222 protein-coding genes, 3 tRNA genes, 1 pseudogene and 1 riboswitch (1 of these 227 only partly in view) are annotated in these 221,907 nt (G+C 71.2%); of the genes and pseudogenes, 101 read left to right on the top strand and 125 right to left on the bottom strand.

Annotated features, from left to right (window positions below; genetic code table 11):
• On the bottom strand, positions 1-759 hold the 5' portion of the coding sequence (gene cobC / locus ACWDY5_RS13490; RefSeq protein ID WP_449722493.1) for an Rv2231c family pyridoxal phosphate-dependent protein CobC. The gene continues 294 nt to the left of window position 1, outside the view; only the first 759 of its 1,053 coding nucleotides appear in the window; it begins with the start codon at positions 757-759; its stop codon lies off the left edge, out of view.
• Between the two features lie 38 nt (positions 760-797).
• On the opposite strand from cobC, the gene ACWDY5_RS13485 reads away from it, so the two are divergent.
• Genes ACWDY5_RS13485 through ACWDY5_RS13470 form a run of 4 tightly spaced genes read left to right on the top strand, consistent with a single transcriptional unit; the run spans position 798 to position 3,790 of the window.
• Positions 798-1,631: a PIG-L deacetylase family protein gene (locus ACWDY5_RS13485; RefSeq protein WP_449722492.1), complete on the top strand. Its 834-nt coding sequence runs from the start codon at positions 798-800 to the stop codon at positions 1,629-1,631.
• A gap of 14 nt (positions 1,632-1,645) precedes the next feature.
• Positions 1,646-2,098, top strand: coding sequence for a low molecular weight protein-tyrosine-phosphatase (locus tag ACWDY5_RS13480; RefSeq protein WP_252481932.1), 453 nt, complete (start codon positions 1,646-1,648; stop codon positions 2,096-2,098).
• Complete coding sequence (locus ACWDY5_RS13475; RefSeq protein ID WP_449722491.1) at positions 2,095-2,946, top strand: fructosamine kinase family protein; 852 nt, start codon at positions 2,095-2,097, stop codon at positions 2,944-2,946. Before ACWDY5_RS13480 ends, ACWDY5_RS13475 begins: the two co-directional genes overlap by 4 nt.
• A gap of 22 nt (positions 2,947-2,968) precedes the next feature.
• Positions 2,969-3,790: an SURF1 family cytochrome oxidase biogenesis protein gene (locus ACWDY5_RS13470; RefSeq protein WP_449722490.1), complete on the top strand. Its 822-nt coding sequence runs from the start codon at positions 2,969-2,971 to the stop codon at positions 3,788-3,790.
• On the opposite strand, the gene ACWDY5_RS13465 is transcribed toward ACWDY5_RS13470, so the two are convergent.
• The gene (locus ACWDY5_RS13465) at positions 3,731-4,696 is read right to left on the bottom strand and encodes a cobalamin biosynthesis protein (protein WP_449722489.1); all 966 of its coding nucleotides are present in this window, start codon (positions 4,694-4,696) and stop codon (positions 3,731-3,733) included. The two genes, ACWDY5_RS13470 and ACWDY5_RS13465, sit on opposite strands and share 60 nt — an antisense overlap.
• A 103-nt stretch (positions 4,697-4,799) precedes the next feature.
• Here ACWDY5_RS13465 and ACWDY5_RS13460 point away from each other — a divergent pair, with 103 nt between their 5' ends.
• From ACWDY5_RS13460 to ACWDY5_RS13445, 4 genes are read left to right on the top strand one after another with little or no spacing between them, the layout of a single operon-like run.
• On the top strand, positions 4,800-6,332 hold the full coding sequence (locus ACWDY5_RS13460) for a DUF2397 domain-containing protein (RefSeq protein ID WP_449722488.1): 1,533 nt from the start codon (positions 4,800-4,802) through the stop codon (positions 6,330-6,332).
• The gene (locus tag ACWDY5_RS13455; protein ID WP_449722487.1) at positions 6,329-7,564 is read left to right on the top strand and encodes a TIGR02678 family protein; all 1,236 of its coding nucleotides are present in this window, start codon (positions 6,329-6,331) and stop codon (positions 7,562-7,564) included. The genes ACWDY5_RS13460 and ACWDY5_RS13455 overlap by 4 nt, the downstream gene beginning before the upstream one ends.
• The gene (locus ACWDY5_RS13450; protein WP_449722486.1) at positions 7,561-11,658 is read left to right on the top strand and encodes a TIGR02680 family protein; all 4,098 of its coding nucleotides are present in this window, start codon (positions 7,561-7,563) and stop codon (positions 11,656-11,658) included. The genes ACWDY5_RS13455 and ACWDY5_RS13450 overlap by 4 nt, the downstream gene beginning before the upstream one ends.
• Entirely contained in the window at positions 11,622-12,218 is a 597-nt protein-coding gene (locus ACWDY5_RS13445) for a Uma2 family endonuclease (RefSeq protein WP_449722485.1), read from the top strand. Before ACWDY5_RS13450 ends, ACWDY5_RS13445 begins: the two co-directional genes overlap by 37 nt.
• Here the strand turns inward: ACWDY5_RS13445 and ACWDY5_RS13440 are convergent.
• Positions 12,215-12,799, bottom strand: a complete 585-nt coding sequence (locus ACWDY5_RS13440) for a TIGR03086 family metal-binding protein (protein WP_449722484.1) — start codon at positions 12,797-12,799, stop codon at positions 12,215-12,217. The genes ACWDY5_RS13445 and ACWDY5_RS13440 overlap by 4 nt on opposite strands.
• 158 nt (positions 12,800-12,957) lie before the next feature.
• Here ACWDY5_RS13440 and ACWDY5_RS13435 point away from each other — a divergent pair, with 158 nt between their 5' ends.
• Positions 12,958-14,370, top strand: coding sequence for a M14 family zinc carboxypeptidase (locus tag ACWDY5_RS13435; protein ID WP_449722483.1), 1,413 nt, complete (start codon positions 12,958-12,960; stop codon positions 14,368-14,370).
• A gap of 70 nt (positions 14,371-14,440) precedes the next feature.
• On the opposite strand, the gene ACWDY5_RS13430 is transcribed toward ACWDY5_RS13435, so the two are convergent.
• The 10 genes from ACWDY5_RS13430 to ACWDY5_RS13385 all read right to left on the bottom strand — a co-directional run bounded on the left by ACWDY5_RS13430 (position 14,441) and on the right by ACWDY5_RS13385 (position 21,971).
• Entirely contained in the window at positions 14,441-15,484 is a 1,044-nt protein-coding gene (locus tag ACWDY5_RS13430; protein WP_449722482.1) for a saccharopine dehydrogenase family protein, read from the bottom strand.
• A gap of 215 nt (positions 15,485-15,699) precedes the next feature.
• A complete protein-coding gene (locus ACWDY5_RS13425) occupies positions 15,700-16,479 on the bottom strand; it encodes an ESX secretion-associated protein EspG (protein WP_449722481.1) in 780 nt (259 codons plus the stop codon).
• 2 nt (positions 16,480-16,481) lie between these two features.
• Entirely contained in the window at positions 16,482-17,759 is a 1,278-nt protein-coding gene (locus ACWDY5_RS13420; protein ID WP_449722480.1) for a hypothetical protein, read from the bottom strand.
• A complete protein-coding gene (locus ACWDY5_RS13415) occupies positions 17,759-18,313 on the bottom strand; it encodes a DUF3558 domain-containing protein (protein WP_449722529.1) in 555 nt (184 codons plus the stop codon). Before ACWDY5_RS13415 ends, ACWDY5_RS13420 begins: the two co-directional genes overlap by 1 nt.
• Positions 18,314-18,369: 56 nt before the next feature.
• Entirely contained in the window at positions 18,370-18,735 is a 366-nt protein-coding gene (locus tag ACWDY5_RS13410; protein WP_449722479.1) for a hypothetical protein, read from the bottom strand.
• A gap of 242 nt (positions 18,736-18,977) precedes the next feature.
• Positions 18,978-20,054: a hypothetical protein gene (locus ACWDY5_RS13405; protein WP_449722478.1), complete on the bottom strand. Its 1,077-nt coding sequence runs from the start codon at positions 20,052-20,054 to the stop codon at positions 18,978-18,980.
• 26 nt (positions 20,055-20,080) lie between these two features.
• Positions 20,081-20,293 (bottom strand): hypothetical protein, encoded by a 213-nt coding sequence (locus tag ACWDY5_RS13400; RefSeq protein ID WP_449722477.1) that lies wholly within the window; start codon positions 20,291-20,293, stop codon positions 20,081-20,083.
• Positions 20,294-20,876: 583 nt separating this feature from the next.
• Positions 20,877-20,951, bottom strand: a tRNA-Val gene (locus ACWDY5_RS13395).
• Positions 20,952-20,999: 48 nt separating this feature from the next.
• Complete coding sequence (locus ACWDY5_RS13390; RefSeq protein ID WP_252481900.1) at positions 21,000-21,464, bottom strand: peroxiredoxin; 465 nt, start codon at positions 21,462-21,464, stop codon at positions 21,000-21,002.
• A gap of 75 nt (positions 21,465-21,539) precedes the next feature.
• Positions 21,540-21,971, bottom strand: coding sequence for a DUF3052 domain-containing protein (locus tag ACWDY5_RS13385; protein ID WP_252481899.1), 432 nt, complete (start codon positions 21,969-21,971; stop codon positions 21,540-21,542).
• A 332-nt stretch (positions 21,972-22,303) separates the two neighbouring features.
• Here ACWDY5_RS13385 and aceE point away from each other — a divergent pair, with 332 nt between their 5' ends.
• A complete protein-coding gene (gene aceE, locus ACWDY5_RS13380; RefSeq protein ID WP_449722476.1) occupies positions 22,304-25,072 on the top strand; it encodes a pyruvate dehydrogenase (acetyl-transferring), homodimeric type in 2,769 nt (922 codons plus the stop codon).
• A gap of 85 nt (positions 25,073-25,157) precedes the next feature.
• Here the strand turns inward: aceE and ACWDY5_RS13375 are convergent, their stop codons facing one another.
• Positions 25,158-26,411, bottom strand: coding sequence for a M14 family metallopeptidase (locus tag ACWDY5_RS13375; protein ID WP_449722475.1), 1,254 nt, complete (start codon positions 26,409-26,411; stop codon positions 25,158-25,160).
• Between the two features lie 60 nt (positions 26,412-26,471).
• Positions 26,472-27,107: a nicotinamide mononucleotide transporter family protein gene (locus ACWDY5_RS13370; RefSeq protein WP_449722474.1), complete on the bottom strand. Its 636-nt coding sequence runs from the start codon at positions 27,105-27,107 to the stop codon at positions 26,472-26,474.
• A 95-nt stretch (positions 27,108-27,202) separates the two neighbouring features.
• Positions 27,203-27,331: riboswitch (FMN riboswitch) on the bottom strand.
• A 104-nt stretch (positions 27,332-27,435) separates the two neighbouring features.
• Here ACWDY5_RS13370 and ACWDY5_RS13365 point away from each other — a divergent pair.
• Entirely contained in the window at positions 27,436-28,698 is a 1,263-nt protein-coding gene (locus ACWDY5_RS13365; protein ID WP_449722473.1) for a phytase, read from the top strand.
• Position 28,699: 1 nt separating this feature from the next.
• Here the strand turns inward: ACWDY5_RS13365 and ACWDY5_RS13360 are convergent, their stop codons facing one another.
• Positions 28,700-29,479 (bottom strand): mechanosensitive ion channel family protein, encoded by a 780-nt coding sequence (locus ACWDY5_RS13360; RefSeq protein WP_449722472.1) that lies wholly within the window; start codon positions 29,477-29,479, stop codon positions 28,700-28,702.
• Positions 29,480-29,697: 218 nt separating this feature from the next.
• On the bottom strand, positions 29,698-31,338 hold the full coding sequence (locus ACWDY5_RS13355; RefSeq protein ID WP_449722471.1) for an alpha/beta fold hydrolase: 1,641 nt from the start codon (positions 31,336-31,338) through the stop codon (positions 29,698-29,700).
• A 188-nt stretch (positions 31,339-31,526) separates the two neighbouring features.
• On the opposite strand from ACWDY5_RS13355, the gene ACWDY5_RS13350 reads away from it, so the two are divergent.
• From ACWDY5_RS13350 to ACWDY5_RS13330, 5 genes are all read left to right on the top strand, one after another.
• Positions 31,527-32,732: a PucR family transcriptional regulator gene (locus tag ACWDY5_RS13350; RefSeq protein ID WP_449722470.1), complete on the top strand. Its 1,206-nt coding sequence runs from the start codon at positions 31,527-31,529 to the stop codon at positions 32,730-32,732.
• A 231-nt stretch (positions 32,733-32,963) separates the two neighbouring features.
• Positions 32,964-33,851, top strand: coding sequence for an ACP S-malonyltransferase (locus ACWDY5_RS13345; RefSeq protein ID WP_449722528.1), 888 nt, complete (start codon positions 32,964-32,966; stop codon positions 33,849-33,851).
• 20 nt (positions 33,852-33,871) lie between these two features.
• Positions 33,872-34,837, top strand: a complete 966-nt coding sequence (locus ACWDY5_RS13340) for a beta-ketoacyl-ACP synthase III (protein WP_449722527.1) — start codon at positions 33,872-33,874, stop codon at positions 34,835-34,837.
• Positions 34,838-34,916: 79 nt separating this feature from the next.
• The gene (locus ACWDY5_RS13335) at positions 34,917-35,159 is read left to right on the top strand and encodes an acyl carrier protein (RefSeq protein WP_252481890.1); all 243 of its coding nucleotides are present in this window, start codon (positions 34,917-34,919) and stop codon (positions 35,157-35,159) included.
• Complete coding sequence (locus ACWDY5_RS13330; RefSeq protein ID WP_449722469.1) at positions 35,156-36,382, top strand: beta-ketoacyl-[acyl-carrier-protein] synthase family protein; 1,227 nt, start codon at positions 35,156-35,158, stop codon at positions 36,380-36,382. Before ACWDY5_RS13335 ends, ACWDY5_RS13330 begins: the two co-directional genes overlap by 4 nt.
• Positions 36,383-36,423: 41 nt before the next feature.
• Here the strand turns inward: ACWDY5_RS13330 and ACWDY5_RS13325 are convergent, their stop codons facing one another.
• Both ACWDY5_RS13325 and ACWDY5_RS13320 read right to left on the bottom strand, forming a co-directional pair.
• Positions 36,424-37,008, bottom strand: coding sequence for a hypothetical protein (locus tag ACWDY5_RS13325; protein WP_449722468.1), 585 nt, complete (start codon positions 37,006-37,008; stop codon positions 36,424-36,426).
• Positions 37,009-37,043: 35 nt separating this feature from the next.
• Positions 37,044-37,547, bottom strand: coding sequence for a DUF3145 domain-containing protein (locus tag ACWDY5_RS13320; RefSeq protein ID WP_449722467.1), 504 nt, complete (start codon positions 37,545-37,547; stop codon positions 37,044-37,046).
• A gap of 302 nt (positions 37,548-37,849) precedes the next feature.
• Between ACWDY5_RS13320 and ACWDY5_RS13315 the strand changes: the two genes are divergently transcribed.
• Positions 37,850-39,166, top strand: coding sequence for a hypothetical protein (locus ACWDY5_RS13315; protein WP_449722466.1), 1,317 nt, complete (start codon positions 37,850-37,852; stop codon positions 39,164-39,166).
• Here the strand turns inward: ACWDY5_RS13315 and ACWDY5_RS13310 are convergent.
• Both ACWDY5_RS13310 and ACWDY5_RS13305 read right to left on the bottom strand, forming a co-directional pair.
• The gene (locus ACWDY5_RS13310; RefSeq protein ID WP_449722465.1) at positions 39,163-39,978 is read right to left on the bottom strand and encodes a cytochrome c biogenesis CcdA family protein; all 816 of its coding nucleotides are present in this window, start codon (positions 39,976-39,978) and stop codon (positions 39,163-39,165) included. The genes ACWDY5_RS13315 and ACWDY5_RS13310 overlap by 4 nt on opposite strands.
• Positions 39,975-40,877, bottom strand: coding sequence for a thioredoxin domain-containing protein (locus ACWDY5_RS13305; protein WP_449722464.1), 903 nt, complete (start codon positions 40,875-40,877; stop codon positions 39,975-39,977). Before ACWDY5_RS13305 ends, ACWDY5_RS13310 begins: the two co-directional genes overlap by 4 nt.
• A gap of 137 nt (positions 40,878-41,014) precedes the next feature.
• Between ACWDY5_RS13305 and ACWDY5_RS13300 the strand changes: the two genes are divergently transcribed.
• The gene (locus ACWDY5_RS13300) at positions 41,015-42,361 is read left to right on the top strand and encodes an acyltransferase family protein (RefSeq protein ID WP_449722463.1); all 1,347 of its coding nucleotides are present in this window, start codon (positions 41,015-41,017) and stop codon (positions 42,359-42,361) included.
• Here ACWDY5_RS13300 and ACWDY5_RS13295 read toward each other — a convergent pair.
• Positions 42,326-43,657 (bottom strand): glutamate-1-semialdehyde 2,1-aminomutase, encoded by a 1,332-nt coding sequence (locus tag ACWDY5_RS13295; RefSeq protein WP_449722462.1) that lies wholly within the window; start codon positions 43,655-43,657, stop codon positions 42,326-42,328. The genes ACWDY5_RS13300 and ACWDY5_RS13295 overlap by 36 nt on opposite strands.
• Entirely contained in the window at positions 43,654-44,313 is a 660-nt protein-coding gene (locus ACWDY5_RS13290) for a GNAT family N-acetyltransferase (RefSeq protein ID WP_449722461.1), read from the bottom strand. The genes ACWDY5_RS13295 and ACWDY5_RS13290 overlap by 4 nt, the downstream gene beginning before the upstream one ends.
• 42 nt (positions 44,314-44,355) lie before the next feature.
• Here ACWDY5_RS13290 and ACWDY5_RS13285 point away from each other — a divergent pair, with 42 nt between their 5' ends.
• Positions 44,356-45,108: a WecB/TagA/CpsF family glycosyltransferase gene (locus tag ACWDY5_RS13285; RefSeq protein ID WP_449722460.1), complete on the top strand. Its 753-nt coding sequence runs from the start codon at positions 44,356-44,358 to the stop codon at positions 45,106-45,108.
• 20 nt (positions 45,109-45,128) lie between these two features.
• Positions 45,129-46,223, top strand: a complete 1,095-nt coding sequence (locus ACWDY5_RS13280) for a glycosyltransferase (RefSeq protein ID WP_449722459.1) — start codon at positions 45,129-45,131, stop codon at positions 46,221-46,223.
• Positions 46,224-46,225: 2 nt separating this feature from the next.
• On the opposite strand, the gene ACWDY5_RS13275 is transcribed toward ACWDY5_RS13280, so the two are convergent.
• The 9 genes from ACWDY5_RS13275 to ACWDY5_RS13235 form a co-directional block, all read right to left on the bottom strand.
• The gene (locus ACWDY5_RS13275; protein WP_252481878.1) at positions 46,226-46,591 is read right to left on the bottom strand and encodes a hypothetical protein; all 366 of its coding nucleotides are present in this window, start codon (positions 46,589-46,591) and stop codon (positions 46,226-46,228) included.
• A gap of 1 nt (position 46,592) precedes the next feature.
• A complete protein-coding gene (locus ACWDY5_RS13270) occupies positions 46,593-47,198 on the bottom strand; it encodes a DUF1707 SHOCT-like domain-containing protein (protein ID WP_449722458.1) in 606 nt (201 codons plus the stop codon).
• 110 nt (positions 47,199-47,308) lie between these two features.
• The gene (locus tag ACWDY5_RS13265) at positions 47,309-48,304 is read right to left on the bottom strand and encodes a glycoside hydrolase family 6 protein (RefSeq protein WP_449722457.1); all 996 of its coding nucleotides are present in this window, start codon (positions 48,302-48,304) and stop codon (positions 47,309-47,311) included.
• Between the two features lie 202 nt (positions 48,305-48,506).
• Positions 48,507-49,991, bottom strand: coding sequence for an oligosaccharide flippase family protein (locus tag ACWDY5_RS13260; protein ID WP_449722456.1), 1,485 nt, complete (start codon positions 49,989-49,991; stop codon positions 48,507-48,509).
• Positions 49,988-50,812, bottom strand: a complete 825-nt coding sequence (locus ACWDY5_RS13255; RefSeq protein WP_449722455.1) for a glycosyltransferase family 2 protein — start codon at positions 50,810-50,812, stop codon at positions 49,988-49,990. Before ACWDY5_RS13255 ends, ACWDY5_RS13260 begins: the two co-directional genes overlap by 4 nt.
• A 2-nt stretch (positions 50,813-50,814) precedes the next feature.
• Positions 50,815-51,756 (bottom strand): glycosyltransferase family 2 protein, encoded by a 942-nt coding sequence (locus tag ACWDY5_RS13250; protein WP_449722454.1) that lies wholly within the window; start codon positions 51,754-51,756, stop codon positions 50,815-50,817.
• Positions 51,753-53,036, bottom strand: coding sequence for an O-antigen ligase family protein (locus tag ACWDY5_RS13245; protein WP_449722526.1), 1,284 nt, complete (start codon positions 53,034-53,036; stop codon positions 51,753-51,755). Before ACWDY5_RS13245 ends, ACWDY5_RS13250 begins: the two co-directional genes overlap by 4 nt.
• Before the next feature lie 2 nt (positions 53,037-53,038).
• Positions 53,039-53,764, bottom strand: coding sequence for a hypothetical protein (locus ACWDY5_RS13240; RefSeq protein ID WP_449722453.1), 726 nt, complete (start codon positions 53,762-53,764; stop codon positions 53,039-53,041).
• 14 nt (positions 53,765-53,778) lie between these two features.
• Positions 53,779-55,893, bottom strand: a complete 2,115-nt coding sequence (locus ACWDY5_RS13235) for a glycosyltransferase (RefSeq protein ID WP_449722452.1) — start codon at positions 55,891-55,893, stop codon at positions 53,779-53,781.
• Between ACWDY5_RS13235 and rfbC the strand changes: the two genes are divergently transcribed.
• Positions 55,892-56,467, top strand: a complete 576-nt coding sequence (rfbC, locus tag ACWDY5_RS13230; protein ID WP_449722451.1) for a dTDP-4-dehydrorhamnose 3,5-epimerase — start codon at positions 55,892-55,894, stop codon at positions 56,465-56,467. The two genes, ACWDY5_RS13235 and rfbC, sit on opposite strands and share 2 nt — an antisense overlap.
• Before the next feature lie 5 nt (positions 56,468-56,472).
• Here the strand turns inward: rfbC and ACWDY5_RS13225 are convergent, their stop codons facing one another.
• The 6 genes from ACWDY5_RS13225 to ACWDY5_RS13200 form a co-directional block, all read right to left on the bottom strand.
• Positions 56,473-57,507, bottom strand: a complete 1,035-nt coding sequence (locus ACWDY5_RS13225; protein WP_449722450.1) for an NAD-dependent epimerase/dehydratase family protein — start codon at positions 57,505-57,507, stop codon at positions 56,473-56,475.
• Between the two features lie 5 nt (positions 57,508-57,512).
• Positions 57,513-58,166, bottom strand: a complete 654-nt coding sequence (locus tag ACWDY5_RS13220; protein WP_449722449.1) for a PIG-L deacetylase family protein — start codon at positions 58,164-58,166, stop codon at positions 57,513-57,515.
• Between the two features lies 1 nt (position 58,167).
• Positions 58,168-58,992 (bottom strand): sugar phosphate nucleotidyltransferase, encoded by an 825-nt coding sequence (locus ACWDY5_RS13215; RefSeq protein ID WP_449722448.1) that lies wholly within the window; start codon positions 58,990-58,992, stop codon positions 58,168-58,170.
• Positions 58,989-60,257 (bottom strand): methyltransferase domain-containing protein, encoded by a 1,269-nt coding sequence (locus tag ACWDY5_RS13210; RefSeq protein ID WP_449722525.1) that lies wholly within the window; start codon positions 60,255-60,257, stop codon positions 58,989-58,991. Before ACWDY5_RS13210 ends, ACWDY5_RS13215 begins: the two co-directional genes overlap by 4 nt.
• Positions 60,254-61,627 carry a sugar transferase gene (locus ACWDY5_RS13205; RefSeq protein WP_449722447.1) on the bottom strand — a complete coding sequence of 458 codons (1,374 nt, stop codon included), beginning with the start codon at positions 61,625-61,627 and terminating at the stop codon, positions 60,254-60,256. Before ACWDY5_RS13205 ends, ACWDY5_RS13210 begins: the two co-directional genes overlap by 4 nt.
• 443 nt (positions 61,628-62,070) lie before the next feature.
• Positions 62,071-62,808 (bottom strand): hypothetical protein, encoded by a 738-nt coding sequence (locus ACWDY5_RS13200; RefSeq protein WP_449722446.1) that lies wholly within the window; start codon positions 62,806-62,808, stop codon positions 62,071-62,073.
• 113 nt (positions 62,809-62,921) lie between these two features.
• Here ACWDY5_RS13200 and ACWDY5_RS13195 point away from each other — a divergent pair, with 113 nt between their 5' ends.
• The 4 genes from ACWDY5_RS13195 (at position 62,922) to ACWDY5_RS13180 (ending at position 66,350) form a co-directional block, all read left to right on the top strand.
• Positions 62,922-63,389, top strand: a complete 468-nt coding sequence (locus ACWDY5_RS13195) for a MarR family winged helix-turn-helix transcriptional regulator (protein ID WP_449722445.1) — start codon at positions 62,922-62,924, stop codon at positions 63,387-63,389.
• Positions 63,389-64,009 carry a TetR/AcrR family transcriptional regulator gene (locus ACWDY5_RS13190; RefSeq protein WP_449722444.1) on the top strand — a complete coding sequence of 207 codons (621 nt, stop codon included), beginning with the start codon at positions 63,389-63,391 and terminating at the stop codon, positions 64,007-64,009. Before ACWDY5_RS13195 ends, ACWDY5_RS13190 begins: the two co-directional genes overlap by 1 nt.
• A gap of 10 nt (positions 64,010-64,019) precedes the next feature.
• A complete protein-coding gene (locus ACWDY5_RS13185) occupies positions 64,020-66,038 on the top strand; it encodes an MFS transporter (RefSeq protein WP_449722443.1) in 2,019 nt (672 codons plus the stop codon).
• A 108-nt stretch (positions 66,039-66,146) separates the two neighbouring features.
• Entirely contained in the window at positions 66,147-66,350 is a 204-nt protein-coding gene (locus ACWDY5_RS13180) for a hypothetical protein (protein ID WP_449722442.1), read from the top strand.
• Positions 66,351-67,253: 903 nt separating this feature from the next.
• Here the strand turns inward: ACWDY5_RS13180 and ACWDY5_RS13175 are convergent.
• From ACWDY5_RS13175 to ACWDY5_RS13150, 6 genes are all read right to left on the bottom strand, one after another.
• Positions 67,254-68,585: an FAD-binding oxidoreductase gene (locus tag ACWDY5_RS13175; RefSeq protein WP_449722441.1), complete on the bottom strand. Its 1,332-nt coding sequence runs from the start codon at positions 68,583-68,585 to the stop codon at positions 67,254-67,256.
• A gap of 29 nt (positions 68,586-68,614) precedes the next feature.
• Complete coding sequence (locus tag ACWDY5_RS13170) at positions 68,615-69,586, bottom strand: penicillin-insensitive murein endopeptidase (protein ID WP_449722440.1); 972 nt, start codon at positions 69,584-69,586, stop codon at positions 68,615-68,617.
• A gap of 53 nt (positions 69,587-69,639) precedes the next feature.
• Entirely contained in the window at positions 69,640-70,614 is a 975-nt protein-coding gene (locus tag ACWDY5_RS13165) for a hypothetical protein (RefSeq protein WP_449722439.1), read from the bottom strand.
• The gene (locus ACWDY5_RS13160) at positions 70,611-72,806 is read right to left on the bottom strand and encodes a hypothetical protein (RefSeq protein WP_449722438.1); all 2,196 of its coding nucleotides are present in this window, start codon (positions 72,804-72,806) and stop codon (positions 70,611-70,613) included. Before ACWDY5_RS13160 ends, ACWDY5_RS13165 begins: the two co-directional genes overlap by 4 nt.
• Positions 72,803-73,483 carry a hypothetical protein gene (locus ACWDY5_RS13155; RefSeq protein WP_252481856.1) on the bottom strand — a complete coding sequence of 227 codons (681 nt, stop codon included), beginning with the start codon at positions 73,481-73,483 and terminating at the stop codon, positions 72,803-72,805. Before ACWDY5_RS13155 ends, ACWDY5_RS13160 begins: the two co-directional genes overlap by 4 nt.
• An 84-nt stretch (positions 73,484-73,567) precedes the next feature.
• Positions 73,568-74,224, bottom strand: coding sequence for a Crp/Fnr family transcriptional regulator (locus tag ACWDY5_RS13150; RefSeq protein ID WP_449722437.1), 657 nt, complete (start codon positions 74,222-74,224; stop codon positions 73,568-73,570).
• Positions 74,225-74,431: 207 nt separating this feature from the next.
• Here ACWDY5_RS13150 and ACWDY5_RS13145 point away from each other — a divergent pair, with 207 nt between their 5' ends.
• The 3 genes from ACWDY5_RS13145 to ACWDY5_RS13135 all read left to right on the top strand — a co-directional run bounded on the left by ACWDY5_RS13145 (position 74,432) and on the right by ACWDY5_RS13135 (position 77,541).
• Entirely contained in the window at positions 74,432-75,376 is a 945-nt protein-coding gene (locus ACWDY5_RS13145) for an NAD-dependent epimerase/dehydratase family protein (protein ID WP_449722436.1), read from the top strand.
• A 15-nt stretch (positions 75,377-75,391) separates the two neighbouring features.
• Positions 75,392-76,006: a flavin reductase family protein gene (locus ACWDY5_RS13140; RefSeq protein WP_449722435.1), complete on the top strand. Its 615-nt coding sequence runs from the start codon at positions 75,392-75,394 to the stop codon at positions 76,004-76,006.
• 116 nt (positions 76,007-76,122) lie between these two features.
• Complete coding sequence (locus ACWDY5_RS13135) at positions 76,123-77,541, top strand: hypothetical protein (protein WP_449722434.1); 1,419 nt, start codon at positions 76,123-76,125, stop codon at positions 77,539-77,541.
• Here ACWDY5_RS13135 and ACWDY5_RS13130 read toward each other — a convergent pair.
• The gene (locus ACWDY5_RS13130; RefSeq protein WP_252481853.1) at positions 77,468-77,815 is read right to left on the bottom strand and encodes a hypothetical protein; all 348 of its coding nucleotides are present in this window, start codon (positions 77,813-77,815) and stop codon (positions 77,468-77,470) included. The genes ACWDY5_RS13135 and ACWDY5_RS13130 overlap by 74 nt on opposite strands.
• Positions 77,816-78,184: 369 nt before the next feature.
• Here ACWDY5_RS13130 and ACWDY5_RS13125 point away from each other — a divergent pair, with 369 nt between their 5' ends.
• The 4 genes from ACWDY5_RS13125 (at position 78,185) to ACWDY5_RS13110 (ending at position 82,163) form a co-directional block, all read left to right on the top strand.
• Entirely contained in the window at positions 78,185-78,520 is a 336-nt protein-coding gene (locus tag ACWDY5_RS13125) for a nucleotide pyrophosphohydrolase (protein ID WP_449722433.1), read from the top strand.
• 25 nt (positions 78,521-78,545) lie between these two features.
• Entirely contained in the window at positions 78,546-79,508 is a 963-nt protein-coding gene (locus ACWDY5_RS13120) for a LysR family transcriptional regulator (RefSeq protein ID WP_449722432.1), read from the top strand.
• Between the two features lie 77 nt (positions 79,509-79,585).
• Complete coding sequence (locus ACWDY5_RS13115) at positions 79,586-81,013, top strand: S1 family peptidase (protein WP_449722431.1); 1,428 nt, start codon at positions 79,586-79,588, stop codon at positions 81,011-81,013.
• A gap of 97 nt (positions 81,014-81,110) precedes the next feature.
• On the top strand, positions 81,111-82,163 hold the full coding sequence (locus ACWDY5_RS13110) for an NAD(P)-binding domain-containing protein (protein ID WP_449722430.1): 1,053 nt from the start codon (positions 81,111-81,113) through the stop codon (positions 82,161-82,163).
• On the opposite strand, the gene ACWDY5_RS13105 is transcribed toward ACWDY5_RS13110, so the two are convergent.
• The 4 genes from ACWDY5_RS13105 to ACWDY5_RS13090 are packed head-to-tail and all read right to left on the bottom strand — an operon-like array spanning position 82,074 to position 87,074.
• Positions 82,074-83,624, bottom strand: a complete 1,551-nt coding sequence (locus ACWDY5_RS13105; RefSeq protein ID WP_449722429.1) for a PH domain-containing protein — start codon at positions 83,622-83,624, stop codon at positions 82,074-82,076. The genes ACWDY5_RS13110 and ACWDY5_RS13105 overlap by 90 nt on opposite strands.
• A complete protein-coding gene (locus ACWDY5_RS13100) occupies positions 83,624-84,139 on the bottom strand; it encodes a PH domain-containing protein (RefSeq protein WP_449722428.1) in 516 nt (171 codons plus the stop codon). Before ACWDY5_RS13100 ends, ACWDY5_RS13105 begins: the two co-directional genes overlap by 1 nt.
• A 4-nt stretch (positions 84,140-84,143) precedes the next feature.
• Positions 84,144-85,625 carry a glycosyltransferase family 39 protein gene (locus ACWDY5_RS13095; protein WP_449722427.1) on the bottom strand — a complete coding sequence of 494 codons (1,482 nt, stop codon included), beginning with the start codon at positions 85,623-85,625 and terminating at the stop codon, positions 84,144-84,146.
• Positions 85,626-85,628: 3 nt separating this feature from the next.
• On the bottom strand, positions 85,629-87,074 hold the full coding sequence (locus ACWDY5_RS13090) for a glycosyltransferase family 39 protein (RefSeq protein WP_449722426.1): 1,446 nt from the start codon (positions 87,072-87,074) through the stop codon (positions 85,629-85,631).
• A gap of 188 nt (positions 87,075-87,262) precedes the next feature.
• Between ACWDY5_RS13090 and ACWDY5_RS13085 the strand changes: the two genes are divergently transcribed.
• From ACWDY5_RS13085 to ACWDY5_RS13070, 4 genes are read left to right on the top strand one after another with little or no spacing between them, the layout of a single operon-like run.
• Positions 87,263-87,943 carry a TetR/AcrR family transcriptional regulator gene (locus tag ACWDY5_RS13085; protein ID WP_449722425.1) on the top strand — a complete coding sequence of 227 codons (681 nt, stop codon included), beginning with the start codon at positions 87,263-87,265 and terminating at the stop codon, positions 87,941-87,943.
• A gap of 18 nt (positions 87,944-87,961) precedes the next feature.
• Positions 87,962-88,447, top strand: a complete 486-nt coding sequence (locus ACWDY5_RS13080; RefSeq protein ID WP_449722424.1) for a hypothetical protein — start codon at positions 87,962-87,964, stop codon at positions 88,445-88,447.
• 26 nt (positions 88,448-88,473) lie between these two features.
• Complete coding sequence (locus ACWDY5_RS13075) at positions 88,474-89,547, top strand: sensor histidine kinase (protein ID WP_449722423.1); 1,074 nt, start codon at positions 88,474-88,476, stop codon at positions 89,545-89,547.
• The gene (locus ACWDY5_RS13070) at positions 89,544-90,191 is read left to right on the top strand and encodes a response regulator (RefSeq protein ID WP_449722422.1); all 648 of its coding nucleotides are present in this window, start codon (positions 89,544-89,546) and stop codon (positions 90,189-90,191) included. The genes ACWDY5_RS13075 and ACWDY5_RS13070 overlap by 4 nt, the downstream gene beginning before the upstream one ends.
• On the opposite strand, the gene ACWDY5_RS13065 is transcribed toward ACWDY5_RS13070, so the two are convergent.
• On the bottom strand, positions 90,164-93,277 hold the full coding sequence (locus ACWDY5_RS13065) for an AfsR/SARP family transcriptional regulator (RefSeq protein WP_449722421.1): 3,114 nt from the start codon (positions 93,275-93,277) through the stop codon (positions 90,164-90,166). The two genes, ACWDY5_RS13070 and ACWDY5_RS13065, sit on opposite strands and share 28 nt — an antisense overlap.
• A gap of 240 nt (positions 93,278-93,517) precedes the next feature.
• Between ACWDY5_RS13065 and ACWDY5_RS13060 the strand changes: the two genes are divergently transcribed.
• From ACWDY5_RS13060 to ACWDY5_RS13050, 3 genes are all read left to right on the top strand, one after another.
• Positions 93,518-95,170 carry a CHAP domain-containing protein gene (locus ACWDY5_RS13060; protein ID WP_449722420.1) on the top strand — a complete coding sequence of 551 codons (1,653 nt, stop codon included), beginning with the start codon at positions 93,518-93,520 and terminating at the stop codon, positions 95,168-95,170.
• A 77-nt stretch (positions 95,171-95,247) separates the two neighbouring features.
• Positions 95,248-96,918, top strand: coding sequence for a hypothetical protein (locus ACWDY5_RS13055; protein WP_449722419.1), 1,671 nt, complete (start codon positions 95,248-95,250; stop codon positions 96,916-96,918).
• 91 nt (positions 96,919-97,009) lie between these two features.
• On the top strand, positions 97,010-98,083 hold the full coding sequence (locus tag ACWDY5_RS13050; RefSeq protein WP_449722418.1) for an alpha/beta hydrolase: 1,074 nt from the start codon (positions 97,010-97,012) through the stop codon (positions 98,081-98,083).
• Positions 98,084-98,090: 7 nt separating this feature from the next.
• Here the strand turns inward: ACWDY5_RS13050 and ACWDY5_RS13045 are convergent, their stop codons facing one another.
• Entirely contained in the window at positions 98,091-98,981 is an 891-nt protein-coding gene (locus ACWDY5_RS13045) for an SGNH/GDSL hydrolase family protein (protein ID WP_449722417.1), read from the bottom strand.
• Between the two features lie 153 nt (positions 98,982-99,134).
• Here ACWDY5_RS13045 and ACWDY5_RS13040 point away from each other — a divergent pair, with 153 nt between their 5' ends.
• The gene (locus ACWDY5_RS13040; protein WP_449722416.1) at positions 99,135-100,313 is read left to right on the top strand and encodes a sensor histidine kinase; all 1,179 of its coding nucleotides are present in this window, start codon (positions 99,135-99,137) and stop codon (positions 100,311-100,313) included.
• The gene (locus ACWDY5_RS13035) at positions 100,304-100,948 is read left to right on the top strand and encodes a response regulator (RefSeq protein ID WP_449722415.1); all 645 of its coding nucleotides are present in this window, start codon (positions 100,304-100,306) and stop codon (positions 100,946-100,948) included. The genes ACWDY5_RS13040 and ACWDY5_RS13035 overlap by 10 nt, the downstream gene beginning before the upstream one ends.
• On the opposite strand, the gene ACWDY5_RS13030 is transcribed toward ACWDY5_RS13035, so the two are convergent.
• Both ACWDY5_RS13030 and ACWDY5_RS13025 read right to left on the bottom strand, forming a co-directional pair.
• Positions 100,945-101,559 carry a DedA family protein gene (locus ACWDY5_RS13030; protein WP_449722414.1) on the bottom strand — a complete coding sequence of 205 codons (615 nt, stop codon included), beginning with the start codon at positions 101,557-101,559 and terminating at the stop codon, positions 100,945-100,947. The genes ACWDY5_RS13035 and ACWDY5_RS13030 overlap by 4 nt on opposite strands.
• A 99-nt stretch (positions 101,560-101,658) precedes the next feature.
• Complete coding sequence (locus ACWDY5_RS13025) at positions 101,659-102,093, bottom strand: SRPBCC family protein (protein ID WP_449722413.1); 435 nt, start codon at positions 102,091-102,093, stop codon at positions 101,659-101,661.
• A 61-nt stretch (positions 102,094-102,154) separates the two neighbouring features.
• Between ACWDY5_RS13025 and ACWDY5_RS13020 the strand changes: the two genes are divergently transcribed.
• From ACWDY5_RS13020 to ACWDY5_RS13010, 3 genes are all read left to right on the top strand, one after another.
• Positions 102,155-102,721 carry a TetR/AcrR family transcriptional regulator gene (locus ACWDY5_RS13020; protein ID WP_449722412.1) on the top strand — a complete coding sequence of 189 codons (567 nt, stop codon included), beginning with the start codon at positions 102,155-102,157 and terminating at the stop codon, positions 102,719-102,721.
• A 68-nt stretch (positions 102,722-102,789) separates the two neighbouring features.
• Complete coding sequence (locus ACWDY5_RS13015; protein WP_252481829.1) at positions 102,790-103,425, top strand: Crp/Fnr family transcriptional regulator; 636 nt, start codon at positions 102,790-102,792, stop codon at positions 103,423-103,425.
• 58 nt (positions 103,426-103,483) lie between these two features.
• A complete protein-coding gene (locus tag ACWDY5_RS13010; RefSeq protein ID WP_449722411.1) occupies positions 103,484-104,245 on the top strand; it encodes a hypothetical protein in 762 nt (253 codons plus the stop codon).
• A 6-nt stretch (positions 104,246-104,251) separates the two neighbouring features.
• Here ACWDY5_RS13010 and ACWDY5_RS13005 read toward each other — a convergent pair whose 3' ends face one another.
• Positions 104,252-104,824 carry a ClpP family protease gene (locus ACWDY5_RS13005; protein ID WP_449722524.1) on the bottom strand — a complete coding sequence of 191 codons (573 nt, stop codon included), beginning with the start codon at positions 104,822-104,824 and terminating at the stop codon, positions 104,252-104,254.
• 255 nt (positions 104,825-105,079) lie between these two features.
• On the opposite strand from ACWDY5_RS13005, the gene ACWDY5_RS13000 reads away from it, so the two are divergent.
• Positions 105,080-105,655, top strand: a complete 576-nt coding sequence (locus ACWDY5_RS13000) for a hypothetical protein (RefSeq protein WP_449722410.1) — start codon at positions 105,080-105,082, stop codon at positions 105,653-105,655.
• Positions 105,656-105,679: 24 nt separating this feature from the next.
• Complete coding sequence (locus ACWDY5_RS12995; protein WP_449722409.1) at positions 105,680-106,762, top strand: glycosyltransferase family 4 protein; 1,083 nt, start codon at positions 105,680-105,682, stop codon at positions 106,760-106,762.
• On the opposite strand, the gene ACWDY5_RS12990 is transcribed toward ACWDY5_RS12995, so the two are convergent.
• The gene (locus tag ACWDY5_RS12990) at positions 106,759-107,301 is read right to left on the bottom strand and encodes a glycosyltransferase family A protein (protein WP_449722408.1); all 543 of its coding nucleotides are present in this window, start codon (positions 107,299-107,301) and stop codon (positions 106,759-106,761) included. The two genes, ACWDY5_RS12995 and ACWDY5_RS12990, sit on opposite strands and share 4 nt — an antisense overlap.
• A gap of 245 nt (positions 107,302-107,546) precedes the next feature.
• On the opposite strand from ACWDY5_RS12990, the gene ACWDY5_RS12985 reads away from it, so the two are divergent.
• A complete protein-coding gene (locus tag ACWDY5_RS12985; RefSeq protein WP_449722407.1) occupies positions 107,547-108,548 on the top strand; it encodes an LLM class flavin-dependent oxidoreductase in 1,002 nt (333 codons plus the stop codon).
• A gap of 40 nt (positions 108,549-108,588) precedes the next feature.
• Here ACWDY5_RS12985 and ACWDY5_RS12980 read toward each other — a convergent pair whose 3' ends face one another.
• Both ACWDY5_RS12980 and ACWDY5_RS12975 read right to left on the bottom strand, forming a co-directional pair.
• Positions 108,589-110,424, bottom strand: a complete 1,836-nt coding sequence (locus tag ACWDY5_RS12980; RefSeq protein WP_449722406.1) for a DEAD/DEAH box helicase — start codon at positions 110,422-110,424, stop codon at positions 108,589-108,591.
• Positions 110,421-112,700 (bottom strand): hypothetical protein, encoded by a 2,280-nt coding sequence (locus ACWDY5_RS12975; protein ID WP_449722405.1) that lies wholly within the window; start codon positions 112,698-112,700, stop codon positions 110,421-110,423. Before ACWDY5_RS12975 ends, ACWDY5_RS12980 begins: the two co-directional genes overlap by 4 nt.
• A 548-nt stretch (positions 112,701-113,248) precedes the next feature.
• Here ACWDY5_RS12975 and ACWDY5_RS12970 point away from each other — a divergent pair.
• Complete coding sequence (locus tag ACWDY5_RS12970) at positions 113,249-114,718, top strand: hypothetical protein (protein WP_449722404.1); 1,470 nt, start codon at positions 113,249-113,251, stop codon at positions 114,716-114,718.
• Positions 114,719-115,003: 285 nt separating this feature from the next.
• On the opposite strand, the gene ACWDY5_RS12965 is transcribed toward ACWDY5_RS12970, so the two are convergent.
• Positions 115,004-115,078: transfer RNA gene (locus ACWDY5_RS12965), tRNA-Ile, on the bottom strand.
• A gap of 185 nt (positions 115,079-115,263) precedes the next feature.
• Between ACWDY5_RS12965 and ACWDY5_RS12960 the strand changes: the two genes are divergently transcribed.
• Genes ACWDY5_RS12960 through ACWDY5_RS12950 form a run of 3 tightly spaced genes read left to right on the top strand, consistent with a single transcriptional unit; the run spans position 115,264 to position 117,809 of the window.
• Positions 115,264-116,553: a class I SAM-dependent methyltransferase gene (locus ACWDY5_RS12960; protein WP_449722403.1), complete on the top strand. Its 1,290-nt coding sequence runs from the start codon at positions 115,264-115,266 to the stop codon at positions 116,551-116,553.
• Positions 116,550-117,338: a DUF1295 domain-containing protein gene (locus ACWDY5_RS12955; RefSeq protein ID WP_449722402.1), complete on the top strand. Its 789-nt coding sequence runs from the start codon at positions 116,550-116,552 to the stop codon at positions 117,336-117,338. Before ACWDY5_RS12960 ends, ACWDY5_RS12955 begins: the two co-directional genes overlap by 4 nt.
• Positions 117,339-117,350: 12 nt before the next feature.
• Positions 117,351-117,809 carry a peroxiredoxin gene (locus tag ACWDY5_RS12950; RefSeq protein ID WP_449722401.1) on the top strand — a complete coding sequence of 153 codons (459 nt, stop codon included), beginning with the start codon at positions 117,351-117,353 and terminating at the stop codon, positions 117,807-117,809.
• Here ACWDY5_RS12950 and ACWDY5_RS12945 read toward each other — a convergent pair.
• From ACWDY5_RS12945 to ACWDY5_RS12895, 11 genes are all read right to left on the bottom strand, one after another.
• Entirely contained in the window at positions 117,806-119,062 is a 1,257-nt protein-coding gene (locus ACWDY5_RS12945) for a class I SAM-dependent methyltransferase (RefSeq protein ID WP_449722400.1), read from the bottom strand. The genes ACWDY5_RS12950 and ACWDY5_RS12945 overlap by 4 nt on opposite strands.
• Positions 119,059-119,784: a DUF1365 domain-containing protein gene (locus ACWDY5_RS12940; protein WP_449722523.1), complete on the bottom strand. Its 726-nt coding sequence runs from the start codon at positions 119,782-119,784 to the stop codon at positions 119,059-119,061. The genes ACWDY5_RS12945 and ACWDY5_RS12940 overlap by 4 nt, the downstream gene beginning before the upstream one ends.
• Positions 119,778-121,040: an NAD(P)/FAD-dependent oxidoreductase gene (locus ACWDY5_RS12935; RefSeq protein WP_449722399.1), complete on the bottom strand. Its 1,263-nt coding sequence runs from the start codon at positions 121,038-121,040 to the stop codon at positions 119,778-119,780. Before ACWDY5_RS12935 ends, ACWDY5_RS12940 begins: the two co-directional genes overlap by 7 nt.
• A complete protein-coding gene (locus ACWDY5_RS12930; RefSeq protein WP_449722398.1) occupies positions 121,037-121,741 on the bottom strand; it encodes an alpha/beta hydrolase in 705 nt (234 codons plus the stop codon). Before ACWDY5_RS12930 ends, ACWDY5_RS12935 begins: the two co-directional genes overlap by 4 nt.
• Positions 121,742-121,790: 49 nt before the next feature.
• The gene (locus tag ACWDY5_RS12925) at positions 121,791-124,424 is read right to left on the bottom strand and encodes a PEP/pyruvate-binding domain-containing protein (RefSeq protein ID WP_449722397.1); all 2,634 of its coding nucleotides are present in this window, start codon (positions 124,422-124,424) and stop codon (positions 121,791-121,793) included.
• Positions 124,411-124,881 carry a MarR family winged helix-turn-helix transcriptional regulator gene (locus ACWDY5_RS12920; protein WP_449722396.1) on the bottom strand — a complete coding sequence of 157 codons (471 nt, stop codon included), beginning with the start codon at positions 124,879-124,881 and terminating at the stop codon, positions 124,411-124,413. The genes ACWDY5_RS12925 and ACWDY5_RS12920 overlap by 14 nt, the downstream gene beginning before the upstream one ends.
• A 127-nt stretch (positions 124,882-125,008) precedes the next feature.
• Complete coding sequence (locus tag ACWDY5_RS12915; RefSeq protein WP_449722395.1) at positions 125,009-126,166, bottom strand: trypsin-like serine protease; 1,158 nt, start codon at positions 126,164-126,166, stop codon at positions 125,009-125,011.
• A gap of 200 nt (positions 126,167-126,366) precedes the next feature.
• Complete coding sequence (locus ACWDY5_RS12910) at positions 126,367-127,005, bottom strand: hypothetical protein (protein WP_449722394.1); 639 nt, start codon at positions 127,003-127,005, stop codon at positions 126,367-126,369.
• A 135-nt stretch (positions 127,006-127,140) separates the two neighbouring features.
• The gene (locus ACWDY5_RS12905; protein ID WP_449722393.1) at positions 127,141-127,662 is read right to left on the bottom strand and encodes a hypothetical protein; all 522 of its coding nucleotides are present in this window, start codon (positions 127,660-127,662) and stop codon (positions 127,141-127,143) included.
• Positions 127,663-127,798: 136 nt separating this feature from the next.
• On the bottom strand, positions 127,799-128,335 hold the full coding sequence (gene cpt, locus ACWDY5_RS12900; RefSeq protein ID WP_449722392.1) for a chloramphenicol phosphotransferase CPT: 537 nt from the start codon (positions 128,333-128,335) through the stop codon (positions 127,799-127,801).
• 60 nt (positions 128,336-128,395) lie between these two features.
• The gene (locus ACWDY5_RS12895; RefSeq protein ID WP_449722391.1) at positions 128,396-128,821 is read right to left on the bottom strand and encodes an NUDIX hydrolase; all 426 of its coding nucleotides are present in this window, start codon (positions 128,819-128,821) and stop codon (positions 128,396-128,398) included.
• Between the two features lie 638 nt (positions 128,822-129,459).
• Here ACWDY5_RS12895 and ACWDY5_RS12890 point away from each other — a divergent pair.
• The gene (locus ACWDY5_RS12890) at positions 129,460-130,767 is read left to right on the top strand and encodes a hypothetical protein (RefSeq protein ID WP_449722390.1); all 1,308 of its coding nucleotides are present in this window, start codon (positions 129,460-129,462) and stop codon (positions 130,765-130,767) included.
• 43 nt (positions 130,768-130,810) lie between these two features.
• On the opposite strand, the gene ACWDY5_RS12885 is transcribed toward ACWDY5_RS12890, so the two are convergent.
• Entirely contained in the window at positions 130,811-131,281 is a 471-nt protein-coding gene (locus ACWDY5_RS12885) for an NUDIX hydrolase (protein WP_449722389.1), read from the bottom strand.
• A 10-nt stretch (positions 131,282-131,291) separates the two neighbouring features.
• Positions 131,292-132,164, bottom strand: coding sequence for a DUF5919 domain-containing protein (locus tag ACWDY5_RS12880; protein ID WP_449722388.1), 873 nt, complete (start codon positions 132,162-132,164; stop codon positions 131,292-131,294).
• A 198-nt stretch (positions 132,165-132,362) separates the two neighbouring features.
• Here ACWDY5_RS12880 and ACWDY5_RS12875 point away from each other — a divergent pair, with 198 nt between their 5' ends.
• The 8 genes from ACWDY5_RS12875 (at position 132,363) to ACWDY5_RS12840 (ending at position 138,449) form a co-directional block, all read left to right on the top strand.
• On the top strand, positions 132,363-132,803 hold the full coding sequence (locus ACWDY5_RS12875; RefSeq protein WP_449722387.1) for a hypothetical protein: 441 nt from the start codon (positions 132,363-132,365) through the stop codon (positions 132,801-132,803).
• 35 nt (positions 132,804-132,838) lie between these two features.
• The gene (locus tag ACWDY5_RS12870) at positions 132,839-133,039 is read left to right on the top strand and encodes a hypothetical protein (protein ID WP_247759659.1); all 201 of its coding nucleotides are present in this window, start codon (positions 132,839-132,841) and stop codon (positions 133,037-133,039) included.
• The gene (locus ACWDY5_RS12865; protein ID WP_449722386.1) at positions 133,036-133,353 is read left to right on the top strand and encodes a hypothetical protein; all 318 of its coding nucleotides are present in this window, start codon (positions 133,036-133,038) and stop codon (positions 133,351-133,353) included. The genes ACWDY5_RS12870 and ACWDY5_RS12865 overlap by 4 nt, the downstream gene beginning before the upstream one ends.
• 263 nt (positions 133,354-133,616) lie before the next feature.
• Positions 133,617-133,961 carry a hypothetical protein gene (locus ACWDY5_RS12860; RefSeq protein WP_449722385.1) on the top strand — a complete coding sequence of 115 codons (345 nt, stop codon included), beginning with the start codon at positions 133,617-133,619 and terminating at the stop codon, positions 133,959-133,961.
• A complete protein-coding gene (locus tag ACWDY5_RS12855; protein ID WP_449722384.1) occupies positions 133,961-135,457 on the top strand; it encodes an FtsK/SpoIIIE domain-containing protein in 1,497 nt (498 codons plus the stop codon). Before ACWDY5_RS12860 ends, ACWDY5_RS12855 begins: the two co-directional genes overlap by 1 nt.
• A complete protein-coding gene (locus ACWDY5_RS12850) occupies positions 135,454-137,085 on the top strand; it encodes a replication initiator (protein WP_449722383.1) in 1,632 nt (543 codons plus the stop codon). Before ACWDY5_RS12855 ends, ACWDY5_RS12850 begins: the two co-directional genes overlap by 4 nt.
• 9 nt (positions 137,086-137,094) lie before the next feature.
• Positions 137,095-137,286 carry a helix-turn-helix transcriptional regulator gene (locus tag ACWDY5_RS12845; protein WP_449722382.1) on the top strand — a complete coding sequence of 64 codons (192 nt, stop codon included), beginning with the start codon at positions 137,095-137,097 and terminating at the stop codon, positions 137,284-137,286.
• On the top strand, positions 137,286-138,449 hold the full coding sequence (locus ACWDY5_RS12840) for a site-specific integrase (RefSeq protein WP_449722381.1): 1,164 nt from the start codon (positions 137,286-137,288) through the stop codon (positions 138,447-138,449). The genes ACWDY5_RS12845 and ACWDY5_RS12840 overlap by 1 nt, the downstream gene beginning before the upstream one ends.
• 66 nt (positions 138,450-138,515) lie before the next feature.
• On the opposite strand, the gene ACWDY5_RS12835 is transcribed toward ACWDY5_RS12840, so the two are convergent.
• A tRNA-Asn gene (locus ACWDY5_RS12835) sits at positions 138,516-138,588 on the bottom strand.
• Positions 138,589-138,721: 133 nt separating this feature from the next.
• On the opposite strand from ACWDY5_RS12835, the gene ACWDY5_RS12830 reads away from it, so the two are divergent.
• Complete coding sequence (locus ACWDY5_RS12830) at positions 138,722-139,066, top strand: hypothetical protein (RefSeq protein ID WP_449722380.1); 345 nt, start codon at positions 138,722-138,724, stop codon at positions 139,064-139,066.
• 64 nt (positions 139,067-139,130) lie between these two features.
• On the opposite strand, the gene ACWDY5_RS12825 is transcribed toward ACWDY5_RS12830, so the two are convergent.
• From ACWDY5_RS12825 to dnaG, 3 genes are all read right to left on the bottom strand, one after another.
• Positions 139,131-139,892: a trans-aconitate 2-methyltransferase gene (locus tag ACWDY5_RS12825; protein WP_449722379.1), complete on the bottom strand. Its 762-nt coding sequence runs from the start codon at positions 139,890-139,892 to the stop codon at positions 139,131-139,133.
• 89 nt (positions 139,893-139,981) lie between these two features.
• On the bottom strand, positions 139,982-140,527 hold the full coding sequence (locus ACWDY5_RS12820) for a hypothetical protein (RefSeq protein ID WP_449722378.1): 546 nt from the start codon (positions 140,525-140,527) through the stop codon (positions 139,982-139,984).
• Positions 140,528-142,426: a DNA primase gene (dnaG, locus tag ACWDY5_RS12815; RefSeq protein ID WP_449722377.1), complete on the bottom strand. Its 1,899-nt coding sequence runs from the start codon at positions 142,424-142,426 to the stop codon at positions 140,528-140,530.
• Positions 142,427-142,460: 34 nt separating this feature from the next.
• On the opposite strand from dnaG, the gene ACWDY5_RS12810 reads away from it, so the two are divergent.
• Entirely contained in the window at positions 142,461-143,387 is a 927-nt protein-coding gene (locus tag ACWDY5_RS12810) for a sigma-70 family RNA polymerase sigma factor (RefSeq protein ID WP_449722376.1), read from the top strand.
• Here ACWDY5_RS12810 and ACWDY5_RS12805 read toward each other — a convergent pair.
• The 9 genes from ACWDY5_RS12805 to ACWDY5_RS12765 all read right to left on the bottom strand — a co-directional run bounded on the left by ACWDY5_RS12805 (position 143,368) and on the right by ACWDY5_RS12765 (position 150,322).
• Positions 143,368-143,967: a carboxymuconolactone decarboxylase family protein gene (locus tag ACWDY5_RS12805; RefSeq protein ID WP_449722375.1), complete on the bottom strand. Its 600-nt coding sequence runs from the start codon at positions 143,965-143,967 to the stop codon at positions 143,368-143,370. The two genes, ACWDY5_RS12810 and ACWDY5_RS12805, sit on opposite strands and share 20 nt — an antisense overlap.
• Positions 143,968-144,040: 73 nt before the next feature.
• The gene (locus ACWDY5_RS12800) at positions 144,041-144,250 is read right to left on the bottom strand and encodes a hypothetical protein (protein WP_252481773.1); all 210 of its coding nucleotides are present in this window, start codon (positions 144,248-144,250) and stop codon (positions 144,041-144,043) included.
• Between the two features lie 58 nt (positions 144,251-144,308).
• The gene (locus tag ACWDY5_RS12795; RefSeq protein WP_449722374.1) at positions 144,309-145,577 is read right to left on the bottom strand and encodes a deoxyguanosinetriphosphate triphosphohydrolase; all 1,269 of its coding nucleotides are present in this window, start codon (positions 145,575-145,577) and stop codon (positions 144,309-144,311) included.
• Positions 145,564-146,244 (bottom strand): YdcF family protein, encoded by a 681-nt coding sequence (locus ACWDY5_RS12790; protein WP_449722373.1) that lies wholly within the window; start codon positions 146,242-146,244, stop codon positions 145,564-145,566. Before ACWDY5_RS12790 ends, ACWDY5_RS12795 begins: the two co-directional genes overlap by 14 nt.
• A gap of 170 nt (positions 146,245-146,414) precedes the next feature.
• Positions 146,415-147,020, bottom strand: coding sequence for a response regulator transcription factor (locus ACWDY5_RS12785; protein ID WP_449722372.1), 606 nt, complete (start codon positions 147,018-147,020; stop codon positions 146,415-146,417).
• On the bottom strand, positions 147,017-148,099 hold the full coding sequence (locus ACWDY5_RS12780; RefSeq protein ID WP_449722371.1) for a sensor histidine kinase: 1,083 nt from the start codon (positions 148,097-148,099) through the stop codon (positions 147,017-147,019). The genes ACWDY5_RS12785 and ACWDY5_RS12780 overlap by 4 nt, the downstream gene beginning before the upstream one ends.
• Before the next feature lie 20 nt (positions 148,100-148,119).
• A complete protein-coding gene (locus ACWDY5_RS12775; RefSeq protein ID WP_449722370.1) occupies positions 148,120-148,857 on the bottom strand; it encodes an ABC transporter permease in 738 nt (245 codons plus the stop codon).
• Positions 148,854-149,786, bottom strand: a complete 933-nt coding sequence (locus ACWDY5_RS12770; RefSeq protein ID WP_449722369.1) for an ABC transporter ATP-binding protein — start codon at positions 149,784-149,786, stop codon at positions 148,854-148,856. Before ACWDY5_RS12770 ends, ACWDY5_RS12775 begins: the two co-directional genes overlap by 4 nt.
• A gap of 68 nt (positions 149,787-149,854) precedes the next feature.
• Positions 149,855-150,322, bottom strand: coding sequence for a MarR family winged helix-turn-helix transcriptional regulator (locus ACWDY5_RS12765; protein ID WP_449722368.1), 468 nt, complete (start codon positions 150,320-150,322; stop codon positions 149,855-149,857).
• 41 nt (positions 150,323-150,363) lie between these two features.
• Here ACWDY5_RS12765 and ACWDY5_RS12760 point away from each other — a divergent pair, with 41 nt between their 5' ends.
• Both ACWDY5_RS12760 and ACWDY5_RS12755 read left to right on the top strand, forming a co-directional pair.
• Positions 150,364-151,092 carry a Type 1 glutamine amidotransferase-like domain-containing protein gene (locus ACWDY5_RS12760; protein ID WP_252481765.1) on the top strand — a complete coding sequence of 243 codons (729 nt, stop codon included), beginning with the start codon at positions 150,364-150,366 and terminating at the stop codon, positions 151,090-151,092.
• A 129-nt stretch (positions 151,093-151,221) separates the two neighbouring features.
• Complete coding sequence (locus ACWDY5_RS12755; protein ID WP_449722367.1) at positions 151,222-152,121, top strand: hypothetical protein; 900 nt, start codon at positions 151,222-151,224, stop codon at positions 152,119-152,121.
• 409 nt (positions 152,122-152,530) lie between these two features.
• Here ACWDY5_RS12755 and ACWDY5_RS12750 read toward each other — a convergent pair whose 3' ends face one another.
• Positions 152,531-153,937 (bottom strand): glycine--tRNA ligase, encoded by a 1,407-nt coding sequence (locus ACWDY5_RS12750; RefSeq protein WP_449722522.1) that lies wholly within the window; start codon positions 153,935-153,937, stop codon positions 152,531-152,533.
• Between the two features lie 147 nt (positions 153,938-154,084).
• Positions 154,085-155,530, bottom strand: a complete 1,446-nt coding sequence (locus ACWDY5_RS12745) for an FAD-binding protein (protein ID WP_449722366.1) — start codon at positions 155,528-155,530, stop codon at positions 154,085-154,087.
• A 760-nt stretch (positions 155,531-156,290) separates the two neighbouring features.
• Between ACWDY5_RS12745 and ACWDY5_RS12740 the strand changes: the two genes are divergently transcribed.
• Positions 156,291-156,626, top strand: coding sequence for a hypothetical protein (locus tag ACWDY5_RS12740; RefSeq protein ID WP_449722365.1), 336 nt, complete (start codon positions 156,291-156,293; stop codon positions 156,624-156,626).
• A gap of 396 nt (positions 156,627-157,022) precedes the next feature.
• Here ACWDY5_RS12740 and ACWDY5_RS12735 read toward each other — a convergent pair whose 3' ends face one another.
• The gene (locus ACWDY5_RS12735) at positions 157,023-157,406 is read right to left on the bottom strand and encodes an antibiotic biosynthesis monooxygenase family protein (protein WP_449722364.1); all 384 of its coding nucleotides are present in this window, start codon (positions 157,404-157,406) and stop codon (positions 157,023-157,025) included.
• Positions 157,407-157,465: 59 nt separating this feature from the next.
• Here ACWDY5_RS12735 and ACWDY5_RS12730 point away from each other — a divergent pair, with 59 nt between their 5' ends.
• The 3 genes from ACWDY5_RS12730 (at position 157,466) to ACWDY5_RS12720 (ending at position 158,637) form a co-directional block, all read left to right on the top strand.
• Positions 157,466-157,738: a hypothetical protein gene (locus ACWDY5_RS12730; RefSeq protein ID WP_449722363.1), complete on the top strand. Its 273-nt coding sequence runs from the start codon at positions 157,466-157,468 to the stop codon at positions 157,736-157,738.
• 141 nt (positions 157,739-157,879) lie between these two features.
• Complete coding sequence (locus ACWDY5_RS12725; RefSeq protein ID WP_246493137.1) at positions 157,880-158,224, top strand: ArsR/SmtB family transcription factor; 345 nt, start codon at positions 157,880-157,882, stop codon at positions 158,222-158,224.
• Positions 158,221-158,637: a Fur family transcriptional regulator gene (locus ACWDY5_RS12720; protein WP_449722362.1), complete on the top strand. Its 417-nt coding sequence runs from the start codon at positions 158,221-158,223 to the stop codon at positions 158,635-158,637. The genes ACWDY5_RS12725 and ACWDY5_RS12720 overlap by 4 nt, the downstream gene beginning before the upstream one ends.
• Positions 158,638-158,713: 76 nt before the next feature.
• Here ACWDY5_RS12720 and ACWDY5_RS12715 read toward each other — a convergent pair whose 3' ends face one another.
• Genes ACWDY5_RS12715 through ACWDY5_RS12705 form a run of 3 tightly spaced genes read right to left on the bottom strand, consistent with a single transcriptional unit; the run spans position 158,714 to position 162,071 of the window.
• Positions 158,714-160,246 (bottom strand): alpha/beta hydrolase, encoded by a 1,533-nt coding sequence (locus ACWDY5_RS12715; RefSeq protein ID WP_449722361.1) that lies wholly within the window; start codon positions 160,244-160,246, stop codon positions 158,714-158,716.
• 17 nt (positions 160,247-160,263) lie between these two features.
• Entirely contained in the window at positions 160,264-161,043 is a 780-nt protein-coding gene (locus ACWDY5_RS12710; protein WP_449722360.1) for a TIGR03943 family putative permease subunit, read from the bottom strand.
• Positions 161,043-162,071, bottom strand: a complete 1,029-nt coding sequence (locus ACWDY5_RS12705) for a permease (RefSeq protein WP_374213088.1) — start codon at positions 162,069-162,071, stop codon at positions 161,043-161,045. The genes ACWDY5_RS12710 and ACWDY5_RS12705 overlap by 1 nt, the downstream gene beginning before the upstream one ends.
• Before the next feature lie 164 nt (positions 162,072-162,235).
• Between ACWDY5_RS12705 and mtnA the strand changes: the two are divergent.
• The 4 genes and pseudogenes from mtnA to mtnC all read left to right on the top strand — a co-directional run.
• A pseudogene (gene mtnA / locus ACWDY5_RS12700) lies at positions 162,236-163,216 on the top strand (S-methyl-5-thioribose-1-phosphate isomerase); the annotation flags it as partial.
• Between the two features lie 404 nt (positions 163,217-163,620).
• A complete protein-coding gene (gene mtnB / locus ACWDY5_RS12695) occupies positions 163,621-164,238 on the top strand; it encodes a methylthioribulose 1-phosphate dehydratase (RefSeq protein ID WP_449722359.1) in 618 nt (205 codons plus the stop codon).
• Entirely contained in the window at positions 164,235-164,813 is a 579-nt protein-coding gene (locus ACWDY5_RS12690; protein ID WP_449722358.1) for a 1,2-dihydroxy-3-keto-5-methylthiopentene dioxygenase, read from the top strand. The genes mtnB and ACWDY5_RS12690 overlap by 4 nt, the downstream gene beginning before the upstream one ends.
• A complete protein-coding gene (gene mtnC, locus ACWDY5_RS12685) occupies positions 164,810-165,502 on the top strand; it encodes an acireductone synthase (RefSeq protein WP_449722357.1) in 693 nt (230 codons plus the stop codon). The genes ACWDY5_RS12690 and mtnC overlap by 4 nt, the downstream gene beginning before the upstream one ends.
• 142 nt (positions 165,503-165,644) lie before the next feature.
• Here the strand turns inward: mtnC and ACWDY5_RS12680 are convergent, their stop codons facing one another.
• The 8 genes from ACWDY5_RS12680 to ACWDY5_RS12645 all read right to left on the bottom strand — a co-directional run bounded on the left by ACWDY5_RS12680 (position 165,645) and on the right by ACWDY5_RS12645 (position 172,638).
• Positions 165,645-167,294, bottom strand: a complete 1,650-nt coding sequence (locus ACWDY5_RS12680) for a DUF6119 family protein (RefSeq protein WP_449722356.1) — start codon at positions 167,292-167,294, stop codon at positions 165,645-165,647.
• 266 nt (positions 167,295-167,560) lie between these two features.
• A complete protein-coding gene (locus tag ACWDY5_RS12675; protein ID WP_449722521.1) occupies positions 167,561-167,926 on the bottom strand; it encodes a YbjN domain-containing protein in 366 nt (121 codons plus the stop codon).
• 53 nt (positions 167,927-167,979) lie between these two features.
• Positions 167,980-168,837, bottom strand: coding sequence for an isoprenyl transferase (locus ACWDY5_RS12670; protein WP_283663623.1), 858 nt, complete (start codon positions 168,835-168,837; stop codon positions 167,980-167,982).
• A gap of 29 nt (positions 168,838-168,866) precedes the next feature.
• Positions 168,867-169,628, bottom strand: a complete 762-nt coding sequence (recO, locus tag ACWDY5_RS12665) for a DNA repair protein RecO (RefSeq protein WP_449722355.1) — start codon at positions 169,626-169,628, stop codon at positions 168,867-168,869.
• A 31-nt stretch (positions 169,629-169,659) separates the two neighbouring features.
• The gene (gene era / locus ACWDY5_RS12660) at positions 169,660-170,568 is read right to left on the bottom strand and encodes a GTPase Era (RefSeq protein WP_449722354.1); all 909 of its coding nucleotides are present in this window, start codon (positions 170,566-170,568) and stop codon (positions 169,660-169,662) included.
• On the bottom strand, positions 170,552-170,980 hold the full coding sequence (locus tag ACWDY5_RS12655; protein WP_449722353.1) for a hypothetical protein: 429 nt from the start codon (positions 170,978-170,980) through the stop codon (positions 170,552-170,554). Before ACWDY5_RS12655 ends, era begins: the two co-directional genes overlap by 17 nt.
• A gap of 21 nt (positions 170,981-171,001) precedes the next feature.
• Positions 171,002-171,340, bottom strand: coding sequence for a (2Fe-2S) ferredoxin domain-containing protein (locus ACWDY5_RS12650; protein WP_449722352.1), 339 nt, complete (start codon positions 171,338-171,340; stop codon positions 171,002-171,004).
• Between the two features lie 11 nt (positions 171,341-171,351).
• Positions 171,352-172,638 (bottom strand): MFS transporter, encoded by a 1,287-nt coding sequence (locus tag ACWDY5_RS12645; protein WP_449722351.1) that lies wholly within the window; start codon positions 172,636-172,638, stop codon positions 171,352-171,354.
• A 70-nt stretch (positions 172,639-172,708) separates the two neighbouring features.
• Between ACWDY5_RS12645 and ACWDY5_RS12640 the strand changes: the two genes are divergently transcribed.
• The gene (locus tag ACWDY5_RS12640; RefSeq protein ID WP_449722350.1) at positions 172,709-173,683 is read left to right on the top strand and encodes a GlxA family transcriptional regulator; all 975 of its coding nucleotides are present in this window, start codon (positions 172,709-172,711) and stop codon (positions 173,681-173,683) included.
• 49 nt (positions 173,684-173,732) lie between these two features.
• On the opposite strand, the gene ACWDY5_RS12635 is transcribed toward ACWDY5_RS12640, so the two are convergent.
• The 8 genes from ACWDY5_RS12635 to hrcA form a co-directional block, all read right to left on the bottom strand.
• On the bottom strand, positions 173,733-174,065 hold the full coding sequence (locus tag ACWDY5_RS12635) for a cytidine deaminase (protein WP_449722349.1): 333 nt from the start codon (positions 174,063-174,065) through the stop codon (positions 173,733-173,735).
• Positions 174,058-175,389 (bottom strand): hemolysin family protein, encoded by a 1,332-nt coding sequence (locus tag ACWDY5_RS12630; protein WP_449722348.1) that lies wholly within the window; start codon positions 175,387-175,389, stop codon positions 174,058-174,060. The genes ACWDY5_RS12635 and ACWDY5_RS12630 overlap by 8 nt, the downstream gene beginning before the upstream one ends.
• Positions 175,390-175,402: 13 nt before the next feature.
• Positions 175,403-176,017: an rRNA maturation RNase YbeY gene (gene ybeY / locus ACWDY5_RS12625; protein WP_449722347.1), complete on the bottom strand. Its 615-nt coding sequence runs from the start codon at positions 176,015-176,017 to the stop codon at positions 175,403-175,405.
• The gene (locus ACWDY5_RS12620; protein WP_449722346.1) at positions 176,014-177,051 is read right to left on the bottom strand and encodes a PhoH family protein; all 1,038 of its coding nucleotides are present in this window, start codon (positions 177,049-177,051) and stop codon (positions 176,014-176,016) included. Before ACWDY5_RS12620 ends, ybeY begins: the two co-directional genes overlap by 4 nt.
• A gap of 106 nt (positions 177,052-177,157) precedes the next feature.
• Positions 177,158-177,784, bottom strand: coding sequence for a TetR/AcrR family transcriptional regulator (locus ACWDY5_RS12615; RefSeq protein WP_449722345.1), 627 nt, complete (start codon positions 177,782-177,784; stop codon positions 177,158-177,160).
• Positions 177,785-178,226: 442 nt separating this feature from the next.
• A complete protein-coding gene (locus ACWDY5_RS12610) occupies positions 178,227-178,991 on the bottom strand; it encodes a 16S rRNA (uracil(1498)-N(3))-methyltransferase (protein ID WP_449722520.1) in 765 nt (254 codons plus the stop codon).
• The gene (dnaJ, locus tag ACWDY5_RS12605; protein WP_283663611.1) at positions 178,991-180,157 is read right to left on the bottom strand and encodes a molecular chaperone DnaJ; all 1,167 of its coding nucleotides are present in this window, start codon (positions 180,155-180,157) and stop codon (positions 178,991-178,993) included. Before dnaJ ends, ACWDY5_RS12610 begins: the two co-directional genes overlap by 1 nt.
• 36 nt (positions 180,158-180,193) lie before the next feature.
• Positions 180,194-181,228 carry a heat-inducible transcriptional repressor HrcA gene (gene hrcA, locus ACWDY5_RS12600; protein ID WP_252481738.1) on the bottom strand — a complete coding sequence of 345 codons (1,035 nt, stop codon included), beginning with the start codon at positions 181,226-181,228 and terminating at the stop codon, positions 180,194-180,196.
• 241 nt (positions 181,229-181,469) lie between these two features.
• Between hrcA and ACWDY5_RS12595 the strand changes: the two genes are divergently transcribed.
• Positions 181,470-181,763 carry a type II toxin-antitoxin system VapB family antitoxin gene (locus ACWDY5_RS12595; RefSeq protein ID WP_247759489.1) on the top strand — a complete coding sequence of 98 codons (294 nt, stop codon included), beginning with the start codon at positions 181,470-181,472 and terminating at the stop codon, positions 181,761-181,763.
• On the opposite strand, the gene ACWDY5_RS12590 is transcribed toward ACWDY5_RS12595, so the two are convergent.
• The 3 genes from ACWDY5_RS12590 to hemW are packed head-to-tail and all read right to left on the bottom strand — an operon-like array spanning position 181,760 to position 183,859.
• Positions 181,760-182,119 carry a hypothetical protein gene (locus ACWDY5_RS12590; protein WP_449722344.1) on the bottom strand — a complete coding sequence of 120 codons (360 nt, stop codon included), beginning with the start codon at positions 182,117-182,119 and terminating at the stop codon, positions 181,760-181,762. The genes ACWDY5_RS12595 and ACWDY5_RS12590 overlap by 4 nt on opposite strands.
• Complete coding sequence (locus tag ACWDY5_RS12585; protein ID WP_449722343.1) at positions 182,116-182,604, bottom strand: hypothetical protein; 489 nt, start codon at positions 182,602-182,604, stop codon at positions 182,116-182,118. The genes ACWDY5_RS12590 and ACWDY5_RS12585 overlap by 4 nt, the downstream gene beginning before the upstream one ends.
• Before the next feature lie 37 nt (positions 182,605-182,641).
• On the bottom strand, positions 182,642-183,859 hold the full coding sequence (hemW, locus tag ACWDY5_RS12580) for a radical SAM family heme chaperone HemW (RefSeq protein ID WP_449722342.1): 1,218 nt from the start codon (positions 183,857-183,859) through the stop codon (positions 182,642-182,644).
• Between the two features lie 84 nt (positions 183,860-183,943).
• Here hemW and ACWDY5_RS12575 point away from each other — a divergent pair, with 84 nt between their 5' ends.
• The 12 genes from ACWDY5_RS12575 (at position 183,944) to ACWDY5_RS12520 (ending at position 194,089) form a co-directional block, all read left to right on the top strand.
• Complete coding sequence (locus tag ACWDY5_RS12575) at positions 183,944-184,036, top strand: putative leader peptide (RefSeq protein ID WP_349497452.1); 93 nt, start codon at positions 183,944-183,946, stop codon at positions 184,034-184,036.
• 124 nt (positions 184,037-184,160) lie between these two features.
• Positions 184,161-185,846 (top strand): nitrite/sulfite reductase, encoded by a 1,686-nt coding sequence (locus ACWDY5_RS12570; RefSeq protein WP_449722341.1) that lies wholly within the window; start codon positions 184,161-184,163, stop codon positions 185,844-185,846.
• A complete protein-coding gene (locus ACWDY5_RS12565; RefSeq protein WP_283663606.1) occupies positions 185,843-186,001 on the top strand; it encodes an Insertion element protein in 159 nt (52 codons plus the stop codon). Before ACWDY5_RS12570 ends, ACWDY5_RS12565 begins: the two co-directional genes overlap by 4 nt.
• Positions 185,998-186,693 carry a phosphoadenylyl-sulfate reductase gene (locus ACWDY5_RS12560; protein ID WP_449722340.1) on the top strand — a complete coding sequence of 232 codons (696 nt, stop codon included), beginning with the start codon at positions 185,998-186,000 and terminating at the stop codon, positions 186,691-186,693. The genes ACWDY5_RS12565 and ACWDY5_RS12560 overlap by 4 nt, the downstream gene beginning before the upstream one ends.
• A gap of 10 nt (positions 186,694-186,703) precedes the next feature.
• Positions 186,704-187,615 (top strand): sulfate adenylyltransferase subunit CysD, encoded by a 912-nt coding sequence (gene cysD / locus ACWDY5_RS12555; RefSeq protein ID WP_449722339.1) that lies wholly within the window; start codon positions 186,704-186,706, stop codon positions 187,613-187,615.
• Positions 187,615-188,952, top strand: a complete 1,338-nt coding sequence (locus ACWDY5_RS12550; protein WP_449722338.1) for a sulfate adenylyltransferase subunit 1 — start codon at positions 187,615-187,617, stop codon at positions 188,950-188,952. Before cysD ends, ACWDY5_RS12550 begins: the two co-directional genes overlap by 1 nt.
• A gap of 32 nt (positions 188,953-188,984) precedes the next feature.
• Positions 188,985-190,076: an ABC transporter substrate-binding protein gene (locus ACWDY5_RS12545; RefSeq protein ID WP_449722337.1), complete on the top strand. Its 1,092-nt coding sequence runs from the start codon at positions 188,985-188,987 to the stop codon at positions 190,074-190,076.
• Positions 190,077-190,086: 10 nt separating this feature from the next.
• Positions 190,087-190,875 (top strand): ABC transporter ATP-binding protein, encoded by a 789-nt coding sequence (locus ACWDY5_RS12540; protein ID WP_449722336.1) that lies wholly within the window; start codon positions 190,087-190,089, stop codon positions 190,873-190,875.
• Positions 190,862-191,746, top strand: coding sequence for an ABC transporter permease (locus ACWDY5_RS12535; protein WP_449722335.1), 885 nt, complete (start codon positions 190,862-190,864; stop codon positions 191,744-191,746). The genes ACWDY5_RS12540 and ACWDY5_RS12535 overlap by 14 nt, the downstream gene beginning before the upstream one ends.
• Entirely contained in the window at positions 191,746-192,513 is a 768-nt protein-coding gene (locus ACWDY5_RS12530; RefSeq protein ID WP_449722334.1) for a sirohydrochlorin chelatase, read from the top strand. Before ACWDY5_RS12535 ends, ACWDY5_RS12530 begins: the two co-directional genes overlap by 1 nt.
• 76 nt (positions 192,514-192,589) lie before the next feature.
• Positions 192,590-193,225 carry a cyclase gene (locus tag ACWDY5_RS12525; protein ID WP_449722333.1) on the top strand — a complete coding sequence of 212 codons (636 nt, stop codon included), beginning with the start codon at positions 192,590-192,592 and terminating at the stop codon, positions 193,223-193,225.
• Positions 193,226-193,312: 87 nt separating this feature from the next.
• Entirely contained in the window at positions 193,313-194,089 is a 777-nt protein-coding gene (locus ACWDY5_RS12520) for an enoyl-CoA hydratase-related protein (RefSeq protein WP_449722332.1), read from the top strand.
• A 19-nt stretch (positions 194,090-194,108) separates the two neighbouring features.
• On the opposite strand, the gene ACWDY5_RS12515 is transcribed toward ACWDY5_RS12520, so the two are convergent.
• Both ACWDY5_RS12515 and ACWDY5_RS12510 read right to left on the bottom strand, forming a co-directional pair.
• Complete coding sequence (locus tag ACWDY5_RS12515) at positions 194,109-194,717, bottom strand: superoxide dismutase family protein (protein WP_449722331.1); 609 nt, start codon at positions 194,715-194,717, stop codon at positions 194,109-194,111.
• Positions 194,718-194,777: 60 nt separating this feature from the next.
• On the bottom strand, positions 194,778-195,536 hold the full coding sequence (locus ACWDY5_RS12510; protein WP_449722330.1) for a GNAT family N-acetyltransferase: 759 nt from the start codon (positions 195,534-195,536) through the stop codon (positions 194,778-194,780).
• A 25-nt stretch (positions 195,537-195,561) separates the two neighbouring features.
• Here ACWDY5_RS12510 and ACWDY5_RS12505 point away from each other — a divergent pair, with 25 nt between their 5' ends.
• Complete coding sequence (locus ACWDY5_RS12505; RefSeq protein ID WP_449722329.1) at positions 195,562-196,488, top strand: hypothetical protein; 927 nt, start codon at positions 195,562-195,564, stop codon at positions 196,486-196,488.
• Here the strand turns inward: ACWDY5_RS12505 and ACWDY5_RS12500 are convergent.
• The 3 genes from ACWDY5_RS12500 to ACWDY5_RS12490 are packed head-to-tail and all read right to left on the bottom strand — an operon-like array spanning position 196,485 to position 197,405.
• Positions 196,485-196,775: a barstar family protein gene (locus tag ACWDY5_RS12500; RefSeq protein ID WP_449722328.1), complete on the bottom strand. Its 291-nt coding sequence runs from the start codon at positions 196,773-196,775 to the stop codon at positions 196,485-196,487. The two genes, ACWDY5_RS12505 and ACWDY5_RS12500, sit on opposite strands and share 4 nt — an antisense overlap.
• On the bottom strand, positions 196,772-197,224 hold the full coding sequence (locus ACWDY5_RS12495) for a ribonuclease domain-containing protein (RefSeq protein ID WP_449722327.1): 453 nt from the start codon (positions 197,222-197,224) through the stop codon (positions 196,772-196,774). The genes ACWDY5_RS12500 and ACWDY5_RS12495 overlap by 4 nt, the downstream gene beginning before the upstream one ends.
• Positions 197,211-197,405, bottom strand: coding sequence for a hypothetical protein (locus ACWDY5_RS12490; RefSeq protein ID WP_252486361.1), 195 nt, complete (start codon positions 197,403-197,405; stop codon positions 197,211-197,213). Before ACWDY5_RS12490 ends, ACWDY5_RS12495 begins: the two co-directional genes overlap by 14 nt.
• Positions 197,406-197,482: 77 nt before the next feature.
• On the opposite strand from ACWDY5_RS12490, the gene ACWDY5_RS12485 reads away from it, so the two are divergent.
• Entirely contained in the window at positions 197,483-198,448 is a 966-nt protein-coding gene (locus ACWDY5_RS12485; protein ID WP_449722326.1) for a zinc-binding dehydrogenase, read from the top strand.
• Between the two features lie 41 nt (positions 198,449-198,489).
• On the opposite strand, the gene ACWDY5_RS12480 is transcribed toward ACWDY5_RS12485, so the two are convergent.
• Positions 198,490-199,125, bottom strand: coding sequence for an MOSC domain-containing protein (locus ACWDY5_RS12480; protein ID WP_449722325.1), 636 nt, complete (start codon positions 199,123-199,125; stop codon positions 198,490-198,492).
• Between the two features lie 140 nt (positions 199,126-199,265).
• On the opposite strand from ACWDY5_RS12480, the gene ACWDY5_RS12475 reads away from it, so the two are divergent.
• Complete coding sequence (locus tag ACWDY5_RS12475) at positions 199,266-200,720, top strand: amino acid permease (protein ID WP_449722324.1); 1,455 nt, start codon at positions 199,266-199,268, stop codon at positions 200,718-200,720.
• Here ACWDY5_RS12475 and ACWDY5_RS12470 read toward each other — a convergent pair.
• Positions 200,711-201,769, bottom strand: coding sequence for a nitronate monooxygenase (locus ACWDY5_RS12470; RefSeq protein WP_449722519.1), 1,059 nt, complete (start codon positions 201,767-201,769; stop codon positions 200,711-200,713). The genes ACWDY5_RS12475 and ACWDY5_RS12470 overlap by 10 nt on opposite strands.
• A gap of 19 nt (positions 201,770-201,788) precedes the next feature.
• Here ACWDY5_RS12470 and ACWDY5_RS12465 point away from each other — a divergent pair, with 19 nt between their 5' ends.
• Together ACWDY5_RS12465 and ACWDY5_RS12460 are read left to right on the top strand one after the other, a co-directional pair.
• Complete coding sequence (locus ACWDY5_RS12465) at positions 201,789-202,247, top strand: HD domain-containing protein (protein WP_449722323.1); 459 nt, start codon at positions 201,789-201,791, stop codon at positions 202,245-202,247.
• Positions 202,248-202,303: 56 nt separating this feature from the next.
• Complete coding sequence (locus ACWDY5_RS12460) at positions 202,304-203,539, top strand: MFS transporter (protein ID WP_449722322.1); 1,236 nt, start codon at positions 202,304-202,306, stop codon at positions 203,537-203,539.
• A 4-nt stretch (positions 203,540-203,543) separates the two neighbouring features.
• Here the strand turns inward: ACWDY5_RS12460 and ACWDY5_RS12455 are convergent, their stop codons facing one another.
• The 4 genes from ACWDY5_RS12455 to ACWDY5_RS12440 all read right to left on the bottom strand — a co-directional run bounded on the left by ACWDY5_RS12455 (position 203,544) and on the right by ACWDY5_RS12440 (position 206,729).
• The gene (locus ACWDY5_RS12455) at positions 203,544-203,948 is read right to left on the bottom strand and encodes a type II toxin-antitoxin system VapC family toxin (RefSeq protein WP_449722321.1); all 405 of its coding nucleotides are present in this window, start codon (positions 203,946-203,948) and stop codon (positions 203,544-203,546) included.
• Entirely contained in the window at positions 203,945-204,298 is a 354-nt protein-coding gene (locus ACWDY5_RS12450; protein WP_252486369.1) for a type II toxin-antitoxin system Phd/YefM family antitoxin, read from the bottom strand. The genes ACWDY5_RS12455 and ACWDY5_RS12450 overlap by 4 nt, the downstream gene beginning before the upstream one ends.
• 75 nt (positions 204,299-204,373) lie before the next feature.
• Positions 204,374-206,215 (bottom strand): translation elongation factor 4, encoded by a 1,842-nt coding sequence (gene lepA, locus ACWDY5_RS12445; protein WP_449722320.1) that lies wholly within the window; start codon positions 206,213-206,215, stop codon positions 204,374-204,376.
• Positions 206,216-206,318: 103 nt separating this feature from the next.
• A complete protein-coding gene (locus tag ACWDY5_RS12440) occupies positions 206,319-206,729 on the bottom strand; it encodes a nuclear transport factor 2 family protein (RefSeq protein ID WP_449722319.1) in 411 nt (136 codons plus the stop codon).
• Positions 206,730-206,873: 144 nt separating this feature from the next.
• Between ACWDY5_RS12440 and ACWDY5_RS12435 the strand changes: the two genes are divergently transcribed.
• The 4 genes from ACWDY5_RS12435 (at position 206,874) to ACWDY5_RS12420 (ending at position 211,870) form a co-directional block, all read left to right on the top strand.
• A complete protein-coding gene (locus ACWDY5_RS12435; protein ID WP_449722318.1) occupies positions 206,874-207,482 on the top strand; it encodes a class I SAM-dependent methyltransferase in 609 nt (202 codons plus the stop codon).
• A 64-nt stretch (positions 207,483-207,546) separates the two neighbouring features.
• Positions 207,547-208,179, top strand: a complete 633-nt coding sequence (locus ACWDY5_RS12430) for a PadR family transcriptional regulator (protein ID WP_449722317.1) — start codon at positions 207,547-207,549, stop codon at positions 208,177-208,179.
• A complete protein-coding gene (locus tag ACWDY5_RS12425; RefSeq protein WP_449722316.1) occupies positions 208,176-209,747 on the top strand; it encodes an FAD-dependent monooxygenase in 1,572 nt (523 codons plus the stop codon). Before ACWDY5_RS12430 ends, ACWDY5_RS12425 begins: the two co-directional genes overlap by 4 nt.
• 626 nt (positions 209,748-210,373) lie before the next feature.
• On the top strand, positions 210,374-211,870 hold the full coding sequence (locus ACWDY5_RS12420) for a serine/threonine-protein kinase (protein WP_449722315.1): 1,497 nt from the start codon (positions 210,374-210,376) through the stop codon (positions 211,868-211,870).
• A 5-nt stretch (positions 211,871-211,875) separates the two neighbouring features.
• Here ACWDY5_RS12420 and ACWDY5_RS12415 read toward each other — a convergent pair whose 3' ends face one another.
• Genes ACWDY5_RS12415 through ACWDY5_RS12400 form a run of 4 tightly spaced genes read right to left on the bottom strand, consistent with a single transcriptional unit; the run spans position 211,876 to position 214,993 of the window.
• Positions 211,876-212,328, bottom strand: coding sequence for an SRPBCC family protein (locus ACWDY5_RS12415; protein WP_449722314.1), 453 nt, complete (start codon positions 212,326-212,328; stop codon positions 211,876-211,878).
• Positions 212,325-212,633 (bottom strand): ArsR/SmtB family transcription factor, encoded by a 309-nt coding sequence (locus tag ACWDY5_RS12410; RefSeq protein ID WP_252486375.1) that lies wholly within the window; start codon positions 212,631-212,633, stop codon positions 212,325-212,327. The genes ACWDY5_RS12415 and ACWDY5_RS12410 overlap by 4 nt, the downstream gene beginning before the upstream one ends.
• 33 nt (positions 212,634-212,666) lie before the next feature.
• Positions 212,667-214,244 carry a hypothetical protein gene (locus tag ACWDY5_RS12405; RefSeq protein WP_449722313.1) on the bottom strand — a complete coding sequence of 526 codons (1,578 nt, stop codon included), beginning with the start codon at positions 214,242-214,244 and terminating at the stop codon, positions 212,667-212,669.
• The gene (locus ACWDY5_RS12400; protein ID WP_449722312.1) at positions 214,229-214,993 is read right to left on the bottom strand and encodes an ABC transporter ATP-binding protein; all 765 of its coding nucleotides are present in this window, start codon (positions 214,991-214,993) and stop codon (positions 214,229-214,231) included. Before ACWDY5_RS12400 ends, ACWDY5_RS12405 begins: the two co-directional genes overlap by 16 nt.
• Before the next feature lie 102 nt (positions 214,994-215,095).
• Here ACWDY5_RS12400 and ACWDY5_RS12395 point away from each other — a divergent pair, with 102 nt between their 5' ends.
• From ACWDY5_RS12395 to rpsT, 5 genes are all read left to right on the top strand, one after another.
• Entirely contained in the window at positions 215,096-216,001 is a 906-nt protein-coding gene (locus tag ACWDY5_RS12395) for an SPFH domain-containing protein (protein WP_449722311.1), read from the top strand.
• Between the two features lie 12 nt (positions 216,002-216,013).
• Positions 216,014-216,259 carry a hypothetical protein gene (locus ACWDY5_RS12390; RefSeq protein ID WP_252486379.1) on the top strand — a complete coding sequence of 82 codons (246 nt, stop codon included), beginning with the start codon at positions 216,014-216,016 and terminating at the stop codon, positions 216,257-216,259.
• A gap of 66 nt (positions 216,260-216,325) precedes the next feature.
• On the top strand, positions 216,326-217,105 hold the full coding sequence (locus ACWDY5_RS12385; RefSeq protein ID WP_449722310.1) for an esterase/lipase family protein: 780 nt from the start codon (positions 216,326-216,328) through the stop codon (positions 217,103-217,105).
• 146 nt (positions 217,106-217,251) lie between these two features.
• Positions 217,252-219,537, top strand: a complete 2,286-nt coding sequence (locus ACWDY5_RS12380) for a glycoside hydrolase family 3 N-terminal domain-containing protein (protein ID WP_449722309.1) — start codon at positions 217,252-217,254, stop codon at positions 219,535-219,537.
• A gap of 160 nt (positions 219,538-219,697) precedes the next feature.
• A complete protein-coding gene (rpsT, locus tag ACWDY5_RS12375) occupies positions 219,698-219,958 on the top strand; it encodes a 30S ribosomal protein S20 (RefSeq protein ID WP_185002186.1) in 261 nt (86 codons plus the stop codon).
• A gap of 137 nt (positions 219,959-220,095) precedes the next feature.
• Here rpsT and ACWDY5_RS12370 read toward each other — a convergent pair whose 3' ends face one another.
• Positions 220,096-220,707: an RNA polymerase sigma factor gene (locus tag ACWDY5_RS12370; protein ID WP_449722308.1), complete on the bottom strand. Its 612-nt coding sequence runs from the start codon at positions 220,705-220,707 to the stop codon at positions 220,096-220,098.
• A 308-nt stretch (positions 220,708-221,015) separates the two neighbouring features.
• On the opposite strand from ACWDY5_RS12370, the gene ACWDY5_RS12365 reads away from it, so the two are divergent.
• Positions 221,016-221,411, top strand: coding sequence for an SSI family serine proteinase inhibitor (locus ACWDY5_RS12365; protein WP_449722307.1), 396 nt, complete (start codon positions 221,016-221,018; stop codon positions 221,409-221,411).
• The last annotated feature ends 496 nt before the right edge of the window (positions 221,412-221,907 follow it).

Below are 221,907 nucleotides of genomic sequence, written 5' to 3'. Positions count from 1 at the left end.
CACGGCTTCCGGGGCGCAGCAGGCCGCCACCGCGGTCAGCACCAGGCTACTCACCGGCCACTGTGGACGAAGCGCGGCCAGCCGCCCGAGCAGCTCCGGCGCGGCGAGGGCGTACCCGGCGCGCAGCCCGGCCAGTCCCCAGGTCTTGGTCAGGCTGCGCAGCACGAGCAGACCTCGGATGTCTTCGCCTGCCACGGACTCCGGTTCACCGGGCACCGCGTCCGCGAACGCCTCGTCCACCACCAGCACCCGCCCCGGCCGGGCCAAGGCGCGCAGCGTGTCGGCCGGGTGCAGCACCGAGGTGGGGTTGGTCGGGTTGCCCACCACCACCAGGTCGGCCTCCTCGGGCACCAGCTCGGGCCGCAGCGCGTACCCGTCCTCTGCGCGCAGCTGCACCCTGGTCAGCGGCACCCCGGCGTCCAGCAGCGCCACGTCCGGCTCGGTGAAGGACGGGTGCACCACCGCGGCCAGCCGGGGAGCCAGCCTGGGCAGCAGCGCGAACCCCTCGGCCGCCCCGTTGAGGATCAGCACCTGCTCCGGCGAGCGGCCGTGCCGCAGGCCCGCCGCGACCCGCGCGGCCAGGTCCTCCCCGGCCCCCGGGTAGCGGCCGAGGCCGTCCAGCGCTGCCGCCAGCCGCTCGCGCAGCCAGGCGGGCGGGCTGGGCAGGCGCACGTTGACCGCGAAGTCGGCCAGGCCGGGCGCGGCCTCGACATCGCCGTGGTGGCGGAGGAGGGCACGCTCGGCGCTGTGGCTAGTCACAGTGGCAGGCTAAGTCATCGGATCTATAGCGTGACTCCATGACCGACCTCGACGGACTCTCCCGCCGCCGCCTGCTCGGCGTCTCCGCGGCGACCCTGGGCGGACTCGCCGTCGGCGCGGGCACCGCGGCCGCCGCGGCCAGGCCCGCGATCTTCTACGCCCCGCACCAGGACGACGAGTCGATCGCGATGGCCGGTTCGATCCGGGCGCACAAGGAGGCCGGGCGGCCGGTGTACCTGGTGCTGCTCACCAGGGGCGAGAACGGCGGGCTGATCGACATCATCAACGGCGGCTGCAACCTCGGTTCCGCCTGTCCCGCCGGCGATCCCGGCCACCGGATCCAGCTCAGCCTGGACGACGTGGTGGCCGCGCGCACCGCCGAGTTCACCGCGGCCGCCAAGCGGCTCGGCGTGCACAAGGTGATCAACATGAGGCAGCCGGACGGCGCGTGGACCGACTATCCGGCCTTCGTCGACTACGTCCGCAGGACGATCCTGGACTTCGAGGCCCGCTACCCCGGCGCCTCGCACAAGCTGGTCAGCGGCTGGCGGGACTACATCTACGGCGGCGACCCGAGCGAGCCGAACAAGACGCACGCGGCCTGCCGGGACGCCGCGGAGAGCCTGCGCGGGCGGATCAGCGACTTCCGCTTCTACTGGGTCTACGGCTACACCTTCCCGCAGCACGAGCGCACCGCGGACCACGTGCAGCGGCTCACCCCGGACCAGCTGGCCCGCAAGCGCCAGGCGCTGGCCGAGTACTCCCGCTGGGACCCGTCCCGCGGCCGGTACGCGCTGGGCTACCACAGCGTGCGGCTGATGATCGATCCCGCCGCGGCCGACCCCAACGAGTACGTCGACGTGCCGAAGTAGCGCAGACTGGCCTGGTGCACCTCAGCTTCGTCTGCACCGGCAACATCTGCCGGTCCCCCATCGCCGCCATCGTCGTCCGCGAGCACCTGCGCCGCGCCGGACTCGACGGGCGGGTGACCGTGACCAGTGCGGGCACCGGGTCCTGGCACGTCGGCGAGCAGGCCGACCACCGGGCGCGCGCGGTGCTGGCCCGGCACGGCTACCCGACCGAGCACACCGCCGCGCAGGTCGGTCCCGCGCATTCGGAGGCGGACCTGTTCCTGGCGCTGGACTCCGGGCACCTGCGCGAGCTGCGCCGCCTGGTCACCGGCGAGGTCCGGCTGCTGCGCTCCTTCGACCCGGCCGCCGACGGCGACCTGGACGTGCCCGACCCGTACTACGGCGAGGACGCGGACTTCGAGGAGGTGCTGGCCATGGTGGAGGCGGCCACGCCGGGCCTGCTGGACTGGGTGCGGCAGAAGCTGTGACCGCACCGATCGGCAGGCTCACCGGCAGCGAACCCGTCCACGTGCGCCCGGCGGGCGGCAGCGCGGCCGAGGTGTTCCGGGCCACGCTGGCCGACGGCCGGGAGGTGGTCGCCAAGTCCGCGGCCGAGGGCAGCAGCGTGGCCGAGGCGGCCGGGCTGAGCTGGCTGGCGGCCGCGAACGCGGTGCCGGTCCCGGTGGTGCACGGGCACGACGAGCGCTGGCTGGTGCTGGACTGGGTGCCTCCCGGCGAGCCCACGCCCGAGGCGGCCGAGCGGTTCGGGCGGCAGCTGGCCGCGCTGCACGCCAGCGGCGCGAGCGCGTTCGGCTGCCCACCGCCGGGTGGTCCGGCCGACGCCTGGATCGGCGCGGCGCCGATGCGCAACGAGCCCGGGCCGGACTGGCCGGAGTTCTTCGCCACCCACCGCATCGAGCCCTACCTGCGTGCCGCGGACCTGCCCGACCCCCGGCCGGTGCACGAGGTCTGCGACCGGATCGCCGGGCTCGCCGGACCGCCGGAGCCACCGGCCCGGCTGCACGGCGACCTGTGGTCCGGCAACGTGCTCTGGGGCGCGGACGGCGTGCACCTGATCGACCCGGCCGCGCACGGCGGGCACCGCGAAAGCGACCTGGCCATGCTCCAGTTGTTCGGTTGCCCGCAGCTGGACCGGATCCTGGGCGCCTACCAGGAGGTCGCGCCGCTGGCCGAGGGCTGGCGGGCGCGGGTGCCGCTGCACCAGCTGTTCCCGCTGCTGGTGCACGTGGTGCTCTTCGGCGGCGACTACCCCGCCCGCGCGGTCGAGGCGGCCAGGGCCGCGCTGACCGGCAGGGGGCGGCCACCGGCCGGGTGACCGCGCCGCCTACCGTGGTGGGGTGCGTTGGAAGTTCCTGCTGCGACCGGGCTGGCTGGCCCTGATCGGGTTCGTGCTGCTGTTCTCCGCGGCCTGCCTGTGGATCCTGGCGCCCTGGCAGTTCCGGCAGGACCAGCGCCGGGAGGCGCAGAACACCGCGATCACCGGCTCGCTGGACTCCCAGGCCGCCGACTACGAGACCGCGCTGCCGCCCGGCGCCAACCCGGCGGACAAGCAGTGGCAGCAGGTCAAGCTGACCGGGCGGTACCTGCCGGAGGCCGAGACGCTGGTCCGGCTGCGCAAGGCCGAGGGCAAGGCCGCCTTCGAGGTGCTCACCCCGCTGCGCCTGAACTCTGGGCAGACCGTGGTGGTCAACCGGGGCTACATCAAGGTCGAGCAGGGCACCAAGCCGGTGGCCTACGACGCCGCGCCGGGCGGCGAGGTGACCGTGGTCGGCCGGGTACGGGCCAGCGAGATCGACTCCAGCCGGCAAGAGGTGCTGGACCAGGACGGCAAGCGGCAGATCTACACCATCGACCCCACCGTGCTGGGCAAGGCCACCGGCCTGGACCTGCGGCCGGGCTACGTGCAGCTCAACTCCGGCCAGCCCGGCGTGCTCGGCCTGCTGCCGCTGCCGGAGCTGGTGTCGGGGCCGTACTTCTCCTACGCCCTGCAGTGGATCGCCTTCGGCATCATGGCCCCGGTCGGGCTGGTCTTCCTGCTCTGGCGCGAGGCGCACCCCGAAGCGGACGAGGACGAGGAAGAGGACGACGGGGACGACCCGTCAACCCCGGCGCCGACGCCCGCGCCGCAGACCGCCGATCGCTACGGCGGCCGCCGCTGAGGCCACCGCGGACAGCCCGCCGACCACCCTGGACAGCTCTACCGCCCTGGTGACGTGCCCGGCGTCCGGGTTGCGCCCGTCGCCGAGCACCGGCCGCTCCTCCGCGCCGTGCTTGTACACCGTGCGCCCGCCCAGCCGGATCTCCAGCGCGCCGGCGAAGGCCGCCTCCACCTGACCGGCGTTCGGGCTCGGGTGCGCCGAGGCGTCCAGCCGCCAGGTCCGCCAGGCGTGCTTGGCCGAACCGCCGACCACCGGCGCGCCCGCCGCGGTCAGCATCGCGGCCAGCCGGGACGGGACCAGGTTGACCACGTCGTCCAGCCGGGCCGCGGCCCAGCCGAAGTTGCGGTAGCGCGGCGAGCGGTGCCCGACCATCGCGTCCAGGGTGTTGATCGCCCGGTAGGCCAGCAGGCCGGGCACCCCGGCCACCGCGCCCCAGAACAGCGGGGCTACCTGCGCGTCCGAGGTGTTCTCCGCGACCGACTCCACGGTGGCCCGGGCCAGGCCCAGCGCGTCCAGCGCCTCCGGGTCACGGCCGCACAGGTTCGGCAGCCGCTGCCTGGCCTCGTCCAGGTGCCCGCCGTCCAGCGCGCGGCCCATCAGCGTGCCCTCGTTGGCCAGCGAGCAGCCGCCCAGCACCGCCCAGGTGGCCACCGCGGTGGTCGCCGCCTGGGTCACCGGGGACCGCCTGCCCAGCTTCTCCGCGGCCGCCCCGAGCAGCACCGCGCCCCCGGTCAGCACCAGCACGTGCGCCACCCCCGGCGCCCGGTGGTCCCGGTAGAGCAGCTTCTCCAGACCGGCGGCCACCGTGCCGAAGGCGGCCACCGGATGTCCGCGCCGCGGGTCCCCGACCACCACGTCGGCGGCCGCGCCCAGCAGCAGGCCGATCGCCCGAGCCGCGCCACTCATCCCCTGCCCCCCTTGCCTCACGTGAAGTCTGACGGGTGACGTTAGCGCCCCCGGCGACCCAGGATTCTGCCCGGCCAGCCCCCAGCCTCTAATGTGGCCGTCCGTGACTCAAAGCGACCCAGCGGGCGGTGAGGGCCGGCTCCGGCTCTACTCCTACCTCAACGCTGAGCACACCAGGACCTACGTGGCGATCATGCGGCTGTTCACCGCGACGCTGCTGCCCGACCTGTCCCCGAACGAGGTCGCCGCCGCGTTGAAGCCGCTGGAGCGCGAGGGCCGCCTGGACATCGGCGAGTCCGACCCCGACACCGTGGCCGACCGGCTGAAACGGCTCAAGGACTGGGGGAACCTGGTGCAGGGCCGGCGGGAGACCATCGCGGCCAGCATCGCCGAGTTCGTCCGCGGCGCGTTCCGGTACCAGATCAACAAGCTCGCGGTGCGGGTGCAGCGGGACGTGGACGAGCTGCTCAGGGTGCCCGAGGGCGCGCGCGAGGTCTCCCGCGAGCTGCTGCCCGCGATCGAGCGCGGCCTGGCCAAGCTGGGCGGCACGTTGTCCCAGGCGATGGTCGCCGAGCGGCAGGCGCCGGGGTCGGCCAGCGCGAAGCGGGCCAAGGAGGAGCTGGCTGAGCAGGTCACCACGCTGTTCCTGCAGCACGCCGAGCTCGCGGTCACCGTGCGTGACTTCTACGCATACCTCGGTCAGGTGGTCACCCGGTTCCACCTCGACCCGGAGGAGATCTCCGGCTTCCGCAACCTGCTGGTCGAGTACATCCAGATGGTCGTCGAGGACGTGCTCCGGCACACCCCGGCCATCGCCGAGTCGCTGGCCGGGCTGGCCAACGCCCGCGGCGAGCTGCTGCGCATCCTCGGCCCGACCGAACGCCTGGGCATCGCGGTGGAGCGCGGGCGCGGCCGTTCGGAGACCGACTGGCGGGAGCTGACCGACTGGTTCGCCGACCGGCCCGGCCGCCCGAGCCAGGTCACCGCGCTGCGCGAGGCCACCGCCCGCGCCATCGGCTCGCTGCTGGCCAGCGTCAAGCGCGCCACCGCGGGCGGCGGGCTGCTGCCCAGCCGCCGGGCCGAGCTGCTGCAGCTGGCCGGCTGGCTGGACGCGGCCGGTCCGCACCGCTCGCACGAGCTCTACGCCGCCGCCTTCGGCCTCTACTCCGCCCGGCACCTGCTGCCCGCGCCCGAGCACGACGGCGACGACGAGCACACGCCCTGGCGGGACGGCCCGGTGGTAGAGGTGACGGTCAGCGTGCGCAGCCGGGGCGACCGCGGCGCGCGCGGCCGGGCCTCGCGCATCCAGGACGACCCGATGCTCCAGGAGACCCTGCTCGCCCAGGCCAGGGAGGCCGACCGGCAGCGGGCCGCCGCGGTGGCCGAGCTCTCCGCCGCCGCGCCCGCGCTGGCCACCAGCAACCTCTCCGCCGAGGCCCTCGAGGTGCTCTGCGAGCTGCTGACCATGGCCATGGCGCAGCGCGAGCGGGACACCGACACCGGCTCGGCCGCCGACCCCGTGCACGGGCTGCGGCTGACCATTGACCACGTCCCCGACCAGGTGACGCGGATCGCCACCTCGGGTGGGGTGCTGACCCTGCACCACGCGGCCGTCTCACTGGGGGCGCGGCAGTGAGCCGCAAGCCCAGCGGGATCGGCATCCTGGACGAGCTCTCCGACATCGACGCGGCCAACGTGACCCGCTGCGCCCGCACCCTGCTGCGCCGCCCGCTGCTGCGCGCCGACGGCCCGGACGGCGATCTGCTGCCGCTGGTGTTCCGGCACCGCAACGCCCTGCACGACCTGTTCGCCTCACTGCTGGGCTACCGCCTGGTCGTGCAGCGCCGCTACGCCCGGCTGTACAAGGCGGGCCCCGGCGCCGACCCCACCAGGGGCGAGCCCGGCCTGTCCCCGCGCGGCTACGCCTACGTCGCGCTGACCATGGCCGCGCTCACCGGCGTCGGCCGCCAGGTGCTGCTGTCCCGGCTGGTCACCGAGGTTCGCGCGGCCGCGGTGGAAGCGGGCATCGAGGTGGTCGACGACCTCGGCGACCGGCGCGCGCTGACCGCCGCGCTGCGCCACCTGCTCGGCCTCGGCGTGATCACCGAGACCGAGGGCTCGGTGTCCACCTGGTCCGGCGACGCCATCACCGAGGCGCTGATCACCGTGGACACCGACGTGCTCGGCCACCTGCTGGCCGGACCGGTCGGCGACGTGGACACCCCGGAGGAGCTGGTGGCCAAGGCCGCCGAGGCCGGACCGGCCGGGATGGAGCAGACCACCGAGCACGCGGTGCGCCGCAGGCTGGTGGAGAACCCGGTGGTGCTGCACGCCGACCTGCCGCCGGAGCAGGCCTCCTGGCTGAAGAAGAACCAGCGCCGCGAGTCGCTGCTGCTGGACCGCTGCTTCGGGCTGGTCACCGAGGCGCGGCTGGAGGGGATCGCGGTCACCGATCCCGAGGAGTACCTCACCGACCTGGCCTTCCCCTCCACCGGCACGGTCGCCCGCGTCGCGCTGCTGTCCCTGCCGGAGCTGCTGGCCGAGCACGAGGCGCGCGCCGACGGCAGGCACCCGGTGTCCCGGCAGCGGTTGCAGCAGATCTGCGCCGAGCTGGTCGAGTCCTACCCGGCCGCCTGGTCCAAGCAGGCCACCGAGGACATCGACGGACTGGTCGACGAGGTGCTCGAACTGCTGGTCAACACCGGCCTGGCGCGCTGGGAGGAGCCGGACTGGCTGCTCTCCCCCGTGGCGCACCGGTGGGTGCCCGAACCCGATGACACCCCTGGCAGCAACACTGCCCAGGAAAAGGAAGAAGCGCCGCCGCCGCCGGCGAGCTGGTCGCTTTTTGATGAGGAGGGACCCGCGTGAACCGCTGGCGGCTCAACCGGGGCGGCATCGTCAACATCTGGCAGTACGCCGAGCAGGAGTTCGACTTCTCCGGCGGCCGGGTGATCTTCCAGGGCACCAACGGCTCCGGCAAGTCCCGCACCCTGGAGCTGCTGCTGCCGCTGTGCCTGGACGGCGAGCTGCGGCAGATGGGTTCCAAGGGCTTCGACACGGTCAGCATCCGGCGGCTGATGCTCGATGACTACCAGGGCGGGCCGAACCGGATCGGCTACGCCTGGATCGAGCTGGTGCGCACCGACGACGCGGGCCAGGACGAGTACCTGACCTGCGGCATCGGCGTGAAGGCGTCCAAGACCTCGCAGCAGGTCAGCGACTCCTGGCGGTTCATCACCCCGTGCCGGGTGGGCAAGGACGTCCTGCTGGTCGGCGCGGACCGGGTGCCGGTCGGCCCCGGCCAGCTGCGCGAGCTGCTCGGCGCGGACGCGGTGCTGGAAGAAGCGGGCTTCCGGGCCCGGATCGCGGAAAGCGTCTACGGCGTGCCAGCCGACCGCTATGGCGACCTGCTGCACCTGCAGCGCACCCTGCGCAACCCCGACGTCGGCCTCAAGGTCCTCGAGGGCCAGCTGGAGCAGATCCTCAGCGACGCGCTGCCGCCGCTGGAGGCCGGGCTGATCGAACGGCTGGCCACCTCCTTCGACGACCTGGAGTCGATCAGGGAGAACATCGTCCGGCTCACCACCGCCGACGGCGCGCTGCGCACCTTCCTCACCGCCTACTCCGGCTACGCCCTGGCCGCGCTGCGCACCGCCGCCGAAGGGGTCAAGGCCGCGCACGACACCCTCCAGCGCCTGCTCGCCGAGCTGAGCAGGCTGGAACGCCGCAAGGCCACCGCGCAGGAGGAGCGCACCGCCGCCGACGCCCAGGTCGCCGCCCTCGAAGAGGCCGAGAGCGAACTGGCCATGCGGATCGAGGCGCTCAAGGCGCTGCCCGCCTACCAGGGCATGCGCGACCTGGCCGACCGGGAGAAGCTGGTCGCCAACACCCGCAAGGCCGCCGAGACCGCGCTGGAGGTGGCCAGCAGGCAGCGCGCCCAGGAGGACCGCGGCGTCGACTCGGTGCTCTCCGTGCTGGACCGCCTCGGCCGGGACACCGCCGCCGCGCAGGACCTGGCCGACCGGGCCGGTCAGCTGCTGCACACCGCGGGCCTGGACCGCGGCCTGTGCCCGGTGGTGCCGACCGTGCCGCCCGCCGAGGTCACCGAGACCACCGAGCCGGTCAGGGCCAAGCCGGAGGCCGAGGCCGCGCCGCTGCCGGTCACCCGCCGCGCCGTGCCCGAACTCGACCCCGACGAGCTGCTGGAAGCACTGGCCACCGCGGCCAACCAGGCCGCCGAGGCCGCCACCGAGGTGCGCCAGCGCGGCGCGCTCACCCTGATGCTGCACCAGCGGGCGGTGGAGTCCGACCGGGCGCTGCGCAAGGTCGAGGAGCTCCAGCGCAACGCCAAGGAAGCCCAGATCGGCGCGACCGACGCCGCGGGCCGCCGCAACCAGACCGCGCAGGAGCTGCGCGAACACGCCGAGCACTGGGCCAACCAGGTCCGCGAGTGGGCCGAGGCCGCGCCCGAGGGCGGCACCGAGGTGGACCGGCCGGCGCCGCCGCAGCCGGAGAGCCTGGTCATCGACCGGGCCGGGGCGCGCGCGGTGCGCGAGGAGTTCCGCCAGTGGGGCACCCCGCACCTGCAGTCCGCTACCCAGCGGGTGGTCGCCGCCGACCAGGCCTGCGCCACCGTCCGCGAGGCCATCCGGGAACGCGAGACCGAGCTCGCCGCCCTGCGCCGCGGCCAGGAACGCGCCCCGGAACTGCCCGCCGGTGACCGGCCGGCCGACCTGGGCGAGTCCTTCTACCGCCTGGTCGACTTCGCCGAGGGCCTGCCCGAGGCCGAACGCGCCGGACTGGAAGCCGCGATGCAGGCCAGCGGCCTGCTCACGGCCTGGGTCCGTGCCGACGGCACCCTGGCCCGCGCCGGCTCCGCCGAGGTGGTCGCCGGCGCCGCCGCGACCGCCCCCGGCCGCACCCTGGCCGAGGCGCTGACCACCGCCGCCGAACCCGACAGCCCCGTCCCGGCCGACCTGGTCGGCTCGCTGCTGGCCGCGGTCGCCCTGGCCGGTCCCGGCGAGGACCTGCCGGACACCGCGCTCGCCCTGTCCACCGACGGCCGCTGGCGCGCCGGCGTGCTCTCCGGCTCCTCGGTCAAGGAGGCCGCCGAGCACATCGGCGCCGGGGCCCGCGAGGCCGCCCGGCAACGGCGCATCCTCGGCCTGGAGGACGAGCTGGAGCAGCGGCGCGGCGAGCTGGCCACCGCCCAGCAGCACCTGGAGGCCCTGCGCAGGCAGGCCACCGGCTGGGAGAAGCACCTGGCCGCCTTCCCGCACGACGACGAGCTGATCGCCGCGCACGCCCGGCTGGCCGGGGCCAAGGAAAGCGCCGAGGAGGCCGAGCACCGCGCGCTGACCCTGCGCGAGGAGCACTCGCACGCCGAGGACCACTGGCGGGCCGTGCAGTCCGAGCTGACCCACGCCGCCACCGAGGCCGGGCTGTCGGCCGACACCGCCGCGCTGGAACAGGCGCACCGGGCCGCCGAGCAGGTCCGCGGCACCGTGGACGGCCTCAAGGAGGCCCTCACCGAACGCTGCGCCGGCTCGATCCGTCAGCTGGCCGACGCCCTGCACAACCACCGGGTCGCCCTGGGCGACCGGGAGCAGGCCGAGGCGCAGGCCGAGTCCCGCTGCGCCGAGTACGCCGAGCAGGCGGCCGCGCTGGCCGAGCTGACCTCGGCCATCGGCGGCGAGGCCAAGCAGGTCGCCGAGTCGCTGGCCGCGCTGGAGGCCGAGCACAAGCGGGCCAAGGCCGACCTGCCCGGCGCGCGCGAGCGGGTGGCCGAGGTCCGCGAGGAGGCCACCAAGATCGCCACCCTGCTGGAGACCAAGCAGCAGCAGCGCACCGGCCGCCAGCAGGAGGTCAGCACCGCCGAGGCGGCCTTCCGGGACACCCTGGCCGCCCCCGGCGTGTGGAGCGCCGCCCTGCCCGATGCCGAACCGCCGGACACCGACAACCTGCTGGCCACCGCCGAACGCCTCGGCGCGGCCGAGGACCGCCGCCCGGCCAGCGAGGGCACCGTGATCGGCCGCCTCCAGGCACTCCAGTCGGCACTGGCCGGCTCGCACAACATCACCGCTGAGACCACCGCAGGCATCCTCACCGTCACGGTCACCTCCGAGGACGGCCCGCGCCCGGTCGCCGACGCGGCCGCCCTGGTCGCCACCCGCCTCGCCGACCAGCGCGGCTACCTCGGCGAGCGCTACCAGGAGATCTTCTCGGACTACCTGATGCGCGACCTGGCCGAACGCCTGCGCAGCCAGATCGCGGTGGCCGAGGACCTGTGCCGCCGGATGAACGAGGTGCTCGACCGGGCCCGCTCCAGCCAGGGCGTGCACGTCCAGCTGGAATGGCGTCCCTCGGCCGCCCTCGACGAGGCCACCAGGGACGCGCTGGAACTGGTCCGCACCCCCTTCGCCCAGCGCAGCCAGGACCAGGACGCCACCCTGCGCCGTGCCTTCACCGAACGCATCGAGGCCGAACGCGACGCCCACTCCGCCGGCTACGCCGAGATCCTGGGCCGCGCCCTGGACTACCGCTCCTGGTACTCCTTCACCGTCCGGGTGCGCGACACCGGCCCGGACAGCAAGCCCAGGGTCCGCCGCCTCCGCCAGCTCTCCTCCGGCGAGACCCGCCTGGTCTCCTACGTGACCCTCTTCGCCGCCGCGGCCAGCTTCTACGACGCGGTCAGCGCCAACGAGGAAGGCTGGCACCCACTCCGCCTGGTCCTGTTGGACGAGGCCTTCGAACGCCTCGACGACCCCACCATCGCCCGCATGCTCGGCCTGCTGGTCGACCTGGACATGGACTGGATCATCACCTGGCCCAGCGGCTGGGGGGTGTCCGGGAAGATCCCGCGCATGCACATCTACGACGTGCTCCGGCCGAAGAACGGCGGGGGCGTCGCCTGCACGCACACCACGTGGGACGGCGCGGGGCTGGACCGGGAGGACGTCTGATCAGCGTGGGTCCGTGCACAGTCGAGGAATGGCTCGACATGGAACCAACGGTGGACGGTTCCCGCGTCGAACTGATCCTGGGGCGCCTGCACGTCACCCCAGCGCCGTCCGGACCGCACCAGTGGGCCACCGGCAAACTCGCCAGGCTGCTGGATGACGCCGTGACCGCTGCCGGCCGATCGGACCTATACGTCGTGCCGGCCGTGAACGTCGAAATCAGCAGGTCGCGGCGTACCGCCCTGATCCCGGACGTCGTCCTGCTCGGTGTCGAACCACGCGGACTGAGCTTCGCCGCCACCGACGTCCGGTTGGTCGGCGAAGTCTGGTCTTCGGACAACGACCTGTCAGAACGGGAGGCCAAGTTCGCCGCCTACGCGGGTGCCGGGGTGCCGTTCGTCTGGACCGTGGACCAGGATAGGTTGGCTGAGCCAACGGTCACTGCCTATCGGCTCGACGACGGCAGGTACGCGGCTGTGGCCCAGGTCGAGTCGGGGAGTCCGGCCACCATCACCGCGGCACCGGTGCCGGTGCGTGTCGACCCGTCAGTCCTCGCGCTTTAAGCAGTCCAGTCCCGGCGGCGGCCCAGGATCGCCAGCAGCCGGGTCTGGTCGTCGGCGTCTTCCGGCACCTCCACCGGTTCGCCGAAGTACTGCCCGTCGGCGAACTCATCCGCCTTCGGCAGCACTCTGGCCAGCGCGAACTCCACCAGCTGCGCCGGCAGCCGGTCGTCGGACCCGATCGCCTTGGCCAGGTCCCAGCTGTGCACCACCGCGTCCAGGGTCATCTCCGCGCAGTAGTCGGCCACCGGGCTCGACCCGTAGGACAGCGCGACCGTGCCCTCTAGCGCGCCCGGCTGGTTGAACGCCGCCCGCGCCGCTTCGGCCGCCTTGACCCACACCCCGACCGGGTCATCGCCGAGCACGTCGCCGTCGAACTCCGCGCCGACCTCCTCCGGGCTCCGCCGCTGCGTGACCAGCGCGGGCACCCACAGCTGCTCGCCGGTGAGATGACCGACCAGGTCGCGCACCGACCACTCCGCGCACGGGGTCGGGGCGTCCCAGGCCGGACCGCGGACCGCGTGCACCAGCCCGCCGAAGAGGTCCAGCGCTTCCGCGTGGCGGGACAGCAGTGCCGTCGTCATGGAGTCCCCGTTCCCGGGCGGTTACTTCTTAAAACTGAATCTCGTCGTCCATTCGTAGGGTTATGGCGATAAGTGCGCGCGTCCTAGCGTCCAGACCCAACTGCCGCATCCACCCTGCTGCGCGCAGTGCATCTCGGCGAAAATGCGAGAGGACGGACATGTCCGTATCACGGCGGATCCCCATCGCGGGCGTGGTGGCCGCGCTGGCGACCAGCGCCCTGTTGTTGTTCCAGCAGACCGGGGCCCCTGCGCCCGAACCAGCCGCCAAGGCCGACAGCGCCCAGGCCGAGCAGAAGCAGGCCATGTTCGTCTACCGCGTCGTGGACGCGGTCAAGGACTCCGAGCGCCTCATCCAGGTCGGCTCGGACGTGCTGGAGCAGCGCGACGGCGACGACTTGTTCGTGCTCGGCAACGCCGAGGAGGCGAGCCGCCTGGCCAAGGCCGGGTTCAGCACCAAGGTCGAGTCGGTCATGGCGCCCGCGCCGTGGACCGCGCCCAAGCCGCACAACAACAGCGAGCCGCTGGGCGCCAACGACATCAACGAGACCTACTACGGCGGCTACCGCACCGTCCGGGCGCACCACTCGCACCTGGACAAGGTGCTCGCCGACTACCCCGCGCTGTCCACCGGCGTGACCTACGGGCAGTCCTGGCGCAAGAGCACCGGCAAGCCCAACGGCTACGACCTGCGCGCCATCTGCCTGACCAAGAAGCAGGCCGGGGACTGCGCGCTGAACACCAGCGCGCCGAAGCCCCGCTTCTTCCTGATGGCCCAGATCCACGCCCGCGAGATCACCACCGGTGACATGGCCTGGCGGTGGATCGACCACCTGACCCAGGGCTACGGCAAGGACGCCGAGGTCACCAAGCTGATGGACACCACCGAGATGTGGGTCGTCCCGATCACCAACCCGGACGGCGTGGACATCGTCCAGCAGGGCGGCAGCTCGCCGCGCCTGCAGCGCAAGAACGCCAACAACACCAACGGCTCCTGCGGCACCGGCGGCCAGATCGGCATCGACCTCAACCGCAACGCCAACTCCCACTACGGCCAGGCCGGCACCTCGACCAACCCGTGTGCCGAGACCTACCGCGGCCCGCGCGCGGACTCCGAGATCGAGCTGAACTCGCTGCAGTCGCTGTTCACCAAGCTCTACCCGGACAAGCGCGGCGACGGTGACACCACCCCGGCGGCCAAGGACACCAAGGGCCTGATGATCACCTTCCACAGCTACACCAACGGGATCATCTTCCCCTGGGCGCACCGGGCCAACACCTACACCGGCAACGACGCCAGCCTGCGCCGGATGGCCAAGGACATGGCCGGCATCACCGGCTACACCTACGGCACCGCGCCGCAGGTCGTCGGCTACGCCGCCTCCGGTGGCACCGAGGACTGGCTCTACGACAAGCTCGGCGTGCCCGGTTTCACCTTCGAGATCGGCCCGGCCAGCGGCACCTGCGGTGGCTTCCTGCCGCCGTACTCCTGCCAGACCAGCACCTTCTGGCCGAAGATCAAGCCGGCCCTGATGTACGCCGCCAAGCAGGCCGCGGCGCCGTACGCCAGCTGACCCGCTCCACGGGAAACCGGGGCGCCCCGCATCTCCACGCGGGGCGCCCCGGCCCGTGTTGGAGAGCAGGTCAGCCCACCTGGACCTCGTGCACCTGCACGCCGGTCAGCGAGCGCACGAAGCTGGCGCCGAAGGCCGAGGACGGCGTGTGCGCCCCGCCGGCCACCTCGCCGGTGCGGATCCGCTGCACCGCGCGCACCACCGCGTCCGCGGTCAGCTCGTAGCCCTCCGGCGCGGTCAGGGTGCGGCTCACCGTGCGCCCCGCGGCGTCCCGCACCTGGCCCCACACCTCGGAGCTGGCCACGGCCCGCTCCGCCTCGGTCGGCCCGGCGACCCGGTTGGCCAGCGCGGTCAGTCCCTTGCGCACCAACGAGTTGCGGAACACCGGCAGCACGTACCGCTGCGCCTTGAACAGCGGGGCGGGCACGCCGAGCGCGGCGTAGACCACGATGTTGGGGATGCCGGTGGAGCGGTAGGCGGTGCTCACATCGCCCCACGGGATGGAGATGACCTCGCGGCGCTTGCTCGGGAAGTCCACCGAGCGCACCCGCCACCCCGGCGGCACCGGCCGGATCAGCCCGTTGATCCGGGCCCTGCCGCCGAGCCCCAGCGACTCCACCGTGGTGCGCAGCGTGCCGGCACTGGCGCTGGCCATCCCGGCGAAGGCGAGCTCCAGGTGCGTGGCGCCGGGCAGGTCCGCGGCCAGCATCGCGGCCAGGCAGTCGGTGGGCACCACGTCGAACCCGGCGCCCGGCAGCAGCACCACCCCGGCCCGCTCGGCCTCGGCGGAGCGCTGCGCGATCTGCTCGAACACCGCGATCTCACCGGTGATGTCCAGGTAGTTGACCTTGGCGTCCAGGCAGGCCCGCACCATCGGCGCGGCGGTGGCCGAGAACGGTCCCGCGCAGTGCGCCACGGTGTCCACCCCGTCCAGGTGGCCGGCAAGCCGCTCGTCCAGCCCGAACACCCGGTACGGCAGCCCGAGCCGCTCGGCCAGCGGGACCACCTTCTCGGCGGCCCGGCCCGCGAGCACCGGCGTCTCGCCGCGGCGCACCGCCAGCTCCGCGATCAGCTGCCCGGTGTAGCCGTTGGCCCCGTACACCATCCACGTCATGCCCAGCAGCATGCCCAATTCGAACGGGAGTTACCAGGGGGTAGCCACGCCACTGCCCAAAAGACCTGCCGCGGCCCGGACGGGTGAGGGGACGCCCGTCCGGGCCGCGTGCAGGGTTTCGCCAGTTGGTCCGTGTGCCCCGCGGCGCCAGTGGGACATACGGACCGGAGCCTCATGACGCCTCAACGGATGTGACCTGGGAAACATCCCACCGCTCAGTTCGGCGTGCTGGCCACCAGCTCGGTGAACCGCTCCACCAGCTGCGCCCGCCCACCGGGCGCGACCACGCCCCAGCCGACCCCGTCGCCGCGACTGGGCAGGTAGGTGACGTACCGCCCGCCCGCCACGTCGAAGTAGTCCACTGGCGAGGGCGTGACCTGCCGCCGCCCGTGCCGGTCCCGCCCGGCGGCCCGGAACTGCCCGGCGCCCAGCCGGGGCTCGGCGAACAGCCGCCGCACCCTGGCCAGCTCCGCGCTCCGCCCGGCGGCGGAACCCGCGGTTTCCAGGTAGCCGTCACCGGACTGGCCGCGGCCGCCGCCGTTGAGGTCCTCCAGCGGCACCGAGTAGGTCGGTATCCGCAGCGGCTGGGCCTCCGGCAGCACCCCGGCCACCGCCGAGGCCAGCTCCCTGGCGTCGATCGGCTGCAGGTGCAGCTGTTCCCCGGTGAGCACCGCCAGCAGCGCGTCCCGGCCGCTGGCCACCGCCAGCACGGACTGGGTCGGCGCGTCCGGCTCCGGCGTGAACCAGCCGTAGAGCTCCCGGTGCGCCCGCACGATGAGGTGCATGGCCGCCTTCAGGTCCGGGTGCACCTGCCGCCCGTCGAACAGCCCGGCCCGCATCAGCTCCTCGATCGCGGGCCGCCCCAGCTCCAGTCGCTCGGCCATGGTCGCCCCTGGTGAGGGCGTGAGCAGCGCGTTGTGTTTGTCCCCGATCTCCTCTGCTTCCCAGACCAGGTCGTAGGCGAGCGCGGACAACGTGACAGCGGAACGCAACATCACTACTCGCCGATCACCGGCGGAGCCACGGACCGGTTGTCCCCGAAGATGTCCTCGGTCTCCATCAGGAACGAGGCCCGCTCGTGCTCCTCGTCCTCCTCCTTGCGCCCGGCCCCGGCACCGCCCATGGGCATCCCGCCCATCCCCGGCGCCCCAGCCCGCCCGGCGCCACCGGCCCCAGCGGGCCCGAACCCGCCACCAGCCCGGCCAACCCCGGCACTCCCCCCGGCCCCAGGCCCACCGGCGGCCCCACCACCAGCGCCACCGAACCCACCACCGAAGGCACCCCCGGCGAACCCACCACCGGCACCGCCACCGAAGCCGCCACCGCCGCCAGTCCCGCCGCCGGTGCCGCCACCCCCTGGCATCACCGGAACGTCATTGGACGCGTACCCAGCGGTCCCGGTCTGATCCCGAGGCGGCTCGATCGGCCCCGGCACCACACCGATCGGCACCTCACCGGTCCCCCCACCACCGGTCCCGCCACCACCGGCACCGCCACCAGCACCACCACCGGCGCCACCGCCGTAGCCACCCCCGCCGCCACCGCCGCCGAACTGCCCGTAACCGCCGCCCTGCCCGCCTTGGAAGCCACCGCCGCCCCCACCTGGACCACCGGGCCCCCCGGGACCCCCAGGACCACCCGGGCCGCCGGGACCGCCCGGCTTGACCACCGAGACATCACCGCTGACCTCCGGCGGCGTCATCCAGGTCGGCAACGACTGCACGTTGCCGTCGGTGCGCACGCCATACCCGGCATAAACCCGCTGATTGTCCCCGGTCGCGGCCTTGAACTTCTCGATCTCGGCGTCAAGATTGGTGGAGAACGGGTACAGCTTGTTCGCCAGGTTGTTCTGCGGCGGATCCGTCGGCACCGGCTTCAACTGGTTCTTGCACCCGAACCAGTCATTGCCCTGCTGACCAACGGCCTTCGAAGTCGCCCCGGCCATCGCCTTGGCATGATCGGCGAACGCGGCCAGCGGACTGAACTGCTGCCGCGCCGCATCCGCCGCCTTGCCCTCCCACACCCCGTGCGAGTCCCGGATAACCTTCTCCACCAGGCCCCGAACCTCGTCATACTGCTTGCCGACCTTGTCCCAGGTCTGCTGAATGGGCGAGATCCCCGGCCCAGGCCCCTTGCCTTCCTGGAACCACTTGTAGATCTGATCCCCGCGAATACCTTCCGGCCGCGGCGTGTCAATGGACCACATACTGGCCCCGGCCGCGCCCCCGGCGCCGACCAAAGCCCCAATCCCGATGACCAGCAATGGAATTGGCATCAGTTTCCCCCCTTCAACGTGGCGACCACCATCTCGCCGATTCGGCCGGCCGGCCGGCAGGCATTGGCGTAGTCCGCCGCGCCCAGTGACAACCGGACGTCCACCGCGACCGTGGTCTTCTGCGCGGTGCCGATCTCCAGTACGCACACACCCTTGTCCCGCACATCGGCATCCATCGCGACGACCGCGGGCTGACCGGCCACCTGCACCGGCTCCCACACCCTGAACTCCGACTTGCGACCGTAAAGCTGGGCCAGCCCCCCGAGCTGATTGTTCACCGTCACCGAGAAGTGGTTCTTCGCCGGAGTGCCGCTGGCCTGCCACCTGCACGAGGGCCCGAGCGGGCTCTCGCGCACGTCACCGCGCACTCCGCCCGCGACGTCCTTGGCCTGCTCAGTGGTGAGCATGCCGCACGGGCTTGACGCGAACCGGTTGGTGTCCAGATCAGGTGAGGGCACCGTGGGCGCGTCGCTCGCCATCAAACTGGAGGTGGGTGCGCTCGCCGATGTGGTGGTCGTGCCCGGCCCGGGCCCACCACCGCATCCGGTCAGCACTACCCCCGCGACCGCACCAATCGCAACCAGCACACGAGTCCCTCGACGGGTCACAGTCAGCCCCCTGGCTTCAGCTTGTTCTTGTTGGCGCCCTCAGTCCCGGCGTACTGGTCCCGGGCGGCGGTCAACTTCTGAATCATCGTATCGAGGGCAGCCGCATAGGCCTGGTTGGCTTTGGTATGCGTGCCATCGCGTTCGGCAGTAGTGCGCTCGATGATCTGACGGATAGCCCCCCGGCTGTAGTCCTCATCGCTGGGCGGGTTGGCCATCCTTGTGGTCTCCGCCGCCAACTGGCCGATCTCCTCAACCTTGGTCTTGGCCTCCGTCAGCCCCTTGATCAGGTTGTCCAGCTGCGCCACATCGACCGTGAACTTCGTGCCCCCGCCGAAGTCGATCGTCGCCTTCGCATCGCGAGGCCCCATGGCAAATCCCCCCGTCCCCTGGCAAATCTCCCCAAGGGACAGTAACGCGATCACAGCGACGTCACGACCGCTTCACCACTGATCCACACGTATTCGCGATCACATCACCCGAATGGCGGCTATCAGTTCCGGAGACAGTACGGGCCGAACCCGCAATAGGGGCTCTGGCCAGCGAAAATCTCCGTTTCTTTGCCAGCAGGACACGTGCTGGGGCCGGCCCGCCTGGAGCCGGCCCCAGCGGCTCACCACCTCATCGAGAGCACCAGCACGGCGAGCAGGATCCCGGCCAGCAGGCCGCCCAGGCCCCACAGCACGTTGGCGAGCGTGGGCCGGGAGCGCACCGGGCGCGTCACGGGCAGCCGCGCAGGCGGGCCGGCGGCCGGTGGCGCGGTGGTGGCCGGCTCCATTGGCGTGGACGGCCCGCCGCCGCGTTCGAGCATCCCCGGGTGCCGGGGCGGCGGTGGCAGGCCTGGCGGGTGCTGGTCGGTCTCCGCCGGGTCCGCTGCCACGATCTCGCCGGCGGGGAGCTGGGCCAGGGTCTGGCGGACGGTGATCCAGTCGTCGATCAGCGGTGGTGGGGCGCCGAAGGCGGTCAGCATGCCCATCAGGTGCTGGTCCTTGGGCAGCCTCAGGTCCTTGGGGGACTTCGCCGGGACGCAGTGGCTGCGGATGGTGGTGAAGGCCACGGGGTAGCCGGCGACCGTGGCCCGCAACTCCAGGTCCCGGAAGCTCACCCCGACCGCCTTCTTGATCGCCATCATGGCCGCGCGGAACTGCTCGACGCTGCGCACGGACTCCGGCCGCGGCCAGGTGGCGACGTTGGTCCTGGGCTCCATCGGCGGGGCGATCCGGCCGCTGAGCCTGCGCACCTCGGCGACCCTGGACCGGATCGCCTCGGCCTGCTCGGTCTCGGCGTCCAGGCGAGGCGCGGGCGCGCTGAAGTTGTCCGGGTGCTCGATGTCCTTCCGGTAGTTGCGCAGGTACAGGGCCTCGAACTCGGCCTCGATCTTCGCCAGTCCGGTCCCGGCCTGATCCGGTGCGCCCGCCGGTTCCGCGCTGCCGCGGAACAGGTCGCCGACCTGCCGGCGGAGCGCGTCCTCGTCCGGCACCAGGTCGAAGTAGGCCTCCAGCACTCGCCAGGTCGGCGCGGCCACGCCGAACTCGATGTCGTCGATGATCTGGACCGAGGTGTCGGCGAAGTCGGCGACCACGCCGGTGTCGACCTGGGCCCGGCTGCGCACTCGTTGAAGCAGCAACCCCAGCTCACGGGAGCCGATGGGTTGCGCCTGCCCGCCATTCGGGGTGGCGTTGTTCGTCATCTCGGGTACGGATCTTTCTGTCCTGGTCAGCGCCGGGGGGAAACCGTGGCCGGGTCGGGTCCGAACCGCTGGGCCAGCTCGGCGCACAGCCCGCCGAGCGCGATCACGATGGTCGCCGCGGTGACCGGCGTGGCGCCGAGCGCCGAGAGCACCGAGGTGCCGGCCAGGGCGATCAGCCAGGCCAGCAGGCCCAGCGGCGGCGTCGGGGCGGGCCACGGGACTGGCAGTGGTGCGATCATGATCGAATTACTCCTTTCCGGCGCATGCAACATGCGCTGTACGCATTGCGGACAGCAATGCGTGATCTTGGGAACCGCTACCCCGGGGTGCGCTCTCGGGAGCGGACACCTAGCTCCCCGGGGTCTCGCAGTAGTCGTCATCATGGCCGAATTCCGGCGTTCCGCCATCCAATACCGGGCATTTCTTGCCACTCAGGCAAGAGGACCACCCGAATGCCGGATACCAAACACGGTAGCCGCGCAAGCACTCGCAAGCATCACCAGATCGGGTGTTTACGCAGGTCAAGCGGCCCGTCAGCAGAATGAACAAAGACGAACGTGCAGCGATGTTCAGCACAAGCCGCACGAAACAGGTTCGGCTGCGCCGAGTTGCCGCCCCGGCACGACGAGCGGTCCGCCACCCAATCAGCGGAGCGCCGCTGCATTAGTTGATGGTTGGACAAGCATTGCCAATACGTCAACGAGAACTGGCGGATGAATCCACCGGGATTCCGCGCGCGGACCGGCAGACAAGAACAGGCCCGGGTCTCGTGACGACTGACGTCACGTGACCCGGGCCTGTCCGGCGCCGAGCGGTGCTACCTGGTGGGCACAGTTGGGTTCGAACCAACGACCCCTCGCTTGTAAGGCGAGTGCTCTCCCACTGAGCTATGCGCCCCCGCAGCGCCCCGAGCGTACCGCCCGGGGCGCTGCGCGATCTTGCGGTTCAGCTGGCCAGCTCGGTCAGCGCCTTCTTCCACGCGGACTGGTCACGGGCTTCGCCGGGGCCGTTGACCTCGGCGAAGCGGACGATGCCGTCCTTGTCGATCAGGAAGGTGCCGCGGACGGCGAAGCCGGCGGTGTCGTTGAAGACGCCGTAGGACTTGGCGACCTCGCCGTGCGGCCAGAAGTCGGACAGCAGCGGGAAGGTGTAGCCCTCCTGCGCCGCCCACGCCTTGAGGCTGAACGGGGTGTCCACGGACACACCGATCACCTGCACGGCGTCGTTCTGGTAGTCGCCGATCTCGTCCCGGACCTGGCACAGCTCACCGGTGCAGATGCCGCTGAACGCGAAGGGGTAGAACACGAGCAGGACGTTCTTCTCGCCGCGGAACGAGGAGAGGGTGACCTTCTCCTTGTTGCTGTCCGGCAGCGTGAAGTCCGGGGCCTGCGTACCGACCTCGATCGTCATCGAGCACTCTCCTGGGAGTCTGGCTGGCTTCAGCGAGCCAGCCTAGACCCTCAGGGAGAACTCACAGACTTGGTCTCAGCGCTTGGGCTTCCCGGCCCGAGCGCCGACCAGCCGGGTGGCCGTCCAGCCCTCCGACACCGACAGTGTCGAGGTGACGGACAGTCCCGCCGTGCTGGACGCGTCGCCGACGTCACTCGGCTCCACGTAGCCCGGCTTTCCGGTCTTGGGTGTCAGCAGCCAGATCACGCCCTCGTCGGCGAGTGGTGTGATGGCGTCGACGAGGTCGTCGGTGAGATCACCGTCACCCTCTCGCCACCAGTACAGCACCACGTCGATGACTTCCTGCGCGTCCTCGTCGAGGAGTTCGCCTCCACAGCGCTCCTCCACGGCGGCGCGGATGTCGTCATCGACATCCTCGTCCCAGCCGAGTTCCTGGACCACCATGTCCGGCTCAATACCGAGCCTCTCGGCGACGCCGACCTTTTCAGCGCCTTCCGCGGCGACCACGAGTGTCACTCCTCCAACTACGCGAGTGCGGCAAGCCCAACGGCCGCCGCACTGGTGTGTCCAACCGATCCCGGCTAGCGAACACTGCGAGTGGCCACCTGCGCAACTGCACGAGGCGGGACACGCCGGAATGGCTTCCCAACTGGCGGCATCTGGCTGCCCTCGATCGGACTATTGACAGTTACCGACCGGTAGCGGTGACGCGCGTGCGCGCACGCGTAAGGATGGGGGACGATGACACGGCAGCGCCAACGCGTGGGATGCTCAACTGACACCGCGTGGCCGAGAAAGGCTGCCCCGAAACTGACGACGAAGCATGGCGAGGAGAACCCTTGGCCCCGCAGAACACCGGCGCCGGCACCCCTGAGCGGGTGCGCGTCATCCGCGACGGGCTGGCCGCCCACCTGCCGGACATCGATCCGGAGGAGACCGCCGAGTGGCTGGAGTCCTTCGACGCCGTCCTCGCCGGGGCCGGTCAGCAGCGCGCCCGGTACCTGATGCTCCGGCTGCTGGAACGTGCTCGCGAGAGCCACGTCGGCGTACCCTCGCTGACCAGCACCGACTACGTGAACACCATCCCCACCGAGCGGGAGCCCTGGTTCCCCGGCGACGAGGAGACCGAGCGCCGCTACCGGGCCTTCATCCGCTGGAACGCCGCGGTGATGGTGCACCGCGCCCAGCGGCCCGGCGTCGGTGTCGGTGGTCACATCTCCACCTACGCCTCCTCCGCCGCGCTCTACGAGGTCGGCTTCAACTGGTTCTTCCGTGGCAAGGACCACCCCGGCGGCGGCGACCAGCTCTTCATCCAGGGCCACGCCTCCCCCGGCATCTACGCCCGCGCCTTCCTGGAAGGCAGGCTCTCCGCCGAGCAGCTGGACGGCTTCCGGCAGGAGTTGTCGCACGCCGGGCCGGGCGGCGGCCTGCCGTCCTACCCGCACCCGCGGCTGATGCCGAACTTCTGGGAGTTCCCGACGGTGTCCATGGGCCTCGGCCCGATGAACGCCATCTACCAGGCCCGGTTCAACCGGTACATGCACGACCGCGGGCTGGCCGACACCTCGCAGCAGCGGGTGTGGGCCTTCCTCGGCGACGGCGAGATGGACGAGCCGGAGTCGCGTGGCCTGATCCACGTCGCGGCCTCCGAAGGCCTGGACAACCTGACCTTCGTGATCAACTGCAACCTGCAGCGCCTGGACGGGCCGGTGCGCGGCAACGGCAAGATCATCCAGGAGCTGGAGTCGTTCTTCCGCGGCGCGGGCTGGAACGTGATCAAGGTCGTCTGGGGCCGGGAGTGGGACACGCTGCTGCACGCCGACCGCGACGGCGCCCTGGTCAACCTGATGAACACCACGCCGGACGGCGACTTCCAGACCTACAAGGCCAACGACGGCGCCTACGTGCGTGAGCACTTCTTCGGCCGCGACCCGCGGACCAAGGAGCTGGTCACCCCCTACAGCGACCAGGACATCTGGAACCTCAAGCGCGGCGGGCACGACTACCGCAAGGTGTACGCGGCCTACAAGGCGGCCACCGAGCACCACGGCCAGCCCACGGTCATCCTGGCCAAGACCATCAAGGGCTACGGCCTGGGCCCGCAGTTCGAGGCGCGCAACGCCACGCACCAGATGAAGAAGCTCACCCTCGACGACCTGAAGCGCTTCCGCGACACCCAGCGGATCCCGATCACCGACGCCGAGCTCGACCGCGACCCGTACCTGCCGCCGTACTACCACCCCGGCAAGGACTCCGCGGAGATCCAGTACCTGCTGGACCGCCGTCGTCAGCTGGGTGGTTCGGCGCCCGCCCGCCGGGTCAAGGACAAGCCGCTGGTGCTGCCGGGCGACAAGGTCTACGAGGTCATCCAGCGCGGGTCCGGCAAGCAGGAGGTGGCCACCACCATGGCCTTCGTCCGGCTGGTCAAGGACCTGGCGAAGGACCCGGAGATCGGCCCCCGGCTCGTCCCGATCATCCCGGACGAGGCGCGGACCTTCGGCATGGACTCCATGTTCCCGACGCAGAAGATCTACAACCCGCACGGTCAGCTGTACACCTCGGTGGACGCCAAGCTGATGCTCGCCTACAAGGAGAGCGAGAAGGGCCAGATCCTGCACGAGGGGATCAACGAGGCCGGGTCGACCGCCTCGTTCACCGCGGCGGGCACCTCCTACGCCACGCACGGCGAGCCGATGATCCCGATCTACATCTTCTACTCGATGTTCGGGTTCCAGCGCACCGGCGACGGCCTGTGGGCGGCGGCGGACCAGATGGCCCGCGGCTTCGTGCTCGGCGCCACCGCCGGTCGCACCACGCTCACCGGTGAGGGCCTGCAGCACAACGACGGGCACTCGCAGCTGCTGGCCTACACCAACCCCGCGGTGGTGTCCTACGACCCGGCCTACGGGTACGAGGTGGCGCACATCGTCAAGGACGGTCTGCGCCGGATGTACGGGGAGAACTCCGAGGACATCTTCTACTACCTCACCGTCTACAACGACCCGTACGTCCAGCCCGCGCAGCCCGCGGACCTGGACGTGGACGGCCTGCTCCGCGGCCTGTACCGCGTCAAGCGGGCCGAGGGCCAGGGCGGGCTGCGGGCCCAGGTGCTGGCCTCCGGTGTGGCGCTGCCCTGGGCGATGCGCGCGCAGGAGCTGCTGGCCCAGGACTGGGGCGTGCACGCCGATGTGTGGTCGGCCACCTCGTGGTCGGAGCTGCGCCGCGAGGCGGTGGCGATCGAGCGGGAGAACCTGCTGCACCCCGAGCAGACTCCCCGGGTGCCGTACATCACCCAGGCGCTGGCCGAGGGCGAAGGCCCCGTGGTAGCGGTGTCGGACTGGATGCGCGCGGTGCCGGACCTGATCCGGCCGTGGGTGCCCACCGACATGCTGACCCTGGGCACCGACGGGTTCGGTTTCTCCGACACCCGCCCGGCCGCCCGCCGCCACTTCCTGGTCGACGCCGAGTCGATCACGGTGGCCACGCTGGCCGCGCTGGCCAAGCGCGGTGAGGTGGAGCGGTCGGCGGTCGCCGAGGCGGCGCGCAAGTACCGCATCGACGACGTGCAGGCCGCCGGTCCGCAGACCTCGGACCCCGGTTCCGCCTGAACGAACGCGAAAAAGGGGCTCCCCGGTGCTGCCGGGGAGCCCCTTCGCGTGGGGACGGGCGCGGCCAGACGGGCCGCGGGTCGGCTCAGATGCAGTGCGGCGCGGGCACGGCCTTGACCAGGCCGTAGTCCGCGCGCGGGTCCAGCAGCAGCGGGACCAGCTTCCCGGCTTCCTGGTGGCGCGGCACGATCCGGCCGCCGGGCACCGGCACCGAGAAGATGCCGTGCAGGCCCAGCACCTCGCGGTGCGCGGCGAACTGCTCGGTGGTCAGCTTGTACCCGCAGGCCGGGTTCCGCTCCACGTCCTCGGGCTTGGCCGCCTCGTTGTCCGCGCCGCCGAAGTAGACCGGGCCCTGACCGAGCACCGCGGACAGCCTGCTCTTGGCCACCGCGAGCTGGATCGGCGCCCAGCGGTCGGCGACCAGCTTGACCGTGCCCGCGACGGCGGCCAGCTGGCCCTGCACCCGGCGGCGCTGGTTGAGCGCGGGATCGGCGGCCTCGGCCGGATCCTTGGCGTCGACCTTGGTCTCCAGCAGCATGCCGACCGCGTGCTTGAGGCCCGCGGTGTTGCGCAGGATGCGCTCCTGGCCGTCACCGGCGACCTGGCGGATCGGCTTGCCGGTGACCGGGTCGGTCCAGATGCCGTACTCGCCGGTGCTCTGGCCGGCCCGCTCCACGTGCGGCTTGGCGTAGTCCTTGGACAGCGCGACCGACTCCTCGTGCAGGTGGCCGTCCACGTTGAGGTTGCGGGACCACAGGTACAGCACGTCCTTGTCGTAGACCTTGGGCGTGGCGCCGTACTCGTGCAGGTCGTGGATGACCTCCGGCCGGTAGTCCTTGATCACCTTGGCCAGTGCCTTCGCCTCCGGTGAGACCAGCAGCAGGTGGTCGCGGTTGATGTCCACGCCCTTGGCGTTGGTGCGGGTGTCCGCGGCCCGGCCATCCGGGTTGGCGGTGGGCACGAACAGGTACCGCACCTTGGGGTCCGCGCGCTGGAAGGCCAGGTCGCGCAGCTTGCTCAGGCAGCCCTCGCGGCCGGAGGGCTCGTCGCCGTGCTGGGAGCAGATGAACAGCACGGTGCTGATGGCGTGCGCGGGGCCGATCCGGACCAGGTTGATCGGGCGGCCCTGCACGGTCTCGCCGATGCGGGAGACGGTGGTGTGGCGGCTGGCCTTGTCCACGGCGGTCAGGAAGACCTGCTCCTCGTCCAGGCCGGTCCAGCTGGCGCCGTTGGTCTGCTCGAAGCCGGTGCGCGGCGGGGCGGGCGCCGCGGTCGCGGCGGGTGTGACGAGGCCAAGGGCGGCTGTGGTCAGCGCGGCCAGGGCGATGAGTCGACGCACGTGACTCCTCGGTGGGTTCGGGTGAGGCCCCCAGTGAGCCCCGGCCCGAACCCATCACCGTCACCTGGCCGTGTCAACCGTCATTCGTTGCCGGGCGGCGGCCGCGGTGCGGTTCCAGTCCCGCCAGCCGCGGATCACCAGCACCGCGAACACGATGTAGACCAGCGCGGAGAACCACAGCCCGGACATCAGCTGCAAGGGCACGCCGACCGCGTCCACGGCCAGCCACACCAGCCAGAACTCGACCAGCCCGTAGGCCTGCGCGCCGTAGGCGACCAGGGTGCCGATGAAGATCCACGCGTCCGGCCACGGCGCCCAGGAGGCGTCCAGCGCGTCCAGCAGCAGCGCGAACCCGGTGGTGCCGACCAGCATCAGGCCGAGTATCACCAGGCGTTCGGTGGTGGTGGCCGCGCGCACCGCGACGCCGAAGACCGGGTCGCGGCGGCGGGTCCAGGCCCACCAGCCGTAGAGCGCGATGGCCAGCACCGCGACCTGCCGGGTGGCCAGGCCGCCGAGCTGGGCGGAGAGGTAGACGCTGAACAGCAGCACCGCGGTGACGATCTGCACCGGCCAGGTCCACAGGGTGCGGCGCTGGGCCAGGAAGACCACGGCCAGCGCGCCCAGTTGGCCGATCAGCTCGGCGTAGGCGACCCGTTGGCCGAAGAACTCGAACCCGTGGTCCATCAGGAACCGCATCTGCCTCTCCCCACAGTCCAGGCCCCGGGCCTGTTTCTGGGAACGGCGACGCGACACCGGCGTGCGGACTCAGACGTCAGCGCACGCGGGCGCGCGTGCGCTGCCTCCCATCCGGACTGTCACCGTCGGCCACGGAATTTCACCGTGTCAACCGCCGGCTGGCTGCCGGCGGGTCGCGGGCTTTCACCGCCGGTTCGGATTTTCACCGACCCCGGAGCGCACGACACTTCTGCTCTGGCCAACACTGTCCTCCCCCACCGCTATTCCGCCCAGGGGATAGTGACCTGAAAGACTGTTCGCGTTCACCTGCGACCGCCAGGGTTGAGCCATGCGCAACCTGCTGGTCCCCCCAGTTGTCGCCCTGCTCGTGCTCGGCTTGCCCGGCCTCGCGAACGCCAGGCCCGGCACCGTCGTCCCCGCCGCCCAGACCCCGCCGTTCGTCGACGACGCCAGCGGCGTCCCGGCCAACGCCAACGCCGACGACCCGGCGATCTGGACGCACCCGTCCCGGCGGGAGCACAGCGTGGTGCTCGGCACGCTCAAGGAGGGCGGCCTGGCCGTCTTCGACCTCGCCGGCAAGCAGTTGCAGCTGGTGGCCGCGCCACCGCCGCCGCAGGCCGGGGCCGCGCCCGGCCGGTTCAACAACGTGGACGTGCTGGGCGATCTGGCCTTCGTCAGCGACCGCGGCCGGGACCGGGTGCGGGTGTACCGGGTCGACCCGCGCGGCGCGGCGGCCGGGCAGCGGGTGCTCACCGACGTGACCGCGCCGGAGACGCCGAGGGTGTTCAGCGCGACCGAGGCCGAGGTGGACGAGCAGCGCACCGCCTACGGCCTGGCCGCGGGCACCGACCGGGGCGTCCCGCTGGTGGTGGCCAGCCGCCGCCACGAGACCCGGCTGGCCCTGCTCACCCCGGTGCGCACCGCGGCGGGGGTCAGCGTCCGCCAGCTGTCCACTGTGGACATCCCGGCGAGCTTCCGGCTGCCCGGCGGCAAGACCTGGACGCCCTGCGCCGAGCCGGGTGAGCGGCCGCAGCTGGAGGGCATGGTGATCGACTCCCGGCACCGGGTGCTCTACGCCGCCCAGGAGGATGTCGGCATCTGGCGGATCCCGTTGTCCGCCAAGGGCTTTGGCCAGCCGGAGCTGATCGACCGGGTGCGTGAGTTCGGGGTGCCCGCGAAGTACGACGAGCAGACCGAGGAGTGCGTGCCGGACGGCCCCGACCCCGGCTTCGGCGGCAAGTGGCTGACCGCGGACGCCGAGGGGCTGACCATCGCCGACGCCGGGGACGGCACGGGGCAGCTGGTCGCCTCCAGCCAGGGCGACTCGCGGTTCGTGGTCTACGACCGGGTCAAGCCCGGCAAGGTGCTCGGCACGTTCCGGGTGCGCGAGGGGCACGGGCGGGACTCGGTGGAGCACTCCGACGGGGCGGCCGTGGTGACCACGCCGCTGCCCGGATATCCCGCCGGGCTGCTCGTGGTGCACGACGGAGAGCGGAAACCGGCGGCCACCGATCCCTCTGGCGAGGAACTGGAGACCACCGGTTTCGCTTACCTGAGCTGGAAAGACGTGCTGGCGTCGCTGGAGCGCTGAGCTACTGCGCGGGCGGCATCGGCGGGATCGGCGTCCCGGCGGGCGGGGTCGGGTCGTTGTTCGGCGGCGGCCCCGGCGGCGTTGAGGTGCCCGGCGCGGGAGCGGGGTTGCGGCCTGCCGCGGCCTCGCTCTCGATCCGGCTCAGCCAGCGGCCCCAGCGCTCCTGCATCGGCTGGATCAGGCCGCCGCCGACACCGACCACCAGGATGCCGCCGACCGTGGCCAGCACCGTGATGAGCACCGGCAGGGTGACCGCGGTGGCGATGCCGAGCTGGTTCAGCGCCGCGATCACACCCAGCGCCAGGATGAAGACGTAGGTGATGCCGCGCAGCAGCGGGGTGAACGGGCGAGCGCCGAGCGCGGCGCTCACCATGTCCCGCACCACCCTGGCGATGGCCGCGGCCACCAGCAGCAGCACGATCGCCACGACGATCCGCGGCAGGTAGCTGACGATGTCAGTGAGCAGCTGGCTCACCGCGTTGCCGGTGCCGAAGGCGCTGAAGGCCAGTTGCAGTGCGATCAGCAGGACGAAGTAGTAGACGAGCTTGACGATGATCTCGGCGGCGTCCACCCGCTGGCTGGCCAGCAGCGAGCCCACGCCCGCCTTGTCGGCCAGCCGGTTGAAGCCGGTCTTGCGCAGCAGCAACGAGACCACCTTGGCCAGCGCCTTGGCGATCAGCCAGCCGACCAACAGGATCAGCAAGAAGCCGAAGAGCTTCGGCACAAATGTCGCCACCATGGACCACGCGTCCGCGAGTCCCCGGCGTAGTTCGCCTCCCACGACTTCCTCCTCAATCCGCGACGGCTTGTCGCTACCGGAGTTGATCGTGGGCTGGTTGGCCTAAACCAGCAAGGCACCACACAGACCCGATAGGAGTAATGGACTGGCCCGAACGGCCCTGACCGTCCACAGTAGAACTACCGGTGGGGACCGGAGGGATGAGAAGGCCCGGCGCGAGCGCCGGGCCTTCTCCTTTTTTTCGTTGTCTCAGCGATGAATCAGAACGGCAGGTTGGTCACCTTGTTGGCCACCGCGGCCGCGCGCACCTTCTCCGCCAGCGCGGACGGCGGGGTGGGCGCGGACCGGCGGGACCGCGCGGACTCGGTGTCGGCGGGCACGTCCGGACGCGGGGTGCCCGCGCAGATCACCCGGCTCGGCGGCAGCACGCCGTCGACCAGGTACCGGTTCACGTGCTCGTCCACACAGGTGTTGCCGCCCAGCGCGTACAGGCCGTGGCGGCCCTCGTCGGCCACCGAGATCAGGTGGTTCTCCAGCCGCTCGGCCATGGCCGGGCCGCCGTCGTAGTGGGTCTGGGTGTCGCCGTCGGCCTGGATCACCAGGCCGGTCTGGTAGCCCTTGCGCTTGAGCTTGACCGGCTGCTCCGGCGGGGTGAAGGAGCGGAAGGTGCAGGTGCGCGGCGCGGCACGGCCGACGCCGAGGCCGTAGGGGTAGCGGTCCCGGAACTCGCGCATGTCCTGGTAGTAGGTGTTGAGGTCACCCGGCCAGTCCGCCTCGCAGGTCACCGTGTCGAACACGCCGGCCCGCAGCTGGGCCAGGCCCAGCGCGGCCAGTTCCTTGCCCGCCTTGACCGCCTCGGCGAACTCGGCGGAGCCCGGCTGGAAGTCCCGGAAGTACTTCACGTCCTCGGCCAGGAACTCCCAGTTGAACCGGTACCGCGCGCCGCCGCCCATGCCCGCGTCGAACTGGGTGCGGTCGAAGCCGTCCACCGGCTTGGCGTGCAGCTTGGCCGCCACCTGCTCGACCGTGGCCAGCACCTCGGCCTTGGTCTTGCCGATGCCGAAGCGGTTGTTGCGCTGCCCGGCCCACTCGGCCCACAGGTCCACGTTCTCCCGGAAGGCCACCGACTGGCGCTTGAACTGCTCCCGCCAGATCCACTCCGGGTGCACCGCGGAGTCCAGCACGCTGCGGTCCAGCTGCTTGGGGAACAGGCTGCCGTAGACCGCGCCGAGGTAGGTGCCGTAGGAGTAGCCGACGTAGTTGAGCTTCTTCTCCCCCAGCACGCCGCGGATGACGTCCATGTCGCGGGCGGTGTTGGGCGTGTTGACGTGCTTGCGCAGCGCGCCACCGGCCTTGCGGCAGGCTTCCTCGCTCTGCCGGGCGCTGGCCGCCCAGGCCGGGAAGTCCTTGTCCTCCGGGCGCGAGTTCAGCTTGTGCAGGTCGGTGGTGACCTCGCAGCTGAGCAGGGTGGACTCGTTGACCCCGCGCGGGTCGAAGCCGATCAGGTCGTAGACCTCGGTCAGCGGGGTGCCGTAGAAGTAGGTCGGCATGGCCAGGCCGCTGCCGCCGGGACCGCCGGGGTTGGTCAGCAGGATGCCGCGCCGCTTGGCCGGGTCGCTGGCCTTGAGCCTGCTCACCGACAGCGAGATCCGCTCCTGCTTGGGCTTGCGGTAGTCCAGCGGCACCACCAGGGTGGCGCAGTCCAGCCCGGTGTTGAACTTGCACGGCTGCCAGTTCGGGACCTGGCCGTAGAACTCCTTGAGCGCGGCCGGGCTGGCCGTCTCGGCCGCGTCGGCCGCCGAGGTCGCGGTCACGACCTGGGTGCCGAGCAGACCGAGCAGCGCCAGCGTCAGCGCGGCCGCTCGCGACCACCTGCCGCGGATGGCGGTTGTGCTACGCACAGTGGAACCTCCTGCATCGCCTGTGCCCCTTTCGGGCGAGCAGCTCGTTCCTACCGACGGGTGAGCAGGGAAAACAGGGCGAACTGGCCGCACATTAATCTGGGATTTTCCCCGTATAGAAGGTCCCCCGACTGTGGTAACGCTCAGCGTGCGCCTGAGTACCGGCCGGACGTGGGATTCTGGGCGGCATGAGCACCGAGGCCGGGCCGGGCACGCATCCGCCGGAGTTGTCGCCGGCCACCCTGCGCGGGCTGGAGCGCGCCTCCGGCGACCTGGCCGCGGCCAGCATCGCCGCGATGGACTCCCAGCTGCCCTGGTTCCGCCGGATGCCCGCCGACCAGCGGGCCAGCGTGCTGCTGGTGATCCAGACCGGCGCGGCCAACTTCGTGGAGTGGCTGCGCGACCCCCGGCAGGCCATCCGGCTGACCGCGGAGGCCTTCCGCGCCGCGCCGCGCGACATCTCCCGCTGGGTCAGCCTGCGGCAGACCGTGGAGCTGGTCCGGATCGCCATCGACCAGCTGGAGCAGCAGCTGCCGATACTGGGCAGGGACACCGCGGAGCGGAGCTGGCTGACCGAGGCGGTGCTGCGCTACGGCCGGGAGATCGCCTTCGCCGCGGCCACCTCCTACGCCGCCGCGGCCGAGGCCCGTGGCGCCTGGGACGCCCGGCTGGAAGCGCTGATGGTGGACGGCATCGTGCGTGGCGACGCCGAGGAGTCGCTGCTGTCGCGGGCCGCCGCGCTCGGCTGGGACCTGGCCGCCGAGGCCACCGTGCTGGTCGGCAACCCGGCCAGCGACGACCCGCCCGCGGTGGTCTTCGACGTGCGCAGCCGGGCCGCTCGCACCGGGCGCGCGGTGCTGCTCGGCGTGCAGGGCTCCCGGCTGGTGGTGGTGCTCGGCGGGCCGGTGGCCGGGTCCACCGGGCACGACGTGCTGGCCAAGATGGCCGAGGCCTTCGGCGACGGGCCGGTGGTGGCCGGGCCGACCGTGCCCAGCCTGGCCGAGGCGCACCACAGCGCGGCCGACGCCATCTCCGGGCTGCGCGCGGTGGTCGGCTGGCCCGCCGCGCCGCGGCCGGTGCGCTCCGGCGAGCTGCTGCCCGAGCGCGCGCTGGCCGGGGACCCGGAGGCGGAACGGCAGCTGGTGGAACGGGTGGTGCGGCCGCTGGTGGAGGCGGGCGGCTCACTGCTGGAGACGGTGGAGGCCTATCTGGAGGCCGGTGGCGTGCTGGAGAGCTGCGCGCGGACGTTGTTCGTGCACTCCAACACGGTGCGGTACCGGCTGCGCCGGGTGGCCGAGATCACCGGGCACACCGCCACCGACCCGAGGGACGCGCTGGTGCTGCGGGTCGCCCTGGCGGTCGGGCGGCTGGCCAGGGCTCGCGGGCTCTGGTGATCCCGGTCTCACCACTCACCCGTTCGGTCTAGCCAGCGGGCGGAGTTCCTAGGGCTGACCACAATGAAACAGACATATGCGGGGCTGTTTTTGCTCACCGCTTGTAGACACTCCACAAACAGAGCCCCCGAACTTAGTTCCCGGCGGCATGCCAGCGAACCCCCTGGAGCGTGTTCAGTTACCGACGTGATCGCGCTCCTCGCTCCCGGACAGGGCTCGCAGTCCCCCGGCATGTTCAGCCCATGGCTCGAACTGCCCGGCGCTGCCGAGCGGCTGTCCCACTGGTCCGAGCTGACCGGGCTGGACCTGGTCCGCCTCGGCACCACGGCGAGCGCCGAGGAGATCAAGGACACGTCGGTGACCCAGCCACTGGTGGTGGCTCTGGCGCTGCTGGCGTACGAAGAGTTGGCCCGCCGGGTCGAGTTGCCCACCGACGTCCCGGTTGCCGGCCACTCGGTCGGTGAGCTCGCCGCCGCAGCAGTTGGTGGCGTGCTCACCGCCGATGACGCCGTCGCGCTGGCCGCGGTGCGCGGGGCCGAGATGGCCGCCGCGTGCGCGCTCGAACCGACCGGCATGGTCGCCGTGATGGGCGGCGTGGAGACCGAGGTCCTCGCGCGGATCGAGGAGCTCGGCCTGGTTCCCGCCAACCGCAACGGCGCCGGGCAGATCGTGGCGGCGGGCAGCCTGGCCGGGCTGGACAAGCTGCTCGCGGACGCGCCCGAGCGGGCGCGGGTCAAGGCGCTGCCCGTGGCGGGCGCCTTCCACACCCACTACATGGCCCCCGCGGCCGAGGCGCTGCGCGCCCGCGCCGCGTCGGTGGCGGTGAACAACGTCACGCGCCCCTTGTTGTCCAACGCCGAAGGCGCTGTGCTCCCTGTGGGCACCGACGGTGCCGAAGTGCTTGGCCGGCTGGTCACCCAGGTGACCTCGCCGGTGCGTTGGGACGCCTGCATGACCACCCTCGGCACTCAGGGGGTCACCGCGGTCGTCGAGCTGCCTCCGGCCGGGACGCTGAGCGGACTGGTCAAGCGGGAGCTTCCCGACCTGACGCGGCTCCCCCTGAAGTCCCCGGCCGACCTCGACAAGGCGGCCGACCTGTTCGCCGGTGGTGCGGCGTGAGCAACGAGGAGCGACCAACGATGCAGCTGGCCCCCGGCCCGGTCGGCACGAGGATCATCGGACTAGGCAGCCACCAGGGCGACCGCGTGGTGACCAACGACGACATCGCGAAGCTGGTGGACACCTCCGACGAGTGGATCCAGAGCCGGGTCGGTATCAAGACCCGCAGGCTCGCCCGCGAGGACCAGTCGCTGACCGACATGGCGGTCGAGGCCGGCAAGAAGGCCGTCGCGAACTCCGGGCTGGACCCCGATGACATCGACACGGTCATCATCGCCACCTGCACCATGCCCAGCACCATCCCCAACGCCGCGGCCCAGGTCGCCGCGCGGATCGGGGTCGGCAGGGCGGGCGCCTTCGACGTGAACGCGGCCTGCGCGGGCTTCTGCTACGCCATGGCCACCGCCTCGGACCTGGTCCGCGGCGGCTCCTCCCGGTACGCGCTGGTGATCGGCGCCGAGCGCTTCACCGACTGGGTGGACTGGACCGACCGCTCGACCTGCATCATCTTCGCCGACGGCGCGGGCGCCGCGGTGATCGGACCCTCGGACGAGCCCGCCATCGGGCCGGTGGCCTGGGAGAGCGCGGGCGGCCTCGCCGAGATGATCGGCGTGACCCCGCAGCGCTACCTCTACCAGGAGGGCCAGTCGGTCTTCCGCTGGGCGACCACGGAGAACTGGCCGGTGGCCGAGCGCGCGGTGGAGCTGGCCGGGCTCAAGCTCTCCGACATCGACGCGCTGGTGCCGCACCAGGCGAACCTGCGCATCGTGGAGTCGATCGCCAAGGAGCTGCGCGGCCGGGGTGCCCGCGAGGACCTGGTGGTCGCCCGTGACATCGTCACCAGTGGCAACACCTCCTCCGCCTCGATCCCGATCGCGCTGGACCACATGCGCGAGGCCGGCGAGATCAAGAGTGGCGATGTGCTGCTGCTCATCGGTTTCGGCGCCGGGCTGGTCTCGGCCGGACAGGTGGTCATCTGCCCCTGAGCGCGGGGGCGGGCGCACAACAGACTCCGGGACGGCCGTTGCCGTCCCGGTCGGTGGGTAACTAGAGAGGAACAGCTTCATGGCTTCGGAAAAGGAAATTCTCGACGGCCTCGCGGAGATCATCGAGGAGGTCGCGGGTGTCGACCAGGCCGACGTGGCCGCCGAGAAGTCCTTCGTGGACGACCTGGACATCGACTCGCTGTCCATGGTCGAGGTCGCGGTGCAGGCCGAGGACAAGTTCGGCGTGAAGATCCCGGACGACGAGCTGGTCAACCTGAAGACCGTCGGTGACGCGGTGGCCTACATCTCGAAGAACCAATGACATCTGCTGACGTTGTCGTCACCGGTCTCGGTGCGACGACCCCGCTCGGCGGCGACGTCGCGTCCACCTGGGACGCGATGCTCGCCGGGCGCAGCGGGGTCGGCGAGCTGAAGGCCGACTGGGTGGACAGGTTCGACCTGGACGTGCGGATCGCCGCCCAGCTCGCTGTCGAGCCCACCGAGGTGCTGACCAGGGTCGAGGCTCGCCGCCTCGACCGGTCGGAGCAGGTCGCGCTGATCGCCGCCCGCCAGGCGTGGGCGGACGCCGGTTCCCCCGAGGTCGAGCCCGAGCGGCTGGCCGTGGTGGTGGGCACCGGCATCGGCGGCGCACTGACCATCCTCGGCCAGGACGACATCCTGGAGCAGTACGGGAAGCGCAAGGTATCGCCGCTCACCGTGCCGATGCTCATGCCCAACGGCCCCGCGGCCGTGGTCGGGCTTGAGCTGGGCTCCAGGGCCGGGGTGCACGCCCCGGTCTCGGCCTGCGCCTCCGGCGCCGAGGCGATCGCCTGGGCCTGGCGGATGCTCAAGGCCGGGGAGGTCGACGTGGTGGTCTGCGGCGGCGCCGAGGCGAGCATCTGCGCGCTGCCGGTGGCCGGGTTCTCGCAGATGCGGGCGATGAGCACGCGCAACGACGAACCCGAACGGGCCTCCCGTCCGTTCGACCTCGCGCGCGACGGGTTCGTGCTGGGTGAGGGCGCCGGGATCATGGTGCTGGAGCGGGCCGAGTACGCCGCGGCCCGCAAGGCCAAGGTGTACGGCAGGCTGGCCGGGATCGGCACCACTGCCGACGCCTACCACATCACCGCGCCCGAACCGGAGGGCAAGGGCGCCAGCCGGGCCATCACGGCCGCGCTGCGCACCGGCGGCCTCCAGCCCTCGGACGTGGGACATGTGAACGCGCACGCGACGTCGACCCCGGTCGGCGACGTGGCCGAGGCGGCGGCCATCCGCTCCGCCATCGGCACCCACGCGGTGGTCACCGCGCCGAAGTCCGCGCTGGGACACCTGCTGGGTGGCTCCGGTGCGGTGGAGGCGATCACCACCGTGCTCGCGGTCCGCGACGGCCTGATCCCGCCGACGCTGAACCTGGAGAACCTCGACCCCAAGGTCGGGCTGGACGTGGTCACGGGTGCGCCCCGCCGCGTCAACCTGCACGCCGCCGTGAACGACTCGTTCGGTTTCGGCGGGCACAACGTGGCATTGGCCTTCGCCTCGGTCTGAGCAGCACCTGCCTCAGACCGGGGCGCAAGTCCGGTTCCGCCTCAGCAGATGGTGACCACGGTGCTCTGCGGGGAGCCCTTGTCGATGCGCAACAGGCGTCCCTCCCAGGCCAGCTGGTAGGTCGAGCGCCAGCGGTTGCAGTCCGAGCGGGCCGAGGCAGGCGACTTCGCCTCGTCCTGGGTGCTGGTGAAGCTGAGCATGATCCGCAGCGTGTTGTTCGGTGAGTTGATCACCCGGCGGACCAGGATGCTGCCGTCCTTGGTGCTGGCGTAGTCCGCCATCCAGTTCGCGCGCTGGTACTCCAGGGCGACCTTGCTGGTCACGTGCGCGCGCCACTTGTCGAAGTCGCGGTTGTTGATCGCGTCGAAGTAACCGGTGAGCGTGCTCCTGATGGCGGCGGCGTCCGGGTGCGCGCTGGCGTCCGGGGTGAACTCCACTGTGGACGGTCCGGGCTCCTCGGCGCGCGGGCGGGCCGAGGTGGTGTCGATGACCGCGGGCACCAGGGGGTCCTCGCTGGTCCGCGACTCGGCCTGGCGCAGGCTCAGTCCGGCCGCGCCCGCGCCGAGCAGCACCAACCCGACCAGGAACAGCGGCCAGAACCGCCGCAAGCCACCCGAGGCACTCACGCCACCAGGGTGCCACACCGGTGGTGCGGCCCTGGTCAGCCCACCCGGTGCAGCCAGGTCACCGGCGCCCCGTCACCGGCCCGCCGGAACGGCTCCAGCGCGTCGTCCCACGCCGCGCCGAGCAGCTCGCCGATCCGGTGCGTCATCGCCTCGGCGGCGCGGTTGGCCGCCATCAGCGTGCGCAGCTGGTCCTCGTTGACCACGATGTCGCCGTTGGCGCTGGTACGCGCCCGCCACAGGCCGAGACCCGGCACGTGGCAGAACCGCTCGCCGTCCACGCCTGGACTGGGTTCCTCGGTGACCTCGAAGCGGAGCATCGGCCAGGCCCGCAGCGCGGACACCAGCGACGCCCCGGTGCCGGCATCGCCGGTCCAGGCGCACTCGGCGCGCAGCTGTCCTGGCGCCGCCGGTTGGGCGGTCCACTTCAGATCGGCCCGGCCACCCAGGGTGCCCGAGATCGCCCACTCGACGTGCGGACAGACCGCAGACGGCGACGAGTGGACGTAGACAACGCCACTGGTGCATCCCCGTGCGCTCACTGCTGACCTCCGCTACTCGACGAGGGACGTCTTCCCCGCGGCCCTCGTCTTGTGCAACGGACGGTGCGTCGAACGATCGGCGATCACCCGTGCGGCCATTCTGCCCTGCACAACCTCCAATGCGCCAGAAGAACCAACCGACACCCCGATCAGTGTCACCCGGCCGGGGGCCTTCACGCATTGTGTTCAAGAACAGACTGCGATTTGGGTGGTTGCCGGTAACCCAGCGGGGGTCTCCCGCTACGGTTTGAGCCGACCGGAGCAACCGGGACTGGGACGAGTCACGCGCGGAGGTGGTCAGCGTGCGGTTGGTGCGGCTCGGTGACGACCCGTCAGCCCGGGTGGACGGGGTCGAGGCCGACCTGCGCGCGGCGCTGTCGACCTGGGGCGCCGGCACCGACCTGGCCGGCGGGGTCGCGCTGCTGGACTGCACGCCGCCGGGCAGCCTGCGGCCGCTGGACGCGGTGATCGTGCTGCCGCGCGGGGTGATCGTCGTGGTCGGGGTCGACCTGCCCGGCCCCGCGATGAAGCTGGAAGCACCGCTGCAAGGGCAGTGGAAGGTCGACGGCTGGCCGCTGATCAGGGACGACGGACTGCTCAACCCGGCGGTGGAGGCGCTGTCCGCGGCCTCCGCGCTGACCCAGCGGCTACAGGCGGAGCGGATCGAGCCGTTACCCGTCTCCACCGTGGTCGCGGTCGGCCCGTACGTGGCCCAGGTGTTGCAGCCCACCGGCGACCTGCACCGCGGCATCAGGGTGCTGCACCCGGCGCCGACCGCGCTGCTGGCCGCGGTGAAGGAGCTGTCCACCTACGAGCGCCCGTGCACCGCGGAGGCGGCCAGGCGGCTGCTGTCCAGTGTGGACCGCCGGACCGCCACGCTGACCGCCGGAGAGCTGGTCGCGGAGGGCTTCGCCGACTCGGTGAGTCCGGATCTGGCCAGCGCCAGCACCATGCTCATCCCCCGCTTCACCGCCGACGGCCGCCCCGCTCCCCCGCGCCCGGCCGCGCCGAAGCCCAAGTCCAAGCGCCCGCCGTGGCTGCCGATCGCCGGCCTTGCCGTGGCCGCGCTGGCGCTGGTGCTGCTGATTGCCGCCGTGGCCCGCTCCTGCGGCAGCCAGGCCCCTGAGTCCAGCAGCAGCGGCGCGGTCTCCGCGCTGCACAGCCCGGAACCGCCGGAGTCCACTGTGGACGGCCTGGACTTCGTGCCGCGCGGCTCGTCCAGGGAGACCGACTGCGGGCCGAGGGCCTTCGGCCAGGTGCAGCAGTGGCTGCGGGAGAACCCGTGCACCGCGCTGGTGCGCAGCCTGTTCGAGGTCAACGAGGAGCGCAAGGCCGCGGTGTCGGTGGTGGTGGTCAGCTTCGCCGACGCGGTGCAGGCCGAGCGGTTCCAGTCGCTGGCCGATGACGAGCAGAGCGGCGGGGTGACCGAGCTGCTGCGCGAGGGCCGCAGCTGGCCGGGCGGGCCGAGCTCGTTCGCGCAGGCGGTGTCCTCGACCTCGCGGGACGGTTCCCGGGTGCGGATCGTGCGCGCGGTGTGGGTGGGTCAGGAGACCAAGCCGACCGATGTGGTGCTGCAGGGCATCGCGGAACGCGCGCTGCGGCTGCCGCTGCCGGGCTAGGGCCGCCGCAGCCGCCACACCAGGACGCCCACGGCCACCGCGAGCACCGGGAACAGGACGACCAGGTCCGGCACGCCCGCGGCGAGTTCGCCCGCGCTCTCGGCCAGCGCGGACTCGGTGTCCACGCTGACGATCCCCGGCAGCGCCGCGGTGCCGTCGGTGACCAGGAACAGCACGCCGATGCCGATGAACAGCAGCCCGGCCACCAGGTTCGTCGAGTGCAGGCGCAGGCGGCCCAGGCTGAGCTCGCGGCCGCGCAGCCAGCTCCGCTCGCCCAGCTTCAGCCGGTCCCACAGCGTGGCCAGCACGAACAGCGGCAGCACCATGCCGAGGCCGTAGACCGCGAGCAGGGCCGCGCCGTAGCCGGGGTCGCCGCCGGCGGCGGCCACGGTGAGCACGCCGCCGAGGATCGGGCCGGAGCAGAACCCGGCCAGGCCGTAGGTGGCGCCCAGCACGTACACCGAGACGGCCGAGGAGATCCGGGTGGTGGCCGCGAAGCGCTGGGACAGCCCGGAGCCGAAGCCGCGGCCGAACAGCTGGGCCGTGCCGAAGGCGATCAGCAGCACCGCGGCCACCGCGATCACCGTCTGCCGGTGCGCGGTGAGCAGCCCGCCCAGGCTGGCCGCGGCCGCGCCCAGCGGCACCAGCGTGGTGGCCAGGCCGAGGTAGAACACGCCGGTGCGGGCCAGCAGCCGGGCCGGGTGGCCGAAGGCGTAGGCGAAGAAGGCGGGCAGCAGCAGCGCCGAGCAGGGGCTGGCCAGCGCGAGCGCGCCGCCGAGCAGCGCGCCGAGGTAGCCGAGCTGCCCGCTCACTTGCGGGCGGCCTGCTCGATCAGCTTGGTGAAGGTCTCCAGCGGCTGCGCGCCGACCACGGCCCTGCCGTTGATCAGGAAGGCCGGGGTGCTGGTCAGGCCCATCTCCTGGCCCTCGGCCGCGTCGACCCTGACCTCCTCGCGCAGCGCGGGATCGGTCATATCGCGCTCGAACTTGGCCAGGTCGGCCACGCCGGAGCGGCGGGCCAGGTCGCGCAGCCGGTCTGGGCCGAACTCGCCGTGCCCGGACCGCGGGGCCTCGGCGAAGGCCAGCTCGTGGAACGGCCAGAACTTGCCCTGCCTGCCCGCGGCACGGGCGGCCAGCGCGGCGGCCTCGGACTGCTCGCCGAACAGCGGCAGGTCCCGCCACTCGATCCGCAGGATGCCCTGCTCCACGAAGCGGCGAACCAGCTCGGGGCGGGTGTCGGTGCTGAACTTGGCGCAGTACGGGCAGCGGTAGTCGGCGTACTCCACCAGCACCACCGGCGCGTCCACCCGGCCCTTGGCGTAGGGGTCGCCCTCGCGGCGGCGGGTGAACTTGGTGTCCAGCTCCTTGGCCGCCGCGTCGATCTCGCTCTGGTTCGGCCGCTGGGCGGTGGTGTTCTGGGCGGCGGTGTCCTGCGCGGCCGGCGGGTCCGCGGGCGGGGTGTCGCCGGTGCGGCCCAGGGCCAGGTAGGCCAGCAGCACGCCGACCACGACGACGACGGCGGGCAGGGCGAGCTGCCAGCCGGGGCGCTTGGCTGGCTGGTCGCCAGCGGGCTGCGCGCCAGCGGGCTGCGCGCCAGCGGGCTGCGCGCCAGCGGGCTGGCTGCCTGCGGGCTGGGCGTTCTCGGGCTGCGCGCCTGCGGGCTGGGCGTTCTGGGCGGCGGGGTCCGGCTGTTCGGGCTGCGGCTGGCTCATCGCCTGTCACCGTAGCGGCGGGCCGGTCACCGACCAAAGGTGGTGTCAGCCCCCCTACCTCCGGGGGAGCCAGCCCTGAGACGACTCGGGAGTCCACCCCATGGTTCCGGCGGGCCCGGCCCGAGAGGCTCTTTCCCATGAACAGCATGGGGGTCCGCGACGCGGCGGCGGTCGGCAGCGGCAGCCGGAACACGGTGGTCGACCTGGTCCGGCTGGTCGCGGTGGGGATGGTCGTCTTCCTGCACTGGCTCAGCCCGGTGATCACCGTCACCAACGGCGCGGTACGCGCGGGGATCGCCTTCGCAGGTCCCACGACCTGGGTGGTCACCTGGTTCCTGCAGGTGATGCCGCTGGTGTTCATCGCGGGTGGGTTCGTCAACACCGCGGGGGTGGACGCGACGGCCCGCAAGGGGCAGTCCGCGGTGGTGTTCCTGGCCCGCCGGGCCCGCCGCCTGGTGGTGCCGACCCTGCCACTGGTCGGCATCTGCGCGGCGCTGGCCACCGCGGGTTCGCTGCTCGGCCAGCCTGCGATCGCCATCGTGGGCGACCAGGCGGCGAACCCGCTGTGGTTCCTCGCGGTCTACCTGGTGGTGGTCGCGCTGGCGCCGCTGATGGTGCGGCTGCACGACCGGTTCGGGCTGGCCGTGCCCGCGGTGCTGACCGCGGCGGTGGCCGGGGTGGACGCCTACCGGTTCGCCACCGTGGGCCTGCACGGACAGGCCAACCTGCTCGGCGACGTGAGCCTGGTGCTGGTCTGGCTGACCGTGCACCAGCTGGGCATCGTGCTGGCCCGCGGCGGACTCTCCGGGCTGGGCAGGCGGGGGCTGTTCGGCATCGCGGGGAGCGCGGCGGCCGGGATCCTCGGGCTGATCGTGTTCGGGCCGTACCCGCCGGCGCCGATCGGGCTGCCGGACGTGCCGGTGTCCAACCTGGCCCCGCCCACGCTGCTGATCGTGCTGCTGGGCATCGCGCAGGTCGCGCTGCTCGCGCTGGCCACCCCGTGGCTGGAGCGCAAGCTGGACGGCGCGCGGACCAGGAAGGTGTTGCTGCGCGGGAACTCCGGGCTGATGACGGTGTACCTGTGGCACATCCCGGCGGCGCTGGTGGTGGCCGGGGCCTGCCTGCTCGCGCCGGAGCTGCTGCTGCCTGCGCCGGGCGCGGCCTGGTGGTCCTCCCGGCCGATGTGGCTGCTGGTCTGCGGGCTGGTGCTGCTCGCGCTGGTGAAGTGGTTGCGGCACTTCGAGACCGGCGAGCGGGAGACCCGGCGCGGCGGGCCGGTGTCCGCGCCGCTGGTGGTGCTGGGCACGATCGGCGCGGCCTTCGGGCTGCACGAGATCTTCATCCACGGCCTGGACCTGGCGGGGCAGGACGCGGCGGGGGCGTGGCGCGGGGTGCTCGCACTGGGGGTGGGAGCGGTCCTGCTGCGCCGGGCCGAGCGGGTCGGCGGGTCAGCCCAGCCGGCGCGGGTCGGCGCGGCTGCGTAGCGCCGGGGCCACCGGACGGCCCTGGAGCAGGCCCTCGACGGTGCCTGCCTCCAGGGCTTTCCGGTACACGCCCAGCGCGCCCCGGACCGCCTCGGTGGTGTGCGCGAGGTCGGCGTCGGTGTGCGCCGCGGAGATCACGAAGGACTGGCCGAGCACACCCCGGCTGAGCAGCTCCTGCAGGAACAGCGTGCGGTAGGCCTGGGACGGGTTGCCGTTGGCGTCGCGGGTGGTGAACACCAGGCAGGACGGGCGGCCCACCGCGGCCACCGCCTCCTGCACGCCGAACTCCCTGGCCAGCTGGTTCACCGCGGTGGCCAGCACGGCGCCCTGGCGTTCCATCACCGCCACCGGATCGCTCTCCCGGTAGGCCCTGGCCACCGCGCGGAAGGCGGCCAGCGAGACCGACTCCGGGCCGTGCGTGGTGGAGAGCAGGAACACCCGGTCCGCGCCGGTGGCCAGCCCGCCCAGCTCCATCAGCTCGCGCTGGCCGGCCAGCGCGGCGATCGGGAAGCCGTTGCCCATCGCCTTGCCCCAGCAGGACAGGTCCGGCACCACCCCGTACACCGACTGCGCACCACCGGCGGCCCAGCGGAAACCGGTGATCATCTCGTCGAAGATGAGCACGATGCCGTGCCGGTCGCAGATCTCCCGCACGCCTGCCAGGAACCCCGGCTCCGGTTCGGCCAGCGCGGTGGCCGCCTCCAGCACCACGCAGGCAATCTGTCCACTGTGGACGTCCACAATGGACCTCAGCGAGTCCAGGTCGTTGTAGCGGAAGGACACGGTGAGCGCGCGTACCGCTTCCGGGATGCCCGCGGACATCGGCACGGTGCCGATGAACCAGTCGTCGGTGGAGAAGAACGGCTGGTCGGCGCAGATGGCGACCAGGTCGCGGCCGGTGGCGGCGCGGGCCAGCCGGACCGCGGCGGTGGTCACGTCGGAGCCGTTCTTGGCGAACTTCACCATGTCCGCGCCGGGCACGGTGGCCAGGAAGTCCTCGGCCGCGGCCAGCTCCAGAGTGGTGGGCCGGGTGAAGCTGAGGCCGTCGGCCAGCACCGCGCGCACCGCCTCGGTCACCGGGGCGTAGCCGTGGCCGAGGGTGACCGCGCGCAGGCCCATGCCGTACTCGACGAACTCGTTGCCGTCGGCGTCGGTGACCCTGGCCCCGCTGCCCTTGACCAGCACCGGGGTCATGAACTCCGGGTATTGGTCGGCGCCCCTGGCGTAGGTGTGCGCGCCCCCTGGCACCAGCTGGTGCAGCCTGGCCTGGAGCTCGGCGGAGCGGTGGAAGCTCATCCCCCCACAATATTCGCCGGGCTCCGCAGCCATTCGGCGTCCTCCGGCAGCAGGCCCCACAGCTGGTGGTCGAGCAGCTTGCCGCCGACGTGCATGTGCGAGCGCAACAGGCCTTCCTTGCGGAAACCGTTGCGCGCCACCAGGATGCCCGCGGCCCGGTTGCCGACCCCCACCGGCGCGGTGAGCCTGCGCAGGCCGACCGGACCGAAGCCGTGCCGGATCAGCTCCCGCATCGCGGTGGCGGCCACCGCGGTGCCGTGGAACTCCGAGTACACCCAGCCGCCCAGCTCGGCCAGGCCCTGGTCCCGGTCGATCCGGTCCAGCATCATCTCCCCGGCGAAGCGGCCGTCGACCTGCACCACCATCGGGATCATGCCGCCGCGCCGGGCCGAGCGCAGGAAGTTGTCACAGCGGTCCCGCCAGACCTGCGCGCAACCGCGGCTGTCCCAGGCGGCCGAACCGGTGGGCCACCAGGGTTCCAGCCACTGCCGGTCGTGCCGGACCGCGGCGCACCAGTCCGCGGCGTCACCGGGACGCGGCGGGCGCAGGGCGATCGCGCGACCGTGCGCGCGGACCGGGCCGAGCACCGCGGGCCAGCCCGGGTGGTGTGGCCGCAGCCGCCGGGTCACCGCGGCCAGGAGAACGCCGCTGCGCATGAATTCCCACTCCTCGAAGCGAATCGACGGCAAGATACTTACATGCGCTCGAACGTCCCGACAGTGACCGTGCTCGGCATTCGGGTGGTTTGCCTGCCCAGGCAACAGGCGCTCTCCGTAGTTGGTGAGCTGCTCGACTCGCCGGAGCCCGATCTGCTGGCATTCGCCAACGCGCACTCGCTCAACCTGGCCGCCCGCCACCCCGCCTACCGGCGCGTTCTGCACGACGCGGCGCTGGTGCTCAACGATGGCTCCGGCCTGGCGATGGCCGCGAAACTGCAAGGAAAAAGCTTTCCGGACAACCTCAACGGCACCGACCTGACGCCGGAGATCCTGCGGCTGGCGGCGGAGCGTGACGCCCCGGTGTACTTCCTCGGCGGCGAACCGGGCATCGCGGAGACCGCTGCGAGAAACCTCACGTCCAGGATCCCCGGACTGCGGGTTGCGGGCGCCCGGCACGGCTTCTTCACCCCGGCGCAGGAGCCGGAGGTGATCGCCGGGATCAAGGCCAGCGGGGCGCGCATGCTGGTGGTGGCCATGGGAAATCCGCGACAGGAGCTGTGGCTGGACCGCCATCTGGCCGACACCGGCGCGCAGCTGGGCGTAGCCGTCGGGGCGTTCCTGGACTTCGCCGCGGGCAAGGTCTCCCGCGCGCCGGGCTGGATGCGCAAGGCCGGCATCGAGTGGCTGTACCGGCTCGCGCTGGAGCCGCGCAGGCTGTTCACCCGCTACGTGCTGGGCAACCCGCTGTTCCTGGCGCGGGTGCTGCTGGAGCGGTACAAATCGGGGTCGTGACGACTTCCCGGGTGTGCTTCGTGACCACCTACCCGCTCGGCCGGGCCGAGCTGGGCGGCAGCGGCTGGGTGGATCGCAGGCTGGTCGCGGTGCTGCGCGCGGCCGGGGTGGAGGTCGAGGTGGTGTGCGTCACCGGCCCGCCCGGCCAGTGGGCCGAGCAGGAGGTGGTCTGCCACGCCGACGGCGATGTGCCGCTGGAGATCCGCGGCGACCGGGCCAAGCTGCTGCGGGTCGCGCTGGGCATGGCGGTGACCGAGCAGCCGTACCTGTCCCGCAAGTTCACCGCCTTCCCCGGCTGGCGGCGGGCGGCAAAACTGCTGACCGAACGCGCGGCCGGGCGGCGGGTGGTCACCAGCGGCTGGCCGGGCCTGCTGCTGGCCGAGGCGGCCGGGGTGCCGGTGGCCGCGCACATCGCGCACAACGTGGAGAGCACCATCGCGGTGGAGCATTCGCCCCGCCCGCTGCGCCTGCTGGGCGAGACCTGGCGCCTGCCGAAGGCCGAACGCAGGCTGCTCCGCTTGCCGCGCAACGTCTTCGCCCTCTCCCGCACCGACGCGGAGTTCATCACCCGCTGGGCCGCGCCCGCCCGGCCGCTGCCGCTGACCGTGCGGCCGGTGCCGGATCCGGTTGCCGCGCAGGCGGTCGGCTTCATCGGCAAGGCCAGCTGGCCGCCCAACGAGCGCGCGCTGGCCAGCCTTTTGGGCCCGGTGCACGAGGAGCTGACCCGGCTGGCGGCAGACGTGAAGTTCGTGCTGGCCGGGTCCGGAACCGAGGCGTACCAAGGACATCCGCGCACCACCGCGCTGGGCCGGGTGGTCAGTGAGGCCGAGTTCTACCGGCAGGTCGGCCTTGTCGTGGTGCCCAGGTTCGGGGCCAGCACCGGGATCAGCGTGAAGATGCTGGAGGCGGCCGAGTACGGGCTGCCCTCGGTGGTGCCGCCGCAGCTGGCCGAGGCGGTGGACCCGGCCGGTCCGTGGCTGATCGCCGACGGCCCGGCGGAGACCGCGGCGGCCATCCGCCGCTGGCACCGGGGCGAGGTCGAGGTGGACGTGGCGGCGTGGACCGCGGCGCACGACGGCACGGAGACCGCGCGGGCGTTGCTGGCGGCGCTCTAGCGCTACAGGTCGGGCAGCGGATCGGGCGGCAGGAAGGACTCCTGGTCCACCTCGGCGTCCGCGCAGCGCACCACCGAGATGTACTCGTCGTCGATCTCCAGCATCAGGTTGCCGAACTCGATGGTCGGCGTGGTCCTGGTGTCCACCGGCCCGAGCTGGATGGTCCTCGGGTAGTGCACCAGCACCCCGGTCGGCCGGTTCCGCCGGAGGAAACTACAGGTCAGCACGGTCACCGTGCGGCTGGTGACCGCGACCAGCACCGGCGCCATGCCCGGGTTGAGGCTGAGCGCGGGGAACAGGTAGCGCAGCTCGGCGCCCGCCGGCAGGAAGCCGCGGCAGCGGTCGCGCACCTCGCTGGAGAGCGGCACCTCAGTCGTCGTCCCCGCGCGCGATCGCCTTGCGCACCGGCTTGGTGCGGATGTCGATGCCGCCCATCAGGGCGAAGCCCTTGACGTGCACCACGGGCGCGTTCAGCGGCAGGTCCTCGTCGTCGACCTTGACCTCCTTGCCGCCCATGAAGCTGAACCCGCCGACCTCCACCCGCACCCCGGGCGGCACGGTGATCTCCACCCCGCCCATCACGGCCACCGCGACCACGGTGATCTCCGGCGCGCTGAACTCCGCCCGGCGCAGGTCGATCTCGGTGCCGCCCATGACCGCGATGGCCGCGGTCCGGCGGGTGACCCGCCAGCGCCCCTTGCGCACCGCGCCGGACATGAAGGACACGACCCACTTGGTCTTCTCCCCCACCGGGCTGGGCCGCACCGGCACCGGGCTCGGCGCGGGCGCCGTGGTCATCGGCAGGTCGGCGACCACGCGGTCCAGCTCGCCCCGGGTCACCGCGGCGTAGGCCTGGCCGACCCGCTCGTTGTACTCGGTCAGGGTGAGTCGCCCCTCACCCACAGCGAGGTTGAGCCGCTGGGCGATCAGGTCGCGCTCGGCGTCGCTGACCCGCATCTCGGGGAGGTCGTTCATGCCTGCCAGGCTAGTAGCAGAGGCCAACCCGACGCCGGGTGTTGGCCGAACTGGTATGCCGGGGCCGGCCGACGGGATGGCGCGACCCATCCCGGTGGCCCGAACCCGGTTCAGATGCCGTTGAGCAGGCTCATCGCCAGCTCCGGCACGAAGGCGCCGGAAGTGGTGCCCTTGCCGGTGCCGCAGTCGCCGTCGGAGGCGCCGGGCTGTTTGATCCACAGCAGCGCGTCCGGCGTCTGCGGGTTGCTCCCGTCCACCGCCGGTGACTGGCCGATCTTGCGGCCGGGCGGGTTGCACCACTCGCCGTTGGAGCCGTTGCCGTTGCGGCTGACGTCGATGACGAACCCGGGTTTGCCGCCACCGCGGGCCGAGACCGAGGCCTGCACCAGGCGGCCGTAGGCGATCGCCTCGGCGGTGGTGTTGAAGTTGGACACGTTGACCGCGAACCCGCGCGCCCCGCTCACCCCGGCGTCGATCAGCCGCTGGGCCAGCGTGCCGGGCGGGTTGTACCGGCCGTCGCCGCCGTCGAGGTAGGTCCAGGCGTTCGGCGCGCGCTGGCTCAGGGTGGCCACCGCCTCGGAGAGCATGCGCAGCCGTTCCTGCTTGCCGGTGGGGTCAAGGCAGGACAGGTGGATCAGCGCGTCCGGTTCGAGCACCACCAGCGCGGGGGCGTTGCCGATGGTGTCGGCCACCATCTCCACCCACTTGCGGTAGTTCTCCACCGAGCCGGCACCGCCCGCGGAGTGGCTGCCGCAGTCCCGCTGCGGGATGTTGTACGGCACCACGACGGGCAGCTGGTCCTCCTTCTCCGCGGCGCGGATGTAGGCGCCGAGCCAGCCGCGGATGTCGCCGTCGCCGGCGATCCAGCGGGCCATCGGCTGGGCGGCGATGCGTTCGTTGATCAGGTGCGCCCTGCCGTCGCCCTTGTTCGCCCGCACCCAGCGGGCAGCATTGCTCTCCCAGTCCACGAACAGGCCCCTGGTCTCGCTGAGCGGGCTGGGCGCTGGTGGCTGGGCTGGCGGGCGGGGCTGGCGCTCCGGTTTGCTGGTGGACGGTTTGGGCGGTTCGGACGAGGCCGGCGGCGGGGAGGTCGACTCGTCAGGCACGGAGGTGGACTCCGCGAGGACGGACGGTTCCGTCGAGCTGGAGGGGGCGGCCGCGGGCTCCGGAGTTCCGCACGCGGCCACGGCTAAGAGCGCCGCGATCCCGGACGCCGCCAACCCCCGTCGGCGCGCTGTGTTCGATCCCATCAGCTTTGCTCCCGTGTGGGTTTGTTTTCCCCTGCTGGGGGTGCCAGAACTTGTGAGACTAAGACCCTTCCCTGAAGGTCGCGACCGGTCGATCGGCCGCTGCCCCGTTCAGGGCACGGTCGATGTGGTGCCGCCGGGTGTACCAGCCCACCCCGACGACGGCGGCGGTGAGCGCCGCGCCGAGGACCACGTCCAGCAGCGGCGAGTCGGCGAAGGCGCGGATGGCGAGCAGTCCGGCGACCGCGAGCAGCCCGGCCAGCGCCGGGTAGGCCAGGCCCTTGGCCAGCGCGGCCAGCGAGATGCCGGCCCGGTGCAGCCGCCAGGCGTGCACCGGCACCGCGACCACGAAGGCCACCGCCGCCTGCGCCCAGCCGATGCCGACCAGTCCCCACACCATGGCCGCGGCCACGGTCGCCGGCACCAGCGCGACCAGCCAGGACACGTTCACCAGCGCGGAGGACAGCGGGGCGCCCACGGCCAGCAGCAGGTGGAAGGCAAGATCGGTGAGAACCCTTGCCACCGCGGCGATCGCGAGCGCGCTGAGCACGTGCGCGGCCGGCGCCCAGGCCGAGCCGTAGACCACCTCGACGATCGGCCCGGACAGGATCGCCAGCGCCAGACCGCCCGGCAGCACCGCGATCCCGACCAGTCCGACCACCTCGCCTGCGGCCAGGTTCAGGTCCACGCCGCGGTCCCGGGCGCGGGAGAAGGTGGCCAGCGCGACCCTTTCCAGGGTGGTGGACACGATCGACACCGGCCAGTTGGCCACGTTGTTGGCCAGGTAGAAGAAACCTAGAGCGGTGGCGCCGAGGATGCTGCCGGTGACCACCTGGGGCACCGCGTTGGACAGCACGATCACCATCCCGGAGGCCACCACGGTGATCCCGTACCGGCCGACCTCGCCGAAGTGCTCCCGGTCGAAGCCGAACCGCGGCCACTGCTTGCTGACGAACAGCAGCACCACCACGACCACCGCGGTGCCGGAGACGTGCCCGATGGCCAGTGACCAGGCGCCGAAGCCGGAGAGCGCGAGGGCCCCGGTCAGCGCCAGGTTCACCACCACGCCGGAGAGGTCGGCGACCAACCGGCTGGCCTGGCGCAGCTCCCTGGTCAGCAGCGCGCCCGGCACGGCGGCGAACCCGTCCAGGAACACGTTGGCGGCCAGCAGCCGCACGATGTCGGTGGCCTGCGGGCTGCCCAGTCCGGTGGCCAGCGCGGGCGCGGCCACCAGGCACAGCGCGAAGGCCGTGGTGCCACCGCAGACCGCCACCGTCCACGCGGTGGGCAGCAGCGGCCGCACGTCGCCGGAGTGCCGCACCACCGAGGCGGCCGCGCCGAGGTCGTTGAAGGTGAGCAGCAGCATCTGCACCACCAGCGCGGCGGCGTAGAGGCCGAAGTCCTCCGGCGCGAGCAGCCTGGCCAGCAGCACGCCGAGCAGGAAGGTGCCCATCCGGGAGAGCAGGGTGTTGAGCAGGCTCAGGCCCAGTCCCCTGCGGAACCGGCCGCCGAGTTCGGCCTGCCCGATGGCGCCGTCCGTGCTCACTTGCCCGCTCCCAGCGCTTCGGTGGTCCATTCGCTGAAGTAGCTGCCCGCGTGCACCGCGTAGTCCACGGTGACCTCCGGCAGGTGCCGCACCCGCAGCGCGGCGGAGAGCCGGTGCACGAGCTCCCAGTCCTCCCTGGGGTGCACCCAGCCCGGTCTGGCCCACGGGTCGAAGCGCAGGCCGGGGAAGCGGCGCACGGCCACCGCGTTGACGTCCACCCACGCGGTGTCGGCGTGCGCGCGCCGGTCGAAGTCCCGGCCCAGGATGTCCACAGTGGACCCGTCCGGCCTGCCCCGGTGCAGCGCGGTGTAGACCAGCCCGGCCCCGGCGCGCAGCGCGGGCAGCACGGTCTCCAGGTGGTGCGGTCGCCAGGTGTTGTCGTCGTCGAGGAAGGCCACGAACGGCGAGCGGGTCAGCCGGATGGCCGCGTTGCGGGCCAGTCCGGGGCTGTGGTGGTTGCGCGCCAAGGACAACACGGTCAGCCGGGGGTCCTCGGGCAGCGCGCCGAGCTCGCCGCCGCCGTCGTCGACCACCACCACGGAGACATCGGTGACGGTCTGCCCGAGCGCGCTGCGCACCGCGCGGACCAGGGCCTCCGGCCGTTTGTAGGTCGGGATCGCCACGGTGAACAGCGCGGTCGGCGTGGCGGGTAAGAGCGTTGCCAGGCGGGCGATCTCGGCGTCCTCGGCCCGGCGCGCGGCGGCCCGCTCGGCGGCGAACTTCACCCGCCACCAGGCCTCGCCCACTACGTAGCGGCCGACGGTGCGGCGCAGCGCCTGCTTCACCCCGCCGGGCAGCAGCCCGTAGTCCCGGTTGCCCATGCTCACCTTCCCGCCAGCTGTGCTCGGACCTCGGCGGTGGCGGCCGGGTTGGTCGGGAACCCGGCCAGCAGCCGGGCACGTCCGGTCAGCAGCTCGCGCAGCGCGCGCAGGTGCGTGCCGCGCCGCAGCGGCAGCCGCAGCGCCTGGCTGAGCACCAGCGCCAGCCAGCCCGCCACGGCGGTGGCACGGGACTCCCAGGTGGCCAGGTGCACGACCTTGTTGGTGACCAGCTGCGCCCACAGCGCGGGCGAGACGCCGTACTCCCCGCCCCGGTGCAGCGCGTGCGCGCGCGGGGCCTGGCGGACCTGCCAGCCCGCGTCGGTGACCCGGCGGCAGTAGTCGGTCTCCTCGGAGTACAGGAACAGCTCCTCCCGCCAGCGGCCGACCCGGTGCGCCACCCCCGGCGCGATCATCAGCGCGGCCCCGTTGGCCCAGTCCACCCGCTCGCGCGCCGGGCCGGGCGGCAGCTGCTCGCCGAGGGATCCGGCGCGCCCGCCCAGCAGCGCCTCGGCCAGCACCCGCCGCGCGGTCGGGCGGCGGCGCAGGGTGGCCTCCGGCGCGCCGTCCGGCCTGCGCACCAGCGGCGCGGCGATGCCCACCGCGGGGTCGGCGCAGACCTCCAGCAGCTCGCGCACCGCGCCGGACTCCAGCCGCACGTCCGGGTTGAGCACCAGCACCGCCTCCTGCGGCGTGGCCAGCTCCAGGCAGGCGTTCACCCCGGCCGCGTAGCCGAGGTTGCCACCGGTGTGCAGCACGGCGGCCTTGGGCGCCAGCTCGGCCACCAGCTCGGGACTGCCGTCGCTGGAGGCGTTGTCGGCCACCACCAGCCGCCACTCCGGCACCCCGGCCAGCGCGGCGGGCAGGGCGTCCAGGAAGTCGGGCAGATCGGCCGCGGAGTTGTAGGTCACCACGGCCAGCAGCACGCCTGGGATTTGCTGGCTCAACGTTGTCCTCCGGCTTGGGTCACGACCGCGCCTGCCAACCCGATCATCAGGAAGGTCAGCGCCTGGAACTGGGGGAAGGACAGCGCGTCGAAGGTGGCGAAGCACACCGTGCACACCAGGAGTCCCGTCGCCACCGCCCACGCGGCGTCGCGCAGTTCGGCCGGGATGCTGCCAGGGCGCCGGAAGGTCCGCCAGGCCAGAAAGGCTGGCAAAACCAGAAGCGCGGCGAGTGCGAGCACCCCGGGCAGGCCGGATTCGACCGCGGTCAGCAGGTACTGGTTGTCCAGGTATGGCTGCGGCGGCGCGGTGTAGGTGCCGAACCCTTGACCGCTCAACGGCGCGGCGGCCAGCTTGTCGGCCACATAGCCGTAGTCGTCGAGGCGGCCGGTGAGGCTGTTGTCGGTGCGCGCGCCCAGGATCGTGTTGGCCAGCACCTCGTACAGCCGGGGCACCGCCGTCGCGGCCAGGCTGACCGTGACGCCGAGCAGCAGCACCCCGGTGCCCCAGCGCAGACCGCCGATCCTGGGCAGGCTGAGCAGCAGGATCAGCGCCAGGCCGAGCAGGCCGGTGCGGGAGATGCTGACCACGATGCCGCCGCTGAGCACCGCCGCGCAGGCCCACCACAGCGGCGGGTGGCGGCCGTGCCGGATCAAGTGCAGCGCCAGCGGCACCGCGGCGGCGCAGACCGCGGCCAGCTCGATGGGGTGGTTGGCGAAGCCCAGCGCGCGTTCCAGCCCGCCGCGGGCCAGGTCCACCGTGCCCAGACCCTGGGCGCTCAGGCCGGGGAAGCTCAGGTAGCTCCGCAGGTCGATCTTGGTGGCGAACTGCACGCCCGCGGTGAAGGCCGAGGCGGTCGCGCCCAGCACCACCGCGCCGAACACCGCGCGCAGCATGCCGGGCCGGTCCAGGCCGTCGCAGGCCAGCAGCGCCAGGCCGGTGCACACCGCGAACAGCAGCGTGTTCCGGTCCGCCGCGCCGAGGCGGTCGTCCGGCACGCCGAGGAACAGCGCGAGCACGTTGGCCGCGGCGAAGACCAGCAGCGCGCCGAACAGGGTGGCCCGCACCGGGTTCGGCGCGGGCCGCAGGCCGAGCCCGCCGCCGAACCGCGCGACCAGCCACCAGAGCAGGCACAGCGCGCCCAGCAGGCGGCCGGGGGTGAGCGAGCCGCCGACCCCGGCGATGACCAGGTTCTGCGGCAGCGCGAACAGCAGCACGGCCGCCACCAGCACCCGGTGCGGTGGCAGCCGCCGTGCCGGGGCGGCCGGGGCCGCCACGCGCATGCTCACTGACGTTCCTGGGGGCCCACGTCGGGCAGCTGGTCGCGGTGGATGTGCTCGGTGACCTCGGCGTCGGAGTCCTGCAACCGCTTGCGCGGCGAGGGTTTGGGCTCCGGCGCGGCCGGCTTGGGCCGGTTGCCGCGGCGGTCCACCAGCACCACGGTGAGGATCACCGCGATCAGACCGATGCCCGCGGTGAGGCCAAGCGCGCGCAGCTGCGCGGCCCTGGTGGTGGTGATCTCGTTGGGCGAGAGCACCTCGTTCAGGGTGAGCTGCTGTTCCACCGGCACCAGCAGGGTGTCCTGCCGCTGCTTGAGCTCGTCCTTGATCCGCTGCATGGCCAGCTGCCCGGTCTTGCGCACCGCGGCCTCGCTGGTCCCGGTGGCGATCACGGTGATGAACGGACTGTCCGTTGTGGACACTCCGCCGCCCTCGTTGGAGACCTCCAGGCTCGCGGTGCCGCCCTGGGCGGCCAGCTCCCTGCGGGCCTGCTGGGAGTTGAGCACCGCGATCACCACCACCGCGGCCTGGCCCTGCGAGCGGTCCACCGCGGCGAAGGGGTTGCGGTCCTGGCCGCCGTACTGGCGCAGCACCATGGTGAGGCTGGTTCCCCGGTACTGCTGCGGCACCGCGAAGGCGACCGCCGCGAGTAGCAGGACCAGCCCGGCGAGCAGCAGGGCGGTGAGCTTCCACCGCTGCCGCAGCACCCGAAAGACATCCAGTGCGTCCACGTGCTCTCTCCCGATCACCGATCGTCCGGGCGTCCCGGCCCGGTGATCATTCTCGCTCCGTCCACCGCGGCCCGCGCCACGTTGCGCGCCATCGGCACCGCGTTGGCCTTGAACCAGGGCCGCAACGCCCACAGCGCGCGGCCGAGCTCGGCGCCCCGCAGCGGTGAGTTGCGCACCGCCTTGAGGTACCAGCCGGCCTCCTCGACGTTGGGCAGGACCAGCTTGCGGCCGTCGGTGCGCTGCTGCCGGTACCAGTCACGCTGGGAGACGCTCTGGGTCAGCCTGCGCTCGTGCAGCCGGTGGAAGAGCAGGTCCTGCTCGACCTCGGCGAAGGGCCCGTGCAGCGCCAGTTCGGCGACCAGGACGCGGTCGTTGTTCTTCACCGGCGGCAACAACAGCGTACGCAGCAGCACCTCCCGCTTCATCAGCCCGTAGCAGTGGTAGTTCTCATGTTCGAGCCCGATCAGGTCGGTCAGCCGCACCACCGGATCCAGGTGGTTGGTGCGGCAGGGGTTGCGCCAGACCTCCAGGGTCTGCCCGTCCCGGTCGATCTGCCGGGCGGCGCTGAAGGACAGCACCGCGAACGGGTCGCCCTCCAGGGCTTCCAGCAGCAGGCGCAACCGGTCCGGGTGCGAGGCGTCGTCGGCGGCCGCCCACAGGAAGTAGGGGCTGTGCACCTCGCGGACCAGCATGTTGTGGTTGGCGGTGACCCCGACGTTCTCCGCCCGCCGCAGGTAGCGCACCCGCTCGTCCTTGCCCGCCAGCTCGCGGCAGATGTCCTCGGTGCCGTCGTCGGAGCAGTTGTCCGCGATGTGCAGCTCGAAGTCCACTCCGCGCTGGGCCAGCAGCGAGTCCAGCGCGCCCTGCAGGTAGGGCTTGCCGTTGCGCACCGGGAAGCCGATCGCGACCGGCGCGGGAGCCTTCCGGATGAGCGCGGGGGCCGGGCGCGGGGCCTGCTGGGGACGGTCGTCGGTCGGGGCGCTCATCGGGGGTTCCTCTCTGCGGACCGGCTCGGCCGGACGTGGCTCGGGTTCGGCGATGACCCAGCCGGTGATCTCCGGATAGGCGGCCCTGACCTCGTCGAGCAGGTCGGGCAGGAAGAGCAGCACCTCCGCGGGCGCGGCCTCGATCAGTCGTTCCGGCGCGATCACGGGCACCCCGCTGCCCGGCATCCGCCGTCCGTGCTTGCCCGGTGCGGCGTCGGCCACCGCGGGCAGCAGCTCCCGGTCCACCCCGGCCGCGCAGAGCAGCGCCACCGCCCTGGAGGCAGCCCCGTAGCCCAGCACCCGCCTGCCCGCGGCGCGCGCCTCGACCAGGTAGCCGCGCAGGGCCTCGGCGCTGGCGGTGACCTGGCGCTGCAAACCGCCCAGCACCGCCGGATCGGTCACCCCGAGCGAGCTTTCCCCGATCAGCAGCGCGGACAGCGCGGGGTCGGGCGCGGCCGGTCCCTTGACCGCGGCCAGCAGCACGGTGCCGCCGTAGAGGTCGAACACCCAGGCCGAGCGGGGGCACAGCCCGGCCACGGTGAGCATCCTGGCCAGCGCCGGGGTCGAGTAGTAGGCGTAGTGACCGTGCCGCAGCGCGTTCCACTGTCCACATCGGACGATGGTAGCCAGCGAGTGGAACTGGACCAGCAACACACCGCCGGTCTCCAGCCGGTCCACCCGCTCCTTGACCGCGGCGGCCTGGTCGGCGTGGTGCATGAGCCCGAAGCAGTCCAGCACCACCTGCGCGGACTGCCCGCCGGCGACCGGGTACAGGCCGCGCTCGGCCAGCCGGGGCAGCCAGGAGCCGCCGTGCGGGCTGCCGTACTCCGCGACGGTGGCCCCCTCCGGCAGCAGCCCGGCGGCGGCCACCCGGTGGATCGCGTCGGCGGCCTGCTGGACCAGTGCCGCGGGTTCGGTGGCCAGCGGCTCCTCCGGCACGGTCGGGTCGTCCAATAGCTGGGCCAGCCCGCAGTCCTCGCACAGCCACAGCTGCAACGGGTAGGCCGGGTCCGGGCCGGGGTCGGTGGCGGCCGGGAAGTGGTCGCAGGCCGGCTGGGTGTGCAGGTCCAGCACGATCCGCCCGCGCACCCCTCGGCAGAACCGGCAGGCGTGCCGGGCGCCACCCGTCTGGTCAGTCCCCATGGCGAGTCCGCTCGTGCAAGATGCCCGGGTGGAGATCCGCCGCACCGACCTCGCCGACGTCCTGCTGTTCCTGCCCAGCCCGCACCGGGACGACCGCGGCCTGTTCACCCGCACCTTCGACGCCGACATCGCCGCCGCGCACGGCCTGGACCCCAATGCCTTCCGCCAGGACTCGCAGTCCCGCTCGCACCGGGGCGTGCTGCGCGGCCTGCACGGCAGGCTCGGCCGCGGCGAGGCCAAGCTGGTCCGCTGCGCCCACGGCGCGGTGCACGACGTGCTGGTCGACGCCCGCCCCGGCTCGCCGACCTTCGGCCGCCACCAGGCCTTCCGCCTGGACGACGAGGCCTTCGCGCACCTGTACGTGCCGCCGGGTTTCCTGCACGGCTTCCAGGTGCTCAGCGAGACCGCCGACGTCTGCTACCGCATCGACCGCCCGCACGACCCGGCCGAGGACGTCGCGGTCCGCTACGACGATCCGGACCTGGCCATCGACTGGCCCCAGGAGGTCCGCATGCTCAGCCCCCGCGACGCCGCCGCCGGCACCTGGGCGACCCTGCGCGACACCCTGGGCTAGGCCGGTCACGAGACCGGCTCCCACACCGGCCGGAGGTCAGGCGCCAGCGTGCCCGCCTCCCTGCGGTCGGACAGGCGGGGCAGGCGGGTGAAGCGGCGCTGGAAGGACTCCAGCGTCAGGCCGTGCTTGCGGTAGGCGTCGGCCAGCTCCGCCGCGCCACCCAGGACAGTCCACTGTGGACGGTACTCGGGCAGCACCTCGGTGATCTTGGCGAAGTCCACCCGGTAGGAGCGCGGGTCGTTGCCGGCCTCGCCGGTGATCAGCAGCTCGGAACCGGGCACCGCGGCCACCACCGACTCGGCGATCTGGGCCACGGTCAGGTTGTTCTCCGCCATGCCCACGTTGAACGCCTGGCAGTGCACGGCCTCGGCGGGCGCGTGCAGCGCGGCCAGGAAGGCCGCGGCGATGTCCGCGGCGTGCACCAGCGGCCGCCACGGGGTGCCGTCGGAGAGCACCCGGACCTGGCCGGTGAGGATGGCGTGGCCGACCAGGTTGTTCAGCACGATGTCCGCGCGCAGCCTCGGGGAGAAGCCGAAGGCGGTGGCGTTGCGCAGGAACACCGGGCTGAAGCCGTCCCCGGCCAGGTTCACCAGGTCGTCCTCCACCCGGACCTTGCTCTCCGCGTACGGGGTGACCGGCCGCAGCGGCGCGCTCTCCCCGACCAGCTCCTCGCCCGCCGCGCCGTAGACCGAGCAGGTGGAGGCGTAGAGGAACCGGGTCACCCCGGCCTCCTTGGCCAGCCGGGCCAGCCGCACCGAGGCGGCGTGGTTGATGTCGTAGGTCAGGCCGGGCTCCAGCGACCCGAGCGGGTCGTTGGACAGCGCGGCCAGGTGGACCACCGCGTCGAACCCGGCGACGTGCTCGGCGGTGACGTCCCGCAGGTCGACGGCGAAACCGTCCGGGTCGGCCGGTTCGGGGCCGAGCACGCAGTCGGCGAACAGGCCGGAGTCCAGGCCGTGCACCTGGTGCCCGGCCGCGGTCAGCGCCGGGGCCATGACGCTGCCGAGGTAACCCTGGTGGCCGGTGAGCAGCACCCGCATCGTTCTCACCCTTCCGCGTCCAGCCGGAGCTGGACCTTGTCCGTGTGGAAGGCCTCCGCGTACCGGGCGCGGGTCTGCACGCCGCGGATCCGGGCGAGGCCGAGGAAGGTCTCCCGGTCGAACCAGTCCTTGTCCCGCTGGGACGGGTAGTGCGCGTCGAGCAGCGTGGCCTTGGCCTGCGCGACGGCGGGTTCGAGTGGCTGGAAGACGGTGGGCTGGGCGAGGTCGCTCTCCCACTTGAGGATCTCGTAGCCCAGCCGCAGCTGGTCCCGGAACACCTGCGGGACCAGCTCGGCCAGTGCCCGGTGGTCCTGGTGCGCGTCGTGCGGCGCGGGCGCGAAGACCACCTCGGCCTCGATCCGCGCGCGGAAGGCGGCCAGCTCGTCCTTGGCCCGGCCCCAGTGCTGGGGCACCCGGCCGTCCGGCAGGTCGAGCACGGTGACGTCCAGGTCCGCGCCGGGGCAGAAGGCGGCCAGCGCGGCCCGTTCCTCGTCCTCGCGCTTGCTGCCGCCGCCGGTGAGCACCAGCGCGCTCACCCGTTGCCCCGGCCGGGCCGCGCACAGCGACAGCAGCGTGCCGCCGCAGCCGATGGCGATGTCGTCGCAGTGCGCGCCGAGCACCACCACGGGCGCGGGCCCGGCCGGGGACAACGAGAGCACCTCACACCCCGCTCAGCCGGAGCACCTTGGCCACCGGCGCCGGCTCCTCGGCCTCCCGCTCCCACAACATCCACGGGCGCTCGCCGTTCTGGTAGCCCTGTTCCAGCGCCACCCGTTCCTTCACCGTGTCCGCGGGCTGCCAGAAACCGCGGTAGGGATAGGCCAGCAGCTTGCCCTGCTTGGCCAGTTCCCCGCAGCCGTCCTCGACCAGGTCCCCGTTCTGCGGGATGTGGTCGAAAACGTCCTGGCGGAGCACGAAGAAACCGCCGTTCTCCCACAGCGGCAGGCTGCTCACCGGGGTGATCCCGGCGACCTCGCCGTTCTCCCCCATGTCCACGCAGTGGAAGGAGGACTGCGGCGGCACCACCATCATCGAGGCCGAGGCCCCGCTGGTGGCGAACCGGCGGACCATCTCATCCAGCGGCGCGTCGGTGAGCACGTCGGCGTAGTTGGCCAGGAACATCTCCTCGCCGGCCACCAGGTGCCGGACCCGGCGCAGCCGCTCGCCGATCGGCGAGTTCTGCCCGGTCTGCGCGAAGGTGATGGTCCAGTCGCTGATATCAGTGGAGAGCAGCTCCACCTTGCCGTTGCGCAGCACGAAATCGTTTGACGCCGTTTCCGAGTAGTTCAGGAAGAAATCTTTGATGTGCTGCGCACCGTATCCCAGGCACAGGATGAAGTCCTTGTGCCCAAAATGCGCGTAGTAGCGCATCACGTGCCAGAGCAACGGACGTGGTCCAACCGGGTGCATCGGCTTGGGCAGATCGTCGGCCGAGCCGTTGCGCATGCGCATCCCGTAACCGCCGCAGAACAGCACTACCTTCATGGGTTCACCTCATTGTGTCCGTCGGCCGTGCCGGCTGCGGGGTCGACTATCGAGAGCTCGGGAATGGGAAAAACCAGACGTCCGCCCCATTCGGCCACATATCGGAGTTGCTCGGTCAGCTCGGCGCGCAGGTTCCACGGCAGCACCAGCACGTAGTCCGGCCGGTCCTGCTCGATCCGCGCCACCGGCAGCACCGGGATCCGGGTGCCGGGGGTGAACCGCCCGTGCTTGTACGGGTTGCGGTCCACGGTGTAGCGCAACAGGTCCGGCCGGATCCCGCAGTGGTTGAGCAGCGTGTTGCCCTTGCCCGGCGCGCCGTAGCCGACCACGGTCTTGCCCGCCTCGGCCGCCTCGACGAGGAAGCGCAGCAGGTCCCGGCGGACCTTGGCCACCTGCCTGCCGAACTCGGCGTACCCGGCGACGGTGTGCAACCCGGCCGCGGCCTCCTCGGCGAGGACCGCGGCCACCCGTGCCTCCGGCTCCCCGGCGACCTCGCTCGGCCGCGCCCACAGCCGGATGGACCCGCCGTGGGTGGGCAGCAGCTCGACGTCGACCAGGGTCAGGCCGCCGCTGGCCAGCGCGCGCTGCGCGGCGGCGACGGTGTAGTACTGGAAGTGCTCGTGGTAGATCGTGTCGTACTGGGTGTGCCGGATCAGCGTGAGCAGGTGCTGGACCTCGATGGAGACCCAGCCGTCCTCGGCCACCAGCGCCCGCAGGCCCTGGGTGAAGCCGAGCACGTCCGGGATGTGCGCGTAGACGTTGTTGGCCACCACCAGGTCGGCAGGCCCGTGCTCGGCGCGCACCTTCGCCCCGGTTTCCGCGGAGAGGAACTCGGTCACGGTGGGCACGCCCTTGGCCCGCGCCGCCTCGCCCACGTTCACCGAGGGCTCGACGCCGAGGCAGCGGATGCCCCGCGCCAGCACGTGTTGCAGCAGATAGCCGTCGTTGCTGGCCACCTCCACCACGAAGGAGTCGCCGCCGAGACCGAGGCGCTGGGCTGCCTCGGTGACGAACTTCTCCGCGTGCGCCACCCAGGAGGTGGAGAAGGAGGAGAAGTAGGCGTACTCGGTGAAGGTGTCCTCCGGCGTGATCAGCAGCGGCAGCTGCGCCAGCAGGCAGTCCCCGCACACCCGCAGGTGCAGGGGATAGGTCTGCTCCGGCGCGTCGAGCTCGGCCGGGGTGAGGAAGTGCTCACACGGCGGGCTCGCGCCCAGGTCGACCACGCTGTGCAGGGTGGCGGAGCCGCACAGTCGGCAGGTCATCAGTAGGCACCCCGCCCACCGATGACGGCCGAGGCGGTCTTCCACAGGATCACCAGGTCCATGAACAACGACCAACTCTCCACATAACGCAGGTCGAGCCGCACCGACTCCTCCCATGACAGGTCGCTGCGCCCGCTGACCTGCCACAACCCGGTCAGGCCCGGTTTGACCAGCAGTCGCCTGCGCGCGTCGGGGCCGTAGCGGGCGACCTCCTCCGGCAGCGGCGGGCGCGGACCGACCAGGGACATCGAGCCGGCCAGCACGTTGAACAGCTGGGGCAGCTCATCGAGGGAGTAGCGGCGCAACACCGCACCTACCTTGGTCACCCTCGGGTCGCGGCGCAGCTTGAACAGCGGTCCGGCCGCCTGATTGGCTGACTCGAACTCGGCCTTGCGGCGGTCCGCGTCCGGCACCATGGACCGGAACTTGAGCATGGTGAACCGCCGCCCGTCCCGGCCCACCCGCGACTGCCGGTAGAGCACCGGCCCGCGGCTGGTGCACTTGATGGCCAGCGCGATGCCCAGGAACGCCGGGCTGAGCAGCACGGTCAGCAACAGCGCGGACAACCGGTCCACCACCGCCTTGACCAGCCAGCCGATCCCGCTGAAGGTGGGCGCGCTGACCCAGAGCATGGTCAGCCCGAACACCGGGGCCACGTGCAGCCTCGGCCCGGCGATCTCCACCAGCGAGGGCGCCACCACCAGCTCGGCGGTGCTGCCCTCCAGCTGCCAGGCCAGCTGCTGCAACCGCGGCGGGGTCCAGTCGGTGGACCCGGCCACGGCCACCATCCGGTAGCCGCCCAGCCGGACCCGGTCGACCAGGTCGTCCAGGTCGCCGACCACCGGCACCCCGGCGATCTCACCCGGCACCCGGATGCCCGCGCCTGCGCCGCGCGGCGTGCACACGGCCTCCACCCGCCAGCCCAGGTGCGAGTCCTTGCGGGTGCGCTCGATCAGGTCGCGCACCGCCTCCGGACTGCCCGCGGCCAGCACCGGCAACAGGCAGCTGCCCTGCCGGCGCCGCCGGTGCAGCACCCGGCGCAGCAGGTAGCGGACCGGGATCGCGATCCCGGCGAAGGCGGGCAGCGCGGCGAACACCCAGCCCCGCATCCCCTGTGCCTGGATGGCCAGCGCGGCCAGCGCCAGCACCACCATGCCGGTCAGCGCGGCGCGCCCGACCCGGCGGAACTCCTCGGGACCCTGTCCCAGCACCCGGGGGTCCCAGGCCCGGCTCAGCGGCAGGGCCAGCACCGCGGTAGCCGCGGTGACCAGACCCAGCAACAGCTCAAGACGCCCCGTTCCCGGCGTCTCATTGATCACGAACACACCGACCGCGACCACCGCGCACACGATGGCCAGCAGGTCTCCCACCACGACCGCCAGCTGGTATCGCAGCTCCCACCCTGCGAAAACCTTCCGGGCCTGTAACGCGGGGGCCTCGGTTGCCGATACTTTCTTCTCTCCCGTTTGCCACAAAGCGGCTCGCACTTATTCACCTCGCGGTTACGCCACCATTTTTTGGGCATGGGAGAGCCACGTTTGTTACCTAATCCCCCGAGACCAGGTAACGGTCAACGCCTGCCTGTCGGTGACTTACCGAAAGCCGCCTGGCCGCGCCCAGGCTGAAGCCTCTAGTCCCCGTAGATTCCGCGCTGCGTGAAACTCCCCCGCCGCTCGGAAGGTAGTCGACGTCAAAAACAGACAAAAATCGTCCGAACGGGGGACGCAACTGACCGGTAGTCAGCTTTTACTCCACATGGCGTAATACTTAGACCCGATTGGAGCAACAGGGCCGCTACCGTTTAGTCTCATCTCGATCACTCGGAGACATCGGCCACAGTCGACTCGTTACGACTCGGTGACCTCATTTCACCCGCATGAGGGACCTTCGGCGGGGTAATCGCCTCGATCGGCGGGCGGGCCGCGGGGATGAGCGACCGGGAGGGGTCCGGCCGGGCGGGCTTGGTCAGGTAGGGCCGCAGCAGCCTGGTGACGGCCAAACCCGGCGCGAGCAGCGGAACCATGCCCGAAAGGGCAGCCGCGACCGCCCCGGCGGTCAGCACGTCCACCGGCAGCAGCCGCGCCCTGCGGTCGACCAGCTTGCCGCGGCCGGGCAGCGCGCACAGCGCCAGCAGCGCGATGAACCCGGCCAGCACCAGCACCGCCCTGGAGATCGCCGGCTGGTAGCCCAGTCCCTCGGCCGCGGCCATCACCAGCAGCCAGCCGGCCAGCGCGGGCAGCAGGGTCCGCTCGGTGGTGGCCGCCCACAGCAGCCCGGCCGCCCAGGCGGTCGCGGTGAGCAGCCCGGCGTGCGCCGGATCGCGCAGCCAGCCGCCGACCACGTCCAGCCAGCCCGCCGCGCCCTGGCCAAAACGCGACAGCACCGCGCGCGGCACGTCCAGCGGGCTGAACACCGCGCCGGTGGTGTTGAACTGGGCGCCGACCCAGAGCAGCACCCACAGCGAGATCGGGCAGGCCAGCACCAACTGCCAGCGGGGACGGGTGACCGCGGTCGCCCAGGCACCCGGAAGTTCACGCCACCTCGACCACGTCACAGCCACGTCCTCGATCCTGGTGTGGTCGCCGTCGGTGAGCAACCCACAACGGAGCGCGTCCAGTGGAAAATCGTTCAACCGGGGAATTGTTGCCCCGGCAGTAGAGTGCCCCCATGCACCACGGCGGCTATCCCCATGGCGGCAGCTCGGCGTTCCTGTTGGCGCAGCTCGGGTTCACCGCGGCCAGGCGGTTCGCCGAACGGCTGGCCCCACTGGACCTGGAGCCAAGGCACGTCGGCCTGCTGCGCGTGGTGGCCGCGGCCGAGGGGCAGTCCCAGCAGGCCATCGGCGAGCGGATGCGGATCGCGCCCAGCCGGATGGTCGCCTTCGTCGACGACCTGGAGGCGCGCGGCCTGGTGCAGCGCAAACGCAACCCAGCTGACCGCCGCGCCTACGCCCTGCACCTCACCGAGCGGGGCCGGGAGCTGCTGGAGACCGCGCTGACCGAGGCGGCCACGCACGACGCGGAGATCACCGCCCCGCTCTCCGAGCAGGAGCGGCGCAGCCTGCACGAGCTGCTGACCAAGCTGGCCGAGGCGCACGAGCTGGACCAGCACCGGCTACCCGGCGGGCCGCACTGATGGCCTCGCGGAAGAAGGTCCCGCTCAGCGACCCGGACCGGTACCGGGAGGTGCTGACCGCGGCCCGCGCGGTGCTCGCCGAGGTCGGCTACGAGCGGTTCAACATGGACCTGGTGGCCCGCCGCGTCCAGGCCAGCAAGGCCACCCTGTACCAGCGCTGGCCGTCCAAGGCCGCGCTGATCATCGACGCCATCCACACCTACCAGGCCAGCCCGGACTGCCCGGACACCGGCTCACTGGTCGAGGACTTCCGGTTCCTGGGCCGCTGGGCGGTCACCCAGACCGACGCCGACACCCGCGGCCTGGTCATCGGCCTGCTGGAGGGCAGCCGCCGGGACGAGGAGCTGGCCAGGCTCTACCTGGAGCGGATGCAGCAGGGCGGCCCCGACCTGGCCCAGCTGGTGGTCCAGCGCGCCGCCGAGCGCGGCGAGCTGGCTCCCGACGTGGACCTGGACATCCTCCAGGACCTGATCGGCGCGCTGTACCTGTTCCAGCTGCTGGTGCGCGGCGTGCCGCCGGACGAGCAGCTCATCGACCGGGTGGCCGACGGGATCATCGGCCCGCTTTCAACCAAACGAGCGACCACCGCCGCCCAGCGGGCCCAGGGGAACCCGCCCTAGTTTGCCAAGCATGACGGCTGCGGCAGAGGTCGAGCGCGGTTCCCGCACCAACGTGGTCTTCGGCGCGATGGTGCTCGGCCTGCTGCTGGCCGCACTGGACCAGACCATCGTGGCCACCGCGCTGCCCACCATCGTCAGCGAGCTGGGCGGCGCGAACCACCTGTCCTGGGTGGTCACCGGCTACCTGCTGGCCGAGACCATCGCCACCCCGCTGTTCGGCAAGTTCGGCGACCTGTTCGGCCGCAAGATCGTCTTCCAGGTCTCGGTGGCGCTGTTCACCGCGGGCTCGCTGTTCTGCGGGATGGCCACCGGCATGTTCGGCCTGGTCGCGGCGCGGGCGTTGCAGGGCTTCGGCGCCGGCGGGCTGATGGTCACCTCGATGGCGCTGGTGGCCGACCTGATCCCGCTGCGCGAGCGCGGCAAGTACCAGGGCCTGATGGGCTCGGTGTTCGGCGTGGTCACGGTGGCCGGTCCGCTGCTGGGCGGGCTGTTCGTGGACCAGCTCAGCTGGCGCTGGGCGTTCTACATCAACGTGCCGCTGGGCCTGCTGGTCCTGCTGGTCGCGGGCGCGGTGATGCCCAAGGTGCCCAAGGGCGCCCGCCCGGTGATCGACTACCTGGGCATCCTGCTGCTGGCCCTCGGCGCGGGCGGCCTGACCCTGCTGACCAGCTGGGGCGGCACCACCTACGCCTGGGACTCGCCGGAGATCCTCTGGCTCGGCGTGGTCTCGCTGGTCGCGGTGGCGCTGTTCGTGCTGGTGGAGCTGCGCGCCACCGAGCCGGTGCTGCCCATGCGGCTGTTCCGCGGCCGGGTGTTCTCGGTCTCCGGCGTGCTCAGCTTCGTGATCGGCTTCGCCATGTTCGGCGGCATCACCTACCTGCCGATCTTCCTGCAGGTGGTGCAGGGCCACTCGGCCACCGGGTCGGGCCTGCGCATGCTGCCGATGGTCGCGGGCCTGATGGCCGCCTCGATCTTCAGCGGCAGCTGGGTCGGCCGCACCGGCCGCTACCGGCACTTCCCGATCATCGGCACCGGTGTCACCGCGGCCGGCCTGTGGCTGATGTCCCACCTGGACCGCGAGACCACCTTCGGCACCGCCTCGCTGTACATGTTCGTGCTCGGCGCCGGTCTCGGCCTGGGCATGCAGGTGCTGGTGATCGCGGTGCAGAACACCTGCGACTACGCCGACCTGGGCGCGGCCACCAGCGGCGTCACCTTCCTGCGTACCCTGGGCAGCTCCTTCGGCGTCGCGGTCTTCGGCGCGATCTTCTCCGCCCAGCTGACCGCGAACCTGGCCGGCGCCAACCTGCCCCCCGGCTTCGACCCCGGCGCCGCGGCCAACCCGGAGATGGTCCGCCACCTGCCCCCGGAACTGCTCACCCCGCTGGCCACGGCCTACCAGGACAGCCTGCAAACGGTCTTCACCTGGGCCGTCCCGGTGGCGCTGCTGGCCTTCGCCATCGCCTGGCTGCTCCCCGCCGTCCAGCTCCGCGACTCGGTCCGGGACAAGGCAGGCGACCTGGGCGAGGGCTTCGGCATGCCCGAGTCCCACACGAACGAACAGGAGCTGGAGAAGTCCGTCGCCGCCGTCTGGCAACGCAGGCGCAAGGAGCTGCGCCCCCTGCTCCGCGAACGCCTGCGCGACTGCATGGACGAGGCCGACGCCTGGCTGCTGGCGCAGATCTACCGCAACAGCAAGCAGGAAGGCCGCACCACCCTCACCGAGATCGCCGACCCCCTTGACCTGCCACCCCGGATCCTGGAACCCACGGTCGCGGACCTGGTCCAGCGCGGCCTGCTCGCCCGCGAAGGCGACTGGCTGAGCTTCACCCCCGACGGCGAACAGGCCATCGTCCGCCTCACCGCCGTCTGGCGAGACTGGCTGACCGAGCTGTTGGCCACCGAAGACCCCACCCGGGAAGCGGAGCTGACCGCCGCCGTCGACCGCCTGGCCCACCGCATGATCGCCGACCACACCACCCTGCGCGAACGCCGCTGGGAACGCCCCGCCCACGTCACCCGCACCTGAACCACACCCCCTGGCCGCACTCGGATAACCGTTGCGCCAAATCCACTCCTGGCAGCCCCCCGAACGGGTTACAGTCCACCGCTCGTTCCACTGTTCAAGGAGTACACCGTGCAGTTCGGCATCCTGCTTCTCATCCTGGGCGTCGGTTCCTTCCTCCTGCCCATGATCGGTTTCCAGTTCACCTTCATGAGCCTCATCGAGGACTACCAGCCCTGGGCCGGCATCGGCGTCGCCGCTGTGGGCGCAATGATCACCATCGCGGTGCTGATGAACCGCAAGCCGGCGACGACTGAAGGTCAGCAGGCCGCCTGATCAGGGCTTTTCTGGGGGATGACCACCTGCGGAGTCGGGTGGTCTTCTTCTTGGTGACGCGACTCTGGTTGGGTTGACGAGGCAAGCCCGCCGCCTCTCGTCGCGGGTCTCGCGAAGGGGTTGGCCAGTTGAATATGACCGGTCGTCTTGAGGTGCTGAGCCCTCAATATGACCGGTCGCCTTAACTGGGGATGCCGCTATACGACCGGTCATCTTGGGCTAGCACCGTTCCCTATAAGATGACCGGTCATATTGAGCGCGCGAGCCCCCAATGTGACCGGTCGTCTCAACTCAGCTGGCGTCCAATATGACCGGTCATCTCAAGTCAGATCTGTATATGACCGGTCATCTTCACCTGACCTCGTAGATGACCGGTCGTCTTGAAGCCGAGAAGGATTGCCCGGCAGCAGCCGCCAACGCCCCTGGGGTCGACCCGCCAAACCCATCGTGCCCACCAACCCGACGACCGCCGCCAACCCACAGTCCGCCCGTCAAGCCCACGTCCGCCACCAGCCCCACGACTGGCCCCACCAAGCCCCCGACCGGCCCCACCAAACCCAGCCGCCCCACCAAGCTCAGCCGTCCCCCAACCCCACGACCGCCCTACCAACCCCCTGCCAGCCCCGCCAAGCTCAGCCGCCCCATCAACTCCGACCGGCCCGCCAACCCCGACCGGCCCACCAACCCCGCCCGCACCGCCACGCCTCGACCACCCCACCAAGCCGCCGATCGGTCCGCCAGCTCAGCCGTCCACCAATCCCACGCCCGCCACCAAGCCCACGTCCGCCACCAAGCCCCCGACCGGCCCCACCAAACCCAGCCGCCCCACCACACCTACGGCCCCGCCGACCCAGCCGCCTGCCAAGCCCCAGCCGCCCCACCAAACCCCAGCCCCCACCGCACCTACGGCCCCGCCAACCGCCGATCCCCACCAAACAACCCCGCCGGGTCGTAATGCGCCTTGACCTCCGCCAACCGCCCCCGATACTCCCCAGGCAACGCCCCAGCCACCTGCTCCGCCAACCCGCCGGCCTCCGCAGGCGCCAGCAGGAAGCTCAACAGGTTCTGCCCGGTCCGCCAAGGCGCGCAAGCCGCTTCCACCCGCCGCCCGAACTCCCCAGCTTCCGCCACGCTCGTCTCATCCGGTGTCACCGCCATCGTGTACACCAGGAACTCCGCCCCCGTCGCCCCCAGCCGAGCCCCCTCGCCCGCGACGTGCCGGGCCTCCAGTGTCACGAACGACTCCCCCGGCTTGGCGAGTTCCACCAACGCCTCCGGCAGCTCCGTGACCGCGGTCGAATATCCCGTGCGTGGCATGGGTTTCACCGGATCGTTCGTCACCGTGTCGATCTCGCGGTACGGCATCTCCCGGAACGTGTCCAGCACGACTCCCGGCCGGGATCGCAAGGGGCGCAACAACTCCTCGGCGCCACCAGCGCCACCGGCGTAAGCGGCGCGCAACGCGACCAGGGTCCGGTTCCGCAGCGGTTCCGGGAGGGCGGGGCTGGCCGGGTACTGGAGGAAGGTCAGCGCGGAGGTCAGTTCCAGCGGGGTTCCGCCGGCCCATTCCCGGTACAGCGCAAAGATTTCCGGGGCGGACTCGATCGGCCAGTAGGTGGCGCCGGCGTAGACGCGGGGGACCTCGAACAGGCGCAGGCGAAGCTTGGTGACCACGCCGACGTTGGGGCCGCCGCCGCGGACTGCTTGCCACAGCTCGGGTTCGCGGTCGGCGTCGACCCAGCGGAGGCGGCCGTTGGCGGTGACGATCTCGGCGGCCAGGATGGTGTCGGCGCAGAGTCCATATTTTCTCGCCAGCCAGCCGGAGCCGCCGGTGAGGGCGTAGCCGGTGACGCCGACGTTGCCGGAGGAGCCGGACAGCCCTGCCAGACCGTGGGGGTGGGCGGCTTCCAGTAGTTCCTGCCAGCGGATGCCCGCGCCGATCTCGGCGGTGCGGGCCACCGGGTCCAGGCGGATGCCGGTGAGGCCGCTGGTGTCGATCAGCAGGCCGCCCTCGGCCGGGGCCAGCGCGCCGTGGCCGGTGGACTGGACGCGGACCGGGAGGCTCAGCTCGGCGGCGAAGCGGACCGCGGCCTGCACGTCGGCGGCGTCAGCCGGGGCGATCACGACCTCGGGGCGGTGCCGGATCCGGCTGTTCCACCCGGTGCAGACCTCGTCGTACCGGGGCATGTCCCGGGTGATGATCCGGCCGGTCAGCCAGCTCAGCTGTTCGCTCACCCGGGAAGCAGACCACAGACCGGCGGAGATCAACAGGCGTAGAGCGGATTGGGGTGCACCGGGGCGCAGTAGCGGATGTGCAGGTGGTTGTCGTGGTTGTCATACCTGGTGGTCAGGCCCTCCCTGATCAGCTCGGGGTCGTTGAAGAAGATCAGTTTCACCCGGCCGGCCGCGGTCGAGCGCAACGCCCGCACCAGCGCCCTGGTGGCGGCGCGGTCGTAGGCGGGGTCCCGCCAGGTGATCCGGCCCGCGGTGCACTGGGCACTGTCGGCGCGGATCGGCCACAGGTCGACGTCCATGCCGACCTCGTGGCTGGCGTGGCCGGCGATGTCGCCGCCGTGCTCCTTGCTGACATCGCCCAGCGGCACCTTGCCCTGGCCGGTGCCGGCGAAGGACCGCGCCGCCGCCTCCAGCTGGCCGATGGTCGCGCCGGTGCCCCAGTTGGCGGTGCCGTTGCCGTCGGGGTCCTGGTCGCACAGGGTGGCCAGGTCCGGGTAGTCGTAGTGCCACAACAGGTTTCGCCAGGTGTCCGGGCCGGCCACACCGTCCGCGCCGATCCCGGCGTGCTGCTGGAAGGCCAGTACCGCGGACCGGGTGGCCGCGTCGAAGCTGCCGTTGACCGGCAGGCTCAGCCTGCGTTTGGCGTTGAGCTGGGCCTGGAGTGCCGACACCGCGGCGCCGGTCGCGCCCTGGCGCAGGGTCACCAGCAGCGCGCCCCAGGTCGCCGGGCCCGCGATGCCGTCCACGGCCAGGCCCTTGGCCTGTTGGAAGGCGCGGACCGCGGTGGTGGTGCCGGCCGCGTACACCCCGTCGGCCGGTGGGCCCTGCCCGTGCTGACGCAGCAGCTGCTGGAGCGCCAGCACATCGGCGCCCCGGTTGCCCGCGCCCAGCGCGGGCAGAAACGCGCCGGGGAGGGCCGCGGCCGGAGCGGCCGTGCTCACCAGCGCCAAGGTCGTCACCAGCAGGGCGAGTGCCGCCCGGCCGAGCACACGCGCGAACATGTCAAACTTTTTCGCACATGACCGACTTCAGGACAATCCTCCACCGGTCGGGTCTACAGCGACTGCTGGCCGTTGCGCGGGTCGGGCGGGAACCGCGAGGCGGCCGGGTAGTCCGGCATCTCCGGCAGCTGGGTGCGGTTGGCCGCGAACTCGCGCAGCGCCCGGCCGGGACCGGCCTGCAGGTGCGCCAGCACCCGGCGCAGCGCCTCGCCGCCGAGCTGGTCGATGTCCACGTCCTGGGCGAAGCCGGAGTCCAGCAGGGACTGCACGATGCCGCGGCTGGTGTCCAGGCTCAGCTTCTCCTGCTCGGCCAGCAGCTGCACCACCTTCGCGGTGTCGCCGGGGTGCTCGGCCAGGTGCAGGGCGAGCACCGCGTAGTGCCCGTCCTCGACCAGCCTGCGCAGCCGCTGCGCCCTGGTCACGATCAGCTCGCCCTGCTGCTGGTCGGCCAGCATGGCCAGCCGGTGCTCGCGCAGCCGCTTGTCCTGGGTGATCCGGACGTGGCAGCGGAACAGCGTGACGCCCTCGGGCAGCGCGGTCGGCGCGATCGCGGGCAGCTGGTTGAGCGCGGTCTCGGCCAGCGCGGTCGCCGCCGGGTCGAACCGGCGGGACTCCTGGCGCAGCTGGGCCAGCAGGTGCCTGCGGCACAGTTCGACCGCGTCGGTGAGCCGGTTGCGCACCACCTGCACCGGGTCGTGCACCCGCCAGCCGAACTCCAGCTCGGTGTGGAACTGGAACAGGTCGCCGTGGCAGGGCAGCAGCACGTTGGTCAGCGCCCAGTGGTCGGCCAGGTCCACCTCGTACAGCCAGCGCACGCCGCCGGAGCGCCACTCCCGCGGGCTGGGCATCCGGGGCGGCACGTACACGTTGCCGTCCACCGTGGACAGCACGAACGTGGTGTGCGGGCGGGGCGCTGGGCGGCCGGCCAGCATTCTGCGGGCCGGCAGCTCGATCTCACTGCGGATGGGGCTGCGGAGGTCGGCGGTGAGGTGCGGTTCCGCCGTGTGCTCGTCATGGGGTGCGGTCAAGGCCGTGCTCCTCGGACTGGTGACGACAGCGCGTCGAGCACCGCGGCCGCGGCCGCGGTGGCTGGCGGGTCGGCGTCCGGCCAGGTGAGCGCGGCGCGACGCAGAATCTCAACCTCCCTCGGCAGTCTCGCGATGGAGCGGGCCAGCCTGGCCAGGGCCGTGGTGGCGGCGGTATCACCTTCGCAGGACTGTGCCCACCAGCGCAGCACCCACCTGGCCGGGCGATTGACGAGCGGGTCGATCAGCGCCCGCCGCCACAGCCCGGCCAGCGCCGAGGTCGGCTCCGCCCCCTGGTCAGCCCACTGCAACAGCCGCGGCGCGCTGCTTTCGCCAGGACGGCACAGGTCGGCGCAGAGCTGGAGGAACCCGTAGACCCCGACGTGCCTGCGGTGCGCCCGGTGCGAGGTCGCCCAGCTCTCCACGGTGGTGATCACGGTGGCCAGCAGCGCGTCGTCGGCGGAGCGGGCCAGCTCCACCAGGCTCTGCGAGATGGCGAACACCCCACCGGGATCGGACTGCCCGGCCAGCTCGCCGAGCACCTCGAAGGCGGTGTCCGGCACCAGGTGCCCCAGGGACTCGCCGAAGGCGCGGGCCGCGGTGCGGCGCAGCTGCCACTCCCCGGAGCGGGACCAGCTGTGCGCCAGCCGGACCACCGCCCCGGTCAGCTGGAAGTCGCCGGCGGCCACGCCCAGGGCCACCAGCGCGGCCTCCCGGCCTGCCGGGTCCTCGCCTGCGGCCCAGGGCTCCAGCACGGCCCTGCGGAAGGTCTCGAACTCCCTGGACATCAGCAGCCCGACCGCCGCGCCCGCCCCGCCGCGCACCGGCCGGGCGTGGTGCGTGCCCAGCTCACGCAGCCAGCGCAGCAGCGCGGGGCGGCCGTAGTAGCCGGCGCACCACAGCTGGTCCACGATCCACGGCCGGTGGTCGGGCTGGCGCAGCCGGACGATCTCGGTGGGCACCCGGCCGTACGGGGTGTGGCTCCAGGCCCGCAGGATCTCGGTGCGGGTGCGCTCGCAGCGGGCCTGCCGCCCGTGCGGCGGCCCGTCCACCCTGGCCGCGGCCCGGCCGGTGGTCAGCCGGTCCAGCCGTTCGGCCAGGTCCACCACGGTGCCGTAGGCCAGGCCGTCGAACATGGCCACGCACAGCAGGAACGCCCGGTCCGGCGAGGACACCTCGTCCAGCCAGGCGCGCAGCTCCTCCTTGGAGCGCACGGTCAGCCGCTGGGCGATCTCGGCCGCCCCCGCGCCGCGGTCCAGCCGGTCCAGCCTGGCCAGCTCCTCGGCCAGCCGGACCAGCGAGGCCGCCTCGAACGGCTCCTGACAGCTGCCCTCGATGAGCTCGGCGACCGCGCGCTGCCCGGTCAGCTCGGCGATCCGGTCGGCGGCCAGCAGCCTGCCCAGGTGGGCCAGCACCAGCGCCCTGGGCTCGGGGTGGTCGGCCACCGGCAGCTGGCAGGGCTTCTCCGCCACGCCCGCCCCGGCCACGGTGAGCACCAGCCGGGCGCCGCGCGCGGTGACCTCCTCGTCCAGCCGGTGCAGGTCCGCGCCACGGGCGGCGGCCAGCACGTGCGGCGGCAGGTCGGTGACCAGGTAGCCACGGCCGGACTTGAGCGCGCCGGTGGGCAGCCGCAGCAGGTCCTCGATCGGCTCGAACTCGTACACTTCGCCGTGGCAGCGCTCATCCAGCAGCACCATGCCCAGCGCGGTCTTGCCCCAGCCCCTCGGCCCGGCCAGCAGCACCAGCCCCGGCCTGGCCAGCCTGGCCCTGATCGCCGCGGCGCTGCCCGGTTCGACGAAGGCGCCGCGGAAACCGGCCAGCACCGGCGCGGCCACCCGCCTGGCCACCGGCTCGGCGGTGTCCACCCCGCTACCGCGGCGGCCGGCGAAGGAGTCCCGGCCGACCACGTCGCCGGTGACATCGCCCATGATCACGATCGGCGCGGCCGCCTGCCCACCGCCTGCCGGGCGCAGCGTGCTGACCTGGCGGTGGATCTCCTCCACCAGCGAGACCGAGTCCAGCAGCCGGGCCGGGCTGCTCAGCTGTTCCTTGATCTTGTCGATGGTCAGCGCCCGCGCGGCGTCCCGGTTCGGGCCGCCCTCGCCCTCGCCGCCTGACCGGCCGGTGTGGTCGACCCCGTGGTGTGCCCGATCCGGGAGCGGTTCGGCCAGTCCTCCGACGCGGTCGGCACTCACCATGGCCCGCCGACGTGCTTGTCCCTGCCGACCACGTCACCGTTGACGTTGCCGCGCACGGTGATCGCGGGCGGGCCGCTGCTGCCGCTGTCGAGCTCCAGCCGGGCCAGCGGGGCCAGGATGCCGGGCACGTGCACCCACGCCTCCGCGCTGACCTCCTTGCGGTGCACCTCGATCTGGTGGAAGGAGGCCGGGTCGACCGCGCCGTAGCCGTGCCGCACCACCGCGTTGTGGATGGCCTCGGAGACGATCACCACCAGCTCCGCCTCCGGCACCGCGGCCAGCACCTCGTAGAGCGCCTCGCTGCCGACCAGCCGGAAGGCGAAGTTCAGGTCGGTGCCGGACCAGCCGTCCCGGTCCCGGTGCACCTCACCGGCGTGCACCGACATGCGCAGCCGGATCTGGCCCTGCTCGCTGGTGAACTGGTTGTGCTGGCGCAGCGCGACGGCGAGCCTGCCGATCAGCGGGTCCAGCAGCCGGACCTTGGACACCGAGGCGGGGATGAGCAGGCACTTGCCGTCCCCGCGGTCCTCGATCGCGAGCTCGTCCCAGTCGATGCCGGACTCCTCGAAGGCCTGCTTGAGCACAGCCGTCAGCCCGCTGCGCAGCAGCAGCTGGAACCGGTCATCTCTGGTGCCGAACTTCGCGATGTCCACGACCACGATCGAGAAATGCACCGGGTGGTATTGCATCAGCGTGTGTTTACCCTAAAACCGCAGGTCAATCTGTGATCCAACGCACTTTTGAGGTGTGATTCAGTCTTACGTCCCAAGGTAGGAGTCCAGCCGGGTGGGGGCCAGAATGGTGATCCGCCGCCGCGCGGTGGACAGCAGGCCGTCGTCGCGCAGCTCGGCCAGCGCCCTGGACACCGACTCACGGGTCGCGCCGATCGCGCTGCCCAGCTCCTCCTGGGTCAGCTGCGCGGCGATCTCCACCCCGCCGTCGGCCCGTTCGGTGCCGTGCGTGGCGGCCAGCTCGCCGAGGAAGCGGGCCAGCCGCTGGGACACCGTGCAGGTGCCCACCTCCAGCCGCCGCCGGTCAGATTCATCCACTCGGGTGACCAGTAACGACAGCACGTCACAGGCGAGGCCGGAGAACTGGCGCAGCAGCGAGCGGAACCGGGCCGAGGCGATCACCACGACCGTCGAGTCGGTCAGCGCGACCACGGTGGCCGAGCGCCGACGTGCGGTTATCGCGCCGAACTCGCCCACCAGCTCACCGCTGCCGCGCAGCGCGAGCACGCTGTCGGTGCCGTCCTGGCTGACCACCGAGATGCGCAGCAGGCCGTGCTCGACCAGCAGGACCGAGTCCGACTCGTTGTCCTGCCTGAACAGCACCGTGCCCCGGCGCACGCTGCGACGACGCCCGACGTCGGCCAGTAAAACCCGGCTGGCCGCCCCGAGCCCTTCCGCGCTCATAGAGGAAGGGTCGACGTTGGCGCTGGGGAATATGGAGGGGAAAGGTCCACTACTCACCCGATAGCCAGCAGATAATGCCCCGAACGGCCCAATGCGAACAACTCCCTGTCACAGCGTTTCTCCCTACCGGAGTAAGGTAATCCCGACCTCCGTGTGAAGGCCACAAAACTTGCCGGTGCACCCATTTCCTTCTGGTGAGATGGTGGTATGCGAGTCCTGGTCACCGGCGCGAGCGGCTATGTGGGACAAGCCGTGGTACGCCAACTTTCCCAGACCGGCCACGAGGTCGTGGCGCTGGTCCACCGCTCAGTGGTGAACGTGCCCGAGGGGGTGGAGCTGCGCAGGGGCGACGTGCTGGACGGCGAGGGCCTGCTCGCGGCCGCGGACGGGGTGCACGCCGCGGTGCACCTGGTCTCGCTGACCAGGATCCGCGAGGCCTTCGCGCACCCCACGCTGTACTACCGGGTCAACCTGGGCGGCACCCTGCACGTGCTGGAGGCGCTGGCCAGGCAGGCCGAGGTCACCGGGGTGAAACCGAGGCTGGTGATGGCCTCCACCGCCAGCGTCTACGGCAACCCGGAGCGCCAGCCCATCGACGAGACCACCCCGGTCGCCCCGCAGAACCCCTACGCCGCCTCCAAGGTCGCCGCCGAGGAGGCCATCCGCTGGCAGGTGGCCACCGGCGGGCTGGGCGCGGTGGTGCTGCGGATCTTCAACATCGCCGGCGCGGTCGGCGAGCTCGGCGACTACGACGACACCCGGATCATCACCAGGACGGTGGGCGTGGCGGCCGGCCACCTGCCCTCGGTGGAGATCAACGGCGATGGTTCGGCGGTCCGGGACTTCGTGCACGTCAACGACGTGGCCAGGGCCATGGTCGCGGCGCTGGAGGACGCCACGCCCGGCCGGTTCGACGTGTACAACGTGGGCGCCATCCCGGCCAGCGTGACCGAGATCGTGGACACCGTGCGCGAGGTGACCGGCCGGGAGATCCGCGTCACGCACCGCCCGGCCAACTCCGGCGAGTCCGCGCGCTCGGTCGGCGACAACTCGCTGATCAGGCAACGTCTTGGCTGGTCACCCCGGCAGTCCACGCTCACCGAGATGATCCGCGGCCAGTGGGAGGCCGAGCTGCTGCGCCGGCATCGCTGAACGAGGATCGGGGGCATGCGCCTGGACTTCGACCCGGAGGCCACCGGCTCCGGCCAGTTCTACCGCCTGCTCACCGCCGTGGTGCTGCCCCGCCCGATCGCCTGGGTGTCCACGGTCTCGGCCGAGGGCGTGGACAACCTCGCCCCGCACTCGTTCTTCACCGTGGCCTGCGTCGACCCGCCGATCGTGCAGTTCACCTCGGTGGGCCGCAAGGACACCCTGGCCAACGTGGAGGCCACCGGCGAGTTCGTGGTGAACCTGGCCAACGAGCCGAACTTCGCCCAGGTCAACGCCACCGGCACCGACTTCCCGCCGGCCACCAGCGAGTTCGACGCGGTCGGCATCCCCCGCGAACCCAGCCTCAAGGTCAAGCCACCCCGGGCCGCCACCAGCCCCGCCGCGCTGGAGTGCGTGCTGCACAGCACGCTGCGGCTGGGTGACTCCACGGTGGTGTTCGGGCGGGTGGTGCACGCGGCGGTGGCGGCGGAGGTGGTCCACGACGGGCTGCCATCCGTGGAGCTGCTGCGGCCGTTGTCGCGGCTGGGGCGGGATGAGTGGGGGACGGTGGGCGGGGTGCGGGAGATCAGGCGGATCCGGCACGCGGACTGGCCGGGGCACTACCGGGGCTGAGCGGACACGATCGGACAACGCCGCGGAAGATCGCTAACGCCGGGTCAGCAATTCACGACGCTCCGTGTGTGCAGCGTCGGCCGGAGGAGCGCCGACCACGTGCGGGGGAGGCGTTCTTGTCCGAGGAGTCCTGGCATTCCGCCCGGTTGATCCCGACGTCCGGCATCAACGGCGCCGAGGAGCAGGAGCGGCGCGCGACCTCCGCGCTGCTGGCGGTGCTCGCCGCGGTGCGCGAGTTCGGCCGGGTGCTCACCCAGCCGCTGGGCGCCCCGGCCGGCGCCGTGCGGACCTACATCGAGGTCCCGTTCCAGCTGGGCGAGCGCAAGGTCATCCCGGATGGCCTGATCCGGGTCAGCAGGGGTCAGCGGAGCTGGACCGCGCTGGTGGAGGTCAAGACCGGCACGAACGAGCTGGGCGCCGAACAGCTGGAGAACTACCTGGACCTGGCGCGGGAACAGGGTTTCGACGCGCTGATCACCATCTCCAACCAGATCCCGGCGATGCCGGGCCAGCACCCGGCCAAGGTCGACAAGCGCAAGCTGCGCAAGGTCGCGCTGCACCACTGGTCCTGGACGCACGTGCTCTGCGAGGCGGTGCTGCAGAAGGAGCACCGCGGGGTCGCCGACCCGGACCAGGCGTGGATCCTCGGCGAGCTGATCCGGTACCTGGAGCACCCGCGGTCGGGCGCGATGGCCTTCGAGGACATGGGTCCCAGCTGGGTGCGGTTGCGTGAGGCGGTCGGCGCGGGCACCCTGCGCGCCACCGACGCCGCCGCGGCCGAGGTCGCGTTGCGCTTCGACGCGCTGCTGCGCTTCGCCGGGCTGCAGCTGGGCCGCAAGCTCGGCGCCGAGGTGGTGCCCGCGCTGAGCCGCCGTGAGCTGGCCGAACCGCAGCTGCGGGTGCAGAGCCAGGTGGCACAGCTGGTCAACGGGGGCACGTTCAGCGGTGGCATCCGCATCCCGGACACGGTCGGCACGCTGCGGGTGACCGCGGACCTGCGCGCGAACCAGGTGTGCTGCCAGGTGGACCTCGACGCGCCTAGGGAGGGCAGGCCGACCACCCGGGTCAACTGGCTGGTGCGGCAGCTCAAGGACGCCCCAGAGCAGGTGCGGCTGGAGTCCTTCGCGCTGCACGCCAGGGGCGCGGGCGCGGCGGAGCTGCTGCGCGCGGTGCGGCTTGATCCGGCGGTGCTCATCGAGGACCCGAAGAAGGAGATCAGGTCCTTCCGGGTGGCGCAGACCTTTCCGCTGGGCGGCAAGCGCGGCACCGGCCGGGGCTCGTTCATCGACTCCGTGCTGGAGGCGATCAACCGCTTCTACGAGGACGTGCTGCAGAGCCTGAAGCCCTGGGCCGCCCAGCCACCCCGGATGCGCCCCGACTCGGCCTTCACCCCGCCGGAGGAGGTGCCGGTGGCCCTGGTGTCCACCGCGCCGTCCTCCCAGGACGGCGCCGAGGAGCCGCCTAGTACCGGCGCTCCCCTCCCCGTTCCTCCGGCGCCCTCGGCCGCAGCGCCCCTCTCGGCACCAGGTGCTTGAGGGCCAGCGGCGGCACCGTGCTCTCCGCCCGGCCCGCGATGCAGAAGGACACCAGCCCCGCCCAGTAGCCCTCCTCGGTACGCAGCCAGGCGTGCAGGGTGCCCGGGACCCGGCCGCTGACCACCAGGCCCTGCTGGCGGATGAGCAGGGTGGCGGAGGAGGCGTCGCCGAGGAAGCCGTGCCGGTACAGCTCGTTGAGGTCCACCCAGACCGGTCTGCTGCGGTCGTAGACCCGGCCAAGGGAGGGAGCGAGTTGCACCGTTCGGTCGAACACGTGTGCGAGTCTGGATGACTAGGTAGATCGACAGCAAGCCGGGTCACGGGGGCTGACCAGGCCGTTACCCAGGGTCGTGAACCTGGCGGGGCGGAATGCCGACTGTGCGGGCCTGGCACCCGCCGCGGTGGACCTACCTGCGCCGGATGAGCACCCCGCAGACCGCCGACGACCTGGCCCAGAAAGCCTGGCTCGCGGCGCTGAAGGGGCTGCCTCGGCCGATGCGGTGCAGGAGGTACCGGCGATCAGGGCGGGGCTGGCCGAGGTGCCGCCGGCCGAGCGCGAGGTGCTGGTGCTGTTCCACCGTTGCGGCGGCGGCGGGAGCTGGCCCTGCTCAGGCAACGATTGGATACGGCCTAGGGTTCGGGCATGCGTGGATTTGACGAGCTGGTGCCCCGGTTGCGGGAGTTCGCGGCGGCGCGGGAGTGGGAGCCGTTCCACACCCCGCGCAACCTCGCCATGGCGCTCTCCGGCGAGGTCGGGGAACTGGTCTCCGAGCTGCAGTGGTTGGGCGACAAGGAGATCGCCGAGCAGCTCGACGGTGGCGCGCTGCGCGAGCGGGTCGCCGACGAGGTGGCCGACGTGCTGCTCTACCTGGTGCGTTTCGCCGATGTCTGTGGTCTGGACCTCCCGGCCGAGGCGCATGCCAAGATCGATCGCAACGAACACCGGTTTCCTCCGCTGGAGGCAAACCCTTCCGCCTGAGCGGCAAGGGATTTAGCGTCGTCTTATGGAACTGGAGCTGCGGCATCTGCGGGTGATCTGCACCGTCGCGGACACCGGCAGCGTGACCAAGGCGGCCGCCAAACTCGGTCTGGCGCAGCCGGCGCTCACCGCCCAGCTCAACCGGATCGAACGCGCGCTGGGCGGCGCCCTGTTCGAGCGGGACCGGCGCGGCTCCCGGCCCACCCAGCTGGGTGAGCTGGTGCTGGCCCGCGCCCGGCTGCTGCTGCCCGCGGTCAACGAGCTGCGCGAGGAGGCCGCACGGCTGGCCAACTCGGCAGGCGATGAGGGCGCAACGCACTTCCGGATCGGCTCGGCCAACGGGCCGATGCTGGGCGGGCTCATGCACCACCTGGGCGCGGACCGGCCGCAGGCGCGGATCTCCCCGCACACCTCCTACTCCAGCGACGAGCTGACCGAGCTGCTCGCCGCCGGCCGCCTGGACTTCGCACTGGTCGGGGCGTGCGGGGAGGCCGTGCCGCCGAACGCGCCCGGCGTGCAATGGCGGCTGCTCGCGGTGGACCCGGTGTTCGTGCTGCTGCCGGAGGACCACCCGCTGGCGGACAAGGACGAGCTGGAGCTGGCCGACCTGGCCGAGGCGCGCTGGGCGGCCACCCCGGGCGACGGCTGTTTCGGCGACTGCTTCGCCGCCGCCTGCGCCCGCGCCGGGTTCGCGCCAAGGGAGCTGTACGAGGCGGACGTGGTCAGCTGCGTCGACCTGGTCCGCTCCGGGGACGCGGTCGCGCTGTGCCAGCCGACCTTCCGCGAGTGGACCGGCGTGGTCCCGGTGCCGATCGCGGGCATCCCGTTGCGCTGGCGGCAGTTCATCGGCTGGCACATCGACGGCCAGACCTCGGCGGCGGCGGAGCGGATGGCCGGGCACGCGCTGGCCGCCTACGCCGACGTGGTCAGCCGCAGCCCCCGCTACACCGAGTGGCTGGCGGGGCATCCCGGCTTCGGTATGAGGTAACTGGTATCTCCCTCCGCGGGCTGAGCCGGGCCTAACGTGCAGGTCCCTGCATCCCTGCCCTCCAAGGAGACACCGGCATGAGCCGACGCCTATCCGCGTTGCTGGTCGCCGCGTTCACCACCATGGCGTTGTCCGCCGCGGTGGCCCCGTCCTCGGCCGGCGCGCCCGCCGAGGTCGACCCCGGCCTGTTCGCCGCCCTCCAGCGCGACCTTGGCCTCTCCGCCGACCAGGCCCGCGCCCGGCTCGCCGTGGAGGACCTGGCGCGCTCGGTGCGCAAGCGCGTGGCCGCCAGCGCCGACGGCGGCTCCTGGCTCGACTCGAGCGGCCGCCTGGTCGCCGGGGTCACCAGCCAGGCCCGCGCCGAGGCGGTCCGCCAGGCCGGTGGCATCCCGAAGCTGGTGAGCCGCGCCGAACCCGTACTGGACGCGGTCAAGTCCACTTTGGACAGTGCAGCGGCGAAGGCGCCCGGCACGGTGCACGGCTGGTACGTCGACCCCGCCCGCAACAGCGTGGTGGTGCGGTCCCGGCCGGAGGCGCTGGCCGCGGCGCGGGCGTTCGTGCTGGCCAGCGGGGCGCAGGCGGGCGCGGTCCGGTTCGAGTCCAGCCTGGAGCAGGCCCGGCCGCTGATCGACGTGGTCGGCGGCAACGCCTACAACATCGGCTCGGGCTCGCGCTGCTCGGTCGGGTTCTCGGTCACCGGCGGGTTCGTCACCGCGGGGCACTGCGGCAACACCGGGGCCTCCACCAGCAACCCGAGTGGCACCTTCCGCGGCTCCAGCTTCCCCGGCAACGACTACGCCTGGGTGCAGGTGGCCGCGGGCAACACCCCGGTCGGCGCGGTGAACAACTACAGCGGCGGCCGGGTGGCGGTGGCCGGGTCCCAGGACGCGCCGGTCGGGTCCACGGTGTGCCGGTCCGGGTCGACCACCGGCTGGCACTGCGGCGCCATCCAGGCGCGCAACTCCTCGGTGACCTACCCGCAGGGCACGGTGTCCGGGCTGATCCAGACCAGCGTGTGCGCCGAACCCGGTGACTCCGGCGGTTCGCTGCTGGCGGGCAACCAGGCCCAGGGGGTCACCTCCGGCGGCTCCGGCAACTGCCGCTCGGGTGGCACCACCTACTTCCAGCCGGTCAACGAGATCCTGCAGACCTACGGACTGACCCTGCTCACCGACGGTGGCAACCCGCCGCCCGGCGGTGAGTGCGGCAAGGGCACGTACTCCGGTTCGCTCGGCGCCGGCGGCAGCGCGTACCAGCCGAACAACAGCTACTACCAGTCCACCGCCGCCGGCACGCACACCGGCTGCCTCAGCGGTCCCTCCGGCACGGACTTCGACCTGTACCTGCAGAAGTGGAACGGCAGCGCCTGGGCGGACGTGGCCGAGTCGGCCAGCCCCGGCAACACCGAGAAGGTCAGCTACGCCGGCACCGCGGGCTACTACCGCTACCGGGTGCACGCCTACAGCGGCTCCGGCAGCTACACGCTGACCACCGGCGCCCCGTAGGTCCCAGTCGGCGACCGACCCTCGCGGTCGTCGTGCCGGTGGGCGGGTGTGACCTTCCTTCCGCAGGGGAATGGGTCACCCGCCCACCGGCGTTCCGGTGGTCGTGGACACGGACGTGGTGGTGATCGGGGCGGGCCAGGCGGGCCTGTCCAGCTCGTACTTCCTGCGCCGCGCCGGGATCGACCACGTGCTGCTGGACTCGGCCCCGCACGCCGGTGGCGCCTGGCAGCACTACTGGCCCTCGCTGCGCTACGCCGACGTGCACGGCTTCCACGCCCTGCAGGACCTGCCGCTGATCGTGCCCGACCCGGGCCGCCCGGCCGCCGAGGTGCTTTCCGCCTACTTCACCGAGTACGAGCAGCGCTTCGACCTGCCGGTGATCCGGCCGGTGCGGGTCCGCTCGGTCCGGCACGAGGGCGCGGACTTCCTCATCGAGGCCCCGGAAGGCTCCTGGCGGGCCCGCGGCGTGATCAACGCGACCGGCTCGTGGAGCCACCCGCTGTGGCCGCACTACCCCGGCGCGCGCGAGTTCTCCGGCCGCCAGCTGCACACCGCGCACTACCGGGGACCGGCGGAGTTCGCCGGGCAGCGGGTGGTGGTGGTCGGCGGCGGGGCCTCCGCGCTGCGCTTTCTGGACGAGCTGTCCCCGATCGCGGAGACGATCTGGGTGACCCGGCGGGAACCGGAGTTCAGCGAGGGCGAGTTCACCGTCGAACGCGGCCGGGCGATCATCGCCAAGGTCGAGGAGTCGGTGCGGGCCGGGAAACCGCCGCGCAGCGTGGTCTGGAACACCGGCCTCGCCCTCACCCCGCTGATCAAGGACCTGCGAGCGCGCGGGGTGCTGCGCCGCCGCCCGATGTTCGAGCGGATCACCCCCGACGGCGTCACCTGGGCCGACGGCTCGCACGAGCGGGCAGACACGATCATCTGGGCCACCGGCTTCCGGGCCGCGCTCAACCACCTGGCCCCGCTGAAGCTGCGCGAGCCCGGCGGCGGGATCGTGATGGCCGGTGGGCATCCCGCCGCCGAGCCCAGGCTGCACCTGGTCGGCTATGGCCCGTCAGCGAGCACCATCGGCGCCAACCGGGCCGCCCGCACCGCAGTGCACGAGCTCCGCCGGGAGCTGTTCCCGGTCGCCGTCGGTGTCTAGGAACTCGGTGAGGATGCCCGGCACGGCCCGCTCGGCGAAGCCGGCCGAGTCCGCCTCGGCCATGTCGCGCACGTGGTACCCGCCCACCACGGTGGCCACCGCGGCGGTGAGCGTGACCACCCCGGCCCGCCGGGAGAACGGGGTGTCGGCGAAGGTCCAGGACAGCACGTCCTCCCGGCGCAGCGCCGCGGTGTCCCGGCTGATCGTGCCGGAGCGGGCCACCAGGTAGCGCCCGGACAGGCCGTGGCCGAGGTTGCGGTAGGCGTCCCTGGCGAACCACAGCACGAACGGCAGGCTGGCCAGCGCGGTGCTCCAGGCCAGGTGCAGCAGCACATCGGTCAGCAGGTAGCCCAGAACCCCTTGCACCACAAGCAGGGGCAGGGTCACCAGCAGCAGGCCGCGGACGATCCGCCGCCGGTGCGCCACCCTCGGGTGCGCGGTCAGCACCAGGTCTGCCAGCGGGGACACCGGTTCCCGCAGCACCCCGGCGACCACCCGCAGCGCCTCGGCGCGCGGCGCGGGCGGCAGCACCGCGCTGCGCTCGCTGTCCTGCTGCTCGGTGCCCAGCCCGGCGGCCACCGCGTTGACCTTGGCGCCGCCGCCGAAGCGCAGCAGCAGCGGTTCGCGCAGCACCGCGCCGAAGAGCCTGCGCCGCTCGATGGACACCGAGCGGGTGGTGAGCAGCCCGCGCCGCACCCGCAGCAGGCTGTCGCTGACCCATTCCAGCCGGTACCGCCACCAGCCCTCCACGTACAGCCCGAGCGCGCCGACCGCGCCCAGCAGTGTGATGCCGAGCAGGGCCAGCGGGATGGTCAGCCACAGCGCGCTGGAGCCGAACTCGGCGGCCAGCTGCCGCACCACCGGGAGCCGCCAGGACTCGATGCCGATGGCCTCCAGCGCCCGGTAGCCCGCACCGGCCACCACGACCACGCCGCCGAAGGTCCAGAAGGTCAGCGGCGCGTACCGCAGCCAGCGCCAGCTCAGGGTGGAGACCACCGGGTCCTGGGCCGCGGTGCGGGTGGCGCGGGCCAGCAGCTCGGTGCGCAGCGCCCGTGCCACCGGAGCGGCCAGCGCGTCCAGCTTGACCTCGCTGTCCCCGTCGTTGGAACCCGCGGTGCCGATGCGCAGCGTGGTCACCCCGAACAGCCGGTGCACCGGACTGGCGGTGAGGTCGACGTTGCGGATCCGGTTGAGCCGCACCGTGCGCAGCTTCTTGGTGAACATCCCGGTGCGCACCTCCACCGCGTCGGCGGTGAGCCGGTACCTGGTCTTGGCCCAGGAGGCGATCCCGGCCGCGGTGAAGGCCAGGAAGCCCAGCGTGATCCCGGCCAGGGTGAGCCAGCCGCGCAGGTCCAGGTGGCCGCCGGAGATCCACAGGGCGGCCAGGAAGGACGCGGCGGGCGCGGCCAGCCAGCTCGTGTGCACCGCGATCATGCGCGGGTCCAGCTTCCGCCAGTCCATCACGCCTCCTCCACCGCGGCGGCCTCGCCGATCCGGCGGGCCAGCTCGGTCGCGTCGTCCAGGCCCAGCCCGGAGATCCGCACGTCGCCGGCGGTGGAGGCGGTGGTCACGATCACCGTGGCCAGGCCGAAACCGCGCTGGATCGGGCCGATCACGGTGTCCACGGTCTGCACCTTGGTCAGCGGGGTGATCCGCCGCCGCTGCCAGAACCAGCCGCTGGCCGAGTACACCGCGGTGCTGCCCAGCTCCCAGGCGTGCACCCGGTACCGCCACGGCGGCATGATGAGCAGGTAGGCCAGGCCGGGCAGCACCAGCACGCCGAGCAGCAGCGGGCCGAGCCAGCGCAGCGCGCCGGGGAAGAACAGCAGGGACAGCGTGGTCATGGTCAGCGCGACCAGGAACGCCGGTCCGGTCACGGTCAGCAGCGCCTGCACGGTCCACCAGCGGCGGGCCCTCGGGTCCACCCGGTAGCGCGGCGGCCGGAGCCTGGGCGCGGTGTGGGTCGGTGTGGTCATGGTGTCACCCCAGTTTCTGGAAACGTGGCCAGAGCTCGGCCCAGGAGCCGGTGCGGCCCGTGGCCAGTTGCAACGGCACGTCCTGCACCAGCAGGTTGGACTTCAGTCGAGTGTCCATAGTGGACAGTTGGCGGACCTGCGCGAAGGACTCGGTCAGGTAGGGCACGGCCGGTCCGGCGAAGAGCACGGTGTCCGCGGACTCCGGTGGCGCGCCGAAGTACCAGTAGCCGCGGGAACCGCTGTAGGCCCTGGGCAGTCCGCGCTCCGGCCCGTAGCGGTCCAGCGCGCTGGCCTGCCAGTAGGTCACCGCGAGCACCGCGGTGCGGGCGCGCTGTGCCGGCGGCAGCCGGTGGTAGGCGGCGGCCACCTGGTCGGCCAGCTCGGTCCAGCTGGTGCTGTAGACGCTGGTGAAGTCGGCCGAGTCCCGCGCGGCGGCCTGCTCCACCGGCTGCACCGGCAGTGCCAGGAACAGCATGGCCAGCGCGGAGGCCACCGCCACCGGCCAGGCCGCCGCCCAGCGCCACCAGCGTCCGGCCGTCCGGCGTTCCACCTCGATCGCGCCCACCGCCCACAGCAGCGGGAACAGCCCGTTCACGTAGTACGGGCGGCCGCCGACCACCAGGAACACCAGCACCAGACCGAGGAAGGTCCAGCCGAGGAAGGCGTACGGCCGCCACTGCGGCGCGCGCAGCAGCCGCCAGGTCCCGTAGACCACCAGCACCGCGCCGGTGAGCAGGCCGGCGCCGAAGAGCATGATCGGCAGGAAGCCGAGCGCGCCGCCGGTGCCGGTGGCCGCCTCCGCCGCGATCTGCCCGGTCATGCCCAGCTGCGGCCAGCCGTGCCGGGCCTGCCACAGCAGTGCGGGCACGGTGGCCAGCACCGCGATTCCCGCGCCCAGCCACAACATCGGCCGCCGCAGCAGCTCCCTCGGCCCGAACACCAGCGCGCACACCAGCAGCACCGCCCAGAAGCCGACCATCAGGAACTTGGCCTGCCAGGCGAACGCGGTGACCACCCCCAGCCACAGCAGCAGTACGTCCCGCCGGGTGTGCAGCCAGCGCAGCAGCACCAGCACCGCCAGCTCCCAGGCCAGGGTGTCCGCCGCCCCGGTGCCGAGCAGGTGCCCGCCGGAGATCATCACCGGCGCCCCGGCGAAGACGACCGCGGTGACCACCTGGGCCCGCGCGCCGCCCCCCAGCTCGCGGGCGATCAGCGCGGCCACCACGGTCCCGGCCAGCGTCAGCAGCGCGACCGGCAGTCGCAGCGCGGTCAGCGAGCCGGGGAACAGCGAGTCCATGGCCAGCGCCAGCAACGGCGCCAGCGGACCCTGGTCGGCATAGCCCCAGTCGAGGTGCTTGCCCGCGGCGAGGAAGTACAGCTCGTCGCCGAAGAGGTCGTAGCGGCCGCTGAACGCCAGCAGCACCACCGCGTAGGCCGCGGTCACCGCCAGCACCGGCAGCCGGGCGAAGTCCGCTCGTGTGGTCATGGCTCAGGCCAGCTTCCGGAACCGGGGCCACAACTCGGCCCAAGTGCCCTTGCGTCCCTGCGCCAGCAGCAGCGGAATCCCGTCCACCGCCCGGTTCGCCTTCAGCTCGGTCTCCAAAGTGGACAGTTGGGTGACGGTGCCGAAGGACTCGGTCAGCGCGGGCAGCGGGCGGCCCACGTAGAGCACGGTGTCCGCGGTCTCCGGCGGCGCGCCGAAGTGCCAGTAGCCCCGGGAACCGCTGTGCGCCTTGGGCAGTCCGCGTGCCGGGCCGAACCGGTCCAGGGCGCCGGACTGCCAGTAGGAGCTGGTCAGCAGCGCCGTCCTGGCCCGCTGCTCGGCGGGCAGCGCGTGGTAGGCCTTGGCCACCTGGTCGGCCAGCTCGGGCCAGCCCACGCTGTGCGTGCTGATGAAGTCCACCGACCCGGTCCCGGCCCGGCTGTGCACCGGCTCCAGCGGCAACCCGAAGAAGGACATGGCCGCCGCGGAGAGCACCGCCACCGGCAGGCTCGCCGACCAGCGCCACCACCCGGCCACCCGCACCCTGGACAGCTCCACCGCGCCGGCCGCCCACAGCACCGGGAACATCCCGGCCACGTAGTACGGCCTGCCGCCGGCGACCAGGAACAGCGCGACCACGCCGAGGAAGGTCCAGCCCAGGAAGGCGTACGGCCGCAGCTCACCCCCGCGGAGCAGCCGCCACAGCCCGAACAGCAGCACCACCAGCCCGCTGAGCAGCCCGACCAGCATCAGCATCATCGGCACGAACCCGAGCAGGCCGCCGTGCATGAACTCGCCCTCGGCCGCGATCACCCCGGTCATACCCAGCTGCGGCCAGCCATGTCCGGCCTGCCACAACAGGCTCGGCAGGGTGGCCAGCACCGTGATTCCCGCGCCCAGCCACAACATCGGCCGCCGCAGCAGCTCCCTCGGCCCGAACACCAGCACCGCGACCGCGAGCGCCACCCAGAACCCGGCCATCAGGAACTTGGACTGCAAGGCGACCGCGGTGACCACGCCCAGCCAGGGCAGCACCGAGTCGCGCTGAGTGCGCACCCAGCGGATCAGCAGCCAGCAGGCCAGCGCCCACATCAGGATGTCCGGCGTGTTGGTGGTGAGCAGGTGCCCGTTGCCCAGGGTGAACGGCGAGGCCACGGTGACCAGCGCGGCCAGCGTCTGCGCCCGCCGCGCGCCGCCCAGCTCACGGGCGATCAGCGCGGTCACCGCCACGATGGCCATCGTCATCAGCAGCGAGGGGAAGCGCAGCGCGGTCAGCGAGCCGGGGAACAACGACTCGGTGACCAGCGCCAGCAGCGGCGCCAGCGGCCCTTGGTCGGCATAGCCCCAGTCGAGGTGCTTGCCCGCGGCGATGAAGTACAGCTCGTCGCCGAAGGTGCCGTAGCGCTCGGCGAAGACGAACAGCAGCACGCCGAGCACTCCGGCAACCGTCACAACCGGGCCTGCTGCGAACGGCGGCAAGCTCCGCGCCGGACTCTGTTGCTCGCTGACCTGGACTTGCATCACAACTCCCCAGTTGATCCCCTGATGTCCCGGCTCCCGGCCGGTTACAATGCGGTTGCATGGTAACCGGGACGCGGAGGCCTTTGCAATGCGTCCGCATTAAGAAAGCGTGGCTGTCGGTGCCCAAGCAGGTTGACCACGAGGAACGTCGGCGGCACATCGCCGAGGCGCTGTGGCGGATCGTCGCCAAGCACGGCATGGAGGCGGTGAGCCTGCGGGACGTGGCGGCCGAGGCCGGGGTCTCGATGGGCTCGGTGCAGCACTACTTCAAGACCAAGGACCACATGCTGGAGTTCGCGCTGGAGTTCAGCAGCGTGAAGACCGGCGACCGGGTGCGCGCCCGGCTGGCCCGCGAGCTGGCGGGCGACCCGCCGCCGTGGGCGGTGCTGCGCGCCTGCATGGTGGAGACGCTGCCCATCGACGAGCACACCCGCACCGGCCGCCTGGTCGGCATCGCCTACTTCATCCGCGCGCTGAACGAGCCCTCGCTGCGCCGGATCTACCTGCAGGGCCAGCCGAAGCTGTTCAACTTCTTCGCCGACATGATCCGCGCGGCCCAGGAGCAAGGGGTGACCGCACCGGGCATCGACCCGGACAAGGAGTCGATGATGCTGTGGTGCATCGCCGACTCGCTCGGCTCGGACATCCTGCTGGACAACAGCACCCCCGCGGAGGCGATGGCCACCGCCGACTACTACCTGCGGCGGCTGTTCCCCGGCGTGCCGGAGCAGGAGTGGCCGCCGCCCGGCTCGATCTCCACCCCCGAGTCCACCCCTGAGCCCACGAACTCCACCCCCTGATCTTCCTAGCTTGGTGCCATGACACTGAGCACCCTGGTCAACGGGGCCTTGGCCCTCGCCGTCGTGGCCTTCGTGATCGCCCGCCGGATGAACTGGCACGAGCTGACCAAGCACGGCGAGGACGTGTGGATCGGCCCGGCGATCCTCACCGGCATCGGGCTGCTCCAGCTGAAGAACAAGCTGGGCCCCGACTACCACATCACCCCGGTCGACCTGGTCTTCCTGGTGCTGGGCCTGCTGCTCGCCCTCGGCGCCGGGGTTGGGCTGGGCAGGACCAGCGAGGTCCAGCTGCGGGACGGCCGGATCTTCACCAGGATGCGCGGCCCGGCGATCGGCGTGTGGGCCGGGCTCATCGGGCTGCGGGTGCTGCTCGGCTTCCTCGGCCACGGCTTCGGCGCGACCCTGACCAGCGGCGGCGGCGCGATCATGCTGACGCTGGGGGCCAGCCTGCTCACCCAGTCGCTGGTGCTGGCCGCCAGGGTGGGCCAGCCGGTGCGGCGCTGACCGCCCGGCTCGCGCAGACTGCCCCCATGACCGCGCCGCCGACCCTGCACGAGCGCAGGGCCATGCACGTACTGGTCACCGCGCTGCTGGTGTACGCGCTGGTCAGCGCACCGGACACGCCCTGGTGGGCCTGGCTGCTGCTGGGGCCGTCCTTCCTGTGCTGGCTGGTGTTCCTGGCGCTGACCAAGCGCTCGCCGCGGCGGGCGCTGGCCGCGCTGGCGGCCTGCTCGCTGCTGAGCGCCTGCGTGGTCGGCGTGCCGGACGCCTCGGCCACCACCATGTCCGCGGTCTCGGCGATGGTGTTCATCTCGCACGTCGCCGCCAGCGTGCCGGCCGGGCTGACCCTGGCCGCGGTGGACGTGGTGCTGGTGCTCACCGGCGGGCTGCTGTGGGGGCGCGGCACGGTGGCCGTGCTGAGCAGCATGGCGGTCTTCGCCCTGCTCACCCTGCTCGGCCTGGTGCAGCGGCAGCACCGGCAGCAGACCGCGCAGGCGGCCCGGCTGCTGGCCGAGACCGAGCGCACCCGGATCGCCCGCGAGCTGCACGACGTGCTCGCGCACTCCCTCGGCGCGCTGGCCGTGCAGCTGGAGGTGGCCGAGGCGCTGCTCGCCGACGGCCGCGACCCGGAGGCGGCGCTGGCCAGGGTGCGCCGGTCCCGGCGGCTGGCGGTGGAGGGGCTGGCCGAGGCCAAGGCCGCGGTGTCCGCGCTGCGCGAGGAGGTCCGCCCGCTGCCCTCGGCGCTGGCCGAGCTGGTCGAGGCGCACCGGCGGGACCACCAGACCCCGGTCCGGCTGACCATCACCGAGCGCACCCGGCCGCTCTCGCCGGGCGCGGAGATCTCCTTGCAGCGCACCGCCCGCGAGGCCCTGACCAACGCGGCCAAACACGCCGGGGGCGCGCCGATCGAGGTCGATCTGTCCTATGTGGACGATGCGGTCCGGCTGTCCGTGCGCAACGCGGCCGGCACGCCGAGGACGGAGCTGCCCGGCGGCGGGTTCGGGCTGACCGGGATGCGGGAGCGGCTGGCCCTGCTGGGTGGCACACTCACCGCGGGCCCGGAGGGGGACGGCTGGCTGGTGCGCGCGGAGGTGCCGGAATGACCATCAGGGTGCTGGTGGCCGACGACCAGCAGATCATGCGCGAGGGCCTGGTCGCCCTGCTCGGGCTGGTCGAGGACATCGAGGTGGTCGGCGACGCCGGGGACGGCGAGCAGGCGCTGGCGCTGCTGGCCGAACGCGGGGCGGACATCGTGCTGATGGACCTGCGGATGCCGGTGCTGGACGGGATCGAGGCCACCCGCCTGATCACCGAGCGCTTCCCCACGGTCGCGGTGCTGGTGCTGACCACCTACGCCGACGACGACTCCATCGCCGACGCGCTGCGCGCGGGCGCCCGCGGCTACCTGACCAAGGAAGCGGGCCGCGCCGAGATCGCCGCCGCCCTGCGCGCCGCCGCCACCGGCCAGTCCACCTTCGCGCCCGAGGTCTCCCAGCGCCTGGTCGCCGCGCTCACCCGCCAGGAACCGGCAAAACCGCACCGCCCGCCGGACGGCCTGACCGCGCGCGAGGCCGAGGTGCTCACGCTGATCGCGCAGGGCCGCAGCAACCCGCAGATCGCCAGCGCGCTGTTCATCAGCGAGGCCACGGTGAAGACGCACATCAACAACGCCTTCGCCAAGATCGGCGCCCGCAACCGCGCCGACGCCACCCGCTACGCCTACCGCGCCGGGCTGGCCGCGCCCTGAGCCACCGGCCCCGGCCGCTCCTCCGGCGACTCCCGGCGCGCGGCAGGCACGGACCGGTGCTCGCCCGCCTCCCTGCTGCCCAGCTCGGCGAAGATCCGCAGCGCCTCGGCCTGCCTGGTCTCGGCGTCGGCGGCGAAGCCGCGGCGGCGGTCCAGCTCGGCCCAGGTGAGCAGGGTGCGGGCCCGCCACAGCGCCATGTCCAGGCCGCGCCAGCGGAGCTCGGCCTCCTGCACGTAGGCCGCGGCGGCCGAGAGCGCGCCGGTGGCCAGGCACAGCTCGGCCAGGGTGCGCAGCAGCAGCGCCTGCCCGAAGTCATCGCGCAGCGCGGTGACGGTGGCCAGCGCGTCGTCCAGCAGCGGCCGGGCCCGCTCGGTCTCGCCCAGTCGCAGCAGCGCCTTGGCCAGGGCCTGCTGGGCGTAGGCCGCGCCGAGCCGGTCGCCGGTGGCGCCGAAGAGGGTCAGCGACTCCCCGCTGAGCTCGGCGGCCCGCCGCCACTGGCCCATCGCCCGGTGCACCAGGCCGAGGCTGCGCAGCGCCCAGGCCTGCCCGCGCCGGTTGTCCAGTTCCCGGTAGGCGGTCAGCACCCGCTCGCCGACGCTGCGCGCGGCCTCGAAGGAACCGAGCTCCAGGTGCATCCGCGCGGTGCGGTTGTCCAGGTAGGCCAGGCCTTCGGCGTCCCCGGCCTCGGCCAGGGCCGGGCGGGCCAACGCGAGCAGGTCCAGCGCCTCGGCGAAGCGGCCCTGCTCGCCGCGCACGGTGGCCAGGCCGGAGCGGGCGATGGCCACCCCGCGCCGCTGGCCGTCCAGCTCGAAGCGGCTGATGGCCTGCTCGAAGTGCTCGCCTGCCTCGGTGAACCGCTCCCGCTCGTAGCAGAAGTGGCCCAGCCCGACCAGCAGCGCGGCCTCGGCCCGCCGGTCCTCGGCCCGGCGCAGCGCCTCCAGGGCGACCTTGCGGGCGCGCAGCCATTCGGCGAACTGCTGCCGGGCGGTGAGGAAGGACAGCAGCGCGGAGGCCAGCGCGCAGGCCGGCACGCCGAGTCCGGCGGCGGTGGCCTGTTCGATGCTGATGGTGAGCCCGAGCTGTTCGGTCTCGATCCACTCCCCCGGCGCGCCCGCCGCGGCCCGCAGCGCGTCCTCCGGGGGCGTCCAGTCCAGCTCCACCACCGGCAGCAGCGGCAGCGCGCCGGAGGGCACCTCGGTGGATGCCTTGCGCACCAACGCCAGCCAGCCGGAGATGACCCTGGTGAGCATGGCCCGCCGGTCGTCCTCGGTCTCGGCGCTCTCGCCGAGCTCGCGGCCGAGCAGCCGCACCAGGTCGTGGATGCGGTAGCGGGCCTGCCCTGCCCGGTCCACCCCGGCGAAGTCGACCAGGTAGCCGTCGAGCAGCTCGTCCAGCAGCGCCTCGGCCGCCGCGGGCGGCAGGTCCAGGGCCGCGCCGAGCACCCAGCTCGGGAAGGTGGGCAGGTCCAGCAGGCTCAGCCGCCAGAAGGCGCGCTGGGCGTCGGCGGGCAGGCCGCGCACGGCCAGGCCGATGCTGGGCCGCACCTTGAGATCGCCGACGGCCAGCTCGTCCAGGCGGCGGCGTTCGTCGTCGAGCCGGTCCACCAGCTGCCGAAGTGTCCACTGTGGACGGAAGACGAGCTTGGCCCCCGCGGTGCGCACGGCCAGCGGCAGCCCGCCACTGAGCTCGCAGACCCGTTGCGCCGCTTCGAGATCGGCGTCCACCCTGGCCTCGCCCGCGACCGCGCCGAGCAGTTCCACCGCCTCGGCCGGGCGCAGCGCGTCCAGTTCCACGCCGACCGCGCCGGGCACGCCGAGCAGCCGCCGCCGGGAGGTGACCAGCACCCCGCAGCCCGCCGCGCCGGGGGTGAGCAGGTTGAGCTGCGGCAGGTCGGTGACGTTGTCCAGCACCAGCAGCACCCGCCGGGCGGCCAGCCGGGTGCGGAACAGGCTGAGCCGTTCCTCGGTGGACTCGGGCAGTTCGGCGGTGGGCGCTCCGGTGGCGCGCAGGAACCGGGCCAGCACCTCGGTGACCGGCAGGTGCGCGCGCTCGACCGCGTTGAGGTCCACGTAGAGCTGCCCGTCCGGGAACTCCGCCCGCACCTCGTGCGCGACCCGGACCGCCAGGGTGGACTTGCCGACCCCGGACATGCCGCTGATCAGGCAGATCGGCGTGGCCCGCCGGCCGGCCGCGGTGAGCGTGGCGCGCAGGGTGGCGATGTGCTCGGCGCGGCCGATGAAGTCGGCGATGTCCGGCGGCAGCTGACCCGGTGTGGTCCAGTCCGCGGCCGGCCGAGGGGTGGTCACGACCGGCGCGGCGCCCGGTGCGGTGTGCAGGCTCTCGTCGCAGCGGACGATGGCCTCCTGCAGGCGTTGCAGCTCCGGCCCCGGTTCCAGGCCCAGCTGCTCGACCATGGCCCGCCTGCCCTGCTGGTAGACCTCCAGCGCGGCGTCCTGCCGCCCGGCGCGGAACAGCGCGAGCATCAGCTGCCCGCGTAACCGCTGGCGCAGCGGCACATCGGCCACCAGCGGGCTCAGCTCCCCGGCCACCTCGGCGCCGCGGCCGAGCGCGAGCAGCGCCTCGGCCCGGTCCTCCACCGCGGTCCAGCGCAGGTCGTCCAGCCGGGCCGCCTCGGTCTCGCTGAACAGTCCCGGCAGCCCGGACAGCGCCGGTCCCTGCCACAGCGCGAGCGCCCCGGCCAGGGTCGCCGCCGCGGCCTCGGCCGCCCCGTCGGCGATCTCCCGCCTGCCCTGGGCGGTCAGCCGCTCGAACTCGGCCAGGTCCAGGGTGGCCTCACCCAATTCCAGCAGGTAGCCCGGCGGCCGGGTGGCCAGCACCGGGGCCGCCGCGCCCGCGGCGTCCTTGAGCGAGCGGCGCAGCCGGGCCACATAGGACTGCAGCACCCCGCCCGCGGTGTCCGGCGGGTTGTCGTCCCACAGGATCCGCAGCAGCCGGTCCGCGGGCACCATCCGGCCCCTGGCCAGCAACAACGCGGCCAGCAGCACTCGGGGCTTAGGACCGCCGACACCCACCTCGTCGCCGTTGTCGTCCAGCACCCGCACCGGGCCAAGCAGTTCGAAACGCACTCGTCGCCTCCACGTGGACAAACCGTGGTTGACAGTGCCCACGCCCCCCAGAAGCGACAGGTCGTCACCGGGAGACAGTCAAACCCGCCGGAGGGGTCGAGATCAAGCGGCCGGATGGTGTGACCTGCGTTGAAAGTTCTTCTACAGCGGCCTTGCAGCGGACTGCACGGGTTCTTGCAGCACCCCTTCCTACCTTTCTCCCCAACAGCGAGAACCACAGGACCTAGGGGCGAAAACGAAATGAGCAGGAAGTTACTGGCTGCACTGGCGGCGGTGGTGGCATTGACCGGCAGCGGAATCACCACATTAGCCACAACGGCGTTCGCCGAGACGAGCGCTTCGGCGAGCACCCAGGCGCTCTCGCCGATCCGGCAGCGAATCGTGGACGCGGCCAACGGGGAAATCGGCGTCTCCGCCGCCCAGTGCGGGAAATACAGCTCGGACTGCCCTCGCCTGGACTGGTGCGCCATGTTCACCTCCTGGGCCTGGCGGCAGGCCGGGGTGAGCCCGGTGCCCACCACCTACGTGGCCCGCGCCGTCGGGCTGTGGGGGCAGCAGCGCGGCCTGTTCAAGCCGCGCTCGGCGGGCGGCGGCAACCCGCAGCCCGGTGACGTCGCGGTGTTCGGCCCGCCGGGGGCGGCCTCCGGCGGGCACGTCGCCATCGTCACCGCGGTGCACGCCGACGGGAAGCTGACCACGGTCAACGGCAACTTCGGCAAGTCGGGTTCCACCAGCAGCAAGGTGGTGGCCTGGACCCTGGACCCGCGGACCGCGGTCTCCGGCGGCAACGACTGGCCGATCTCCGGTTACGTCTCCCCGCCCGGCGCGGGCGACGGCTCCGCGCTGGACGACGGTCCGGCCACCGGCTCCAGCCGCGCGGTCTACCAGAACAACACCAAGACCACCGAGGTCTTCGCTCGCGGCGGCGGGCAGGAGATGACCCACGTGTGGAACACCGGCGGCAAGTGGGCGCCGTGGGAGGCGCACCAGCCCGGCTACAAGCTGGCAGGCAACCCGGTCTCCCTCTACGAGGAGGACACCAAGACCACCGAGGTCTTCGCCAGGAACATGAACAACGAACTGGTGCACACCTGGCACGCGCCGGGCGGCGGCTGGGCGAACTGGGAGCCGATCCACGGCGGGCAGAAGATCGTCGGCGAGCCGGTGGCCGTCTACAACGTGCACAGCAAGACCACCGAGGTCTTCGCCCGCAACGGCGCCAACGAGCTGATCCACACCTGGCACGAGCCCGGTAACGGCTGGGCGCAGTGGGAGATCATCGGCCCGAACTGGCAGCTCACCGGGGACCCGGTGGCGATCTACGAGCCCGGCACCAAGACCACCGAGGTCTTCGCCCGTGGCGCCCAGGGCGAGCTCATGCACACCTGGCACCACCTGGGCAGCGGCTGGTCCGGCTGGGAGGCCATCAACGCCGACGTCAAGATCACCGGCCAGCCCTTCGCGCTGTACGAGGCCAGCACCAAGACGGTGGAGATCTTCACCCGCGGCGCGGGCAACGAGCTGATCCACACCTGGCACGCCCCGGGTGAGGGCTGGACCGCCTACGAGGCCGTCCGCCCGGACTGGAAGCTGGCCGGCGACCCCACCGCGGTGTACGACCCGAGCACGAAGACCACCGAGGTGTTCGCCCGCGGTGACAGCGGCGCCCTGATGCACCTCTGGCACCCCAGGGGCGAGGGCTGGTCGCAGTGGGAGGTCCTGCACCCGGACTGGAAGTTCACCGGCGTCCCGGTGCCGGTCTACCAGCCGCACATCCAGACCGTGGAGGTCTTCGCCCGCGGCGCCAAGGGTGAGCTGCTGCACACCTGGCACCCGCACGGCAAGGGCTGGTCCGGCTGGCACCAGATCGGCGACTGGACGATTTCCGAGTAATCCGGCCCGCCATTCCGCAAGTGAACTCCCGAATTCTTTCCGAGCCCGACCCTGCGCGAAAACAGGAGAGCAAGAAGATGTCCCGGAAATTACACCGGCTGCTGGCGGGTTCCACCGTCGCGCTGACCGCCGCGAGCGGATTGTTCCTCAGTCCGATCGCCGGCGCCGATCCCGGCGAAACCCGGTCCCCCGAATCCAACGCGGAAAACCTGGCCGCCGAGGCCCTGCCGATCGTGGCCTGTGACCCCGCCGGTCCCAGCGGCACCGACGAGGCCATGGCCAGGGACCTCAACGCCCGGATCACCGGCCGGATGCGCGGTTCGCTCAAGGCCTACGAGATGTCCTGCGCCAGGGCGGTCGTCCGGGCCACCTACGACCGGGGCCTGAACAACCGGGCCGCCACCATCGCGGTCGCCACGATCATCGTGGAGACCACCATGCGCAACTACGACGGCGGGCACGCCAGCAGCGTCGGGCTGTTCCAGCAACTGGACTCCTGGGGGCCGCGCGAGGAGCGGCTCAACCCGAAGATCTCCGCCTACAAGTTCTTCGACACGATGGAACGCTTCTACCCCAAGGGTTCCTGGAACAAGGAGGAGATCGGCAAGGTCTGCCAGCGGGTGCAGCGCTCGGCCTTCCCCGAGCGCTACCAGCCCGAGGCCGCCGACGCCCAGCTCATCGTGGACGCCCTCGGCGACCCGAAGGGCGGCGGGGTGAACGTGCCAGCCGACCGGGCGGTCTACGAGCCCAGCACGGCCAGCACCGAGTTCTTCGCCCGCGGCGCCAAGGGGGAACTGGCCCACGTGTGGAACACCGGCGGCAAGTGGTCGGCCTGGGAGGCCCACCAGTCCGACTACCGGCTCAACGGCAACCCGGTGTCGATCTACGACGCGGGCGCCAGGACCACCGAGGTCTTCGCCCGCAACAGTGCCGACCAGCTCGCGCACACCTGGCACCCGCCGGGCCAGGGCTGGGCGAACTGGGAGGTCATCGACGGCGGCACCAAGCTCAAGGGCGAGCCGGTGGCCACCTACGACGCGGCCACCAAGACCGTGGAGGTCTTCGCCCGCAACACCGCCGACCAGCTCGTGCACGCCTGGCACGAGCCGGGCAAGGGCTGGTCCAAGCTGGAGCCGATCAACCCGGACTGGCGGCTGGCCAGTGACCCCGCGCCGGTCTACGACCCGGGCACCGGCAGCACCGAGGTCTTCGCCCGCGGCGCCCAGGGCGAGCTGATCCACGCCTGGCACCCGCCGGGCGCCGGCTGGTCCGGCTTCGAGGTGATCGGCGGCGGCGCGATCACCGGCGCCCCGTTCCCGGTGTACGAGGCCCGCACCAAGACCATCGAGGTCTTCGCCCGCAACACCGCCGACCAGCTCGTGCACGCCTGGCACCCGCCTGGCAAGGGCTGGTCCGGACTGGAGGTCATCGGTGGCGGCTGGCAGCTGGCCAGTGACCCGGTCGCGGTCTACGACCCGAGCACCACGACCACCGAGGTGTTCGCCCGCGGTTCCCAGGGTGAGCTGATGCACGTCTGGCACGGCTACGGCGCGGGCTGGTCGGACTGGGAGACGCTGCACTCGGACTGGAAGTTCACCGGCAAGCCGGTGGCCATCTACGAGGCGAACACCCGGACCGTGGAGGTCTTCGGCCGGGGCTCCCAGGGTGAGCTGATGCACGTGTGGCACACCTTCGGCGACGGCTGGTCGAGCTGGTCCCGGATCGGCGACTGGACCATCGCGGAGTGATCGAGCACGACTGAACGGGGCGCGGGCCTGGGGGTCCGCGCCCCGTTCGCCTGTCTGCCCAAGAGCGCTACTCGTGGGTAGCATCGGGGTCATGACCTCTCCTCGCCCGGCCCTGCGCGAACTGGTCGAACGCGGCGTGGCCGCCGCGGTCGGCGCCCTGCCCGCCCCCGCGCAGCGCGCCATCGGCGGCCGCCCCACCGTGATCGACGGCCAGCAGCTGCACCCCGAGGTGCAGTCCATGCTGAAGCTGATGAGCCTGGCCAAGGAGAACCCGCTCAGCGCCGGTTCGGTGGTCGAGGCCAGGCGCGGGCTGCGCCGGACCGCGGCGATGATCGGCGGCGCGGCGCTGGAGGTGGCGCAGGTGCGCGAGCTGAGCGTGCCCGGCCCCGGCGGCCCGATCCGGACCAGGGTCTACCTCCCGGCCGGGCTGCCCAGCCAGGCCGGCGCGCTGGTCTTCTACCACGGCGGCGGCTGGGTGGTCGGCGACCTGGAGACCCACGACAACCTGTGCCGCTACCTGGCCGTGCACGCCGGGGTGGCGGTGCTGGCCGCGGACTACCGGCTGGCCCCCGAGCACAAGTTCCCGGCCGCCACCGAGGACGCGCTCGCGGTCTACCGGTACGCGGTGGCCAACGCGGACAGCCTTGGCCTGCACCCGGACCAGATCGCGGTCGGCGGGGACAGCGCGGGCGGCAACCTGGCCGCGGTCACCGCCCAGCAGGCCAAGGTCGCGGGCGACCCGGTGCCCGCCTTCCAGCTGCTGATCTACCCGGCGGTCGACTTCTCCGTGCGCAGGGAGTCCCGCCGCCTGTTCGGCCACGGCTTCGTGCTCACCTCGGAGAAGATGGACTGGTACCAGGAGCAGTACCTGCGCTCGGCCGAGGACGAGCTGGACCCGCGCGCCTCGCCGCTGCTCGCCGAGGACCTCTCCGGCCTGCCGCCTGCCTACCTGGTCACCGCGGGCTTCGACCCGCTGCGGGACGAGGGCGAGGCGTACGCGGACAAGCTGACCAAGGCCGGGGTGCCGGTGTTCCTGCGCCGCCACCACGGCCTGATCCACGGCTTCGCCAACGTGCTCGGCATCGGCCACACCGGCCGGGACGCCGCGCTGGAGGCGGCCGCGGCCCTGCGGATGGGCCTGGCCTTCGCCGCCGCCAAGAGCTGAGCGCGCCTCAGCCCCTGCGGGCCTTCGCGGTGGTCAGCGCCCGCTGCACCGCGTCGGCCACGCCTGCCATCCCGGTCCGGAACGGGTGGTACGCCGCCGCGGCCAGCAGGTCGGTGTGCTGCCCGTTCACCCAGGCCACCCCGCGCGGCTTGCACGCGTCGTGGTGCAGCGAGGGCGCGTAGGTGTCCACGAAGGTGTCCCCGCTGGCCCCGGCCGCGCGCCGCAGCGCCGCGTTGAGCTGCTGCTCCACGCTGTCCAGGAACGGGTAGTCGCCGGTGGCGAAGGGCAGCACCGAGGGGCAGGTGCCGCTGGCCGGGGCGATCCTCGGGTAGCCGACCACCAGCACCCTGGCCTTGGGCGAGCGTTCCCGGATGCCGCGCAGCACGGTCAGCACCCTGCCCTCGGTCTGGCCGATCCGCTTGCTCAGCTCGTCGCCGAAGTGCTTCGCGCAGGGCGCGCCGCCCGGATCGCTCGGCCGGAGCTCGGCACAGGTGCTGATGGTGTCGCCGAAGACGCTGAAGTCGTTGCCGCCGATGCTGACCGTGACCAGGTCGGTGTCCTTGGTCAGCGCGGAGAACTGGGCGGGGTTGCGGCCCAGCGGCACCGATTGCGGCTCGGTCATGTGGGTGCTGTCCGCGGCCCCGCAGCTGATGTCGGTGAACCGGCCCGGCCGGATCCGCCGGTTCAGCAGGCTCGGGTAGTTCTCGGTGGACCGCGCGCAGCCCAACGGGTTCAGCCTCGGCAGCGGGATCAGCGGCCCCGAGGTGAACGAGTCCCCCAGCGCCACGTAGTGCCGCACCTGGCGGACCGCGGCCTCCGCCCCGGAGGCGAACAGCGCGGCCGCGGCGGCCGCCACCGTGCCGATGACGCCCAGCCGACCCACAACGCCTACCGACATGTCCCACCTCGCTGTGAGCCCGGCCACACACCTGGTCAGCTTCGACGCTAGGTTCGCCCGCGCGGCACGGTCAATCGTCCAAAGAGGTCGCCGCCGGTCACTCTTGTGGTTTTCCGCAGTCCCCCGAACGGCCCTGGCCACTAGCCTCACGCTGTGCGTCTGCTGCCCTTCGTCACCGCCGCCGCGCGCATCGGGGCGGGCCTGGCCCTCGGCGCGCTGTCCGCGCTGGCCGAGCTCGGCTACCTGGTCCTGGCCGGCCTGCTGCACCTGTCGCTGCTGCTGTGGCCCAGCGCCCGGCAGCGGCTGGCCGAGCGCCTGGAGAAGGGCGCGCGCAGGCTGTCCCGGCTGGCGGCCCGCCGGGTGGCCCGGTTCTTCGGCGGCGGCGAGGTCGAGGACGACCGGCAGCGCCGCCCGTGGATGTACCTGCTGGTCCGGGTGCCGATCGGCCTGGCGGTGGGGGTCATCCTGCTGCTGCTGGTCTACGGCGTGCTGACCGCGGTGGCCAGCGTGGGCGCCTGGATCACCGGCGGCAGCATCTTCACCGGCAACCCCGCCGGGCGCGTCACCACCGAGTCCCTGCTCGCGCTGAGCCTGCCCGGCCTGGTGCTGCTCTACCTTGCGCTGCAAGGGTTGTACGCACTGTCCGTGGTGGAGCGACGACTGGTCCGCGAGTTCCTCGGCCTGAGCCCCGAGGAGCTGCGGCAGCGCATCCAGTCCCTGACCGAGACCCGCGCCGGGATCGTCGAGGCGGTGGACGCCGAGCGCCGCCGGATCGAGCGCGACCTGCACGACGGCGTGCAGCAGCGCCTGGTCGCGCTCGGCCTGCTGATCGGCAGGGCCCGCCGCGGCGGCGATGCGGCCCGCGCGGAAACCCTGCTGGCCCAGGCGCACCAGGAGTGCCAGGAGATCCTCAACGACCTGCGCGAGGTCGCCTGGCGGGTCTACCCCACCGCGCTGGACAACCTGGGCCTGCCCGAGGCGATCGCCCGGGTGGTCGAGGGTTCTCCCTTGCGCACCACCGTTTCCTGTCAGCTCCCGCCGGAGCGCCCGCCCGCGCGGGTGGAGGCCGCCGCGTACTTCATCGTGTGCGAGGCGGTCACCAACGCCACCAAACACGCCAATGCCGCCACGCTCGACGTACGGCTCACCCACCTCGCCACCACCGGCACGCTGCTGGTGGAGGTCGCCGACGACGGGGCCGGCGGCGCCGATCCGGACGGCGGCGGGCTCTCCGGCCTCGCCCAGCGGGTGGCGGCCATGGACGGCGAGTTCCGGGTGCGCAGTCCGCTCGGCGGCGGCACCCTCATCGGAGCCAGCCTGCCATGCGCCTGATCCTCGCCGACGACTCCATCCTGTTGCGGGAAGGCCTGGTGCGCCTGCTCGTGGAGGAGGGCCACCAGGTGCTCGCCGCGGTCGGCGACGGCGCCGCCCTGCTGACCGCGGTGGCCCACGAGCAGCCGGACGTGTGCGTGATCGACGTCCGGATGCCGCCAACGCACACCGCGGAGGGGCTCCAGGCGGCGCTGGAGATCCGGTCCCGCTGGCCGGAGGTGGGCGTGCTGATGCTGAGCCAGTACGTGGAGAAGCGTTACGCCACCGAGCTGCTCACCGGGGACAGCGCCAGGGTGGGCTACCTGCTCAAGGACCGGGTGGCCCAGGTCGGCGAGTTCCTGGACGCGCTGGACCGGGTCGGCTCCGGCCGGGCCGCCTTCGACCCCGAGGTGGTCCGCCAGCTGCTGGCCCGCACCACCCACACCGACCCCCTGACCAGGCTCACCGAACGGGAACGGGAAGTCCTGCGGCACATGGCGCAGGGCCACACCAACGCGAGCATCTCCACCGCGCTGCACATCTCGCAGAGCGCGGTGGAGAAGCACGTGAACTCGATCTTCGACAAGCTCGACCTCTCGCACACCACCGGGTACAGCCGCCGGGTGCTGGCGATCCTGCGCTATCTCGGGAGCTAGGCCCGCTGCTTGCTGCGGCGCAGGCGGGAGACCACGAACACCAGCACGGCCACGCCGACCACCACCAGCACGCCCTTGGACAGCACCCCCGCGTAGGTCTCCACCAGCGTCCAGTTCTCGCCGAGGTAGTACCCGGCGAGCACGAACACGGTGTTCCAGATCAGGCTGCCCAGCGCGGTGAACAGCAGGAAGGCCCCCAGCCGCATGCGTTCGATGCCGGCGGGCACGGACACCAGGCTGCGGAAGATCGGGATCATCCGGCCGAAGAACACCGCCTTGTAGCCGTGCCTGGCGAACCAGGCCTCGGTGCGGTCCAGGTCGGCCACCTTCACCAGCGGCAGCTTGGCCGCGATCGCGCGGGTGCGGTCCCGGCCGAGCAGCGCGCCGATGTAGTACAGCGCCAGCGCGCCGGCCACCGAGCCCGCCGTGGTCCAGATGATCGCGGCCAGCAGGCTCATGCCGCCCCGGCTGGCGGTGAACCCGGCCAGCGGCAGGAACACCTCGCTGGGCAGCGGCGGGAAGAGGTTCTCCAGCGCGATGGCCAGGCCCGCGCCGGGTGCGCCGAGGGTGGTCATGAGGTCGGTGACCCAGTTGATGATTCCGTCGAACATGGTGCCAACGCTAGGAATCCGGCGCTGAGAACACCCTGAGGCAGACCTTCCGATCAGGGTGGGCAACCCGCACGGAAAGACTGCGGCAAACCCCAGTGACTAGCCTCGGCCCGCGTGCTCGGCCAGTCCCCGCGCGCACCGCCGGATGAACACGCTCAGCACCCCGCGGAACAGCCAGCCGGTGCCGGGGAAACGCGGCCGGAAGCTGGCGTGCCAGTGGATCTGTGTGCCGCCGGCCACGGGCGCGAGGTCGACGTTGGCCCGGTAGTCCAGCAACGGCAGCCCGGACAGCAGCGCGTAGCCGAGCCTGCGCTCCGGCACCAGCTCCACCACCTGCTCCCTGGTGATCTTCTTCCCCCGCCGGAACACCCGGATCGCACCCACGCTCTCCCCGCCCTGCTCGCCGGCGCGCTCCAGCTCGAAGCCGGTGAACGGCGCCCAGTCCGGCCAGCTCGGCCCGCTGCGCACCAGCGCGTAGACCGCGGCGGGCGGCGCCGCCGCGCGCACCCGGACGTCGACCCGCTGCACCGCCATGTCAGGCCTCCTTCGTGTACCAGTTGGTACATGTACCATATGGTTCACCACGGTGGAAGAAATGACGGTGTCGGTGGCGAAGGAGAAACTGCTGGCCGCGGCGGTGGCCTGGGTCAGCGAGCACGGCATCGGCGAGCTGAGCCTGCGGCAGCTGGCGACCGCGCTGGGCAGCAGCCACCGGATGCTGATCTACCACTTCGGGTCCAAGGAGGGCCTGCTGGTGGAGGTGGTCCGCGAGGTCGAGCGCCGCCAGCGCGCCGCCTTCGCCGAGCTCGACCCGGCCACCGCGCCCCGCGAGTTCTGGCGCCGCCTCAGCGATCCCGCGCTGGCCCCGTCGATCCGGTTGTTCTTCGAGCTGTACGGCCAGGCCCTGCAGGGCCGCCCCGGCACCACCGAACTGCTCGACGGCATCGTCTCCTCCTGGACCGAGCCGACGACGGAGTGGTTGCGCGCCAACGGTTTCCCGGAAGACGCCGCCCGCGCGCAGGCCCGCCTCGGACTGGCCGTCACCAGGGGCCTGTTGCTGGACCTGCTGGCCACCGGTGATCTTGACGGTGTCACCGCCGCGATGGAGGCCTTCCTGGCCAGTACCGAGCAGGCGCTGCGCGGACATAGCTCGATCAGGTGACCGGAGCAGCCCGCGTTCACCCGCTCGGCCCCTCCCAGGCAGGTTGACCCGGCGGGGATGATGCGGTGATGGCGAGGGAGGACGCGGTCCGCGCAGTGCTGCGCCGACACGGCAGACCAAGGGACTTCCACCGACAACAGACCCTGCTGTCCGAGGGCGCCGAGAGCGACGAGGTGCTGCTCATCGAGCAGGGCCTGGTCAAGGTGCTGCTCTCCGGCGGCAACGGCACCGAGCTGATCGCCGGCTTCTACGGGCCCGGCGAGCTGATCGGCGAGCTGGGCGTGATCGAGGAGGTGCCGCGCAGCGCGACGGTCATCGCGCACACCGCGGGCCGCGCGGTGCACGTGCCCAGGGCGGTGTTCCTGAGCCTGATGCGCACCAACCAGGACGTGCTGCTGCTGGTCAACTCCACCCTGCAACGACGGCTGCGCAACGCCGACCACCGGGGCCTGTCGGTGGCCTTCCAGGACGTGCCGACCAGGGTGGCCAAACAGCTGCTGAGCTGGGCGGATGCCCGTGGTGAGCAGACCGAGCACGGGGTGGCCATCCGCGGCATGAGCCAGAAGGAGCTGGCCCAGTCCGTCGGCGCCTCGGCCAAGACCGTGGACGCCGCGCTCAAACGGCTGCGCGCCGAAGGCCTGGTGCGCACCAGCCGCCTGCGCTACCTGCTGCCCGACCCGCGCCGCCTGGCCGAACTGGCCTGATCCGCTTCTCCCTGGGACGAGGGAGACGTAGGCCATGACGCGCAGCACACTGCCCTGCGTGCCTCGATTGCCCGTGAACCGGACGGTCCTCGGTATCGACCTGATCGACTCCGGCAGCAACCCCGGCTACCACCTCGACGTGGCGGCCCAGAAGACGCAGGAGCTCATCGGCGCCGCGCTGGCCAGCCGCCAGGTGATGAAGGCCGACGCGGTGGACTGGCAGCACACCGGCGACGGCCTGCTGGCCGCCTTCCCCGAGGAGCTGCTCGGCGACATCATCGACGCCACCCAGGTGCTCGACGACCTGGCCGCCGAGCACAACCGCTGGCGGAAGCCCGACATCCGGCTGCGAATCTCGGTCGGCGTCGGCCCGCTGCCCGGCCACGAGGGCCTGCACCGCACCAACGTCGACTGCGCGCGCATGCTGGACGCCAAGGTCTTCCGCCAGGTGGTCAGCCGCTGCGCCGAGGCCAGCCCGCTGGAGTTCAGCACCGGCCTGATCATCTCCGCCAAGGCCTACCAGGACGTCTTCAGCGGCCCGTACACCGAGCTGGTCCGCCAGCGCGACTTCGGCCAGATCTCCTTCCAGCACAAGGAGACCGCGAGCACCGCCTGGATCAGGGTGCCGCACTTCGAGGCCGCCACCCTGCTCACCTTCGCCGAAGCCGAGCCCGCGCCGTCGACGACCGCGGCGAGCGGCCCCGCCGTCTCCGCGGCCGGCGGCGGCGTGGTGAACCAGGTCAACGGCACCATGCGGGACAGCATCCAGGCCGGTGAGGTCAGGGGCGGCATCCACTTCCACGGCGGACGCGGCCGCTGACCCGGCTCAGCCGAGCTCGCCCGGCCTGCGCACCACCTGGTCGGCCAGCCCGTAGTCCACCGCCTCCTGGGCGTTGAACCAGCGGTCCCGGTCGGCGTCCTCGGTGATCTGCTCCACCGTCTTGCCGGTCTGCGCCGCGGTGATCTCCGCGACCAGCTGCTTGAGCTTGCCGAACTCCTCGGCGCGAATGGCGATGTCGGAGGCGGTGCCGGAGAGCCCGGCGTGCGGCTGGTGCATCAGCACCCTGGTGTGCGGCAACACATAGCGCTTGCCCGGCGTGCCGGAGGACAGCAGGAACTGGCCCATCGAGGCGGCCATGCCCATCGCCCAGGTGGAGACGTCCGGCGTGACCAGCTGCATGGTGTCGTAGATGGCCAGCCCCGCGTTCACCGAGCCGCCGGGTGAGTTGATGTAGAAGACGATGTCGCGCTCGGGGTCCTCCGCGGCCAGCAGCAGCATCTGCGCGCTGATCCGGTTCGCGCTCTCATCGTCCACTTCGGACCCGAGGAACACGATGCGCTCACTCAGCAACCGGTCGAACACCGAATCGCTGAGATTGAGCCCGGCCGTCGCGCGCATCCGCAAGTCACTGTGCTGTCCCACGTCCACCTCCCTGGTCGTCTTCACCTGTTCCCCGACGGTAGCCGCCGCACACACCGCGCGCGCCCCGGTTCGCTCACAGCGCACCAGCCACCATCACCACCTGCGAATATAACAACTCGATATACCCCGGCGACCCGCTGGCAACCGACCGCCCCCAGGAAGCGTCTTCTTCACGGAGCCACCAAAACCGCCCCAATTCTGGGATTCGGTAATTCAAGGGGGGAAACCGCTGTGAGTACTCGTCTGTCTTTTTCCGGAATCACCGCCGCCGCCATCGCCACCGCATTCCTGACCGCACCGGCCGCATTCGCCGCCGGCGAGGCGGTCGACACCATCGGAGTGCAGGACAAGTCGATCCGCGCGGGCCAGGACATCGTGGTGCGGGCCATCTGCCAGGACCCCAAGTACACCGGTTCGGCGGTGACCTCCTCGGTGCTGGACGTGCCGCCGTTGAAGGGCGAGCCCGGCAAGACCCACGCCTCCGACGGCCGGGTGAAGCCGGGAACCAAGCCCGGCAAGCACACCCTGTCCTTCGTCTGCGGGGGCAAGACGGTCACCGGCACCTTCGAGGTGCTGCCCGGCCAGCGCCGCCCCGGCACCACCCCGCGCAAGCCGGTGGAGACCAAGCCCGCCGACCAGGTCAAGGTCAAGCCCAAGGGCGCGGCCGACACCGGCGGCGGCGCGATGGCCCAGCAGGGCGTCGGCGAGAGCTTGGACTGGCTGTCCGGGGCCGGTTTCGCCGCGGGTGGCCTGGCCGCCGCGGCCGCGGGCGTGATCGTGCTGCGCAACCGCCGTCAGAAGGCCTGACCCACCTGGCGCACACTGGGGAACATGGCGTTGCGAGTCACCTTCGTGCTGCCCGTGTTCCCCAGGGCGCCGGTCGGCGGCTTCCGCGTGGTGTACGAGCACGCCAACCGCCTGACCACCCTCGGCTGCCAGGTCACGGTGGTGCACGAACGCTGGCGCGAGGGCTGGTCCCGCCCGCTCCGCCACCTCCGCGAGGCCGCCCGCGACCACCGCAACCGCCGCGCCCCGCACCGCGCGATCGACTGGCTACCGGTCGACCCCGGGGTCCGCCTGCTGATCGTGCCCGCCCTGACCCCGGCCCACCTGCCCCCCGGCGACGTGGTCGTGGCCACCCACTGGAAGACCGCCACCCTGCTGCCGCGCCTCACCCCGGCCCACGGCGCGCCGGTCCACCTGGTCCAGGGCTACGAAACCTGGAACGTCCCCGACCCCGGCCCGGTGCACCAGGCCCTGCGCCTGCCCTTCCCCAAGATCACCGTCTCCACCCACCTCACCCGCGTCCTCACCGACCTGGGCGTCCACAGTGGACAGATCAGCACCGTGCCCAACGGCCTGGACCGCACCACCTACCGCCCGCCCCCGGCCGGCGCGCCCCGCGAGGGCGTCGCCTTCCTGCTCAGCGACAGCGCCGCCAAGGACTCCCGCACCGCCCTGGCCGCCCTGCACCAGGTCCGCGCCCAGCACCCGGCCCTGCTCGCCAGAGCCTTCGGCGTGGCCCCAAGACCCCGCGACCTGCCGCCCTGGATCCACTACGCCCAGGGCCTGACCGGCGAGGAACTGGCCGCCCAGGTCTACCGCCCCAGCGCCGTCTTCCTGTGCAGCTCGACCACCGAGGGCTGGGGCTTCCCCGCCGCGGAGGCGATGGCCTGCGGCACGGCCGTGGTCACCACCCGCAACGGCGGCGTAGAAGACTTCTGCCAGCACAACAAGAACGCCCTGCTCGTCGAGGTCGGCAACCCCACCGCGATGGCCAACGCCATCCGCCAGCTACTGGACGACGAGCCCCTGCGCACCCGCCTGTCCACCGCGGGCCTGACCACCACCGCGACCATGGACTGGCACCAGTCCACCGCCAACCTCCTGACCGCCCTCAAAGCGATCAGCTAGAGCCGCAACCCCAGCCCCCGCAACGCATCCGCCCGCTCCCCCATCAGCTTCATCCGCGCCGCCCACTCCACTGCCTCGTAGTGCGCACTCCCCGCCGCCGACCCCTGCCCCGGCCACTTCCGGTAGTGCAACCCCACCGCCGACTCGAAGAACCCGGTGCTGAGCACGCTCGCCGCGAGCAGCAACCCGGTGTCGTCACTGCCCGGCACCGCCATCCACCCACCCAGCAGCACCGCGAGATCACGCCGGATGCACAAGGTCGTCGGATGCACCGGCAACCGAAACCCGTTGTCCCGCCAGTGATCCAGCACCACCCCGGGTGCCAGCCGCCCCCGCTCCGGATCCCCGGGGAAGCCCACCAGCTCCCCGTCCGGCAACAGGTCCAGCGCCCGCGAGGTCGTCCACCACACCCCGTCCTGCCCGGTCACCGCCGCGATGTCCCGAGCCAGCACCCCCGGCGTCAGCACATCGTCCTGGTCCAGGTTCTTCACCAGCTCGCCGTCAGCCCGCGCCAACGCCAGGTTCCGCGTGATCGCCACCCCACCCGGCCGACCGTCCCCAAAGCAGATCCGCTCATCAGCGGGCAACAACTCGGCGGCAACCCCAGTACGCCCATCCTCCTGAACCAGCCACCGCCACCGCCACCCAGCGGGCACCTCCTGCCCCCGCAACGACTCCCAAGCCGCCAGCAGGTGCGCGGGCTCAGGCCGGTACACCGCGGTAATCACACAAATCGTGCGCACCACGCCAGCGTAATGCGACCGGCCATGAAACCCTGTCGCCCGTGGCCGCGCACCCAGTCCGCCTGTCCGTTCTGGACACTTCCCCCATAGTCCAAGGCGCCACCCCCAGACAGGCCCTGCTCAACACGGTGGACTTGGCCCGCCTCACCGACACCCTGGGCTACCACCGCTACTGGGTCCCCGAACACCACGGCATGCGCGGCGTAGCCAGCTCCGCCCCAGCGGTCCTCATCGCCCACCTGGCCACCACCACGGCGAACCTCCGCCTGGGCTCCGGCGCGGTCCTCCTCCCCAACCACCCCCCGGTAGTGGTCGCCGAACAGTTCGCCACCCTCACCGCCCTGCACCCCAACCGCATCGACCTTGGCATCGGCCGAGCCCCCGGCGGCCCCAAATCCGCGGTAGCAGCCGTCCGCCCCGACACCGCCACCCCCTTCCGCACCCAACTGGAAGAACTCCACCACCACCTGCACCACCCAGAAACCAAGGCAATCCCCGCCCGAGGCGGCGACACCCCACCCATCTGGCTCCTGGGCTCCTCAACCACCAGCGCCGCCCTGGCCGCCACCCTCGGCCTCCCCTACGCCTACGCCCACCACCTCAACCCCCCAGCCGCCGCGGAAGCCCTCCACCACTACCGCGCCACCTTCCGCCCCACCCCCCAAACCCCGGCCCCCACCACCCTGATCAGCGTCTCGGTCATCACCGCCGAAACCGACACCCACGCCGAATGGCTGGCAGGCTCCACCCGCCTCAAAGTCCTCAGCCGCCACCACGGCACCCGAATCCAACTCCCCAGCCCCGAGACCGCGGCCGAATACCCGTACACAGAGTCAGACCGAGCCGTCATCGCGTCTCGCTCAGGCAACGTCCTGGTCGGCAGCCCGGAAACGGTGGCGGAACGCTTGCAACAGATCCTCGACGCCACCGGCACCACGGAACTCATGGCGACCACGCCGGTCTACCACCACACAGACCGCCGCCGCTCCTACGAACTCCTCGCCACCATCGCCGCCCAGCTTCGCCCGGCCACGATCCACTGAGCTCTGGCGGGATCGACGTGTCGACCCCGCCAGAGAATGTTCAGGCCCCTCGAACCCGCATCAACAAGCTACGGAGTTCCTGGGCTGAAGAAATCCCATCGAGAAGCAGATCACCCAGGCTCAGGCTCTCGTCGAAGTCCGGCAACTGCATCCGTGCCAACGTCGGATCTTGCAACACGTTGGACATGCGCGTGATCTTCGTGCTGAGCGACTCGTGCACCACCAAGTCAATGGTGTCCTCTGCAAGCAACACGGTGACAGTGGGTTTTGCGTCGGCCGCCATGCCAAGTCGATGTGTCCGGTCCAGACTTTGCAGGTAAATACCTGCGTTGAAAGTTCTGTCCAAGTGGATCTGGTCTGTACAGGTTCGATGGAGGCTGATTCCCTCACCCATAGTCTGCGGGGTGGCGACCAGTACCTTGCAGTCCGGGTCATTGCGAAAACGCCTCAGTTCGCGCACTCGATCGCTTGTAGCCCGTTCGTCCTCGACCGGTGTCCTGCCGGTGATCACCGCAGGCTGATAGACAGCCAGCAACTCGGCCACCGCCTTCACATTGGCCACGAAGGCAGACCACACCAGCGTCTTCCGACCGAGCGCCACGTTCTGCTCTACGAGTTGCGCGGCCCGCACCAGTTTGGCCGGACGCAACACCGCAGCGGCGTTACGGACGACTTCATCCAGCGGGATGCCGCCCACAGTGGTTGGGACTTGGAGCTCCCGCCCAACGTCCAGGATGGCGGCCGGATTTGTCGCACTGACAATCAGCCGCATCAACGCCGCACCGATGTCCTTCACACTGGCAGCCAGCGCCCGATCCGTCAGGAGGTCCATGGCGTGGCCAGCCAGAGAGTCGTAAACCTGGCGGTGATCGCGATCCAGTGGCACCCGTTCCACCCGGGTAACGAGCTCAGGCAGGTGCAACTGATCCTTCGTAGTCCGCACGAAGATCTTCTGCCTGTCTCGTGCCAACGCCCCTGACGCGAACTCGGCACCGTACCCCGGCCAGCACAGGCCCAGTTGAACCGAGATGTCATCCAGCGAGTTGGGCATCGGCGTTCCACTCATGACGTATCGCCGTGCGCAGCGGCCGGCCAACCAGATCGCCGCACTGCCCCAGACTCCTGCGGGCCCTGCTTTGACGCGATGGCTTTCGTCGAACACCAGCATCACTCGACGGGTGGACAACCAGCCATCCAGCTCGGCGAGATCCCTGTTGCGGGCCAGGCGCGGATAACTCAGGACCACGACATCCGCGTCATGCGGTACTGGTCCCGGCATTACATGCACGCTCGGCCGTACCTTGACCGCGAAGCACTGCGTGGCCTCCTCTTGCCACGCCTCGAACGCCGACACCGGGCACACCACCAGGAGCGCGTCAACCTCGTCCCGTGCCCGCTCGGCTGCCCACACGCAGTAGGCGACTGTGGTCTTGCCACTGCCAGGCACACTGAAGTTTCCGCCGTGCCCCATGTACAGCAGCCGGGCCACGTCTCCGCGCTGTGGTTCCGTCAACGTCCGGCGAAATCCGAACTGACTTGGCTCGTCAAGGTCGCCCGGCCACTGTTGCTGTGACTCAATGGACGTGTGAAGTACCCGAGCCAAGTCGTCGGTGAGTTTTCGACGAGCACGCACCGTCTCCGCCGCAGCGCTGGTCATGTTCCACTCGACCTGTCCTACCGTTGAGTCCCGCAGCACGTCAACAAACCTGGTCGCGTCTCGCAACGAGGAGCGAAAATCGGTCCTGCTGGCTAGAAACCCCTGCTCAACAAGCTGCAGAGACAACGCCTCCCACTCTTCATCGACCATACCGTCAGGCCGCACCGCCACCAGCGACGCCTCCTCGATGTAGAGCGACGACAGATACGATTGCGTCATCGTCCCCCCACGAAGACGTCGGCCCCCCGGACGAGCCTCTTGTGCGCAATCCGCCCGAAAGCACCAGCCTCAGCGAGGAACTCGGAGACCGAACTGAGCAGAGGCTTCAGGGAATCGACAGTCTCTGGCCCCAGCCCCAACTGCTCGTAGGCTATTCCCACCTCGTCCCCGTCGAGCTGATGATTGCGCATCACTGTGACTAGTTGCGCGAGTTCGTCGACTTGGATTTCAAGATTGGTTGTCAAACTGCGCCACATTTCGACAGGGTCCGCCTCCGCTGGCTGAGACTCCGCCGTCGCACCTTTGGACTCGCTATCACTGTTGAGCTTCGGCAGAAATCGGGTTCTGAGGTAGGTCTCAGTGATCTCTTCACCATCGTGATCGAACGAGGTGGAACAATGTTCAGCCGTGGTCGCGGCGAGGAGTTGCCGAAGATAGGCGAGGCCATCGTGCTTGGACATCATGTTCCGCAAGAGCACACCCGGATCATGACGACCGATATCGCTCGACCGTCTCCCCCGACCGCCGCGGCCGGTTCTGGTCAGGTGCTCGTCCTTGCCGATGAGCACCGGATTCACAGCCAGCGCAAGACCACCGAGGAAACCCAGTGCCCGTTGATGTGGACCGAACCCGCCGACGGCTTGGACCTTCTGCGGCTCCAGGTTGTATCTGGTGACCAGTTCGGCAAGGGCTCGTTCGAGAAGCTCGTCAGGGTCCTTGTGGATGACGTCGAACCACTTGACCCGCAGTGGGTGTTCATCGGTCTGATAGAAGGCCCTGTCCCTGCACATGCTGGTGATCGTTGAGGCAATCGAGGCCCCTACCGCCTCGTTCTGCCTCTGCAACATCAACCGCGCATGAGCACCGACGATCTGCCCCCGAGTTTGTGTGGTCTTCCGTTCCTGGTTGTTACTCAGCACCATGTTGGCAATCGCGAGCGAGCCCGCACCGCAGATCTTGGCCGCCATGTCAGCGATCGCAACGAGTTTGTTGCGGTAGGGGCGAGCGTGGTGCGTGGGCAGTGCGTCACCCAAGCTCACCGCAGACGGGTTCAACAAGACGTTCCGCTGGATCTCAGTGAAGGAACCGACCTCCATAAGACCGTCGATGACCTCGAGCGCATAAAGTGCCCAGACGTCCTGAAGTTCCCACTGCTTGGGAGCAGCCTTCGGCATGTGCCGCTGGCGAACCGAGTCCTGAACGACATGCCAGGCAGGATTTGCCTTCTTCACGGATGGGAAGGGCTGAACGTACAGGACGACGAAGGCGTAGTAGCTCCGAACACGGTGCACGGAACGAATCAGTGAGGACCGGCTGGCGACAGTGTCATACCACTCCTGGACCCTGCGCTTGTCCTGCTCCGAGTTGCCGCAGGCATTTGGGAAGAGCGATTTGAGCCAACTGTCCTCAAACGCGAGAAGCTCTCGGACCTTTGCCACATCCGCGGCCGTCATGTCGCGGATAGTGAAACCACCCTTACCGTTCGCCCAGTGTGCGAGTGCAAGCCGGGTGTTCCTACCGGTCAACTGGCTCAGGACCTGTTGCGAAGCACTGGTGCGGCGAGCCCCGTCAACCGCCTGCAATACCCAGCCAGAACCCTCGTCACCGGCATCGAAGAGGAACGGCACGACGACCGGAGGTTCCTTGATCCCCTTGACGATCACGTCGTCGATGAACTCGCGATCCTCAACCGCATATCGGTGCAAACCCAGCTGGAGCCGTGCTTTGTCCGCCTGATGCAAAACTTGAGCCGCGGATTCAACAACCATCTTCGGCAGGCACAGTCCAGAACAGTCGGCCGCCTTCGACACCGCGGACTTGCCTGCCACCGCAAGCTCGGCACGCAGACTGGCCAGCGTTCTCCCGTTGATCAAGGAAGGCTCCACCATCGGCGTATGCACTCGAAGCAGCGCACCATGCATGACGCCAGATCCAGTGCGCAGCATCTGTGGCTGAGCAAGCTGTCGGATGTTCTCCTCGTCATCGACCGACGCCGATTCCAAGGCACGTACCAGCCCGAGCGGCACGTCGTCGAGGCCCGTTTCCTGGAACGACGCGATGGTGGAACGCAGTCGCGCACCGAATCGACTCAACGGCCGCCCGTCCTGTTCAACCGGCGCGTTGCGCTCGACAGCCAGAGTCGGATTGGGCTTCAAGAGGTGAAACTGACCAAGCGGAACCTCACCGTCAAGTGGACCGCCAGGGTCCCCGTCGTTCGCCTGGAACGGACGGAACGGAGGAACATGAACTCTGGTGGCGGGAAAGCCATCAATCACGAAAAGCACCCTTTCTATGGGGTGCCCGACTTCCGCGGAGCAAGAACCAACCTGTGCACGTTCAGCACAAGTAATCACCTTGCCAGAGAGCAGAACATGGGGCCGGCAAGGCGACTGGTCAACTCCGGCCCTGGAGCTTCTCCATGCTGGCCCTAGTTGTCCAGACAGGAGTCAGATACCCAGAGGCGGTATCGAGCAGCTTGTTAATACTTAGATTCGCACCTCAGACCCAGCGCTCCCGGCACGAACGTGGCGGTTGCGGGCAGCCTTGAGCCCACTCATCAGAATGGTGTCGGTATGTAACCACACGCTCGCGGAAGGTATCCACCGGGGGTGGAGATTGCCCAAGGGAACGCTCTCAACGGTTCAATCGACTTGGGCCACTGCGGGCAATCGACACAGGCCCCACCGGGGCATCAGCACGATGAGGCCGACCGCCACGGACGACCGTCGCGGAGCAGCCGTGAACATCGGGATCGCAGTCGGGGCGCATGACCGGTCGCCCGCTCCGCTGCTTGGTGTCAGTGCCCCGTGGGACGCTGATATCCATGAGGCAGGCTGATCTGCAGGTGGGGTACGAGTACGCATATCCGACGTACAAGGCGCACAACGCCGCTCCTCTGGCGGCGCGGGTCCGCGTCGTATCGGTCGACGGGGGCGGCAGGGTGACCGTGCGAGTTGTCTCCCCCAGCCCGAAACCACCACGGCACGCCTGGGGCGTCAAGCCTGCCGGCCGGGATGAACAGCTGCAGATCCCCACCCGGCACCTTGAGTGTCCGTGGGAGGAGTGGGCGGATCGAGCGGCCACCATTGGTGCCGAGCTGGAGTCGAAGGCCGCAGACCAGCAGGCATGGCACGACGAGCGGGACCGGCGCCGCGCGGATCGCCTTGTGGCTGATCCCGGGCGTGCCCTGCCAGACAGGTATGACGAGGACCACTTCTACGCCGATGAGGACGCGGAGGAACTCGACGCCCTGAGCAAGGTGTATGTACAGGCTCGCGGGCTCGGTCCCTACGCGTCGCCCGACGAGCTGAGGCCTCTCTTGGTGGACCTTCCCGTGCCCGTGCTCCGGGACATCCTGGCGACTGACTGGCGCCAGGAACCCGGTGTTCCGGGTACCGTCGCCGCCTGCTTCACACGAGCCGCCTGCCTGCTTGAGACGGCCCGCCTCTCTGTCCGTTCTCGCCGCGACCGGGGCAGCGGCGACGCCGCGCACCTTGACGAGCTGCTCGGCGAGACTGACGTCGCATTCGTCAGGGCGGTTCGCGAGGACGTCGCGACCGCTGGTGGAGAACTGCTGCTCCCCCCGGTGCCGACTCTGCCGGACTGGGCTGACGAGCACGATCGGGCATTGGCGTCCACGTTCGGCTGGCTTCGCCTGGCCGTGGGTGACACCGATGGATCAAAGCTCCACTCACCTGGGTGCTCCCTTGTGCGCTCTCGCTCAGTGTTTCTGACGAAACACACGCCCTGGTGGCTGGTGATGCTGGAGAGCCGACACCGGTTGTACGGCAAGTGCGGTGGTCCGAGCGCCCGTGACCTCGTTGCGCTGACCGGATTCGTGGCCGCTGTGGAGGTGTGGGACGCCCGCGGCCGTCGCGAGATCGAACGGTGGCAGCAAGCCGCGTTCCAGCGCCTGCTCGTGGCCACCGCCGCCGCTCGTGCCCAGTCACTGGAACCGGACATAACCCTGGCATCGCGAGCCGTCACCGCCTTGGCGAAGAACGCACCCGACGCACGAGGCTGGAGGGCGTACGTACTGGTGGCCACAACAAGCTCGCACTACCTGCACAAGGAACTGCAGGAACTCCCACCAGCCGAGTACGAGGCGGCCCGTGTGCTCGCGCGTGACCGTCTGACCGAACTTCAAGCGGTGCTACCACCGGGCCTGATACCACTACCGGAGGACGTCGAGGTGGACGCACTGCGCGCGCGATATCAGCAGCTCAAGGACCGCCTTGCCGAAACGATTCGGCCATTGGACAGGCTCTTGTTCACGCTGCCCAATGCATACTAGGACCAGCTGATGAATGATCTTCAAGAACAGTGTTCCTGCTGTTCAAACCGTTGAGACAGGTGGCAAGTTAGTCCACTGAGGACACTCCCGAACACTCTCACCGCGCAGTCCAGCTGCCAGCAAGGGCGCCACATGGCGCAGCAAGCCAGGCGCGAGGGGCTTGTTGCCTCGGCTTCTGCCCACCTTGGCGACGTTGACGAAGGCCCACTCCCAGTCGCGCGCAGCAACGTGGACAAAGATCGCCTTACGCGATCTTGAAAGTGAAGTTCCCCCTGCTCAAACCTGTGGGGCAGGTGGGGCTCGAACCCACGACCTGACAGATTATGAGTCTGCTGCTCTGACCAGCTGAGCTACTGCCCCCAGCGACGTCCGCCGCACCCGGGATGGGATGCGGATCACCCTACCAACGCCGCACGACCCGCCGGACGCGAACCCACGCACACCCACCCCACCCCCGGCAAGTGATCCAGCCCACACCTGCCGATCCGAATCCCCGCCCCGCGCGAACCCCTTCCGGTCCCCCTGAACTCCAACCGGAGGTAGCGATGACGGACGTGGCAACAACCCTGGGCAATCTGCTGGCGGATGCCCTGAGAGCGGAGTCACCCGTCCGCATCCGAGCATGGGACGGCAGCGAAACCGGCCCACCCGACGGACCGGTAGTGGTGTTGCGGTCACCGGTGGGGTTGCGGCGACTGGTGTGGGACCCGTCTGAGCTGGGCTTCGCGCGGGCGTTCGTAGCTGGCGAGATCGACGTCGAAGGCGATCTCTACGACGGCTTGCAACGGGCATGGGCCTGGGTGCGAGAGCGGGAGCACGGGCGGGTGCGGGTCAGCTTGCGGCAACGGAGCCGGGCGGCGCTGGTAGCAGCCCGGCTGGGCGTGCTGGGATGGCGGCCGGAACCGCCTGCGGAGGAAGCTCGGCTGCGGGGCCGGGTGCACACCAGGAGGCGGGACCGGGCGGCGGTGGCGCACCACTACGACCTGGGGAACGAGTTCTACCAGGCGTTGCTGGACCCACACCTGGCCTACTCCTGCGGGTACTGGACCTCAGGCGACGCCACCTACTCCCATGCCGACGCGCAGCGGGACAAGCTCGACCTGGTCTGCCGGAAACTGGGGCTGCGGCCGGGAATGCGGCTGTTGGACGTCGGGTGCGGGTGGGGGTCGCTGATTCTGTTCGCGGCCGAGCACTACGGGGTGCGGGCCACCGGGATCACGTTGTCGGCGCGGCAGGGTGAGTTTGTGCGGGGGCGGATCGCCGAGCGGGAGCTGGGTGGGCTGGTCGAGGTGCGGGTGCGGGACTACCGGGAGCTGTCCGGTGAGCCTTTCGACGCGGTGGCCTCGATCGAGATGGGCGAGCACGTGGGCGCGGTCAACTACGCCACCTACGCCGCGACGCTGTTCCGGATGACCCGGCCCGAGGGGCGCCTGTTGTTGCAGCAGATGTCGCGCGGTGCGGTGGCGCCCGGTGGCGGGGCCTTCATCGAGCGCTACGTGGCGCCGGACATGACCATGCGGCCGGTCGGCCAGACCGTGGACGCCTTGGCGCAGGCCGGTTTTGAGGTGCGGGACGTGCAGGCGCTGCGCGAGCACTACGTGCGTTCGGTGCTCGCCTGGGCGGACACCCTGGAGCGGCGCTGGGACGAGTTCGTCCGGCTGGTCGGTCTCGGCCAGGCCCGGGTGTGGCGGCTCTACCTGGCGGGCGGGGCGCTGGCCTTCGCGGAGAACCGGATGGGTGTGGACCAGATCCTCGCGGTCCGGCCCAGCGCGGCCGGGACCAGCGGCATGCCGGACACCCGGGAGCAGCTGCTCGCCGCGGGGATCGCCGGATGAGCCCGTTCGCGCTCAACCTGCTGGTCTCCCTTGGCGTTCTGGTCCTCCTGCTCTCGGCCACCTTCGCCGTCTCGGTGGCCCGGCGGCGGTACGACATCATCGACTCGTTCTGGGGCGCGGGGTTCGCGGCGGTCGCTCTGGTGAGCTTCGCGCTCTCGGCCGGGCAGGGCGTGCTGTGGCAGCGGGTGCTGGTCACCGGGCTGACCGTGCTGTGGGGGCTGCGGCTGGCCTGGCACATCCTGCGCCGCAACCTGGGCCAGCCCGAGGACAAGCGCTACGTCGAGCTGATGGCCAGGGCCACCGGGAACCCGTTGGCGCACCTGGCGACCCGGGTCTACCTGCCGCAGGGCGTGGTGCTGTGGTTCGTCTCGCTGCCGGTGCAGGCCGCCCAGTACGTCCGGCCCGAGCTGGTGCCGCTGACCGTGCTCGGTGTGCTGGTCTGGCTGGTCGGGTTCGGCTTCGAGGCCGTCGGCGACCGGCAGCTGGCCCGGTTCAAGGCCGATCCGGCCAACCAGGGCCGGGTCATGGACCGCGGGTTGTGGCGGTTCACCAGGCACCCCAACTACTTCGGCGACGCCGCGGTCTGGTGGGGGCTGTACCTGCTCACTTGCCACAGCTGGCTCGGGGCGGCCACCGTGCTGTCCCCGCTGCTGATGACCTACGTTCTGACCAAGCGGACCGGCAAGGCGCTGCTGGAGCGGCACCTGCTGGACTCCCGGCCGGGATACCGTGACTACGTGCGGCGGACCAGCGGGTTCTTCCCGTTGCCGCCCAAGAAGGTCTGAGGAAGGAACCCCATGGACGCCGGAGACCTCGTCGACGACTTCGAGCTGCCCGACCAGGACGGCAAGCCCCGCACGCTCAGCGGGCTGCTGGCCGAGGGGCCGGTGGTGCTGTTCTTCTACCCGGCCGCGATGACCTCGGGCTGCACCGCGGAGAGCTGCCACTTCCGCGACCTGGGCGCCGAGTTCGCCGCCGTCGGCGCGCACCGGGTCGGGATCAGCGCGGACCCGGTGGACAAGCAGCGGAAGTTCGCCGAGACCAACGCCTTCGACTACCCGCTGCTCTCCGATGTGGACCGGACCGTGGCCAAGCAGTTCGGCGTGGCCCGGCGGTTCGGCCCGCTCGCGGTCAAGCGGCACACCTTCGTCATCGGCACCGACCGCAGGGTGCTCAAGGTGATCAAGAGCGAGCTGCGGATGAACGTGCACGCGGACGAGGCACTGGCCGCCGTCCGCGCGCACACCCAGTCCTAACCCTTGCGGGACAGGGCGATCTGCCACACGTTGAGGTAGCCGGAGCGGAACCCGGCCTCGGAGTAGGCCAGGTAGAACTCCCACATCCGGCGGAACGTGTGGTCGAAGCCGAGCTGCTCGATCCGCGGCCAGTTCGCCAGGAACCGTTCCCGCCACAGCCGCAGGGTCCGCGCGTAGTGCGGGCCCAGCGGTCTGCGGCCGGCGCCGGTCAGCTCGGTGTCCTCGCGCACGTTGCGCCCGATGGACTCCAGGGACGGGAGGAGGCCGCCGGGGAAGATGTACTTGTGGATCCAGGTGTAGCTGTCGCTGGTGGCCAGCATCCGCTCGTGCGGCATGGTGATCGCCTGGATCGCCACCCGTCCGCCGGGCCGGGTCAGCCTGCTCAGCGTGCGGAAGTACACCGGCCAGTACTCCCGGCCGACCGCCTCGATCATCTCCACGCTGACCACCGCGTCGTAGCCGCCCTCGGCCTCCCGGTAGTCCTGCAGCCGCACGGTGATCCGCTCGCTCAGCCCGGCTTCGGCGATGCGCTGCTCGGCCAGCCGCTGCTGCTCCGGTGAGATGGTCAGCGAGGTGACCTGGGCGCCGCGCCGGGCGGCCCGGATGGCCAGCGCGCCCCAGCCGGTGCCGATCTCCAGCAGCCGGGTGCCCGGCCCGGCCCCGGCGTAGTCCAGGATGCCGTCGATCTTGCGCAGCTGGGCCCGTTCCAGGTCCTCTTCGCCGGCGAACCAGGCGGAGGAGTAGGTCATGCTGGGGTCCAGGAACAGGCTGAACAGCTCGTTCGACAGGTCGTAGTGCCGGTGAATATTCTTCCGGGCACCGTCCACGGTGTTCTTCTCCGCGCTGGGCTGGGCACGGTCCACCCAGCGCCGCAGCACCTGCAGCGGGCGCGGGACCAGCCGGGCCATCCGGGCGGCGAACGGGGTGAGCAGGTCGGCCAGCTCCGAGGCGCTCCAGTCGCCGGCCATGTAGGACTCGCCGAAGCCGATCTTGGCGTCCGCGCCGAGCCGGTGGAAGAAGTCCCTCGGCCGCAGCACGCGCATGACCGGGGCGGCCGGGCCGCCCGCGCCGAGGCGCTCGCCGCCTGCCAGCAGCACCCGCACCGGCAGCTCGCGCACCGCGTGCCGGAACAGGCGTTCGGCCACCCACGCGCGCAGCGGGGACTCCGGCGCGGTGGCCAGTCCGGGCCAGCGGTCCGCCGCCAGGCGCCCGAGCCCGGCCTGCGCGTCAGGACCAGCGGATAGTGTCGTCACTGGATGCCCTCCTGAGGAACGTGCGCGAGCCGGCGGACCACGGGTACCCGGCGCAGCCACAGCGCTATGCCGTGCCACCGGATCAACGCGCTCACTCGATAGGTGAGCAGCGGTCGCCGCAGCAGCAGACCGAGCAGCACACCGGGGGTGACCGGGCGCCGCCGGCCGCGCAAGGTTGCCACGAACGGGGGTTTCCCCTGCTGGCGCAAGGTGATCGTGACCGCCACCCGCTCCTCTGGTCGGCTGATCCGCATCTGGTAGCGGCCGGCCACGGGCAGGAACGGGGAGACGTAGAAGTCCTTGTCCACCTGAACCCGTCCGTCCTCGTCGGGGTGCAGCACGTAGCAGTGTCGTTCGCCGTAGGTGTTGTGCACCTCGGCCAGCACGCACTCCAGCGCACCGTCCTCGCGGTGGCACCAGAAAACGCTGATCGGGTTGAACACGTGCCCGAGCAGTCGTGCGTTCGCCATCATCACAACCCGGCCGCCGCGCAGGTCTATTCCGCGCCCGGCCAGGAAATCGGTCACATTGGCCCTGATCGTCCGCGCGGGTGAGCCCAGGTGGTCGCGGGCCTCGAACCGGGCGAACGGCCGCAGCCACCAGGGCAGCCGGGGCAGCTCGTCCAGGTCGACCAGCCACAGGTACACCTTGTGCCGCAACACCCGGTGCACCCGTTCCCGCCGCACGTGCACCACCTCGGCGTCGTAGAGCGCGGTCACCAGCGCACGCCCAGCGCCAGCGCGGCCCGCACTCCCGCGGCGCAGCCGTCCTCGTGGAAGCCCCAGCCGTGGTAGGCCCCGGCGAACCCGCTCACCCCGGTGTTCAGCTCAGGCAAACGTTGTTGCGCCGCAACGGACTCCGGCGTGTAGACCGGGTGCTCGTAGACCATCTTCGCCAGCACCGCGTGCTCGGGGACGGCCTCGGTGGCGTTGAGCGTGACCAGGTAGTCCAGCGGTTCGGCCAGCCGCATCAGCCGGTTCATGTGGTAGCTGACCAGCACCGGGCCGCCGTCGGGTGAGCAGGAGGGCTTGCGGAGGTTCCAGGCCGCCCTGGCGCCAGCCCTGCGCGGCAGCACGCCGGGGTCGGTGTGCAGCCAGGTCTCGTTGCGGGAGTAGCGGAACGCGCCCAGCACCACCCGCTCGGCCGGGCTCGGTTCGGCCAGCAGGGCCAGCGCCTGGTCGGCGTGGGTGGCCAGCACCACCCGGTCGAAGGGGTGCAGCTCGTCGTCGGCGTCCCGGACCAGCACGCCGTCCGGGCCTCGGTGCACCGCGCGCACCGGGGTGGTGGTGCGCACCGCGGCCAGGTTCTTCGCCGCACGCTCCACATAGGACCGCGACCCGCCGGTCACGGTGCGCCACTGGTGGCTGCCGCCGACGGAGAGCAGGCCGTGGTTGCGCAGGAACTCGAACAGGTAGCGGGCCGGGTACTGGCGGCTGAGCTCCGGCCCCGCCGACCAGACCGCGGAGACCACCGGCAGCATGAAGTGCTCGACGAAGTAGCGCGAGTAGCCGCCGATGGCCAGGAACGCGCCCAGGGTGACGTCCCAGGTGTCCTCATCGGTCAGCAGCCGGCGCGCGTGCCGGTGGAAGCGCTTGACCTCGGCCAGCATCCGCAGGTAGCGCGGGTTGCCCAGGTTGCCGGGCTGGGCGAACAGGCCGGGCAGCCGCCGCGCGCCCGCGTACTCCAGCCCGCAGCCCGCGCAGGAGACGCTCATCGACATCTCCGAGCCCTGGGTGGCCACGTCCAGCTCGCGGAACAGCCGCAGCAGGTTCGGGTAGGTCCGCTCGTTGTGCACGATGAACCCGCTGTCCACCGCGGCCAGCCTGCCGTCAGGGGTGGGCAGGTCGTGGGTGTGCGCGTGCCCGCCGAGCCGGTCCTCCTTCTCGAACAGGGTGACCTCGTAACGGCGTTGCAGCAGGTAGGCGGCGGTCAGCCCGGCCACGCCCGCGCCGATCACGGCGACACTGGCCCGGGTCATGCCCGCACCCCCGCCAGTGGCACGCGCAGCCCGTCCGGCGCGGGCAGGGCGAACGCCCTGGCCAGTTCGCTGTCCCAGGGACCGATCCCCAGGACGCCGAAGACGAACCGGCGCACCAGTGCGGTCCACTCGGCCGCGCGGCGCAGCATGGCGTGGTTGTCGCCGTGCACGTCGAACCGGCAGACCCGCTCCGCCCGGTCCCTGGCCCGCACCGCGTACTCGAAGGACAGCCCCGGGTCGGTCCACCGCTCCCGGTCCCCGTGCGCGATGAGCACCGAGGTGCCGGCGAGGTCGGCCACCGGCTCACCGGCCGGCAGCCAGGGCGCGAGCGCCGCGACCCCGCGCACCGCGGGATCGTCGGCCACCCGCAGCGCGGCCCGGCCGCCCATGGAGTGGCCGACGAGCACCACCGGCAGTCCCGGATGCCGTTGCCGCGCCTGGGCGAGCGCCCAGCGGGCGTCCGCGACGGCGTCCAGCTCGGGGGCGTTCCAGCCGCGGAAGCGGTAGCGCAGCAGCCAGACCAGCAGGCCGTGCCGCTCGCCCGCGCGGTGCAGCTCCTTGGCGAAGGGCAGCATCCGCAGGTAGGTCAGGCGGCCCCGGTGCGGGCGGCCGTGGCTGTGCTCACGGCCGCCGTGCAACAGGACCACCAGTGCGCGGGGAGTTCGGACCGGCCACTCCCGCACCCGTGCAGTTGGGGGCATACCGGGCGTTCGTCCCGGGCGCCCGGCCGGTTCTCCAGTGAGGTCCAGATCACATCTCGTCGAGGGTGACCTGGCCGCTGGAGCCGTTCACCGTGATCCGCTGGCCGGAGCTGATCCGGGCGGTCGCCCCGGACACCCCCACCACGGCCGGGATGCCGTACTCGCGGGCGACCACCGCGCCGTGCGAGTTGGGCCCGCCCATCTCCATCACCAGGCCGCCCGCGGTGAGGAACAGCGGGGTCCAGCCGGGGTCGGTGGAGGGCGCGATGAGGATCTCGCCGGGTTCCAGGTGCGCGCCGGTCGGGTCCAGCACCACCCTGGCGATGCCGGTGACCGACCCGGCCGAGGCCGCGGTGCCGGTGAGCGCGCCCTCGACCTGCTCGGCGTTGGCCAGCGCCTCCGCCTCGGGTTCCGCGCCGTCGGAGAGCAGCACCCTGGGCAGGTGCTTGCGTCGCAGCTCCCGCTCGTGCCCGGCCCGCCGCTCGCGGACCAGCTCGCGGTGGTCAGCGCCGCCCAGCGCGGCCCGGACCTCCTTGGTGTCCAGGAAGAACACGTCCTCGGCGGCCGCCAGCAGCCCGCGGCCGGCCAGCTCCTCGCCCAGCACCAGCAGCTGCGCGCGCATCCGGGCCAACGTGAGCACCAGCAGGTACTTGGGCAGCTCGCGCAGCCCGGCGATCCCCCGGACGCGATCCAGGGTGAACCGCAGCAGCCGTCCCCGGATCCGGCTGCGCCTGCCGACCCTGGCGACCAGCTCGGCCAGCTTGGCCTCGGCCTCGGTGACCGAGCGGGCGAACTGGGCGTCCGCGGCCAGCCCGGGGTGTTCGGCGCGCAGGTAGTTGGCCAGCACGCCGAGCACGTGCGTCGGGTCCTCCGACCAGCGCGGCACACCGAGGTCGATCTCGGCGACCGCGCGGTGCCCGTACCGACCGAGAAACTCGGTCAGTCCACTGTGGATGACTGGGGAGAGCGAGCCGTCCCGGTGGCGGGCCAGCAACTCCTCCCGTGGCGTGTCCAGCAGTTCGCGGGCGGCCGCCCGGTCGGCGCGGATGGCCGTGGCCAGCCGCCACAGGTCCAGGTCCATCTCGGTGGTCGGGTTGTGCGGGATGCCGCGCAGCACCACCCGCAGCTCGTCCTGCTCGCCGTCCGCGCCGAGCAGCTTCCCGGCCAGCGCGGTGAGTACGAACCCGGTGGGCACCAGCGGCATGATCCGGGCCACCCTGGGTCCGGTGATCTCCGGCATGGCCGACTCGACGAAGGCCAGCCGCTGGGTGTGGGTGAGCTTGTCGGAGACGGTGAGCAGGCGCTCGATCTCGGCCGCGGTCCGGTGCGCCCGGTCCCTGGCCTTCGCCGGATCGCGCAGCGCGCCGAGGATGGCGGCCGGCGCGTGCGTGCGCCGGGCGATCCTGGCCAGCACCCGTAGGAACCGCCACGGCGAGCGCTGGGTGACACTGAGCCGCTCGTCGGCGAACAGGCCGCGCATCACCTGCGCGGAGCGGGCCTCCATCAGGTCCAGCACGTTGGGCATGATCTTGCGGCCGACCGTGCTGCGCACCACCGGGGTGACATCGAAGAACAACCGGCCCGCGGACTCGGCCAGCAGCGGCGGCCCCGCCTTCGGATCCGGCACGCGGAAGCCCACGGCAGCCGCGATCCCGCCGGTGGCCAGCCGCAGCCCGGCCACCCCGGCCGGGGTGAGCGGCCGGTACACGCCCTGCGCCACGCTGCCGTTGAAGTACACCCGCAGCCCCGGCTTGTCGGTGCGCGGCAACGGGAACAGCGTGGTGATCGGCCTGGCCTGGGTGAGCCAGAGCGTGCCGTGCGCGTCGATGGCCCATTCGGTGTCCTGCGGCGCGCCGTAGTGCTGCTGCACCCGGCGTCCCAGGGTCACCAGGTCGCGCAGCTGTCCCGGGGACAGACATGCCTGGTCATCAGGGAGTCCCCGGGTGTGCTCCTCGGTACCGCCACCGACTTTGCCGCGGATGACCACCAGCTTGTCGCCGAGCCTGGTCTGCCTGACCGCGCCGGTGTGGCCGTCCAGCACGAAGTGGTCCGGGTTCACCGAGCCGGAGACCACCGCCTCGCCGAGCCCCGGACTGGCGTCCACCACCATCTCGTCGCGGCGGCCGGTGACCGGGTTGGCGGTGAACATCACCCCGGCGACCTCGGCCTCCACCATCCGCTGCACCACCACCGCGAGCCGCACGGTGGCGTGCTCGATCCCGTTGCTCTCCCGGTAGCTGACCGCGCGGTCGGTCCACAGCGAGGCCCAGCAACGGCGGACCGCGTCCAGCAGCGCCTGCGCGCCGACCACGTTGAGGTAGGTGTCCTGCTGCCCGGCGAAGCTGGCGAAGGGCAGGTCCTCCGCGGTGGCCGAGGAACGCACCGCGACCGGCACGTCCTGACCGAGCCGCCGGTAGGCGGTGGCGATCAGCTCCACCAGGTCGGCTGGCACCGGCGCGGACCGGACCAGCTCCCGCGCGGCCGCCGGGTCCTGGGCGGCACCGGTCAGGTCCAGCGGGTCGGCCACCGCGCGGTAGGCGTGCGTGGTCAGCACGAACCCCTCCGGCACCGGTAGCTCCGCGCCGATCATCTCCCCCAGGTTGGCGGCCTTGCCCCCGACCAGTTCCCCCGCCCCGGCCCGAACCTCGTGCAGGTCCAGGACCAGCGGCTCACCTGTGCTCATCCCCGTGCCTCCTCGCCGCGTCGGCCAGCAGCGTCATCGCCTCGCGGACGGTGCGCTGCTCGGTTTCGGAGAGGTAGGTCATCAGCCGCAGCTGGCCCTCGGCCCTGGTGCGGGCGAAGTTCAGCAGGAACGCCGCACCCGCCGGGGTGAGGCCGACCCGCTTGGCGCGGCGGTCGGTCTCGTCCTCGCGGCGGTGCACCAGCCCGCGCTGGGCGAGCTGGTCGAGCAGCCTGCTGGTCGCCGACACCGAGCGGCCGATGCGCTCGGCCAGCTCGCGCACGGTCGGCTCGGTCCCCCGGTCAAGGGTGAACAGCGTGGCGATCTGCACCAGCTGCAGATCCGCGCCACCGGTGCTCCGGCTGAGGTTGATCAGCATCTCGCCGATCAGCTCCCGCCGGATGACCGTCAGCTCCTCGACCAGCCGATCCCGATCCGTCGCGCTGATGACATCCTCCAAACCCTTGCGTGCATGCAACTAATGCACTGCCGCAAAGGTAGCGCGAAGGCGGTGAGCAAGTCAACAGGCGTTGAATAAAAGCGGTGGGACGGGGCCGCGAACCCCGTCCCACCTGGTACAGCGCCGACTACCGGGTCACGGTGAGGACGAACTCGGCGCTGCCGGTCTTGCCGTTGGAGGTGCCAGTGATCTTGATCGGGTAGTGGCCTGCCGGGGTGTTGAAGCCGACCCAGACGAAGGCGGTGGAGCTGCCGCCGGAGGCGACGGTGGCCGGCGAGAAGTGCACGCTGGTGCCCGAGGGCGCGCCGCTGGCGGTCAGCGTGGTCTGTCCGCCGCCGGTGACGGTGATCTTCGTCTGCAGGAAGCCGCCGGGCCGCGCGCTGCCGCTACCGGGCGCGAGCGCGAGCTTGATGTCGCCGGGCGGGGGCTCCTGGCCGCCGTCCAGCTGCTGCTTCACCCAGTCGCCCATGTCGTTGTTGAGCCGGCCGTAGACGGAGTACCAGCGGAAGTCGCTGCGGCTCCAGGAGGCCACGCCGACCACCTTGCCGTCCACCAGCAACGGGCCGCCGCTGTCGCCCTGCAGGATGGTGATCCGGCCGTCGGGGTAGCCGGAGCAGATCATGGTGGCCTCGCGGAACCCGGCGCCCACCCCGTTGCAGTTGCTGCCCTCGACGATGGGCAGCTCGAAGCGGTGCAGCTCGACGTTGCGGGTGTTGTCGTTGTGGTCCTTCTTGCCGTAGCCGAGCCCGACGCCGGTCTTGCCGGGCGCGTTGAGACCGGTGTCGGCGGAGGTGGCGACCTTGGCGTAGGCGCCGCCGGGCACCGGGATGTCGTCGGCGACGGTGACCACCGCGACGTCGTAGCCCTGGTCGAAGTTCACGTACTTGGGGTGCTTCTTGTACTCCAGCACCTTGGTGCGGAAACCGGTGCCCTGGTTGAGGTCGTCCAGGCCGTACAGGAAGGTCTTCTCCCCTGCGGCGTCCGCGCAGTGCGCGGCGGAGAGGATCTTGCGCGGGGCGATCACCGAACCGGTGCAGCTCTGCCCCTGCGGCCGCGGCCCGCCCTCGCGCAGGCCGGCGATCATGAACGGAAAGTCCTTGACCGAGACCGGTTTGCCGCCGATGGACAGCGCGCCGGGATCAGCCGGCGGGACTTCGGCGAGGTCGGTGGGGGTCACGGCACGCCCGCCGGGCTCCTGCTGCGCCAGCGCGAGGCCGGGTAGCAGGGGCACGGCGAGCGCGGTGACCGTCAGGGCGATCAGGCTCGCCCTCCGGGTGATGTTCACGGTGTTCCTCCCGCGGGGGTGGTGGCGGACGGCAGGGAAATCGGCCGCTGCCAGCACCATCCGGGCGTGCGAGGTCGCCGGACAATCCGGGGGAACATCCGTAGGGGTACGCGACTTTTGCCGCGGGCACCCGGGGTGCGGCGGGTCCGCCGAGCCCGCTGGGGTGGGCTCGGTGGAAGGACCCCGGCACCGCGCGACGGCTAGGCGATGGCCTGCCAGATGGTGCTGAAGTTGGCCAGCGCCCCGGCCACCGAGGCGTCCAGCCGCTTCGGGGAGGAGTTGGCGCGCAACCGGAACAGCTTGCCCCGGCGCACGTCCAGGATGGCCGCCCGCCCCCCGGGCAGGATGTCCGGCAGTTGCCGCTCGACCATCCACAGCGGGATGTTGGCCGCGGCCTGGGTCAGCTCCGGCTTCTTCAGGTAGAGCAGCACCGCGTGCGGGCGCGGGTCAGTCCCGAGCGTGAGCCCGAGGTGCGGACTGATCCCAACCTCGCCGTCGGCCCCCCGCCAGACCGCGCCGCCGACCGGTACCACCGCTGGTCGTGCCTTGGCCAACCATGTCAGAAATCCCCCCTGTAGTTCCCGAAAATGCGCGTGCTTGGCCGGATCGTCAATCCGGTTCACCACTGATTCCAGCACTTCCCCCGGTTCATCGCTGGCCAGTGCGCGCTTTATCCCGTTGACGATCGGCTCGTAGTAGAACCACGGCCGAGCCGCCTCGTCGAGATACATACGACGAATGTTCTCCACCGTCCTGGTCTGCAAACCCGGACCACTGACCACGAAGTCGATGATCGCCCCGATCTTGACCTGGGGCACCAGTGCCTCCGCTGCCGTCATCCACACCTCCAGTAGCTCTGACCTGCATCTTCCGTGCCAGCCGAACTACCAGAAGCCTATCGCCCACCCCTGACATTCCACCGACTCCAGGACAGCCGGGAGTCCATTTGCTTAAGGAAATTCAGCGGTGAACGCTCACCAGCCGATCGGCCGCGGCCAGGGATAGTTGCACACGCTGAATCCGAGCTTGTTGGCCCGATCCACCGCCGAGTCGTCAAACCGCCGATACTCCGCGAACACGGTCCGAGCCCGATCCCAGGAATTCGCCGCGGAGTGCCGGACGACCTCTCCCCACCACCAGTTCGCCATCTCCACGTCCCTGAGCAGCTTGTGCACTTCCGCCACGAAGGACTCCGGCACCGCCGCCGACCGCGCGGACACCGACTTCCACTGCTTGAGCAACAAGGCCCGCAGCTCCGCCACCTTGCGCACCCACGCGAGGAACCGCTTCGCCCCGGTCAGCGCGCTGAGCTCCTTGCTGCGCCGGGTGGCCACCGCACAGGCGTCGTCGGCCCGCCGCACCACCTGCCACCGCCCCGCGTCCGGATCAACGGCGCTCGTCCGGACCGCGGTGGACCGGGTGCTGCTCGGCCCAGGCGAGAGGTCCTGATAGCTACGCACCCCGAAGAACCCCAGAATCCCCAGCACACTGGCCACCAGCCCGATGGTCGCCAGAACCACACCGCGCCGCATCCCCTCGGCCTCCCACCCCGCCGGCCCGGCAGCCACGGCGGAATGTCCAGTCTAGAAAGGGGATCCGCCGCCTGACCCGCCCGAAGAGGCAGGCATATGCCTAGCCATCCACCCGAGCCGCGATGACCCGCGCACACTCCACCGACTCCACCCCCACGGTGCTGACCTCCACGTCATAACGCATCCCGACGTGCACCAGCTCGGCCTGCCCCGCCGCCATCCCGGTGATCCGGTCCCCGCGCGCCAGTTCCCGCCCCGCCGCCACCTCAGCCGGACACCGCACCCCCACCCACAACACCTCAAGCCCAGCCAGCGCCGCCCCCCACCGCCGCTGCCCCTCACCCCCGCCGAGCAACACCTCATCGATGATCACCCGAGCCCCAGCCCGCACCATGGCCGCGATCCCCGCCGCCCAGGCCACCTCCAGCTCCCGGAACGCCGCCCCCACCAGCACCGTCCCATCCGGCGCGAACTCAACCCCGCCCGAGGACCCCCGCAACGAGGCGGGCAACAACTCGATGAACGTGTCCACCCCCACCACCAGCCACGCCCCCGGCAACACGGACTGCAAACACCGAGCGATCCCACTCTTCCCAGAACTGGACCCACCATTGAGCACAACCACCTGCGTCGCCATGCGCCCAAGCTAGGCAGCAAGCCAACCCCGGTCACCCGAGTTTCGCCCCAGGCCGCGGCGCTACCCCAGAAGCCGCACGCCGTCATGCACCCGAGTCCGGGCCACCTCCGCGAAGGCGTCGGCAACCCGGATCGCGAAGGCGGGAACCATCACTTCCCGCACCTGCTCCAGAGCCAGCCAGCGAACCTCACTCGCCTCCTCCGTCGGCACCGCCTCGGTGGTCTCCGGCGAGCAGCGGAACACCAGGGCCACGACGTCCCGAACCAAGTTCTGGTAGACGCCGGTGAGCCGCTCAACCCGGACCACGATCCCGGTCTCCTCACACACCTCGCGGCGCACCCCCTGCTCGAACGTCTCACCGACTTCGAGCACCCCACCCGGCGGTTCCCAGCGCCCGTTGTCGCGCCGCCGGATGACCAACACCCGCCCCGCCCCGTCAACCACGACGCCGGCGACACTGACGGAGTACCGAGAAACGCTGGTCACGAGCCCCACCCCAGGCGATTTCACCCCAGAAAGCAAACAACCCCAGGCCGCAGCCTGGGGTGAAGCTCCTCCGGTTGGACTCGAACCAACAACCCTGCGAATCTAGATCAACTCTGCTGGATGTCTCGCGTTGTCGCGCAGCACCGTGCGCCATCAGGGTTGATAGCGAACGGGAACGTCCACAGTCGACGGTTGGCTGTGGACGTTTCTCGTCGTTTTGTGCGGGTAAAGCGTGGTGATGATCATGTTCCGGGGACCGGGGTGACCACGTGGCCCGGTGGCAAGCCGACGCTTGCGTCGGTGCGGCAGCGATCGCCGGAAGCAGGCAAGCAGAGCGACCAGGCAGGCGATCGTCACGGCCTGGTGGCCCTCGCAGATCAACTCGTGGGTCGGCGCGCGGCTACCGGCACCGGGGGAGTCCGCGGTTCGCCGGGCGCAGCGGCGGGTCGGTCGCCGCAGCGGAGCGGATGGCGGCCGTGCCCGGATGGGTGCGCCCGGCGTACCCAGCGTGACCACCCGCCGCGCGCCGCCTGGCGGCGCGCCTTGATCCCATAGAGCCAGATTCGGCAACGCTCGTTACTCGACTGTTTCGCGGGTCACAGCTCGTTCGACATCAATGCGCCTTAAGCTAATGCGCCATGCAGCCAAATCAGAAAGCAAGGAAAAAGACACACGAGGTATTCGGCGTCTCAAACACAGTTCTGGCCGACTCATACGTAGATCGCGGCAATCTCGACGAAGACATAGCAAAGCTACTTTCTCGCTCCGTCCACGTAGCCTTGCGCGGAGTATCCAAGTGCGGAAAATCTTGGCTTCGACAGACCGTTCTACCCGACGCCATAGTGGTCCAGTGCCGACTCGGGAAAAGCATTGCAGACATATACCGGGAGACCCTGGGGACACTCGGGATAAGACTTGAGGTAAACAAGGTATCCGAGTCCGCACTAAAGGGAACAGTAGAGGCCACCGGCGAACTTGGAATAAAACTCATAGCCAAGGTTAAGGCAAAGCTCGGACTTGAATATACTGGAGGCAGCAAAACGACGTCAGAACCGATTAGCCAGAACGTTGACGATCTACGATTTGTTGCAGAACTCATCCTAGAATCTGAACGCAGGCTTGTTATCGAAGATTTTCACTACCTCTCAATGGCGGAACGTAGAAAATTTGCCTTCGACCTGAAAGCATTGTGGGACTTTGGCGTTTTCGTGGTCATTGTTGGCGTCTGGAGCAAACAGAACATGCTCCTACATCTCAATTCCGATCTAACAGCGAGAGTGCACGAAACATCGATCGTGTGGACAGATGACGACCTGAAGAAGATCCTCAAGAGAGGGGGTACGGCGCTAGGAATCGAGTTCTCAGACCCGTTTGTCTCAAGCGCAGTAGCCGACTGCTACGGGAATGCAGGGATACTTCAAACCCTAGCACTAGGCGCTTTGGACGAGGCCAAGATTACTGAAGAACGAAGTCCAGCTATAGAATTCAACAATAGCGGGAATCTCCTAGACGCTTGTCTCTTCTATGCCGACCAACTGAACCCTCTCTATCAACAGTTTGCAGACCGAGTATCTCGGGGAATCAGAATACGTCAGAACGCAACCGGCATCTATGCGCACGCAATGGCCGTCATTCTAAAGGCCCCCGATCGCGATCTACTTAATGGGTTCTCACTCGACTACATCTATAGTGAAGCATCACGCAGAGAGAGCAGGATTCAAAAGAGCAACTTGCGCACAGTTCTAGGACGAATTGAGTCTCTTCAAGTAGACGAAGACGGCCGCGGGCTAATCTTGGCTTACAACGAAACAACCAAGGAAGTCACCGTGGTCGACAGACAGGTCCTGCTATACAGAAAATACTCCACCGTAGGGTGGCCATGGGAAGACCTGATTAGCGACATCGATGCCCGCGGTCAACTGAGATTCGATATCGACGAAGCGTGACTCACATTTAAGCATCAGTACCCCTGATTGAGAACCATTCGACCTAGGTGTAGTAGGGAACATCCCGACTTGCAAATCCGTGATCTATGCGAAGCTTGATAGACGGGTGAATGCGGAGCTCTCCCAAACTTCCTTGGTTGACCCAGTGCACTTCCTTGGACTCACTACTGGTACGCAGTTCACCACCAACAGGACGAGCGCGGAAGCAGATGGAGAACTCCTGTCGAACTTCACCATCATCGTAGGCAATCACATGGTCGGGATTAGAATAGATGCCGATCAGACCAGTGACTTCCACCACTATCCCAGTTTCCTCGTCTAGTTCGCGAACTACAGCTTCAGTGAGCGTTTCGCCGAGTTCGAGTTGTCCCCCGGGAATCGCAAAGAGGTCGTTGTCTGTGCGGCGGATCATCAGCACTCTGCCAGCCTCGTCCTGGACGAAAGCGCTGACAGCGAGGGCGATGCTGTTGGCTTTCGGGGCGTTGGGGTCGTGGAAGTAGTCGACGCGTGCCACTGGTTCCCCTTCAGAAGTCTGCGGGCGCGGACAGGTTCCAGACAGTCTCGAAGCTCTCGGCGTAGATGTCGAACAGGCCCTGCGTGGGTTGGCTCCGCAGGTGCAGTGCTGGCGCGTGTGCTCCCTGGAACCCATACACATGGGTGTTGACGATCATCTCGTTGTCGAAACGGAAGATCGAGTTGTAGAGCGTGGTCCGGTGGAACCGGATCTCCACGCCGTCCACTCCTTGCAGCGGTCGGTAGAAGGCCAGCGCGTTGCGGATGCGGCCACCTAGAGTCTCCGCGCCCAAGCGCTCTTCCTCGCTGCGCAAGGCGACTTCCGAGCTGGCCGGGTCGCCGAACAGGAGTCGGATCTTGGCCCCTTCGGTGGCCTTGGTTGCCAGGCTGCGCACGAAGGTGGGTCGCTCGGTGAGGAATAGCGCGGCGTGGACCAGCACCTCCACGTGCTCGGTCGCGCTCGCGGTCAGCCGGTCCCACAGCTCGGGCGGGATGGCGTTGCGGTGCGGATAGGTGGAGACGATCTCGCCGACCTCGGTGGCTGCGGGGCGGATCACCGGGGAGGTGCCCGCGCCAACGGCGGGGAGAACGGCCGGCGGGGCCTGCGGGACGGGTGGCGCGGTGTCCGGGTCGTGGGGCGACAGCAGGGCCTCGATGCCCTGGCCGGGCAGCATCGCTTCCAGGATGCGGCAGTGGTCCGGATACGGAAGGCCGATCAGTTCGCCGGAGAGCCAGCGGTAGAACTGCGCCTTGCTCGGGTACTGGCCGCGCAGGTCCGGGTCAACCTTCTTGGCCACCCGGTCGTACTCCTTGCAAAAGGCGCGGTAGCCCTGCAAGTGGCGCTGGCGGAGCAGGTACTTCAGCAGCGTTGGCTGTGGGGTCATCTCGGCCTCCTGACCAGACGAGACGGGACGAGGCTACCACCGAAACGAGACCAAGACGAGACAAGGCGAGAGGCAGAAGTCGCAGACGAGAGCACGATGCGATCTTGACGGGACGAACCCGGGCCGAACCTGGATATGTGCCGCTGACCTGGCGGTACGGGGCCGACAAGACGGCCAGCGAACAGGGAGGTCTCGGACATGGCGATCCAGCGGGGGCACCGGTTCCCCATCGAGTTCGATGAGGCGTTCGGCAAGGGCCTCGTCCTGGTGGGCGAGATCGCGCCCGACTTCGAGTACCAGGAGAACAAGAGCAAGCCGCCCCGGCAGAAGGTCGACCCGGTGACCGGGAAGCGGCAGTGGGTCGGCACCGTGACCGACCCGGACGAAACGAAGGCCAAGCGCGCGTCCTTCCAGATCACGTTCCTTGCTGACGTGCAGCCGGTGCCGCCCGCGCCGGAGGTACTGCCTGGCATGCGGCCGATTGAGCTGGACGGCCTGACGGTCGAGCCCCGCGTGTCCGGCAACGGTGAGTTCAAGTACCAGGGCTGGCTGTTCCGGGCGACCGGGTTCAAGTCCGCGGTGACCTCGGCTTCCCGGCCGAGTGCAGCCAAGGGCACCGACGGCGGTAAGGCGGCCTGACGATGCCCATCACGCGGGATGAACTGGGGATGGACATGACCATCTCCATCTACGACGACACCTCGATTCGGGTCGCGCCGTGGGACGACGAGAACCTGTTGCTCGTCTTCGGCGGGCCGGTGCAGAAGATCGTCATCGTGCTCGACCGCGACGACTTCCAGCGGCTGTACGAGCAGATGACGCCCGTGGCCAGCGGCGAGGTCGCTCCGGCGGCAGTGGCGGGTGAGTGCGGATGAGTGTCCACGTGTCGGTGGTGCCAGATGAGGGCACCACGGTGTCCCTGCTGACGCTCTCGGCCGGTCAGCCCATGTTGGCGATCGCGGACAGCCACTGCGGCGTGACCTTCACCGTGCGCGAGACCCCGGACGGGGCGGCGCAGGCCGTGCTGGTCGCGCGGGAACTGGTGCGCATGGCTGGGGAGTTCGCGGCGTTGACAGAACGCTATGCCCGGCACGTCGCCTCGGCACACCTCGCGCAAACCCAGCAACAGCAGCAGCGGGAGGCGGCGCAGAACCGCCACGAGCTACAGCAGCCCAAGCGGAGCGAGTAGCGACCGAAGCGTCCACTTAGGACTATCCACAAAGGACTGACACGGACCCGTGGGTGCCGTGGCGATGCCGCATGTCTTGTTGCGGCGCAAGGAAGAGAAGGACACAAGAGCGGTTACCGGCCTAGGAACCTCACCGCTCTCGTGCCGTCCACGACCTCTGGAAGTGAACAAGAATGACTGTACGGCGTCCGGGCGAGTTCCCGGCAGATGGGGTCCCTCGAAAAGGGCAACAGCGGTGCTCGACCTGCGGGAAGTTCGCCCGCATGTTGCCTGGAGATGACCAGTGCGGGGTGTGCGAAGGTTGGCTGCCGCTGGACTTCTCCGACCTGCTGACCAGCGGTGCGACGCGGCGGGTCCGCCGGTCCAAGGCTGAGGTCTGGTCCGGGCTGCTGGCCCGGCTGCAGACGACCGGCATCTACCCGATCCGGCTGGATGGCGCTCCCGCGCAGCGAATGAAGCTCACTGAGGCTCAGGCCGGTGGGCTGGCCTGCCTGGGGTGCAACCAGGCTTGCGGGATCGGTAAGGCGGCGTTCCGGCCTGCTGGGCATGTGGTGGGCGGATCGCAGGTCTTCCGCTGCATCGCCTGCATCGAGGGTGGTGAGCGGTGATGTCCTTCTCCCGCAAGCCTTTGGCTGAACCGGCCGCGTTGGAGATCACCCGGCCTCGGCTGCCGTGGTGGACGCTCCTGCCGGGCTGGGCCAAGTTCGCCTTGCTGCCCGTCGCGCTGGTGTGGTCGGCGGGCTGGCTGGTCGTCCAGGCTGTTCGGATCGTCGTGCGCTACCCGGCTGCGGTGTTCGCGATCCTGTTGATCTGGTCCGGTTACCGGCACCTCGGCGGCTGGTACCTCGGGCTGTTCGTCGTCCTGGTGCTCATCGTGCTCGGCTGGTGGGCCTGGGGGCATCGATCGTCGTTCGAGCGGTTCTGCTGGTGCGAGGTCCGCACCGAGTGGCGACGCTGGACGGTCTATGGCTGGCAGTGGCGTTCGGTCATGCGCCTGGCCGACCTCACCAAGTCGGTGCACGGGTCGGAGTACCGGCCCAAGCTCGGCCGGGTCCGCGCTGACGGATGGCGGGACCGGGTGCGCGTCCGGATGGTCAAGGGGCAGGCCCCGGAGCAGTGGGAGCTGCGCGCTTCCGGACTGGCGCACGCCTTCGGTGCGACCTCCTGCCGGGTGCGAGTTCGCAAGCCCGGCCGTCTGGAACTGGACCTGGTGCACCGGGACCCGCTGGTACGTCCCATCGCTGTGCCGGGGCTGGCGGCCAAGGAGTCCGCGGTCGATCTCAAGCGCCTGGTTGTCGGGCGCACGGAGAGCGGGCGGCCGTTCACGCTGCGGCTGTTGGGCAACCACCTGCTGATCGTGGGCTCGACCGGGGCGGGCAAGGGCTCGGTGATGTGGTCGCTGCTGTGGGCCTTGGCCCCGGCGATCCGGGCCGGGCTGGTGCGCCTGGTGGGCATCGACCCCAAGGGCGGCATGGAACTGGGACAGGCTCCGGAGCTGTTCCACCGGCTCGCCTACACCAACGGCGTCGAGGCCGTGGAGCTGTTAGAGGGCTTGGCGGCGGAGCTGAAGGAGCGGGCGCAGCGGTACCGGGGTCTGCTGCGGCGGTGGAAGCCCGGCACTGGGGAGCCGTTCACGCTGCTGGTGGTTGATGAGCTGGCCGATGTGATCGCCTACCAGAGCGACAAGGCGCTGAGGGAACGTGCGGTGCGGGCGGTGCAGACCATCGCCTCCCAGGGCCGCGCACCCGGCTTCGCCGTCCTCGGCCTGGTCCAGGACCCGCGCAAGGAAATCGTGTCCTTCCGGCACCTGTTCGGCACCAAGGTCGCCCTGCGCCTGGATGAAGCCGCCCAGGTGGACATGGTGCTGGGCGAAGGTGTCCGGCAACGCGGGGCCGCCGCTCACGAGATCAGCGAGGGCACGCCCGGTGTGGCCTGGGTGAAGGTCGACGGGCGGCGGGAACCGTTGCGCGCCAGGGCATTCCACGTCACCGATGCCGATTTGCGGCGGCTGGTCGACTACGTGACCGGGCGGGACGTTGTGCACGCGGAGGTGCTGCCCTTCCCCGGTGGTGGCTACGACCTCGACGGCGAGGTGGCCGCATGAGCGAGCACGTGACGCGGGCTGAGCGGATGCGCCAGCCCCTCGCGCTGGACGTGGTGCGCTCCCTGGCCGAGGCCAACGGCGTGTGCATCCGGCCGCTGGCGCAACGCAGGTTGGACTACGCCACCGGCCGCGTCGATGTCCTGCCGGTGGCCTGCGGCTCCACCGTCGCCTCGGTCTGCGCCCCCTGCGCGGACAAGGCCCGGAAGCTGCGGATGGCCCAGTGCCGCGAAGGCTGGCACCTGACCGACGAACCCGACTTCACCCCCGCCCCGCCCACGGCCGATCAGGAAGCCCTGACCGAACTGCGCGCGACGCTGTGGGCGGACTACCAGACTGCTCGGGCCGAGGGCGACGAAAGCGGGATGGAGGAGCTTCGGGAAGCCGTCGCGGCCGTGGATGCGGAACTGCGGGACGGCGGCGTGCGGGGCAAGCTCCCGGCGCTGGACGCGCCCCTGTCCAAGCCGGTCAAGCGCTCGACCCGGCGCAAGCAGGACGTGCCGGAACTGCCACGCCGGCGGATCTCCAAGCACACCGTCGGCCGGGAGTTCGCCAGACGGTTCCGCCCCTCGATGTTCCTCACGCTGACCCTGGACTCCTACGGGCGGGTGCGGGAGGACGGCACGCCGGTCGACCCCGACACCTACGACTACCGGCGGGCCGCCCGCGACGCGGTGCACTTCGCCGCCCTGCTCGACCGGTGGGTGCAGAACCTGCGCCGCGCGGTGGGCTACGACGTGCAGTACTTCTCCACCGTCGAACCCCAGCGGAGGCTGGCGCCGCACTGGCACGCGGCAATCCGCGGGGCCATCCCGCACGAACTGGTCCGACTAGTCACCGCGGGCACCTACCACCAGGTCTGGTGGCCCCAGCATGACGAACTCGCCTACCCCGGCGAGGCCGTGCCGGTCTGGTGCGACCGGGCCAAGGGCTTCGTCGACCCGCACACCCGGCAGGCCCTGCCGACCTGGGAGGAAGCCCTTCCCGGGCCAGAGGCCACCGACCCGGCACACGTGGTGCGGTTCGGGACGCAGGTGCACTCCAAGGGAATCCTCGGCGGCACCGAGGAAGCCGGACGGCACATCGGCTACCTGACCAAGTACCTCACCAAGTCGATCAGCGAGTGCCACGAGGAAGTCACCGACCGGCAGCGGCGGCATGCTGACCGGCTGCATGAGGAGCTGGCGGTCACCCCGTGCTCGCCCCGCTGCGCGGTCTGGCTGCTCTACGGCATCCAACCTGCCGGGGCACGGATGAACTTGACTCCCGGCCGGTGCAAAGGCAAGGCGCACCGCCGCTCCACACTCGGCCTGCCGGGTCGGCGGGTCCTGGTCTCGCGGAAGTGGTCCGGCAAGTCCCTCGGCGACCACCGCCATGACCGACAGCAGTTCGTTCGGCAACTGCTGCTGGACATCGGCGTCACCCTCGACACCGATCGGGACACCAGCCAGGTGGTCTGGCAGAAGGTCGCGCCCGGTGACCCGGACGTGCCTCCCCGGGCGCACCTGCTCATGCACTCGGTGGCGGAGCGGCTGAGGTGGAAGGCGCAGTACTCCATGGCGCAGCTGGCGGCCGGGGAGTCACCGCCGACAGCGCCGGATCTTTCGGCAACTCAACCGGCGGCGGCGTAGGGGGACGGGATGACTGCACAGGTTCAGCGCTTGTGGACGGCGGAGGACGTGGCCGCGTACCTCGGGGTGCCGGTGACGACGCTCTACGCCTGGCGGACGAAGAACTACGGGCCTCCGGCGCGGCGAATCGGGAAGTACCTGCGGTACCGGCCCTGCGACGTCCAGACCTGGGTGGACCAGCTCAACAGCGAGGTGGCCTGATGGGGCGGCCTCCTCTCCCTGTCGGCACGGCCGGGCAGGTGCGGATATACCCGACCAAGAACGGCTACCGGGCCTGCTGCAAGTTCCGGGACTTCGACGGGATCACCCGGCCGATAGAGCGGCACGGCAAGACCAAGGGCAAGGCACAGGACGCGCTGCGAGAGGCAATCCGGGATCGGGTCCTGATCGACGTGAGCGCGGAGATCAACGCCAACACGACCGTGAAGGACCTGGGGAACGCCTGGTTCGCCGAACTGAAGGAGCGGGACATCCCTCCGGCCGAGGGGACGTTGCGGGCCTATCGGGATCGCCTGGACAAGCAGGTGTTCCCGGAGCTGGGTGCCCTGCGCATCCGGGAGGTGACGGTCTCGCGGGTGGATCGGGTGGTGAAGGGGGTCCGGAAGAAGCACGGGCCATCAGTGGCGAAGGTGACCCGGACTGTCCTCAGTGGACTGTTCGGGATGGCGGTGCGGCATGACGCCATGGACTCCAACCCGGCGCGGGACGTCGCGGCGATCCAGGTGCAGCCGAAGAAGCCGACGCAGGCTCTGGAGCTGGTGGAGGCCCGGGAGTTGCGGGCGAAGATCCACGCCAGCAAGCAGGCCCGGGACTGGGATCTACCTGACCTCACCGACTTCATGTTGGCTACCGGGCTGCGGATCGGTGAAGCGGCGGCGGTCACCTGGGATGCGCTCGATCTGGACGGCGGGACCGTGGAAGTCGGGGGCACGGTGGTCCGGGTCAGGGGTGTCGGCCTGGTGATCCAGCCGAAGACGAAGACCAAGGCTGGGTTCCGGAAGTTGGAGCTGCCCGGCTGGATGGTGGCCACGCTCAAGCGGCGGAAGCGGGTGGCGGAGCCGAACCAGTGGGGTGTGGTGTTCACCGCTCCCCTCGGCGGGCTGCGGGACCCGAGTAACACGCAGGCCGACCTTCGGGTGATCTTCAAGGCGGCTGGGTTCGAGTGGGTAACCAGTCACGTGTACCGGAAGACGGTGGCGACCCTGATGGATGAGGCAGGGCTCACAGCTCGGCAGGCTGCGGACCAGCTCGGTCACGCCAAGGTGTCCATGACCCAGGACAACTACTTCGGGCGGCGGCGGGCCTCGACCGGAGCGAAGGCGGTGCTGGAATGCGTGGTCACGGCTGGGGCGGACCAAGAATAGTGTGTGGGTAGAGTGTGGGTTTGATCTAGAAAGCAAACAACCCCAGGCCACTGGCCTGGGGTGAAGCTCCTCCGGTTGGACTCGAACCAACAACCCTGCGATTAACAGTCGCATGCTCTGCCAGTTGAGCTACGGAGGACTGGCATGTGTCCGGCGGTGCCTGACGGGTAATACCTTAGCGCACTCCGCGGAGCGGTTTTCACCACCCCCCTCGTTGGGGATCTTCGCTCCGTGACCACGGGTGTTCACGCAGGTCAAGACGAGGAGGAGCCATGATCAGGTTCGCGCTCGGGGTCGCCGTGGGGTATGTGCTTGGTACTCGCGCGGGACGGGATCGGTACGAGGATCTGGTCCGGACGTACCACCGCATGGTGGAGCATCCGGCCGTGCAGGGCACCGCCGGGACCGTTCGGGCGAAGATCGACGAGAAGATGGGGTGGTCGGAGAAGAAGGCCGGGCGGCACGACCAGGGGACTGGGAAGGCCGGGCAGGGCGACAAGCTGATCTCCGAGGTTGATCGGCAGCGGGCCAGTGGCGGGACGGCCAAGACTGGCGAGTCCGCCAAGTCCGCCGGGGCGCCCAAGTCCACCGCGCCGACCTCGACCACCAGGGCCTAGGCACCGCGGTCAGGGCGTGCCCGGCGGGCAGGTGGCTCGCCGGGCGCCCTGTCGCGCACTGGGCTCATTTCTTGTGGCCCACGGCGAAGATCCGGCGCATCGGGAACCAGGTGACGTCCTGGCCGTGCGCGGGGTAGGCGGCGCGCAGCTGAGGTGCCAGTTCGGCGGTGAACTGCTGCCAGCCGGACTCGTCCAGGGCCGCGCGGACCGGGCGGAGGGCGGTGCCGCTGATCCAGTTCAGCACCGGGTCGGCGCCGCGCAGCTCGTGCAGGTAGGTCGTCTCCCACACGTCCGCGGTGAACCCTGCCGCGGCCAGCACGCTCGCGTACACCTCTGGCCGGGGCACCGCGTCCTCCGGGCGGAACGTGCCGGCCAGGGTGTCCCGCCAGGCTGGGCTTTCGGCGATGCCGCGCGGGATGGTGTGGCTGGGCTCGCGGAAGTTGCCGGGCACCTGGAAGGCGAACCAGGCGCCGCTGGGCAGGCGGTCCAGCCAGCCGGGCAGCAGGTCGAGGTGGCCGGTGACCCACTGCAGCACGGCGTTGCAGACCACCACGTCGGTGTCGCGGTCCGGCTGCCAGTCGCGCACGTCGCGCAGTTCCGCGTCGATCCCGGCCGCCCTCGCCGCCTGCACCATCTCGGCGGAGGAGTCCAGGGCGGTGATCTTGGCCGCGGGCCAGCGGCTGGTCAGCACCGGGGTGAGCGTGCCGGGGCCGCAGCCCAGGTCGACCACGTGCCGGGGGTCGGTGGCGCCGACGCGAGCCAGCAGGTCGTAGAACGGGCGTTCCCGGTGGCCGGCGAAGGCCAGGTAGGTGGTCGGGTCCCACATGCGGCAACCTCCAGCTCGCTTAGCAAACCGTACGTACGTACTGTATAGCGCGAGCGGTGCGGGCGGTACCCCGTCGAAGGAGGTGCGGGCTAGAAGGCGCCGGCCTGGGCCTCGCGGATCTTGCGGGCCACGTCCGCGGCCAGCGTGGTCACCGCCGCCTCGTCGGTACCGGGGTCGGCGCGCACCTGCAGCACCACGCCGTCGCGGCCGGGCACCTTGCGCTGCACGAACCACGCCCCGCCGCCGGGCAGCTCGTGCCGGTGGGTGGAGCGGATGGAGCCGGTGACCCTGGCGTGCACCACGTCGGGCAGCCGGTAGGCCTGCGCCAGCGGGTAGCGGCGCGGCGGCTGGTCGGTCAGCAGCACCGCCTCCCCCGCGGTGCCGTGTTCGCGCGCCTCGGTCACCGCGAGCACGTCGTTGCCCCAGACCGCCTTGCTGACCAGGTGCCAGGGGATCCGGCGCTGTCCGTCCGCATCGGCCACCACCAGGGCGTGCGAGGTCGCGACCAGGTGGCCGCCGCCGGTGAGCTCAGCGAAGGCCAGGATGTGCTCCTCACCGGTCAGCGGCACGTCCAGGCCCTCGGGCAGCCGCACGCCGCCGGTGATCTTGTCGGTGAAGCGTCCCCACCAGCTCATCTACACGCCGCCCATCGCCTGTTCGCGGAGTCCCTTGTGGTACTGCTCCATGGCCACCAGGTCGCCGAAGAGCGCGCGGTACTCGTCGGCGTCGGTGACCGGGGAGATGCGTTGCAGCCTGGACTTGATGTCGGCGATCTGCCTGGCCACCAGGTTGGCCTGCATGTTGGCGATCAGCCCCAGCACGTAGCGGTCCTCGGCCGACCTGGTGCGCAGCGACTCCACCGCCAGTTCGGTCACCAGCGAGCGCACCACCGAGTGCTTGCACTTCTGCACGATCGCGTCCACGAACGAGGCGCCGGAGAGCCCGCAGGAGGTGCCGCCGGCGGCCAGGATCGACCGGTGCAGCTCCAGGTAGGCGGGGTGGGTGAAGGCCTCTTCGGAGATCGAGTCGTAGGCGGGGCCCGCGATGCCGGGCAGCTGGATCGCCGCCTTGAGCACCTCGCGCTGCGAGCGCAGCTGCGGGTCCTGCGGGGACGGCCTGCTCGGCCCGTCCACCTCCACCGCCAGCGCGGCCTGGTTCGGATCCACCGGGCGGCGGCGCGGGGTCTTCTCCGGGGCGGCCTTGCCGCCGGAGATCTCCCGGATCCGGCGCAGCACCCCCGGGGTGTCGTCCCAGCCGACCCAGCCGGCCAGCTGCCGCCCGTACTCGTCGCGGAGGGACTCCTCCTTGATCTGGGCGACCAGCGGCACCGTGCGGCGCAGCGCCTCCACCCGGCCCTCGGCGGTGTCCAGGTTGTGCTCGGCGAGCAGGGTGCGGATGGCGAAGGCGAACAGCGGCTGCCGCCGCGCCACCAGGTCCCGCACGGCCACATCGCCCTTGTCCTGGCGGAGCTCGCAGGGGTCCATGCCGTCGGGGGCGATCGCGATGAAGGTCTGGGCGGCGAACTTCTGCTCGTCGTCGAAGGCCTTCAGCGCGGCCTTCTGCCCGGCCGCGTCGCCGTCGAAGGTGAAGATGACCTCGCCGCGGAAGGCGTCGTCGTCCATCAGCAGCCGCCGCAGCACCGAGATGTGGTCGGCGCCGAAGGCGGTGCCGCAGGAGGCGACCGCGGTGGGCACCTCGGCCAGGTGCATGGCCATCACGTCGGTGTAGCCCTCGACCACGACCACCTGGCGCCTGCGGGCGATCTCCCGCTTGGCCAGGTCGATGCCGAAGAGCACGTGCGACTTCTTGAAGATCGGGCTCTCGCTGGTGTTGACGTACTTGGCCTCGATCGGGTCGTCCGGGAAGATCCGGCGCGCGCCGAAGCCGACCACCTCGCCGCCGAGGTCCTTCAGCGGCCAGAGCAGCCTGCGGTGGAACCGGTCGATCGGCCCCTGCCGCCCCTCCTTGGCCAGCCCGCACTTGTACAGCTCGTCCAGCTCGAAGCCGCGGCCGATGAGGTGGCGGGTCAGCTTGTCCCAGCCGGCGGGGGCGAACCCGCAGCCGAACCGGTCCGCGGCGGCCTGGTCGAACCCGCGCTCGGTGAGGAACTCGCGCGCCTTGACCGCATCCGGGGTCTGCAGCTGCTCGACGTAGAACTGGGCGGCGGCCTTGTGCGCCTCCAGCATCCGGGTCTTGGTGCCGCGGTCGCGCTGCACGGTCGCGCCGCCGCCGGTGTAGGTGAGCCGGTAGCCGATGCTGTCGGCCAGCCGCTCCACCGCCTCGACGAAGCCGATGTGCTCGTACTGCTGGACGAACTGGATCACGTCGCCGCCGACGCCGCAGCCGAAGCAGTGGAAGGTGCCCTTGCTGGGCCGCACGTTGAACGACGCGGTCTTCTCGTCGTGGAAGGGACACAGCCCCTTCAGCGTGCCGCCGCCGGCTCGGCCAAGGTTGACGTACTCGCCGACCACGATGTCGATCCGGCACCGATCACGGACCTCGGCTATGTCGCTGTCCCGGATTCGTCCTGCCACAGGGGCAAGTCTAGGAGTAGTCCAGGATGGGCGTGTGACCGTCAGCGACGAGACCCTGGCCACGGTGTTCAGCGAGCACCGGGGGCACCTCATCGGGGTCGCCTACCGCATCACCGGGACCAGGGCCGACGCCGAGGACGCGGTGCAGGACGCCTGGCTGCGGCTGGCCGGGCTGACCGCTGCCGCGCGGGCGGAGATCCGTGACCTGCGGGCCTGGCTGACCACGGTGGTGGGCCGGATCTGCCTCGATCGGCTCAAGGCGGCCAGCGCGCAGCGTGAGCGCTACGTCGGTTCCTGGCTGCCGGAGCCGGTGGTGAGCCCGCTGACCACCCAGCCGAGTGAGGATCCGCTGGACGTCGCGGTGCGCGAGGACGGCGTGCGGATGGCGGCCATGGTGGTGCTGCACGAGCTGACCCCGGAGCAGCGGGTGGCGTTCGTGCTGCACGACGCGTTCGGGGTGCCGTTCCCGGAGATCGCGGCCGCGCTGGGCGTGACCCCGGCGGCGGCCCGGCAGCTGGCCTCCCGCGCGCGGCGCGCGGTCACCGAGGCCGACCCCCCGCCGCGGGCCGAGCTGGCCGAGCAGCGGGCCGTGCTTGAGCGGTTCACCTCGGCGCTGGCCAGCGGGGACATGAACGCGCTGCTGGCGGTGCTGCACCCGGACGTGGTGGTCATCGGCGACTCCGGCGGCCAGGCGCGCACCGCGCGGCGGCCAGTGGTCGGCGCGGACAAGGTGGCCCGCTTCGCCCTCGGCCTGTTGCGGCAGTACGGGCCGGAGTCGGTGCGCACCGGGATCACCCCGGTGCTGGTCAACGGCGACCTGGGCTTCCTGGCCCAGACCGACGGCGGCGACGGGCACCGTCCGGTGGACCGCCGCGTGTCGACGCTGGCGGTCCGGGACGGACGGATCGTGGCGATCTACGACGTGGTGAACCCGGCGAAGCTCACGAACGTCGCCTGGTGACGGCGGCCTCGGCCACCGGCAGCGGCACCCGGCAGGCTTCGCCGGAGGTGAAGCCCTGGTCGACGATGCCGAGCGCGTCGTTGAACCGGGCCCGCTGGTTCTCCACCGCGATCAGGTAGGTGAGCTCGACGAGTCCCTTGTCCCCCAGCCGTTCCCGGAGCTGGGCGACCTGCTCGTCGGTGACCCGCACCGGCGAGGCGGTGATCGCGTCGGCGTAGGCCAGGGCGAGCTTCTCGGTCTCGGTGAACAGCGGCGAGTCGGCGTAGGCGTGGATCTCCTTGAGCCGCTCGATGTCCAGGCCCTTGTGCCGCTGCAGCATGGTGCCGAAGTCCACGCACCAGGAGCAGCCCAGCTCGGTGGCGACCCGGTAGACGACCAGGTCGGTGAGGCTGTGCGGCAGGTGCTTGGCGGCGCGTTCGACCGCGGTCTCGGTCACCGCGGCGGCGATCATGATGCCGCGGTGGTGGGCCATCACCGCGAACGGTTCGGGCACCGCGCCGAACCGCTTCTTCGCATAGCCGTACATGCGGCGGACCAGCCAGCTTGCCTTGTCGACGGTGAGCGCGGGAATGCGTGGCACAACGGCCTCCCTGGGTCGGTGACGCGGACACCCCAGGGACGAGCACCCCGCTCCCACTGTGACAAACCGCTGGTCAGCGCCGCGGATCGGCCAGCTTCACGTGCTGCGCCGGAGCCGGTGGCTCGGCCGCGGCGGCGCCGCTGACCGGACCGGGCGGACGCGGCCGCCTGGGTTCGCGCACCCCGGCGCCACCGGGGTCCTCCCGTCGCCTCGGTGGACCACCGGCCGGCACCTTGCGCCGCAACGGCCGGAACAGCACCCGCAACACCTCTCGAAGTCCCATGGCTCCGAGTAAACCAGAAATCGTCAACTTTGGTTGACGCCGTTTCGGTTGGCGCGGTTCAGGTGGTCAGCCGCCGATGCCAGCTCACCGCCTGGGCGTCGGTCAGCAGCGCGACCTGGTCGATCACCACCCGCAGCCGCTCGGCGTCGTCCGCCGCGGCCGACCAGGCCGGCCGGAACGCCGGGTCGAGGGCCTCCGGGGCGAGCCGGCAGAGCGCCTCGGTGAGCTCGGTGACCAGCTCCCGCTGCCGGATCTGCACGGCCAGCCGTTCCGGGTCGCTCATCACGTACCGCAGCGCGACCGCCTTGAGCAGGGCCACCTCGGCGGCCACCGGCGGCAGCACCACCAGACCGGCGTCGTAGCGGCGCAGCGGCCCGGCCCCGTGCGCCTTGCGGGTGCCGGTGACCGCGGCGGAGGCGAAGCGACCGACGAGCTCGCTGGTCAGCGCCTTCAGCGCGACCTGGTCGGCCAGGGTGCCGTCGTAGTCGTGCCGGGCCAGCGCGGCCACCGAGGGCAACCGGAGCAGCCCGTCCGCGGCGGCCTCGATCGCCTCGGCGGGCTCGCCGCTGAAGTGCGCGGCGGCCAGCGCGGCGATCACCCGGCGCTCGGCCGGACTGCCCAGCGCGCGCAGCGAGATCCGCCCGGCGAGCACCCCGTCCTCCACGTCGTGCACCGAGTAAGCCACGTCGTCGGCCCAGTCCATCACCTGGGCCTCCAGGCACTGCGCGTCCACCGGCGCGCCCTGCCGGAGCCAGCCGAAGACGGGCAGGTCGTCGTTGTACACCCCGAACTTGACCGTGCCCTCCCGGCGCGGCCACGGGTACTTGGTGGCCGCGTCCAGGGCCGCCCTGGTCAGGTTGAGCCCGTACTGACGGCCGTCCGGGCCGAGCGCCTTGGGTTCCAGGCGGGTCAGGATGCGCAGGGTCTGCGCGTTGCCCTCGAACCCACCACAGGGCCCGGCCAGCGCGTTGAGCGCGCGTTCACCGTTGTGCCCGAACGGCGGGTGGCCGATGTCGTGCGCCAGCCCGGCCAGATCGACGACGTCCGGATCGCAACCCAGCTCACCGCCGATACCCCGGCCGATCTGGGCCACCTCCAGCGAATGGGTCAGCCGGGTCCGCGGCACATCCCCCTCGCCCGGACCCACCACCTGCGTCTTGCCCGCCAGGCGGCGCAGCGCCGCCGAGTGCAGCACCCTGGCCCGGTCGCGGGCGAACGGAGTGCGCGCCTCGGTCTCGGCTTCGGCGAGCGCGCCGTGCTTGTCGGGTTCGGGCAGCAGCCGCGCGGTGTCGTGCGCGGAGTAGCCGTGCGGCTCAGCCGAGACCATTGTCGACCAGGTTGGTGGAGGTGTGGGTGAGCCGGTAGAACAGCACGCCCGCGGTCTCCCGGAGGATGTAGCGCAGCTGGGTCTCCCTGGTCTGCACGATCGGCCCGCGCCGGGTCGGTGAGGCCCACGCGGTGAGTCCGGTGTCACTGGCCATCGTGCGGGCCCGCAGCGAGTGCCACGGATCGCTGACGATGACCGCGCTCTGCCACCCGCGTTTCTCCGCCTCCCGCGCCACCGCCCGCAAACTTCCCAAGGTGTCCGCGCCCTCCTTGACCGCGACCACCTTGTCCTTGGGAATGGCCTTCTTCGCCGTGCCCGCCTTGGTCTCGTCCCCGACCAGCCAGCGCTGTCCGGCCTCGGCCTCGGTGTAGGTGTCGCCGAGCCCGCGCCCGCCCACGGTCACCACGGTCTTGGCCACACCCCGCTCGTAGAGCTGCTGGGCGTGCGCGAGCCTGGCCTCCAGCACATCGGAGGGCCGCCCGCCGTACTGCGCGGCGCCGAGCACCACGGCGATGTCCGCGGCGGACCGGTCGTCCTGCCGGGCTACCTGCCACACCCGGAAGGCCGTGCCGCCGACGATCAGCAAGGGCAGCAGCACGAGCCCGGCCAGCACGCGCCGCAACAGCCGTGCCGTCGCTCCCCGGCCGGTCGGGGCGTGTCCTGTCATGCCCGCAATGCTGTCACGAACTCAGTCAAGATCAGCTTCCGGTGGCCGCCGATTCCCGGTTTTGTCGGTGCCCGCCGGTAAAATGGAAATCGGGGGGATTCCCCGCGCGCGTGCGTTGTGCGGCGAGCGGATTTTGTGGGGTGCGGCGGGGTGCGGGATACCCGGTCGGGTCAAAGCCAACCGCGGTCGTCGGCGATGCGCACGGCCTCGGCCCTGGTGCGCGCGCCGGTTTTGCCGATCGCCGAGGACAGGTGGTTGCGCACCGTGCCCTCGGACAGGTGCAGCGCCTTGGCCACATCGGAGACGGTGCCGCCGTCCCGCGCGCAGGCCAGCACCTCCCGTTCCCGCGCGCTCAGCGGACTCGCCCCGCTGGACAGGGACTCCGCGGCCAGGCCAGGGTCGACCACGCGCAGCCCGGCGTGCACCCGCCGGACCGCGTCGACGAGCTGTTCGGGCGGCGCGTCCTTGACCACGAACCCGGCCGCGCCCGCGCTCATCGCCCTGGCCAGGTAGCCGGGCCTGCCGAAGGTGGTCAGGATCAGCACCCGGCATGCCGGCAGCGCGGCACGGAGCTCGGCGGCCGCGGCCAGACCGTCCTTGCCGGGCATCTGCACGTCCAGCAACGCCACATCGGGCCGGTGCTCGGTGGCCGCGGCGAGCACCTCGTCACCGGAGCCGACCTGCGCGACGACCTGGATGTCGGCCTCCAGCCCGAGCAGCGCGGCCAGCGCACCGCGGACGAGGGCCTGGTCGTCGGCGAGCAGGACCCGGATCATGCGTGCTCCTCGATCTCCGCGCGCAGCCGGAAACCGCCGGCAGGCAGCGGGCCGGCGTCCAGGGTGCCGCCGACGGCGGCGAGTCGTTCCCGCAAGCCGGTGAGCCCGGTGCCCGGCCTGCCGGTCTGCTCCAGCGCGCCATCGTCCCGGATCTCCAGCCAGGACAACCCGAAGCGCACCTCGCAGCGGGTGGCGCCGCTGTGCCGGAGCACGTTGGTCACGCCCTCGCGCAGCACGTAGGCCAGCACCTGCTGGTGCCGGGGCGCCACGTTGTCCACCGCGTGCGGCAGGTCGGCGGTGATCCCGGCGGCCTGCAACGCCACCCGCGCCCCGGCCAGCTCGGCGGCCAGCGAGGCCTCCCGGTAGCCGGAGACGGTGGCCCTGACATCGGTGAGCGCGGCCCGGGAGAGCGCCTCCACGTCGGTGACCTCGGTGATCGCCGCCTCCTGCCGCCCGGCTTCCAGCAGCCGCCTGGCCAGTCCGGCCTTGAGGGTGATGGTGGTCAGGCTGTGCCCGAGCACGTCGTGCAGGTCGCGGGCCAGCCGGGCGCGTTCCTCGGCCACGGCCAGCAGCGCGGCCTGCTGCTGCTCGCGGTAGAGCTTGATGTTGCCGCGGATCAGCTCGGCCAGGCCGAGCACGCTGAACGTGCTCAGCAGCATCGCCAGGGTGATCCAGGCCAGCCAGACCGGACCGCCGTTGAGCACCGCGTGCACCGAGACGATGCTGGGACCGATCGGGACCAGCACCGCCAGCCACACCGGCAGCAGGATCGCCCCGCTGGCCGCGGCGTAGACGAACAGGCTCAGGAACGGCACCCCGAAGACCAGCACGATGAGCACGATCAGCACGGCCTGGCCGAGGATGAGCGCCAGCCGCTGCCACATCGGCGCCTCGAACAGCTTGGGCGGCAGCAGCAGATAGGTGGCGCCGACGATCCCGATCCCGGCCAGTCCGGCGATCTTGAGCGCCACCGGCCGGTCCGCCTCGAACAGGTAGTAGACCGGGAACGTCAGGAACAGCAGGAAGAACCCGGCGAACAGCTCCCAGGACCGCATCCTGGGCGCGGTGTTCGTGGTCATGGCGCACACCGTAGGTGTGGTCAGCGGGCCGCGCTGAGCCGGTACCGCCTGGCCACGAACAGCCCCAGCACCAGCGTCACCCCGCCCAGCACCGCGATCGAGGTCAGGCTGACCGTGCCCTCGGCGACCACCCTGATCCCGTTCTCCCGGAACCAGAAGCTGGGCAGCGCCCTGGCGATGTCGCCCACCCACTCGGGCATGATCTCCACCGGCACCATCAGCCCGCCGACCATGGCCAGCGCCATCATCACCGCGGGCGTGACCGCCTGGGCGGACTCGGCGCTGGCCAGCTGCCCGATGGCCATGCCCAGCAGCGCGAACGGCACCGAGCCGAGCACCAGCCCGCCGATCAGCATCGCCCACTGCGCCAGGCTGAGGTCGACCTGTTTGACCAGCAGGCCGACCGCGAGCACACCGAGCATCGCGGGCACGGCGACCAGCACCGCGATCAGTCCCTTGGCGAAGAGGTAGCCGCCGCCGGAGAGCGGGGTGAGCCGCAGCTGCCGGTGCCAGGCGATCTGGCGTTCCAGCGCGATGCGCCCGCCGGTGACCAGGGCGGCGGACATGGCCGCGAAGGAGGCCATGCTGACCATGGTGGCCGCGGTGACCGGGGTGCCGTTGCCGAAGGTGGCCGCCGGTCCGCCGTAGATGCCGGAGAAGATCAGGAACATCGCGGTGGGCAGCACGATGGTGAAGAACAGGAAGGCGAACTGCCGCACGATCAGCTTGACCTCGATGAGCACGTACGTCGGGTTCACTTGTCCTCCTCGCTGGTCAGCGCGAGGAAAGCGTCCTCGAGGCCGACGGTGGTGATCTCGATGTCGTGCGCGCCGGGGTAGCGGGCGAGCAGGGCCCGCAGGGTGGCGTCGGAGTCGGTGGAGGCCAGTGTGGCGTGCTCGCCGCGCAGCTCGGCGTGAGTGACGCCGGGCAGCTCGCCGAGCGTGCCGCGCTCACTCCCAGGGAGCACGGCACGCACGGTCCGGCCGGCCGCGGTGGCCCTGATCTGGGCGACGGTGCCGTCGGCGACGACCGCTCCGGCGCGCATCAGCACCACGCGGTCGGCGTAGCTCTCGGCTTCCTCCAGGTAGTGGGTGGCGAAGACGACGGTCTTGCCGGTGCTGGTCAGCTCGCGGATGTTCTGCCAGAAGTGGCGGCGGGTCTCCACGTCCATGGCGGCGGTGGGCTCGTCCAGGATCAGCAGGTCGGGGTCGCTGACCAGGGCGATGGCGAAGCGGACGCGTTGCCGCTGACCACCGGAGAGCTTCTTGCAGCGCCGCTTGGCCAGCTCGGCGACGCCCGCCTTGGCCAGGGCGGCCGCGGCGGCCTGGGGCCTGCGGTGCAGGGCGGCGACCATGCGGACGAGCTCGCCGACGGTGGCGTCGTCGATCAGCGCGCCGCCCTGCAGCATGGCGCCGATGACGCCGTTGCGGACCGCCTCGTCGGGACGGTGGCCGAAGACGTGCACCTCGCCGGCGTCGGGGCGGGTGAGGCCGAGGACGAGGTCGACGGTAGTGGACTTGCCCGCGCCGTTGGGGCCGAGCAGGGCGAGCACCTCGCCGGGGGCCACGGTCAGGTCGACGCCGTCCACGGCGCGCACCGGCCCGAAGTGTTTGCGCAGGCCACGGAGGTGGATCGCGGCGCCTGCCACGATCTCGCGCTCCGCGCCGGTCAGGGCTGCTGTGGGCATGCCCCTACGGTGCCGCCCGCGCGCGGCCGGGACGCAGGCCGCTCGTCACGGCCCCGCCATGACATTTGTCAGGGGTGGTCCTCGCGGCGGACGCGTTCGCGCACCGCGGACATGACCTGTTCCAGCACCGCCCGCTGCTCCGCGGTCATCAGGTCGATGAGGTAGTCGCGCACGGTGTCGACGTGCCCGGGGGCGATCTTGTCCAGCAGGCGCTGCCCGGCCTCGGTGAGCACCGCGACCACGCCGCGCTCGTCGGTGGCGCAGGACTCGCGGCGCACCAGCCCGGCCCGTTCCAGGCGGCTGACCTGGTAGGTGAGGCCACTCTTGGAGACCACCGTGCGACCGGCCAGCTCGGTCATCCGCATGCGCTGCTCGGGGGCGACGGAGAGGGTGGAGAGCACGTCGTACTGGGCGTGGGAAAGCCCGCCGTCGGTCTGGAGCTGGTGTTCCAGCCTGCGCTCCAACAGGTGGGTGGCCTCCACGAAGGTGATCCAGGTCCGCAGCTCGGCCTCGGACAGCCAACGGGGCTCGCTCATGTTCGGACCCTAACCGGCGCGGAAAATGGCACGATCGGGCTATGCCTGCCGAACAACCGACGATCCTGGCCACCTCGGGTGGTCTGCGCCGTGGTCACCGCACCGATCTTGAGTTCGCGCCGCTGCTGACGCACGCGGTGGAGCTGGCCGGGGTGTCGGGGCGGCGGCCGAAGCTGTGCCACATCGGCACCGCGCTTGGCGACCAGCGGGGTTTCAACGCGAACTTCGCCGAGGCCGGTGAGCTGGCGGGGGTCGAGGTGGTGCACCTGAACCTGTTCCCGATGCCGCCGACGGCGGACCTGCTGGACTACGTGCTCTCCTGCGACGTGGTGTGGGTGGGCGGCGGTTCGGTGGCGAACCTGCTGGCGGTGTGGCGGGTGCACGGGCTGGACTCGGTGCTGCGGGAGGCGTGGCGGCGCGGGGTGGTGCTGACCGGGGTGAGCGCGGGCTCGCTGTGCTGGCACGTGGGCGGGCCGACCGACTCCTTCGGGCCTGAGCTGCGGATCGTCACCGACGGGCTGGGTTTCCTGCCCTACGGCAACGGGGTGCACTTCGACTCCGAGGCGGCGCGGCGGCCCGCGGTGCTGGGCGCGGTGGCCAGTGGGCTGATCCCGGACACTTACTGCACCGACGACGGCACGGGTCTGCTCTACCACGGCACGGAGCTGGTCGAGGTGCTCTCGGAACGGCCGCACGCCGGGGTCTACCTGGTGCAACGCGAGGATGAGGGCAAAGCGGTGGAACACGCCCTGGACGTCCGCCGCCTCTGATACCACACCCCGGCACCCCTGCTGCCCGGAAACCCCGTCAAGATCGCGACCTGTCCACAACCACGCACCTGTCCACAGCCCGCTCCGGTGCCGCTGGCCCCGCCCCCGGCGCCGGACCACGCTGGCCTCATGACCGCGACCCACGTGCCGGTCCGCCTGGACGGACTGGCCGCGATGTTCCCGCACCAGGTGGCCAAGACCACCGAGCTGTTCCGGCTCGGCCTGCCCGGCAGGCTGGTGCACTCCTGGCGCGAGCCGCTGCCCGGCGTCGTCCTGCTCACCGGCACCCGCCCGACCCGCGCGGGTTTCCTGCGCGCGGCGTTGCGCTATGCCGAGCCGGACGCGCTGCTCACCGGCTACGACGCGCTGCAGCTGCACGGCATCCCGATCCCCGGCCTGGACGGCACCGTCCACCTGGTGGTGCCCTACGCCAACCGGACCCGTCCGGCCAAACCGCTGCGAATGGAACGGCTGCGGCAGCTGCCGAAGTGGACGGTGTCCCGGGGTTTCCCGGTGACCTCGGTGGCACGGGCCACCCTGGACGCCGCCCGCTGGACCCGGTGCCCGACCGAGCTGGGCACGCTGCTCAACCTGGCCTGCGCGCACGGTGGCGTGACGGCCGCGGAGCTGTGGGCCGAGCTGGACGACTCACCGCAGCGCGGCCGTCCCGCGGTGCGTGCCGCCCTGGAGAAGCTGGACGTCAAGGTGGTCGACATCCGCCAGGCCCGCGCTCGCCGGGTGGTGGCCCTCGGCGCGCTGCCACCGCCGACCTGGCACCGGCGCATCACCCTGGACGGCCGCCAGCTGCTGGGCATGGCCGATGCCTGGTGGGACGACTTGGCGCTGGCCTGGCGCTGGCTGGACAACCCCCGCCCGGAAGGCCCGGACCCGCTGACCGCCGCGGGCGTGCACGTGGTGCGCACACCGGTGGAGCGGTTGGTGGCCGAACCCGAACTGGTCGCCGAGGAACTCTGCGCGGCGCACGCGCTGGCCCGCCTCACCTCCCGCCCCGACGTGATCGCGAGCTGAGCACGTGCCGTGCGAGTCCGGAACGCCGCTGATCACCACGACGGTCACCAGCCCACACCGAACCGCCGAAAGGAGAACCGGGTCCATGCCCCCCGCCGCCGCGGTGACGCGGTCGGAACTCGGTGTGGTCCACCCCTGGCCACACCGCGCTGATCCGGCCGGCCCGCACGACGGATCTCCTGTCCGCACCGCCAAGACAGCACCCTGCAACACCTGTCCCCAGCCGCAGCCAGGCACCTGCCACCGGGCCACCACCGCGGCCCGGCAGGCCCTTTTCCGCGCCGTGCTCCGCCACCCGGAGCACAGCCGCTGGTCCCGGCCCGACGCGGTGACCGCGGCCAAAACGAAGCCGGGGCCGCCACAGGCAGCCCCGGCCAGTCGCTCAGCCGTTCCTCTCGCGGTGCTGGGGTCAGCAGCCAACGAGCCGCGCGGCCAGGTAGGACTCGATCTGGTCGATGGAGATCCGCTCCTGGCTCATGGTGTCGCGTTCCCGCACGGTGACCGCGTGGTCGGTGAGGGTGTCGAAGTCGACGGTCACGCAGAACGGGGTGCCGATCTCGTCCTGGCGGCGGTAGCGGCGGCCGATGGCGCCCGCGTCGTCGAAGTCGATGTTCCAGTTCCGGCGCAGCGCCGTGGCCAGGTCACGGGCCTTGGGCGAGAGGTCGGCGTTGCGGGACAGCGGCAGCACCGCGGCCTTCACCGGGGCGAGCCTGCGGTCCAGCTTGAGCACGACCCGCTTGTCCACGCCGCCCTTGGCGTTGGGCGCCTCGTCCTCGTGGTAGGCCTCCAGCAGGAAGGCCATCATCGGGCGGCCGACGCCGGCGGCCGGCTCGATCACGAACGGCCGGTAACGGGAGTTGGTGGCCTGGTCGAAGTAGGACAGGTCCACGCCCGAGTGGTTGCTGTGCGTGCTGAGGTCGAAGTCGGTGCGGTTGGCGATGCCTTCCAGCTCGCCCCATTCCTGACCGGCGAACTGGAAGCGGTACTCGATGTCCACGGTCCGCTTGGAGTAGTGCGACAGCTTCTCCTGCGGGTGCTCGTAGATCCGCAGGTTGTCCTTGGCCAGGCCCAGTTCGGTGTACCAGCGGGAGCGCTCGTCGATCCAGTACTGGTGCCATTCCTCGTCGGTGCCGGGCTCGACGAAGAACTCCATCTCCATCTGCTCGAACTCACGAGTCCGGAAGATGAAGTTGCCGGGCGTGATCTCGTTGCGGAAGGACTTGCCGATCTGGCCGATGCCGAACGGCGGCTTCCGCCGGGAGGTGGTCTGCACGTTGAGGAAGTTGACGAAGATGCCCTGCGCCGTCTCGGGCCGCAGGTAGTGCAGGCCGTCCTCGGACTCCACCGGGCCGAGGTAGGTCTTGAGCATCATGTTGAACTCGCGCGGCTCGGTGTACTGGCCGCGGGTGCCGCAGTTCGGGCAGGGGACGTCGCTGATGTCGTCCTCGGTGGTGGGCTTGCCGGTGCGCTCGGCGTACTCCTCGGCGAGCTGGTCGGCCCGGAACCGCTTGTGACAGGAGGTGCACTCGACCAGCGGGTCGTGGAAGGCGTTGACGTGCCCGGAGGCCTTCCACACGTCACGGGGCAGGATCACCGAGGAGTCGAGGCCCACGACGTCCTCGCGGCCCTGCACCATGAACTTCCACCACTGGCGCTTGATGTTGTCCTTCAGCTCCACGCCGAGGGGTCCGTAGTCCCACGCCGACCTGGTACCGCCGTAGATCTCCCCACAGGGGTAGACGAAGCCTCGGCGCTTGCAGAGGTTGACGACGGTATCAATCCGATCGGCCGACACGGACACTCCAGAGCAGGTCATAGGCATTCAGCGGGAGGCTGCAAGGGTAGCGACCGCCCTGGTGTCCGCCGCAACCGCGTTCCTCCACGCACCGGAAAAGCCCGACACCGCCCTCGCCCAGCCGTGCCCTCGGGCGCGAGAAGTCCGCCCGTGACAGCGGAGTCCGGGTCAGCGCCCCAGCTCCGCCCGGATCGCCCCGGGCAGTCCCGTTCCCGGGTTGAGGTGCAGGTGCGGGCTGTACCTGGCGACCGTCTCGGCGAACTCCCGCCAGTGCGCGCCGAGCCGCACCGGGTGCGGCCAGGCCCCGTCCCAGCAGCCCCAGATCGGGTAGGCCACTCCCCCGTCGGCGCGGGCCTGCTCGTGCGCGGCCCGCCTGCTGCCCCGCACAGTGGCGGTCCAGGCCGGGTCGGCGCCGGGCCTGCCCCGGTCGCGGAGGGTGTCGACCAGCACGATCCGGTCGCTGTCCCCGGCCGGCACGGCGAACGCGGGCCGGGTGAAGGCGGCCCTGCGGTGTGGGAAGGCGAGCACGAACTGCGGAATGTCGGTGGCCCAGTCCGCCGCGGTGAACGCGGCGACCCTGCGGGTGAGGTAGTGCTCGGCGTGCGGGCCGGGCAGGAGCACGTCGTCCCAGAGTTTGGTGGTCTCGTCCCAGGAGAGTGAGGTGCGGAAGCTGTCGAACATCTCGGTGATCATCCGGCTGCGTTCGGGATAGGTCACCAGCTGCGTCAGGCGGTGCTCGGGTTCGGGTTCGACCGGCAGCCGCCGCGGCTCGTGGCGGTCGGTGTGCTGGTAGGCGTGCACCTGGAAGGTCGCCTCCGGCCTGCCGCCGGTGCCGGGCCGCTGGACCCACAGGTAGACCTCGTCGGCGGCTTCGCGGTCCATCAGGTCGTCCATGGCGGCGAAGGCGGTCGCGGGGTCGGCGTAGTCCAGCAGGTCCAGCTGCACGCGGGGCTGGGCCGGGGCCAGCTCGATCCAGGCCTCGGTGATCACACCCACGGCGCCGAGTCCGGCCAGCGCGGCCTCGAACAGCTCGCGGTGCTCGGTGGCCGAGGCGAGCAGGATCTCGCCGCGGCCGGTGACCACCCGGATGCGGCGCACCCGGTCGGCCAGTGTGCCCTCGCGCCACCAGGCGGAGACGCCGCCGACGGCGAGCACACCGCCGACGGTCAGCCCGTGGTAGTCGGGCAGGCCCGAGGCCGGGCGGCGATCCGCGGCGAAGGCGGCGGCGTCCAGGTCGGCGAGCGTGGCCCCGGCGCCGGTCTGGATCAGACCCTCGGCGTCGACCGCGCCGACCCGGGCGAGGCCGCCGGTGAGGGTGAGCACCACACCGTCGGTCAGGGTGTGCCCGGACAGGCAGTGGCCTGCGCCGCGGACCGCGACCGGAATGCTCCGCGGACCGGTGTGCCGCAATAGTTCCGCCACGTCCTCGGCGGAGCTGGCGCGGTACACGGCGGCCGGGCGGCGGTGGTCGAGGTTGCCCGAGTCGGTGGCCACGGCTTCGCGCGCGGCCGGGTCGACGACGAGCTGGCCGGACCAGCGCGCGGCGCGCTGCGCCAGCTCGGCCAGCCAGGCCGGGGCCGCAGGCGCGGGCGGGTCGGGTAGGACCGCCGTCACGGGTTGGTCCACGCTCATGGCGTCTCGGCTTTCCGGCCGGTGGCTGCCGGCTCAGTCAGGGTGTGCCAGTGGCGACGCGGGTCCGGCCACCACGATGCGATTCTCGCGGCAGCCGCTGGCGCCCTGCGGCGACGGTCGTGCCCACGGCGGGTGCCGTGAGCACGACCGCACCGATCACGAGTCGCCTGCGGGAAGGCCGCGACTTCTCCCCGTCGGCAGGCTCGGTGTCCGTGGCCGGCGCCGGGGTGGCCGCCTGCGCTTCGGTGGGGTGGGTCAGGGACGAGCCCGGCGCGGGATCCGTCCCCGACCACGTCTGGGTCAGTCCTCGCGGGCGCCGGTGGCGCGGGAGCCTCTGGCGAGGACCGGAGTGGCGGACGGCCGCGCGGCAACGATGGCGAGCGGGGCGGTGGCGAGCGCTGCGACGGTGCTGAGCGCTGGGTCGGTGCTGGGCGCTGGGTCGGTACAGAGCGCTGGGTCGGTGCTGGGCGCTGCGGCAGTGGCTGGCACGGCGGTGGCCGTGGCGTGGCGGGCGACCGGGCGGGTCCCTGGTCTGGGCGGTCGAACGAGCATGCGGGCTCTCCCCGGGAAATCACCCATCAGAGGTGTGGTCAGAACTGTGCCAGAGGTGTTCAGGACTGAGGAAGGGCTTGTGAAAAAAGGAGCGAGTTCACCCTTTCAGGGCAGAGGTGACCATTGGACAAGCAATGCACAGGTGCGCATATGAGTATCGGTTGTCCGACGATCCAGTGAGAGGCAGACCATGACCAGCACCATTGAGCACCGTCCGGCCGAAACGCACCGGCACACCCACGGCCCCGGCTGCGGGCACGACGCGGTGGTGCACGGCGACCACGTGGACTACCTGCACGACGGGCACGTGCACCGGGAACACCAGACCGCCGACGGGGTGCACTACGACGAGTGCGCCCGGTGCGAGTGCGCGAACTGTGCCGACTCCTGCGCGCTGTGCCAGTGCGCCGACTGTTCCTGCGCGACCTGCAACCACGCCCGCTGCGACTGTGCGGGGTGTTCGGACGCGTGCGCCAACTGCACGTGCGCGGACTGCACCTGCGCCACCTGCGACCACGCGGCCTGACAGCAGCCCGGCTGGTCCAGCTGACGACCGGTTCAGCCCCGCTGGCCAAACCAGCATCGCGATGAGGCCAGCCTCGCGGCCGGACCAGCAGCAGGACCGGGCGGCAGCACGACCAGGCCAGCCTCGCGACCGGGCGGCAGCACGACCGGGCCAGCAGCCTGACCGGGCGGTAGCGCGACCGGGCCAGTCTCGCGGCCGGATGGCAGCGCGACCAGACCAGCAGCACGACCAGTGCAGCCTCGTGGCCAGGCCAGCAGCGCGGTCGGGCAGCCTCGCGATCGGGCGGCAGCGTGGCCAGACCAGCTTCGCGACCGAACCCGTCCCCGCGGCCGGGCCAGCGGGACCACCGGAAGGCGCTGGTGCCGCTGCCCGGCAGACGCACGGCCGCGGGGCTCGCTAGTGGCGGGGAGTGGCCGGGCCGCCTGCTTCGCCGAGGCGGACCGTGCCCGCGTCCTTGGCCACCAGGCTGTCGCGGCGGTCGGCGGTGCCGTTGGTGGCGTCCCACAGCTCCTCGTAGGCGGCGGGTTCGTCCGCGAGGGCCTGGGACAGCAGTGGGATGACGTGTTCGCGGACCTCGAAGGGGGACAAGGCTTTGCGGTAGGCGGGGACCGAGTCGAACTCGGCGAGCAGGACCCAGCGGTCGGCCTCGTCGGTGGACCTGGCCAGGCGGCCGCGGCGGCAGTGTGGACCCTTGGTGAGCAGTTCCAGGGCGTGTTTGGCCCTGGCCAGGAAGTCCTCGACCTCGGCCTCGGGCACGGCGAACCGGCAGACGAGCAGCACGGATGTGGACCCTAGATGCCGCGCGTCGGGCTGTGCCCGGCTGGGTGTAGGAAGGGACGGTGCGCGAGTCTGGGTCTCAGCCGAGCCGGGTGCCCGGTGACGGGCCGCTGAAGTCGGTGCCGCCCGCGGTGGCGTTCCTGGTGGTGGCGGCCGTGTTCGGCACGGCGGTCGTCATCGGTGGGTCGGTGGGGGCGGTGCTGGTCGGGGGGCTGGCGTTGTTCGTGCTGGCCATGGTGGTCAGCACCTGGTCGCGGTTGTCGGCCGCGGAGCGGGTGCTGCGGATCGTGGTGCTGGGCATCCTGGTGGGTGTGCTCTTCTCGCTGTTCCGTTAGGTCCATCGAGGTGTGTCGAACTGATCGGTAACCGAGTTGCCTAGGATGACGGGTAGCCTCGGTCGTTCACGGGCACGCAGCTGCCTGCCCCGGCGCCGGGTGGTGAGAGGAGCGCACATCGTGAACAGGGAGATCGCGCCGCTGGCCGATGACCACGTGCACTCTCCCGACCGTGCGCCGGTGCCACCCGCCCCGCAACGCTCGGGGGACGTGCTGGCCATGGCCGGTGACCTGCTGCGGGCGCTGGCCGCGCCGGTGCGGATCGCCATCGTGCTCCAGCTGCGGGCCTCGGAACGCTGTGTGCACGAGCTGGTGGACGCGCTGGGTGTGGCCCAGCCGCTGATCAGCCAGCACCTGCGGGTGCTCAAGTCGGCCGGCGTGGTGCGCGGGGAGCGGCACGGCCGGGAGGTCGTGTACCGGCTGGTGGACGAGCACCTGTCGCACATCGTGGTCGACGCGGTCGCGCACGTCGAGGAGGGCCAGTGACAGTGAGCGAACGACCGGCCGCGGTGCCCGGACTGCGTTCGACCAAGCAGCGCGCCGCGGTCTCGAAGCTCCTGGACCAGGTGGACGAGTTCCGCTCCGCCCAGGAGATCCACGAGGAGCTGCGGCGGCGCGGCGAGGGCATCGGACTGACCACGGTCTACCGCACCCTGCAGAGCCTGGCCGAGGTCGGCGAGCTGGACGTGCTGCGCACCGACTCCGGTGAGGCGATCTACCGGCGCTGCTCCCAGCACCACCATCACCACCTGGTGTGCCGCCGCTGCGGCCGCACCGTGGAGGTGGAAGGGCCGGATGTGGAGAAGTGGACCGAGCGGGTGGCGGCTGAGCACGGGTTCTCCGAGGTCAGCCACACCGTGGAGATCTTCGGCACCTGCGCCGACTGCACCGCGGCCTGAACTTCACGACGGCCTGAACTTCGCGCCAGCGGCTCGGTCGTGCCGGAGCGCGAGCACCCCGGCACGACCGGCGCGGCTACGCGGGCGGGTCGTCCTGGCAGCGGGCGCCTCGGGCCGGGAGTTCCTTGTTCACCAGGTAGTCCGCGGTCGCCTGGCGGGCGCACGCGCTGTTGCTCAGGCCGCTGTGGCCCTCGCCGACGAAGGTCAGCAGCCGGGCGTTGTCCAGCGTCTTGGCCAGCACCACCGCGTCCTGGTACGGGGTGTCCGGGTCGCCGGTGGTGCCGATGACCAGGATCGGGGCCGAGCCCTTCGCCGACCAGGGGCCCGCGTAGCGGCTGGCCTGCTTGGCAGGCCACTGCTGGCAGGCGGCGGCGTGCGAGTGGTCGTAGCCGGGGCTGCCGTAGGCGGCGACCGGGCCCAGGCGCGGGGTGAGCGCGGCGGCGACGGCCAGGCGGGCGCGCAGCTGGACCTTGCTCTTCGGGTAGACCCGGTCGGCGCATTCCACCGCGGTGTTGGCGGCGAAGAACGGGGCGTTCGTACTGATCGGGCGGAGCAGGCGGCCGGTGCGGGACTGGGCCTCGGTCAGCTGGGCGGCCAGGGTCGGCCAGCTGGGGCGGCCGCCGTTGAGCGCGAAGATCATCCGGTAGGCCAGGCTGGCGCCGTTGGCGAGCACCTTGCCGTCAGCGTCGGTGACCGGCTCGCGGTCCAGATCGGCGACCAGCTGGTCGAAGGCCTTGCCCGGCTTGCCCTTGCCGAAGGGGCACTTCTCGCTGGTGGCGCACCAGCTCAGGAAGCGCTCGAAGGCGGCCTCGGTGGCCAGGAACTGGCCGAGGTCGTAGCGGTACGGGTCGTTGGCGTAGGCCTCCGGGTCGTAGCCGCCGTCCAGGGCCAGCACCCGGAAGTTCTTCGGGAACAGGTTGGCGTAGACGGTGCCGATGTAGGTGCCGAAGGAGACGCCGTAGTAGTTCAGCTTGGCGTCACCCAGCGCGGCGCGCAGCACGTCGATGTCGCGGGCCACGTACTCGGTGCCCACGTACGGCAGCAGCGCCCCGCTACGCGCCTGGCAGCCCGCGTTGAACTCGGCGGCGAAGCGCTGGCCGCGCTCGAAGTCGCCGCGGCTCCTGGTGGCGGGCATCTCGGCGAAGGCCGCGCGGGTCTGCTCGGCGTCCAGGCAGGCCAGCGCGGAGCTCTGGCCCACGCCGCGCGGGTCGAAGCCGACCACGTCGAAGCGCTCGGCCACCTCGGCGGGCAGCTCGGTCACCACCGACCTGGCGAAGCCCACCCCGGAGCCGCCCGGCCCGCCGGGGTTGACCAGCAGCGAACCGATCCGCTGCGCCGGCTTGCCCGCCGGGCGGCGGGACAGGGCGAGGGCCAGGGTGCCCTTGGCCAGGTCGCGGTAGTCCAGCGGCACCTGGGCGGTGGCGCACTGGAAGCCGTCGCCGGTGCCGCAGTCCCGCCAGTCCAGGCTGGGCACAGTCACACCGGGCACGCCGCCGGGCAGCGCGGCGGCGGCCGTGGCGGGAGCGGCCGTGGCGGCCACGGGGGCGGCCACGGCGGTCAGGGTCAGCACGGCGGCGATCGCCACCGCGCGGCGCGGGTTCACCCGCATGCGGGGGTCCTCTCAGGTCAGGATTCGTACTGTTCGGCGGGGGCGGGGATCGGCTTGATCTCGCTCACGTCGAACGCAGGGGTGTAGGCGTTGGCCTCGGTGGCGGTGCCCGGCTGCACCCGGCCGGTCAGCTCCAGCCAGGAGTCGGCCGGGATCTCCTTCAGCTCCGGCACCCTGGGGCCGTCCAGCCGCACCTTCATCGGCTGGGCGTCGGCCGCGCAGCAGCCGATCACCATGCGCACCAGGTAGTTCACGCCCTTGTCCCGGTACATGAAGCCGGTCAGCCGGACGTCGCGGCCGTTGAGCGTGCCCGAGTCGTCCCAGACCACCCTGGTGAGGAAGTCGGTCATCTTCATCGGGATCACCTGGCCGCCGGGCAGGGCCTCGAAGTTGGCGCTGCCGTTGCGCTTGCTGGGTTCGGTGACGGTCCGGGAGTCGTTCGGGTTCACCGAGGCCGCGCCCAGCGCGGGCGGGGCGATCAGGAAGATGGTCAGCACCGGCAGCAGCAGGAACCAGGGACTGCGGGACTTGCCGTGCTCGTGGTCGTGGTCATGACCGGGCTCGGCGGCGGCCGCTTCGGCGCAGACCGGGGCGGGCAGCGGCTTGGACTTGTTCCGCATCCGGATGATGTCCTGGGCGATGGCGGTGAAGGCCAGGCCGAGCATGACCACCGCGGCGGCGATCAGGAACGGCAGGAACGAGGGCTTGACGTAGCGCAGGTACTGGCCGTTGAGCGCGATCTTGAGCAGCGCGCCGCCGAGCAGCACCAGCAGGACGTTCTGCGTCTCACGTCGCATCAGCGCACCTCACCGAAGACGAGCAGGAAGGCGCCGACCCCGCACAGGATCGCCACCAGAAAGGTCAGCGGCGCGAACCGCAGCACGAACTTGCGCCCGAAGGTGCCAGCCTGCAGCGCGATCAGCTTGACGTCCACCGCGGGCCCGACCACCAGGAACACCAGCCTGGGCAGCAGCGGCAGCGCGGACATGCTGGCCGCGACCAGCGCGTCGGCCTCGCTGCACAGCGCCATGACCACCGCGGCCACCGCCATCACCAGCACGCCCAGCACGATCTGGCCGGACAGCGAGCTGAAGAAGTCGGACGCGGTCACCTTGAGCACCGCGGCGATGATGCCGCCAATCACCAGGAACCCGCCTGCCTCGACCAGATCGTGCCGGGCGGTCTCGGCGAAGACACCCCAGCGGGAGACCCCGGCCGGGCGCTCGTAGCGGCGCAGCGCGCGCTCGGCGATCCACTCGGTCTTGCCGAAGCGCACCCACAGCCAGCCCATCACCACCGCGGTGGCCAGCGAGCCGGCGAAGCGGGCCACCACCATCAGCGGCTCGCCCTGGAAGGCGACCGCGGTGGAGCCGAGCACGATCGGGTTCACCGCGGGCGCGGCCAGCAGGAAGGTCAGCGCGACCGCGGGCCGCACGCCCTGCTGCATCAGCCGCCCGGACACCGGCACCGCGCTGCACTCGCAGCCCGGCAGCGCCAGCCCGGCCAGCCCGGCCACCGGCACCGCGACCGCCTGGTTGCCGGGCAGCAGCTTGCGCAGCCGCTCTGGTGAGACGAACGCGGCGATCGCGCCGCTGATCAGCACGCCGAGCACCAGGAACGGCATGGCCTGGATGCACACGGAGATGAACACCGTGGAGGCGGTGCGGATCCGCTCGTCGGTCAGCATGGAGGCGATCTGCCCCTGGAAGAGGATGGCCAGCAGCAGGACCACGCAGAGGACTTCCAGCGAGGTGATCCCCCGGCCCCGTGGCTTGTGCCCGGTGGGCTCGGCCGTCTCGGTCGCAGCGGTGCTCACGGGAGCCATGCTGCCATGCGATTGGGCGAATCGATAACCGTTCCCGAGAGCGGGCCGATCGGGCTAGTCCGCTGCTCCGGTCAGGGCCCAGAGGCTGGGACGGGCTCCCTGGGGTCTGGCGCGGGTGAATACCGTGGGGGTCGAGCCTGACCACGGCGACGAAGGGGTGGCGCATGACCTACACACTCGGCTGGGACGACGGCGTGGTGGTGGCCATCGACCAGCGGGTGCTGCCGCATGACCTGCGGTGGTTGCGGCTGGCCACGGTCGAGGAGGTGATCGAGGCGATCGCCACGCTGGCCGTGCGCGGGGCGCCCGCGATCGGCCTGGCCGGGGCGTTCGGCGTGGCGCTGTCCGCGCACCTGCACACCGACCACGAGGTGGTCAGGACCGACGCGGAGCGGCTGGCGCAGGCCAGGCCGACCGCGGTGAACCTGGCCTGGGGCGTGCGGCGGGCGCTGGAACGGCTGCCCGAGGGCAAGCAGGCGGTGCTGGCTGAGGCGCTGGCCATGCTCGCCGAGGACGAGGCGACCAACCGGACCGCCGCCCGGCAGGCCGCGGACCTGGTGCTCTCGCTCACCCCGGACCGGCCGCTGCGGGTGCTCACACACTGCAACACCGGCAGGCTGGCCACCGCGGCCTGGGGCACCGCGCTGGGCGCGATCAGCGACCTGGCCGGGCGCGGGCGGGTCGAGGAGGTGCTGGTCGACGAGACCAGGCCGCTGCTGCAGGGCGCCAGGCTGACCGCGTGGGAGCTGGCCGAGCAGGGCATCCCGCACCGGCTGCTGGTCGACTCGGCCGCCGCCGCGGCCATGTCGCTGGGCCAGGTGGACGTGGTGCTGGTGGGCGCGGACCGGATCACCGCGCGCGGTGACGTGGCCAACAAGATCGGCACCTACGGGCTGGCGGTGTCCGCGGCCCGGCACCGGATCCCGTTCATCGTGGTCGCGCCGGAGTCGACCGTGGACGAGACGCTGGCGCACGGCTCGCAGATCGTGGTCGAGGAGCGGGCCGCCGAGGAGGTCACCGCCTTCGGTGGCACGCCGGTGGCCCCGGCCGGGGTCGCGGTGTTCAACCCGGCCTTCGACGTCACCCCGGCCGAGCTGGTCAGCGCGGTGGTCACCGAGCGGCGGGTGTGGCGGCCCAACCACGGCGCGGCGCTGGCCGGGCGGCTGGCCTCGGCCATCGGCGAGGGCCTCGACCTGTCCGGGGTCTACACCGACCCCGCCCTGTTCGGCGCGGCCGCCGGCGCGCTGGCCGAGGAGTTCCGCGGTTGTTTCGACGCGGTGCTCGGCCTGGCCTCCGGCGGGCTGCTGCTGGGCGCGGCGCTGGCCAGGCACGCCGAGGTGCCGCTGGTGCTGCCGGGCAACCCGGTGGCGCCCGGCACCAGGGTGCTGGTGGTGGACGAGGTGCTCGGCGACCGGCTCGGCGACGCGGCCGAGCTGGTCTGGGGCAGCGGCGGCACGGTGGCCGGGTTCGGCGTGCTGGTGGTCGAGCAGGGCACGGATCCGGAGAAGCTGGCCCCGCACAAGGTCGTCGCGCTGGCCGAGGTGGCCTCGTGAGCGCGGGCGCGACCCTGGCCGCGGCCGCCCGCGAGCTGTACCAGCGGGGCTGGCTACCCGGCACCGCGGGCAACATCTCGGTGCGGGTGTCCCCGGAGACCGCGCTGATCACCGCCAGCGGCCGGGACAAGGGCGCGCTGACCGAGTCCGACACCGTGCTGGTCTCGGTGGACACCTCGGCCGCGGTCTCCCCGGACGCGCCGAGGCCCTCGGCGGAGACCACCATCCACACCGCGATCTACCGGGCCACCAAGGCCGAGGCCGTGGTGCACACGCACTCCCCGTACGCCACCGCGGTGGCCACCCTCGAAGGCCACCGCACACAACTGTCCACAGTGGACATCCAGGGCTTCGAGCTGTTGAAGGGACTCGGGTTGCGCGATCCCAGCGCGACCACGGTGCCGGTGTTCCCCAACCACGCCGACGTGCCGAGGATCGCCGCCGAGGTGGAGCGCTACCTGATCGAGCACCCGGACGCGCCGCCGGTGGTGCTGATCGAACATCATGGCCTCACCACCTGGGGAGCGGACTACGCGCAGGCCCGCAACCGCATGGAGTGCGTGGAGTCGATCTGCCAGTTGCTGCTGCTGTTGAAAGGACGTGCGTTCTCATGACGCTCTTGCAGGTCATGCCGGAAGACGAGCCCACCACCGTCGAGCTGCGCACCAGGGACGCCGAGAAGATCCGCGCCACGCTGGCTGAGCTGGGTGTGGCGTACGAGAACTGGGCGACCAGGGACTTGCCTGCCAAGGCCGATCAGGACGCCGTGCTGGCCGCCTACGCCGAGGAGGTCGCCGGCCTCAAGGCCAAGGGCGGGTTCCGGCTGGTCGACGTGGCCGCGCTGCGCCCCGACCCCGAGGACGAGACCTACCCCGAGCGGGCAGCCAAGGCCCGCGGCACCTTCCTGGACGAGCACCGGCACAGCGAGAACGAGGTGCGCTTCTTCGTCGCCGGTCAGGGCTGCTTCTACCTGCACCTGAACCAGCGGGTGTACGCGGTGGTGTGCGAGGCGGGCGACCTGCTCTCGGTGCCCGCCGGGACCACGCACTGGTTCGACATGGGCCCGACCCCGGACTTCGTGGCGATCCGGTTCTTCGAGGAGGAGGACGGCTGGGTCGGCGACTTCACCGGCGACCCGATCGCGGCCAAGTTCCCGCGGCTGGACGAGCTGGTGGCGGAGCCCGCGTGAGCAAGCCGCAGGCGGTGGTCCTGGACATCGAGGGCACCACGAGTCCGCTGGCCGCCGTGCACGAACAGCTGTTCCCCTACGCCAGGGCGCGGGTGGCGGACTGGCTGGCCGAGCACCGGGGCACCCCGGCGGCGACCGAGGTCCTCGACGGGGTGCGCGCCGAGCTGGGCGAACCGGGGGCGGATGAGGACCGGGTGGTGGCGGCGCTGGTCGGCTGGATCGACGCCGACGTCAAGGCCAAACCGCTCAAGCAGCTGCAAGGGCTCATCTGGCACAGCGGGTTCCTGGCCGGTGACCTGCGCGGACAGGTCTACCCGGATGTGCCGGTCGCGCTGAAGGCCTGGCACGGGGCCGGCATCGGGCTGCACGTCTACTCGTCCGGCTCGGTGGCCGCACAGCGGGACTGGTTCGCCCACAGCGACCACGGCGACCTCTCCGGCTACCTCAGCGGCCACTTCGACCTGGCCACCGCCGGTCCCAAGCGCGAGGCGGAGTCCTATCGGCGGATCAGCGCGGCGCTGGGCGTGCCCGCGGCGGAGACGCTGTTCCTCTCCGACGTGGCCGCCGAGCTGGACGCGGCGGTCGAGGCGGGCTGGCAGGCGATCGGCGTGCGGCGGCCCGGCGAGGCGCACGGCCCGGCTGGCGGGCACCGCTGGATCGCGGAGTTCGGCGAGCTGGAGCTGAGCTGAAGCCGCTTCAAAAGCTACCGCTTGTTGTGAGGTCACTGCGGTTTTCATTTCGCCAATCGCAGTGACCTCACAAACATGCAGCATCGTTTTCAACTAACTCAATATCACAACAATTCGCCATCATCCACAAATCTCAGACAAACTATGCGGCTGCATTGCTCTTCTTGTCGGCCTGTTTTCGCGCTTTCTTCTTGGCCATCCTGCCTGGCGAAATATCCTTCACAAAACCAAACCTTACCGGCACACCCATTACATATTGAAGAAATCGCGCATTCCTCATAAGGCTGATTCTAGAAAAGAGAGGAATATTGCGAGATTTGCCAGCGGGATCCTTGGTTGTGACTATAGCGAACACAACCTCAAGTTTTTGCGAATCGATCGGAGCGCAGAACTCCGCCCCCTTTCCGGCTGGACACTTCTCTTGCAGCAAAGCGTTCAACTTCTGCATCGAAGCCGGCTCACTTTTGATCAACTCAATCGAATTAGCACCTTGGTTGAATAAATGACTCAACTGGTTCGAATTGGTTGAGATTTTGACATGCACAAGATGCGCTCGTCCGTCTCTGAGCACGTATACGTCACACGGCTCCACTTTAGTTTGACCTTTGGGATGTATAGTGGTCTTGTCGAGCAACACACAATCGTCACCACGAGCGGCATCCTCATTGTACTCGGACTCTAAATGCTTACTGCAATCAGGCAGAATATCGTCGAGTTCAGACCAAAACTGGTTTAGTCGCTCGTTCAGGTTGGTCACATAGTCCGGCTCGACTCGGTACCAATTACCCTCATTAAGGTAGTAGGCAGCAGGATCTTCCGGAAGAACGCAGTCAAATATTAGGGATTTATACACCGAGTACTCATCGACCGACACCTCAGCCTCATTAGTGAGCTTTAGCTTATGACGTCTTAGGTCGGCTAGGGATAGATCCGCCGCACTCTTTCCCTTGTCGATTAGATAAGAATAGTAGTGCAAAATATTGACATCAGGAAAGAGTAGGCTAGCGCCTACGCCGCTAAACTGAACCCAGATGCTATCTCGATAGTTCACGATATCCGGAATTGATAGGTGCACATCCGGCGACCTGGCAACCACGCTTTTCAACAAGATTTGATCAAGCCTGACAACCACCTCAGGATCACGCATCGGAGCAATGTTGTGAATGCCTGGAAAAGTCTCCAGATATGAATTGTCTTCATACAGAGCAAGCAGCTCTCCACATAGCGTCACAAGCTCCTCGGGGGTAGCCCTAGAACTGACGCGAAGATTGCTCGCACCGGTCACACTGCGAACTAACTCTTCGTATTCCTTCCGGACCTTGCCGGTTATACTTCTTAGCACAGTGCTATCCTGATCGAAGCTAAAATATGTGAGATCGTGCTCCACGGATAACTGGGTGCGCTGTTTACGTGCGGAACTCAAGTCAACCGTGTCAGCATTCCTCAGCTTCTCAGGATCAACACAGTTCAGCGTCACTTTTAGCCCAAAGTCATACTCATAAGATTCGTCCCGGAGATTGTGAGCGACATGACCGAAGGTCAAGGCAAAAACTCTACCCTGAACTGGAAAGAATATCAGGGCACCTTTGCTGGTTTGACGCAGATCGACTTGCAGATCGAAGTAGTACTTCCACCATGGCGCCCGGGGCGTCGAGTCCAGCACATATATAACGGCCCCGTCCGGCAAACGATTAGCGCCACAAGAATCCACCAAAGAGTTCTCATCCTTCAATGAATTACTTGAGTCAAATCCAAGCTTGAGCAGGTAAACAGAGAATGAATTGCTTCTCATTATTTCGATTTCCCATCTAAATAGAGTGCGGAGGCTTCATCTCTACCGTCGACCGGGAAACCGTATGCGCTACACAAGATGGCTTTCGGAAACTGAAATGCAATCAATGCTTAATGAGCTTGAGAGGTCACGGGCTCGCATCGTTGACGCTCGGTAACATCGTGCGACCCAGACCATCGGTGAGCTGAGCACGGTGTGGGTTCCACATATACAACGATGGAACCCACACCTGCTGCGATGCGGTGGCCTACCCGCTAGCCATCGTGTCAGCCGGTCTGGCCCGCCGCTTCCAGCAGCTCGGCGCGGAGCTGGGAGGCGGTGGAGACCACCAGCATCAGCAGGGTGCTCAGCGGGGCCGCGCCCATGCCCTCGGCCGGGAAGGCGTAGCGCAGGGTGACGTCCATGCCGGTGCCGGTGCGGATCACGCCCAGCGTGCCGAACAGGCCCTGACCAGCGCGTTCGGCGGCCGAGGCGGCCAGCTTCTCGTCGTCGGGCAGGTCCCAGGCGACCACGCAGGTGAGGCTGAGCACGGTCAGGCCCTCGGAGAGCTGCATGGCCTGCACCGCGCACGGCACCTCGCCGTGCCGGAAGGTCAGCGCGCCGTCGTCGTCGACGTGCACGTCGTGGAACATCTCCAGCGCTTCCCGTGCCGAGGTCAGCAGGGTCGCGGTGGTCAGCGCCTCGGTCACCGGGTGCCTCCGGTCACGGGTTCGATGCCGACGATCCCGGCTGGGCTGTCCGGCACCGGGTTGGGCAGGGCCCCACCGTAGCGGCGGTCACGCATCGCGTACTCCTCGCAGGCCCGCCACAGGTGTGTGCGGTCGAAGTCCGGCCACAGGATGTCCTGGAACACCATCTCGGCGTAGGCGGACTGCCAGGGCAGGAAGTTGCTGGTGCGCATCTCGCCGCTGGGGCGGATGAACAGGTCCACGTCCGGCATCTCCGGCTGGTACATGTGCCGGCTGAGCATCTTCTCGTCGACCTTGTCCGGGTTGATCTTCCCGGCGGCGGCCAGCCGGGCGATCTCGCGGGCGGCGTCGGCGATCTCGGCGCGGCCGCCGTAGTTCAGGCACATGGCCAAGTTGATCACGGAGTTGTCCTTGGTGCGCTCCTGCGCGACCTCCAGCTCCTTGATCACGCTGCGCCACAGCTTCGGCCTGCGGCCCGCCCAGCGGATGTTGACCCCGAGCTCGTCCAGCTCGTCGGTGCGGTCCCGGATCACGTCCCGGCTGAAGCCCATCAGGAACCGCACCTCATCCGGGGTGCGCTTCCAGTTCTCGGTGGAGAAGGTGTACAGCGAGAGCCATTTCACACCCAGCTCGATCGCGCCCTTGACCACCTCGACCACGACCGCCTCGCCCCGCTTGTGCCCCTCGGTGCGCGGCAGCCCGCGCTCCTTGGCCCAGCGGCCGTTGCCGTCCATCACCACGGCGATGTGCTGGGGCACCAGGTCGGCGGGGATCGCCGGCGGGCGCGCGCCGGAGGGATGCGGATCCGGTGGCCGGACGCTCTTGTCAGCGCGTCCACCCCGCCGTCGCAGCATCGTCGGCTTCCTCCTCATCGTGAGAACAACTAGGCCTGCGGCTCGGGCACCACTGCCGAGCGCTTGCGTTCGACCAACGGTAGCGAACGCAGCTGGCGCTCCAGATGCCACTGCAGGTGCGCGGCCACCAGGCCGCTGCCCTCCCGCCGCGCGGAGTGGCTGGCCTGCTCGGCGACCGGCCAGTCACCGTGCAGCAGCGCCTCCAGCAGCCCCAGGGTCTCCTGGGTCGGCTTGGTCGACCCCGGCGGGCGGCACCGGTGGCAGACCGCGCCACCGGCCTGCACGTTGAAGGACTGGTGCGGGCCGGGATCCCCGCACCGGGCGCACTCGCTGAGCGCGGGCGCCCACCCGGCGTAGCCCATGGCCCTGAGCAGGAAGGCGTCCAGCACCAGCGGCGCCTCCCGGCTGTCGTCAGCCAGTGCCCGCAAGGCGCCCACGACCAGCATATACAGCCGCAGCGCGGGCGCGTTCTCCTCGGCGGTGAGCCGGTCGGCGGTCTCCAGCACGGCGCAGCCCGCGGTGTAGCGCGGGTAGTCGCCGACGATGCCGGCGCCGAAGGCGTCCAGGGTCTGCACCTGGGTGATCACATCCAGCGTGCGGCCGGTGTAGAGCTGCACGTCGACGTGGCAGAACGGCTCCACCCTGGCGCCGAAGCGGGAGGTCGTCCGCCGCACGCCCTTGGCCACCGCGCGCACCTTGCCGTGCCGCCGGGACAGCAACGTGACGATGCGGTCCGCCTCGCCCAGCTTCTGCACCCGCAGCACCACGCCGGTGTCGCGGTAGAGACTCACCCGGTCATCGTCCCATGCCGGGACGACAGGCTCAGAACCCGAGGCGGCGCAGCTGCTTGGGGTCCCGCTGCCAGTCCTTGGCGATCTTGACGTGCAGGTCCAGGTAGACCTTGGTGCCGAGCAGGCTCTCGATGTGCTTGCGCGCGGTCGAGCCGACCTGCTTGAGCCGGGCCCCCTTGTGCCCGATCATGATCCCCTTCTGGCTGTCCCGCTCCAGGTAGACCACGGCGTGCACATCGATCATGTCGGTGCGGCCGGGGTGCGGCACCATCTCCTCCACGGTGACCGCGATCGAGTGCGGCAGCTCGTCCCGCACGCCCTCCAGGGCGGCCTCCCGGATCAGCTCGGCGACGAGGGTGGCCTCCGGCTCGTCGGTCAGCTCGCCGTCGGGGTAGAGCTGCGGGCCGCGCGGCAGCCGGTCCACGAGCAGCTGGGTCAGCGTCTCGACCTGGAAGCCGTCCACCGCGGAGACCGGGATCAGGTCGGTGAACTCCATGATCTCCTGCAGCGCGAGCAGCTGCTGGGCGACCAGCTCCTGGCTCACCAGGTCGGTCTTGGTGATGATGCCGATCACCGGGGTGTTCTTGGAGATCTTCTTCAGCTCGGCCGCGATGAACTTGTCACCCGGGCCGACCGGCTGGTCGGCCGGCACGCAGAGCCCGACCACGTCGACCTCCGACCAGGTCTCCCTGACCAGGTCGTTGAGCCGCTGGCCGAGCAGGGTGCGCGGCCGGTGCAGTCCGGGGGTGTCCACGATGACCAGCTGCGCGTCCGGCCGGTGCACCACACCGCGGATGGTGTGCCGGGTGGTCTGCGGGCGGCTGGAGGTGATGGCGACCTTGGTGCCGACCAGTGCGTTGGTGAGGGTGGACTTGCCTGCGTTCGGCCTGCCGACGAAGCAGGCGAAGCCGGAGCGGTGGGTGTCACTGACGCTGGTCACTCGACCATTCTCGCAGCTCCCCGGTGAACCACTCCCTGGACTCCGACCTGAGCAGGGCCTGCAGCACGAGCGCCGCGAAGACCAACGGGATCACCGCCTGTGGCAGGAGCTCGCCCATCATCAGCCCGCCGACGATGTTGAGCACCGCGCCCGCCAGCACGACCCACTCCACCCCCAGCGCGGTGAAGCGCACCCACGGCTCGCGATGGCCGAACCGCGTCGCGCACACCAGCAGCAGCACCATGGCCAGCAGCGAGACCACCAGCAGCAGGGCCTGCACGCCCAGGTTCCCCCTGGCCCACGCGCGGTCGCTCTCCTGGGAGAGCAGGACGAGGGCGAACCCGCCAAGGGCCAGGTTCAGCACGGCTTGGATGATGATCACTATTCGCGTGACGCGCAGCTGTTTCGGCATGCCGCCTGTTGTAGGGCAGGACTACCGGGAGCCCTCCCGGACCGGCGGGCTGATCCGGTGCAGCTCCAGGGTGTCCGGCAGCGGCGCCCGGCCCGGCCCACCGGCGGCCAGCCACCTGGCCAGATCGCCGAGCACGGCCTCGCCGAGCACAAACCCGAGCCAGACCGGTTTGCCGCCGCCGGGTCTCTGCACCACGACCACGTTGGACTGCGCGCACACGTCGAGGCAGTCCGAGACGGTCACCCTGGCCCCGTGCTCCTCGGCGATCTCGCGCAGCCTGCGCAGCTGCTCGTCGTGGTCGAGCTCGGGGTGCTTGCGGGTGGTCCCGCAGCAGCAGTCACGGCACACGGTCAGGCGCACAGGCGTTCACGCTACGGGGCCACCGGCACCGGGACCGAGCGCTTGGCGCGCAACGTGGTGATCATCATGGAGGCCACCGCCGCGATCATGCACAGTCCGGCGGCCAGGTACCAGGAGGCGGTGTAGTTGCCGAGGTGCTCGCGCAGCAGGCCCGCGCCGGTGGCCGCGATGGCCGCGCCGACCTGGTGCGCGGCGAAGACCCAGCCGAAGACCACCGGTCCGTCCTGGCCGAAGTGCTGCCGGCAGAGCGCGACCGTGGGCGGCACGGTGGCCACCCAGTCCAGGCCGTAGAAGATGATGAAGACCAGCATGCTGGGCCCGGCGCTGGCGTCGAACAGGCTGGGCAGGACGAACAGCGACACCCCGCGCAGCAGGTAGTAGGCGCCGAGCAGCAGCCGGGAGTCGACCCGGTCGGTCAGCCAGCCGGACAGGACGGTGCCGAGGATGTCGAAGACGCCGACCAGGGCGAGCAGTCCGGCCGCGGTGGTGGTGGGCATGCCGTGGTCGTGCGCGGCCGGGATGAAGTGCGTGCCGACCAGGCCGTTGGTGCTCATGCCGCAGATCGCGAAGCCGATGGCCAGGAACCAGAATGCCTTGGTGCGCGCGGCGGTGGCCAGCACGGACAGGGCGCGCTTGGCCGCGCCGCCGGCCGGCCTTGGCGGCAGCTCGGGCGCGCCGGTGGCGCCGTAGGCGGTCAGGCCGAGCTCGGCCGGGTGGTCCCGCAGCAGCCCCAGCACCAGCGGCACCACCGCGAGCGCGCCCAGGGCGACCGCCAGCGCGGCCCAGCGCCAGCCATACTGCTCGACCAGCAGCGCCTGCAACGGCAGGAACACCAGCTGACCGGCCGCGCTGCCCGCGGTGAGCACGCCGGTGACCAGGCCGCGGCTCGTGACGAACCAGCGGGTGGTGATGGTGGCCACGAAGGCCAGCGCCATCGACCCGGTGCCCAGCCCGACCAGCACGCCCCACAGCAGCACCAGCTGCCAGGAGGCGGTCATGAACACGGTCAGCCCGCTGCCCGCGGCGACCAGCGCCAGCGCGCAGGCCACCACCCTGCGCACGCCGAAGCGCTCCATCAGGGCCGCGGCGAACGGGGAGGTCAGGCCGAAGAGCAGCAGGTTGATCGAGACGGCCAGCGAGAGGGTGCCCAGCGGCCAGCCGAACTCCTGTTGCAGCGGGTTGATCAGCACGCCAGGGGTGGCGCGGAAACCGGCGGCGCCGACCAGCGCGACGAAGGCCACGGCGGCGACCACCCAGGCCCGGTGCAGGCGGGGACGGGTGAGCTGAGTCTGGGTCACCGAGCCAGCCTCGGTGCGCGGGCCGCCGCGGACGAGTGGCCCGAAGGCCAACATGTGCAAGGATCGGGCCATGGACCGTCCGCACCGGGTCGCCGTGCTGACCTTCGACCACGCCGCCGGGGTCGACCTCGGCGTGCCGCCACAGGTCTTCGGCACCGCCGCCCGCGGTGATCGGGGCGAGCCGCTCTACGAGGTGCGGGTGTGCACCTCCGACGGCGGGCCGGTGCGGGCCGCGGCCGGGTACCAGGTGCTGCCCGAGCACGGCCTGGAGGCCTTCGAGTGGGCCGACACGGTGGTGGCCACCGGTGTGCACGACGGCCCGATCGTGACCGACGGCGTGCTGCCGGACGGCGTCGGCGAGGCGTTCCAGGCCGCGCTGGCGGCCGGGAAGCGAGTGCTGTCCATCTGCACCGGGTCCTTCGCGCTGGCCGCGGCCGGACTGCTGGACGGACGGCCCGCGGCCACGCACTGGCGCTGGGTCAAGCGGTTCCGGCGGCTGTTCCCCGAGGTGGACCTGCACCCGGAGGTGCTCTTCGTCGACGACGGCCAGGTGCTCACCTCGGCAGGCGTGGCCGCGGGCCTTGACCTGTGCCTGCACGTGGTGCGGCTGGACCACGGCAGCGGGGTGGCCAACCGCAGCGCCCGGCGCTGCGTGGTCGCACCCTGGCGGGACGGCGGTCAGGCCCAGTTCATCGAGCGCCCGCTGCCGGTGGAGCCGGACTCGGGCACCACCGAGGTCCGCGAGTGGATGCTGGGCAACCTGGAACGCCCACTGGACCTGCGCGAGCTGGCCGCGCGGGCACGGATGAGCGTGCGCACCTTCACCCGCCGCTTCCGCGAGGAGACCGGCCTGAGCCCAGGGCAGTGGCTTATCCGGCAGCGGGTGGAGCTGGCCAGGCGGCTGCTGGAGGAGACCGACCTGCCGGTGGACCGGATCGCCGCCCAGGCCGGTTTTGGCACCGCGGCCTCACTCCGGTCCCACCTGCGCGCCCAGCTCGGCACCGCGCCCAGCAGCTACCGGCGCACCTTCCGCCGCACCGGCTGAGCGGGTTTCAGCTCCCGCCGCCGGGCTGCTCGCCGCGGTCGTCCGCGGCTCAGTGCGTGGTGTGCACCTCGCCGTCGGCGCCCGCCACGTGCAGCGGGGCCGCCGGGGCCAGATCGCGCAGGGCGGACCGGGACGCCTCGTCGGCCTCCGCCGCCGCCGTGACCACCGCCGCCGCCTCCAGGCCTTCCGCCCCGCTGGACACCGCCGCCGCGACCGCGGCTTGCAGGGCGGTCAGCTTCAGCGAGGGCAGGGCGACCGTGGTGGCGGCATAGGTGCGGCCGTCGGTGTCGCGGACCGCGGCGCCCTCGGCGGCGCCGGTGCGGGCGCGGGAGGCGCGGGCCAGCACGACGAGCTTGGTGTCCTCGGGGTCGAGCTCAGGCACGGGAGTCCTTTCCGTCGGCTTCGGCCGGGACGGCCGGGGTGAGCGTGCTGACCGGGCAGACCAGCACGGTGGTGATCCGCATCCGGCCGCGGTTGTCCTTGCCGCCCTCGGCGCGCAGCCGCAGGCCCTCGATCTCGGCCTCCGCGCCCGGCAGCGGGACCCGGCCCAGCCGCTGGGCCAGCAGGCCGCCCACGGTCTCCACCTCGGAGTCATCCAGCTCGACGCCGAAGTAGGCGCCCAGGTCCTCCACCGGCAGCCGGGAGACCACCCGGACCGCGGGGGTGCCGTCGCCGAGCACCTCGATCGGCGGGCGCTCGTCCGCGTCGTGCTCGTCGGTGATCTCGCCGACGATCTCCTCGATGATGTCCTCGATGGTGAGCAGCCCGGCGGTGCCGCCGTACTCGTCCACCGCGATGGCCAGGTGGTTGCGGGAGAGCTGCATCTCCTTGAGCAGCTCGGCCAGCCGCTTGGAGTCGGGCACGAAGCTGGCCGGGCGCATCAGCTCGCGCACCCCGACCGTGCGGTCGGCCTCGGCCGCGCCCTCCACCGAGGAGCGCACCAGGTCCTTGAGGTTCACCACGCCGACCACGTCGTCCACGCTCTCCCCGATCACCGGGATGCGGGAGAACCCGGTGCGCAGGCACAGCGCGAGGGCCTGCCGGACCGACTTGTCCTGCTCGATCCAGACGATCTCGGTGCGCGGCACCATGACCTCGCGGGCGATGGTGGCGCGCAGCTCGAACACCGAGTGGATCATCTCGCGCTCGCCTGCGGCCACTACGCCGCGCTCCTGGGCCAGGTCGACCAGCTCGCGCAGCTCGACCTCGGAGGAGAACGGGCCCTCCCGGAAACCGCGGCCGGGGGTGATCGCGTTACCGATCAGGATCAGCAGCCTGGCCAGCGGCCCGAGCACGGTGACCAGCGCGCGCACCGGCCCGGCGACCAGGATGCCCACGCCGTAGGGGTGCTGGCGGCCGATGGTGCGCGGGCCGACGCCGACCAGCACGTAGCTGGTCACCAGCATGCTCAGCATGGCCACCAGCGCGGCCAGCCAGGCGGTGTCGATCCAGAACAGGCAGGCGAAGGTGACCAGCACGGTGGCGGCCAGCTCGCAGCCCAGCCGCAGCAACAGCAGCAGGTTGATGTGCCGGGGCCGGTCGGCCACCACCAGCGCGAGCTGGCGGGCCCCTGCCCTGCCCTGCCGGACCAGCGCGTCCACCCTGGCCCTGGAGACCGTGCCCAGCGCCGCGTCGGCGGCGCCGAAGACCCCGGCGGCGAGCACCAGCAGGACCGCGATGACGACCAGCGTCACGGGGTCGGACATCGCCGTCGCCGCCTCAGCCCGCGGGGTCGGCGTCCGCGCGCCGCTGCGGCTCCGCGGCGGGCGCCTCGGTCGCCGGTTCCGCCGCCGCCGGTTCCGCTGCGTCGGTGGCCGCGTCGTGCAGGCCGACCGCGCCGAGCACCTTGTCATCGGCGGCGCGCTGCTGCTCCTGCGCCCGCGCGGTGCGGAAGTCGGCGAGGATGCGGTTCTGCAGGGAGAACATCTCCCGCTCCTCCTCCGGCTCGGCGTGGTCGTAGCCGAGCAGGTGCAGCACGCCGTGCACGGTGAGCAGGTGCAGCTCGTCGGTGAGGCTGTGCCCCGCCTTGCGCGCCTGGTCCTTGGCGAAGGCCGGGCAGAGCACGATGTCGCCGAGCAGCGCGGGACCGACCCCGGCCGCGTCGGGGCGGCGGGCGGAGTCCAGCTCGTCCATCGGGAAGGCCATCACGTCGGTGGGGCCCGGCAGGTCCATCCACCGCTCGTGCAGGTCGGACATCACGTCCAGCTCGACCAGCAGCACGGACAGCTCGGCCAGCGGGCTCACGCCCATGCGGTCCAGCGCGAACCTCGCCGCGTCGACGATCGAGGTCTCCTCGACCCCGACCCCGGACTCGTTGGCGATCTCGATGCTCAACGCCTTGCCTTTCGGGTGTGGGCACGCTGCGCCGCGGCGCCGTTCTCCGCGTTGTCCTGCACGACCTGCCAGCGGTCGTAGGCGTCCACGATCTCCCCGACCAACCGGTGCCGGACCACGTCCTGGCTGGTCAGGATCGAGAAGTGCACGTCGTCCACACCGTCGAGGATCTCCCGGACCACCTTCAGGCCGCTGCGCTGCCCGCCGGGCAGGTCGACCTGGGTGATGTCGCCGGTGACCACGATCTTGGAGCCGAAGCCGAGCCGGGTGAGGAACATCTTCATCTGCTCGGGCGTGGTGTTCTGCGCCTCGTCCAGGATGATGAAGGCGTCGTTGAGGGTGCGGCCGCGCATGTAGGCCAGCGGCGCCACCTCGATCGTCCCGGCCTGGGTCAGCCGGGGGATCGACTCCGGGTCGACCATGTCGTGCAGCGCGTCGTAGAGCGGCCGCAGGTACGGGTCGATCTTGTCGTAGAGGGTGCCCGGCAGGTAGCCCAGCCGCTCCCCCGCCTCGACCGCGGGCCTGGTCAGGATGATCCGGCTGACCTGCTTGGCCTGCAACGCCTGCACGGCCTTGGCCATGGCCAGGTAGGTCTTGCCGGTGCCTGCCGGGCCGATGCCGAAGACCACGGTGTTCGCGTCGATGGCGTCCACGTAGCGCTTCTGGTTCAGCGTCTTGGGCCGGATGGTCCGCCCGCGCCGGGAGATGATGTTGAGGCTGAGCACCTCGGCGGGGGACTCGGCGGTGCCGGCGTCGAGCATGGCCACCGTGCGCCGCACCGCGTCCTGCCCGACCGGCTGGCCCTTGCCGGCCAGGGTGACGAGCTCGGCGAAGACGCGTCCGGCGAAGGCGACGTCGGCCGGATCGCCGGTCAGCGTGAGTTCGTTGCCCCGCACGTGCACGTCGGCGGTGAGCAGCTCCTCCAGCAGACGCAGGTTCTCGTCGCGGGAGCCGAGCAGCGCCAGGACTGCGGAGTCGGGCAGGGAGATCTTCGACCCGGGCTGGGTCGCTTCACCAGGTGCGGTACCGGCCACGTGGCCTCGGGCCTGCTTTCTGCGGTGCTTGCGTTGATGGGTCTCTGTCGGGATTGATGCTAACGCCAGCCCCTGACGAGCCCCACCGCAATAGGCCGTTGGCCGCTCAGGTGCTCAGGTCGCTGCCCGGGAACAGCTCCCGGATGTGGTCGTCCAGCAGCTGGGACATCAGCTCCGGCGACATCGCCTCCGGGGCGATCAGGCCGTGCAGGACCAGGCCGTCGGTGAGCGCGAGCAGGCGCAGCGCCTCGCGTTCGGGGTCGGCGCCCGGCCGCAGGATGCCCTCGGCCCTGGCCTCGCGCAGCCGGTCCAGCAGCCAGTAGGCGACCTCCTCATCGCCCTTGCGGCCCGCGGCGCGCAGCACCGGGTCGACCCTGGCGCGGCTGACGAAGGCCATCCACACCTCGGCGGAGACCTTGCTGTCGGCGTCCAGCGGCAGCAGCGTGCGCATCAGGTTGCGCACCCGCCACGGCGCGGAGTGGTCCTGCGGCAGGCGGCCGTGCTCGTCGGCGGCGCGGGCCCGTTCGGTGAACTTCTCCGCGGCCAGGTCCATCGCGAAGTGCAGCAGCGCGTCCTGGGTCGGGAAGTAGTGCCGCAGCGCGCCGGCCGACCAGCCGGACTCGGCGGCCACCGCGCGCACCGAGGCGCGTTCCACGCCGTCGCGCTGGACGACCCGCCACACGGCCTGGGCCAGCTCCCGGCGGCGGGCCTCATGGTCGACGAGTTTGGGCACTGTACTTTTCTAGCACAGGCGTGTTATAAAAATTGTCCAGCGCGATTCCACCGGCAGAGTGGATACGAACCTCGACACAGAGTGACAACCCCGGACTTACCACAGGGTGGGTGATGGGGTGGTTGCGTCGCGACGGAGCCTGGGGGTCACTCCGTCGCGACGCAACCGCGCCGGACCGAGGGGGGAGGTGTCCGGCGATCCTTCGGGTGCCCGTCACCCGAGGCCAGTTTCCGGCAAGTGCTCTGAGGTGGGCCGACGAAGGCTGCCCCAGAACTTTCTTGCCCGTCGGCGACAGAGCGTAGCTCCTATCCGGCCCCTCGCGCTACACCTCGACCGAATGGATCACGCCGCTCGGCGCGCGAAAGCTGCCGTTTGGCGATCGATCGCTGGGCCGGTCGCCATTTCCCGTGGCCGAGGTAGCAGAACTGCGCGGAAGTGGTTGCTAACGAGCACTTTCGCCACTGGCGACAGCTGCCCAGCGGCCGGTCAGCACGCCCAGCGCGCCCAGGGCGACCGCTGCCGCGGTGGAGGCGCGCAGCACGGTGTGCCCCAGCCGGACTGGGATCGCTCCCGATTCGGTGAGTCGCGCGATCTCGCTCTCCGTGATCCCGCCTTCCGGCCCGACCACGATCAGCAGCTCCCCCTCGGCAGGCAGCTCGACCTCGGCCAACCCCACCTCGGCGGCCTCGTGCAGCACCAGGGTGCACGCGCTGCCCCGGACCAGCTCAGCGAGCTGTCCGGTGCCCAGCGGCTCACCGACCTCGGGGACCCAGGCCCGGCGGGCCTGTTTGGCCGCCTGGAGGGCCGTGGAGCGCCACCGGGCCAGTGCCTTGGCCCCGCGCGGTCCGTCCTCCCAGCGGGCCACACAGCGGGCCGCGCGCCACGGGTGCACCGCGTCCACCCCGGCCTCGGTGGCCAGCTCGACCGCCAGCTCCCCGCGATCGCCCTTGACCAGCGCCTGCACCAGGGTGACCCGGGGGCTGGGCGCGGGCTCCAGCCAGCGCGCCAGCACCTCGAGGCCGAGGAAGTCCTTGCCGACCTCGGCCACCGCGCACCGGGCCAGGCCACCGGCGCCGTCGGAGAGCACCAGGTGCTCCCCGACGCGCATCCGGCGCACCGTGGCCGCGTGCCTGCCTTCCGGTCCGTCCAGCCGCGCTGAGTCCCCGCTCGGGAGCTCGTCGACGTGGAAGACCGCGTCTCCGTGGATCAACGCTGTCCGAAGGAGTGCCGCAGCCTGGAGAACAGGCCGCCGCCGCGCCCGTTGGCGTTGGTGGCCAGCTCGGATGCCTCCTCGCCGCGCAGCTCGGCGAGCTGGCGCAGCAGCGCGGTCTGTTCCTCGTCCAGCTTGGTCGGCACCACGACCTCGACGTGCACGTGCAGGTCGCCGCGCCCGTCCACCCGGCCGGAGGACCGCAGCCGGGGCATGCCCTTGCCGGGCAGCAGCAGCTCGGTGTCCGGCTGGGTGCCCGGGTCCAGCGGCAGCTCCTCCACGCCGTCCAGGGTCTGCATCGGGATGGTCGCGCCCAGTGCGGCCGCGGTCATCGGCACCCGGATCGTGCAGTGCAGCTCGGTGCCCTCGCGGGTGAAGGTGTCGTGCGGCAGCTCCTCGACCTCGACGTAGAGGTCACCGGCCGGTCCGCCGCCGGGGCCGACCTCGCCCTGGCTGGCCAGCCGCACGCGCATGCCGTCGGCCACACCCGGCGGGATCTTGACGTTGATGGTGCGCCGCGAGCGCACCCTGCCCTCGCCCGCGCACTGCTGGCAGGGGTCGGGGATGACCTCGCCGAAGCCGCGGCAGACCGGGCACGGCCGGGCGGTGACCACCTGGCCGAGGAAGGAGCGCTGCACGGACTGCACCTCGCCACGCCCGCCGCAGGTGTCGCAGCGGATCGGCGAGCTGCCCTTGGCGCAGCCGGAGCCCTCGCACAGGTCGCACAGGATCGCGGTGTCCACGGTCAGCTCGCGGGTGATGCCGCTGGCGCACTCCTCCAGGGTGGCCTCCAGCCGGATCAGCGCGTCCGAGCCGGGCTGGGTCCGGCTGCGCGGACCCCGGCTGGCCGGGCCGCCGCCGAAGAAGGCGTCCATGATGTCGCCGAGGCCGAACCCGGCGAACGGGTCGCCCATGCCGCCGCGTCCGCCACCCCCGCCGCCACCGGGCGAGAGCGGGTCACCGCCGAGGTCGACGATCTTGCGCTTCTCCGGGTCGGAGAGCACCTCGTAGACCGCGGTCACCTCACGGAAACGCTGCTGGGCACTCTCCTCCGGGTTCACGTCCGGGTGCAGCTCGCGGGCGAGCTTGCGGTACGCCCGCTTGATCTCCTCTTGCGACGCGTCCGAACGCACGCCGAGAGTGCCGTAGTAGTCCCTTGCCACCGTCTCCCAGTCCTTCTTCCCTCAGCCAGCCGCCGCTCAGCGGCCGGCCAGGATGTCTCCCACATATGCGGCAACGGCGCGGACAGCCGCCATCGTTCCCGGGTAGTCCATTCTTGTCGGCCCCACCACACCCATGCCGCCGAGCACGGTGCCCGCGGAGGAGCCGTAGCCGATGGAGACCACGGAGGTGCTGCGCATCTCCTCGGCCTCGTTCTCCTCCCCGATCCGCACCGTGATCGTCGACTGGTCGTGCGCCGCCTGCAGCAGCTTGAGCACGACGACCTGCTCCTCCAAGGCTTCCAGCACGCTGCGCAGGGAGTTGGGGAAGTCGGCCACGTTGCGGGTCAGGTTCGCGGTGCCGCCGAGCAGCAGCCGCTCCTCCGGATGCTCCACCAGCGACTCGATCAGCGCGGTGCACACCCGGATCATGATGTCGCGCAGCTCGCTCGGCGCCGACTCCGGCAGCTCGGCCACCCGCGCGGAGGCATCGGCGAGCCTGCGCCCGACCAGGGTGGAGTTGAGCACGGAGCGCACCCTGGCCACGTCCTCGGTGCTGATCACATCGCCCAGGTCGACCATGCGCTGCTCGACCCGGCCGGTGTCGGTGATGGTCACCAGCATCAGCCTGGCCTGCGTGATCGGCACCACCTCGATGTGCCGGACCGAGGACCGGGTCAGCGTCGGGTACTGCACCACGGCCACCTGCCTGGTCAGCTGCGCCAGCAGCCGCACACTGCGCCGGAGCACGTCGTCCAGGTCCATCGCCCCGTCCAGGAACGCCTGGATCGCCCTGCGCTCGGCGGTAGAGAGCGGCTTGACCTCGGTCAGCCGGTCCACGAAGACCCGGTAGCCCTTGTCCGTGGGCACCCGGCCGGCGCTGGTGTGCGGCTGGGTGATGTAGCCGTCCTCCTCCAGCACCGCCATGTCGTTGCGCACCGTCGCGCTGGACACCCCGAGGTTGTGCCGGTCGACCAGCGCCTTGGACCCGACCGGCTCCTGGGTGTTGACGTAGTCGGCGACGATCGCCCGCAACACCTCGAAGCGGCGGTCGTCCGGCGACCCTGTGTTCACCGCGCGTCACCTCCCTGTCGCTTGCAAGTCTAGGGCGTGTCCGCCGGGCCTCGTGCGTGAGCGCTGGAGTCCAGGTCGTTCCGGTCGGCGCCGCCGGAGCGGCCTCGTACTGGGCGTACTCGGTCGTTCCGGCGGCGCCGACCGGGACGGGCTGGGCCCGGTGGTCGCGTGCGAGGCTCGGCGGACACGCCCTAGGGTCTGGTGTGGGGTGCTACGCGCGAGTGCTGGCAGGGAGGCCGGGGTGATCTTCAAGGACGTCCGGGACGGGCGGCCGTACCCGGACCACGGGCTGAGTACCAGGGAGTGGGCGAAGATCCCGCCCCGGCCGGTCCGGCTGGACGAGCTGGTGACCACGAAGAAGGTGCTGGAGCTGGACCGCCTGCTCAGCTCCGACTCGACCTTCTTCGGCGACCTGTTCGCCCACGCGGTCCAGTGGCGCGGGGAGATGTTCCTGGAGGACGGGCTGCACCGGGCGGTGCGGGCGGCGCTCCAGCAGCGCAACTTCATCCACGTCCGGGTGCTGGCGCTGGGTTAGTCGGTGGCCTTGAGGTGCCCGGTGCTGGCCGCCTGCACCCAGACAGTGTGCCGGTCCTCGTCGAGCAGGTACCAGATCCGGCCACCGCCGGTGACCTCGATCTGCCACTGCGGCAGGGTGCGGCCGCCATGGGTGCCGGTGGCCAGCGAGCGGCGGAACTGGTGGTGCCTGCTGGTCGGCTTGCCCGGTCCCGGACCGGGTTCCGCGCGCATCGTCTCCCAGGCTTTGCGCAGGTTGCCGGGGACGGCGTTCTCCAGGTCCTGCCAGCCCTTGACCGCCTCGGTGGTGCTGAACCGGATCTGCCACTCCGCGCCGATCGCCGGGGGTGCGACCGGATCGCCTTTCTTCGGGCTCACGCCTGCGTCGCCTCCGGCGCCGGGACCTCGCCCAGGTCCTCGCCGTCCTTGCGCAGGGTGGCCAGCAGTTCGGGATCGGCGTGCACCTCGGCGGTGTGCCGCCATTCGGTGATCAGCTGGACCACCGGGGCGGGATTGCCGAGGGAGTTCGCCGCCTCCAGGATGTCGATCAGCTCGACCACGAAGGCCCGCACATCCTCTCTCGGCAGGAAGCGCACCCACGGGAAGGCGGTCGGCATCACCTCGGTGACCAGGTCCCTGACCTCGGCGCTGTGCTGCATGAGCGCGACGAACAGGGCGGTGGTGGTGGAGACGACCTCCCGCACCTCGGCGGCCCGGCTGGCGGTGACCAGAACCAGGTCCTCCTCATCGCCCCTGCGGTGGACGCGCACCGACCGGCTCGGCGACTCCTGCAGCTTGCGCACGGTGTCGACCGGCTTGTTGGAGAGGTCCGAGAAGTTGACCTCCGGCGCAGTTGCGGTCATAGCTGCAAACTACTTTAAAACTCGTGGTCGCGCCAGTTCACGGCACCAGTCGCCGGACCACCGCGTCGGCCAGCAGGCGGCCCTGGTCGGTGAGCACGCAGCGCCCGCCGGCCAGGCTCGCCGCGTCGAGCAGGCCGTCCGCGGCGGCCACCCCGGCCTCGCGGCGGCCCGCCTCGTCCAGCACCGCCACCGGCAGGCCCTCGACCAGCCGCAGCTCCAGCAGGACGCGTTCCACGTCCCGGTCCTGCGCGGTCAGGGTCTCCCGGCCCGCCGCCGGTGAGTGACCCTCGGCGAGCAGGGCGGCGTAGCGGCTGGGGTGCTTGACGTTCCACCAGCGCACCCCGCCGACGTGGCTGTGCGCGCCCGGTCCCGCGCCCCACCAGTCGCCGCCGAGCCAGTAGCCCAGGTTGTGGCGGCAGCGGGCGGCCTCGCCGGTGGCCCAGTTGGAGACCTCGTACCAGGTCAGGCCGGCGCGCTGGAGGGTCTGGTCGACCTGTTCGTAGCGTTCGGCCAGCACGTCGTCGTCCGGGCTGGGCAGCTCGCCCCGGTTGATCCGGCGGGCCAGGGCGGTGCCCTCCTCGACGATCAGCGCGTACGCCGAGACGTGGTCGACGCCGCCGGCCAGGACCACGTCCAGGGACTCGGCCAGGTCCTGCGGGCGTTCGCCGGGGGTGCCGTAGATCAGGTCCAGGTTCACGTGCTCGAACCCGGCGGCGCGGGCTTCCTTCGCCGCGGCGCGGGCGCGGCCGGGCGTGTGCGTGCGGTCCAGGATCTGGAGCACGTGCGGGGCGGCGGACTGCATGCCCAGGGAGACCCTGGTGTACCCGGCGGCCAGGAGGCCGGCGAAGAACTCCGGGGAGGTGGACTCCGGGTTGGACTCGGTGGTCACCTCGGCGCCGGGGGCCAGGCCGAAGGTGTCCCGGACCGCGCCGAGCACCGCGGCCAGGCCGTCCGCGCCGAGCAGGGACGGGGTGCCACCGCCGACGAAGACGGTGTCCGCGGCCGGGGGGCTGCCCAGCACCCGCGCGGCCAGCTCCAGCTCCTGGCGCAGCCCGGTCAGCCAGGACTGCGGGGAGGCGGAGCTGCCCAGCTCACCGGGGGTGTAGGTGTTGAAGTCGCAGTAGCCGCAGCGGGTCGCGCAGAACGGCACGTGGACGTACAGCCCGAACGGCCGGTCGCCAAGGCCGGTCAGGGCGGTGGCGGGCAGCGCGCCGTCCTGGGGCGCCGGGTCGCCGTCGGGAAGTACGGAAGGCATAGCAGCAGTCTCTCAATCCGTCTCACCATCCCACTATGCGGATGGCGGTAGACCCATCCCGGGACGCGTGGCACGCTGGTCGACATGACCTCGCCTGGACGACGCCTGTTCCTCGTGGCCCGCCGCCACGTGGACTACCTGCGTGTCTCCAGCGCGCTCTGCCGACGGTACGTCTAGTCGGCCGCTGCATTTCTTTTTGCCAGCCGGCGACGGGCGTCCCGGCTGAAGATCCCCATCCCACCATGTGAACTCTGGGGCTTCGACGGTGCGCACGGCCGCCTCGAATCCCGGAGGTCGGACCATGGTCCCCCCAACCTCTCCCCCGGCGCGGGCTGTGAAACAGCGCCGCGGCGAAGGGCAGTGGGCGCTGGGCTACCGCGAGCCGCTGAACCCGAACGAGCGCTCGAAGAAGGACGACAACCCGCTCAACGTGCGGGCCCGGATCGAGAACATCTACGCCCGCGGTGGCTTCGACTCCATTGACCCGGCCGACCTTCGCGGACGTTTCCGCTGGTACGGCCTCTACACCCAGCGCAAGCCCGGTATCGACGGCGGCCGCACGGCCGTGCTGGAACCGGAGGAGCTCGACGACGAGTACTTCATGCTCCGCGTGCGCGTCGACGGCGGCGCGCTGAGCACCGAGCAGCTACGGGTGCTGGGCGAGATCTCCCAGACCTACGCCCGCGACACCGCCGACATCACCGACCGGCAGAACATCCAGTACCACTGGATCCAGATCGAGGACGTGCCCACGATCTGGGAGAAGATCGAGGCGGTCGGCCTGAGCACCACCGAGGCCTGCGGGGACAGCCCGCGGGTGGTGCTCGGCTCGCCGGTCGCCGGGATCTCCGCCGAGGAGGTCATCGACGGCACCCCGGCCATCCAGGAGATCGTCAAGCGCTACATCGGCGACCCGGCCTACTCGAACCTGCCACGCAAGTTCAAGAGCGCCATCTCCGGGTTGCAGGACGTGGCGCACGAGGTCAACGACATCTCCTTCGTCGGCGTCGACCACCCCGAGCACGGGCCCGGCTTCGACCTGTTCGTCGGCGGCGGCCTGTCCACCAACCCGATGCTGGCCAAGCGGCTCGGCGTGTGGGTGCCCCTGGACGAGGTGCCCGATGTCTGGGAAGGCGTGATCAGCGTCTTCCGCGACTACGGCTACCGGCGGCTGCGGCACCGGGCGCGGATCAAGTTCCTGGTCGCAGACTGGGGCGTGGAGAAGTTCCGCGAGGTGCTGGAGACCGAGTACCTCAAGCGGAAGCTGCTCGACGGGGTCGCGCCCGCGGCCACCGCGCCGATCGACCACGTCGGCGTGCACCGGCAGAAGGACGGCAAGTTCTACATCGGGGTCGCGCCGGTCGCCGGGCGGGTGTCCGGCTCGATCCTGCTCGACGTGGCCAAGGCGGTGGAGCGGGCCGGGTCCCGCCGGGTCCGGCTGACCGCGCAGCAGAAGCTGGTCGTGCTGGACGTGGCCGAGTCCGAAGTGGACAGTCTGGTGGACGAGCTGGCCGCGCTGGGCCTGCACGCCAAGCCCTCGCCGTGGCGGCGCACCACCATGGCCTGCACCGGCATCGAGTTCTGCAAGCTGGCCATCGTGGAGACCAAGGCCCGCGCCGCGCGCCTGGTCGAGGAGCTGGAGCAGCAGCTCGCCGACGTCCAGGACACCCTGGCCGAAGCGGCGATCAGTGTGCACATCAACGGCTGCCCCAACTCCTGCGCCCGGATCCAGACCGCGGACATCGGGCTCAAGGGCCAGATCGTGACCAACGGCGAGGGCCAGCAGGTCGAGGGCTACCAGGTGCACCTGGGCGGCGGGCTCGGCCTGGACGCCGGCTTCGGCCGGAAACTGCGCGGGCACAAGGTGACCGCGGCCGAGCTGGGTGAGTACGTGGCGCGGGTCGCGCGCAACTTCGTGGCCCAGCGCACCGAGGGAGAGCGGTTCGCCCAGTGGGCGGCCCGCGCCGAGGAGGCCGATCTGCGATGAGCGAACGAGCGACGCCGTTCTACTGCCCCTACTGCGGGGACGAGGACCTGCGACCAGAGGAGGAGCCGCACGGCGCGTGGGGCTGCACCGGGTGCCAGCGGGTGTTCTCGCTGAAGTTCGTCGGCCTGCGACGCCCGGTGGAGGTGACCCGGTGAGCACCACGACCGATTTCCAGTCCCTCGCCGAGCGGGCGGGTCAGGAGCTGGCCGAGGCCACCGCGATCGAGGCGCTGACCTGGGTCGCGGAGACCTTTCCGCTGGATCGCTGGATCCTGGCCTCGAACATGCAGGACGCGGTGCTGATCGACCTGGCGGCCAAGGTGACCAGCGGTTTCGACGTGCTGTTCCTGGAGACCGGCTACCACTTCGCCGAGACCATCGGCACCAGGGACGCGGTGGAGTCCGTGTATCCGGTGAACATCGTCAACGCGCTGCCGGACCTGACCGTGGCCGAGCAGGACGCCGAGCACGGGCCGAACCTGTTCGAGCGCGCGGCCGACCGCTGCTGCGCGATGCGCAAGGTGATCCCGCTGCGGCGCACGCTGTCCCGCTACGACGCCTGGGTCACCGGCGTGCGCAGGGTGGACGCGCCGACGCGGGCGAACACGCCGATCGTGGGCTGGGACGAGCGCAACGGGCTAGTCAAGATCAACCCGATCGCCGCCTGGACCGACGAGGAGTTCAACGCCTACATCGCCGAGCACGGCATCCTGGAGAACCCGTTGGTGGGCGCGGGATATCCGTCCATCGGCTGCGCGCCGTGCACGGCGAAGCCGTTGCCGGGCGCGGACCCGCGCAGCGGTCGCTGGGTGGGCAAGGCCAAGACCGAGTGCGGACTGCACGGGTGAGGGCGGGGGAATGACGAGCACGCTGCGACCGGCCCAGGACAACCTGACTGCCCTGGAGTCCGAAGCGATCCACATCTTCCGGGAGGTGGCCGGGGAGTTCGACCGGCCGGTGATCCTGTTCTCCGGCGGCAAGGACTCCACGGTGCTGGTGCACCTGGCGCTCAAGGCCTTCTGGCCCGCGCCGGTGCCGTTCACCTTGCTGCACGTGGACACCGGCCACAACTTCGAGGAGGTCATCACCTTCCGGGACGAACTGGTGGCCAGGCACGGGCTGCGGCTGGAGGTCGCGCACGTGCAGGACTGGATCGACGACGGCCGTCTGCAGGAACGCCCGGACGGCACCCGCAACCCGCTGCAGACCGTGCCGCTGCTGGACTCGATCACCGCGCACAAGTTCGACGCGGTCTTCGGCGGCGGCCGCAGGGACGAGGAGCGGGCCCGCGCCAAGGAGCGCATCTTCAGCCTGCGCAACGCCTTCGGCCAGTGGGAGCCCAAGCGGCAGCGGCCCGAGCTGTGGAACCTCTACAACGGGCGGCACCGGCCAGGCGAGCACGTCCGGGTGTTCCCGCTGTCCAACTGGACCGAGCTGGACATCTGGCGCTACATCGAGCGGGAGAACATCGAGCTGCCCTCGATCTACTACTCGCACGAGCGGGACGTCTACCTGCGCGACGGCATGTGGCTCACCGAAGGCCCGTGGGGCGGCCCTCGGCCAGGGGAAACCGTGCAGCGCAAGGTGATCCGGTATCGCACGGTCGGCGACGGCTCGTGCACCGGCGCGGTGGAGTCCGAGGCGAGCGACCTCGCCGCGGTGATCGCCGAGGTCTCCGCCTCCCGGCTCACCGAACGCGGCGCCACCCGCGCCGACGACCGGCTCAGCGAAGCGGCCATGGAAGACCGGAAGCGAGAGGGCTACTTCTGATGACCGACCTGCTGAGGCTGGCCACTGCCGGATCCGTCGACGACGGCAAGTCCACGCTGGTCGGCCGCCTGTTGTACGACACCAAGTCCGTGCTCGCCGACCAGCTGGAAGCCGTGCAGCGGGCCAGCGTCGACCGCGGACTGTCCACACCGGACCTGTCACTGCTGGTGGACGGCCTGCGCTCGGAACGCGAGCAGGGCATCACCATCGACGTGGCCTACCGCTACTTCGCCACCCCCCGGCGCAGCTACGTGCTCGCCGACACCCCCGGACACGTGCAGTACACCCGCAACACGGTCACCGGCGCCTCCACCGCGCAGCTGGCCATCCTGCTGGTGGACGCGCGCAAGGGCGTGATCGAGCAGACCAGGCGGCACGCGGCCGTGCTGGCCATGCTCGGCGTGCCGCAGCTGGTGCTGGCGGTCAACAAGATCGACCTCATCGACTACGACGAGGCCAAGTTCGGGCTGATCGCCAAGGAGTTCCTGGCGCACGCCAACGCCTTGGGCTACCCGGAGGAGGCGGTGCTGTCCGTGCCGGTCTCCGCGCTGGTCGGCGACAACGTGGTGGACCGCTCCGAGCGCACCCCCTGGTACACCGGGCCGACCCTGCTGGAGCACCTGGAAACCGTGCCGGTGCAACCGGATCCGCACGACGCGCCGTTCCGCTTCCCGGTGCAGTACGTGATCCGGCCGCGCACGCCCGAGTACCCCGACTACCGGGGCTACGCCGGCCAGGTCGCGGCCGGGGTGGTGCGGCCGGGCGATGAGGTCGTGGTGCTACCCGCCGGACTGCGCAGCACCGTGGTGCGCATCGACACCGCGGACGGCGAACTGGCCGAGGCGGGGGCCGGGCAGTCGGTGACCCTGCTGCTGGACAACGATCTGGACATCTCCCGTGGCGACCTGATCGCCAGCGCGGAACACTCTCCCTCAGTGAGCGACGAGCTCAACGCCACCGTCTGCTGGCTGGCGGAGAAACCGTTGCGCGCCAACGCCAGGGTCCTGATCAAACACGGCACCCGCACCGTCCCCGCCATCGTCACCGAGCTGTCCGACCGCTTCGACGAACAGCGACTGTCCACTGTGGACACGCCGGACTCGCTGGAGCTCAACCAGATCGGCCGGGTGCTCATCCGGACCGCGGAGCCGCTCCCGGTTGACGAGTACACCAGCAGCAGGCGCACCGGGTCCTTCCTGGTGATCGACCCGAACGACGGCGGCACCCTGGCCGCCGGACTCATCGGCGCTCCCCTGCCCATCCCGGATGTCCACGAGGACGCCGGACTCGGCGACGCGACCGCCGACGACCGAGCCCTCGTCTCCCCCGGCCCCTAGCCATCCCTGCCTTGTCTCCCAGGAGGAACCCCGTGCGCACCCCGCGACGCCGCCATCGCGTCCTGCCCGCAGTGCTCGCCGCCACCGCGCTGATCGCCGCGGTCAGCGGCTGCACCAGGGCCGCCGAGTCGACCACCCAGGCGAGCGACTCCGGACCGGCGGCGGAACTGCGACTCGGCTTCTTCCCCAACGTCACACACGCCCCGGCCCTGGTCGGCATCGACGAGGACCGCAAGTTCATCGCCAAGGAACTGGGCGGCACCAAGCTCAGCACCCAGGCGTTCAACGCAGGCCCTTCGGCGGTGGAGGCGCTGCTGGCCGGGTCGCTGGACGCGACCTTCATCGGGCCCAACCCGACCATCAACGCCTTCACCAAGTCCAAGGGCACGGCGATCCGGCTGATCGCGGGCGCGGCTACCGGCGGCGCCCAACTGGTGGTGCGCAAGGAGATCAACGGTCCGCAGGAGCTCAAGGACAAGACCATCGCCACCCCGCAGCTGGGCGGCACCCAGGACGTGGCGCTGCGGGCCTACCTGGCCCAGCAGGGGCTGAAGGTGGAGAGCACCGGCGGCAAGGACGTCAAGATCGCCAACACGGAGAACCCGCAGACCTTCGACGCCTTCCGCTCCGGCCAGCTCGACGGCGGCTGGCTGCCCGAGCCCTGGGCCTCCCGGCTGGTGCTGGAGGCCGGCGGCAAGGTGCTGGTGGACGAGCGGGACCTGTGGCCGGGCGGCAAGTTCCCGACCACGGTGCTGATCGTGCGCACCGAGTTCGCGCAGAAGCACCCGGCGACGGTCAAGGCGCTGCTCCGCGGCCACGTCGCCGCGACCAAGTTCCTCAACGACAACCCGGCCGAGGCCAGGAAGACGGTCAACGCCGCGCTGGGCAGGTACGCGGGCAAGCCGCTGCCGGAACCGGTGCTGGAGCGGTCGTTCAGCCAGATCGCCTTCAGCACCGACCCGGCCGCGAGCACCTTCCCCAAGCTGTCCAAGGACGCCGTGGCCGCCGGGGTGGCCAAGCAGGAGTTCGACCTCAAGGGACTCGTCGACCTGACCGCGCTGAACGAGGCGCTGCGGGCCGCCGGGCTGCCCACCGCTGACGCATCCGGACTTGACGGAAAGTGAGGGCACGGTCATGACCGCGACTCTGGAACACATTCGCCCGTCCGGCCACCTCGCCGACGCGGTGGTGCACCTGGACAAGGTGACCAAGTCCTTCGGCCGCGGCGCGAACACCGTGGTGGCCCTGGACGGGGTCGAGCTGACCGTGCGGCCGGGCGAGTTCGTCTGCCTGCTCGGCGCCTCCGGCTGCGGCAAGTCCACCCTGCTCAACCTGGTGGCCGGACTGGACAAGCCGACCGGCGGCACGGTGTCGGTCCACAGTGGACGGCCAGCGGTGGTCTTCCAGGAGCCCGCGCTGATGCCATGGCTCACCGCGGCCCGCAACGTCGAGCTGCCGCTGCGGCTGCGCGGCCTCGGCCGGGCCGAGCGCGCGGCCACCGCGACCAAGCTGCTGGACCTGGTGCGGCTGGCCGAGGTCGGCCGCAAGCGCCCGCACGAGCTCTCCGGCGGCATGCGCCAGCGGGTCGCGCTGGCCCGCGCGCTGGCCACCACCCTGGACGAGGCCGAGGGCGGCAACCCGTTGCTGCTCATGGACGAGCCCTTCGCCGCGCTGGACGCGATCACCAGGGACGCGCTGCAGGGCGAGCTGCGCCGGATCTGGGAGCGCACCGGCACCGCGGTGCTCTTCGTCACCCACGACGTGCGCGAGGCGGTCCGGCTCGGCCAGCGGGTGGTGCTGCTGTCCTCCCGGCCGGGCCGGGTGGTGCGCGAGTGGGCGATCAACGAGCAGGACACCGACAAGCTGACCGAGGAGATCACCGGCCACCTCCGGGAGGTGATCTCCAGCCATGGCCGCTCCTGAGGCCAAATCCGGCGAGGACCTGGCCGCGCTGGAAGCCGGGCTGGACGCCCTCGACGCGCCGACGGCTGCCCGCTCCCGCGGCGGCTGGCTCCGGTTCGCCCGCACGGTGCTGCCGCCACTGGTGGCGCTGGCGCTGATCGTGGTGGTGTGGCAGGTGTTGTGGGCCTCGGCGATCGAGCCGGAGTACAAGCTGCCCGCCCCGCTCACCGTGGCCGGGGTGCTGTGGGAGCGGATGCTGGACGGCCAGGCCTGGGAGACGCTGTGGGTCTCCACCCATCGCGCGGTGCTGGGCTTCCTGGCCGCGGTGGCCATCGGCACCCCGCTGGGCCTGGTGGTGGCCCGGATCTCGTTGGTGCGCGCGGCGATCGGGCCGCTGCTGAGCGGGTTGCAGAGCCTGCCCTCGGTGGCCTGGGTGCCCGCCGCGCTGCTGTGGCTGGGCCTCAACGACTCGATGATCTACGCCGTGGTGCTGCTGGGCGCGGTGCCCTCCATCGCCAACGGCCTGGTCGCCGGGATCGACCAGGTGCCACCGCTGCTGCTGCGGGTGGGCACGGTGCTGGGCGCGGGCCGGTTGCAGTCCGCCCGGCACGTGCTGCTGCCCGCCGCGCTGCCCGGCTACCTGGCCGGGCTCAAGCAGGGCTGGGCGTTCTCCTGGCGTTCGCTGATGGCCGCGGAGATCATCGCCCGCTCGCCGGACCTGGGCATCGGCCTCGGGCAGATGCTGGAGGAGGGCCGCCAGCTCACCGACATGTCGCTGGTGATCGCGGCGATCCTGTTGATCCTGCTGGTCGGCATCGGCGTGGAGTTGCTGTTCTTCCGTCCACTGGAGCGCGTGGTGCTGCGCGCCCGCGGCCTGGCCACGGCGGTGTGATGGACCACGGGATCCCGCTGGTCGCGGTGGCGCACGGCAGCCGCGACCCGCGTTCGGCGGCCACCGTGCACGAGCTGCTCACCGTGGTCCGCGCGCTGGCCCCCGGCCTGGACGTGCGCTCGGCCTTCCTCGAGCTGTCCGCGCCGCGCCTGGGTGAGGTGCTGACCGGCCTGTACGAACAGGGTCATCGCGAGGTGGTGGTGGCCCCGCTGCTGCTGGGCCGGGCCTACCACGCCAAGGTGGACCTGCCCGGCGCGGTGTCCGAGGTGGTCACCCGGCTGCCCAGGCTGTCCGTGCGGATAGCCGACGTGCTCGGCCCGGACCCCCGGCTGGAGTCGGCCGCGCTGCGCAGGCTGGCCGAGGCCGGCGCGGCGCCCGGCGACCGGGAGCTCGGCGTGGTGCTGGCCGGGGCGGGCTCCTCGCACGAACCGGCCAACGCCACCGTGCGCGCGCTGGCCCGCCGCTGGTCGATGAACGCGGGCTGGGCCGGGGTGGAGGCCGCCTTCGCGGCCAGCGCGCAACCGGCGGTCGCCACCGTGGTCGAGCGGCTGAAAGCCCTTGGCGCGCAACGGATCGCGTTGGCCTCCTGGTTCCTGGCCCCCGGCCTGCTGCCGGACCGGGTGATCACCGCGGCGCGGGCCTGCGGGCTGGACACCGTAGTGGCGCGGCCGCTCGGGGACGACCCCGAGGTGGCCGAGCTGGTGCTGCACCGCTATGCCGAGGCGTGTGCGGCCGAACGGCGCAACATCACGACTTTAGTGGGTTAACAACAGAATGATCGTCGTGTGAGAATCACCTCTGCCGCCGCCGTGTCGGGAGGAATTTTCTACAGCGAGGTGGGATATGTCCCCTGCACGACGCTCCACCGCTCGACTGTTGCTAGCCGCGACCGCGGTCGTCGCCCCCCTGCTCACCCTTGCCGGTCCCGCCGTGGCCACCCCTGCGGCCGCGGTGAACTTCGCCTGTCAGGCCAGCAGTCCACTCGGTCCGGTTGACGCCACCTTCAGCCAGGACCTGACCGCCACCGCACCGGCCACCGTCGCCCCCGGCGGCGAGGTCACCGCGGTGTTCGACCCCGCGCCGAACAAGGTGCCGGACAAGGTCGGCAACTACACCCTGCGTGAGATCAAGAACTTCCTGCTGACCGTCCCGGTCCCGGCGAACTCCACCTACGTCTCGGCCACCCTCTCCGGCGGCTCCGGCGTGGGCACGCCGACGATCACCAAGGTCGGCAACAACCTGGAGGTCAAGCTGAGCGCGGCGCTCGCGGGCGGCGCGGCCTTCGAGATCCCCACCATCACCGTCAAGCTCACCGCCGGCGCCAGCGGCACCATCGAGACCAAGCTCGGCGGCTCCAGCTTCGCCAACCCCGGCCTGACCTTCATCGCCACCGCGGTCGCGCTCGGGATCCCGGTTGACGCCCCCACCAAGTGCTACCCCAACCCCAACCCGGCGTTGACCACCACGACGATCGGCTGAACTGCCTCCTTTCAGCCGGTTCCAGACCGCATCGGGGAGAACCGCCCGTCTCCCCGATGCGGTCACTTCTATGTTTAGGGTGCGTGCATGGCTGACGAACTCGTCCACTACGCGGTCGACCGCGGCATCGCCGAGATCACTCTCGACTCCCCGCACAACCGCAACGCCCTCTCCGCCCAGCTCCGCCGCGAGCTGCGCGCGCACCTGAGCACCGCCATCGCCGACGAGGCGGTGCGGGTGGTCGTGCTGGGACACACCGGCACCGTGTTCTGCTCCGGCATGGACCTCAAGGAGTCCCGCGGCGCCGGCGCGGGCGACCAGGGCGTGAACGAGTTCCCGGCGATCCTGGAACAGCTCTGGACCAGCCCCAAACCGGTGGTGGCCAAGGTCGCCGGCCCGGCCCGCGCCGGTGGCGTCGGCATCGTGGCCGCCTGTGACATCGCGGTGGCCACACACGCGGCCAGCTTCGCCTTCACCGAGGTCCGCATCGGCGTGGTGCCCGCGGTCATCTCGGTCACCGTGCTGCCCCGGCTGCTGCCGCGCGCCGCGCACGAGCTGTTTCTCACCGGCGAGAAGTTCGACGCCGGGCGCGCCGCGGCCATCGGCCTGATCAACTCCGCGGTCCCCGCCGAGGACCTGGACGCCGAGGTCCGCCGCTACACCGACATGCTCGCCCTCGGCGGCCCCAACGCGCTGGCCGCCACCAAGGCCATGCTCCGCCGCCCCCCGGCCGCCGGTCTGGGCGAGGACTTCGCGGACATGCTGGAGCTCTCCGCTGGGCACTTCGCCAGCGCCGAGGGCCAGGAGGGCATCCGCGCCTTCGCCGAGAAGCGCCCGGCCTCCTGGGTGCCCGCGGCCGAGTGACCACGGGCACCCGGCCCGGCTAGGACTTGAACGGGGCGGTCAGGCAGGCCAGGCGCTCACCGGCGGTGCCCGCCTTGCCGTGGTCGTGGTGGTTGGTCTGGTCGATGTGCAGCACCACCGAGTTGGCCTCGTTCGGCCGCCACTTCCACTCCACCGTGGCCGAGACCTTGGCCGCGCCCGCGGCGTCGGTCTCGAAGTCCAGCCAGACCTCGTTCTTCGGGTTGGCGAAGGCCGGGTCCACCGAGGGCTGCACCGGGTCCAGCTTGTCCTGGTAGTGCGGTCCGGAGTCCGCGGGCTTCGGACCGCACGCCTTGGTGTGCACGTGCGAGCCGTACTTGCGGTTGGGGCGCAGGCCGGTGACGTTGAGGGTCACCGTGGTGCGGCCGTCGGCGGTGGCGCCGGTGACCGTGCCCGCCGCGCCCGCGGGCACCAGTTCGGTGTTGTAGACCACGCCGGGCGGCTGGGCGCCGGTGGCCGCCGGCGGAGCGAAGGTCGCCGACACCAGCGGGGCCGGGGCCGCGCTGGTGGTCGCGCTGGAGGTCTGTGGGGAGCCGGTCCCGCCGGACGAGCACGCCGTGAGACCGAGGATCGCCACCGCGGTCAGCACAGCCGGGGTCATTCGTCGCATGCCAGCCGATTCTGGCCCTGCGCCAGGGATCTCGCCAAACCGGGTGCGTCTTTGGCGCCGCTACCGCAGTGCATGCTCGGTGAACCGCCCGCAGACCTGGAAGCCCAGCCGCCGGTACACCGGCTCGCCCTCGGCCGAGGCCTGGAGCACCGCGGTCCGGTAGCCGGCGTCGCGGGCCAGGTGCAGGGCCGCGTCGGTGATCGCGCCGCCGAAGCCGCGGCGGCGGTGGGTGCTCGCGGTGCAGACGTTGTAGAGCCCGGCGACCCCGGCGTGCAGGGTCACCTCGGCGGTGCACACCGGCTGCCCGTCGGCGTAGCCCACCAGGAACTTCGCCGCGCAGTCGAGCGCGGCGGGCTGGGCGTAGTAGGCGCGGACCGCGGGCGAGGGCGGGTCCCACAGCGCGGCCAGCACCCCGGCGTAGTCGGTCAGCTGCTCCGGCGTGCGCGCCACCACCACGTCCAGGCCCTCGGCCCCGCGCGGCGCGGCCAGCTCGTCCAGGCTCGCCCACATCGCGGTCTCGGACTCGGTGGCGGGCAGCCCGGCCGCGCTCAGCCGCGCGGACAGGTCACCCGGCGTCGAGGCCGGGCCGACCCACCAGGAGAACGGGCGGCCGGTGCGGTGCAGCGCGTCGATGGTCTCGGCGATCCGCCGGTCCGCGGTCGCCGCGGTGAACCGGGCCCCGGCGATGATATTGAAGGTGTCATCGGCCAGGCCGCTGTCGGCGTAGAACAGGTCCGCGGCCCGCACCACCCGCGCCGGGTCGTGCAACAGGCTCGCGTGCCGGGCGAGATTGGCCTCCATCTGGTCCAGCGACTCCATGTGCCACACCATAGGCTCGATCTCCGTGCCGAAGATCTTCGCCAGGCGGTTGTGCTCGCTGCCCGAGGCGCGCGAGGGCCTGACCTACGGCAGCCCGGAGCTGGAGGCGGTCCGCGCGGCGACCCGCGCCGGGGACCGGACCGCGGTGGCCGCGCTGATCGCCTGCGCGCACGACTCCGACGACCGCTCCGACGCCGTGCTGGTCGCCGCGGCCACGGTGCGCGCCGGGCACGGGACCTCGGTGCCGCGCTGGCTGCTGGAGTGGGTGACCAGCGAACCGGGCGACCCGATCGGGTGGATCGTGCGCGGTGCGGTGGAGGTGCTGCGGGCCGAGACGCTGCCGAGCGCGCTGGCCACGGCCGAGGTGATGTGCGCCCGGGCCACCGAGCTGGACCCGGCTGACCCGACGCCATGGGTGTGGCTGGTGCAGCTGGCCCGTGGCCAGCGGCTCGGCCCGGCGGAGACCGCGCGGCGCTGGCACCGGCTGCGCGCACTCGCCCCGCAGCACCTGCGCGGGCACGAGCAGCTGCTCGCCTCGCTGTCGCCGAGGTGGGGCCACCCGCCGGAGGCCAGGATCGCCTTCGTCACCGAGGCCGCGGCCACCGCGCCGGTCGGCTCCGCGCTGAACCTGCTGGTCTTACGCGGCCACATCGAGCAGTGGGCGGAGTTACCCGGCCGCGCGCGCCGCCGGTACACCGACCGCGCCGACGTGCGCGAGCAGGCGCGGGCGGCGGTGGCGCGCTGGCAGCACCCGCACGGCGTGGACCCCAGGGCCAAGATCAGCGGGCACAACCTGGTCGCGTTCTGGCTCTCGCTGTGCGGTGAGCACCAGCTGGCCCGCCCGCACTTCGAGGCCACCAGGGGGCACGCCGACCGGTACCCGTGGTCCTACCTGCGCGCGGACTTCTTACGCGCCTACCTGCGCGGCAGGCGGCGCTCGGGCCTGGTCTAGGCGCTGACCTGGACGGTGAGCCGGGGGTTGGCCGCGACCGCGTCCGCGAGCACCTCGCTGATCCCGGCGAAGGCGGCCGGATCGCTGCGCCGCAACACTTCCGCGTGCGTCCAGTGCAGCCGGTGCGCACCGGGCGGCAGCCAGGACAGGTCGGTGAGGCAGTCGTAGAGGGCGTCCAGGTTGGCGCCGAAGTAGTCCGGGAAGGACAGCGCCTGCGCGAAGGCTTGCAGGACGGCCCGCTTGGTGCGCAGCTCGCTGCCGTCGACCAGGTGCTCCACCGCTGTCATCGGTTCGGGTCCACCTTCACGAAGGTCTCGTAGTGGTCGCCGGTGTAGTACAGCTCCTTGCCGGACCCGGTCACCAGCCGCCGCGCGCCACGGGTGCGCTCGCCCGGCGTGGGCACGGTGTACTCGCGGTAGTAGCCCTTGCCCTGCGCGGGCAGCCGCTTCTCCCGGTTCTGGAACTCCACCCCGTCCCGGTCCGGGTACGGGAACGGCCCGTTGCTCTGGATCAGCTTCCAGGTCTTGGCCGCCTCCGCGGGCAGCTTGGACAGCGCCTCGGTGACGTCCCCGCCCGAGCGGGTGGCCTTTCCGGCGCTGGTGGAGACCGCGGCGCCCGTGCTAGAGGACGGCGGCGCGGCCGAGTTACCGCCGAGCAGGTCACGGCCGAGCCAGCCGACGAGCACCAGGGCGATCAGTCCGGCCAGGGCCAGGGTGATGCGCTTACGAGAGGTCACTGTTGCGGCCCCGGATCTTGGAGAGTCCAGCGGAGACCTGGTCGACGCCCCGGTCGATCCCCCAGGCCAGCGCCCAGCACACGGGCAGCAGCACGGCCATCACGAGCAAGAACTGGAACGGGAACCACTGCTGGGCGAGCCACAGCCCGACCGCGTCCCAGGAGTCCGCCAACCACTGCACGGCCCCGAGCCTACGCCGGAGGGCCGCCGTGACCGGCATCACGGGCGGGTGAGAGGGACAGGCGATAGGTTTCGGTCATGTTCGCCGTATACGCCGACAAGCCGAATCCCGAGGATCCCCTGGCCGGCCTGGTGGTCGGCGAACGCCCCGAGCCCGAGGTGCCCGCGGGCTGGGTCGCGGTCAGCGTCAAGGCCGCCAGCCTGAACATGCACGACCTGTGGACACTGCGCGGGGTCGGCATCAAGGCCGAGCAGTTCCCGATGATCCTGGGCTGCGACGGCGCGGGCACCCTGGCCGACGGGTCCGAGGTGGTCATCCACGGGGTGATCAACGACGAAGACTGGCGCGGGGACGAGACCATGGACCCCAAGCGCACCCTGCTGACGGAGAAACTGCAGGGCTCCTTCGCCGAGACCATCGTGCTGCCCAAGCGCAACGTGCTGCCCAAGCCGGCCGGGCTGTCCTTCACCGACGCGGCCTGCCTGGGCACCGCCTGGCTGACCGCCTACCGGATGCTGTTCACCAAGGCCGCCGCCCGCCCCGGCCAGACCATCCTGGTGCAGGGCGCCTCCGGCGGGGTGGCCACCGCGCTGGTGCAGCTGGGCCGGGCCGCCGGCCTGCGGGTGTGGGCCACCGGCCGCTCGGCGGAGAAGCGCGCGCTGGCCGAACGCCTTGGCGCGCACGGGGTCTTCGAGCCCGGCGCCCGGCTGCCCGGCAAGGTGGACTCGGTGTTCGAGACCGTGGGCGAGGCCAGCTGGTCGCACTCCATGCGCAGCCTCAAGCCCGGCGGCGTGGTGGTCTGCTCCGGCGCCACCACCGGCGGCAACCCGCCTGCCGAGCTCCAGCGCCTGTTCTTCTTCCAGCTGCACGTGGTCGGCTCGATGATGGGCACCCGCGACGAGCTGGCCGACCTGGTGTCCTTCCTGGACCTCACCGGCCTGCGCCCGCAGATCGGCCTGGAGCTGCCGATGGAGCGGGCCGAGGAGGGCTTCCGCGCCATGCTCGGCGGCGAGACCGCCGGGAAGATCGTCTTCACCCGCTGACCGCTGGCGCGGGGACCGTCCGGCGGTCCCCGCGCCCAGCCTCAGACCGCGACGTCGCGCAGCCAGCCCTGCACCTTCGGCGGCAGGTCGGCCAGTGCGGGCAGCAGCGCGGGCACCCGTTCCCGGTTGTTGCGGCCCACGTAGTCGAAGACGTCGGCGATGGTCACCCCGTGCTCCGGCGTGGACAGCGTCTCGATCGCATCGCCCGCCCGCACCTCGCCTTCCTGCTCCACCGCGAAGTAGGCGCCGGTGCGGCCGATCACGGTGAACTTCTTCACCAGCCCGCGCACGTCCCAGAACCCGGCGAAGACCTGGCAGGGCACCCGGGGCGCGGTCGCCCGCAGCACCGCGCCGCCGACCCGCAGCCGCTGGCCGATCACCAGCGCCTGGGTGTCCACTCCGGACACCGACAGGTTCTCCCCCGCGTTGCCCGGCTCCAGCGTCCGGCCCAGCTCGGCGGACCAGAACGCCAGGTCCTCCACCGAGTAGACGTAGACGGCCTGGTACTCGCCACCGTGGTGCTCCAGGTCGCTGATCTCGTCCCCGGCCAGGCCGAGCTTGCCGATCTTCGCCTCGGCCACCGGCCGTTTGTCGATCGCGGTCTTGCCCTTGCGCCCGGCCCAGTCCACGACCTGGATGGCTCCGACATTGACCGATACGACACTCCCAGCACCCATGCCACCAACCTAGTCGGCGCGGATCTCCCCGGGCTGGCGATTTTCTGGTCTTGGACGGTGTACGGACGCTGCCGAGTCCCCGGCCGGTCGTCTACGGTGACCGCGGCACAGCGGCGTGCCGCGGGTGGAGGGAGCAGGAGATGACAAGGGCGCAGAGTCCGTCCGGCGGCCGGAGCGTGTTCCGGCGCAAACCGATCGAGCAGGTGACCGGGGAGTCCGAGAGCGGCGGACTGGCCAAGTCGCTGGGGCTGTGGCAGCTGACCGCGATCGGCGTCGGCGGCATCATCGGCGCCGGCATCTTCTCCCTGGCCGGCGCGGTGGCCAACAAGACCGCGGGCCCGGCGGTGCTGATCTCCTTCCTGATCGCGGGCATCGCCAGCGCGGCTGCGGCCTTCTCCTACGCCGAGTTCGCCGGGCTGATCCCCAAGGCCGGGTCCGCCTACACCTACGGCTACGTGGTGCTCGGCGAGCTGGCCGGCTGGCTGATCGGCTGGGACCTGCTGCTGGAGTACACCGCGATCGTGGCGGTGGTGGCCATCGGCATCTCCGGCTACTTCAACAACCTGCTCGGCATGCTCGGCATCGAGCTGCCTGCCTGGATGCTCGGCGCGCCCGGTACCGAGGGCGAGGGCGTGGCGCCGGGCAGCTACAGCGTGAACCTCTTCGCCGCGCTGCTCTGCCTGCTGATCGCCTACGTGCTCAACCTGGGCATGAAGAACGCGGCCCGGTTCGAGAGCGCGCTGGTCTGGCTCAAGGTCGGCGTGGTGCTGCTGGTGATCGTGGTCGGCGTGTTCCACATCAACACCGGCAACTACAGCAACTTCTTCCCCTTCGGCTTCGGCGGCGCGGTCACCGGCGCGGCCACGGTGTTCTTCGCGGTGTTCGGCTACGACGCGATGAGCACCGCGGCCGAGGAGTCCAAGGACTCGCAGAAGCACATGCCCAAGGCGATCATCTACTCGCTGGCCATCTCGATGGTGCTCTACGTGCTGGCCTGCCTGGTGCTGACCGGCATGGTGCACTACACCAAGATCGACGGCGAGGCGGCCTTCGCCAGCGCGTTCGCCGACATCGGCCTGCCCGCCCTCGGCATGATCATCTCCGTCGGCGCGATCCTGGGCATCCTCACCGTGATGTTCACCTTCATGCTCGGCGTGACCAGGGTCGGCTTCGCGATGAGCCGGGACGGCCTGCTGCCCCAGTTCCTGGCCAAGACCAGCAAGAAGCACCAGGTGCCCAGCCGGATCACCTGGATCGTCGGCGTCTGCTCGGCCTTCATCGCCGGGTTCCTGGACATCAGCGCGGCGGCCGAGCTGACCAACATCGGCATCCTGCTGGCCTTCGTGGTGGTCTGCGTCGCGGTGATCGTGCTGCGCTACCGGCGGCCGGACCTGCCGCGCACCTTCCGCACCCCCGGCATGCCGGTGGTGCCGATCATCGGCGTGGTGTTCTCCATCTGGCTGATCACCTTCCTGCAGCCGGAGACCTGGCTGCGGTTCGCGATCTGGTTCGGCATCGGCCTGGCCGTCTACTTCGCCTACTCCTACCGCAAGTCCAAGCTCAACCAGCCCGCCGCTCAGTCCACTCAGGACTGACCGAGCCACCTGCCGCAGGCCCGGGACCACGCGTCCCGGGCCTGTGCCATGAGCAGCTCCACCAGCTCGGCCGCGGGCAGCTCAGGGGCCAGCGGGTAGGTCTGCCCGGCCCACAGCGACATCGCCTCCGGATCGCCCGCCTTGGCCGCGGCCGCGCGCAGCGGCCTGGTCAGGTGGTGCAGCTGCGGGTAGGCGGCCGGGGCGTGCGCGCTGTGCTCGGTGAGCACCCGGTTGACCAGCCCGCGCGCGGGGCGGCCGGTGAAGGCGCGGGTCAGCGCGGTCTCCCGGTCCCCGGCGGCCAGCGCGGCCCGCTGGGCGGGCTGGGTGCCGGCCTCGGGGCAGCGCAGGAACGCGGTGCCCAGCTGCGCGGCGGCCGCGCCCGCGGTGAGCACCGCGGCGATGTCCGCGCCGTGCACCAGCCCGCCGGTGGCCACCAGCGGCAGCTCGGTGACCGCGCCGATCAGCCGCAACGCGGCCAGCAGCCCGTACAGCGGCGCGGCCCCAGGATGCCCGGGGTCGTTGGCGAAGGCCCCCCGGTGCCCACCGGCCTCCATGCCCTGCACCACCAGCACGTCCGCGCCCACCTCCGCCGCGATCCGGGCTTCTTCCGGCGTGGTGACCGTGACCCACACCTCGGTGCCTACGTCCTTGAACCTGGTGACCAGCTCCGGCGCGGGGTGACCAAAGGTGAACGACACCACCGGCACCCGCCGGGCCAGCAACAGCTCGGCCTTGGCCGGGTACTCGTCGTCCTCCCAGCGCGGCTGCCCCAGCTCGGCCCCGTACCGCCGCGCCTCCGCCGCCAGCCGCTCGGCGTACCCGGCCACCGGCGCGCCGGAGTCGGCGGTCGGCACGAACAGGTTGACCCCGAAGGACGCCACACCCAGCGCCCTGGTCCGCTCGATCTGCCCGTCCAGCGCCTCGGTGCTGAGGTAACCGGCCCCCAGGAACCCGGACGCCCCGGCCGTTCCGGCGGCGGCGAGCAGTTCCGGGGTGGACGGCCCACCGGCCATCGGCGCGACGATCAACGGCACCCGCGAGGCAAGCATCATGTGCTCGAATCTAGCCATGCCAAGCGAATCCGAGGGCTTCACGCTCGCCCGTGCGGTGGAGATCGCAACGCGGGCCCACGAGGGCCAGGTGGACAAGGCGGGCCTGCCCTACATCCGGCACCCGCTGCGGGTGATGGACCAGGTCGAGGGCGAGTGGCCGAAGATGGCCGCGGTGCTGCACGACGTGGTCGAGGACACCGGGGTGACCGCCGAGGACCTGCGCGCGGCCGGCTGCCCGGAGCGGGTGGTGACGGCGGTGCTGGCGCTGAGCAAGGGCCCGGACGAGCCGATGGAGAGCTACCTGCGCCGGGCCGCCGAGGACGACATCGCGATCGTGGTCAAGCACGCCGACATCGCCGACAACAGCGGCCCCGAGCGGCTGGGCCGCCTCGATCAGGCCACCCAGGACCGCCTGCGCGCCAAGTACGCCCGAGCCCTGTCCCTGCTGGCCAAGTACCGCGCCGAACAAACTTGATCCCAATCCACTCAAGCTAGTTGCGCCGATCACGCTCAAGCTGCCACAGTGCCCTGGTGACCAAGGACACCGCCCGGCGGCCCGGCGGCCTGCTCCGGCAACGCGACTTCCGGCATCTGTGGGCCGCTGACGTGCTCAGCCAGCTCGGCACCAGGGTCAGCCACCTGGCCCTGCCCCTGCTCGCGGCCGAGACCCTGCGCGCCAGCGCCTTCGAGGTCGCCGCGATCCAGACCGTGCAGACCGCGGCCTTCCTGGTGCTCGGCCTGCTGGTCGGCGCCTGGTGCGACCGGCTGCGCGCGCTGCCGGTGCTGGTGGTGGCCGACCTGGTGCGCGCGGCGGCGTTCTGCTCCATCCCGCTGGCCGCGGCCTTCGGCCTGCTCACCCTGACCCAGGTCTACCTGGCGGTGCTGGTGGCCGGGGTCTTCTCGGTCTTCTTCGAGGTCGCCCACCAGACCTACCTGCCCCGCCTGGTCGCCGCCCCGGACCTGGTGGAGGCCAACGCCAAGCTGCGCGGCAACCACGCGGTAGCCGCCACCGCCGCCCCCACGGTCGCCGGCCTGTGCTTCCAGTTCTTCGGCGCCCCGGCCACCGTCCTGGTCAACGCCGCGGGCTACCTCTGGTCCGCCCTCTGGCTACGCGGCATCCAGCACCGCGAACCCCAGCCACCCCGCCCGGAAAACCGCCACCTGGGCCGCGAGATCGCCGAGGGCCTGCGCCTGGTTTTCGGCCACCCCGTGCTGCGCGCCTTCGGCCTGCACGGCGCCACCTTCGTCCTGTTCCAGTCCATGCAGACCGCCCTCGGCGTGCTCTTCCTGCTCCGCGAGATCCACCTCTCCCCCACCGCCATCGGCCTGCTCAGCAGCCTCGGCCTCACCGGAGCCCTGGCCGCCGCCCTGGTGGCCCGCCGCATCGCCACCCGCCTGGGCCAGGACCGCACCGTCCTGCTCGCCGGCCTCACCCTCGGCGTCCTGTTCCTCGGCTTCCCCCTGACCACCCCCGGCTACGGCCTGCTCTGGTGGGCGGCGGGCGCCTTCGGCAGCGCGTTCAGCCTGATCGTGCTCACGGTGTCGATGACCAGCCGCCAGCAGGCGGTCTGCCCGCCGGAGCTGCTGGGGCGGATGAACGCCACGATGTTGTTCCTGGTGTGGGGCGCGATTCCGCTGGGCAGCCTGCTGGGCGGGGTGCTGGGGGAGACGATCGGGCTGCGCGGGACGCTGTGGGTGTCGGCGACGGGAGCGCTGCTGTCGGCGCTGTGGCTGATCTGCTCGCCGTTGCGGAAGGCGGCGAGGTAGCGGCTCAGGCCGGGCGCTTGGCCGCGCCGGGCGCGCGCACGGTCAGGCCTGCCTTGGCCGCCGCCTCGTTCAGCCGCCGGTCGTAGCTGACGAACCGGGTGGTCGGCACGCGCAGCGCGGTGGCCAGGTGCAGGGCGTCCAGGCTGCGCAGGTAGCGGTCGGGCAGGGCCGCGGCGGCGCGGACCACCGGGGCCAGTGGCAGCTGGGTGATGTTGTCCAGGATCTCGTCCGCCAGGGTGCGGGCGTCGTCGCCGGCTTCGACGCGGGTGAGCGCGCGGTGCACCTCGACCACGGCCAGCTCGGAGCTGACCAGGGGTTCGGTGCGGCTGTCCAGGTAGGTGAACAGGTCCTCGGACAGGGGTTCCGGCAGGATCAGCTTGATCAGGGCGCAGCTGTCGAGGTAGATCACCGATCGGTGTCCTCGCGGTCGGCGAGCACCGCCGCCGATCCTCGGTCGTCCCCGGCCCGCGCGGTGCGGGCGGGCAGGGTGCGGAGCAGGCCGCGCAGGGTGTTCTGGCGGTCGCGCCAGTCGGCGGCGACCTGGCCCGAGGCGGCCAGCTCGTCCAGGGCGACCTCGTCCGGGTCGGGGGCGGTGAGCACCGCCACCACTTTGCCGTTGCGGGTGACCTGGACCCGTTCACCCTCGGTGATCCGGCCGAGCACGCTGGGCCAGTCGTGCAGAAGGGTGCCCACGGGGACCTGAATGGTCACCGCGGCGGGTGCGCTGACCAGCAGCGGGTATTCCTTCCGCTTTCCCATGTCACCAGGTTAGCGCCAAAAATGACTTATGGCACGAACTGGTGACCGAACCACCCGGTCCGGTCACCACCGCGACTACTTCTTCTTCTTGTCCCCGGCCTCGTCGGTGGACAGCGCGGCCACGAACGCCTCCTGGGGCACCTCGACGCGGCCGACCATCTTCATCCGCTTCTTGCCTTCCTTCTGCTTCTCCAGCAGCTTGCGCTTACGGGTGATGTCACCGCCGTAGCACTTGGCCAGCACGTCCTTGCGGATCGCGCGGATGGTCTCGCGGGCGATCACCCTGGACCCGACCGCGGCCTGGATCGGCACCTCGAACTGCTGCCGGGGGATCAGCTCGCGCAGCTTGCTGGCCATCCGGGTGCCGTAGGCGTAGGCGGCGTCCTTGTGCACGATCGCGCTGAAGGCGTCCACCGGCTCGCCCTGCAGCAGGATGTCCACCTTGACCAGGTCGGAGGCCTGCTGGCCCGCCTCCTCGTAGTCGAGGGAGGCGTAGCCGCGGGTGCGGGACTTCAGCGAGTCGAAGAAGTCGTAGATGATCTCGGCCAGCGGCATGGTGTAGCGCAGCTCGACCCTGGTCTCGGAGATGTAGTCCATGCCGCCGAGCTGACCGCGCCTGGCCTGGCACAGCTCCATGATCGTGCCGACGAACTCCGAGGGCGCGATCACCGTGCACTTGGTGATCGGCTCGTAGATCTCGCTGATCTTGCCGCCCGGCCAGTCGGAGGGGTTGGTCACGACGTGCTCGGTGCCGTCCTCCATCACCACCCGGTTGACCACGTTGGGCGCGGTGGAGATCAGCTCAAGGCCGAACTCGCGCTCCAGCCGGTCGCGGGTGATCTCCAGGTGCAGCAGGCCGAGGAAGCCGCAGCGGAAGCCGAAGCCGAGCGCGGCGGAGGTCTCCGGCTCGTAGGTCAGCGCGGCGTCGTTGAGCCGCAGCTTGTCCAGCGCCTCGCGCAGGTCCGGGTAGTCCGAGCCGTCCAGCGGGTAGAGCCCGGCGTAGACCATCGGCTGCGGCTCGCGGTAGCCCGAGAGCGCCTCGGTGGCGCCCTTGCGCTCGGAGGTGATGGTGTCGCCGACCTTGGACTGGCGGACGTCCTTCACGCCGGTGATCAGGTAGCCCACCTCGCCGACGCCGAGGCCGACCGAGACCTTGGGCTCGGGCGAGATGATGCCCACTTCCAGCAGCTCGTGGGTGGCGTTGGTGGACATCATCCGGATCCGCTCGCGCGGGGTGATCTTGCCGTCCACCACGCGGATGTAGGTGACCACGCCGCGGTAGATGTCGTAGACCGAGTCGAAGATCATCGCGCGGGCCGGGGCGTCGGAGTCGCCGACCGGGGCCGGAATGGTCCGCACGACCTTGTCCAGCAGCTCCTTGATGCCGACGCCGGTCTTGGCCGAGACCCGCAGCACCTCGTCGGCCTCGCAACCGATGATGTGCGCGATCTCCGCGGCGTAGCGGTCCGGGTCCGCGGCGGGCAGGTCGATCTTGTTCAGCACCGGGATGACCGTGAGGTTGTTCTCCATGGCCAGGTACAGGTTGGCCAGCGTCTGCGCCTCGATCCCCTGCGCCGCGTCGACCAGCAGGATCGCGCCCTCACACGCCTCCAGCGCACGGGAGACCTCGTAGGTGAAGTCGACGTGCCCCGGGGTGTCGATCAGGTGCAGCACGTACTCCGTGCCCTCGTGCACCCACGGCAGGCGCACGTTCTGCGCCTTGATGGTGATGCCGCGCTCGCGCTCGATGTCCATCCGGTCCAGGTACTGGGCGCGCATGGAACGGTCGTCGACGACGCCGGTGAGCTGCAACACCCGGTCGGCCAGCGTGGACTTGCCGTGGTCGATGTGGGCGATGATGCAGAAGTTCCGGATGCGCTCCGGCGGCGTGAAGGTCGTGTCGGCGAACGTGGCCACTGATTCCCTCGCTGAAACGGACGGGTGACGACCTATCGTCCCATGCCGGAGGGAGTGCCCCGCACAAGTCCCGGTGATCTGCGTCTCGACACCGCACGCGGACCTAGTGGCCGGTGCACGCCGCGGCTACCGCGGCGGTGTCCCAGTAGAACGGCCTGACCTCGGCCAGCCGCCCCTCCCGCAGCCGGATGAACTGCAGGATCGGGAACTCCAGCTCGGCCCCGGTGGCCCGGCCACGTGCCCTGACCTGGCTGAGCACGACCACCCGGTCCCCGTCGGCCAACCGTTCCTGGGCCAGGATCTCGAACGACGCCCAGGTCCGCGCCATCACCGCCATGAACCGGGCGAGTCCCTCCGGTCCGCGCCACTGCCCGCCGTAGGGCAGGCCCTCGGCCTGGTACAGCACGATGTCCGGGTCGAGGAACTCGGCAACCGGCTCGAAGCCGCTCTCCCCGGCCAGGTAGGCCAGCTCGGCGGCGTAGAAGCGGTCCAGGATCAGCGCGGCGTCGGTCACCGGCCCAGCCAACCAAGGGGCGCCTCCGGGATCCGGCGGGAATCGGCCGCGGCATTGCGCGGCGAGCCGCGCGCTGCCGCCGTGCGAAGGAATTTCAGGGATGACCCCGATGCGAACAGCGAGGATGCGAGCTGTTCTGGAGTCATGGCTACTTCCTTCCCGCGGATCGTGGACTCCGCGTTCGGGCATCCCCGCGGCCTCGCCGGCCGGATCGGTGGCGCGATCATGGCGCGCGCCGGCGCCGCCACCGAGCGGGAGCTGGTGGCCGAGGCGGGTTTACGGCCCACCGACACGGTGCTCGTGCTCGGCCCAGGACCGGGTGTCGGGCTGGCCGAGGCGGCCAGGGTGGCCGCGGCCGGGCGGGTGATCGGGGTCGACCCGGCCGAGGAGATGCTGCGCCAGTGCCGGCAGCGCTGCGCCGAACAGGCCAGGACCGGACACGTGCGGCTGCACCGGGGCGACGCCGAGGACACCGGGCAGCCGGAGGCCAGCGTGGACGTGCTGCTGACGGTGAACACGGTGCACCTGTGGCGGGACCGGACCAGGGCGCTGGCCGAGCTGTACCGGGTGCTGCGGCCGGGCGGCCGGTTGATCATGTCCACGCACCGGATGCTGCTCGATGGCAGCCCGGCCACGCTGCGGCTGGACGTGGAGTGCGCCGGGTTCGCCAGGGTGCTGCTGCGGCTCAACGACCGCCGTGGCCTGCTCGGTCCCAGTTACGAGCTGACCGCCTGCCGCCCCGAGAACCGGTAGCCGCCCTCCCCTGACGCCATCTCGGGGTTGTCATAGTCATTATCTAACTAGTACGTTTATGACTATGACAGCCCCGATTCGTCGTTCTCCGCTCGCGCTGACCGTGTTGTGCTTGGTCATCGAGGCTCCGCTGCACGCGTACCGGATGCAGCAGCTGATCAAGGAGCGCGGCAAGGACCGGGTTGTCAACGTCCGGCAACGGGCCAGCGTCTACCAGACGATCGAGCGCCTGCTGAAGGCCGGACTGATCAAGGTCAAGGAGACCGAACGCGCCGACAACCGGCCGGAGCGCACCGTCTACGAGATCGGCCCGCACGGGCTGGAGACGGCTCGCACCTGGCTGCGCGAGATGTTCACGGCCACCGGCAACGAGTTCCCGGAGTTCCCGGCCGCGGTGGCCTTCATGCCGCTGCTGGAGCCGGCGGAGATCCGCGCGCTGCTGGAGGTGCGCGCGGCCAAGCTCGCCGAGGCGGTCCAGGAGATCGACACGGTGGTGGCGGAGGCATCGGCCGGTGGCCTGCCCCGGCTGTTCCTGCTGGAGGAGGAGTACCAGCGGGCCACCCTGGGCGCCCAGCTCGACTGGTGCCGGGCCACGGTCGCCGAGCTGGCCGACGGCCGGATCACCTGGAGCGAGGACTGGCTGCGCGAGATCGGCGCGAACTTCATCTCAGCACCCGACGAGGGGGAATCGTCATGAGCAGCAACGAGGAACGGACGCCGGTGCTCATCACCGGTGGTGGCCTGGCCGGCCTGACCGCCTCGCTTTTCCTGTCCTCCCACGGGATCGACTCGATCCTGGTGGACAAGCACTCCGGCCCGTCGCCGCAGGGCAGGGCGCGCGGGATCAACGTGCGGACCATGGAGATCTACCGCGCCTTCGGCATCGCGGACGCGGTGTACGAGGCGGGCAAACCGTTCGAGCGGGACGAAGGCGGGGTGCACTGCCAGTCCATCGCGGGCGAGTGGCACTGGCTGTTTCGCGGCGGCACGGCGGTGAGCTACGACGGACTGAGCGCGGGCACGCTGTGCCTGGCCGACCAGAGCTCGGTGGAGCCGGTGCTGATCGAGGCCGCCCGCGCCCGCGGCGCGGACCAGCGGTTCAGCACCGAACTGTTGTCCTTCACCGAGACCGCCGACGGCGTGCACGCGGTGACCAAGGACCGGACCACCGGCGTGGAACGGCGGATCCACGCGGACTACCTGATCGGCGCGGACGGCAACCGCAGCACGGTCCGCGGCCAGCTGGGCATCCACCGCGACGGCCCGGGGGTGGCGGGCGACTACCTCGGCGTGCTCTTCGACGCCGACCTGTCCGAGCTGATCCCCGAACGCGCCATCCTGTGGTTCGTGGTCAACCCGGAGGCCCCACCGGCCTTCCTGACCACCACCGCGAGCCCCAACCGCTGGGCGGCCGCCTTCAGCTACGACGCGGCCACCCAGGACCCGGCCGGGTTCACCCCGGAACGGCTGACCGCCATGGTGCACACCCTGCTGGGTCGCGCGGACATCCCGCTCAAGATCGTCGACGTGACCCCGTGGCAGCAGTTCATCGGCGTGGCCGAGCGTTTCCGCCAGGGCCGGGTGTTCCTGGCCGGGGACAGCGCGCACGTGTGGCCCCCGGCCGGCGCCTACGGCGCGAACACCGGCGTCCAGGACGCGCACAACCTGGCCTGGAAGCTGGCCGCGGTGCTCAAGGGCTGGGCCGGTCCCGCCCTGCTGGACAGCTACGAACCGGAACGCCGCCCCCTGGCCCAGGCGTTCATGGACATCACGGTCGCCCGCCAGGCCCACCGCACCAGCTCCAACCCGGAGCAGGAGGCCAAGGACGACCTGCGCTGGTTGTTCGGCCAGCGCTACACCTCCCCCGCCATCCTGGGCCAGCCCTTCGACACCCCCTTCGCCGACAACCACCTGCCACCGGCCACTCCCGGCCACCGCGCCCCGCACCTGTGGCTGGACCGCGACGGCGCCCGCATCGCCCTGCACGACCTCCCCAGCACCGGCTTCACCCTCCTCACCGGCCCCGACGGCGAGGCATGGTCGCAAGCCGCCAAGGAAGTCGCCGCAGACCTCAACGTCCCGATCACCGCACACCGCATCGGCACCGACCTGCTCGACCCGGAAAACCAGTGGCCAGCCCGCTACACCCTCCCCGAAGGCGCGGTCCTGCTCCGCCCAGACGGCTACCTCGCCTGGCGCACCGACACCGGCGCCAACCCCCACCACCAACTCCACGACGCCCTGCGCCGCCTGCTCCACCGCTGACCGGCGCCGTCACCGCTCCAGCACGACCGCACCGCGCGCGGCGGCTCCTGTCGCGCGCGGTGCACCGCGCGGGCGGGTCCGGGTGGCTCAGGCTGGGATCGGGCGCGTTCTGGTGGCGCGGGCTGCCGCCGGGCGGATTCGGGTAGCGCGGGCTGCCGTCGGGCGAGCTCCGCTGGCGCAGCCTGCCGCCGCCCCGGCCCGGCCACATCAGCCGCGGAGTGACCAAGACCACGCACACCAGATCGTTACCTCGCCCGAGCCGCGCCCAACCGCCCGCAACCCCCTGACCAGGCATCCAGCCTCGCCGAACCCCGGCCCCGCGCCGTCCGCGTCGCTGGGCGCCGGTCCAGCGCGCCCCTGGGCTGCGGCGAAAGCGGCGACCGGCACGAACGCCGTGAACCCCTCATCAGCACTGAACGTGACCGGTGCCGCGCTGGCTGCGCCCGAAAGTTGCCAGGAATGCTCTGTTCGGCGTAACGCCAACGAGTCCTAAGGCACTATTTTCGCCAACCTAACGCTCACCAACCCGCTCCGGCGCGTCAATTAGGGTGGACGCGTCTGGCAGACGGCGAGGGGCCGTCACCACTCATCAGGACGAGGAGCGATCGGCCATCGACAGGGGCCAGGTGATCGCCGGGAACTACCGGCTGGTCGAGCACATCGGCAGCGGCGGCATGGGCGCGGTGTGGCAGGCGTACGACGAGCGCCTCCAGCGCCCCGTCGCCATCAAGCAGCTGCTCCTACAGCCGGGCCAGTCCGAGGAACAGACCTTGGACGCGCGGCGCAGGGCGATGCGGGAGGCGCGGATCGCCGCCCGGCTGTCCCACCCCAACGCGATCACCATCTTCGACGTGGTGCAGCACCACGGGGACCCCTGCCTGGTCATGGAGTTCCTGCGCTCGCGCAGCCTGGCCGACCTGCTGGACGAGCGCGGCACGCTGCCGATCCGCGAGGTCGCCGCGATCGGCGGCCAGGTGGCTGGCGCGCTGGCCGCCGCGCACCAGGCCGGGATCGTGCACCGGGACATCAAGCCGGCCAACATCCTGGTCAGCGACTCCGGCATCGCCAAGATCACCGACTTCGGCATCTCCAGGGCCGCGGGCGACGTCACCGTCACCCAGACCGGCATGATGGCGGGCACCCCGGCCTACCTGTCCCCGGAGATCGCCAAGGGTCACGACCCGGCGCCGCCCTCGGACGTCTTCTCCCTCGGCGCGACGCTCTACACCGCGATCGAGGGCAGGCCGCCCTTCGGCAACAACCCGAACCCGCTGGCGCTGCTGCACCTGGTCGCCGCGGGCAAGGTCGAGCCACCCCGGCAGGCGGGCCCGATGACCGCGGTGCTCATGAGCCTGCTCCGCGAGGAGCCGTCCGACCGGCCCAGCATGTCCCAGGCCGCCGCCACTCTCACCTCCCTCGCCAACGATCCGAACCTGGCCAACGCGCAGCCCACGCCGCTGCGGCCCGCGCCGGCCACCCAGGTGCTCGGCGGCAACACACCGCCGCCGCCGTACCGCCCGCCGACCCAGCAACACCTGAACCGGCCGGCCGCGACACCGACCCCGACCATGGCCGATCCCCGGCCCGCGGCCTACGTCCGCGACCCGAACCGGCCGCCGCGCAAGAAGTCCAAGCGCGGCCTGGTGATCGGCATGCTGGCCGTCCTGGCGCTGGTCGTCGGCGGCGTCAGCTACTACCTCGCGACCCGCGAGGTGCCCAAGAGCAACGCGGGCAACCAGCCGACCAGCTCCGCCGCCGCCCCCACGTCCTCCTCACCGGTGGACAAGCCGACGCCGGCGGACGACTCGGCCCCGATCGGCTTCCGCGAGGCCGGGCAGTACGTCGTCGACTACTACAGCGCGGCGGGCAGGGCAGGCGAGCGCACCCAGGCCTTCGCCATGCTGACCGACAACGCCAAGGCGCTGATGGGCGGCGAGTCCGGGTTCAACGAGTACTGGTCGCAGTACAAGCAGGTGTACAGCCAGAAGGCGACCGCCAAGAAGACCCAGGACGTGGCGGTGGACGTCACGCTCACCGTCATCTACGGCTCGAAGACCGAGCAGCGCACGGTGCGGGTGACCCGGTCCGGCGGCGGGCTGAAGATCGACAGCGAGGCCCGCTGACCGCCCTAGCCGGTTTCCTCGTCCAGTAACTTCGCCAGCGCGGCGGCCACACCGGAGCTCCAGCCGCTCGCCATGAACTTGCGGGACAACTGCTGGAACTCGTTGTCCGGGTCAAAGCCGTCGTGCACCAGGAACAGCCGGGTGCCGCGGCCCTCGGGTGTCAGGGTCCAGGTGATGGTGGTGTGCATGCCGTTGTCCGGACTGCTGTCGTTGAAGCTGATGCGCAGCAGGCGTTCCGGCTGGATCTCCAGCACCTCGCAGTGCGCGATGCCGTCGGTGCGGACCGCGGGCAGCGGTTCGCCGCGGTTGAAGGTGAAGCGGTGGCCGACCACGGGCTGGAAGTCGTTGGGCATCAGCCAGCGGGCCAGCCTGGCCGGGTCGGTGAGCGCCCGCCAGACCTTGGCCGGCGGGTGGGCCAGGAACTGGTCCGCCTTGACGGTGGTGAACTCGGTGGTCATTCGTCTTCCTCCTCGTCGAGCAGGTCGGACAGCGCGGACAACCGCTCCCGCCAGAACCGCTCGTACGGTGTGAGCCAGTCCCGAAGCTCCTGCAGGGGCTCGGGTTCGAGCTGGTAGTGCCGTTCCCGGCCGCGCCTGGCCTCCGCGACCAGCCCCGCGTCCTTGAGCACGCGCAGGTGCTCGGAGACGCTCGGGCGGCTCATGTCGAAATGCTCCGCGAGGGACTGCACCGGCCGCGGCCCGGTCAGGAGCAACCCCAAGAGCTCCCGGCGGGTCGGGTTGGCCAACGCAGCGAACACATCCATGAGAAGGAGAATAGGTAGGAAATCTCCTACGCGTCAAGTTCGGACGGCGGCGAGCAGCTCGGGTCCGCGCTCGCTCAGCCGCCGGGCCGCGAGCATCCCCCACCACCAGCCGAACAGCACGCCCGACCCGATGCCCACCGGCAGCGCCAGCCAGGTCAGCACCGCGTTCCCGGTGAGGTAGCCGCCGAGCAGCAGCAACCCCGGCGGCAGCGCGGCGAGCACCAGCAGCAGCCCGATCACCAGTTGCAGCAGGGCCTTGGCGCAGCCGGGGTTCCCGCTGCCGGCGAACGGGTTCCCGCGCTGGGCGGGCACCGGGAACGGCGCGAACACCGACAGGATCACCAGCAGCCCGGCTCCGCCGCCGAGCAGCGCGGGCAGCAACGCGAGCACGTACGGATAGGTCTCCGGCCGCCCGGTCACCCCCGGCAGCACCAGCACCGCGAGCAGGGACACCGGCGCCACGTAGACCAGCCAGCCGAGCTGCCTGCCCCGGATGTCGGCGCGGGCGGCCGAGGGCTGCACCAGGGTGTGCCACAGCGCGGTGCCGTCGAAGCCGTACAGGTTGCCCGCGTTGAGCGCGCCGAAGGCCACCACCAGCAGCCCGCCCGCCGGGGCGAGCGCCGCGGCCACCGGGTTGAAGCCGGAGATCACCAGTGGCAGCACCAGCCCGATCACCAAGGCGGGCAACAACACCGCCCGCCGCCGAGGGTCGCGCCACCAGGTGCGCACCTCCTTGGCGGCCACCGCGCCCACCGGCCCGGCGGGCAGGAACCGTTCCAGCGCACCACCGCCGGCCCGCACGTCCGCGCCGCGCAGTCCCGCGCTGGGCCTGGTCATCCTGCGGCGCAACAGGATCGCCCACCACTGCGCCAGCAACACGATCAGCAGCACCAGCCCGATCAGCGCCGCGGCCACCGTGGCCCACTCCCCCCTGGCCGCGGCGGCGACCGCGACCGGCGCCCAGCCCGTGGGCAGCCAGCGCAGGAACTCGCCCAGCTCCGGCGGGAAACCCAGCACCAGCCCGGCGGACACCGAGTTCATCAGGTACTGGAACGGCAGCACCAGCAGACCGACGCACGCCGCGAGCAGCACCCCCAGGTCCTGCCCGCGACGCGAGCGCAGCACATCGCCGAGCGCGCCGATCACCACGCGGGACAACGTGATCACCACCGCCAGCTGCAACAGCGCGCCGACGATCGCGACCACCACCGGCGCCACCCCGTCCGCGGTGGCGCGCAGCACCAGCCCGCCGAAGGCCAGCAGGCTGACCACCGCGGGCACGCCCACCGCGGCGGCGACCAGCAGCCCGGCAGCCAGCTTGCGCGAGCTCACCGGCAGCAGCCGGAAGTGTTCGGGTTGCAGGGTTTCGTCGCTGCCGGCCACGAACACCGGCCCGATCACCCAGCCGAGCGTCCACACCGCGAACAGCCCCGCGGTCAGGTCGTAGCCGGGCACTGGCGCGCCCAGCCGGTCGATGTTCATCAGGAACACCGACATCCCGGCCCCGACCAGCCCGACCACCGCGCCGCCGATGAGCGTCGCGGCCCGCGCGCCGCCGCGCAGCCAGTGGCTGAGCAGGCGCAGCTTCATCCGGATCAGGACGCCAACCACGACAGCCCCTCCCCGCCGCCGGTGCGCCCGCCGACCAGGTGCACGAACCGCTCCTCCAGGCTGCCCTCGCCGCGCACCTGCGCCAGCGGACCGGCGGCGACCACCCGGCCCCCGGCGATCACCGCGACGTGGTCGCAGAGCCGTTCCACCAGGTCCATCACGTGGCTGGAGAGCACCACCGCGCCACCGGCGGCCACGAAGCGCTGCAGGATGACCCGGATGGTGCTGGCCGAGACCGGGTCCACCGCCTCGAACGGCTCGTCCAGCACCAGCAGCCGCGGCCCGTGCAGCAGCGCGGTGGCCAGCGCGATCTTCTTGCGCATGCCTGCCGAGTAGTCCACCACCAGGGTGCGCTCGGCTCCGGTGAGCTCCAGCACGCCGAGCAGTTCGGCCACCCTGGCCGCGACGGTGGCCTCGTCAAGGCCGCGCAGCAGTCCCATGTAGGTCAACAGTTCCCGGCCGGTGAGCCGCTCGGGCAGGGACAGCCCGTCCGGCAGCACGCCGACCAGCGCCTTGGCGCGCACCGGGTCCTCCCAGACCTCCACGCCGAAGATCCGCGCGGTGCCCGCGTCCGGCCGCAGCAGGCCCACCGCCATGGACAGCGAGGTGGTCTTGCCCGCCCCGTTCGGCCCGACCAGCCCGAAGAAGGAGCCGCGCGGCACCGCGAGGTCCACGTGGTCCACCGCGACCGTCTCGCCGAACCGCTTGCACAACCCGGACAGCCGCAGCGCCGGTCCCTCGGTCTCCACCGTTTCCCCCTTCCGGCCGGCGCGTTGCCGGTTCCGCATTTAAGTGATATCACTTTGCTAGGCACCGCGGAAGAGCGGCGCCCAGGGGAGAGTGGACCAGAGATGACTACGTCGACGCTTGTCAAACCGCCCGTCGCGGGCGTCCGGGAACGGGTGCCCTTCACCCTGCCGGGGGTCCCGTCCGCCCTCGTCGGCCTGCTGCTGGGCCTCGGCTCGCTCGGCGGGATCGCGCTGGGCGTGTTCGCCTACCAGGTCTGGCTGCTCGTGGTCAGCTCGGTGCTGCTGGTACTCGTGCTCACCCTGGCCCGCGGGTTGATCATGGTCTCGCCGGGCGAGGCGCGGGTGCTGCAGTTCCTCGGCCGGTACAGCGGCACGCTCCGCCAGGACGGCCTGAGCTGGGTGAACCCGTTCACCCAGCGGACCGCCGTGTCGACCAGGATCCGCAACCACGAGTCCGCGGTGCTCAAGGTCAACGACGCCGAGGGCAATCCGATCGAGATCGCCGCCGTGGTGGTGTGGCAGGTCGAGGACACCGCGAAGGCCGTCTTCGACGTGGACAACTTCGTCGGCTTCGTCGGCATCCAGACCGAGACCGCGGTGCGGCACATCGCCACCAGCTACGCCTACGACAACCACGGCGAGACCGGCCTGTCCCTGCGCGAGAACGCCGATGAGATCACCGAGAAGCTCAGCGCGGAGATCTCGGCCCGGATCACCTCCGCCGGCGTGCACGTGATCGAGTCCCGGATCACGCACCTGGCCTACGCTCCGGAGATCGCGCACGCGATGTTGCAGCGGCAGCAGGCCAGCGCGATGGTCGCGGCCCGGCAGCGGATCGTGGAGGGCGCGGTCGGCATGGTCGAGCTGGCCCTGGACCGGCTGGCCGAGCACAACGTGGTGGAACTGGACGAGGAGCGGAAGGCGGCGATGGTGAGCAACCTCCTGGTGGTGCTGTGCGGGGATCGTGCGACCCAGCCGGTCGTCAACGCGGGTTCGCTGTACCACTAGCGGAACGCCGTCGTGGCTGAACGCAAGAGCTTCCTGCTCCGCCTGGACCCGGCCGTGCACGACGCGCTGACCAGGTGGGCCGGGGACGAGCTGCGCAGTGTCAACGCGCAGATCGAGTTCCTGTTGCGCCGGGCGCTGAGCGAACAGGGGCGGATGCCCAGCGAGGCCGGGAAACCGGCCAAGCGGGGCCGCCCGCGCAAGCCCGCCCCCGCGGAGGACCAAACGGAAGATCAGCAGGGCGACCGTTCAGCGGAGTGACCACCGCTGTGACGCAGCTTACATTGGGTTCTCCTAGGTTACCGCCAGGTAATAACGGAGGAATCCATGCGCCGGACGCTCGCCCTGCTGGTCACCGCGCTGTTCGCGCTGCTCGGACTCCCGCTGGCGGCTACCGCCGCGCCGGCGCAATCGTTGGCGGACGTCGCGGGCTGCCAGTCCACCAAGCGGCCGGTGGTGCTGCTGCACGGCACGTTCAAGAAGTCCGGCTGGAGCTGGGGCAACCTCGCACCGGAGCTGGCCCGCACCGGCTACTGCAGCTACACGCTGGACTACGGCAACGGCGGACTGAACCCGGTCGCGGACTCCGCAGCCGAGCTGGCCCGTTACGTGGACCAGGTCAGGGCGAGCAGCGGCTGGTCCACTGTGGACATCGTCGGGTACAGCCAGGGCGGGATGATGCCCCGGTACTACCTGAAGTTCCTCGGCGGCGCGGCGAAGGTCAACGCGCTCATCGGGATCGCGCCGTCCAACCACGGCACCACCCAGCCGCTGGCCAAGCTGCTCGGCGCCACCTTCTGCCCGGCCTGCGGCGACCAGGCGGCGAACTCGGCCTTCATCCGGCGGCTCAACGAGGGCGGCGACCTGACGGGCGCGGTGAAGTACACGACGATCACCACCCGCTACGACGAGGTGGTCACCCCCTTCGCCAGCCAGCACCTGGCCGGTCCGGCGAACCGGGTGACCAACGTGGTGCTGCAGGACGCCTGCCCGGCCAACCTGAGCGAGCACCTCTACATCCCGCACTCCTCGGCCACCATCAAGTGGGTGCTGAACGCCCTCGGCCGCGGCGGCCTGGCCGATCCGCGCTACCGGCCCTGCGGCTGAGCCCGCAGGCTTAATTCAAGCCAAAATAATGGCTGTACTTCATCTGTATGAAAGCGCTCCCACATTCCGCCGTTCAGTCGATGGACGTGGCCGCAACCGGGCATCAGGGTCATTCTCTGACACCGTCCCACGCCAATGGAGGCTTTGTGCTGCGGACACGTCCCACCCTCGCGTTAACGGCCGTCGCGGCCTTGATGCTCGGCTCCGCCCACGCCAGCACGGCCCAGGAACCGGGTGAGGATCGCGGTCACGCGGTCTACCTGGACGCCGCCGCCCCGGTGGAGCGGCGGGTCAGCGACCTGCTCCGGCGGATGACGCTGGAGGAGAAGGTCGGGCAGATGGCCCAGATCCGCCTCGGCAAGCTGCGCGGCAACTGCGACTACGGGCCGGGCCCGCTGGTCGAGTCCTGCATGAAGGCCGTGCTCAGCGATGCCAAGGTCGGCTCGATCCTCTCCGGCGGCGGCGACAACCCGGCGCCCGACCCCAGCCCCAAGGCGTGGGCGGAGATGACCAACGCGATCCAGAAGTACGCGCTGGAGCACCAGCGGCTGCGGATCCCGATCATCTACGGCGCCGACGGCGTGCACGGGCACAGCAACCTGCCAGCCGCGGTGATGTTCCCGCACCAGATCGGCCTCGGCGCGACCTGGAACCCGGAGCTGATCCAGCAGGCGGGCAAGGCCACCGGCGAGGCGATGCGCGCCACCGGTGTGTTCTGGAACTTCGCCCCGGTCTCCGACCTCGCGCGGGACACCCGGTGGGGCCGCTACTACGAGGCCTACAGCGAGGACCCGTTCCTGGCCGGTTCGCTGGCCGCCGCGGCGGTCAAGGGCATGCAGACCCCGGCCTCGGACACCGCGCAGCTGACCGCGACGGCCAAGCACTTCGCCGGGTACTCCCAGCCGTTCAACGGGCACGACCGGGCCAACGCGTTCATCCCGGTGCGCCAGCTGCAGGACTCCGTGCTGCCGCCGTTCCAGGCGCAGTTCGACGCCGGCGTGAAGACGGTGATGATCAACTCGGGTGCGATCAACGGCATCCCGGTGCACGCCTCGCGGTACATGCTGGTGGAGCAGCTGCGGGAGCGGATGGGCTTCCAGGGCGTCGCGGTCAGCGACTGGGAGGACATGAAGAAGCTGGTCACCCACCACAAGGTCGCGGCGGACTACCCGAGCGCGATCGCCATGTCGGTGAACGCGGGCGTGGACATGGCGATGGAGCCGTCCGACGCGCAGGCTTTCACCCAGGGCCTGGTCACCGTGGTCCGCGACGGGCGGGTCAGCCAGCGCCGGATCGACGAGGCGGTGCGGCGGATCCTCAAGCTGAAGTTCGAGCTGGGGCTGTTCGAGAAGCCGTTCGTGGACCCGGCCAAGGCGGAGCAGGCGGTGCGCGGCAACGGGGCCGACCTCTCCCGCAAGGCCGCGACCGAGTCGATGGTGCTGCTGCGCAACGAGAAGTCCACGCTGCCGCTGTCGAGTTCGGCCAAGAAGCTGGTGGTCACCGGCGACACCGCGGACGACGCGCGCCGTCAACTCGGCGGCTGGACCGTGGAGTGGCAGGGCGTGCCGCCGAACGGCCCGTTCCCGGAGACCACCACGGTGCTGGAGGGCCTGAAGGCCGCCGCGCCGCAGACCGAGATCAGCCACGCCCAGGACCAGGCCACCGCGGTCGCGGAGGCGAAGACGGCGGACGCGGTCGTGGTCGTGCTGGGTGAGAAGGAGGGCGCGGAGGGCACCGCCGACACCGAGGACCCCTCGCTGAGCCCCGCGCAGCAGCAGCTGGTGGACGCGGTGCAGGCGACCGGCAAGCCGGTCGTGGTGGTGCTGCTGACCGGCCGGGGCCGGGTGCTGGGGTCGGTGGCTGACGCGGACGCGCTGCTCTCCGGCTGGCTGCCGGGCACCGAGGGCGGGCACGCGGTGGCCGACGTGCTCTTCGGCAAGGCCAACCCCAGCGGCAAGCTGCCGGTGTCCTGGCCCAAGACTGTCGGCGACCAGCCGATGTCCTACGACCAGCTGCCGGGCGCCAACGCGGGCGTCAGCTCGCAGTACGACCCGGCCTACCCGTTCGGCTTCGGCCTGTCGTACACCAGCTTCGAGATCGGCGCGCCTGCCGCGCCGGGCATCGTCAAGGCCAGGGACAACGTGAAGGTCTCGGTCACCGTGCGCAACACCGGGTCCAGGGCGGGCACCGAGATCGTGCCGGTCTACGTCCAGCAGCCGGTGAGCGTGGTGCAGGTGCCGGAGCGGCGCCTGGTCGGGTTCACCAAGGTCACCCTGAACCCCGGTGAGCAGAAGTCGGTGGAGGTGACCTTCGACACCGACCAGCTGGCGCTGACCATGGGCGATGTGGACGGCGCGGGCCGTCGCGAGGTGCCCAAGGGCGGGTACCTGGTGGAGGCAGGCGGCAAGACCACGCCGCTGACCCTGCGCTGAACCCCGGCTTGACCTGCCTCGATTGGGAGTCCGCACGGCACGGCTGCTAGCATCTCCAGCCGTGCCGTGCGGCATTTCCGCCCTGGAGGAAGGCTGCGCACGTCTGGCAGCGCCATCAAGCGCGGCACGACTTCCGATCAGATGAGACCGAGGTAGCACCATGGCCAACATCAAGTCGCAGATGAAGCGCATCCTGACCAACGAGAAGGCGCGCCTGCGCAACAAGTCCGTCAAGTCGGAGGTCAAGACCGCCGTCCGCAAGTTCCGCGAGGCCGCCGAGGCCGGGGACAAGGACAAGGCGCTTGAGCTGCTCCGCGTGGCCAACCGCAAGCTGGACAAGGCCGCGAGCAAGGGCGTGATCCACGCCAACCAGGCCGCGAACAAGAAGTCGGCCCTCGCGCTGCGCGCCAACAAGATCTGACCTCGCCGCTCCCCCGCGGAGCGAGCAGGGCCGCAACGCTGAACGACGAAGGCGCCGCCCCACCGAAAGGTGAGGCGGCGCCTTCGTCGTATCGGGTCCCCGGTGCGGTGCCCTGCACACCGCACCGGGGTCCCTATTTAGTAGCCGGCTCGCTCCCCTGCTGAGCGGAGCCGACGAGCCATCCACCGGCGAACCCGGCATCGCGCCCTGCTCGCGATGCACTCGGTCGCCCTGCGGGTGGTACCGAGCAGACGAGAGATCTCCTCATGTGGAAGTCCCTGATCAAGCCACAGCAGGACGAGCCATTCGCGCTGACTCAATTTCCCACACCTGGCCAGCAACCAGCGAGCCTCATGGCGATCCGTCACCACATCGGCGGGATCGATCACCTGCATGGGCAAAAGTCTGGGGTGGGTGCACACTTGCTGTGCTGATGCCCGCCGCCGCAACTCGTCCACGCACAGGCGTTTGACCACCGCGACCAGGAAGGGCATCAGCCTTCCGGGGTCGAGCTGCGTGTACTGAGCGGCACGAAGGAACGCGTCGTGCACCACGTCCTCCGCCTCGGCGGGGCTCACCCCTTGCCGCCGGGCCACCCGGATCAGCGATGGCCGCAGCCGCAGGCACTCCCGCCAGAAGTTCTGCCGCGTCGCCACGGCAGACGTCTCACCATCCAAACCACCTTTGTCCTTCACCAACTGCCCCTTCGCCCCGTCAGAAATCAACCCGGTAGATCCTGGGGTAATCACCGGTGTTTCCTTTCGAGGCGCGGCCCGGCCATGAGGGCGGTCATCCAGAGTGCGTTACACCCTGATGACACCGCAGAACCGGCGCGTTGGCAAGCTTCGTTGCTTTCAGGGACAAGCTTCGTATGTTCCGGGCCTGCTGCGTACCGCCATTCGTGGGACAGGAATGCGTGTTACCCGGCAGTCATGTGACCACAGTCACCGTGCGCCGCAATGGCTGTATTCGTATTCATCATGGTGGCCGGAACAGGTCGCCACAAACGGACTCATTCCTTGAAAGGCGAACAATGTCTCGCAAGCGACTTCTGCCGTTGGCACTCGGGCTGGCAGCGACCCTGCTGCCCCTTGCCGTGGCCGCCGCGCCGACCGCGGCCGCCACCACGGCGGCTCCGCGAGCTGCAAGCTGGCTGGTGCTGACCGTCAACCCAGGCGAGGCTCCCACCAGGGACGCCCGCTCCAGCACGCTGACCTGCGACCCCATCGGTGGCAGTCACCCCAAGCCCACCTGGTCCTGCCGCGAGCTGAAGAAAGCGGGCGGCGACCCCCGCCGCGTGGACACCGGCCGCGAGGAGCCGTGTTACCTGATCTACGCACCGATCACGGTCACCGCCCGCGGCGTCTGGAACGGACGCGCCATCAGCTATCAGGAAACGTTCCCCAACGATTGCGTGCTGTACCTGGAAAAGGGTCCGCTCTTCCGTTTCTGATTCCGCCGCCGGGTATCACCCGGTCGTCGTATTGACAGAAATATGAGAACCGAGCGCCACCCGCCACACAGATCCTTTCGAGGCGGGCAACCGATTGCCAGGCACACCATCATGCAATCTCCGGTCCGCAATACTCACCACCGTTCTCCGCACCCCACTCACCCAAGCGGCAGAACAATGACAAACAACACTCGTACCCACGGTGACAAACGCTCCCACAACCCCAATAGGCCGTGGCACCAAACCCAGTCGCCGCCACCCACCCAGGTCCTGGCGGCCAACTCCCAGTAAAACCACCCATAAGTTACCTAGAGATCCGACGGATGACGGCCGGCTGATCCCAGCCCAGGCCTGACCCACCCACCACCAATCGCCTGCCACCCGGCAGGCCCGGCGGGGGGGGGGGGGGGGGGGCGGCGCCGCGCGCCCCGCCCCCCCCCCACAACCAACAAACACCCGACCCCACACCAGACCCACCCCACCCCCCCACCCCAGC

The organism is Crossiella sp. NPDC003009, assembly GCF_053591555.1.
This window is presented reverse-complemented; position numbering and strand designations above follow the sequence as displayed.

What these genes read in the sequence shown, in the direction of transcription:
- ACWDY5_RS12630 (WP_449722348.1), bottom strand. Translation starts at nt 175,389, where the DNA reads ATGTCCGACCCCGTGACGCTGGTCGTCATCGCGGTCCTGCTGGTGCTC.
- ACWDY5_RS12935 (WP_449722399.1), bottom strand. Translation starts at nt 121,040, where the DNA reads ATGACCCGGGCCAGTGTCGCCGTGATCGGCGCGGGCGTGGCCGGGCTG.
- ACWDY5_RS12755 (WP_449722367.1), top strand. Translation starts at nt 151,222, where the DNA reads ATGACCGCGACCCACGTGCCGGTCCGCCTGGACGGACTGGCCGCGATG.
- rfbC (WP_449722451.1), top strand. Translation starts at nt 55,892, where the DNA reads ATGGCGAGTCCGCTCGTGCAAGATGCCCGGGTGGAGATCCGCCGCACC.
- ACWDY5_RS12740 (WP_449722365.1), top strand. Translation starts at nt 156,291, where the DNA reads ATGACCAGCACCATTGAGCACCGTCCGGCCGAAACGCACCGGCACACC.
- ACWDY5_RS12430 (WP_449722317.1), top strand. Translation starts at nt 207,547, where the DNA reads ATGACAGCCCCGATTCGTCGTTCTCCGCTCGCGCTGACCGTGTTGTGC.
- ACWDY5_RS13420 (WP_449722480.1), bottom strand. Translation starts at nt 17,759, where the DNA reads ATGCCAATTCCATTGCTGGTCATCGGGATTGGGGCTTTGGTCGGCGCC.
- ACWDY5_RS12425 (WP_449722316.1), top strand. Translation starts at nt 208,176, where the DNA reads ATGAGCAGCAACGAGGAACGGACGCCGGTGCTCATCACCGGTGGTGGC.
- ACWDY5_RS12820 (WP_449722378.1), bottom strand. Translation starts at nt 140,527, where the DNA reads ATGAGCTGGTGGGGACGCTTCACCGACAAGATCACCGGCGGCGTGCGG.
- ACWDY5_RS12550 (WP_449722338.1), top strand. Translation starts at nt 187,615, where the DNA reads ATGACCGACCTGCTGAGGCTGGCCACTGCCGGATCCGTCGACGACGGC.
- cysD (WP_449722339.1), top strand. Translation starts at nt 186,704, where the DNA reads ATGACGAGCACGCTGCGACCGGCCCAGGACAACCTGACTGCCCTGGAG.
- ACWDY5_RS12485 (WP_449722326.1), top strand. Translation starts at nt 197,483, where the DNA reads ATGTTCGCCGTATACGCCGACAAGCCGAATCCCGAGGATCCCCTGGCC.
- ACWDY5_RS12845 (WP_449722382.1), top strand. Translation starts at nt 137,095, where the DNA reads ATGACTGCACAGGTTCAGCGCTTGTGGACGGCGGAGGACGTGGCCGCG.
- ACWDY5_RS12710 (WP_449722360.1), bottom strand. Translation starts at nt 161,043, where the DNA reads ATGCGACGTGAGACGCAGAACGTCCTGCTGGTGCTGCTCGGCGGCGCG.
- ACWDY5_RS12570 (WP_449722341.1), top strand. Translation starts at nt 184,161, where the DNA reads ATGGTCCCCCCAACCTCTCCCCCGGCGCGGGCTGTGAAACAGCGCCGC.
- ACWDY5_RS13035 (WP_449722415.1), top strand. Translation starts at nt 100,304, where the DNA reads ATGCGCCTGATCCTCGCCGACGACTCCATCCTGTTGCGGGAAGGCCTG.
- ACWDY5_RS13340 (WP_449722527.1), top strand. Translation starts at nt 33,872, where the DNA reads ATGCAGCTGGCCCCCGGCCCGGTCGGCACGAGGATCATCGGACTAGGC.
- ACWDY5_RS13405 (WP_449722478.1), bottom strand. Translation starts at nt 20,054, where the DNA reads ATGACGAACAACGCCACCCCGAATGGCGGGCAGGCGCAACCCATCGGC.
- ACWDY5_RS13255 (WP_449722455.1), bottom strand. Translation starts at nt 50,812, where the DNA reads ATGGGCAACCGGGACTACGGGCTGCTGCCCGGCGGGGTGAAGCAGGCG.
- cpt (WP_449722392.1), bottom strand. Translation starts at nt 128,335, where the DNA reads ATGGCGACGCAGGTGGTTGTGCTCAATGGTGGGTCCAGTTCTGGGAAG.
- ACWDY5_RS13430 (WP_449722482.1), bottom strand. Translation starts at nt 15,484, where the DNA reads ATGACGTGGATGGTGTACGGGGCCAACGGCTACACCGGGCAGCTGATC.
- ACWDY5_RS12865 (WP_449722386.1), top strand. Translation starts at nt 133,036, where the DNA reads ATGAGTGTCCACGTGTCGGTGGTGCCAGATGAGGGCACCACGGTGTCC.
- ACWDY5_RS13005 (WP_449722524.1), bottom strand. Translation starts at nt 104,824, where the DNA reads ATGCGCGCGACGGCCGGGCTCAATCTCAGCGATTCGGTGTTCGACCGG.
- ACWDY5_RS13485 (WP_449722492.1), top strand. Translation starts at nt 798, where the DNA reads ATGACCGACCTCGACGGACTCTCCCGCCGCCGCCTGCTCGGCGTCTCC.
- ACWDY5_RS12750 (WP_449722522.1), bottom strand. Translation starts at nt 153,937, where the DNA reads ATGACCTGCTCTGGAGTGTCCGTGTCGGCCGATCGGATTGATACCGTC.
- ACWDY5_RS13365 (WP_449722473.1), top strand. Translation starts at nt 27,436, where the DNA reads ATGCGCAACCTGCTGGTCCCCCCAGTTGTCGCCCTGCTCGTGCTCGGC.
- ACWDY5_RS12870 (WP_247759659.1), top strand. Translation starts at nt 132,839, where the DNA reads ATGACCATCTCCATCTACGACGACACCTCGATTCGGGTCGCGCCGTGG.
- ACWDY5_RS12680 (WP_449722356.1), bottom strand. Translation starts at nt 167,294, where the DNA reads ATGAGAAGCAATTCATTCTCTGTTTACCTGCTCAAGCTTGGATTTGAC.
- ACWDY5_RS13075 (WP_449722423.1), top strand. Translation starts at nt 88,474, where the DNA reads ATGACCGCGCCGCCGACCCTGCACGAGCGCAGGGCCATGCACGTACTG.
- ACWDY5_RS12825 (WP_449722379.1), bottom strand. Translation starts at nt 139,892, where the DNA reads ATGTGGGACCCGACCACCTACCTGGCCTTCGCCGGCCACCGGGAACGC.
- ACWDY5_RS12960 (WP_449722403.1), top strand. Translation starts at nt 115,264, where the DNA reads ATGACGGACGTGGCAACAACCCTGGGCAATCTGCTGGCGGATGCCCTG.
- ACWDY5_RS12480 (WP_449722325.1), bottom strand. Translation starts at nt 199,125, where the DNA reads ATGGGTGCTGGGAGTGTCGTATCGGTCAATGTCGGAGCCATCCAGGTC.
- ACWDY5_RS12765 (WP_449722368.1), bottom strand. Translation starts at nt 150,322, where the DNA reads ATGAGCGAGCCCCGTTGGCTGTCCGAGGCCGAGCTGCGGACCTGGATC.
- ACWDY5_RS12655 (WP_449722353.1), bottom strand. Translation starts at nt 170,980, where the DNA reads ATGCCGAAACAGCTGCGCGTCACGCGAATAGTGATCATCATCCAAGCC.
- ACWDY5_RS13225 (WP_449722450.1), bottom strand. Translation starts at nt 57,507, where the DNA reads ATGCGGGTGCTGCTCACCGGCCACCAGGGTTACCTCGGCAGCGTCATG.
- ACWDY5_RS12415 (WP_449722314.1), bottom strand. Translation starts at nt 212,328, where the DNA reads ATGACCACCGAGTTCACCACCGTCAAGGCGGACCAGTTCCTGGCCCAC.
- ACWDY5_RS13015 (WP_252481829.1), top strand. Translation starts at nt 102,790, where the DNA reads ATGGCGAGGGAGGACGCGGTCCGCGCAGTGCTGCGCCGACACGGCAGA.
- ACWDY5_RS13020 (WP_449722412.1), top strand. Translation starts at nt 102,155, where the DNA reads ATGACGGTGTCGGTGGCGAAGGAGAAACTGCTGGCCGCGGCGGTGGCC.
- ACWDY5_RS12875 (WP_449722387.1), top strand. Translation starts at nt 132,363, where the DNA reads ATGGCGATCCAGCGGGGGCACCGGTTCCCCATCGAGTTCGATGAGGCG.
- ACWDY5_RS13235 (WP_449722452.1), bottom strand. Translation starts at nt 55,893, where the DNA reads ATGGGGACTGACCAGACGGGTGGCGCCCGGCACGCCTGCCGGTTCTGC.
- ACWDY5_RS12575 (WP_349497452.1), top strand. Translation starts at nt 183,944, where the DNA reads ATGACCTCGCCTGGACGACGCCTGTTCCTCGTGGCCCGCCGCCACGTG.
- ACWDY5_RS13440 (WP_449722484.1), bottom strand. Translation starts at nt 12,799, where the DNA reads ATGACGACGGCACTGCTGTCCCGCCACGCGGAAGCGCTGGACCTCTTC.
- ACWDY5_RS12535 (WP_449722335.1), top strand. Translation starts at nt 190,862, where the DNA reads ATGGCCGCTCCTGAGGCCAAATCCGGCGAGGACCTGGCCGCGCTGGAA.
- ACWDY5_RS12790 (WP_449722373.1), bottom strand. Translation starts at nt 146,244, where the DNA reads ATGACAGGACACGCCCCGACCGGCCGGGGAGCGACGGCACGGCTGTTG.
- ACWDY5_RS13465 (WP_449722489.1), bottom strand. Translation starts at nt 4,696, where the DNA reads ATGAGTGGCGCGGCTCGGGCGATCGGCCTGCTGCTGGGCGCGGCCGCC.
- ACWDY5_RS13055 (WP_449722419.1), top strand. Translation starts at nt 95,248, where the DNA reads ATGTCCCGGAAATTACACCGGCTGCTGGCGGGTTCCACCGTCGCGCTG.
- ACWDY5_RS13030 (WP_449722414.1), bottom strand. Translation starts at nt 101,559, where the DNA reads ATGTTCGACGGAATCATCAACTGGGTCACCGACCTCATGACCACCCTC.
- ACWDY5_RS12830 (WP_449722380.1), top strand. Translation starts at nt 138,722, where the DNA reads ATGATCAGGTTCGCGCTCGGGGTCGCCGTGGGGTATGTGCTTGGTACT.
- ACWDY5_RS12800 (WP_252481773.1), bottom strand. Translation starts at nt 144,250, where the DNA reads ATGGGACTTCGAGAGGTGTTGCGGGTGCTGTTCCGGCCGTTGCGGCGC.
- ACWDY5_RS12715 (WP_449722361.1), bottom strand. Translation starts at nt 160,246, where the DNA reads ATGCGGGTGAACCCGCGCCGCGCGGTGGCGATCGCCGCCGTGCTGACC.
- ACWDY5_RS12470 (WP_449722519.1), bottom strand. Translation starts at nt 201,769, where the DNA reads ATGCTTGCCTCGCGGGTGCCGTTGATCGTCGCGCCGATGGCCGGTGGG.
- ACWDY5_RS12510 (WP_449722330.1), bottom strand. Translation starts at nt 195,536, where the DNA reads ATGGAGTCGCTGGACCAGATGGAGGCCAATCTCGCCCGGCACGCGAGC.
- ACWDY5_RS13170 (WP_449722440.1), bottom strand. Translation starts at nt 69,586, where the DNA reads ATGTTCGCGCGTGTGCTCGGCCGGGCGGCACTCGCCCTGCTGGTGACG.
- ACWDY5_RS13285 (WP_449722460.1), top strand. Translation starts at nt 44,356, where the DNA reads ATGCGCTCGAACGTCCCGACAGTGACCGTGCTCGGCATTCGGGTGGTT.
- ACWDY5_RS12785 (WP_449722372.1), bottom strand. Translation starts at nt 147,020, where the DNA reads ATGATCCGGGTCCTGCTCGCCGACGACCAGGCCCTCGTCCGCGGTGCG.
- ACWDY5_RS12880 (WP_449722388.1), bottom strand. Translation starts at nt 132,164, where the DNA reads ATGACCCCACAGCCAACGCTGCTGAAGTACCTGCTCCGCCAGCGCCAC.
- ACWDY5_RS12860 (WP_449722385.1), top strand. Translation starts at nt 133,617, where the DNA reads ATGTTGCCTGGAGATGACCAGTGCGGGGTGTGCGAAGGTTGGCTGCCG.
- ACWDY5_RS12465 (WP_449722323.1), top strand. Translation starts at nt 201,789, where the DNA reads ATGCCAAGCGAATCCGAGGGCTTCACGCTCGCCCGTGCGGTGGAGATC.
- ACWDY5_RS13410 (WP_449722479.1), bottom strand. Translation starts at nt 18,735, where the DNA reads ATGGGGCCTCGCGATGCGAAGGCGACGATCGACTTCGGCGGGGGCACG.
- ACWDY5_RS12540 (WP_449722336.1), top strand. Translation starts at nt 190,087, where the DNA reads ATGACCGCGACTCTGGAACACATTCGCCCGTCCGGCCACCTCGCCGAC.
- ACWDY5_RS13295 (WP_449722462.1), bottom strand. Translation starts at nt 43,657, where the DNA reads ATGAGCTTCCACCGCTCCGCCGAGCTCCAGGCCAGGCTGCACCAGCTG.
- ACWDY5_RS12690 (WP_449722358.1), top strand. Translation starts at nt 164,235, where the DNA reads ATGACGCTCTTGCAGGTCATGCCGGAAGACGAGCCCACCACCGTCGAG.
- ACWDY5_RS12970 (WP_449722404.1), top strand. Translation starts at nt 113,249, where the DNA reads ATGAGGCAGGCTGATCTGCAGGTGGGGTACGAGTACGCATATCCGACG.
- ACWDY5_RS12950 (WP_449722401.1), top strand. Translation starts at nt 117,351, where the DNA reads ATGGACGCCGGAGACCTCGTCGACGACTTCGAGCTGCCCGACCAGGAC.
- ACWDY5_RS12760 (WP_252481765.1), top strand. Translation starts at nt 150,364, where the DNA reads ATGCCTGCCGAACAACCGACGATCCTGGCCACCTCGGGTGGTCTGCGC.
- ACWDY5_RS13050 (WP_449722418.1), top strand. Translation starts at nt 97,010, where the DNA reads ATGACCTCTCCTCGCCCGGCCCTGCGCGAACTGGTCGAACGCGGCGTG.
- ACWDY5_RS12995 (WP_449722409.1), top strand. Translation starts at nt 105,680, where the DNA reads ATGGCGTTGCGAGTCACCTTCGTGCTGCCCGTGTTCCCCAGGGCGCCG.
- ACWDY5_RS12925 (WP_449722397.1), bottom strand. Translation starts at nt 124,424, where the DNA reads ATGAGCACAGGTGAGCCGCTGGTCCTGGACCTGCACGAGGTTCGGGCC.
- ACWDY5_RS13330 (WP_449722469.1), top strand. Translation starts at nt 35,156, where the DNA reads ATGACATCTGCTGACGTTGTCGTCACCGGTCTCGGTGCGACGACCCCG.
- ACWDY5_RS12855 (WP_449722384.1), top strand. Translation starts at nt 133,961, where the DNA reads ATGTCCTTCTCCCGCAAGCCTTTGGCTGAACCGGCCGCGTTGGAGATC.
- ACWDY5_RS13345 (WP_449722528.1), top strand. Translation starts at nt 32,964, where the DNA reads ATGTTCAGCCCATGGCTCGAACTGCCCGGCGCTGCCGAGCGGCTGTCC.
- ACWDY5_RS13100 (WP_449722428.1), bottom strand. Translation starts at nt 84,139, where the DNA reads ATGACCACACCGACCCACACCGCGCCCAGGCTCCGGCCGCCGCGCTAC.
- ACWDY5_RS12955 (WP_449722402.1), top strand. Translation starts at nt 116,550, where the DNA reads ATGAGCCCGTTCGCGCTCAACCTGCTGGTCTCCCTTGGCGTTCTGGTC.
- ACWDY5_RS13400 (WP_449722477.1), bottom strand. Translation starts at nt 20,293, where the DNA reads ATGATCGCACCACTGCCAGTCCCGTGGCCCGCCCCGACGCCGCCGCTG.
- ACWDY5_RS12840 (WP_449722381.1), top strand. Translation starts at nt 137,286, where the DNA reads ATGGGGCGGCCTCCTCTCCCTGTCGGCACGGCCGGGCAGGTGCGGATA.
- ACWDY5_RS12385 (WP_449722310.1), top strand. Translation starts at nt 216,326, where the DNA reads ATGCGCCGGACGCTCGCCCTGCTGGTCACCGCGCTGTTCGCGCTGCTC.
- ACWDY5_RS13105 (WP_449722429.1), bottom strand. Translation starts at nt 83,624, where the DNA reads ATGGACTGGCGGAAGCTGGACCCGCGCATGATCGCGGTGCACACGAGC.
- ACWDY5_RS13025 (WP_449722413.1), bottom strand. Translation starts at nt 102,093, where the DNA reads ATGGCGGTGCAGCGGGTCGACGTCCGGGTGCGCGCGGCGGCGCCGCCC.
- ACWDY5_RS13300 (WP_449722463.1), top strand. Translation starts at nt 41,015, where the DNA reads ATGAACAGCATGGGGGTCCGCGACGCGGCGGCGGTCGGCAGCGGCAGC.
- ACWDY5_RS12520 (WP_449722332.1), top strand. Translation starts at nt 193,313, where the DNA reads ATGGCTGACGAACTCGTCCACTACGCGGTCGACCGCGGCATCGCCGAG.
- ACWDY5_RS12930 (WP_449722398.1), bottom strand. Translation starts at nt 121,741, where the DNA reads ATGCCCCCAACTGCACGGGTGCGGGAGTGGCCGGTCCGAACTCCCCGC.
- ACWDY5_RS13190 (WP_449722444.1), top strand. Translation starts at nt 63,389, where the DNA reads ATGGCCTCGCGGAAGAAGGTCCCGCTCAGCGACCCGGACCGGTACCGG.
- ACWDY5_RS13195 (WP_449722445.1), top strand. Translation starts at nt 62,922, where the DNA reads ATGCACCACGGCGGCTATCCCCATGGCGGCAGCTCGGCGTTCCTGTTG.
- ACWDY5_RS12435 (WP_449722318.1), top strand. Translation starts at nt 206,874, where the DNA reads ATGGCTACTTCCTTCCCGCGGATCGTGGACTCCGCGTTCGGGCATCCC.
- ACWDY5_RS12675 (WP_449722521.1), bottom strand. Translation starts at nt 167,926, where the DNA reads ATGTTCCACGACGTGCACGTCGACGACGACGGCGCGCTGACCTTCCGG.
- ACWDY5_RS13305 (WP_449722464.1), bottom strand. Translation starts at nt 40,877, where the DNA reads ATGAGCCAGCCGCAGCCCGAACAGCCGGACCCCGCCGCCCAGAACGCC.
- ACWDY5_RS12525 (WP_449722333.1), top strand. Translation starts at nt 192,590, where the DNA reads ATGTCCCCTGCACGACGCTCCACCGCTCGACTGTTGCTAGCCGCGACC.
- ACWDY5_RS13435 (WP_449722483.1), top strand. Translation starts at nt 12,958, where the DNA reads ATGTCCGTATCACGGCGGATCCCCATCGCGGGCGTGGTGGCCGCGCTG.
- ACWDY5_RS13185 (WP_449722443.1), top strand. Translation starts at nt 64,020, where the DNA reads ATGACGGCTGCGGCAGAGGTCGAGCGCGGTTCCCGCACCAACGTGGTC.
- ACWDY5_RS13070 (WP_449722422.1), top strand. Translation starts at nt 89,544, where the DNA reads ATGACCATCAGGGTGCTGGTGGCCGACGACCAGCAGATCATGCGCGAG.
- ACWDY5_RS12980 (WP_449722406.1), bottom strand. Translation starts at nt 110,424, where the DNA reads ATGACGCAATCGTATCTGTCGTCGCTCTACATCGAGGAGGCGTCGCTG.
- ACWDY5_RS13060 (WP_449722420.1), top strand. Translation starts at nt 93,518, where the DNA reads ATGAGCAGGAAGTTACTGGCTGCACTGGCGGCGGTGGTGGCATTGACC.
- ACWDY5_RS12890 (WP_449722390.1), top strand. Translation starts at nt 129,460, where the DNA reads ATGCAGCCAAATCAGAAAGCAAGGAAAAAGACACACGAGGTATTCGGC.
- ACWDY5_RS13335 (WP_252481890.1), top strand. Translation starts at nt 34,917, where the DNA reads ATGGCTTCGGAAAAGGAAATTCTCGACGGCCTCGCGGAGATCATCGAG.
- ACWDY5_RS12585 (WP_449722343.1), bottom strand. Translation starts at nt 182,604, where the DNA reads ATGACCGCAACTGCGCCGGAGGTCAACTTCTCGGACCTCTCCAACAAG.
- ACWDY5_RS12530 (WP_449722334.1), top strand. Translation starts at nt 191,746, where the DNA reads ATGGACCACGGGATCCCGCTGGTCGCGGTGGCGCACGGCAGCCGCGAC.
- ACWDY5_RS13215 (WP_449722448.1), bottom strand. Translation starts at nt 58,992, where the DNA reads ATGAAGGTAGTGCTGTTCTGCGGCGGTTACGGGATGCGCATGCGCAAC.
- ACWDY5_RS13370 (WP_449722474.1), bottom strand. Translation starts at nt 27,107, where the DNA reads ATGCGGTTCCTGATGGACCACGGGTTCGAGTTCTTCGGCCAACGGGTC.
- ACWDY5_RS13245 (WP_449722526.1), bottom strand. Translation starts at nt 53,036, where the DNA reads ATGCGCGTGGCGGCCCCGGCCGCCCCGGCACGGCGGCTGCCACCGCAC.
- ACWDY5_RS12450 (WP_252486369.1), bottom strand. Translation starts at nt 204,298, where the DNA reads ATGGGAAAGCGGAAGGAATACCCGCTGCTGGTCAGCGCACCCGCCGCG.
- ACWDY5_RS12500 (WP_449722328.1), bottom strand. Translation starts at nt 196,775, where the DNA reads ATGACAGCGGTGGAGCACCTGGTCGACGGCAGCGAGCTGCGCACCAAG.
- ACWDY5_RS12780 (WP_449722371.1), bottom strand. Translation starts at nt 148,099, where the DNA reads ATGACCACGAACACCGCGCCCAGGATGCGGTCCTGGGAGCTGTTCGCC.
- ACWDY5_RS12910 (WP_449722394.1), bottom strand. Translation starts at nt 127,005, where the DNA reads ATGACGGCAGCGGAGGCACTGGTGCCCCAGGTCAAGATCGGGGCGATC.
- ACWDY5_RS13125 (WP_449722433.1), top strand. Translation starts at nt 78,185, where the DNA reads ATGCGTGGATTTGACGAGCTGGTGCCCCGGTTGCGGGAGTTCGCGGCG.
- ACWDY5_RS13145 (WP_449722436.1), top strand. Translation starts at nt 74,432, where the DNA reads ATGCGAGTCCTGGTCACCGGCGCGAGCGGCTATGTGGGACAAGCCGTG.
- ACWDY5_RS12410 (WP_252486375.1), bottom strand. Translation starts at nt 212,633, where the DNA reads ATGGATGTGTTCGCTGCGTTGGCCAACCCGACCCGCCGGGAGCTCTTG.
- ACWDY5_RS13425 (WP_449722481.1), bottom strand. Translation starts at nt 16,479, where the DNA reads ATGTTGCGTTCCGCTGTCACGTTGTCCGCGCTCGCCTACGACCTGGTC.
- hemW (WP_449722342.1), bottom strand. Translation starts at nt 183,859, where the DNA reads ATGCCTTCCGTACTTCCCGACGGCGACCCGGCGCCCCAGGACGGCGCG.
- ACWDY5_RS13095 (WP_449722427.1), bottom strand. Translation starts at nt 85,625, where the DNA reads ATGACCACACGAGCGGACTTCGCCCGGCTGCCGGTGCTGGCGGTGACC.
- ACWDY5_RS12850 (WP_449722383.1), top strand. Translation starts at nt 135,454, where the DNA reads ATGAGCGAGCACGTGACGCGGGCTGAGCGGATGCGCCAGCCCCTCGCG.
- ACWDY5_RS13390 (WP_252481900.1), bottom strand. Translation starts at nt 21,464, where the DNA reads ATGACGATCGAGGTCGGTACGCAGGCCCCGGACTTCACGCTGCCGGAC.
- ACWDY5_RS13140 (WP_449722435.1), top strand. Translation starts at nt 75,392, where the DNA reads ATGCGCCTGGACTTCGACCCGGAGGCCACCGGCTCCGGCCAGTTCTAC.
- ACWDY5_RS12705 (WP_374213088.1), bottom strand. Translation starts at nt 162,071, where the DNA reads ATGGCTCCCGTGAGCACCGCTGCGACCGAGACGGCCGAGCCCACCGGG.
- ACWDY5_RS13270 (WP_449722458.1), bottom strand. Translation starts at nt 47,198, where the DNA reads ATGAACGACCTCCCCGAGATGCGGGTCAGCGACGCCGAGCGCGACCTG.
- ACWDY5_RS12395 (WP_449722311.1), top strand. Translation starts at nt 215,096, where the DNA reads ATGACTACGTCGACGCTTGTCAAACCGCCCGTCGCGGGCGTCCGGGAA.
- ACWDY5_RS13350 (WP_449722470.1), top strand. Translation starts at nt 31,527, where the DNA reads ATGAGCACCGAGGCCGGGCCGGGCACGCATCCGCCGGAGTTGTCGCCG.
- ACWDY5_RS13115 (WP_449722431.1), top strand. Translation starts at nt 79,586, where the DNA reads ATGAGCCGACGCCTATCCGCGTTGCTGGTCGCCGCGTTCACCACCATG.
- ACWDY5_RS13080 (WP_449722424.1), top strand. Translation starts at nt 87,962, where the DNA reads ATGACACTGAGCACCCTGGTCAACGGGGCCTTGGCCCTCGCCGTCGTG.
- ACWDY5_RS12770 (WP_449722369.1), bottom strand. Translation starts at nt 149,786, where the DNA reads ATGCCCACAGCAGCCCTGACCGGCGCGGAGCGCGAGATCGTGGCAGGC.
- ACWDY5_RS13290 (WP_449722461.1), bottom strand. Translation starts at nt 44,313, where the DNA reads ATGCGCAGCGGCGTTCTCCTGGCCGCGGTGACCCGGCGGCTGCGGCCA.
- ACWDY5_RS13150 (WP_449722437.1), bottom strand. Translation starts at nt 74,224, where the DNA reads ATGAGCGCGGAAGGGCTCGGGGCGGCCAGCCGGGTTTTACTGGCCGAC.
- ACWDY5_RS12640 (WP_449722350.1), top strand. Translation starts at nt 172,709, where the DNA reads ATGGACCGTCCGCACCGGGTCGCCGTGCTGACCTTCGACCACGCCGCC.
- ACWDY5_RS13120 (WP_449722432.1), top strand. Translation starts at nt 78,546, where the DNA reads ATGGAACTGGAGCTGCGGCATCTGCGGGTGATCTGCACCGTCGCGGAC.
- ACWDY5_RS12475 (WP_449722324.1), top strand. Translation starts at nt 199,266, where the DNA reads ATGACAAGGGCGCAGAGTCCGTCCGGCGGCCGGAGCGTGTTCCGGCGC.
- ACWDY5_RS12515 (WP_449722331.1), bottom strand. Translation starts at nt 194,717, where the DNA reads ATGCGACGAATGACCCCGGCTGTGCTGACCGCGGTGGCGATCCTCGGT.
- ACWDY5_RS12795 (WP_449722374.1), bottom strand. Translation starts at nt 145,577, where the DNA reads ATGGTCTCGGCTGAGCCGCACGGCTACTCCGCGCACGACACCGCGCGG.
- rpsT (WP_185002186.1), top strand. Translation starts at nt 219,698, where the DNA reads ATGGCCAACATCAAGTCGCAGATGAAGCGCATCCTGACCAACGAGAAG.
- ACWDY5_RS12670 (WP_283663623.1), bottom strand. Translation starts at nt 168,837, where the DNA reads ATGCTGCGACGGCGGGGTGGACGCGCTGACAAGAGCGTCCGGCCACCG.
- ACWDY5_RS12565 (WP_283663606.1), top strand. Translation starts at nt 185,843, where the DNA reads ATGAGCGAACGAGCGACGCCGTTCTACTGCCCCTACTGCGGGGACGAG.
- ACWDY5_RS13045 (WP_449722417.1), bottom strand. Translation starts at nt 98,981, where the DNA reads ATGTCGGTAGGCGTTGTGGGTCGGCTGGGCGTCATCGGCACGGTGGCG.